At 71.8% G+C, this 229417-nt stretch carries 207 protein-coding genes, 6 tRNA genes, 1 other RNA gene and 7 pseudogenes (2 of these 221 only partly in view); 121 read left to right on the top strand and 100 right to left on the bottom strand.

The features are described 5' to 3' along the window. The 3 genes from ABEA87_RS11865 to ABEA87_RS11855 all read right to left on the bottom strand — a co-directional run. A protein-coding gene (locus ABEA87_RS11865) for a glycoside hydrolase family 2 protein (RefSeq protein WP_345628815.1) crosses the window boundary here: on the bottom strand, positions 1-1376 show its 5' portion. Its footprint begins 1069 nt before the window's first position; the window shows 1376 of its 2445 coding nt (coding positions 1-1376); its start codon is at positions 1374-1376; the stop codon falls past the left edge of the window. A 169-nt stretch (positions 1377-1545) separates the two neighbouring features. Next, positions 1546-2865, bottom strand: coding sequence for an NRAMP family divalent metal transporter (locus ABEA87_RS11860; RefSeq protein WP_345628813.1), 1320 nt, complete (start codon positions 2863-2865; stop codon positions 1546-1548). A 160-nt stretch (positions 2866-3025) separates the two neighbouring features. Then, on the bottom strand, positions 3026-5167 hold the full coding sequence (locus ABEA87_RS11855) for an APC family permease (protein WP_345628811.1): 2142 nt from the start codon (positions 5165-5167) through the stop codon (positions 3026-3028). Between the two features lie 272 nt (positions 5168-5439). On the opposite strand from ABEA87_RS11855, the gene ychF reads away from it, so the two are divergent. After that, on the top strand, positions 5440-6525 hold the full coding sequence (gene ychF, locus ABEA87_RS11850; protein WP_345628810.1) for a redox-regulated ATPase YchF: 1086 nt from the start codon (positions 5440-5442) through the stop codon (positions 6523-6525). Positions 6526-6664: 139 nt separating this feature from the next. Here the strand turns inward: ychF and ABEA87_RS11845 are convergent, their stop codons facing one another. Next, positions 6665-7339: a TetR/AcrR family transcriptional regulator gene (locus ABEA87_RS11845; protein WP_345628808.1), complete on the bottom strand. Its 675-nt coding sequence runs from the start codon at positions 7337-7339 to the stop codon at positions 6665-6667. A 99-nt stretch (positions 7340-7438) separates the two neighbouring features. Here ABEA87_RS11845 and ABEA87_RS11840 point away from each other — a divergent pair, with 99 nt between their 5' ends. Beyond that, positions 7439-7699, top strand: coding sequence for a hypothetical protein (locus ABEA87_RS11840; protein WP_345628807.1), 261 nt, complete (start codon positions 7439-7441; stop codon positions 7697-7699). A gap of 112 nt (positions 7700-7811) precedes the next feature. Here ABEA87_RS11840 and ABEA87_RS11835 read toward each other — a convergent pair whose 3' ends face one another. Continuing rightward, the gene (locus ABEA87_RS11835) at positions 7812-8126 is read right to left on the bottom strand and encodes a 4a-hydroxytetrahydrobiopterin dehydratase (protein WP_345628805.1); all 315 of its coding nucleotides are present in this window, start codon (positions 8124-8126) and stop codon (positions 7812-7814) included. A gap of 207 nt (positions 8127-8333) precedes the next feature. On the opposite strand from ABEA87_RS11835, the gene ABEA87_RS11830 reads away from it, so the two are divergent. Together ABEA87_RS11830 and ABEA87_RS11825 are read left to right on the top strand one after the other, a co-directional pair. After that, a complete protein-coding gene (locus tag ABEA87_RS11830) occupies positions 8334-8714 on the top strand; it encodes a (deoxy)nucleoside triphosphate pyrophosphohydrolase (protein ID WP_345628946.1) in 381 nt (126 codons plus the stop codon). Positions 8715-8896: 182 nt separating this feature from the next. Next, entirely contained in the window at positions 8897-9412 is a 516-nt protein-coding gene (locus tag ABEA87_RS11825) for a DUF1990 family protein (RefSeq protein WP_345628804.1), read from the top strand. A 16-nt stretch (positions 9413-9428) separates the two neighbouring features. Here the strand turns inward: ABEA87_RS11825 and ABEA87_RS11820 are convergent. The 7 genes and pseudogenes from ABEA87_RS11820 to ABEA87_RS11790 all read right to left on the bottom strand — a co-directional run. Continuing rightward, positions 9429-10184: pseudogene (locus ABEA87_RS11820) on the bottom strand (succinate dehydrogenase/fumarate reductase iron-sulfur subunit); the annotation flags it as partial. Next, positions 10184-12145: a fumarate reductase/succinate dehydrogenase flavoprotein subunit gene (locus ABEA87_RS11815; protein ID WP_345628802.1), complete on the bottom strand. Its 1962-nt coding sequence runs from the start codon at positions 12143-12145 to the stop codon at positions 10184-10186. The gene ABEA87_RS11815 and the pseudogene ABEA87_RS11820, both read right to left, overlap by 1 nt. Positions 12146-12157: 12 nt before the next feature. Beyond that, complete coding sequence (locus tag ABEA87_RS11810; protein WP_345628801.1) at positions 12158-12970, bottom strand: hypothetical protein; 813 nt, start codon at positions 12968-12970, stop codon at positions 12158-12160. Between the two features lie 365 nt (positions 12971-13335). Next, positions 13336-14745, bottom strand: coding sequence for a TldD/PmbA family protein (locus ABEA87_RS11805; RefSeq protein WP_345628799.1), 1410 nt, complete (start codon positions 14743-14745; stop codon positions 13336-13338). Between the two features lie 32 nt (positions 14746-14777). Beyond that, positions 14778-16214 (bottom strand): TldD/PmbA family protein, encoded by a 1437-nt coding sequence (locus ABEA87_RS11800; protein WP_345628797.1) that lies wholly within the window; start codon positions 16212-16214, stop codon positions 14778-14780. A 111-nt stretch (positions 16215-16325) separates the two neighbouring features. Next, the gene (locus ABEA87_RS11795; RefSeq protein WP_345628795.1) at positions 16326-16622 is read right to left on the bottom strand and encodes a 4a-hydroxytetrahydrobiopterin dehydratase; all 297 of its coding nucleotides are present in this window, start codon (positions 16620-16622) and stop codon (positions 16326-16328) included. An 84-nt stretch (positions 16623-16706) separates the two neighbouring features. Next, positions 16707-18854 carry a S9 family peptidase gene (locus tag ABEA87_RS11790; protein WP_345628794.1) on the bottom strand — a complete coding sequence of 716 codons (2148 nt, stop codon included), beginning with the start codon at positions 18852-18854 and terminating at the stop codon, positions 16707-16709. A gap of 112 nt (positions 18855-18966) precedes the next feature. On the opposite strand from ABEA87_RS11790, the gene mshB reads away from it, so the two are divergent. Continuing rightward, complete coding sequence (mshB, locus tag ABEA87_RS11785) at positions 18967-19830, top strand: N-acetyl-1-D-myo-inositol-2-amino-2-deoxy-alpha-D-glucopyranoside deacetylase (protein WP_345628944.1); 864 nt, start codon at positions 18967-18969, stop codon at positions 19828-19830. 30 nt (positions 19831-19860) lie between these two features. Beyond that, positions 19861-20607 (top strand): ribosomal eL19 family protein, encoded by a 747-nt coding sequence (locus tag ABEA87_RS11780; RefSeq protein ID WP_345628792.1) that lies wholly within the window; start codon positions 19861-19863, stop codon positions 20605-20607. Positions 20608-20708: 101 nt separating this feature from the next. Here the strand turns inward: ABEA87_RS11780 and ABEA87_RS11775 are convergent, their stop codons facing one another. Beyond that, positions 20709-21179, bottom strand: coding sequence for a hypothetical protein (locus tag ABEA87_RS11775; RefSeq protein ID WP_345628791.1), 471 nt, complete (start codon positions 21177-21179; stop codon positions 20709-20711). Positions 21180-21539: 360 nt separating this feature from the next. On the opposite strand from ABEA87_RS11775, the gene ABEA87_RS11770 reads away from it, so the two are divergent. Continuing rightward, positions 21540-22004 (top strand): hypothetical protein, encoded by a 465-nt coding sequence (locus tag ABEA87_RS11770; protein ID WP_345628790.1) that lies wholly within the window; start codon positions 21540-21542, stop codon positions 22002-22004. On the opposite strand, the gene ABEA87_RS11765 is transcribed toward ABEA87_RS11770, so the two are convergent. Beyond that, the gene (locus ABEA87_RS11765; RefSeq protein ID WP_345628789.1) at positions 21994-22959 is read right to left on the bottom strand and encodes a GNAT family N-acetyltransferase; all 966 of its coding nucleotides are present in this window, start codon (positions 22957-22959) and stop codon (positions 21994-21996) included. The genes ABEA87_RS11770 and ABEA87_RS11765 overlap by 11 nt on opposite strands. Before the next feature lie 83 nt (positions 22960-23042). On the opposite strand from ABEA87_RS11765, the gene fdxA reads away from it, so the two are divergent. Both fdxA and dapC read left to right on the top strand, forming a co-directional pair. Further along, the gene (gene fdxA, locus ABEA87_RS11760; RefSeq protein ID WP_239133366.1) at positions 23043-23369 is read left to right on the top strand and encodes a ferredoxin; all 327 of its coding nucleotides are present in this window, start codon (positions 23043-23045) and stop codon (positions 23367-23369) included. Positions 23370-23410: 41 nt separating this feature from the next. After that, positions 23411-24535, top strand: a complete 1125-nt coding sequence (gene dapC, locus ABEA87_RS11755; RefSeq protein ID WP_345628942.1) for a succinyldiaminopimelate transaminase — start codon at positions 23411-23413, stop codon at positions 24533-24535. A gap of 141 nt (positions 24536-24676) precedes the next feature. Here dapC and dapD read toward each other — a convergent pair whose 3' ends face one another. Then, positions 24677-25624, bottom strand: coding sequence for a 2,3,4,5-tetrahydropyridine-2,6-dicarboxylate N-succinyltransferase (dapD, locus tag ABEA87_RS11750; RefSeq protein ID WP_425570853.1), 948 nt, complete (start codon positions 25622-25624; stop codon positions 24677-24679). A gap of 23 nt (positions 25625-25647) precedes the next feature. Between dapD and dapE the strand changes: the two genes are divergently transcribed. Continuing rightward, a complete protein-coding gene (dapE, locus tag ABEA87_RS11745) occupies positions 25648-26727 on the top strand; it encodes a succinyl-diaminopimelate desuccinylase (RefSeq protein WP_345628788.1) in 1080 nt (359 codons plus the stop codon). Positions 26728-26913: 186 nt separating this feature from the next. On the opposite strand, the gene ABEA87_RS11740 is transcribed toward dapE, so the two are convergent. After that, complete coding sequence (locus ABEA87_RS11740) at positions 26914-27066, bottom strand: hypothetical protein (protein ID WP_345628786.1); 153 nt, start codon at positions 27064-27066, stop codon at positions 26914-26916. Between the two features lie 70 nt (positions 27067-27136). On the opposite strand from ABEA87_RS11740, the gene ABEA87_RS11735 reads away from it, so the two are divergent. The 8 genes and pseudogenes from ABEA87_RS11735 (at position 27137) to nudC (ending at position 40022) form a co-directional block, all read left to right on the top strand. Continuing rightward, positions 27137-27958, top strand: coding sequence for an LOG family protein (locus ABEA87_RS11735; protein WP_345628784.1), 822 nt, complete (start codon positions 27137-27139; stop codon positions 27956-27958). An 85-nt stretch (positions 27959-28043) separates the two neighbouring features. Further along, positions 28044-31454 carry an ATP-dependent helicase gene (locus ABEA87_RS11730; RefSeq protein ID WP_345628782.1) on the top strand — a complete coding sequence of 1137 codons (3411 nt, stop codon included), beginning with the start codon at positions 28044-28046 and terminating at the stop codon, positions 31452-31454. Continuing rightward, the gene (locus ABEA87_RS11725; protein WP_345628780.1) at positions 31451-34795 is read left to right on the top strand and encodes an ATP-dependent helicase; all 3345 of its coding nucleotides are present in this window, start codon (positions 31451-31453) and stop codon (positions 34793-34795) included. The genes ABEA87_RS11730 and ABEA87_RS11725 overlap by 4 nt, the downstream gene beginning before the upstream one ends. 65 nt (positions 34796-34860) lie before the next feature. Then, entirely contained in the window at positions 34861-35031 is a 171-nt protein-coding gene (locus ABEA87_RS11720; RefSeq protein ID WP_345628778.1) for a hypothetical protein, read from the top strand. A gap of 20 nt (positions 35032-35051) precedes the next feature. Continuing rightward, positions 35052-35999 (top strand): hypothetical protein, encoded by a 948-nt coding sequence (locus ABEA87_RS11715; protein ID WP_345628776.1) that lies wholly within the window; start codon positions 35052-35054, stop codon positions 35997-35999. Between the two features lie 158 nt (positions 36000-36157). Next, complete coding sequence (locus tag ABEA87_RS11710; protein WP_345628774.1) at positions 36158-37483, top strand: M16 family metallopeptidase; 1326 nt, start codon at positions 36158-36160, stop codon at positions 37481-37483. After that, positions 37480-38787 (top strand): annotated as a pseudogene (locus ABEA87_RS11705) (M16 family metallopeptidase); the annotation flags it as partial. The gene ABEA87_RS11710 and the pseudogene ABEA87_RS11705, both read left to right, overlap by 4 nt. A 359-nt stretch (positions 38788-39146) precedes the next feature. Beyond that, positions 39147-40022, top strand: a complete 876-nt coding sequence (gene nudC / locus ABEA87_RS11700) for an NAD(+) diphosphatase (protein ID WP_345628938.1) — start codon at positions 39147-39149, stop codon at positions 40020-40022. A 67-nt stretch (positions 40023-40089) separates the two neighbouring features. Here the strand turns inward: nudC and ABEA87_RS11695 are convergent, their stop codons facing one another. Together ABEA87_RS11695 and ABEA87_RS11690 are read right to left on the bottom strand one after the other, a co-directional pair. Beyond that, positions 40090-40323 (bottom strand): hypothetical protein, encoded by a 234-nt coding sequence (locus tag ABEA87_RS11695; RefSeq protein ID WP_345628936.1) that lies wholly within the window; start codon positions 40321-40323, stop codon positions 40090-40092. Between the two features lie 213 nt (positions 40324-40536). Then, positions 40537-40776 carry a mycoredoxin gene (locus ABEA87_RS11690; protein WP_345628772.1) on the bottom strand — a complete coding sequence of 80 codons (240 nt, stop codon included), beginning with the start codon at positions 40774-40776 and terminating at the stop codon, positions 40537-40539. Positions 40777-40920: 144 nt separating this feature from the next. Between ABEA87_RS11690 and ABEA87_RS11685 the strand changes: the two genes are divergently transcribed. Together ABEA87_RS11685 and ABEA87_RS11680 are read left to right on the top strand one after the other, a co-directional pair. Beyond that, the gene (locus ABEA87_RS11685) at positions 40921-43011 is read left to right on the top strand and encodes an ATP-dependent DNA helicase UvrD2 (protein WP_345628935.1); all 2091 of its coding nucleotides are present in this window, start codon (positions 40921-40923) and stop codon (positions 43009-43011) included. Between the two features lie 540 nt (positions 43012-43551). Then, the gene (locus ABEA87_RS11680; protein WP_345628770.1) at positions 43552-43896 is read left to right on the top strand and encodes a WhiB family transcriptional regulator; all 345 of its coding nucleotides are present in this window, start codon (positions 43552-43554) and stop codon (positions 43894-43896) included. A 389-nt stretch (positions 43897-44285) separates the two neighbouring features. On the opposite strand, the gene ABEA87_RS11675 is transcribed toward ABEA87_RS11680, so the two are convergent. The 3 genes from ABEA87_RS11675 to ABEA87_RS11665 form a co-directional block, all read right to left on the bottom strand. Beyond that, positions 44286-45632 (bottom strand): ABC1 kinase family protein, encoded by a 1347-nt coding sequence (locus tag ABEA87_RS11675; protein WP_345628769.1) that lies wholly within the window; start codon positions 45630-45632, stop codon positions 44286-44288. Between the two features lie 14 nt (positions 45633-45646). Beyond that, complete coding sequence (locus tag ABEA87_RS11670) at positions 45647-46741, bottom strand: hypothetical protein (RefSeq protein ID WP_345628767.1); 1095 nt, start codon at positions 46739-46741, stop codon at positions 45647-45649. Positions 46742-46969: 228 nt separating this feature from the next. Beyond that, positions 46970-47131, bottom strand: a complete 162-nt coding sequence (locus ABEA87_RS11665; RefSeq protein ID WP_203916429.1) for a DUF5679 domain-containing protein — start codon at positions 47129-47131, stop codon at positions 46970-46972. A 303-nt stretch (positions 47132-47434) separates the two neighbouring features. Here ABEA87_RS11665 and ABEA87_RS11660 point away from each other — a divergent pair, with 303 nt between their 5' ends. Both ABEA87_RS11660 and ABEA87_RS11655 read left to right on the top strand, forming a co-directional pair. Beyond that, positions 47435-47968, top strand: a complete 534-nt coding sequence (locus ABEA87_RS11660) for a M48 metallopeptidase family protein (protein ID WP_345628765.1) — start codon at positions 47435-47437, stop codon at positions 47966-47968. A gap of 3 nt (positions 47969-47971) precedes the next feature. After that, a complete protein-coding gene (locus ABEA87_RS11655; protein ID WP_345628764.1) occupies positions 47972-48577 on the top strand; it encodes a hypothetical protein in 606 nt (201 codons plus the stop codon). A 52-nt stretch (positions 48578-48629) separates the two neighbouring features. Here the strand turns inward: ABEA87_RS11655 and ABEA87_RS11650 are convergent, their stop codons facing one another. Beyond that, on the bottom strand, positions 48630-50051 hold the full coding sequence (locus ABEA87_RS11650) for a zinc-dependent metalloprotease (RefSeq protein ID WP_345628762.1): 1422 nt from the start codon (positions 50049-50051) through the stop codon (positions 48630-48632). Positions 50052-50150: 99 nt separating this feature from the next. Between ABEA87_RS11650 and ABEA87_RS11645 the strand changes: the two genes are divergently transcribed. The 8 genes from ABEA87_RS11645 (at position 50151) to ABEA87_RS11610 (ending at position 58485) form a co-directional block, all read left to right on the top strand. After that, positions 50151-51179 (top strand): YlbL family protein, encoded by a 1029-nt coding sequence (locus ABEA87_RS11645; protein ID WP_345628761.1) that lies wholly within the window; start codon positions 50151-50153, stop codon positions 51177-51179. Positions 51180-51278: 99 nt separating this feature from the next. Beyond that, positions 51279-54236 (top strand): UPF0182 family membrane protein, encoded by a 2958-nt coding sequence (locus ABEA87_RS11640; protein ID WP_345628933.1) that lies wholly within the window; start codon positions 51279-51281, stop codon positions 54234-54236. A gap of 123 nt (positions 54237-54359) precedes the next feature. Next, positions 54360-54436: transfer RNA gene (locus ABEA87_RS11635), tRNA-Met, on the top strand. A 207-nt stretch (positions 54437-54643) separates the two neighbouring features. Next, a tRNA-Met gene (locus ABEA87_RS11630) sits at positions 54644-54717 on the top strand. Positions 54718-56144: 1427 nt separating this feature from the next. Continuing rightward, a complete protein-coding gene (locus tag ABEA87_RS11625; protein ID WP_345628760.1) occupies positions 56145-56795 on the top strand; it encodes a hypothetical protein in 651 nt (216 codons plus the stop codon). A 59-nt stretch (positions 56796-56854) separates the two neighbouring features. Further along, positions 56855-57295, top strand: a complete 441-nt coding sequence (locus tag ABEA87_RS11620) for a polysaccharide biosynthesis C-terminal domain-containing protein (RefSeq protein ID WP_345628758.1) — start codon at positions 56855-56857, stop codon at positions 57293-57295. 211 nt (positions 57296-57506) lie between these two features. Beyond that, complete coding sequence (locus ABEA87_RS11615) at positions 57507-58025, top strand: dTDP-4-dehydrorhamnose 3,5-epimerase family protein (protein ID WP_345628756.1); 519 nt, start codon at positions 57507-57509, stop codon at positions 58023-58025. A gap of 196 nt (positions 58026-58221) precedes the next feature. Continuing rightward, complete coding sequence (locus tag ABEA87_RS11610; protein WP_345628754.1) at positions 58222-58485, top strand: hypothetical protein; 264 nt, start codon at positions 58222-58224, stop codon at positions 58483-58485. 61 nt (positions 58486-58546) lie between these two features. Here ABEA87_RS11610 and ABEA87_RS11605 read toward each other — a convergent pair whose 3' ends face one another. The 4 genes from ABEA87_RS11605 to ABEA87_RS11590 all read right to left on the bottom strand — a co-directional run bounded on the left by ABEA87_RS11605 (position 58547) and on the right by ABEA87_RS11590 (position 62067). Continuing rightward, positions 58547-58702, bottom strand: coding sequence for a hypothetical protein (locus ABEA87_RS11605; protein ID WP_345628753.1), 156 nt, complete (start codon positions 58700-58702; stop codon positions 58547-58549). Positions 58703-58763: 61 nt separating this feature from the next. Beyond that, positions 58764-59672 (bottom strand): carbohydrate ABC transporter permease, encoded by a 909-nt coding sequence (locus tag ABEA87_RS11600; protein WP_345628751.1) that lies wholly within the window; start codon positions 59670-59672, stop codon positions 58764-58766. Position 59673: 1 nt separating this feature from the next. Beyond that, complete coding sequence (locus ABEA87_RS11595) at positions 59674-60699, bottom strand: carbohydrate ABC transporter permease (protein WP_345628749.1); 1026 nt, start codon at positions 60697-60699, stop codon at positions 59674-59676. Between the two features lie 84 nt (positions 60700-60783). After that, positions 60784-62067 carry an ABC transporter substrate-binding protein gene (locus ABEA87_RS11590; protein WP_345628748.1) on the bottom strand — a complete coding sequence of 428 codons (1284 nt, stop codon included), beginning with the start codon at positions 62065-62067 and terminating at the stop codon, positions 60784-60786. A gap of 313 nt (positions 62068-62380) precedes the next feature. Here ABEA87_RS11590 and ABEA87_RS11585 point away from each other — a divergent pair, with 313 nt between their 5' ends. After that, a complete protein-coding gene (locus tag ABEA87_RS11585) occupies positions 62381-63400 on the top strand; it encodes a LacI family DNA-binding transcriptional regulator (RefSeq protein ID WP_345628747.1) in 1020 nt (339 codons plus the stop codon). A 39-nt stretch (positions 63401-63439) separates the two neighbouring features. On the opposite strand, the gene ABEA87_RS11580 is transcribed toward ABEA87_RS11585, so the two are convergent. Further along, entirely contained in the window at positions 63440-64291 is an 852-nt protein-coding gene (locus tag ABEA87_RS11580) for a hypothetical protein (RefSeq protein ID WP_425570851.1), read from the bottom strand. 51 nt (positions 64292-64342) lie between these two features. Beyond that, the gene (gene hisN / locus ABEA87_RS11575) at positions 64343-65143 is read right to left on the bottom strand and encodes a histidinol-phosphatase (protein WP_345628744.1); all 801 of its coding nucleotides are present in this window, start codon (positions 65141-65143) and stop codon (positions 64343-64345) included. Positions 65144-65208: 65 nt separating this feature from the next. Between hisN and ABEA87_RS11570 the strand changes: the two genes are divergently transcribed. Continuing rightward, positions 65209-65772 (top strand): DUF2087 domain-containing protein, encoded by a 564-nt coding sequence (locus ABEA87_RS11570; protein WP_345628742.1) that lies wholly within the window; start codon positions 65209-65211, stop codon positions 65770-65772. 62 nt (positions 65773-65834) lie between these two features. Here the strand turns inward: ABEA87_RS11570 and rsgA are convergent, their stop codons facing one another. Both rsgA and aroA read right to left on the bottom strand, forming a co-directional pair. After that, positions 65835-66962 (bottom strand): ribosome small subunit-dependent GTPase A, encoded by a 1128-nt coding sequence (rsgA, locus tag ABEA87_RS11565; protein WP_345628740.1) that lies wholly within the window; start codon positions 66960-66962, stop codon positions 65835-65837. Next, on the bottom strand, positions 66932-68245 hold the full coding sequence (aroA, locus tag ABEA87_RS11560) for a 3-phosphoshikimate 1-carboxyvinyltransferase (RefSeq protein ID WP_345628738.1): 1314 nt from the start codon (positions 68243-68245) through the stop codon (positions 66932-66934). Before aroA ends, rsgA begins: the two co-directional genes overlap by 31 nt. Positions 68246-68303: 58 nt before the next feature. On the opposite strand from aroA, the gene ABEA87_RS11555 reads away from it, so the two are divergent. The 6 genes and pseudogenes from ABEA87_RS11555 to rsrA all read left to right on the top strand — a co-directional run bounded on the left by ABEA87_RS11555 (position 68304) and on the right by rsrA (position 71788). Then, positions 68304-69077: an SOS response-associated peptidase gene (locus tag ABEA87_RS11555; protein ID WP_345628736.1), complete on the top strand. Its 774-nt coding sequence runs from the start codon at positions 68304-68306 to the stop codon at positions 69075-69077. Between the two features lie 157 nt (positions 69078-69234). Continuing rightward, positions 69235-69547, top strand: a pseudogene (locus tag ABEA87_RS11550) (WhiB family transcriptional regulator); the annotation flags it as partial. A gap of 5 nt (positions 69548-69552) precedes the next feature. Continuing rightward, positions 69553-69840, top strand: coding sequence for a hypothetical protein (locus ABEA87_RS11545; protein WP_345628949.1), 288 nt, complete (start codon positions 69553-69555; stop codon positions 69838-69840). Positions 69841-69844: 4 nt separating this feature from the next. Beyond that, a complete protein-coding gene (locus tag ABEA87_RS11540; RefSeq protein WP_345628734.1) occupies positions 69845-70498 on the top strand; it encodes an alpha/beta hydrolase family protein in 654 nt (217 codons plus the stop codon). A gap of 229 nt (positions 70499-70727) precedes the next feature. After that, positions 70728-71516, top strand: a complete 789-nt coding sequence (locus ABEA87_RS11535) for a sigma-70 family RNA polymerase sigma factor (RefSeq protein WP_345628732.1) — start codon at positions 70728-70730, stop codon at positions 71514-71516. A gap of 2 nt (positions 71517-71518) precedes the next feature. After that, on the top strand, positions 71519-71788 hold the full coding sequence (gene rsrA, locus ABEA87_RS11530) for a mycothiol system anti-sigma-R factor (RefSeq protein WP_345628730.1): 270 nt from the start codon (positions 71519-71521) through the stop codon (positions 71786-71788). A 225-nt stretch (positions 71789-72013) separates the two neighbouring features. On the opposite strand, the gene ABEA87_RS42590 is transcribed toward rsrA, so the two are convergent. Further along, entirely contained in the window at positions 72014-72088 is a 75-nt protein-coding gene (locus ABEA87_RS42590; protein ID WP_373319467.1) for a 50S ribosomal protein bL37, read from the bottom strand. Positions 72089-72315: 227 nt separating this feature from the next. Here ABEA87_RS42590 and ABEA87_RS11525 point away from each other — a divergent pair, with 227 nt between their 5' ends. Both ABEA87_RS11525 and ABEA87_RS11520 read left to right on the top strand, forming a co-directional pair. Continuing rightward, positions 72316-72531 (top strand): biotin/lipoyl-binding carrier protein, encoded by a 216-nt coding sequence (locus ABEA87_RS11525; RefSeq protein WP_345628728.1) that lies wholly within the window; start codon positions 72316-72318, stop codon positions 72529-72531. Then, the gene (locus ABEA87_RS11520; RefSeq protein WP_345628726.1) at positions 72528-73088 is read left to right on the top strand and encodes a GNAT family N-acetyltransferase; all 561 of its coding nucleotides are present in this window, start codon (positions 72528-72530) and stop codon (positions 73086-73088) included. Before ABEA87_RS11525 ends, ABEA87_RS11520 begins: the two co-directional genes overlap by 4 nt. Here ABEA87_RS11520 and ABEA87_RS11515 read toward each other — a convergent pair. Next, positions 73085-73630, bottom strand: coding sequence for a TetR/AcrR family transcriptional regulator (locus tag ABEA87_RS11515; RefSeq protein ID WP_345628724.1), 546 nt, complete (start codon positions 73628-73630; stop codon positions 73085-73087). The genes ABEA87_RS11520 and ABEA87_RS11515 overlap by 4 nt on opposite strands. Before the next feature lie 177 nt (positions 73631-73807). Here ABEA87_RS11515 and ABEA87_RS11510 point away from each other — a divergent pair, with 177 nt between their 5' ends. Then, positions 73808-75385, top strand: a complete 1578-nt coding sequence (locus tag ABEA87_RS11510; RefSeq protein WP_345628931.1) for an MDR family MFS transporter — start codon at positions 73808-73810, stop codon at positions 75383-75385. Between the two features lie 207 nt (positions 75386-75592). Next, positions 75593-76627, top strand: coding sequence for an SIS domain-containing protein (locus tag ABEA87_RS11505; RefSeq protein WP_345628929.1), 1035 nt, complete (start codon positions 75593-75595; stop codon positions 76625-76627). A 75-nt stretch (positions 76628-76702) separates the two neighbouring features. Here the strand turns inward: ABEA87_RS11505 and ABEA87_RS11500 are convergent, their stop codons facing one another. Then, on the bottom strand, positions 76703-77146 hold the full coding sequence (locus ABEA87_RS11500) for a hypothetical protein (protein ID WP_345628722.1): 444 nt from the start codon (positions 77144-77146) through the stop codon (positions 76703-76705). A 53-nt stretch (positions 77147-77199) separates the two neighbouring features. Here ABEA87_RS11500 and ABEA87_RS11495 point away from each other — a divergent pair, with 53 nt between their 5' ends. Continuing rightward, positions 77200-78684: a histidine kinase N-terminal domain-containing protein gene (locus ABEA87_RS11495; protein ID WP_345628721.1), complete on the top strand. Its 1485-nt coding sequence runs from the start codon at positions 77200-77202 to the stop codon at positions 78682-78684. On the opposite strand, the gene ABEA87_RS11490 is transcribed toward ABEA87_RS11495, so the two are convergent. Beyond that, positions 78681-80333, bottom strand: coding sequence for a glycosyltransferase family 39 protein (locus ABEA87_RS11490; RefSeq protein WP_345628719.1), 1653 nt, complete (start codon positions 80331-80333; stop codon positions 78681-78683). The genes ABEA87_RS11495 and ABEA87_RS11490 overlap by 4 nt on opposite strands. Positions 80334-80731: 398 nt before the next feature. On the opposite strand from ABEA87_RS11490, the gene ABEA87_RS11485 reads away from it, so the two are divergent. The 3 genes from ABEA87_RS11485 to ABEA87_RS11470 all read left to right on the top strand — a co-directional run bounded on the left by ABEA87_RS11485 (position 80732) and on the right by ABEA87_RS11470 (position 84419). After that, positions 80732-82441 carry a nitrite/sulfite reductase gene (locus tag ABEA87_RS11485; protein WP_345628717.1) on the top strand — a complete coding sequence of 570 codons (1710 nt, stop codon included), beginning with the start codon at positions 80732-80734 and terminating at the stop codon, positions 82439-82441. A gap of 252 nt (positions 82442-82693) precedes the next feature. Continuing rightward, a complete protein-coding gene (locus ABEA87_RS11475) occupies positions 82694-83404 on the top strand; it encodes a phosphoadenylyl-sulfate reductase (RefSeq protein ID WP_345628714.1) in 711 nt (236 codons plus the stop codon). Positions 83405-83426: 22 nt separating this feature from the next. Continuing rightward, positions 83427-84419 (top strand): sirohydrochlorin chelatase, encoded by a 993-nt coding sequence (locus ABEA87_RS11470; protein ID WP_345628712.1) that lies wholly within the window; start codon positions 83427-83429, stop codon positions 84417-84419. 162 nt (positions 84420-84581) lie between these two features. Here the strand turns inward: ABEA87_RS11470 and ABEA87_RS11465 are convergent, their stop codons facing one another. Both ABEA87_RS11465 and ABEA87_RS11460 read right to left on the bottom strand, forming a co-directional pair. Next, on the bottom strand, positions 84582-84833 hold the full coding sequence (locus tag ABEA87_RS11465) for a WhiB family transcriptional regulator (RefSeq protein ID WP_203916460.1): 252 nt from the start codon (positions 84831-84833) through the stop codon (positions 84582-84584). A gap of 369 nt (positions 84834-85202) precedes the next feature. After that, positions 85203-86156: a diacylglycerol/lipid kinase family protein gene (locus ABEA87_RS11460; protein WP_345628708.1), complete on the bottom strand. Its 954-nt coding sequence runs from the start codon at positions 86154-86156 to the stop codon at positions 85203-85205. 36 nt (positions 86157-86192) lie between these two features. On the opposite strand from ABEA87_RS11460, the gene ABEA87_RS11455 reads away from it, so the two are divergent. Together ABEA87_RS11455 and ABEA87_RS11450 are read left to right on the top strand one after the other, a co-directional pair. Beyond that, complete coding sequence (locus ABEA87_RS11455) at positions 86193-86585, top strand: hypothetical protein (protein ID WP_345628706.1); 393 nt, start codon at positions 86193-86195, stop codon at positions 86583-86585. 23 nt (positions 86586-86608) lie between these two features. After that, the gene (locus ABEA87_RS11450) at positions 86609-87415 is read left to right on the top strand and encodes a FadR/GntR family transcriptional regulator (RefSeq protein ID WP_345628704.1); all 807 of its coding nucleotides are present in this window, start codon (positions 86609-86611) and stop codon (positions 87413-87415) included. A gap of 117 nt (positions 87416-87532) precedes the next feature. Here ABEA87_RS11450 and ABEA87_RS11445 read toward each other — a convergent pair whose 3' ends face one another. From ABEA87_RS11445 to sodN, 3 genes are read right to left on the bottom strand one after another with little or no spacing between them, the layout of a single operon-like run. Then, positions 87533-87949: an ATP-binding protein gene (locus tag ABEA87_RS11445; RefSeq protein ID WP_345628702.1), complete on the bottom strand. Its 417-nt coding sequence runs from the start codon at positions 87947-87949 to the stop codon at positions 87533-87535. 21 nt (positions 87950-87970) lie between these two features. Then, on the bottom strand, positions 87971-88456 hold the full coding sequence (locus ABEA87_RS11440; RefSeq protein ID WP_425570850.1) for a GNAT family N-acetyltransferase: 486 nt from the start codon (positions 88454-88456) through the stop codon (positions 87971-87973). Between the two features lie 53 nt (positions 88457-88509). Next, positions 88510-88917, bottom strand: coding sequence for a superoxide dismutase, Ni (gene sodN, locus ABEA87_RS11435; RefSeq protein WP_345628698.1), 408 nt, complete (start codon positions 88915-88917; stop codon positions 88510-88512). Between the two features lie 73 nt (positions 88918-88990). Between sodN and ABEA87_RS11430 the strand changes: the two genes are divergently transcribed. From ABEA87_RS11430 to ABEA87_RS11420, 3 genes are all read left to right on the top strand, one after another. Beyond that, positions 88991-89293 (top strand): S24/S26 family peptidase, encoded by a 303-nt coding sequence (locus ABEA87_RS11430; RefSeq protein ID WP_345628697.1) that lies wholly within the window; start codon positions 88991-88993, stop codon positions 89291-89293. 169 nt (positions 89294-89462) lie between these two features. Next, entirely contained in the window at positions 89463-90626 is a 1164-nt protein-coding gene (locus tag ABEA87_RS11425; RefSeq protein ID WP_345628695.1) for an NAD(P)-dependent malic enzyme, read from the top strand. A gap of 86 nt (positions 90627-90712) precedes the next feature. Continuing rightward, positions 90713-91675, top strand: a complete 963-nt coding sequence (locus tag ABEA87_RS11420) for a zinc-binding dehydrogenase (protein WP_345628693.1) — start codon at positions 90713-90715, stop codon at positions 91673-91675. 16 nt (positions 91676-91691) lie between these two features. Here ABEA87_RS11420 and ABEA87_RS11415 read toward each other — a convergent pair whose 3' ends face one another. Continuing rightward, positions 91692-94154, bottom strand: coding sequence for a helicase-associated domain-containing protein (locus ABEA87_RS11415; RefSeq protein WP_345628691.1), 2463 nt, complete (start codon positions 94152-94154; stop codon positions 91692-91694). A gap of 59 nt (positions 94155-94213) precedes the next feature. On the opposite strand from ABEA87_RS11415, the gene ABEA87_RS11410 reads away from it, so the two are divergent. Next, positions 94214-94999, top strand: a complete 786-nt coding sequence (locus tag ABEA87_RS11410) for a tryptophan 2,3-dioxygenase family protein (protein ID WP_345628689.1) — start codon at positions 94214-94216, stop codon at positions 94997-94999. 5 nt (positions 95000-95004) lie between these two features. Here ABEA87_RS11410 and ABEA87_RS11405 read toward each other — a convergent pair whose 3' ends face one another. Together ABEA87_RS11405 and ABEA87_RS11400 are read right to left on the bottom strand one after the other, a co-directional pair. Then, the gene (locus ABEA87_RS11405; RefSeq protein WP_345628687.1) at positions 95005-96042 is read right to left on the bottom strand and encodes an N-acetylglucosamine kinase; all 1038 of its coding nucleotides are present in this window, start codon (positions 96040-96042) and stop codon (positions 95005-95007) included. Beyond that, complete coding sequence (locus ABEA87_RS11400) at positions 96039-97292, bottom strand: 6-phospho-beta-glucosidase (protein ID WP_345628685.1); 1254 nt, start codon at positions 97290-97292, stop codon at positions 96039-96041. Before ABEA87_RS11400 ends, ABEA87_RS11405 begins: the two co-directional genes overlap by 4 nt. Positions 97293-97681: 389 nt before the next feature. Here ABEA87_RS11400 and ABEA87_RS11395 point away from each other — a divergent pair, with 389 nt between their 5' ends. The 3 genes from ABEA87_RS11395 to ABEA87_RS11385 all read left to right on the top strand — a co-directional run bounded on the left by ABEA87_RS11395 (position 97682) and on the right by ABEA87_RS11385 (position 100007). Further along, positions 97682-98197 carry a PadR family transcriptional regulator gene (locus tag ABEA87_RS11395; protein WP_345628683.1) on the top strand — a complete coding sequence of 172 codons (516 nt, stop codon included), beginning with the start codon at positions 97682-97684 and terminating at the stop codon, positions 98195-98197. Positions 98198-98434: 237 nt separating this feature from the next. Next, complete coding sequence (prfB, locus tag ABEA87_RS11390; protein ID WP_345628681.1) at positions 98435-99550, top strand: peptide chain release factor 2; 1116 nt, start codon at positions 98435-98437, stop codon at positions 99548-99550. A 1-nt stretch (position 99551) separates the two neighbouring features. Further along, positions 99552-100007: an RrF2 family transcriptional regulator gene (locus ABEA87_RS11385; RefSeq protein WP_345628679.1), complete on the top strand. Its 456-nt coding sequence runs from the start codon at positions 99552-99554 to the stop codon at positions 100005-100007. 56 nt (positions 100008-100063) lie between these two features. On the opposite strand, the gene ABEA87_RS11380 is transcribed toward ABEA87_RS11385, so the two are convergent. Further along, positions 100064-100567, bottom strand: a complete 504-nt coding sequence (locus ABEA87_RS11380; protein WP_345628677.1) for an NADPH-dependent FMN reductase — start codon at positions 100565-100567, stop codon at positions 100064-100066. Positions 100568-101137: 570 nt separating this feature from the next. Between ABEA87_RS11380 and ftsE the strand changes: the two genes are divergently transcribed. Together ftsE and ftsX are read left to right on the top strand one after the other, a co-directional pair. Next, positions 101138-101818 (top strand): cell division ATP-binding protein FtsE, encoded by a 681-nt coding sequence (gene ftsE, locus ABEA87_RS11375; protein ID WP_345628675.1) that lies wholly within the window; start codon positions 101138-101140, stop codon positions 101816-101818. 21 nt (positions 101819-101839) lie between these two features. After that, the gene (ftsX, locus tag ABEA87_RS11370; RefSeq protein WP_345628673.1) at positions 101840-102718 is read left to right on the top strand and encodes a permease-like cell division protein FtsX; all 879 of its coding nucleotides are present in this window, start codon (positions 101840-101842) and stop codon (positions 102716-102718) included. A 286-nt stretch (positions 102719-103004) separates the two neighbouring features. Here ftsX and ABEA87_RS11365 read toward each other — a convergent pair whose 3' ends face one another. Then, complete coding sequence (locus ABEA87_RS11365; protein WP_345628672.1) at positions 103005-104018, bottom strand: hypothetical protein; 1014 nt, start codon at positions 104016-104018, stop codon at positions 103005-103007. 296 nt (positions 104019-104314) lie between these two features. On the opposite strand from ABEA87_RS11365, the gene smpB reads away from it, so the two are divergent. From smpB to ssrA, 3 genes are all read left to right on the top strand, one after another. Next, entirely contained in the window at positions 104315-104791 is a 477-nt protein-coding gene (gene smpB, locus ABEA87_RS11360; RefSeq protein WP_345628670.1) for an SsrA-binding protein SmpB, read from the top strand. 50 nt (positions 104792-104841) lie between these two features. Then, the gene (locus ABEA87_RS11355) at positions 104842-105702 is read left to right on the top strand and encodes a cellulose binding domain-containing protein (protein WP_345628668.1); all 861 of its coding nucleotides are present in this window, start codon (positions 104842-104844) and stop codon (positions 105700-105702) included. Positions 105703-105829: 127 nt separating this feature from the next. After that, positions 105830-106207: a transfer-messenger RNA gene (gene ssrA, locus ABEA87_RS11350) on the top strand. 102 nt (positions 106208-106309) lie between these two features. Here ssrA and ABEA87_RS11345 read toward each other — a convergent pair. Continuing rightward, complete coding sequence (locus ABEA87_RS11345) at positions 106310-107218, bottom strand: serine/threonine-protein kinase (protein ID WP_345628666.1); 909 nt, start codon at positions 107216-107218, stop codon at positions 106310-106312. A gap of 37 nt (positions 107219-107255) precedes the next feature. On the opposite strand from ABEA87_RS11345, the gene ABEA87_RS11340 reads away from it, so the two are divergent. The 4 genes from ABEA87_RS11340 to ABEA87_RS11325 all read left to right on the top strand — a co-directional run bounded on the left by ABEA87_RS11340 (position 107256) and on the right by ABEA87_RS11325 (position 110981). Then, positions 107256-108596 carry a serine/threonine-protein kinase gene (locus ABEA87_RS11340; RefSeq protein ID WP_345628664.1) on the top strand — a complete coding sequence of 447 codons (1341 nt, stop codon included), beginning with the start codon at positions 107256-107258 and terminating at the stop codon, positions 108594-108596. 140 nt (positions 108597-108736) lie between these two features. After that, positions 108737-109186 carry a hypothetical protein gene (locus ABEA87_RS11335; RefSeq protein WP_345628662.1) on the top strand — a complete coding sequence of 150 codons (450 nt, stop codon included), beginning with the start codon at positions 108737-108739 and terminating at the stop codon, positions 109184-109186. Between the two features lie 56 nt (positions 109187-109242). Then, positions 109243-109941 (top strand): response regulator transcription factor, encoded by a 699-nt coding sequence (locus tag ABEA87_RS11330; RefSeq protein ID WP_345628660.1) that lies wholly within the window; start codon positions 109243-109245, stop codon positions 109939-109941. Continuing rightward, positions 109941-110981, top strand: coding sequence for a sensor histidine kinase (locus tag ABEA87_RS11325; protein ID WP_345628658.1), 1041 nt, complete (start codon positions 109941-109943; stop codon positions 110979-110981). The genes ABEA87_RS11330 and ABEA87_RS11325 overlap by 1 nt, the downstream gene beginning before the upstream one ends. Before the next feature lie 4 nt (positions 110982-110985). Here the strand turns inward: ABEA87_RS11325 and ABEA87_RS11320 are convergent, their stop codons facing one another. Next, positions 110986-111756: an S-methyl-5'-thioadenosine phosphorylase gene (locus ABEA87_RS11320; RefSeq protein WP_345628656.1), complete on the bottom strand. Its 771-nt coding sequence runs from the start codon at positions 111754-111756 to the stop codon at positions 110986-110988. Positions 111757-111965: 209 nt separating this feature from the next. Here ABEA87_RS11320 and ABEA87_RS11315 point away from each other — a divergent pair, with 209 nt between their 5' ends. Together ABEA87_RS11315 and ABEA87_RS11310 are read left to right on the top strand one after the other, a co-directional pair. After that, positions 111966-112553: a YqgE/AlgH family protein gene (locus ABEA87_RS11315; RefSeq protein ID WP_425570836.1), complete on the top strand. Its 588-nt coding sequence runs from the start codon at positions 111966-111968 to the stop codon at positions 112551-112553. A gap of 73 nt (positions 112554-112626) precedes the next feature. Continuing rightward, positions 112627-112699 (top strand) — tRNA-Ala (locus ABEA87_RS11310). A 301-nt stretch (positions 112700-113000) separates the two neighbouring features. Here ABEA87_RS11310 and ABEA87_RS11305 read toward each other — a convergent pair. Then, positions 113001-113369, bottom strand: coding sequence for a hypothetical protein (locus ABEA87_RS11305; RefSeq protein ID WP_345628652.1), 369 nt, complete (start codon positions 113367-113369; stop codon positions 113001-113003). A 467-nt stretch (positions 113370-113836) separates the two neighbouring features. Here ABEA87_RS11305 and ABEA87_RS11300 point away from each other — a divergent pair, with 467 nt between their 5' ends. Further along, entirely contained in the window at positions 113837-114574 is a 738-nt protein-coding gene (locus ABEA87_RS11300) for a class I SAM-dependent DNA methyltransferase (protein ID WP_345628650.1), read from the top strand. Positions 114575-114640: 66 nt separating this feature from the next. Here the strand turns inward: ABEA87_RS11300 and ABEA87_RS11295 are convergent, their stop codons facing one another. The 3 genes from ABEA87_RS11295 to ABEA87_RS11285 form a co-directional block, all read right to left on the bottom strand. Then, positions 114641-115174 carry a hypothetical protein gene (locus tag ABEA87_RS11295; RefSeq protein ID WP_345628648.1) on the bottom strand — a complete coding sequence of 178 codons (534 nt, stop codon included), beginning with the start codon at positions 115172-115174 and terminating at the stop codon, positions 114641-114643. Between the two features lie 528 nt (positions 115175-115702). Continuing rightward, positions 115703-120022 carry a type VII secretion protein EccCb gene (gene eccCb / locus ABEA87_RS11290; RefSeq protein ID WP_345628646.1) on the bottom strand — a complete coding sequence of 1440 codons (4320 nt, stop codon included), beginning with the start codon at positions 120020-120022 and terminating at the stop codon, positions 115703-115705. 5 nt (positions 120023-120027) lie between these two features. Beyond that, on the bottom strand, positions 120028-120402 hold the full coding sequence (locus ABEA87_RS11285) for an effector-associated constant component EACC1 (protein ID WP_345628645.1): 375 nt from the start codon (positions 120400-120402) through the stop codon (positions 120028-120030). Between the two features lie 382 nt (positions 120403-120784). On the opposite strand from ABEA87_RS11285, the gene ABEA87_RS11280 reads away from it, so the two are divergent. From ABEA87_RS11280 to ABEA87_RS11245, 8 genes are all read left to right on the top strand, one after another. Next, positions 120785-121489, top strand: coding sequence for an acetate uptake transporter family protein (locus tag ABEA87_RS11280; protein ID WP_345628643.1), 705 nt, complete (start codon positions 120785-120787; stop codon positions 121487-121489). Positions 121490-121640: 151 nt separating this feature from the next. Further along, on the top strand, positions 121641-122585 hold the full coding sequence (locus tag ABEA87_RS11275) for an SDR family NAD(P)-dependent oxidoreductase (protein ID WP_345628641.1): 945 nt from the start codon (positions 121641-121643) through the stop codon (positions 122583-122585). A gap of 19 nt (positions 122586-122604) precedes the next feature. Further along, a complete protein-coding gene (locus ABEA87_RS11270) occupies positions 122605-123444 on the top strand; it encodes an oxidoreductase (protein ID WP_345628639.1) in 840 nt (279 codons plus the stop codon). An 81-nt stretch (positions 123445-123525) separates the two neighbouring features. Beyond that, the gene (locus tag ABEA87_RS11265; protein ID WP_345628637.1) at positions 123526-124167 is read left to right on the top strand and encodes a PadR family transcriptional regulator; all 642 of its coding nucleotides are present in this window, start codon (positions 123526-123528) and stop codon (positions 124165-124167) included. Further along, positions 124164-124886, top strand: a complete 723-nt coding sequence (locus tag ABEA87_RS11260) for an ABC transporter ATP-binding protein (protein ID WP_345628635.1) — start codon at positions 124164-124166, stop codon at positions 124884-124886. Before ABEA87_RS11265 ends, ABEA87_RS11260 begins: the two co-directional genes overlap by 4 nt. A 20-nt stretch (positions 124887-124906) precedes the next feature. Beyond that, positions 124907-127663 (top strand): FtsX-like permease family protein, encoded by a 2757-nt coding sequence (locus ABEA87_RS11255; protein WP_345628927.1) that lies wholly within the window; start codon positions 124907-124909, stop codon positions 127661-127663. Between the two features lie 101 nt (positions 127664-127764). After that, complete coding sequence (locus ABEA87_RS11250) at positions 127765-128238, top strand: nitroreductase/quinone reductase family protein (RefSeq protein WP_345628633.1); 474 nt, start codon at positions 127765-127767, stop codon at positions 128236-128238. Between the two features lie 206 nt (positions 128239-128444). After that, positions 128445-128954: a mycothiol transferase gene (locus ABEA87_RS11245; RefSeq protein ID WP_345628631.1), complete on the top strand. Its 510-nt coding sequence runs from the start codon at positions 128445-128447 to the stop codon at positions 128952-128954. A gap of 40 nt (positions 128955-128994) precedes the next feature. On the opposite strand, the gene ABEA87_RS11240 is transcribed toward ABEA87_RS11245, so the two are convergent. The 3 genes from ABEA87_RS11240 to ABEA87_RS11230 form a co-directional block, all read right to left on the bottom strand. Further along, positions 128995-129465 carry a hypothetical protein gene (locus ABEA87_RS11240; RefSeq protein WP_345628629.1) on the bottom strand — a complete coding sequence of 157 codons (471 nt, stop codon included), beginning with the start codon at positions 129463-129465 and terminating at the stop codon, positions 128995-128997. Positions 129466-129501: 36 nt separating this feature from the next. Further along, the gene (locus tag ABEA87_RS11235) at positions 129502-130110 is read right to left on the bottom strand and encodes a TetR/AcrR family transcriptional regulator (protein ID WP_345628627.1); all 609 of its coding nucleotides are present in this window, start codon (positions 130108-130110) and stop codon (positions 129502-129504) included. 87 nt (positions 130111-130197) lie between these two features. Continuing rightward, positions 130198-130842, bottom strand: coding sequence for a LysE family translocator (locus ABEA87_RS11230; RefSeq protein WP_345628625.1), 645 nt, complete (start codon positions 130840-130842; stop codon positions 130198-130200). 130 nt (positions 130843-130972) lie between these two features. Here ABEA87_RS11230 and ABEA87_RS11225 point away from each other — a divergent pair, with 130 nt between their 5' ends. The 3 genes from ABEA87_RS11225 (at position 130973) to ABEA87_RS11215 (ending at position 134185) form a co-directional block, all read left to right on the top strand. Then, positions 130973-132187 carry an MFS transporter gene (locus ABEA87_RS11225; RefSeq protein ID WP_345628623.1) on the top strand — a complete coding sequence of 405 codons (1215 nt, stop codon included), beginning with the start codon at positions 130973-130975 and terminating at the stop codon, positions 132185-132187. A 121-nt stretch (positions 132188-132308) separates the two neighbouring features. Beyond that, complete coding sequence (locus tag ABEA87_RS11220; RefSeq protein ID WP_345628621.1) at positions 132309-133550, top strand: sensor histidine kinase; 1242 nt, start codon at positions 132309-132311, stop codon at positions 133548-133550. Further along, entirely contained in the window at positions 133541-134185 is a 645-nt protein-coding gene (locus ABEA87_RS11215) for a response regulator transcription factor (protein WP_345628620.1), read from the top strand. The genes ABEA87_RS11220 and ABEA87_RS11215 overlap by 10 nt, the downstream gene beginning before the upstream one ends. A 90-nt stretch (positions 134186-134275) precedes the next feature. On the opposite strand, the gene ABEA87_RS11210 is transcribed toward ABEA87_RS11215, so the two are convergent. Continuing rightward, positions 134276-134434 carry a hypothetical protein gene (locus ABEA87_RS11210; RefSeq protein WP_345628618.1) on the bottom strand — a complete coding sequence of 53 codons (159 nt, stop codon included), beginning with the start codon at positions 134432-134434 and terminating at the stop codon, positions 134276-134278. A 17-nt stretch (positions 134435-134451) separates the two neighbouring features. On the opposite strand from ABEA87_RS11210, the gene ABEA87_RS11205 reads away from it, so the two are divergent. The 4 genes from ABEA87_RS11205 to ABEA87_RS11190 all read left to right on the top strand — a co-directional run bounded on the left by ABEA87_RS11205 (position 134452) and on the right by ABEA87_RS11190 (position 139772). Then, the gene (locus ABEA87_RS11205; protein WP_345628617.1) at positions 134452-135120 is read left to right on the top strand and encodes a hypothetical protein; all 669 of its coding nucleotides are present in this window, start codon (positions 134452-134454) and stop codon (positions 135118-135120) included. Between the two features lie 4 nt (positions 135121-135124). Next, positions 135125-136138, top strand: coding sequence for an LLM class flavin-dependent oxidoreductase (locus ABEA87_RS11200; protein ID WP_345628615.1), 1014 nt, complete (start codon positions 135125-135127; stop codon positions 136136-136138). 147 nt (positions 136139-136285) lie between these two features. Then, positions 136286-139120 carry an FtsK/SpoIIIE domain-containing protein gene (locus ABEA87_RS11195; protein WP_345628614.1) on the top strand — a complete coding sequence of 945 codons (2835 nt, stop codon included), beginning with the start codon at positions 136286-136288 and terminating at the stop codon, positions 139118-139120. 4 nt (positions 139121-139124) lie between these two features. Beyond that, positions 139125-139772 carry a hypothetical protein gene (locus ABEA87_RS11190; RefSeq protein ID WP_345628612.1) on the top strand — a complete coding sequence of 216 codons (648 nt, stop codon included), beginning with the start codon at positions 139125-139127 and terminating at the stop codon, positions 139770-139772. Between the two features lie 17 nt (positions 139773-139789). Here the strand turns inward: ABEA87_RS11190 and ABEA87_RS11185 are convergent, their stop codons facing one another. After that, the gene (locus ABEA87_RS11185) at positions 139790-140158 is read right to left on the bottom strand and encodes a nuclear transport factor 2 family protein (RefSeq protein WP_345628610.1); all 369 of its coding nucleotides are present in this window, start codon (positions 140156-140158) and stop codon (positions 139790-139792) included. 215 nt (positions 140159-140373) lie between these two features. On the opposite strand from ABEA87_RS11185, the gene ABEA87_RS11180 reads away from it, so the two are divergent. Next, positions 140374-141384 carry an LCP family protein gene (locus ABEA87_RS11180; protein WP_345628609.1) on the top strand — a complete coding sequence of 337 codons (1011 nt, stop codon included), beginning with the start codon at positions 140374-140376 and terminating at the stop codon, positions 141382-141384. Positions 141385-141481: 97 nt separating this feature from the next. Here ABEA87_RS11180 and ABEA87_RS11175 read toward each other — a convergent pair whose 3' ends face one another. Beyond that, positions 141482-141943 (bottom strand): SRPBCC family protein, encoded by a 462-nt coding sequence (locus ABEA87_RS11175; RefSeq protein ID WP_345628608.1) that lies wholly within the window; start codon positions 141941-141943, stop codon positions 141482-141484. A 93-nt stretch (positions 141944-142036) separates the two neighbouring features. Between ABEA87_RS11175 and ABEA87_RS11170 the strand changes: the two genes are divergently transcribed. Together ABEA87_RS11170 and ABEA87_RS11165 are read left to right on the top strand one after the other, a co-directional pair. Beyond that, positions 142037-142261, top strand: coding sequence for a hypothetical protein (locus ABEA87_RS11170; RefSeq protein ID WP_345628606.1), 225 nt, complete (start codon positions 142037-142039; stop codon positions 142259-142261). A 5-nt stretch (positions 142262-142266) separates the two neighbouring features. Then, complete coding sequence (locus tag ABEA87_RS11165; RefSeq protein ID WP_345628604.1) at positions 142267-142968, top strand: glycosyltransferase family 2 protein; 702 nt, start codon at positions 142267-142269, stop codon at positions 142966-142968. Between the two features lies 1 nt (position 142969). Here the strand turns inward: ABEA87_RS11165 and ABEA87_RS11160 are convergent, their stop codons facing one another. The 3 genes from ABEA87_RS11160 to ctaD (ABEA87_RS11150) are packed head-to-tail and all read right to left on the bottom strand — an operon-like array spanning position 142970 to position 147491. Beyond that, on the bottom strand, positions 142970-144394 hold the full coding sequence (locus ABEA87_RS11160; RefSeq protein WP_345628602.1) for an aldehyde dehydrogenase family protein: 1425 nt from the start codon (positions 144392-144394) through the stop codon (positions 142970-142972). 48 nt (positions 144395-144442) lie between these two features. Further along, positions 144443-145768 carry a hypothetical protein gene (locus ABEA87_RS11155; protein ID WP_345628600.1) on the bottom strand — a complete coding sequence of 442 codons (1326 nt, stop codon included), beginning with the start codon at positions 145766-145768 and terminating at the stop codon, positions 144443-144445. A 7-nt stretch (positions 145769-145775) separates the two neighbouring features. Next, the gene (ctaD, locus tag ABEA87_RS11150) at positions 145776-147491 is read right to left on the bottom strand and encodes an aa3-type cytochrome oxidase subunit I (RefSeq protein ID WP_345628925.1); all 1716 of its coding nucleotides are present in this window, start codon (positions 147489-147491) and stop codon (positions 145776-145778) included. Between the two features lie 311 nt (positions 147492-147802). Between ctaD (ABEA87_RS11150) and rfaE2 the strand changes: the two genes are divergently transcribed. Further along, the gene (gene rfaE2, locus ABEA87_RS11145) at positions 147803-149422 is read left to right on the top strand and encodes a D-glycero-beta-D-manno-heptose 1-phosphate adenylyltransferase (RefSeq protein WP_345628598.1); all 1620 of its coding nucleotides are present in this window, start codon (positions 147803-147805) and stop codon (positions 149420-149422) included. After that, the gene (locus tag ABEA87_RS11140; protein ID WP_345628596.1) at positions 149419-150507 is read left to right on the top strand and encodes a glycosyltransferase family 9 protein; all 1089 of its coding nucleotides are present in this window, start codon (positions 149419-149421) and stop codon (positions 150505-150507) included. Before rfaE2 ends, ABEA87_RS11140 begins: the two co-directional genes overlap by 4 nt. An 8-nt stretch (positions 150508-150515) precedes the next feature. Here ABEA87_RS11140 and ABEA87_RS11135 read toward each other — a convergent pair whose 3' ends face one another. Further along, positions 150516-151385, bottom strand: coding sequence for a glycosyltransferase family 2 protein (locus ABEA87_RS11135; protein ID WP_345628594.1), 870 nt, complete (start codon positions 151383-151385; stop codon positions 150516-150518). A 70-nt stretch (positions 151386-151455) separates the two neighbouring features. Here ABEA87_RS11135 and ABEA87_RS11130 point away from each other — a divergent pair, with 70 nt between their 5' ends. Then, the gene (locus ABEA87_RS11130) at positions 151456-151848 is read left to right on the top strand and encodes a DUF2267 domain-containing protein (protein ID WP_345628592.1); all 393 of its coding nucleotides are present in this window, start codon (positions 151456-151458) and stop codon (positions 151846-151848) included. A 92-nt stretch (positions 151849-151940) separates the two neighbouring features. Here the strand turns inward: ABEA87_RS11130 and ABEA87_RS11125 are convergent, their stop codons facing one another. Then, positions 151941-152135: a DUF2795 domain-containing protein gene (locus tag ABEA87_RS11125; protein WP_345628591.1), complete on the bottom strand. Its 195-nt coding sequence runs from the start codon at positions 152133-152135 to the stop codon at positions 151941-151943. 139 nt (positions 152136-152274) lie between these two features. On the opposite strand from ABEA87_RS11125, the gene ABEA87_RS11120 reads away from it, so the two are divergent. Then, positions 152275-153687, top strand: a complete 1413-nt coding sequence (locus ABEA87_RS11120) for an NADP-dependent succinic semialdehyde dehydrogenase (protein WP_345628589.1) — start codon at positions 152275-152277, stop codon at positions 153685-153687. Positions 153688-153769: 82 nt separating this feature from the next. Here ABEA87_RS11120 and ABEA87_RS11115 read toward each other — a convergent pair whose 3' ends face one another. The 4 genes and pseudogenes from ABEA87_RS11115 to ABEA87_RS11100 all read right to left on the bottom strand — a co-directional run bounded on the left by ABEA87_RS11115 (position 153770) and on the right by ABEA87_RS11100 (position 156345). After that, on the bottom strand, positions 153770-154891 hold the full coding sequence (locus ABEA87_RS11115; protein ID WP_345628587.1) for a baeRF2 domain-containing protein: 1122 nt from the start codon (positions 154889-154891) through the stop codon (positions 153770-153772). Next, on the bottom strand, positions 154888-155502 hold the full coding sequence (locus ABEA87_RS42585; RefSeq protein WP_425570849.1) for a DUF6158 family protein: 615 nt from the start codon (positions 155500-155502) through the stop codon (positions 154888-154890). Before ABEA87_RS42585 ends, ABEA87_RS11115 begins: the two co-directional genes overlap by 4 nt. A gap of 39 nt (positions 155503-155541) precedes the next feature. After that, positions 155542-155712 (bottom strand): annotated as a pseudogene (locus ABEA87_RS11105) (DUF2795 domain-containing protein); the annotation flags it as partial. A gap of 21 nt (positions 155713-155733) precedes the next feature. Next, on the bottom strand, positions 155734-156345 hold the full coding sequence (locus tag ABEA87_RS11100; protein ID WP_345628585.1) for a hemerythrin domain-containing protein: 612 nt from the start codon (positions 156343-156345) through the stop codon (positions 155734-155736). 81 nt (positions 156346-156426) lie between these two features. Here ABEA87_RS11100 and ABEA87_RS11095 point away from each other — a divergent pair, with 81 nt between their 5' ends. Both ABEA87_RS11095 and ABEA87_RS11090 read left to right on the top strand, forming a co-directional pair. Further along, entirely contained in the window at positions 156427-156657 is a 231-nt protein-coding gene (locus ABEA87_RS11095) for a hypothetical protein (protein ID WP_345628583.1), read from the top strand. 417 nt (positions 156658-157074) lie between these two features. Beyond that, positions 157075-157494 (top strand): DUF2795 domain-containing protein, encoded by a 420-nt coding sequence (locus ABEA87_RS11090; RefSeq protein ID WP_345628581.1) that lies wholly within the window; start codon positions 157075-157077, stop codon positions 157492-157494. Positions 157495-157599: 105 nt separating this feature from the next. On the opposite strand, the gene ABEA87_RS11085 is transcribed toward ABEA87_RS11090, so the two are convergent. Next, positions 157600-158127: a DUF1360 domain-containing protein gene (locus ABEA87_RS11085; RefSeq protein WP_345628579.1), complete on the bottom strand. Its 528-nt coding sequence runs from the start codon at positions 158125-158127 to the stop codon at positions 157600-157602. Between the two features lie 76 nt (positions 158128-158203). On the opposite strand from ABEA87_RS11085, the gene ABEA87_RS11080 reads away from it, so the two are divergent. The 3 genes from ABEA87_RS11080 to ABEA87_RS11070 all read left to right on the top strand — a co-directional run bounded on the left by ABEA87_RS11080 (position 158204) and on the right by ABEA87_RS11070 (position 161652). Further along, the gene (locus tag ABEA87_RS11080; protein ID WP_345628577.1) at positions 158204-159196 is read left to right on the top strand and encodes a radical SAM protein; all 993 of its coding nucleotides are present in this window, start codon (positions 158204-158206) and stop codon (positions 159194-159196) included. 286 nt (positions 159197-159482) lie between these two features. Beyond that, positions 159483-160565, top strand: a complete 1083-nt coding sequence (locus ABEA87_RS11075; protein WP_345628575.1) for an ATP-binding protein — start codon at positions 159483-159485, stop codon at positions 160563-160565. A 262-nt stretch (positions 160566-160827) separates the two neighbouring features. After that, a complete protein-coding gene (locus tag ABEA87_RS11070; RefSeq protein WP_345628573.1) occupies positions 160828-161652 on the top strand; it encodes a SigB/SigF/SigG family RNA polymerase sigma factor in 825 nt (274 codons plus the stop codon). On the opposite strand, the gene ABEA87_RS11065 is transcribed toward ABEA87_RS11070, so the two are convergent. The 14 genes and pseudogenes from ABEA87_RS11065 to ABEA87_RS11000 form a co-directional block, all read right to left on the bottom strand. Next, positions 161600-162544, bottom strand: coding sequence for a glycosyltransferase family 9 protein (locus tag ABEA87_RS11065; RefSeq protein ID WP_345628571.1), 945 nt, complete (start codon positions 162542-162544; stop codon positions 161600-161602). The two genes, ABEA87_RS11070 and ABEA87_RS11065, sit on opposite strands and share 53 nt — an antisense overlap. Before the next feature lie 7 nt (positions 162545-162551). Beyond that, the gene (locus ABEA87_RS11060) at positions 162552-163265 is read right to left on the bottom strand and encodes an SDR family oxidoreductase (protein WP_345628569.1); all 714 of its coding nucleotides are present in this window, start codon (positions 163263-163265) and stop codon (positions 162552-162554) included. Then, on the bottom strand, positions 163262-165013 hold the full coding sequence (locus ABEA87_RS11055) for a PfkB family carbohydrate kinase (RefSeq protein ID WP_345628567.1): 1752 nt from the start codon (positions 165011-165013) through the stop codon (positions 163262-163264). Before ABEA87_RS11055 ends, ABEA87_RS11060 begins: the two co-directional genes overlap by 4 nt. A 49-nt stretch (positions 165014-165062) precedes the next feature. Then, positions 165063-165629: pseudogene (locus ABEA87_RS11050) on the bottom strand (D-sedoheptulose-7-phosphate isomerase); the annotation flags it as partial. Continuing rightward, positions 165626-166843: a glycosyltransferase gene (locus ABEA87_RS11045; RefSeq protein WP_345628565.1), complete on the bottom strand. Its 1218-nt coding sequence runs from the start codon at positions 166841-166843 to the stop codon at positions 165626-165628. The gene ABEA87_RS11045 and the pseudogene ABEA87_RS11050, both read right to left, overlap by 4 nt. Further along, positions 166828-167796 (bottom strand): glycosyltransferase, encoded by a 969-nt coding sequence (locus ABEA87_RS11040; RefSeq protein WP_345628563.1) that lies wholly within the window; start codon positions 167794-167796, stop codon positions 166828-166830. The genes ABEA87_RS11045 and ABEA87_RS11040 overlap by 16 nt, the downstream gene beginning before the upstream one ends. Next, positions 167793-169478, bottom strand: a complete 1686-nt coding sequence (locus ABEA87_RS11035; protein WP_345628561.1) for an HAD-IIIA family hydrolase — start codon at positions 169476-169478, stop codon at positions 167793-167795. Before ABEA87_RS11035 ends, ABEA87_RS11040 begins: the two co-directional genes overlap by 4 nt. Then, positions 169417-170832 carry a glycosyltransferase family 2 protein gene (locus ABEA87_RS11030; RefSeq protein WP_345628559.1) on the bottom strand — a complete coding sequence of 472 codons (1416 nt, stop codon included), beginning with the start codon at positions 170830-170832 and terminating at the stop codon, positions 169417-169419. The genes ABEA87_RS11035 and ABEA87_RS11030 overlap by 62 nt, the downstream gene beginning before the upstream one ends. After that, positions 170829-172490, bottom strand: coding sequence for a carbamoyltransferase family protein (locus ABEA87_RS11025; RefSeq protein WP_345628557.1), 1662 nt, complete (start codon positions 172488-172490; stop codon positions 170829-170831). The genes ABEA87_RS11030 and ABEA87_RS11025 overlap by 4 nt, the downstream gene beginning before the upstream one ends. Before the next feature lie 116 nt (positions 172491-172606). Next, positions 172607-173572, bottom strand: a complete 966-nt coding sequence (locus tag ABEA87_RS11020) for an AAA family ATPase (RefSeq protein ID WP_345628924.1) — start codon at positions 173570-173572, stop codon at positions 172607-172609. 180 nt (positions 173573-173752) lie between these two features. Continuing rightward, positions 173753-174346: a mycothiol-dependent nitroreductase Rv2466c family protein gene (locus tag ABEA87_RS11015; protein ID WP_345628556.1), complete on the bottom strand. Its 594-nt coding sequence runs from the start codon at positions 174344-174346 to the stop codon at positions 173753-173755. Positions 174347-174454: 108 nt separating this feature from the next. After that, entirely contained in the window at positions 174455-175765 is a 1311-nt protein-coding gene (locus ABEA87_RS11010) for a glycosyltransferase family 4 protein (protein WP_345628554.1), read from the bottom strand. A 181-nt stretch (positions 175766-175946) separates the two neighbouring features. Continuing rightward, on the bottom strand, positions 175947-177869 hold the full coding sequence (locus tag ABEA87_RS11005; RefSeq protein ID WP_345628552.1) for an amylo-alpha-1,6-glucosidase: 1923 nt from the start codon (positions 177867-177869) through the stop codon (positions 175947-175949). A gap of 87 nt (positions 177870-177956) precedes the next feature. Beyond that, entirely contained in the window at positions 177957-179210 is a 1254-nt protein-coding gene (locus tag ABEA87_RS11000; protein WP_345628550.1) for an NHL repeat-containing protein, read from the bottom strand. 784 nt (positions 179211-179994) lie between these two features. Here ABEA87_RS11000 and ABEA87_RS10995 point away from each other — a divergent pair. Further along, the gene (locus ABEA87_RS10995) at positions 179995-182619 is read left to right on the top strand and encodes an MGH1-like glycoside hydrolase domain-containing protein (RefSeq protein WP_345628548.1); all 2625 of its coding nucleotides are present in this window, start codon (positions 179995-179997) and stop codon (positions 182617-182619) included. 218 nt (positions 182620-182837) lie between these two features. Next, a complete protein-coding gene (locus tag ABEA87_RS10990) occupies positions 182838-183242 on the top strand; it encodes a hypothetical protein (RefSeq protein ID WP_345628547.1) in 405 nt (134 codons plus the stop codon). On the opposite strand, the gene ABEA87_RS10985 is transcribed toward ABEA87_RS10990, so the two are convergent. The 3 genes from ABEA87_RS10985 to ABEA87_RS10975 are packed head-to-tail and all read right to left on the bottom strand — an operon-like array spanning position 183208 to position 187471. Next, positions 183208-184014 (bottom strand): ABC transporter ATP-binding protein, encoded by an 807-nt coding sequence (locus ABEA87_RS10985; RefSeq protein ID WP_345628545.1) that lies wholly within the window; start codon positions 184012-184014, stop codon positions 183208-183210. The genes ABEA87_RS10990 and ABEA87_RS10985 overlap by 35 nt on opposite strands. Positions 184015-184038: 24 nt before the next feature. Next, positions 184039-184695 (bottom strand): ABC transporter ATP-binding protein, encoded by a 657-nt coding sequence (locus ABEA87_RS10980; RefSeq protein ID WP_345628543.1) that lies wholly within the window; start codon positions 184693-184695, stop codon positions 184039-184041. Between the two features lie 37 nt (positions 184696-184732). After that, positions 184733-187471 carry an FtsX-like permease family protein gene (locus tag ABEA87_RS10975; RefSeq protein ID WP_345628541.1) on the bottom strand — a complete coding sequence of 913 codons (2739 nt, stop codon included), beginning with the start codon at positions 187469-187471 and terminating at the stop codon, positions 184733-184735. A gap of 270 nt (positions 187472-187741) precedes the next feature. On the opposite strand from ABEA87_RS10975, the gene ctaD (ABEA87_RS10970) reads away from it, so the two are divergent. Beyond that, a complete protein-coding gene (ctaD, locus tag ABEA87_RS10970) occupies positions 187742-189523 on the top strand; it encodes an aa3-type cytochrome oxidase subunit I (protein WP_345628539.1) in 1782 nt (593 codons plus the stop codon). A 167-nt stretch (positions 189524-189690) separates the two neighbouring features. On the opposite strand, the gene ABEA87_RS10965 is transcribed toward ctaD (ABEA87_RS10970), so the two are convergent. Together ABEA87_RS10965 and ABEA87_RS10960 are read right to left on the bottom strand one after the other, a co-directional pair. Next, a complete protein-coding gene (locus tag ABEA87_RS10965) occupies positions 189691-190347 on the bottom strand; it encodes an isochorismatase family protein (protein WP_345628537.1) in 657 nt (218 codons plus the stop codon). 115 nt (positions 190348-190462) lie between these two features. Beyond that, a complete protein-coding gene (locus ABEA87_RS10960) occupies positions 190463-191743 on the bottom strand; it encodes a nicotinate phosphoribosyltransferase (RefSeq protein WP_345628535.1) in 1281 nt (426 codons plus the stop codon). A gap of 61 nt (positions 191744-191804) precedes the next feature. Here ABEA87_RS10960 and clpS point away from each other — a divergent pair, with 61 nt between their 5' ends. The 5 genes from clpS (at position 191805) to ABEA87_RS10935 (ending at position 194951) form a co-directional block, all read left to right on the top strand. Further along, complete coding sequence (clpS, locus tag ABEA87_RS10955) at positions 191805-192095, top strand: ATP-dependent Clp protease adapter ClpS (protein ID WP_345628533.1); 291 nt, start codon at positions 191805-191807, stop codon at positions 192093-192095. 100 nt (positions 192096-192195) lie between these two features. Next, positions 192196-192699: a DUF2017 domain-containing protein gene (locus tag ABEA87_RS10950; RefSeq protein ID WP_345628922.1), complete on the top strand. Its 504-nt coding sequence runs from the start codon at positions 192196-192198 to the stop codon at positions 192697-192699. A gap of 75 nt (positions 192700-192774) precedes the next feature. Further along, positions 192775-193266: a M67 family metallopeptidase gene (locus tag ABEA87_RS10945; protein ID WP_345628531.1), complete on the top strand. Its 492-nt coding sequence runs from the start codon at positions 192775-192777 to the stop codon at positions 193264-193266. 64 nt (positions 193267-193330) lie between these two features. Next, positions 193331-193615 (top strand): MoaD/ThiS family protein, encoded by a 285-nt coding sequence (locus ABEA87_RS10940; RefSeq protein WP_345628529.1) that lies wholly within the window; start codon positions 193331-193333, stop codon positions 193613-193615. 370 nt (positions 193616-193985) lie between these two features. Continuing rightward, positions 193986-194951 (top strand): PLP-dependent cysteine synthase family protein, encoded by a 966-nt coding sequence (locus ABEA87_RS10935; protein WP_345628527.1) that lies wholly within the window; start codon positions 193986-193988, stop codon positions 194949-194951. A 250-nt stretch (positions 194952-195201) separates the two neighbouring features. Here ABEA87_RS10935 and ABEA87_RS10930 read toward each other — a convergent pair whose 3' ends face one another. Continuing rightward, positions 195202-196170 carry a hypothetical protein gene (locus tag ABEA87_RS10930; RefSeq protein WP_345628525.1) on the bottom strand — a complete coding sequence of 323 codons (969 nt, stop codon included), beginning with the start codon at positions 196168-196170 and terminating at the stop codon, positions 195202-195204. A gap of 220 nt (positions 196171-196390) precedes the next feature. Between ABEA87_RS10930 and murI the strand changes: the two genes are divergently transcribed. The 8 genes from murI (at position 196391) to ABEA87_RS10890 (ending at position 203304) form a co-directional block, all read left to right on the top strand. After that, on the top strand, positions 196391-197194 hold the full coding sequence (murI, locus tag ABEA87_RS10925; protein WP_345628523.1) for a glutamate racemase: 804 nt from the start codon (positions 196391-196393) through the stop codon (positions 197192-197194). A gap of 139 nt (positions 197195-197333) precedes the next feature. Continuing rightward, positions 197334-198083 carry an MBL fold metallo-hydrolase gene (locus tag ABEA87_RS10920; protein ID WP_345628521.1) on the top strand — a complete coding sequence of 250 codons (750 nt, stop codon included), beginning with the start codon at positions 197334-197336 and terminating at the stop codon, positions 198081-198083. Between the two features lie 67 nt (positions 198084-198150). Beyond that, positions 198151-199296: a glycosyltransferase family 4 protein gene (locus ABEA87_RS10915; RefSeq protein ID WP_345628519.1), complete on the top strand. Its 1146-nt coding sequence runs from the start codon at positions 198151-198153 to the stop codon at positions 199294-199296. A gap of 35 nt (positions 199297-199331) precedes the next feature. Next, positions 199332-200624, top strand: a complete 1293-nt coding sequence (locus ABEA87_RS10910; RefSeq protein WP_345628517.1) for a glycosyltransferase — start codon at positions 199332-199334, stop codon at positions 200622-200624. Continuing rightward, entirely contained in the window at positions 200621-201490 is an 870-nt protein-coding gene (locus ABEA87_RS10905; RefSeq protein ID WP_345628515.1) for an SGNH/GDSL hydrolase family protein, read from the top strand. Before ABEA87_RS10910 ends, ABEA87_RS10905 begins: the two co-directional genes overlap by 4 nt. Continuing rightward, on the top strand, positions 201445-202173 hold the full coding sequence (rph, locus tag ABEA87_RS10900) for a ribonuclease PH (RefSeq protein ID WP_345628513.1): 729 nt from the start codon (positions 201445-201447) through the stop codon (positions 202171-202173). The genes ABEA87_RS10905 and rph overlap by 46 nt, the downstream gene beginning before the upstream one ends. Further along, positions 202170-202778: an RdgB/HAM1 family non-canonical purine NTP pyrophosphatase gene (rdgB, locus tag ABEA87_RS10895; RefSeq protein WP_345628511.1), complete on the top strand. Its 609-nt coding sequence runs from the start codon at positions 202170-202172 to the stop codon at positions 202776-202778. The genes rph and rdgB overlap by 4 nt, the downstream gene beginning before the upstream one ends. A 58-nt stretch (positions 202779-202836) precedes the next feature. Further along, a complete protein-coding gene (locus ABEA87_RS10890) occupies positions 202837-203304 on the top strand; it encodes an SAM-dependent methyltransferase (RefSeq protein ID WP_345628510.1) in 468 nt (155 codons plus the stop codon). Between the two features lie 62 nt (positions 203305-203366). Here the strand turns inward: ABEA87_RS10890 and hutH are convergent, their stop codons facing one another. From hutH to ABEA87_RS10855, 7 genes and pseudogenes are all read right to left on the bottom strand, one after another. Next, positions 203367-204911: a histidine ammonia-lyase gene (gene hutH, locus ABEA87_RS10885; protein ID WP_345628508.1), complete on the bottom strand. Its 1545-nt coding sequence runs from the start codon at positions 204909-204911 to the stop codon at positions 203367-203369. Then, entirely contained in the window at positions 204908-206101 is a 1194-nt protein-coding gene (gene hutI / locus ABEA87_RS10880; RefSeq protein WP_345628506.1) for an imidazolonepropionase, read from the bottom strand. Before hutI ends, hutH begins: the two co-directional genes overlap by 4 nt. Next, complete coding sequence (locus tag ABEA87_RS10875) at positions 206098-207471, bottom strand: formimidoylglutamate deiminase (protein ID WP_345628504.1); 1374 nt, start codon at positions 207469-207471, stop codon at positions 206098-206100. The genes hutI and ABEA87_RS10875 overlap by 4 nt, the downstream gene beginning before the upstream one ends. Further along, positions 207468-208652, bottom strand: a complete 1185-nt coding sequence (locus ABEA87_RS10870; protein WP_345628920.1) for an allantoate amidohydrolase — start codon at positions 208650-208652, stop codon at positions 207468-207470. The genes ABEA87_RS10875 and ABEA87_RS10870 overlap by 4 nt, the downstream gene beginning before the upstream one ends. 11 nt (positions 208653-208663) lie before the next feature. After that, positions 208664-210313 carry a urocanate hydratase gene (hutU, locus tag ABEA87_RS10865; protein WP_345628502.1) on the bottom strand — a complete coding sequence of 550 codons (1650 nt, stop codon included), beginning with the start codon at positions 210311-210313 and terminating at the stop codon, positions 208664-208666. 43 nt (positions 210314-210356) lie between these two features. After that, positions 210357-210968 (bottom strand): annotated as a pseudogene (locus ABEA87_RS10860) (MurR/RpiR family transcriptional regulator); the annotation flags it as partial. A 369-nt stretch (positions 210969-211337) separates the two neighbouring features. Further along, a pseudogene (locus tag ABEA87_RS10855) lies at positions 211338-211514 on the bottom strand (MurR/RpiR family transcriptional regulator); the annotation flags it as partial. 91 nt (positions 211515-211605) lie between these two features. Between ABEA87_RS10855 and ABEA87_RS10850 the strand changes: the two are divergent. Together ABEA87_RS10850 and ABEA87_RS10845 are read left to right on the top strand one after the other, a co-directional pair. Then, positions 211606-212415: an MOSC domain-containing protein gene (locus ABEA87_RS10850; protein ID WP_345628500.1), complete on the top strand. Its 810-nt coding sequence runs from the start codon at positions 211606-211608 to the stop codon at positions 212413-212415. A gap of 60 nt (positions 212416-212475) precedes the next feature. Beyond that, entirely contained in the window at positions 212476-212973 is a 498-nt protein-coding gene (locus ABEA87_RS10845) for an RICIN domain-containing protein (RefSeq protein WP_345628498.1), read from the top strand. 85 nt (positions 212974-213058) lie between these two features. On the opposite strand, the gene ABEA87_RS10840 is transcribed toward ABEA87_RS10845, so the two are convergent. The 3 genes from ABEA87_RS10840 to ABEA87_RS10830 form a co-directional block, all read right to left on the bottom strand. Beyond that, positions 213059-213131: transfer RNA gene (locus tag ABEA87_RS10840), tRNA-Leu, on the bottom strand. A 258-nt stretch (positions 213132-213389) separates the two neighbouring features. Then, positions 213390-213866: a thioredoxin-dependent thiol peroxidase gene (gene bcp, locus ABEA87_RS10835; RefSeq protein WP_345628496.1), complete on the bottom strand. Its 477-nt coding sequence runs from the start codon at positions 213864-213866 to the stop codon at positions 213390-213392. Positions 213867-213917: 51 nt separating this feature from the next. Further along, positions 213918-214664: a DsbA family protein gene (locus ABEA87_RS10830; protein WP_345628494.1), complete on the bottom strand. Its 747-nt coding sequence runs from the start codon at positions 214662-214664 to the stop codon at positions 213918-213920. Between the two features lie 359 nt (positions 214665-215023). Here ABEA87_RS10830 and ABEA87_RS10825 point away from each other — a divergent pair, with 359 nt between their 5' ends. Next, positions 215024-216685 (top strand): copper resistance CopC/CopD family protein, encoded by a 1662-nt coding sequence (locus tag ABEA87_RS10825; RefSeq protein WP_425570848.1) that lies wholly within the window; start codon positions 215024-215026, stop codon positions 216683-216685. A 30-nt stretch (positions 216686-216715) separates the two neighbouring features. Here ABEA87_RS10825 and ABEA87_RS10820 read toward each other — a convergent pair whose 3' ends face one another. After that, positions 216716-217975, bottom strand: coding sequence for a glycosyltransferase 87 family protein (locus tag ABEA87_RS10820; protein WP_345628490.1), 1260 nt, complete (start codon positions 217973-217975; stop codon positions 216716-216718). A 91-nt stretch (positions 217976-218066) separates the two neighbouring features. On the opposite strand from ABEA87_RS10820, the gene orn reads away from it, so the two are divergent. Then, a complete protein-coding gene (gene orn / locus ABEA87_RS10815) occupies positions 218067-218678 on the top strand; it encodes an oligoribonuclease (protein WP_345628488.1) in 612 nt (203 codons plus the stop codon). Between the two features lie 135 nt (positions 218679-218813). Continuing rightward, positions 218814-218889, top strand: a tRNA-His gene (locus ABEA87_RS10810). A gap of 182 nt (positions 218890-219071) precedes the next feature. Here the strand turns inward: ABEA87_RS10810 and ABEA87_RS10805 are convergent. Both ABEA87_RS10805 and ABEA87_RS10800 read right to left on the bottom strand, forming a co-directional pair. Further along, complete coding sequence (locus ABEA87_RS10805; protein WP_345628486.1) at positions 219072-220496, bottom strand: L,D-transpeptidase; 1425 nt, start codon at positions 220494-220496, stop codon at positions 219072-219074. 181 nt (positions 220497-220677) lie between these two features. Next, positions 220678-221919: a L,D-transpeptidase gene (locus ABEA87_RS10800; protein WP_345628484.1), complete on the bottom strand. Its 1242-nt coding sequence runs from the start codon at positions 221917-221919 to the stop codon at positions 220678-220680. A 152-nt stretch (positions 221920-222071) separates the two neighbouring features. On the opposite strand from ABEA87_RS10800, the gene ABEA87_RS10795 reads away from it, so the two are divergent. The 3 genes from ABEA87_RS10795 to ABEA87_RS10785 all read left to right on the top strand — a co-directional run bounded on the left by ABEA87_RS10795 (position 222072) and on the right by ABEA87_RS10785 (position 223198). After that, positions 222072-222144, top strand: a tRNA-Lys gene (locus ABEA87_RS10795). Positions 222145-222654: 510 nt separating this feature from the next. Then, on the top strand, positions 222655-222870 hold the full coding sequence (locus tag ABEA87_RS10790) for a hypervirulence associated TUDOR domain-containing protein (RefSeq protein WP_345628482.1): 216 nt from the start codon (positions 222655-222657) through the stop codon (positions 222868-222870). Continuing rightward, entirely contained in the window at positions 222860-223198 is a 339-nt protein-coding gene (locus ABEA87_RS10785) for a DUF3140 domain-containing protein (protein WP_345628480.1), read from the top strand. The genes ABEA87_RS10790 and ABEA87_RS10785 overlap by 11 nt, the downstream gene beginning before the upstream one ends. Before the next feature lie 91 nt (positions 223199-223289). On the opposite strand, the gene ABEA87_RS10780 is transcribed toward ABEA87_RS10785, so the two are convergent. After that, positions 223290-223772, bottom strand: a complete 483-nt coding sequence (locus ABEA87_RS10780) for a hypothetical protein (RefSeq protein WP_425570834.1) — start codon at positions 223770-223772, stop codon at positions 223290-223292. Positions 223773-223870: 98 nt separating this feature from the next. Here ABEA87_RS10780 and ABEA87_RS10775 point away from each other — a divergent pair, with 98 nt between their 5' ends. The 3 genes from ABEA87_RS10775 to ABEA87_RS10765 all read left to right on the top strand — a co-directional run. Then, positions 223871-225640, top strand: coding sequence for a thiamine pyrophosphate-dependent enzyme (locus tag ABEA87_RS10775; protein WP_345628478.1), 1770 nt, complete (start codon positions 223871-223873; stop codon positions 225638-225640). Positions 225641-225756: 116 nt separating this feature from the next. After that, positions 225757-228909: an FAD-binding and (Fe-S)-binding domain-containing protein gene (locus ABEA87_RS10770; protein WP_345628476.1), complete on the top strand. Its 3153-nt coding sequence runs from the start codon at positions 225757-225759 to the stop codon at positions 228907-228909. Next, a protein-coding gene (locus tag ABEA87_RS10765; protein ID WP_345628474.1) for an enolase C-terminal domain-like protein crosses the window boundary here: on the top strand, positions 228909-229417 show its 5' end (the start). It continues 607 nt past the right edge of the window; only the first 509 of its 1116 coding nucleotides appear in the window; it begins with the start codon at positions 228909-228911; its stop codon lies off the right edge, out of view. The genes ABEA87_RS10770 and ABEA87_RS10765 overlap by 1 nt, the downstream gene beginning before the upstream one ends.

The following is a 229417-nucleotide window of genomic DNA, read 5'->3' as shown; positions in this document are numbered from 1 at the left end:
CCGACCAGCTCCGGCAGTACCTCGAAGTAGAAGCCCGCACCCCACGAGAGGTCGCCGAGCGCCTCCTTCCAGTCCCAGTCCTCGTGCCCCCAGATGTTCTCGTTGTTGCCCGTCCACGACACCAGGCTGGGGTGGTGGGCCAGCCGCACGATCTGCTGTGCCGCCTCCTCCGCCACCTCGGAGGCGAACGGCTCCTCCTCGGGGTACGCGGCGCACGCGAAGGGGAAGTCCTGGCCCACCATGAGGCCCAGCTCGTCGGCGACGTCGTAGAAGTCGTCCGACTCGTAGATGCCGCCGCCCCACACCCGGACGTAGTTCACGTTCGCGTCGAGGGCCTGGCGAAGCCGCCGCTCGTAACGCCCCCGATCCACCCTGGTGATCAGGGCGTCGTCGGGGATCCAGTTGACCCCGCGGGCGAAGACCGGCACGTCGTTGACCACGATGGTGTACGCCGAGCCGTGGGCGTCCGGCCCGGTGTCCAGTCGCACCGAACGGAACCCGATCCGGCGCTCCCAGGAGTCCAGGCGTTCACCGTCCATCGTGGACAGTGTCAGCTCGACGTCGTACCGGTCCGGCGCGCCGAGCCCCTGCGGCCACCACAGGCGGACGTCCGGCACCACGAGTTCCACCTCGGCGTCCCGCTGCCCGGCCGCCACCACGGTCTGCGCGTCGACGCGGGCGCCGTGGCCGGACACGCGGGCGGTCAGCCGCACCGGCTCGGCGTCGCGGCGCTCCAGCCGCGTGTGCAGCCGCACCCGGCCCCGACCGTCCTCGACGGTGACCAGCGGCCGCACCTCGTCCAACCGGGCGCCGTCCCACGCCTGCAGGCCGATCGGCCGCCAGATTCCGGCGGTCACCAGGGTCAGCCCCCAGTCCCAGCCGAAGTTGCTGGCCATCTTGCGGATGAAGTTGAACGGCTCCGGGTACGCGTTGGGCCGGTCGCCGAGCCGGTCGCGCTCGCGCTCGGCGTACCGGTACGCCGAGTCGAAGCGCACCTCTAGCGTGTTGGCGCCGGGGCGCAGCGCGTCGCCGACCGGGAACCGGTAGTGCCGGTGCATGTTGGCGGTCTCCCCGAGCACCCGGCCGTTGAGGGTGATGGTGGCGACCGTGTCCAGGCCGGCGCAGACCAGGTCGACCTGCCCGTCGGCGGTGCCGGCCCAGTCGAATGTCGTCTGGTAGCGCCAGTCGGTGCGCCCGATCCAGGCCACCGCCTGCTCGTTGTCGTCGAGGAACGGATCGGGGATCAGGCCGGCGTCCATCAGGTCGGTGTGCACGCAGCCGGGGACCGTCGCGGGCACCGGCGACGCCGCGCCGATCGGCGTGGACTCGGCCGCGGTCAGGGTCCAGCCATCGTGCAGCGGGTGGTAAGAGCTCATGCGAAGTCTCCTGCGTTCCTCGCGCGTCGCGGTACCGTCCGGCCGGGTGGCGGCGCGCCACGCCATGGCGGGAGACCAGGACTGAACCGGATAAGTAGGCTCACGCTATGGTGGCCCTCCGCGCGGTGTCAACACCGTTGGGCGAGGGCCGCCGGCGCCCCGGGGAGGGTCAGTCGATCAGTTTGGCCTGCTGGGCGAGGAAGGCCACCGCCAGCGCGGCGACCAGCACGGCCACCGCCCATCCGGCGCCCAGCAGCCAGCGGGCGGTGCGCACCCCGCCCAGCAGCGACGCGTCGCCGGCCACCATTACCAGCAGGACCAGGCCCACCGGTGTGGCGACCCCGGCCACGAGGCTCGCGGTGAACAGCAGTTCGATCGGGTTGATCCCGGCCAGCCCGAGCCCGACCCCGGCGGCCATCACCCCGCCCAGCACCGCGTAGAAGCTCGAGGCCCGGCCCGGTTTGCTGGACAGTCCCCGAGGCCACTCGAAGACGGCGGCTACGGCGTACGCCGCGCTGGCGGTGATGACCGGCACCGCGATCACCGCGGAGGCGAGCAGGCCGATGCCGAACAGCGCGCTGGCGAACTCGCCGGCGACCGGGCGCAGCGCCGCCGCCGCGGTCTCGGCCGACGTCACGTGCTCGTGGCCGACGCCCAGCGTCGCTCCGCTGGCCACCAGGATGAACCAGAACACCGCGACGGCCAGGACGGTTCCGGAGACCGCGTCGACCTGGCGCATCCGCAGCCACGGCCGGGCGGCCGGCTGCTCCACCTGCTGAAGGGTCTGCCACAGATAGGTGTACGCGGTGACCGTGGTGCCCAGGATGGCCAGGGCGCCGGCCACGTAGTGCGGGCCCGACCGCAGGTGCGGCACCAGGGTGCCCCGGCCCACCGCGCCCCAGTGCGGGTGGGCCAGCAACGCCGCCACGCCGTAGGCGAGCAGGCACAGCAGGACGTACTTGAGCACCCGCTGGATCTCGTCGTACCCGTTGATGAACATCAGCGCGAGCAGCACGGCGGCCAGCGGTGCGACGAACCAGCGCCAGCCGGCGCCGGTGAGCAGTCCGAGCGCGGCGGCGCCGCCCTCCAGATCCGCTGCCACGGTCACCACGTCCACCGAGAGAATGGAGACCAGCAGCAGCAGCGTGGGCCAGCGGCCGTACCGGTCGGTCACCACCTGCTGCAGGTCGCGCCGGGCCAGGAAGCCGACCCGGGTGGCCAGCGTCTGCACCACCGCCAGCACCGGAAAGGTCAGCAGGGTCAGCCAGGCCAGGCCGTACGTGGTGGTGGCGCCGACCACCACGAGCGTGGCCACGGTCGTCGGATCGGTGGCCGCGGCCCCGGAGACCAGGCCGGGCCCGATCAACTTGAACATGGCGCGCCGGCTCGGCCGCCCGTCGTGCTCCACGATCTCGGCCGAGCCGCTGTACCCTGCCCGGCCGCGGTCGCGCTCGCCCTCCGTTGGCGGGTTCCCGTCCGGAACCGACACGCGGTACCCCCTACGTCGGCGCTTTCCCGCTGTTACCGCGATTCCGGCCGGCAAAACCGGATATCCCGCGCGTCACGCACCGATTCGGACCGGGGGCGTCCGGCGCGATTCCGGGTGGAGGGCCCCGAGGGCGGCTCGGTTCCGGAGGGTCGGGCCCGGCTCAGGGCACGTGCAGGGGCACGCTGGTGATCACGACGCCGGGCAGGCCGCGCAGGGCCCGGCGCAGCCGCGCCGGCATGTGACCGTGCAGCGGCCGGACCCACCAGCGCGATATCGCGAGTTCGGGAAGCACCACGGTGAGCGTGATGTCCGGCCTCAGCAGGTGGAGCGCCTCCAGATAGCTGGCCAGGCTCGCCACCACCGCCCGGGACGGCGAAACGATGATCTCCAGTCGTACGTGGTCGCCCCACGAACTCCACTGGCGGCGGAACCGTTCGTCCTCCTCGTCGTCCGGGCTGATGTGCACGGCGAACAGCGGTTGTCCCAGCGAGGCGGCGTACGCCAGGGCACACAGTGAGGACAGGTCGAGCCGGGCGACCGGCACCACGGTGAGGTGGCGTATCTCCTGCGGCCGGTCGGTGCTGCCCCACGCCGCGCGTGGCGTGGTGGCCGCCCAAACGGCGTCGTAGTGGCGTCGGATGCCCAGCGCGATCAGGACCACCAGCAACACCCCGGCCACCACCACCCAGGCGCCCGCGGTGAACTTGCCGACGGCGGCGGTGACCAGCACGATGGCCGACAGCACGGCGCCGGCCGCGTTGATCACCAGGCTCCTGCGCCAGTGCGGCCCGCGCACCCGCGACCAGTGCCGCACCATGCCGGTCTGGGACAGCGTGAAGGCGAGGAAGACGCCGACCGCGTAGAGCGGGATGAGCGCGCGGGTGCGGCCGTGGAAGACGATGAACAGGAGGGCCGCGCCCACCGACAGGGTGAGGATGCCGTTGCTGAACACCAGCCGGTCGCCCAGCCGCAGGAACGACCGCGGCGCGTACCGGTCGTGAGCCATGAAGAACAGCAGCCGGGGAAAGTCCTGGAACGCCGTGTTCGCGGCCAGCAGCAGGATCAGCGCGGTGGAGGCCTGCAGGTAGTCGTACAGCGGCCCGACCGGGAAGGTCTTCCGGCCGAGTTCGGACAGCACGGTCTGGTTCGGCCTCGGCGCGACGCCCTGCAGGTACATCAGCATGACCAGGCCGGTGAACATCACCACCAGCAGCGAGACCATCCAGGTCAGCGTGGTGCGGGCGTTGCGCCACTCCGGCGGCCTGAACACCGGTACGGCGTCGGACACCGCTTCGACGCCGGTCATTGAGGAGGCACCGGAGGCGAAGGCGCGCAGCACCAGCATGACGCCCACCGCCTGGGTGGCGGCCGCGTTCGGCGGTGGTAAGGGTGCGAAGCCCCGCCGGGCCGCCTGCACCGCGCCGAAGCCGAGCAGCAGCAGGATGCCGAAGATGAAGGCGTACGTCGGCGCGGCGAACAGCCTCCCCGCGGCCCGGACCCCGCGCAGGTTGCCGGCCAGCAGCACCGCGATCACCGCTATGCCCATCGGGATCGCGACCGGGGCGAGCCAGGGCAGCGCCGAGGTGATGGCGTTCACGCCGGCCGCGACCGACACCGCGACGGTCAGGATGTAGTCCATCATCAGCCCGGCCGCCGCGGCCAGCCCGAACCGGTCGCCGAGGTTCTCGCTGGCCACGAGGTACGAGCCGGCGCTGCGTGGGTACGCGCGAATGGTCTGCCGGTACGACACTCCGACGGTGATCATCAGGACTACCAGTACCCCGGCGATCGGCAGGGACAGGCGCAGCGCGCCGCTGCCGGCGAGCACCAGGACGCTGAGCATGGTCTCGGGTCCGTACGCCACCGAGGAGAGCAGGTCGGAGGAGAGCACCGGCAGCCCAACCAGCTTGCGCATCCGCTCCCGCACCACGGCGGAACCGCGCAGCCGCGGACCGAGCAGCACCCGCCGGATCCGCGACTGGGCACGCAGGCGACCCGGTGCGGGCAGCTGCTCCCCGGTGGCCACCAGCTCCTCCGGCGCCTGCGAACGGAACATGCCGATCGGCGCGAGCCGGCTGAACCGGCCCAGCTGCGGGGCGGGGCGCTGGCGACCCAGCCCCGGATCGAGCGGTAGCCCGTCGCTGCGCGGTACCCGTCGATGCGCCCGCGCCCACTGCCGGCCGACCTCGCCCAGCACCTCCAGTTCGTGCTCGGTCAGCTGGGGAAGCTCGGCGGACGGCTTGAACGTGACGGCGGTGTACTCGGGCGGCTCCTTCCCATCCGGGGCCTCCCGTTCGCGCATCTGTACCGTCCCTCCGGCTCGGCGTAGCGGCACGGTAGGCGGTACCCGAGGATCGTGGCGTCGAACGGGACGCCGCAGAGACTTTCGGACCCGCCCGGACCGGGGCCAGCCCACGGCGGGCCGACCGCGACTCCGGCCGATCGCGGCCCTGGCGACTGCGGCCCCGGCCTATCGTGGCTCCCGTCCATCGCGGCCATCGCGCGCCCGATCCCCGGTGCGCGGGGCGACCGCCGTTTCACCGGTCCCGGATTTCCTGCGTAGGATCGCGGGTTGTGAGCATTTCGCTAGGCATCGTCGGCCTGCCCAACGTCGGCAAGAGCACCCTGTTCAACGCGCTGACCAAAAACGACGTGCTGGCCGCGAACTACCCGTTCGCCACGATCGAGCCCAATGTGGGCGTTGTCGGGCTGCCCGACAGCCGGCTGGACGCGCTCGCCGAGATGTTCGACTCCGTCAAGATCGTTCCGGCGCCGGTCAGCTTCGTGGACATCGCCGGCCTGGTGCGGGGCGCGTCCAAGGGGCAGGGACGTGGCAACGCCTTCCTCGCCAACATTCGCGAGGCGACCGCGATCTGCCAGGTGGTGCGGGCCTTCTCCGACCCCAACGTGGTGCACGTCGACGGCAAGATCTCGCCGTCCAGTGACATCGAGACGATCAACACGGAGCTGATCCTCGCCGACCTGCAGACCATCGAGCGCGCGTTGCCCCGGCTGGAGAAGGAGGCCAAGGTCCGCAAGGACCGGGCGCCCATCGTCGCCGCCGCGTCGGCCGCCGCCGAACTGCTCAACGAGGGCACCACGCTGTCGGCGGGTGCCGCCAAAGCGGGCATCGACACCGAAGCGCTGCGCGAGCTCCACCTGTTGACCGGCAAGCCGTTCCTGTACGTCTTCAACGTGGACGAGGCCGAGCTGGGCAACGAAGACTTCCTGGCCGAGCTGCGCGCACTGGTCGCGCCGGCGGAGGCGGTCTTCATGGACGCGAAGATCGAGTCCGAGCTGATCGAGCTGCCGGAGGACGAGGCGCGCGAGCTGCTCGCGTCGATCGGTCAGCCCGAGCCCGGACTGGACCAGCTGATCCGGGTCGGCTTCCGCACGCTGGGGCTGCAGACCTACCTGACGGCCGGCCCGAAGGAGGCCCGGGCCTGGACGATCCCGGTGGGCGCGACCGCGCCGGAGGCGGCCGGCGTCATCCACTCGGACTTCCAGCGCGGCTTCATCAAGGCGGAAATCGTCTCGTACGACGACCTGATGGCGGCCGGCTCGATGACGGCGGCCAAGGCGGCCGGCAAGGTCCGCATGGAGGGCAAGGACTACATCATGCAGGACGGCGACGTCGTCGAGTTCCGGTTCAACGTCTGAGCGCAGCCGGAGCCGGGTTTTGGCGGAGGCGAGCACAGACTCTCTGTTCAACGTCTGAGCGCAGCCGGAGCCGAGTTTTGGCGGAGGCGAGCACAGACTGTCCGCTGACCCGTCTGAGCGCAACCGGAGCCGGGCCGGGCTAGGCGGCGAGCCGTCGCTCCAGGCCGTCGAGGAGAGCCTGGAGGCCGAACTCGAAGGCATTGTCGGGGGCGGCGGCGTAGTCGGCCGCCGCCGACGTCTCCAGCCGCGTGCTCAGGCGGGGAAAGCGCGCGGCGATTTCCCGGGCCCTGGTCATGGCGTCCTGAAGCTGTTCTTCGCCGGTGGCGTCGTTCCGGGCGAGTTTCCGGGTGAGTGATGCCGTCGCGGCGGCGCCGGCCGCGTTGCCGAGAACGTAGGTGAACACGGCGGAGGCGGCCTGGTCGGCCTGGGCACCGGTGAAGCCGGCGGTTTCGTAGACGGCGAGGCTGTGGTCGTCGTGGCGGGCCTTGCCCTCGCCGTAGAGGACGTGTGCCGCGAATGCCTGGACCAGCCACGGGTGTCGGGTGAGCATCTCGTACAGGTCGATGGCCATGGCGGTGGCCGCCGTGCGCCAGTCGACCGAGCCCAGGTCGGGCAGCTTGAGTTCGCCCCACACCTGGTCGGTCGCGAGCAGGACGAGATTGTCCTTGTTCTTGACGTGCCAATACATGGCCGTGGCCGCGGAGTCGAGCCGTCTGCCCAGCGCGCGCATGTTCAGGCCCTCGAGACCCTCGGCGTCCAGAAGCTCGATGGCGGTGCGGATGAGCTGGTCTCGGGTGAGGACATCGCGCGGCATGGCGTCACTGTACGCAGGGTCTTGCACAGCGTTCAAGTTCTCGGCTACGGTTCACGTCGCCAGCCAGTTGAGCTAAGCGCAATTCCAGGGAGAGTTCCCATGGCCACCCTGGTCGCCGGAATTCAACTGCTCGTCGCCGCCGCCTTCGCGAGCATCCCGGGGTCCGCCATCACTTCGGCTCCGCCGCGATCGCCGCCGTCGAGGGCCGAACTGCGCCGCCAGGACGTGCGCCCCGAGGTATTGGCGGAGAACAGGATCCGGTTCGACGCCAGCGGCCACGAGACCGCGGACCCGGGCGACCGTCGCCGCGGTGATGACCGCCATCGCGCCTCGCCGGCGCCGGCCTGGCCCAGGCTCTGAGAACGCACCATCGAGCCTGCGGCGGCGAGCCGGCGGGCGCATTGCACGGGTCCCTCGGGGCGAAGCTGTCGTCGCGAAGGAGCCGTGGGTGTTCGTGAGGGGTGGGTCGCGATCAGCCGCACGAGGTGGTGACGCTGCGGTACGCGTCCTCTATGCGCGCGGCCAGCGTCACCTCACCGGCGGTGAGGGCCCCGCCGTCCTCGGGGGACACCATGATCTGCGTGTACCCGTCGAGCCGCCGCACCGTCGGCCGCATCTGCAACGCGTCGGCGACCACCTTGATCCTCTCGGTCAGGGCCGCGTGCTGCGCGTCATCGATGCGCAGAGTACGTTTGATGTCCCGCCCCTCCAGTGACCAGCCGGCCAGCAGGGTCAGCGCGTCGTGCAGATAGTCATGTCCGCTCGTTGACCTACGCCGCGCACGCATGGCTGGCCTCCCAGGCGTCGTTGCCGGCCCGTAGCCATTTCGTGGCCGTACCGTTGTTGTTGATGTTCCTAGTGTTCCTGGGGTGGCACGCTGTGTCCACGCTCACAATTCAGTCGTCTGGTGAGCTTCGGTACACCGCAGGACACCCAATCCTTGTTTTGTCTGGCAGGCTGATGCCTCGTGCAGACCGAACGGCCCATGTCGCGGATCATTGTCGGTGCCGCCATCATCGAGGCGGGCCGGGTGCTCGCGTGTGCCCGTGCCGCGCCGCCGGAGGTCGCCGGGCGCTGGGAGTTTCCGGGCGGCAAGGTCGAAGAGGGCGAGACCGAGCCGGAGGCTCTGATTCGCGAATGCGAGGAGGAGCTCGGGGTCAAGGTGGAGGTCGGCGACCGGGTCGGCGGTGACGTCCCGCTGGGGCACGCCGGCGCGGTGCTCAGGGTCTACAAGTCCCGGCTGCTGGCCGACCAGACTCCCCAGTGCCTGGAGCACTCCGAGCTGCGCTGGCTGGGCCGTGACGAGCTGTTCGACGTCGACTGGCTGCCGGCCGACGCGCCGATCGCCGCCGCGCTGCGCCCGCTGCTCGACTGAGCCCGCCGCTCGACTGAGCCCGCCACCGCCGTGCTGTCGTCCGGTGGTGCCGTCACATCGGCGTGCCGTCGCGCTGCTGTCCGGTTGTCGGCGCGGGCGACACGCCGGACACGCCCAACACGCCCAGTGGCAATGTCCATGATCGTCCAAAGAATGTCGACGGGGTGCGCGACTATCGGAGAGTGGAGCTGACTTACTCCGAGGTTGGGGCGACCTTCGACGGTGCGTTCCCGAACGGCTACCGGCACGTCCGCGGCCGCGCCCGCCTCGGCCGGGGCGAACGGGTCTACGCCGGCGCCGTGCACGCGTTGGGCTCGTTCGACATGCAGCGGCGCGCCGGGCTACGGGTGCGCGCGAGCGTCGGGATGGCGGCCGAGGGGGTCGAGGTCGCCTTCGGCTTCGGCGCCGGGCCGCTGCGCCTGTGGGCGCCGGTACGGGTGGTCTGGCTCGTCAACGAGCCGCTGCGCTACGGCTACGGGTACGGCACGCTGCCCGGCCACCCGGAGACGGGGGAGGAGGGCTTCCTGGTGTCGCTGGCGCCGGACGAAACGGTGTGGTTCGAGGTGCGGGCGTTCAGCCGGCCGGATCGCTGGTTCGTCCGGGCGGCCGGGCCGCTGGGCGCGCTCGTCCAGGATCGCGCCAACGACAAGTACCGCTCGGCGATCCACCGGCTGGCGAACGCCCGCACCGCTGCCTGAGGCGCTACTACGCCTCGATCTGGTCCCGCCGGAAAATCTTGCGGCCGAGCCAGACCAGCGGGTCGTACCGGTTGTCGACCGCGCGCTCCTTCATCGGGATGATCGCGTTGTCGGTGATCTTGATGTGCTCCGGGCAGACCTCGGTGCAGCACTTGGTGATGTTGCAGTACCCGATGCCCTGCTCGGCGACCGCGAAGTCCTTGCGGTCGTGCTTCGCGTCCAGCGGGTGCATGTCCAGCTCCGCCGCTCGGATGAAGAACCGCGGTCCGGAGAACGCGTGCTTGTTCTCCTCGTGGTCGCGCACCACGTGGCAGGTGTTCTGGCACAGGAAGCACTCGATGCACTTGCGGAATTCCTGCGAGCGCTCGACGTCGACCTGCTGCATCCGGTAGTCGCCGGGCTCGACGCCGGCCGGCGGCGCGAACGCCGGCATCTCGCGCGCCTTCTGGTAGTTGAAGGACACGTCGGTGACCAGGTCGCGGATGACCGGGAAGGTACGCAGCGGGGTGACCGTGATCGTCTCGGTGTCCTCGAAGGTGGACATCCGGGTCATGCAGCCCAGCCGCGGCTTGCCGTTGATCTCCATCGAACAGGAGCCGCACTTGCCGGCCTTGCAGTTCCAGCGCACCGCGAGGTCGGGTGCCTGGGTGGCCTGGAGGCGATGGATGATGTCGAGGACTACCTCACCCTCGTTCACCTCGACCTGGAAGTCCTCCAGCGTGCCGCCGGTGTCGTCCCCGCGCCAGACCCGGAAATGCCTGTTCGCGCCCATCACACACCATCCTTCGCCGGGCCGGCCGCCGAAACCTGCGTCTCCGTGTAGCCCGCCAGCTCTTCATCGGTCATGTACTTCTTGAGCTCGGACAGCTCGAACAGGCCGAGCAGTTCCGAGCGCATGGTCGGGACCGGCTGGTGCAGCAGCGACACCTCACCCGACGGGCTCAGCGAGCAGACCAGGTTGACCTGGCGCCACTTCGGGCTCATCTCGGGGAAGTCCTCGCGGGTGTGACCGCCGCGCGACTCCTCGCGCTCCAGGGCCGCCTTGGCGGTGCACTCCGAGACCACCAGCATGTTGCGCAGGTCCAGGGCCAGGTGCCAGCCCGGGTTGAACTTGCGCCCGCCGTTGGCGCTCACCTTGGCCACCCGGCCGCGCAGGTCGGCCAGCTGCTTGAGGGAGTCCTCCAGCTCGGCCTTGCGCCGGATGATGCCCACCAGGTCCTGCATGACCTGCTGGAGGTCGTGCCACACGGTGTACGGGTTCTCACCGTCGGTGCGCTCCAGCGGGGCCAGTGCCGTGTCCCGCGCGACCTCCACGTCGGTCTCGGACACCTTCGGCCGGCTCGCGCCGAGGCTGTCCACATAGGACGCCGCGTGCTCGCCCGCCCGCTTGCCGAACACCAGCAGGTCGGACAGCGAGTTGCCGCCGAGCCGGTTGGAGCCGTGCATGCCGCCGGACACCTCACCGGCCGCGAACAGGCCCTGCACGGTGCCCGCGGCGGCGCCCGAGTCCGGGTCGACCTCCACGCCGCCCATCACGTAGTGGCAGGTGGGCCCGATCTCCATCGGCTGCTTGGTGATATCGACGTCCGCCAGCTCCTTGAACTGGTGGTGCATCGACGGCAGCCGCTTGAGGATGAACTCGGGCGAGCGCCGGGAGGCGATGTCCAGGTAGATGCCTCCGCTCGGGGTACCGCGCCCAGCCTTGATCTCGGAGTTGATGGCCCGGGCGACCTCGTCGCGGGGCAGCAGCTCCGGCGGCCGGCGGTTGTTGTCCGGGTCGGTGTACCAGCGGTCAGCCTCCTCCTCGGTCTCCGCGTACTGCTTGCGGAACACGTCCGGCACGTAGTCGAACATGAACCGCTTGCCCTCGGAGTTCTTGAGGATGCCGCCGTCGCCGCGGACCGACTCGGTGACCAGGATGCCCTTGACCGAGGGCGGCCAGACCATGCCGGTCGGGTGGAACTGAAGGAACTCCATGTTGATGAGCGTGGCGCCGGCGCGCAGCGCGAGCGCGTGGCCGTCGCCGGTGTACTCCCAGGAGTTCGAGGTCACCTTGTAGGACTTGCCGACGCCGCCGGTGGCCAGCACGATCGCGGGCGCCTGGAACAGCACCAAGCCGCCGTCCTCGCGCCGGTACCCGAAGGCCCCGGCCACCCGGTCGCCGTCCAGCAGCAGCTCGACGATGGTGGTCTCGGCGAAGACCCGGATGCCGCTCTCGAAGTCACCGGTGGCGGCGAAGTCCTCCTGCTGCAGCGACACGATCTTCTGCTGCAGGGTGCGGATCAGCTCCAGGCCGGTGCGGTCGCCGACGTGGGCCAACCGGGGGTACTCGTGGCCGCCGAAGTTGCGCTGCGAGATCTTGCCGTCCTTGGTCCGGTCGAACAGCGCGCCGTAGGTCTCCAGCTCCCAGATCCGGTCGGGCGCCTCGTGCGCGTGCAACTCGGCCATCCGGAAGTTGTTGAGGAACTTGCCGCCGCGCATGGTGTCCCGGAAGTGCACCATCCAGTTGTCGTTCGAGTTGACGTTGCCCATGGCCGCGGCGGCGCCGCCCTCGGCCATGACCGTGTGCGCCTTACCGAACAGCGACTTGGAGATGATCGCCGTCTTCTTGCCGGCGAGCCGGGCCTCGACGGCCGCGCGCAGCCCGGCGCCGCCGGCACCGATGACCACGACGTCGTACTGGTGGCGCTCGATATCGGCGGAGTTCGGGTTCGCCGTGTTTGGTTCAGTCATCGTTGTCTCACCTCAGCCGATGAACCGCAGGTCCGGGAACCAGCCGGCCGACACGGCCATCACGTAGAAGTCGGTCACCGCGAGGGTGCCCAGGGTGATCCAGGCCAGCAGCATGTGCTTCGAGTTCAGCTTCGACACGAAGATCCAGAAGCGGTACCGGAGGGGGTGCTTCGAGAAGTGCTTGAGCCGGCCGCCGGTGATGTGCCGGCAGGAGTGGCAGGACAGCGTGTACGCCCACAGCATCACAACGTTGCCCAGCAGGATCAGGTTGCCCAGGCCGAAGCCGATGTGCTCGGTGCCGGAGAAGGCCCGGATGGCGTCCCAGGTGTTGATGATCGAGATGATCACCGCGGCGTAGAAGAAGTAGCGGTGAGCGTTTTGAATGATCAGCGGGAACCGGGTCTCGCCGGAGTAGGTCTTGTGGCCGTCCGGCACCGCGCAGGCCGGCGGCGAGGCCCAGAAGGCGCGATAGTAGGCCCGGCGGTAGTAGTAGCAGGTGAGCCGGAACAGCAGCAGGAACGGAAGAGTGAGGGCGGCGAACGGGATCAACGCGTTGGCCGGCAGGAATCGCCCGAACTCCGCGGCCTGAGTGGAGCAGCCGTTGGATATACAGGGCGAGTAGAAGGGCGTCAGGTAGTGGTACCCGGGCCCCTCGAGGAAGTACCACTTCTGCATGAAGACCCGCACCGTGGCATAGGCTAACCAGGCGACCAGGCCGAGGACCGTCAGCAGTGGCGCCAGCCACCATCGGTCCGTGCGCAACGTCTTCGCCGCGATTGCGGCGCGTGGCCGGCCTACCACCGGCCTCGTTGCCGTCGTCGTCATCGTGTGTTCGCTCCCTGACGGGCTACTTGTAGAACGGGTCGGACAGACCGGACTGTGCGGTGCAAACGTTACGCCGGGGTATGCCGAGCCCACGCGCAAGGGAGTCTGGCGCGTGACCGTACTTTACGGAAGCTAAAACCTCACATCCGTTCGATGGTGTGCATTACCTCACTGCAGGCTGTAGGGCGCCCGGGAGGCACCGGGGAGGCGAATCGGCCGGATGAATAGCCACCGCAAAACGGCAGATACGGCTACAATTCCGGCATCTCACACACAGGGCTGGGTCGTCCATCGGGTGCCCGATCGGGTCCCGGTATGACCAGGATCACCCCTCGGTTCCTCGGCCTGGAGACGCTCGGGGCGCCTCACCCCGAGGCGCCTCCGGTGAAGTTCCACGATGCGAGGCGCAGGGCGGGTGCCACGAATGAGGAATCCTCGTAGGTGGCCGGCAGGGGCACCGCGTGGGTGCCGATGCCGAGCACCGCGCCCGGCTCCAGGGCCCTCGGGTAGGACTGCGTGAAGCGCAGATTGCGCACGGGCCGGACGATCCGCCCGTCCTCGATCAGCCAGACGCCGTTGCGGGTCAACCCGGTCATCACCAGGGTCCGCGGGTCCAGCACCCGGGTGTACCAGTGGTCCGTCACCAGTACGCCCCGGCCCACCCCGGCGACCATCGCGGCCACGCTGGAGTCGGCAGCCGGACCGTCCACCTCGGACGGCGGGGCGTCCACTCCGGAGGGTCCGGCCGGATCCGACGGCAACAGCCGCAGGTTGGCCGGTACCGGGCCGGATCCCTCGCCCGGCGAGGCGTGCCCGGTCGAGGACGTGCCGGCCTGCGCCGCGGTGCGCCGGTCGTGCGCCACCGCCGCCGTCACGCCGGCGCTGACCATCTCGATGCGGCGCTTGGGCGTGCCCTCGACGTCGAACGGGATGCCGATCGCGCCGGGGGAGACCGGGTCGTCGACCAGCGTCACCGACGGGTCCAGTTGCGCCTCGCCGATCGCCGCGAACGACCGTCGATCGCCGACCGCCTTGCCGTTGAACCCGTGTACCGCCAGGCACCGCAGCACGTCATGCACCGCGGTGGGTTCCAGCACCACCTCGTACCGGCCCGGCGGCAGTTCCACCGGGTCCGCCCCGGCTCGCGCCTTGGCGGCGGCCCGGGCGCCGAGCAGCCCACCGTCCAGATCGGACAGCTGGCCGGCGGCCCGGCGCGCGACCCCGTCCGAGGTGGGGGTGCGCGCTATCCCGTCCAGCGACGCGTCCGTGCCGGCACCCTCAATCAGCTGACCGGCGGAGTTGGCGAACGTCACGGTGGTGTGCCTGGTGCGGCAGTTTCCGGCGGTGACCAGCCCACCGGCGGCGGCCACGAACGCGCGCACCAGGGCCGCGCGGTCGTCCGGCGTCGCCGCCACGATCGCCTCGTCAACGGTGCCGGCGGTGACCGGCCCCGCCTGCGGAGCGAGGCCGGGCCAGCTCCGGTCCGGCGGGCACAGCCGGGCCGCGGCCACCGTGCGGTCCACGAGCCCGCGCAGCGAGGCGGGATCGGTCAGGGTGGTCGAGCCGGCCGCCGTACGCCCGTCCACGTGTAGCCGCAGTCGCACCCGGGTGGTGGTATCCGCGACGTTCTGGTGGATGTACGAGTTGGCGAACCGGGTCAGGGCCAGGGCCTGCCACTGCACGGTCACCTCGGCCTGTGCCGTGCCACCGGTGGCCACCCGGACCAGCTCGAGCACCTGCTGTGCCAGATCGACTCGCAGCAGTTCGGTGCTCATGCGCCCGCCTCGCTTCGCTCGCTGACGGTCGCTCATGCGCGGACTCCCACCCGGACGTCGGTGAACCGGGCCGGGGCGGCCGGATGGCCGGTGTGGCCGATCTGCCCGGGCTGGCCCTTCCCGCAGTTCGGGGTGCCCCACGGCACGATCTCGGAGGAGAGCATGTCCATCGACCGCCAGAACAGCGGCCCGATGCCGGTGTAGGTCGGGTTGCGCAGCATCCGGCCGAGCTTGCCGCCCTTCACCTCCCACCCGATCTCGCAGCCGAACTGGAAGTTGAGCCGCTTGTCATCGATCGACCAGGACCGGTTGTTGTCCATGTAGACGCCGTCGTCGGTGGACGCGATGATTTCCTCCAGCGTGTGCGGCCCGGGCTCGAGCCCGACGTTGGTCATCCGTACCATCGGCAGCCGCGCCCAGCCGTCCGACCGCACGCTGCCGGCGTAGTCCAGTCCCGCGGTGGCGGCGCTGTCCCGCCCGGCGAGCACGCCCACCCACTGTCCATTCTGGACCGCGTACCGGGCCGCGGCCGGGCTGCCCTCGTCGTCGTACCCGAACGAGCCGAGACCGCCGGGCACGCTCGGGTCGATCACGATGTTCATCAGTTCGGAGCCGTAGCGCAGCCGGCCCAGCTGGGCCAGGTCCAGCCAGGAGGTGCCGGCGTACGCCGCCTCCCAGCCCAGGATCCGGTCCAGCTCGATGGCGTGGCCGACCGATTCGTGGATCTGCAACGCCATCTGCTCGCTGCCCAGGATCAGGGTGGTGTTGCCGGGCGGACACAGCGGTGCGGACAGCAGCTCGCGGGCCTCGTGCGCGATCCGGGCGGCGTGCGCGCCCAGGTCGAGCTCGTCGACCAGCTCCCAGCCCCGGGTGCCGTACTGACCGCGGTACGACGGGTAGGAGCGGCGCTGGGTCTCGCCGTCACCGACCACGGTGGCCGAGATGCCGCCGCCACACTCCCGGAGGTGCTGGTCGATCCGGTGCCCCTCGGACGAGACGAACCACTTGTGGGTGTCCCAGATCTGGTAGAGGCCCTCGGCGACGTCCGCGCCCTCGCCGTGCGCCTCACCGGTCGCGCTGACCAGCAGGTCGCCCTTGTCCGACAGGGCCACCGACAGCGGATCAACCAGACACTCGCTGCTCCACGAGGCGGACTCGACCGGCACCGGCACCAGATCGGCGGCCGGGCCGGCCACGGTCGCCGACGCGGCGGCGATGGCGGTGGCCCGCCGGCCCGCGGCGCGGGCGGCGGCGTCACCCAGGTCGGGTACCGCGAAGAAGCCCCAGCCGGAGCCGACCAGGGCGCGTACCCCGATGCCCGCGCTCTCGTCCTGATCGAGTCCCTCGATCTCGCCGTTGCGGGCCGACATCGACTCGTACCGGCGGTGCATCACCCGCGCGTCGGCGTACCGGGCCCCGGCGTCGAGCGCGGCCTGCACCGCCGCGGTGGCGGCGTCGAAGTGCGTCATGATCACCACCCTACCCCGCCGCGGCGGTGCCCTCCGGGCGACGGCCGGCCGCCCATGGGGCGTTGACCAGGGGTTATCGCGCCGAACGCCGGCGCATCTGGCGGTTGGCGGCTACCGGGTGGCCAGGTCGGCCAGCTCGTTGATGCGGGCGGCCAGCGCCAGGTCGTGCTCGGTCACCCCACCCTCGGAGTGGGTGGACAGCCGGAACGTGACGTCGGTCCAGCGGATGTCGATATCCGGGTGGTGGTTCATCGTCTCGGCCGCGTCGGCCACCGCGGTCACCAACGAGATCCCGGCCGGGAAGCTGGCGGCGGTGATCGTGCGGCTGATCCCGTCCGTGCCGCCGGACCAGCCCGGCAGGTCGGCGAGCGCGGTGGAAAGCTGCTCGGCAGACAGTACGGTTGCCATCCGCTCACGGTACCGGCTCATCGCGCGTCCCGCCCGGCGAGCGGCGCATCCGGCCGTGCTGTCCACAGTGGACCAGCGGCGCGGCTACCCCCCGAGGGCGCCGCGCAGGAACTCGAGTTCGAGCCTCAGTAGCCGCTCGGCCAGGCCACCGGCCGCCATGTGGGTCGCCCCGGTCAGCGGGATCATCGAGTGCGGCCGGCCCGAGGCCAGCAGCGCGGCGGACAGCCGCAGGGTGTGCGCCGCCACCACGTTGTCGTCGACCAGCCCGTGGATGAGCAGCATCGGCCGGGCGTCCAGCGGCCCGACCGGCGCCTCGGCGGCCGCCTCGATCAGCGAGTGGTGGGCGTAGACATCCGAGCCGTCGCTGGGCAGCCCCAGGTACCGCTCGGTGTACGCGGTGTCGTAGAGCTGCCAGTCGGTGACCGGCGCGCCCACCACGGCGGCGTGATACACGTCCGGGCGGCGCAGCACGGCCAGCGCGGACAGGTAACCGCCGAACGACCAGCCCTTGATGCCGACCCGGGACAGGTCCAGGTCCGGGTGCTTGTCGGCCAGCGCGCGCAGCGCGTCCACCTGGTCGCCGAGCACCACGTCGGCCATCCGACGGTGGATCACCTTCTCGAAGCTGGGCGCCACCCCCGGCGTGCCCCGGTTGTCGGCGACCACCACGACGAAACCCGCGTCCGCCCACCACTGCCGCTCCAGCCAGCGCGACCGGACGGAGAGCACCTCCTGATGCCCGGGGCCCCCGTAGATGTCCACCAGTACCGGCAGCCGGCGCCCGGCCACGTGGTTGCGCGGGTACAGCACGCCGGTGGGCAGCCGGCGGTCGGTGACCCGTTCGAGCACCGGGCGCGGCGCGTACGGCGGGGTGGCGGCCAGGTTGGTCAGCTCGCCGATCTTCTCGTCGTCCCGGTACACGGTCCACTGCGCCCCGGAGTGGTCCAGCCCCAGCGCGCCGACCACCAGCGTCTGCCCGCCGCCGAACCCGGTGAACCAGCCGGAGCCGGTGCCGATCCGGTGCGCGTCCACGATCGGCGCGCCGGCGTGCGCGGTGACCCGGTACAGGTACTGCTCGCTGGGCTCGCCCTCGCTGGCCTCGACCAGCAGCTCGCCGCTGTGCTGGGTGTCCGGCGCGCCGATCCGGCCGCAGACCCGGCGCACGTACAGGTTGGGCGGGGTCAGCAGGGTGCCGTCGGCGAACAGGCAACGAGCGTCGTACCCGTCGTGGGCCAGCTCGCCGCCGATCAGCACCCGGCCGTCGGACAGGTATGCCGGGGTGCCCGGGATCGGCTCGACCCAGCGGGGATCCGCCAGCTCGGCGTGCACCTGGGTCTCGCCGGTGCGGGGGTCGACGGCCAGCACCAGCCCGTGCTGCTGCAGCCGGCGCAGGACCGTGATCAACGGCCCGCCCACCTCGCTCCAGGACACCGAGACCAGGTACGGGTAGATCTCCCGGTCCCAGTGCACGTCGACCCAGCCGCCGTCCAGGTCCAGCAGGTGCAGGGTCACCTCGGCGTTGGCCGACCCGGCGTACGGGTAGTTGACCACGTTCGGGGCGGCGGCCGGGTCGGCTGGATCGTGCAGGGTCCAGCGCGGCACCCGGCTCTCGTCGACCCGGGCGGCGAGCAGCGACTGACCGTCCGGAGCCCACCAGTAGCCGCGGTAGCGGCCGAACTCCTCCGCCGCGATGAACTCGGCGAGGCCCCAGCCGATCCCGTCCTCGCCGGCGATCAGGGCGTCGGCCGGCTCACCGTCGCCGGCCAGCCCGCCCGAGGCGACCCGGAGCGCGCCCGAGGTGACGTATGCGATCTTGGAGCCGCCCGGGTCCGGGCGCGGGTCGATCACCGGGCCGGCGGTGGGTATCTCGGCCACGGTGCCGGACACCAGGTCGGCCCGGAACAGCCGGCCACTCAGGGCAAACGCGGCGATCCGGGCATCCGGGTCGATGGCGTACGACCCGATGCCGCCCGCCGACAGTCGAAGCCGTTCGCGTAGCGCCCGCTCCTCGGGCGGCAGGTCGGCGCTCCGCCCGGACAGCAGGTCGGCCGGCTCGGCGATCAGGCGCTCCCGGCCGGAGTCGACCTCGAAGGTGTACAGCCGGTCGACCGGGTCCTCGGGGCCGGACGATCGCAGGAAGACCACACGGCTGCCGTCCGCGGCCACGCTGACCGCGCGCGGCGCGCCGTACGAGAAACGCCGGGTACGGGCCGCCAGTTCCGGGTACTCCATCCGACCATGATGGCCTCCCGACGGCCCCGGTGAGGGGCCATACGGTGAGCCGCCCGCGTACAGTGTCCGGGTGACCGTCAGCGAGACCGCCCCTACCGCAGCAAAGCGGATCATGCTCGTGCACGCGCACCCGGACGACGAGTCGACGGGTACCGGCGCGACCATGGCCCGCTACGTCGACGAGGGCGCACACGTCACCTTGATCACCTGCACTCTCGGTGAGGAGGGTGAGATCCACGTACCGGCCCTCGCGCAGCTGGAAGCGGCACAGGCCGACCAGCTCGGCGGGTACCGGGTCGCCGAGTTGGAGAGGGCCTGCGTCGCGCTGGGCGTCACCGATCACCGGTTCCTCGGCGGGGCCGGCCGGTACCGCGACTCCGGCATGATGGGCCTGCCCACCAACCAGCACCCCCGCGCCTTCTGGCAGGCCGACCTGGAGGTCGCCGCCGGGCTGCTGCTGGAGGTGATCCGGGAGGTCCGGCCGCAGGTCCTGGTGACCTACGACGAGAACGGGTTCTACGGGCACCCGGACCACATCCAGGCGCACCGGGTGGCCATGCGCGCGGCCGAGCTGGCCGACGCGGAGGGGATCGGGCCACAGAAGATCTACTGGACGGCCGTGCCGCGCAGCGTGCTGGAGGCCGGGTTCAAGTCGTTCGCGAACTCCTCGGACAACCCGTTCGAGGGAATCGAGCGGCCTGAGGATCTTCCGTTCGGCTCGCCCGACGACGAGATCGCCGCCCGGATCGACGGGCACCCGCTGGCCGCGCGGAAGGTGGCCGCGCTCCAGGCGCACGCCACGCAGATCCCCAAGACCTCGTGGCTGTTCACCGTCGCGAGCAACTTCGGCAGCGATTTCATGGGGGTCGAGCACTTCCGGCTCGCCAAGGGCGAGAAGGGTCCGACCGGCGCGCCGAACGGCTGGGAGGACGACCTGTTCGCGGGCATCGACCTGCCGGCCGTCCTCACGTCGTGACCGCCGTCAGTTGAGAACCACGGGCTCGTCGTGAACCTGTTCCTGAAGATCGCCGGGGTGGTCGCCGGCCTGATCGGCGGCTTCCTCACCGGCCTGTGGGAGGTCTTCCTCAGCCCGCTGTACGTCGGCGCCGTGCCGCTGCCGTTGTCGCCGGTGCTGGCGATCGTGACGAGCGGCGCGTTGATCTGGTTCACCAGGCGGGTGACCGGAAGCGCGGGGCTGGCGCTGCTGCCCGGGGTGGTCTGGTTCGCCACGATGCTGGTCGCGGCCACCGAGACCCGCGAGGGTGACGTGCTGATGCCGGGCAATGACTACATCGGCCTGGCGGCGATCCTGGTGGGCGCGGCGGTCTGGGCGATCATGGCGTACCGGATGTTTCTGAACCGGCCGTCGACCGCCGGTGGCCGGGCGGGAACGGGCGGCGCCACCCGGCCGAACTTCCCCGTGCGGGAGCCCGCGAAGGTCGGCCCGGGCAGGCGCCCTGCGAGCGCACCCGCGAAGGCCTCACCAGCTCCTGGCAAGAAGCCATCCGCATCCGCGAAGACCCCATCGGTCCCCGCGAAGACTCCACCGGCCCCCGCGAAGGCGTCATCCGCACCCACGCGGGGCGCGAACGACCCCGCGAGCGCGTCGACCGATCCCGCCCCGGGCGAGCCGACGGCGGGACCGGGCGGAGCATCGGGCGCGGCGCCTGCCGGGCAACCGGCCGGACCCCGGGCGAAGCCCAAGCGCCCGTCCGGCTCGTCCAAGTCGCCCAGGCCGGGCGGCCGGCGCTAATTCGGCCCCCGGCCCGCCTGGCCCACGACTCACCGGCGCGGTTCGCCTGGCCTGCGGTTCGCCTGGCCTGCGGTTCGCCTGGCGCGGCTGGCCGGCGCGGCTCAGACGGCGTCGCGCAGGTCACCCTCGTCGTCGGCGACCGGGCCGCCCAGCTCGCCGGTGCCGTAGCGGTCCAGCACCTGCCTGACGCGCCGTCCCCAACGCTCGTGCGCCGCCTGCCGGCTGATCCCGGCCGCCTGGGCGATCAGTTCCCAGGTCACGCCCCACCGGCGCAGGCCGACCAGGGTACCGATCGGGTCGAGGCCGACCCCGAGGTCGATGCGCAGCTGCACGAGCTGGCTCGCCAGCTCCCGCCGGGCCGACGACCGGTCCGCGTCGCCGCGCGGCGCCGGTGGCGCCGACCCGGACCCGTCGGACGTGGACTCGTCCGGCCGGTCGGGGGCGTGGGGATCGATCGGTCCACCCATCAGCAGGTCGGACTGGCGGCTGGCCTCGTTCACGGCGATGGCGTTCACCGTGGCCACGGCCTCGGACACGTCCACGGTCAGTGCGGCGCTCAGATACTCGTCCACGGCTGTCAAGGTAACCCTGACAAGCCCCGCGCGACAGCGAATTACCCGGCGGGGCCAGGACCCCGATCGGTAGGGTGTGCGGTCGGATCGGGCCCGCCGGGAACCCGTCCCGAGCGGTATTTGGCATGATCATCGCTATTTGCCGGGCCGACTAATAGCGAGCTTCGAGGTTGACGCGCTATACCTCTTGCATTCCCGGCCTTTGTCGGAATCGGCCTCCCGGGTCCAGCGCCCGGATCGATCCGTGCCCGGACGACCCGGACAGCCCCCGGCGGTCCGAGGCGGACAATCCAGGGGCGCAAGACGCGGAGGCGGAGGAGCCCCAGGTGCGGGTGCACCCCGGAGTGAGGAGGACGCGAGATGAGGGACCGATGGCTGCCGATCGCACTGGTGGCGGGCGTGAACTTCGCAGCCAACCTGATCGCGCGGTTCATTGTGTGGCTCAGCGCGTCGAATAGCGACACGGGGCAGATCACCATCGGTCTGGTCGTCTTCGGCGTCGTGGGCGTGGTGATGATCTGGGCGGGGGTGCGCTGGGGACGCCGGTACCCGATGGCCCGGGTCGCGCCGGACCTCGCCGTGATCATCCTGGCCAGCTGCCTGTTCTCGGTGGTGCTCGGCCCGCTGGCCGGCGGGGCGCTGCCGTTCCAGGAGGGCGTCGGGCTGTTCTTCGGCGAGATCTGGCGGTACGTGCTCTACGCCGCCGCCGGTGCCGTCCTCGGGCTGCTGGTGCTGACCATGCTCGGCAAGGACTACCGGTCACAGGCGCTCAAGCGGTACGCGGAGCTGAAGCAGGCCAAGCCGCGCCGGGTGGTCAGGCGCTGACCCGGTCCGGCGCGTCGAGCCGGCGCGTCACGTAGCTGTGATGCGTGGTGAACCCGAGCCGGGCATAGAGCGCCAGGGCGGCCTCGTTGTGGCCCTCCACTTGGAGCAGGGCGTCGTGCGCACCGGTTGTGGCGGCCCAGCCGGCCAGCGCCCGGGTGACCAGGCCGGCCAGCCCGCGCCGGCGGGCCGGCTCGGCGACCTCGACCAGGCCCAGGTGCAGGAAACCGGAGACCACCGTGCCTCGCGCGCTGGCGACCAGCCGGCCGCCGTCGTACACGGCCGCGAAGCGCACCAACTCCGGCCCGGTGAGCAGCCGGTACGCCTCCGGCGGGAGTGCGCCCTTGCGGGCCGAGACGACGGCGAGCCAATCCGCCGCCGGCAGGGGGTCGAGGCGCACCTCCGGATCGCCGTGCCCGGAGCCGCCCGGCTCCGGCGCGACGAGATCGGCCAGCCGGACGGTCTGCAGCAGGGTGGCGGGCGATCGGGTCCACCCGCGCTCGTCCAGGGCGATGTCGACCGCCCGCGCCAGGGGTAGCGGCACGTTGATCTGAGCCGGCAGCCCGCGGGCGGCGTACCAGGCGCGTACCGCCTCGATCGCGTCCGGCAGGTCCAGGCCGGGGTCGCCGATGGGCAGCGCGGAGTTTCCCCGACCGGTCCAGCCGCCGGCCGCCCGCAGTTGCCAGTCGCCCAGCCGGTCGGTGTCCGGTGCCGGCCAGGCCAGGCTGGCGACCCGTTCCAGGGCGGCGGTGCCGTACCTGCGGTGCGGTATCCGCTTTCCCGCGCTCACCCGGTCGCCCGGTATCCGGAGGGGCCCGTCGGCGGTGGCCACGGTGAGCCCGTCGTCATCGAATTCCAGGAGCTCACCCAGCGCGTCGGAGTACACCGGACGATCACCGCGTACGCCGACGATCCGCCTGACTACCACCCTGTGTCCCACATCTTCCGGCCCCAGCACAATCGCCCTCCTCAGGGACGAGATACTAGGCTCTAACCGCCGCGGAGGATCGCGGTGAAGTGCTGGTGCGGAGAGGATTACCCGTGACCTACATCATCGCCGAGCCGTGCGTTGATCTGCTGGACAAGGCCTGCATCGAAGAGTGCCCGGTCGATTGCATCTACGAGGGTAACCGGATGCTCTACATTCACCCCGACGAGTGTGTCGACTGCGGGGCGTGTGAGCCGGTCTGCCCGGTCGAGGCGATCTTCTATGAGGACGACGTCCCGGCTCAGTGGAAGGACTACGTCGGCGCCAACTACGAGTTCTTCGAGGACCTCGGCTCGCCCGGCGGTGCCTCGAAGGTCGGCAAGGTGGCCAAGGACGCGGCGTTCGTGGCGGCCCAGCCGCCGCGGGAGGCCGAGCACTGAACCGGCACGATGACCAGGACCCGGCCACGGTATCGGGTCCGCTGGATTCTGCGCGCACGGCGGGCCCGGTCACCCCGGTCCCGCCAGCGCTCCGGCTCTCCGCCGGGCTCCCCGACTTCCCGTGGGACCAGCTGGAGCCGGCCAAGGCCCGTGCCGCCGCCCATCCGGACGGCCTGGTGGACCTGTCCGTCGGTACCCCGGTCGACCCGGTACCGGACGCGGTCCGCGACGCGCTTGCCGGCGCGTCGAACTCCCCGGGGTACCCGCTGACCATGGGTACGCCCGAACTGCGTGCCGCGATCACGGCCTGGGTGCTGAGGGCCTGCGGTGCGGCTCCCGGTTTCGGCGTGCTGCCCACGATCGGCTCCAAGGAGCTCGTCGCCTGGCTGCCCACGCTGCTGGGCATCGGGCCCGGGGACACCGTGGCGATCCCGAGCGTCTGCTACCCGACCTACGAGGTCGGTGCCCGGCTGGCCGGCGCCGAGGTGGTCCGCGCCGATTCGCTGACCGCGATCGGACCGGCGCCGGTGAAGTTGATCTGGATCAACTCGCCGTCCAACCCGACCGGTCGCGTGCTGCCCAAGGAGCACCTGCGCAAGGTGGTCGACTGGGCGCGGGAGCGCGGGGCGGTCGTCGCCAGCGACGAGTGCTATCTGCCGCTGGGTTGGGAGGCGGAGCCGACCTCGGTGTTGTCGGTGGCCGACTCGTACGACGGGGTGCTGGCGGTGCACTCGCTGTCCAAGCGCTCGAACCTGGCCGGGTACCGGGCCGGCTTCATCGCCGGCGATCCGGAGCTGGTCACCGAGGTGCTCGCGGTACGCAAACACGCCGGCATGATCGTTCCGTACCCGGTACAGGCGGCGATGATCGCGGCCCTGGACGACGAGACTCACGTGGACCAGCAGCGGGAGCGGTACCGCGCGCGGCGCGGCGTGCTGCGTGCGGCGCTGGAGAAGTCCGGCTTCACCGTGGAGTACTCGGAGGCCGGCCTCTACCTGTGGTCGACCCGGGGCGAGGACTGCTGGGCCACGGTCGACTGGTTGGCGCAGCGGGGGATCCTCGTGGCGCCCGGCACGTTCTACGGCCCGGCCGGGCAGCGGCACGTGCGGATCGCGCTGACCGCCACCGACGAGCGGATCGACGCGGCGGTCTCCCGGCTGGACTAGTCCGGCCAGGGCCGCCATTCCGAGCGGGAGGCCGGCACCCCCGCAGCGGACGGGCCGGCACGTCTCAGCGAAAAGGCCGGCACGCGACCCCGAGGGGTGGGTGCCGGCCTTTGACGTATGCGACGTGGCGCCGTAGCCGGATCAGTCGTTGGCGTGCAGCGCCGCGTTGAGCGAGACCGAGGTGCCGGTGCGCGGCTTGGCCTCCAGCGCGCCGCTGACCGAGTTGCGCCAGAACAGCAGCCCGTCCACCCCGGACAGCGCCGATGCCTTCACCGTCTCGCCGGACGGCAGGGCGATCTTCGAGCCCGCCGTGATGTAGCAGCCCGCCTCGACCACGCAGTCGTCGCCCAGCGAGATGCCGATGCCGGCGTTCGCGCCGATCAGGCACCGCTCGCCGACCCGGATGACCTCCTTGCCGCCGCCGGAGAGGGTACCCATGATCGACGATCCGCCACCCACGTCGGAGCCGTCGCCCACCACCACACCGGCGGAGATCCGGCCCTCGACCATCGAGGCGCCCAGCGTGCCGGCGTTGTAGTTGACGAAGCCCTCCTGCATGACCGTGGTGCCGCTGGCCAGGTGCGCGCCCAGCCGGACCCGGTCGGCGTCGGCGACCCGGACCCCGGACGGGACCACGTAGTCGGTCATCCGGGGGAACTTGTCTACCCCGTACACCGCGAGCGTGCCCCGGCCGGCGCGGACCGCCAGGCGCAGGTCGTCGACGCGGTCGGGCGGGCACGGGCCGGCCGAGGTCCAGGCGACGTTGGGGAGCTTTCCGAAGATGCCCTCCAGATTGGCCTGATGCGGCCGGATCAGGCGGTGCGAGAGCAGATGCAGGCGCAGGTACACGTCGGCCGCGTCGACGGGCGGTTCGGACAGATCGGAGATCACGGTGCGGACCGTCACGGTCCGCAGCCCGATCGGCGACGGCGCTCCGGTCAGGGACGGGTCGAACCCGGGGTCGTCGGCGGGCGGCTCACCGAGCCCGAGCCGGCCGGCCGGGTACCAGACGTCCAGCGGCTTGCCGTCCGCGGCCACGGTGGACAGGCCGACGCCCCATGCCGGGGAGGTGATGAATTCCTGCACAATCGAACACTACTAAGGTCGAGCGGGTGAGCGCAGCGCACCCTGCCGGGTTCGAGCCCGGCGTCCTGACCGATCCGGTCGCCCTGACCCGGGCACTGGTCGACATCGAGTCCGTGTCCGGCAACGAGGCTGAAATCACCGACGCGGTCGAGGCCGCGCTGCGCGGGGCCGGGCACCTGAGCGTCCGGCGCGCCGGCAACACCCTGCTGGCCCGTACCGGCCTGGGGCGCGAGCGGCGTGTCGTGCTGGCCGGGCACCTGGACACCGTGCCGGTGGCGGACAACCTGCCGTCCACTGTGGACGGCGACCTCATGTACGGCTGCGGTACCTCCGATATGAAGTCGGGCTCCGCCATCGCCCTCTGGCTGGCCCTCACCAAGCCCGCGCCGCGCTACGACGTGAGCTACTTCTTCTACGACTGCGAGGAGATCGATGCCTCCCGCAACGGGCTGCGCCGGATCGCGCAGGACCATCCCGAGTGGCTGGCCGCCGACTTCGCGATCCTCCTCGAACCCACCTACGGGCTGGTCGAGGCCGGTTGCCAGGGGACGATGCGGGTGATCGTGGCCACCACGGGCCGGCGGGCGCACGCCGCCCGCTCGTGGCTCGGCGAGAACGCCATCCACGCGGCCGGCGAGGCGTTGCGGCGGCTCGCCGACTACCAGGCGCGTCGGGTCACCATCGATGGCTGCGAGTACCGCGAGGGGCTCAACGCGGTCCGGATCAGCGGCGGCGTGGCCGGGAACGTCATCCCGGACGCGTGCGAGATCGAGGTGAACTTCCGGTTCGCGCCGGACCGCTCGCTCGCTCAGGCCGAGGAGCACCTCCGGGAGGTGTTCGACGGGTTCGCCCTGACGGTGGTCGACTCCGCCCCCGGCGCGCTGCCCGGCCTGGACGCGCCGCCGGCGCGCGAATTCCTGGCGGCGGTGGGCCAGCCGCCGGCCGCGAAGCTGGGCTGGACCGACGTGGCGCGCTTCGCTGGGCTGGGCATCCCGGCGCTGAACTACGGGCCCGGCGATCCCAACGTCGCGCACGCCCGCGACGAGCGGGTGGAGCTTCAGAAGATCCGTGACGGTGCGCGCACGCTGGCCGACTGGCTGGGGTGAGCCGCGCCGGCCGCGGTGGGGCCGACTGTGGTGAGGGTCACGTCCGTGGCAGGCGTGCCCGAGCCGAAGGTCGTGGCGGGACCGCGGTGATGGCGTGGCCAAGCGGTTCCGCCGCGGTGATGGCGCGGCCAAGCGGTTCCGCCGCGGTCGTGGCGTGTCCGGGCCGGATCGCCGTGTCACCGGCGGTCACGCGGCGTTCACCGAACCAGGCTCATCGGGCACCCGGCGATCGACGTCCGCCGCCTCGTCGCCCGCAGAACTGGTGCGCCGCTGCGCCAACAGTTCGCGGATGCGTCGCCGCATCTGGCGCTGCTCGCGCCGGTAGTCGCCGCGTGTCATCCAACACCCCCGTGATTCCCACACCTTATGACGCCAGCGACCTGCCCACAGGTTGGCTACGGTGTGAGCCATGCACAATTCGAACGGATCCGGCCAGCCCAACGAGCGACGCGAAGGCTCGGTAACCCTGCGACACAAGGCAGTTCGCCAGACGACCGCCGATCAGCGGCTGCTCGACTCGCGGCTGCGCGCGGACTGGCAGACCAAGGACGCGTGGCGGGCCCTGCGGATCCTCTCGGAATTCGTCGACGGCTTCGACACGCTGGCCGATCTGCCCCGCGCCGTCAGCGTGTTCGGCTCGGCGCGCAGCAAGCCGGACAGCCCGGAGTGTGTGATGGCCGAGCAGTTGGGTGGTGCGCTCGCCCGGGCCGGATACGCGGTGATCACCGGTGGCGGGCCGGGCGTCATGGGGGCGGCCAACCGGGGCGCGAGCGAGGCGGGCGGCCTGTCCGTCGGGCTCGGCATCGAGCTGCCCTTCGAGCAGGGCCTCAACGAGTGGATCGACATCGGCATCGACTTCCGCTATTTCTTCGCCCGCAAGACGATGTTCGTCAAGTACGCGCAGGCATTCGCGGTGCTGCCCGGCGGGTTCGGCACGATGGACGAGCTGTTCGAGGCGCTCACCCTCGTGCAGACCCGCAAGGTGACCCGGTTTCCGGTGGTGCTGATGGGCACCGACTACTGGCGGGGGCTGCTCGACTGGATGAGTAAGGCGATGGCCGCCGGCGGGAAGATCAGCCCGCTGGACCTGGACCTGATCCGCCTCACCGACGATGTGGATGAGGCGGTGCGGTACATCGTCGAGGCGGACGCCGCGATAGTGGCCGAACAGGAGGCCGCGGAGCGGGCCGCCGCCGCGCGACTGGCCAGCGAGGACGCCACGGGGGACTGACGGGCGGGCGGCGCGCGGGTTGGCTACGCCACGCCGCGGACACGCCGTGTGGGCCGATGTCGTCCCTGCGTGTTCTCATGGTCGCGTGAGTTACCGGCTGCTGCGTCCGGCGCGCCCGCGTCGCGACGAGGTCGCCCTCGATGAGCGGCAGAGCCGGGTGGCCGGGCACCGGGCCGGCGCGCTGCTGGTGATCGGGGGGCCGGGCACCGGAAAGACCACGACGCTCGTCGAGGCGGTGGCCGCGCGGGTGGCCGAGGGCGTGGTACCGGACCGCATCCTCGCGCTGACCTTCGGGCGGCGCTCGGCGGGCCGGCTGCGCGAACGGATCGAGGCACGGATCGGCGAGGTCGGGCGGGCCACCGCCGAGCCGCTGGTGCGCACCTTCCACGGGTACGCGTTCGGGCTGCTCCGCGCGGCCGCCGCGGAGCGCGGCGAGCCGTCGCCGCGGTTGCTCACCGGCCCCGAACAGGATCTGATCATCCGCGAGCTGCTGGCCGGGGGCACCGCGGGCTGGCCGGCCGAGCTGCGCCCGGCGCTGCGCACCCGGGCCTTCGCCGGGCAGCTGCGCGACCTGCTGCTGCGGGCCGCCGAGCGGGGCGTCGGGCCGGCCGAGCTGTCCGGGCTGGGTGAGGCGCAGCGCCGGCCGGACTGGGTCGCGGCGGCCGCGTTCATGCGGGAGTACGAGCAGGTCCTGGCGCTGCGCGATGCCACCGGCCGGGCCGGCGTGGGGTACGACAACGCGGAGCTGGTGCGGGCGGCCGCCGCCCTGCTCGAGGACGACCCCGAGTTGCTGGCTGCCGAGCGCCGCCGGCTGTCCTTCGTGTACGTCGACGAGCTGGCCGACACCGACCCGGCCCAGCTGGACCTGCTGGCGCTGGTCGCCGGCGACGGCGCGCATCTGGTGGCCTTCGCCGACCCGGACTCCTCGACCTTCGCCTTCCGTGGCGCGGATCCCGGAGGCATCCGCGAGTTTCCGGGCCGGTTCGGCGCGGCGGCCCTGACGCTGACCCGGTCGTACCGGTCGGCGCCGCAGTTGCTGCCGGTGACCGCGCGGATCGCGGCCCGGCTGCGCGGCCCGGCCCGGCACCGGGCGCTGACGCCCGCCGAGCCCACCCCGGGCGATCCGGCGGGCGGTTTCACGACCGGCTCACCGGGCGAGGGCTCACCGGGCGAGGTCCGGGCCGGCGAGGGCTTGCCGGGCGAGGTCCGGGCCGGGGCGGAGGTGCACACCTTCCGGTCGGCGACCAGCGAGGCGGCCTACGTGGCGCACCGGCTGCGCGAGGCGCACCTGCTCGACGGGGTGCCGTGGGATCGGATGGCGGTGGTGGTCCGGTCCACCACCCTCGTGCTGGCCACCCTCCAGCGCGCCCTGCAGCAGGCCGGCGTGCCGCTGGCCACGCACGCCGAGGACCTGCCGCTGCGGTTCCAGCCGGCGGTGGCGCCGCTGCTGCTGGCGCTGCGCTGCGCGGTGGAGCCGGACCGGCTCGACGAGGAGACGGCCGTCGTGCTGCTGCACTCGGCGCTGGGCGGGGCCGACCCGCTCGCCGAGCGCCGGCTGCGGCAGGGGCTACGGGCGCTGGCCATGGCGGCCGGCGATCCGCGCCCCTCCGGGATCCTGCTCGTGGAGGCGCTGCGCGACCCGGCCGAGCTGGCCGCCGTCGAGCGGCGGTGGGCGGCCCCGGCCCGCGCGGTGGCCCGGCTGCTGGCGGCCGTACGGGAGACCGCAGCCCGACCCGCGTCGACCGCCGAGGACGTGCTCTGGGCCCTGTGGCGCAGCAGCGGACTGGCCGATCGCTGGGCGACGGCCAGCGCCCGGGGCGGTCCCCGGGGCGCCGCGGCCGACCGGGATCTCGACGCGGTCATGGTGCTGTTCGACGCCGTGGCAAGGTTCGTCGACCGGCTGCCCGGCGCGCGGGTCGAGGTCTTCCTCGATCACGTACTCGGCCAGGAGCTGCCCGCCGACACCATCGCCCGGATGGCCGATCGGGGCGCCGCGGTGCGGGTGCTGACCGCGCACGCTGCCAAGGGGCTGGAGTGGGACGTGGTCATCGTGCCGGGCGTCCAGGAGGGCATCTGGCCGGACCTGAGGCTGCGCGGCAGCGTGCTGGGCTCGGAGCAGCTGGTCGACGTGCTGGCTGGTCGGGAGCTGACCGCGGTGGGCCGCTCCGCCGCCCTGCTGGACGAGGAGCGCCGGCTGTTCTACGTGGCGATCACCCGGGCCCGGCGGCGCCTGATCGTCAGCGCGGTGGCCTCCGGGGACGGCGAGGAGCAGCCGTCCCGGTTCCTGACCGAGCTGAACCGGGGCGGAGGCCCGGGACCGGCGCGGCGGGGCGATTCCGGGGCGGTCCCACCCGATCCCAGCCCCGACGGCGGGCCGGATACCGGTAGTCGTCCCGGGCCGAGTACCGGCGGTGGCTCCGGGCCGGACTCCGCGGGTGCCGGCGGGTCGGGGGCGGGGCCCGGCGGCGGCGCGTTCGCGTCGGATCCGGAGTTCGACGATTCCGCCGACGTGCCCACCGCCACCCGGCTGCCCCGGGCGCTGACCCTCCCGGCGCTCGTCGCCGAGCTGCGTACCGCGCTGATCGACCCGGCTACCCCACCCGCCCGCCGGGCCGCCGCCGCCTCCGCGCTGGCCCGGCTGGCCGATGCCGGGATCCGTGGCGCCGACCCCGCCGACTGGTGGGGGCTGCCGCCGCTGTCGGACGAGCGCCCGGTGTCCGGGCCGGACGAGGCGGTCACCGTCACGCCCTCGACCGTGGAGAGCGTGCAGCGGTGCAGCCTGCGCTGGCTTCTGGAGCGCCACGGCGGGGCCAGCCGGCCGAGCCCCGAACAGGGGGTGGGCAACCTCGTGCACGCCGCGGCGATGCTCGCCACCGACGCCCGGGTCGACCGGAACACGCTGATCGAATACGTCGCCGGCCGGTTTGACGAGATTGAACTGTCCGCGCGCTGGTTGGCCGGGCGGGAGCGGGACCGGGCCGAGCACATGATCGACAAGCTGGTCGGCTGGCTCGCCGCCAACCCGCGCCGGCTGATCGCGATCGAGCGGGACTTCCTGGTCCAGCTCGACGACGTGGTGAGGATCAAGGGGCGGGTCGACCGGCTGGAGGTCGACGACCAGGGGCGGCTGGTGGTGATCGACCTCAAGACCGGCAAGAGCACCTCGGTCACCGAGGCGGACCTACCGACCCAGCCGCAGCTCGGCGCGTACCAGGCCGCGGTCGAGCTGGGCGCCTTCCCCGACGTCGGCGACGAGCCGGGCGGCGCGTCGCTGGTGCAGCTCGGCAGCCACGCCGCGGCCAAGGAGCAGGAGCAGCCGCCACTGGCCGAGTCGGCGGATCCGGCCTGGGCCACCACGATGGTGCGGCGGACCGCGGCCACCATGGCGGCGGCCACCTTCCAGGCGGTGGTCAACTCGAAATGCCGGGCGTGTCCGGTCCGCACATCGTGTCCGGTCTCCGGCAAAGGTCGGCAGGTCACCGGGGACGAGCCGTGAGGCCCGGGGACCGGCCGGCCGCGTCCGCCGGGCCGCGGTACACGCCGGCCGAGCTGTCCCGGCTGCTCGGCCTGCGCCACCCGCCCACCCCCGAGCAGGTAGCGATCATCTCGGCGCCGCTCACCCCGCTGCTCGTGGTGGCCGGGGCCGGCTCGGGCAAGACCGAGACCATGGCCGCCCGGGTGGTGTGGCTGGTCGCCAACGGGTACGTGCGGCCGGAGCAGATCCTCGGCCTCACCTTCACCCGCAAGGCGGCCGGTGAGCTGGCCCACCGGGTACGAGCCCGGCTCTCCCAACTGGTCCGGAGGCTGGGCCGGGACGACCTGATCGCGGGGGAGCCGGCGATCGCCACGTACCACTCGTACGCGGCCCGGATAGTCACCGAGCACGGCCTGCGGGCCGGGTTCGAACCCACCAACCGGCTGCTCACCGAGGCCAGCTGCTGGCAGCTCGCCGACGCGGTGGTGCGCGGGTACGACGGCGACATGTCCGAGGTGGCCTCGGCTCCGAGCACGGTGACCGACGCCGTACTGCACCTCGCCGGTGATCTCGCCGAGCACCTGGTCGACCCCGACCAGCTGGCCGGCTGGACCGGGCGGTTCCACGCCGAGGTGACGGCCGCGCGTGGGCGGGTCTACCGGGACGTCAACGAGGCGCTCAAGCGCCAGCGCGCCCGGCTGCAGCTGTTGCCGCTGGTCCGGGCGTACACCGAACGCAAGCGAACCCTGGAGGCGATGGACTTCGGCGACCAGCTGGCCCGGGCCGCCCGGGTCGCCCGCGACCACCCCGAGGTCGGCGCGATCGAGCGCGACCGGTACCGGGTGGTTTTGCTCGACGAGTACCAGGACACCAGCCACGCCCAGGTGGTGCTGCTGCGCGCGCTGTACGGCGGCGGCCACCCGGTCACCGCCGTCGGCGATCCGTGCCAGTCCATCTACGGCTGGCGCGGCGCCAGCGCCGGCACGCTGGACCGGTTCCGGGACGAGTTCCAGCACGTCAGCGGCGAGCCGGCGGCCCGCCTGCAGCTGTCCACGAGCTGGCGCAACCGGCCGGAGATCCTGCGGGTGGCCAACACCCTGTCCGAACCGCTGCGGGCCTTCGGCCATCAGGTGGCCCGGCTGTCCGCCGCCCCCTCGGTGGCCGGCGGCGCCGACCTGGCGACGGTGCGCTGCGCCCTGCTGCCCACCTTCGCCGACGAGGCGGAGTGGATCGCCGACCGGATCGTCGCCGCCTGGCGCTACGCCGCCGATTCGACCGCCGAGCCCGGCGAGATCCCGGTCGAGCTGCGGCCGACCACGGCGGTGCTGATCCGGGTGCGGGCACAGATCCCGGCGATCGAGGCGGCCCTGCGCTCCCGCGGTCTCCCGGTCGACGTGGTGGGGCTGGGCGGCCTACTCGACACGCCCGAGGTCCGCGACGTGGTGAGCACCCTGCGGGTGCTGGCCGACCCGGCCGAGGGGGCCGCCCTGCTCCGGCTGCTGACCGGGCCGCGCTGGCGGATCGGCGCCCGGGACCTGGTGGCCCTGTACGGCCGGGCTCGGGCCATCGCGGTCGACGCGCTCCACGGACCGGGCCGGGCGGGCGGCGATGACCGGGAGGCCGGGGCGCTGGTTCCCGACCGGCTCGACGAGGCGACCCTGGCCGAGGCGCTGGACGAGCCGGGCGAGGCGTCCCGGTACTCGGCGGAGGGCCACCGCCGGTTCGCCGCGCTGGGCGCCGAGCTGCGGGCGCTGCGCCGCCGGCTGGACCAGCCGCTGCCGGATCTGATCGCCGACATCGAGCGGACCATCGGGCTGGACGTCGAGGTGGCGACCCGGCCGGGCGACGCCGGCCTGGCCCGCGCGCATCTGGACGCGTTCGGCGAGGTGGCGGCGCGGTTCGCCAGCGAGGCCGACGCCGCGACGCTGACCGGGTTCCTGGCCTACCTGGAGGCGGCCGAGTCCGAGGAGCGCGGGCTGCCCTCGGGCGAGGTGGAGGTGGTCGAGGGCGCGGTGCAGATCCTCACCGGCCACGCGGCCAAGGGCCTGGAGTGGGACGTGGTGGCGGTCGCCGGGCTGTCCGCCGGGATCTTCCCCGGCGGGGTCAAGTCGAGCGACCACTACCTGGGTGGGCTCGGCGTGTTGCCGTTTCCGCTGCGCGGTGACCGCGACGGTCTGCCCCGGCTGGGGCTCTCCGGGGTGACGGACCAGAAGGCGATGGCCGGCGCGCTGGCCGAGTTCGGCACCGACTGGCGGGCGCACGACGAGCGGGAGGAGCGGCGGCTGGCCTACGTCGGGGTCACCCGGCCCCGGCGGCTGCTGCTGTGCTCCGGGTACTGGTGGGGCGAGGGTACGAAGCGGCCGCGGGGGCCGTCGCCGTTCCTGGACGAGATCCGCGGCGCGTGTCTGGACGGCGCCGGGATCGTCGATGAGTGGACGCCCCCGCCGGAGCCCGACGAGTCCAATCCGACCGCGGTGGAGGCGGTGGCCGCCAGCTGGCCGGCCGACCCGCTCGGCGCGCGCCGACCGGTACTGGAGCGGGCCGCCGACCTGGTGCGGGCGGCCCAGTCGGCCCTGGCGTCCCAGCCGACCCCGGCGGCGTCGGGCGGTCCGGAGGCACTGGCCGATCCGTCGGCGGTCGCGGCGGGCGGCGGCGGGGCCGGGGAGCCGGACTGGGCCCACGAGGTGGAGCTGCTGCTTGCCGAGCGCGCCCGGCTGACGCCCGACCCGAACGCGCCGGTCGATGTCGCCCTGTCCGGCCACCTCTCGGTATCGCAGCTGGTCGCGCTGCGTAGGGATCCGGAGGCCCTGGCCCGAACGCTTCGCCGGCCGCTGCCCGCCCGCCCGGACCCGTACGCGCGCCGGGGCACCGCGTTCCACGCCTGGATGGAGCAGCGGTTCGGCGCCGATCAGCTGCTCGATCTCGACGAGCTGCCCGGGGCCGGCGATGAGGACGCGGCACCGGACGAGGTCATGATCGATCTCCGCAAGCGGTTCGAGGAGAGCGAGTGGGCCGACCGCGAGCCGGTACGCGTCGAGGTCCCGTTCTCGATCACCGTGGCCGGGATCGTGATCCGTGGCCGGATGGACGCCGTCTTCGCCGACGGCGACGGCCGCTACGACGTCGTGGACTGGAAGACCGGACGCCGCCCGGCTCCCGGCCGGGAAGCGGAGGCGGCGGCCGTGCAGCTGGCCGCGTACCGGATCGCCTGGGCCGAGTTGGCGGGGGTACCGGTGCACCGGGTCCGGGCCGCCTTCCACTACGTGGCCGATGGGGTCACTGTCCGTCCGGCCGATCTTCTCGACCTGGAAGGACTAAAGGCGCTGCTCATCGCGCTACCGGCCGGAGCGCCGCAGACGTGATCCCGACAGCAGTCTGTTACTGCGCGTCGGCCATCAACGATCCTGTCCGCGGGGGAAGGAGCGCGGTGGGTCGTGGCATTGGATTTCGTGAGCTGCTGATGGTGGCGGTGCTGGCGACGGCCGGCCTTCTGCTCGCCGCGGTCGCCGTGCTGTCGCCCTGGTACGCGGCGCCGCCGTCGACTCGTACCCCTATCGTGACGGTGATTCACCCGGGTGGTGTCGCAGACCGCCGGTGAGTGGGGGACACTGGCGAGAGATGTCCGATCAGCAGTCACCCTGGGCCAAGCCGGAGTCGGAAGATTCGTCCTCGCCGGTCACCGTGGTGTACCCACCGTCGCCGCCCGCGGCCACTCGCCTCGACGCGAGGCCCGGCCGGACCGAGTGGTCGCGTTCCGGCACGATCACCCAGCTCAACGCCGCGCCGCCGGCCGAGCCCGATGTGATCCAGTTCGGCAAGCCCAAGCTGGATCCCGCGGCGCGCCAGCGCCGCACCCTGCTCTGGTTCGGCGGCTCCGCCGGGTTGATCGTGGTGCTCGGTGCGGTGATCCTGCTGGTCCTCTCCATGAGCGGCAGCAGTCCGCTGCAGCGCGCCGCCGGGCCGTCGAATGTCCTGCCGCCGCTGGCCAAGGCCTGCCCGCCGCCGTCGGCCGACCCGCAGAACCTGCCGTCGCCACCCCCGCCGCCGCCCGGCCCGCGCACCGTCGACACCCAGTCCGGTATCTCGTACGCGGCGCAGGGCGCCCCGTGGCAGCCCTGGAACCAGGTGTGGACCGCCGGTGACCTGCACGTCAAGTACGGCGTCGGCCAGCACTTCGTCACCGAGACCTACCCGGGCGGCGACTACCACGCGTCGATCCTGTCGGGCAACGTGCCGGCCGCCGAGAACGACGCCCTCACGCTGGACCTGAAGTGCACCGGCCACCAGGTGCTGGCCGACGTCCGGGCCTCCTACTACCCCCAGCCGACGACCATGGACACCATGCGGGACGAGGTGACCAACCTGGGCGGCAGGCCGGCCTGGGTCAGCGAGTTCCGGCTGCACTTCCACAGCGACGGGCTCAAGGCCTCCAGCGAACTGGTCGGCCTGGCGTTGATCGACGTCGGCCGGCCGAACGCGGCGGTGCTCTACGTCTCGATCCCGAACACGGTCAGCCAGTTCGACCCGGTCGTCAATCAGGTCCTGGAGTCGGTCCGGCCCACCTGACGGCGGCGTGGCGACCCGCACGACCCCGGCCGGTGGGGGGCCACGGGCGACCTGGGCCCGGCCGGTGGGCGGGCCCCGGCCGACTCGGGAGCGCGCCGGCGAAGCCGGAGGAGGTCCGCCAGTCCACGGCATGGCCGAAACGAGTTAAGGTCGCAGTCGTGTCTTCTCGTAGCGCCGCAGTCGACATTCCTGCCACCAACTACCCGATCGAGCGGTTCACCCTGCCCAATGGGCTGAGGGTGGTGCTGGCGCCCGACCGTTCCGCACCCGTGATCGGAGTGGCCGTGGTGTACGACGTCGGCATCCGTTCCGAACCGGAGGGGCGCACCGGCTTCGCCCACCTCTTCGAGCACCTGATGTTCCAGGGCTCGAAGAATCTGGAGAAGCTCGCCCATTTCAGGTACGTCCAGGGCGCCGGCGGCACCTTCAACGGCTCCACCCACCTGGATTACACCGACTACTTCGAGACCCTGCCGTCCAACGCCCTGGAGCGCACGCTGTTCCTGGAGGCGGACCGGATGCGTGGGCCGCGGTTGACCGAGGAGAACCTGCGCAACCAGGTGGACGTGGTCAAGGAGGAGATCCGGGTCAACGTGCTCAACCGACCGTACGGCGGCTTCCCCTGGCTGAAGCTGCCGCCGGTCATGTTCGACACGTTCCCCAACGCCCACGACGGGTACGGCTCCTTCGTCGATCTTGAGTCGGCCACGGTGGCCGACGCGCAGAGCTTCTTCGAGCGCTTCTACGCCGCCGGCAACGCGGTGCTCGCGGTCAGCGGGGACATCGACGTCGCCCAGGCGACCCGGCTGGTCGAGGCGCAGTTCGGCGACGTGCCGGCCGGCCCGGCCCCGAAGCGGCCCGACTTCCAGGAACCCGACCTCACGGCTGAGCGCCGCTCCGCGTACGTGGACCGGCTGGCCCCGCTGCCGGCGGTGGCCAGTGCCTGGCGGGTACCCAACCCGATCGACGACTTCACCGCATACCTGCCGTACGTCGTGCTGGCCGAGGTGCTCACCGACGGGGACGCGTCCCGGCTGGTGCAGCGGCTGGTCATGCGCGACCGGGCGGCCACCAGCATCGGCGGGTACCTCGGCTTCATGGGCGAGCCGTTCGAGACCCGCGACCCGACCGCACTGCTGCTGCAGGCCCACCTGCCCCCGAGCGGCGATGTGGACAAGGTGCTGCGCACGATCGACGAGGAGACCGATCGCATCGCCACCGACGGGCTGACCACCGGCGAGTTGGAGCGCACGGTGGCGCGGATGGGCACCCACCTGCTCCGCGACACCGACGCGGTGCTCGGCCGGGCGCTGCGGATGGCCGTGCTGGAGCAGCAGCGCTCCGATCCTGGCCTGATAAATGAGCTACCCCGGCTGCTCAGCCAGGTCACCGAGGAGCAGATCGTCGCCGCCGCGGCGCAGCTGCGGCCCCAGCGCCGGGCCACCGTCGAGGTTCAGGTCGGCAACTCCGGAGGTACCAAGTGACCCGCCCAGTTCCGCCGCTGGAGCCGACCCGCGAGCTGCACGTGCCGCAGACCGCCGAGCGCCGGCTGCCCAACGGGCTGACCGTGCTGGCCATCCAGCGGTCCTCGGTGCCCCTGGTCGAGGTGCGGCTGCGCGTCCCGTTCGCGCAGACCGAGCTGGCCCCGTCGGCACTGTTGACGCAGACCATGTTCTCCGGCACCGCCGACATGTCCACCGTGGACATCGCGGCCGAGCTGCAGACCGTCGGTGGCGCGCTCGGCTCCGGCGCCGACCCCGACCGGCTGCTCGTCTCCGGCAACTCCCTGGCCGCCGGGCTGCCCCGGCTGCTGGAGATCATGGCCGACGTGCTCGAGCGGGCCGCGTACCCGGCGGACGAGGTGGCCACCGAGCGGGACCGGTTGGTCGACCGGATCCAGGTGGCCCAGAGCCAGCCCGCGCACCTGGCCCGGGTGGCCCTGCTGAAGCGGGTGTACGGCAACCACCCGTACGCGGTGCAGACCCCGGAGGCCGCGGACGTCAAGGAGGTCGCGCCGGAGCTGCTGCGCGCCCTGCACGGCGAGCGCGTCCATCCCAACGGCGGCATCCTGGTGCTGGTCGGTGACGTGCCGCCGGAGCGGATGCTGGACGAGGCGGAGCGCAAGCTGTCCGGGTGGGGAGGCGACGGTCGACTCATCGAGCTGCCGCCGGTCCCGGCGCTGGAGCCCGGGCCGCTGACCCTGGTCGACCGGCCCGGTTCGGTGCAGTCGTCGCTGCGCATCGCGCTGCCCGGGGTACCCCGGACCCATCCCGATCACGCCGCGCTGCAGCTGGCTAACCTCATCTTCGGCGGATACTTCTCGTCCCGCTGGGTCGAGAACATCCGCGAGGACAAGGGGTACACCTACGGACCGCACTCGGTGGTGGAGCACTCCATCGCCGGCACCATGCTGACCGTCTCGGCCGAGGTCGCCACCGAGGTCACCGGGCCGGCCCTGCTGGAGACGTGGTACGAGTTGGGCCGGCTGGCCAGCCTGCCGCCCAAGGAGGAGGAGCTGGAGCAGGCCCGGCAGTACGCCCTGGGCACCCTCCAGCTCGGCATGTCCACCCAGTCCGGACTGGCCGGCCTGGCCAGCACGTACGCGGGCTACGGCCTGCGCCTGGACTACCTCGCGGAGCACGCCGCCCGGCTCGCGGCGGCCACCCTTGACGACGTGGCGGCCGCGGCGACCAAGTACCTGGCGCCGACGCGCGGCGTGACGGTGGTGCTGGGCGACGCCGATCGGGTGGAGGGTCCGCTCGGCGCGCTGAGCGCGGTGCACCGTGAGGGTGTGCGGCAGGCCACCGGGCTCACGGAGGTCGCGGAGCAGGAGACCACGGGCGGCGCGGGTCCGGCGAGCGGCGCGGCCGCGGCCGGGAGTGCGGGAGCGTGACCGAAGCGCCCGGCAATCATCGCGTGGCCGAACCGGACCGGAACGGGCGTCCGCGGGAGGGATCTACCCCGGAGGCGCCCACGAACGGGTCGGCCCCGAACGGGTCGGCCCCGAACGGTTCCGCCCCGGTCGCTGGTGCCCCGGTCGCTGGTGCCTCGGCCGGTCCGGTGTCGCCCACCGCGCCCTCGGCGCGCGACGGCGCGGCACCGGCCGGGCCGTCGGCGCGCCCCGGCCGGGAGCCGGGCGTCCCGCCGCTGTCCCGCACGGGCCTGCAGCGGGTGGCGCACCGGCGCGCGGACGAGATCTGGCTGGCCGATGCGTGGTTCCGGGCGAAGGTACTGATCGTCGACGGCGTCAACGCGCTCTACCGCGACGGGCACCTGATGTTCGTGGACGCCGCCGGCGCGCCCGAGGGCGACCGGATGTTCCTGGGCGAGGACGAGGCCGGTACGCCCTACTTCGCCGTGCTCGCCCCGCTGCCGGAGGTGGACGGCGCCCGGCGGGCCACCGCTCGCGAGATCGGGCACGAGCTGGACGACCTCGAGGGCGGCCTGCTGCTCGCCGCCGTGGCGCTGTCCAACTGGCACGCGCGGCACCGGTTCTCGCCCCGGGACGGGCAGCCGACCACCCCGGTCGACGCGGGCTGGGCCAGGCGGGGTCCGGCCGGCGACACCCACTGGCCCCGTACCGACCCGGCGGTCATCATGCTGGTGCACGACGGGACACCGGGGGAGCAGGGCCGCTGCCTGCTCGGGCACAACGCGGCGTGGACCAACCCGGGGTGGGTGCGGCGCTTCTCGTGCCTGGCCGGGTTCGTGGAGGCCGGCGAGTCGGCCGAGGCGGCGGTGGTCCGGGAGGTCGGCGAGGAGGTCGGGGTACGGGTCAACCGGCTGCGGTACATGGGCAGCCAGGCCTGGCCGTACCCGGGCTCGCTGATGCTCGGCTTCACCGCCCAGGCGGACCCGGAGCAGCCGGTACAGGTGGACGAGGCCGAGATCGCGTCGGCCCGGTGGTTCACCCGCGCGGAGGTGCGCGGGGTACTCAGCGGCGAGCGCGACGACTTCGGCCTGCCGATGGCCTCGTCGATCGCGCACTTCCTGCTCACTGAGTGGCTCGCCGGCCGCTCGTAGGGCCGCACCAACCGGTTTGGCCCGCCCCTCCCCGAAGCGGGGAGCGGTTCAGAGGCCGAGCTTCGGTTCAGAGGCCGAGCTTGATGACCTTGACCCGCTGGCGGCCGTTGCGCACCGAGCCGCTGGTCGACAGCGCCCTGGCCAGGTGCAACGCCGCGTCGCGGTTGTCCGCCGTCATGGTCTGCCGCCGGGTCTCCGGCGTGGTGTTCTCGTCGCGCAGGCGGGTTCCGCAGGCGTAGGCCTCGGACACCTCGTTGGGCTGGCTGGGACGGATGTCGGTCCGGACGATCAGATAGCGCATGTGCAACTCCGGGAGAGCGGCGTTTTGCAACTCGCAGATGCCACTTGTCATGTTCATACGCAACTCCCCTCCGTGCAACCCTTCACGGCGAAATCCTTCGCGGGGTGGCACGCGCGGTATACACGGGTACCGGGCCGGAGGCGTGCTCCTGCCCGGTACCGGGGTGGTGCGATCTTGAAGCCGCCGAGGCGTCGAACCCCGAGCGGCCGGCCGTCAGACCTGAGCGGCCAGCTTCTCCTTGACCTGCACGATCGTGGGGTTGGTCAGCGCCGTTCCGTCCTCGAACCGCAGCGTCGGCACCGTCTGGTTGCCGCCGTTGACGGTCATCACGAAGTCCGCCGCGGCGGTGTCCTGCTCGATGTCGACGACCGAATACTCGATACCCTCGCGGTCCATCTGCGTCTTGAGCCGACGGCAGTACCCGCACCACGTGGTCGAATACATGGTCAACACGGCGGTCCTCCTCATAGTTGGCCTAGGCAAGCACTAGAACGTCCGACCGGGCTGACATGATGCCTTGCTGTGGCGGGGAACTCAATTGAGGGGGTAGGCGCGGGGCCGGCGCCCAGGTCCGCGCCCGACAAGCCCGCCCAGCGAGTGCTGGCCGGTCTCGACGACGAACAGCGCTCGGCGGTCACCGCCCCGGCGGGTCCGGTGTGCATTCTGGCCGGCGCCGGCACCGGGAAGACCCGGGCCATCACCCACCGCATCGCCCACCGCGCGCTGTCCGGTCAGATCGCGGCCAGGCACGTACTCGCGGTCACCTTCACCGCTCGGGCCGCCGCCGAGATGCGCGCCCGGCTGGTGACGCTGGGGGTCGACGGGGTACAGGCGCGCACCTTCCACGCCGCCGCCCTGCGGCAGGTGCGCTACTTCGCCCCGCGCCTGCTGCGCGGGCGGGCCATGCCGGAGCTGGTGGACAGCAAGGCACGGCTGGTCACGCTCGCCGCCGCCCGCGGTGGCCTGAGGGCCGACCGGACCGTCGCCCGCGACCTCGCCGGCGAGATCGAGTGGGCGAAGTCGTCGCTGGTCGAGCCCGGCGAATACGAGATAGCCGCCGCCAAGAGCGCCCGGGACACCCCGTTCGAGGCGGCCAAGGTCGCGCAGGTCTACGCGGCCTATGAGGAGATCAAGCGCGGCAACGGCGTGATCGACTTCGAGGACCTGCTGCGCGCCGCGGTATGGGCGGTGGAGGAGCACCCGGACGTCGCGGATCAGGTGCACTCGCAATACCGGCACTTCGTCGTCGACGAGTACCAGGACGTGAACCCGCTGCAGCAGCGGCTGCTGGAGGCGTGGCTGGGCGGCCGGAGCGACCTGACCGTGGTCGGCGACGCCAGCCAGACCATCTACTCGTTCACCGGGGCGTCTTCGACCCACCTGATCGACTTCCCGCGGCGGCACCGCGATGCCACCGTGATCCGGCTGGTCCGGGACTACCGGTCGACTCCCCAGGTCGTGGGCTTCGCCAACGCGATCATCCGGCAGGCGCGCGGGGCCGAGGCACGGCTGCGCCTGGAGCTGGTCGGGCAGCGACCGCCCGGCCCCGAGCCGGACATCAACGTGCTGCCCGACGAGCCGGCCGAGGCGGCGGCGGTCGCGAAGCGGTGCGCCGCGCTGATCGGCGACGGCACCCCGCCTCGCGAGATCGCCGTGCTGTTCCGGACCAATGCCCAGTCCGAGGCGTACGAGGGCGCGCTGGCCGAGGCCGGCGTTCCCTACGTGGTACAGGGTGCCGAGCGGTTCTTCGAGCGGCCCGAGGTGCGCCAGGCGATGGTGGCGCTGCGGGCGGCGGTACGCAGCACGCCGCCGGAGACCGAGCTGCCCGACGCCGTGACCATGGCATTGGAGGCCGTGGGTTGGCGGCCCAACGAGCCGCCGCCGGGCGGTGCCGTCCGGGAACGCTGGGAGGCGCTGTCCGCGCTGGCCGGCCTCGCCGACGAGATCGGCGGCACCCTGGAGGAGTTCTGCGGGGAGCTGGCCCGCCGGGCCGCGGTGCAGCACGCGCCGACGGTGGAGGGCGTCACGCTCGCCTCGCTGCACTCCGCGAAGGGGCTGGAGTGGGACGCCGTGTTCCTGGTCGGATTGGCCGAGGGGACGCTGCCGACCATGTACGCGAAGACGCCCGAGGCGCTGGAGGAGGAGCGGCGGCTGCTGTATGTCGGGATCACCCGTGCCCGCCAGTGGCTGTGGCTGTCCTACGCCAGCGCCAGGTCACCCGGCGGCCGGCAACGGCGGCCCAGCCGGTTCCTGCCGGCGGCGCAGCGCGTCGAGGAGGTCGGCCGGCGCGCCGGTCCGGTCAACCCGGCCGCGCGGCGGCGGGCGGTCAACCTGTCCTGCCGGGTCTGCGGCACCGCGCTGCTGTCCGGACCCGAGCGCAAGCTGGGCCGCTGCGCTAGCTGCCCGTCCGACATCGACGAGGAACTGTTCGACCGGCTACGCGAGTGGCGCGTGCGGGTGGCGATGGACCAGCGGGTGCCGCCGTACGTCGTCTTCACCGACGCCACGCTGACCGCGCTGGCCGAGCGCAAGCCGATCCGGACCGAACAGCTGGTCGACATCGCCGGGATCGGCCCGCGCAAGATCGGTCTGTACGGCGAGGCCGTGCTCGCCCTGGTCAACGGCGCGGCCGTGGACGATCTCGTGATGCCAGAAGCCGACGAAAAAAATCCGGCATCGGGTCCGTAAAATCGTTTGCCTCGCTCGCGGGCGTGGGAATAGCCTGCAAGCACACCACACGAGCGGCAGCTCTCCGGCTGCCCTTGGAATGTCGGATCGAGCGAACAGCAGGAGGTGGGCACCGTGAACACAATCGATCACCGTTATGAGCGACCGGCGGTGTCAATCACCGTGTGCGCTCCGGCCCACGAATGGTTCGTGGGCCGCCTGGATGTTCCGGGTGCCGTGGTCGATCGGCCAAGCCTGGCGAAACTCCAGGATCAGCTGTCCCAGCAGAAGTCCGTCCAGCAAGCGGGGGTCCGTTCCCAGGCGCAGGGAAGCTATGCCCTGCCCACCAACGGCTCCTCCACGGCCAAGCCCACCGGAATGGCGAAGTCGCCGGCAACCGTCGGCGCCGGAGCCAGCGGTGTTCCACCTCGAGGGAGACCGGTCTAACAGACCGAACCGGCTCACCTCGAGGCCGCGGAACCCGCACACCGGGATCCGCGGCCTCAGTTATTTCCAGCCTACGAAGTGCGGGAACGAGACAGAAAGAGAGGTGACCGGGAGATGAGTCTGGCGTTGGAATCGCTCGACACGATCGATGTCGAGGTAGGTGTGGATCTGCCCTGCCGCCGGTTTGACCCCGACCTTTGGTTCTCCGACGCCCCGGCCGAGCTCGAACTGGCGAAGTCGCTGTGCGGCGACTGCCCGGTCCGGGTGGAGTGCTTGGCCGGCGCGGTGGACCGGGCCGAGCCCTGGGGCGTCTGGGGCGGGGAGATCTTCGAGCGTGGTGCCGCCATCCCGCGGAAGCGGCCGCGGGGTCGTCCGCGCAAGGAGGACGTGGCCAGGGACGAGGCCCTTCGGGCCGAGGTGGCGTCCCGCGTCGCGGCCAAGATCCGGGTGGCGGCCTGACATGAGCGGCAACCGCAGATCTCAGATCCACACGAACGCCAGCCGCCGGCAGCGCGCCGCGCAGCCGACCCGGCCAACTGTTGTGAAGACCGGTACGAACCGACCGAGGAGCACCGACAAGATGATCGCGACCCTACAACTCATGCATGAAGCACTGAGCCGCGCGCGAATGCGCCGGCCTCAGGACCACACGTCTGAGGCTTACCGCTCCGCCCGCCGAATCGCGCTGAACGCCCACAACGAGCAGACCAGGCTCATGGGAATCCAGCGCTGACGAGGTCTCGGAATTCATGCACACCAGCGAGCGCCCGTCCCCTCCCCGGGGCGGGCGCTCGCACCACCTCCAGTGAGGACACGCCCTCGATGGAGCGAGGCGATCCGGCCGGCGGTCAGGCGGCGGGTGCCTCGATCGCGTCCGGCCCGGCGAAGCCGGGCAGCCAGCGCTCCACCACGGCCCGGTAGGGCGCGGTCGCCTCGAGTTGGCACAGCACGCCGATCGAGCCCAGGGTGACCCGGTGGATCAGCAGGTACGACGGGGGAAGGTTGAGGTTCTTGCCGAGCTGGTACGCCGAACCCCGCGGGTTGCCCACCCGGGTCGCCTCGCCGCGCAGCCATGCCCTGGTGAAGTGGAACTCGGGTACCGCGATGGGCTCCAGGATGGGCCGCAGGTATCCCAGGATCGCGGACGCGTCCACCTCGACGTCGGGCTTGACGAACCCCTCCTCGCGCAGGCCCCGCAGCACCGCGTCGGCGTCGCCGTCCAGGGCCATCCGGGTCAGCCGGCCGATCGGCTCCGGGTGCCCGCCGGGCATCCGGGCCACCGCCCCGAAGTCGATCACACCGAGCCGGCCGTCCGGCAGGATCCTGAAGTTGCCCGGGTGCGGGTCGGCATGCAGCAGCCCGGCCCGGGTCGGCGCGGAGAAGTGCAGCACGGACAGCAGCAGGCCGGCGTGGTCGCGTTCCTCCTTGGTGCCCTCGGAGATCACCTTCGCCAGCGGCCTGCCCTCGATCCACTCCGTGACCAGGACGCGTGGTGACGAGGCGACCACCTTGGGTACGTAGATCTGGTCGTCGCCCTGGTACGCGTCGGCGAACGCGCGCTGCGAGGACGCCTCCAGTTCGTAGTCCAGCTCCTCGGTGATCCGGGCGCGCAGCTCGGCCAGCAGCGGCTTGATGTCCAGCCCCGGCTGGATCACCCGGAACAGCCCGGCCATCCGGGACAGCTGGGTCAGGTCGGCGAGCAGGGCCTCGCCTGCGCCCGGGTACTGCACCTTGACCGCGACCGGGATCCCGCCGCGCCCCTTCTTCCAGATCCCCCGGTGGACCTGGCCGATGCTGGCCGCGGCCGCCGGCGAGTCGTCGAACTCACGGAACTTGGCCCGCCAGTCCGGGCCGAGCTGCTGCTCCAGGACCCGGTGCACGCTCGACGCCGGAAGCGGAGGGGCCGCCTCCTGGAGCTTGGTCAGCGCCTGCCGGTACGGGCCGGCCAGTTCCTCGGGCAGCGCCGCCTCGAAGATCGACAGGGCCTGGCCGAACTTCATCGCCCCGCCCTTGAGCTGCCCTAACACGCTGAACAGGTGCTCCGCGGTGCGCTGCTGGACCTCGGCGGACACCACGTCGGAGGCCATTCCGGTGACCCGCTTGCCGAGGCCGAGGGCGGCTCGACCGGCGAAGCCCAGCGGCAGCGACGCGAGCTTGGCGGTACGGGTCACGGCCCGTCGAGGGATGTCGGTCACCAGATCATTGTCTCTCATGCCGGCCGAAACCGGCGGGGACGCGGATTCGCCGACCGGACCCGCTCCGAGCCAGGCTGAGCGGCCCGGGCGCAGCCACACCTCGGATGTGCCGGCCAGGTCCGGCGCCGCTCCCGGCCCGGGCCGGCGATCTCGATCGTGACGCCGATCGTTTGTGGGACGCCACCGTCCAGAAACGTCAAAACCTCGTCGGCGGCGTAGCCCACCGCGACCAGGACGGTGGTCACCGCGCACGGCTGCAGGATCTCGCCGCCGGTGGACAGCTGCGCGGCCAACGCCGGCCAGACGGGATCCCGGTCGCGCCGGTGCAGGTCCACACAGTTGAGGCAGGGGCTGCCGGCGGGCGGGACCAGCGGCCCCACGACCGCGAGGCCGTCGCGCAGGTCCAGGGCGAGGTGGGGGATCCGGCGGCGGGCGTACGCGAGGGCGGTCAGCTCGGCCGGCCGGTGCGTCCCGGCGTGTACCGCGAAGGTGACGGCGTCGTCACGCAGCGGCCGGAGGTCGGTGGCCGGCGCTATCCGGGCCACGGCCTCCCCGGCGGCGGTGGAGCGCCAGCGGCCGGTGTCGGTCGGTAGGATCCCGCCCACCCCGGCGTCGGTCACGTCGACCCGCCCGGACAGCGCCGGGTCCACGTGCCCGACCCCGGCCGCCGCCAGCGCCGCCGCGATCGGCGCGGCGAGCCTGCCATGACCGCTGATCCGCACCCGGGCGCCGGCCCGGCGGCGCACCGCCTCGGCCGGGGTGCCGGCCGCCGAGCCGGCCATGGCCAGCGCGGCGACCTCGGTCACCAGCCGGCGGCGTACCGGCTCGATCAGGTTGTCGGGGAGCAGGGTGCGCGCCCCGACGACGAGCCCGGCCCTGGTCAGCGCCGCCAGGAACGCCTCGGCGGCCTCGGTGGGGACGCCGAACCCGGCGGCCTCACGGACGATCTGCGTGTCGCCGCGGCTGCCGTCGATCAGGTCGAGGACCCGGGCGGTGGCCGGGTCGACGAAGTCGAACACCACCGCGCGCCGAGGGTCGGTGCCGAGCTGCAGACTGTGCTGGCCGCGCCACAGACGGCGCAGGCCGGGAAGCAGTATGGGTCGGTCCATGGCCGGCACGATGTCACCATCAGCGATGGTGACGCTTCGCGTTGTCCACAGCGAAATGGGGCATCGACCGCGTCATCCACAGCGACACGCCGAGTTATCCACAGGATTCCGGGGCGGTTGTCGCCAGCTCGACATCACGCAATGTGTCGGGCACGCGACTCGTTCAACGACTCGGCGGTGGGCCGGATACGGCGCGGCGGATGGACCGCGCCGCACCCGGCACCGGGCTCAGGCCTTGCCGAGGATGCGGTTGACCGTCGTGCCGCAGACCGGACAGGGGCCCTTGGCCATTCGCATACCGGTCTTAGAGATCTCTACGTTGCCCTGAAAATCGCGCTTCTCCTTGCATTTCACGCAGTAACCGTTGTATTTCTCGGCCGTCTCGGCCACGGTGCCCTCCTCTGCTCTCTTTCCATTCCCCGTATGGGTACCCACGCGGGAACGGAAGTCGACTTCGTGAGTCTGCCCCCGGCAGGGCCTGGACCACGGGCGTTCCGCCAGGACACGCCAGGCTTTTCGCACTAATGGCGTGTTGCTGGCAAGCGACCGAAGGAATTTTTCGGGCGATCAGCAATAACTTGGACCTTATCGGCGGCGGTCATCAAGTTGAGGCTTGCCTAGGGTAGGCGTCCGCCCGTTAGCGTGCCCACGTGACCCGATACCCGTCGGCCCGTTGGTTGATCTAGGCCAGTCATGGCCAGCACCCGGAAGCCCGTCGTTGAGGTGCGACGCAGTGAGCGCCGCCGCCGCACGGTGTCCGCATACCGGGACGGCGAGCGGGTGGTCGTGCTCATCCCGGATCAATTCTCCCGGGCCGAGGAGCGCGAGTGGGTCGACCGGATGCTGGAGCGCCTGGCCGCGCGTGATCAGCGCGGCCGGCGCAGCGATACCGAACTCGCCGCCCGGGCCGCCCGCCTGGCCCACCGGTACCTGGCCGGCTACCCCGCCGCCGCCCGGCCGGCCAGCGTGCGCTGGGTGAGCAACCAGAACGGTCGCTGGGGGTCGTGCACCCCGGCCGACCGGTCGATCCGGATCTCGGACCGGATCATCGACATGCCCGACTGGGTGATCGACTACGTGCTCCTGCACGAACTGGCCCACCTCGTCGTACCCAGCCACAGCACGGCCTTCTGGGCCCTGGTGGCCCGCTATCCGAAGGCGGAGCGGGCGCGGGGATACCTGGAGGGGGTCTGTGCGGCCTCCGGAGAGCCCATCCACGAGGATTGACCGGTGACCGACCAGCCACCCCGCCGCACCGTCGTCGTGCCGCTGTCCCCGCCCTCCTGGACGCCGCCGGGGGTGGACGCCGCCGGTTGGCGGCACGCCCTCGCCGAGGACGTGGTGGACCTGCTGGCCACCCTCGCCGAGGTGGAGCCCGCGGTCGCCGTCCTGCCCGGGGACCGCGAACTGGCCGCGGCCGTGGTCTGGCCCACCATGCCGGTGTACGAGGTGCCGGAGCTCACCGCCAACGCGATCTTCGCGGCCGCCGGGGCAGACGGGTACGACCAGGCGGCCATCGTCGCGCCGGACGCCCCCGACCTGCCCGCCATGCTGATCGGAAAGCTGCTCCGGCCGCTGTCCAGCCGGCCGCTGGCGGTGGCGCCCGGTGCCACCGGGGGGCTGCTGGGGCTGGCCGCCCGGCTGCCGGTACCGGGCTGGCTGCCGGACATCGACCTGACCGCCGACGCCGAGTCGGTACGGGCCGCGGCACCGCACCCCGGCGAGGTGTCGATCGTGCCCGGCTGGCACCGGCTCAGCGGCCCGGACGGGCTGTCCAGGCTGGACCCGGCGCTGGAGGGCTGGGAGGCCACCAGGGCCCTGCTCAGCCCCGCCTAGCGGGCTCCGCCCGGTCCGCCGGTACTTCCCCGGGGATGCCGGGGCCCGGGGTTCAGGAACGAGGCTGGGACCCGCCGGCCGGCCCGCCCTCACCGGGCTCGTCGCCGGGGCCGGACTCGCCGTCCGCCTCGGGCTTTCCACCCGGCTCGGTCGCGCCCGGCTCGGCCGGTCCGCCGGTCTCCAGCGAGCCGAAGTCGAACTCGTCTATGTCCAGGGTGCCCAGATCAAGCTGGGAGCGGGCGAAGCCCTCCGGGTCGGCGAAGTCTTCCTCGCTGGGGAGCAGGTCGGGGTGGCCCCACAGGGCGTCCCGGCCGCCGATGCCGCGGTGCTCGGTCAGCGCCGACCACAGCGCGGCGGCCTCGCGCAGCCGGCGGGGCCGCAGCTCCAGCCCGACCAGCGCGGCGAAGGTCTGCTCGGCCGGCCCGCCCGCAGCGCGCCGCCGTCGGAACGCCTCGGCCAGCCGGATCACGTCCGGGAGCCGGTCACCGGCGGCGCTGTCCACCACGTGGCAGACCCAGCCCTCGACGAGCGCCAGGGCGGTCTCCAGGCGGGCCAGCGCGGCCTTCTGCTGCGGGGTGTCGTCCGGCGTGAAGATGCCCTCCACCGACAGCTCCTGCATGGACTCCGGGTTGCCCGGGTCCAGCCGGCCCATCGCCTCCTCGATCGCGTCGCGGTTGACCCGGATGCCGGCCGCGTAGGTCTCGACGGCAGTGAACACGTGGCCGCGCAGCCACGGAACGTGACCGAACAGTCGCTGGTGGGCGGCCTCGCGCAGGGCCACGTACAGCCGGACCTCGTCCGCGTCCAGCTCCAGCCCCTCGCCGTACGCGCTGATGTTCGCCGGCATCAGCGCGGCCGTGCCCACCGGGCCCAGCGGCAGCCCGATGTCACCGGCGGAGAGCACCTCGGCGGCCAGCGAGCCGAGCGCCTGGCCCAGTTGGCCACCGAACAGGGCGCCACCGAGCGTGGCGACCATGGACTGCATGGGGCCGAGTTGGCCGCGCATCTCCTCCGGCACCAGATCGCCCATGGCGCCGACCATCCGACCGGCGACCGGGTCGCACAGCTTGCGCCACACCGGCAGGGTGCGTGTGATCCACTCGCCCCGGCTCCACGCCTGGACGTTCTGGATCCCCGAGGGCAGCGCGGACGCCGGCTCCAGCCAGAGGTCCGCCAGCCGCAGCGCGTCGGTGACCGCCTGGTATTCCGCCTCGGTGACCCGCGGGTCGCCGGGCGGGGGCTCGGTCGGCTCCGCCTCGACGGCCGGCGCGAAGCCCAGACCGCCGGTTGCCAGGCCGCCGCCGGTCAGGGTCGCCTGCGCCACCTGACGGGCCAGGTCCCAGTTGACCGGACCGCCGCCCGAGCTGGAGAACAGCTGCTGCAACTGTCCGAGGAACTGCTGCATCTGGGCCGGGTCGTTGGGGTCCGGCGCGGCACCGCCGGGTAGTCCGAAGCCGAAGGGCGAGTCAGGCACGGTTCAACCGTACGCGTACGAGGCGATAGAATCCCGTGCCGGGCGTTCGCCCACGGGGGAAGTCGGGGATCGTCGGCCGGAGACAGTAGGCTTCGGCGCATGAGACGACGTGGCGCCACCCTACTCGTGGGCGTGGTCGTGCTTGTTGCCCTGGTGTTGGGGTCCTTTGTCGGGATCAAAGTGCCCTACGTCGAAGAGGGGCCCGGGCCGACCTGGAATACCCTGGGCAGCTCCAGCGGCAAGCAGTTGATCTCGATCTCCGGCGGCACCACGTCGAACTCCGCCGGCCAGCTGCGCATGGTCACCGTCGGCGTCGAGGATCAGATCACCCTCTGGCAGGCCATCCGGGGCTGGCTCGACCCGTCCGACGCGGTGGTGCCGCGCGAGGTGGTCTACCCGCCAGACCAGACGCAGCAGCAGACCGACCAGCAGAACCAGCAGGAGTTCGCGGAGTCGCAGAGCTCCGCGGAGACCGCGGCGCTGCGCAAGCTCGGCTTCCCCGTCAAGGTCACCGTCGGCTCCGTCGTCGCGGGCGCGCCGGCCGAGGGCCACCTGCGGGCCGGCGATGTGATCAATTCGGTGAACGGCCAGCAGGTCACCTCGGTGGAGAAGCTGACCTCCTTGATCAAGGCCAGGCCCGCGGGCACGGCGCTGGTCATCGGGTACAGCCGCAACGGCGTGCCGGCCAGCACGACGATCACCTCGAGCAAGGGCTCCGACGGTTCACCCCAGGTCGGGGTTCAGGTCGACCAGAAGCAGCCCAGCCCGTACTCGATCAAGTTCACCCTCGACGACGTGGGTGGGCCGAGCGCCGGGCTCATGTTCTCGCTCGGCATCGTCGACAAGCTCACCCCCACCGACCTGACCGGCGGGATGACCATCGCCGGCACCGGCACCATCGACGACGACGGCAACGTCGGCCCGATCGGCGGCATCGCACAGAAGATGCGCGGGGCCAAGCGCGACGGCGCCACCGTCTTCCTGTCGCCGGCCGACAACTGCGCCGAAGCGGTGGCCAACGCGGTGCCCGGCCTGGAGTTGGTCAAGGTCTCGACGCTCAACGATGCCCTCACGGCCCTGCAGAAGCTGCGCGACCACCAGACGCCCACCCTCTGCGCCGGGAGCTGATCCGCCCGGCCGCGGTCGTCGTCGCTGGTCGCGGCGCGAACCCCGATCCGGGGGCGACCCGCGGGATAAAGAATCACCTCGTACCCTGGTGCCGTGGTGATGCGAACCCCCCTGCCCCGGATGAGTCGCCGCGGCCGGATGACATTGATCGTTTTGGCCTGCGTAGTGGTGCTGTTCATCCTGCTGGGCTGGGTGGTCGACGCGTGGACGGACTACCTGTGGTTCTCTGAGGTCAAGTACACCCAGGTGTTTACCACCGTGCTGCAGACCCGGCTCGGGCTGTTCGCGATCTTCGGCTTCGGCATGGCGTTGATCGTCTGGTTCAACCTCTGGCTGGCGTTCCGGCTGCGGCCGATGCTGCGGATGCACTCCTCCGAGCAGCAGTCCCTCGAGCGGTACCGCGGGATGATCTCGCCCCGCTTCGGCCTGTGGTCCGGCCTGCTCTCGGCGATCGTCGGGCTGTTCGGGGGCCTGTCCGCGCAGGGCCGGTGGCAGCAGTGGCTGCTGTTCTCCAACGGCCAGTCGTTCGGCGTCAAGGATCCACAGTTCGGCGTCGACCTGGGTTTCTACGTCTTCGCGTACCCGTTCTGGCGGTACCTGCTCGGGGTCGGCTTCACCCTGGTCGTGCTGTGCGTGCTCGGCGCGCTGGCCATGCACTACCTGTTCGGCGGGGTGCGCCTGCAGGGCGCCGGCGAGCGGATGACCGTCGCCGCCCGTGCCCACCTGACCGCCCTGGTCGCCTTCTTCGTGCTGCTCAAGGCCGCGGCCTACTTCCTTGACCAGCGCGGCCTGCTGCTCGCTCACAACGACGCGACGAACCTCTTCGGGGCCGGGTACACGGACATCAACGCGCTCCTGCCCGCGAAGGAGATCCTGGCCTGGATCTCCGTGGTGGTCGCGATCGCCATCCTGGTCTTCTCCAACGCCTTCATCCGCAACCTGGTCTGGCCGGGCATCGCCATCGGCCTGCTCGCGCTGTCGGCCATCGCGGTCGGCGGTATCTACCCGGCCGCGGTGCAGACCTTCACCGTGAAGCCGAACATCCGCGACAAGGAAGCGACGTACATCGAACGCAGCATCGACGCCACCCGCGACGCGTTCGGCCTCAACAACATTCAGACCATCCAGTACCCGTCGACCGCCAACGTGCCGCCCGAGTCGCTGATGTCGGACACCGACACGGTGGCCAACATCCGGCTGCTCGACCCGTCGATCGTGTCCAACACGTACACCCAGCTGCAGCAGGTGCGCGGGTTCTACGACTTCACCCAGAAGCTGGACATCGACCGGTACACCACCGACGGCAACACCCAGGACTACGTGGTCGGGGTCCGGGAGATGGACTACAACAACCTGACCCCGCAGCAGAGTAACTGGCAGAACCAGCACACCGTCTTCACCCACGGGTACGGTTTCGTGGCCGCCCCGGCCAATCAGATCGTGTGCAACGGCCAGCCCGAGTTCGCGTCCGGCTTCCTCGACAACGAGGCGGCGCAGACCAACTGCCAGTCCGACACCGACCAGATCCCGGTCGCCCAACCGCGGATCTACTACGGCGAGAACATGAACCCTTATGCGATCGTCGGTAAGGCTTCGAACGGCCAGGACGCCGAGTACGACCGGCCCAGTGGCTCCAACGACCAGTACGTGACCTACGACGGCAGTGGTGGCGTGTCGGTCGGCTCATACCTGCGGCGGATGCTGTACGCGTACAAGTACAAGGAAACCAACTTCCTCATCTCGAGCGTCTTCAACAAGAACTCGAAAATCCTTTACGTACGCGACCCGCGACAGCGAGTGCAGAAGGTAGCCCCGTTCCTCACCCTCGACGGCGACCCGTACCCGGCGGTGGTGAACGGGCACATCGTGTGGATCCTCGACGGCTACACGACCGCGTCGACCTACCCGTACTCGCAGGAGGTCGACCTGCAGTCGGCCACCAGCGACACGCAGACCGGCGAGGGCACCGCGCAGCAGGCCCAGACGGACATCAACTACCTGCGCAACTCGGTGAAGGCCACGGTCGACGCGTACACCGGGAAGGTCACCCTCTACGCGTTCGGCCAGTCCGACCCGGTCCTCAACGCCTGGAACAAGGCCTTCGGTGGCAACCTCATCAAGCCGAGTTCGGCGATCCCGCCGGAGCTGGCGCAGCACTTCCGGTACCCGGAGGACCAGTTCAAGGTGCAGCGCGAGCTGCTGACCCGGTTCCACGTCTCGGATCCCAGCCAGTTCTACTCCGGCCAGGACTTCTGGCAGGTGCCGCAGGACCCGGCTCCCGGTACGACGGCCAACCAGGCGCCCTACTATCTGCTGGCCAAGTTCCCGGGGCAGAACCAGACCACGTTCCAGCTGACGTCCGCGATGACGCCGCGCGGCCGGCAGAACCTGGCGGCGCTGGTCACCGGCTCGTACGTGAACGGCCAACCGAAGCTGGAAATTCTTCAGCTTCCGCCGGACACCCAGGTCTCCGGGCCGGGGCAGGCCGATCAGAAGATGACGAACGACAACTCCGTGCGGCCACAGATCAGCCTGCTACAAAACAGCGCCACGGTCATCTACGGCAATCTGCTGTCACTGCCAGTGGGCAGCGGGATGCTCTACGTGGAACCGTTGTACGTGCAGAGCAAGGCGGAGAACGCCTATCCACAGCTGAAATATGTGCTGGTGAACTTCGGCCAGTACGTTGGCTTCGCGGACAGCCTGCAGGGCGCGCTGACCCAACTGCTCAACTCGGCCAAGTCCGCGGGGGCCAACCCGCCGGCCGGTCCACCACCGAGCGCGAGCCAGCCGCCACCGACGTCTCAGCCGAATCCCGAGGTGGATCAGGCGACGCAGCGCATCGACAAGGCGATCGCAGACCTGAAGGCGGCTCAGCAGTCCGGCAACTTCACGGACTACGGCCAGGCGCTGCAGGAGCTGAACGACGCGATCACGGCGTACCAGCAGGCTCGCGACTCGGCCAACGTCGCGCCGTCGCCGTCGCCGTCGGTCAAACCGTCGACACGGTCCAGCACGTCGCCCTCGCCGAAACCGTCGGTGGCACCGTCCGGATGATCTTGGGTGCCCGGGTTTCCGGGCCGGAACGTTGAGATTCCGGCCCGGAAAACCGCTGGTGGCGCACTGGTGCGTAACCGTTTTGCTAATGCCGATCCGGGTACTGTAGGGTTATGTCAGCGACGCGGGGTGGAGCAGCTCGGTAGCTCGCTGGGCTCATAACCCAGAGGTCACAGGTTCAAATCCTGTCCCCGCTACCACAGGAAACGGCCCGCCGGACAATATCCGGCGGGCCGTTCTTTTGCTCCAGGTAACCCGATCTGTAACCAGGAGCCGGCTACGGCCGGTCGGCTCGTGGAGTCGGCTGCCCATTGCAGCGCAACGTCAGGTTTCATGTGCGGCCGCGGCGTGCCGGCGGGGCGCGCCGTCGGGATGCGGATCCGGGTACTGTAGGGTTATGTCAGCGACGCGGGGTGGAGCAGCTCGGTAGCTCGCTGGGCTCATAACCCAGAGGTCATAGGTTCAAATCCTGTCCCCGCTACGACGAAGGAAAGGCCCGCCGAGGATTATCTCCGGCGGGCCTTTTCTTATGGGCGGTGTAGCTCTCATACGCCGTGTAGCCACATCTGTAGCCACGCCGGGGACACGGCGTGAAGCGGGGAGCCCACGCGTTCCGGTGGGCTTCCGTAGCAAGCCCCATCTTGATCCGATCCCTGGATGGACGTTGCGGCTTCGATGGTGCGGCGACCAGGCGCCGCGATCCGGGCCGCGGCCGGCTGCCGGGCCAGATCGGGGCGGTCGGCCCGCGCCTCATGCGCCACAGTGACTGGCGCATTGAACGGGCCGGACCGGGCGGACGGGCTTGCCGCCGCCGGACTATCGCCGGCAAGTGCTGGTCGCGGATTGGCTCAGCGTCACCTGTTCCTTGGCGCTGGATCGACTCCTGCGTCGGCCGCGCTGTGGACATCAGCCCGGGCCTCCGGCATCTTCGTCGCGGCGAGGCTGGCCCCCGCCGCCGAATCATTGAAGGATCCGGCGCGCGCCGCCCGTAGGCAACCCGTAGTCGGACCACAGCGCCGTCCGCCAGAATCGTCCGGCGTTGACGTAGCGCGACAGCGCGGTTGTCCCGCTGAACAAAACGATGGAGGATCGGATGAAACACTTGAGAGCCCTGGCCTTTGTCCTGCCCGCTGTGTTTGCTCTCACGATGTCCGCGACGCCCACGAAGGCGAGTGCCGACACAGAGTGTTACGTTCACACTGCTGGCCCGAATTCCAACTACATTCTTAATTGCACCTATGAATTCGGTCTAGGCGTCATGCATCTGAAAGACAACGCCTACACGCACGGGACGTATGATGCCGCTCTTCCCGGGGAGGGTGCGGCGACTGACACTTACTTCGGTTGGCAGAACGCGGCAGGCTGGTACAACGGGCCGGGTTACTGCACGAGCCAGGCGCGCTCGGACGACGGTGGACGCACCTGGAGGTGGCAGGAACCCGACCTCGGACCCGGACAACACTTTATTGGCGGCGCAACCGATTACCAGGTTTTCTCGTACAAGTGTTAGCGCGGGATAATCGCCCGAAGGGCCTCCGGCATCGCGACCGAGCCCACTGACGGCCGACCGAAGTCGCGAGGCAACACCAAGAGTGGTGGTGGGCTCGCGGCCCGCTGACCGCCGTCACGCCAACGTCAACGGGTCACTGGTCGACCAACCCGCCAGCGCCTCCCGCTCCTGTCCCTGGCTTGCTCGTGTCCCCGGATCGTCGACCTCGACGGATCGCGAGATCGTCGACGGCCCGACACCGGCGGGCTCGGAAACCCCTCGGACGCAGCCCTGCAAGCCTCGCCGCGACTCGACGAGAGAGATACCTCGTCGCCGAGCGGCCGTCGGGTCTCTTGCTCTCCCGGGAGGCGAGTCACCCAGGCCGAATCGCGAGCGAGTCACGCGGAATACTGTCCCCGATGGACGATCAGGTGCGGGAGGCACTGCGGCGGGTCGGCGTCGCGTTCGCAGGGTACCCACGCCGTGCCGTCCTCGACGGATGCCCGCACTGCCGGGGCCAAGTATCCGTGGCCGACCATGACCTGTTCAGTCTCGCCCTGTCGCTCGGTGGCACCGTCGGTACCGACGCCGATCTCAAGAGCCTCCTGCCGTTGCTGTTGGAGCGCCTGGTGACCGGCGACGAACTGGACGCGGACACCGTGCTGGGCAAGCTCACTCTGGCCGGTGGATGGCAGACCTGGCCGGCGGGAGAGCGCGACGCGCTGCGGGGATACCTCGACACGGTGTGGCGTTCGATCCTGTCCCGGTACCCGGCACGGTGCGGCGGGCTGCGAGACGCGTCCAGCTTTCTCATCGCGGCCCGGCCACTGCACGAGGGGGTCGGGCGGTACCTGCGGATCTGGGATGCGACACCCGGCGCGGCGCCGGACCGGCACCTGGCCGACCTGGTGATCGACTGGGTCGGCGGATCGGGCATCCCGGATGACGCGGTCGCCTGGGCGCGCCGGCCGGCGGTCCGGGATCGGCTGTACGCCGCCGTGGTCAGGGATCTGGATGCCCCGTGGTCGGGGCGGCTCGCGCAGGCGTACGACTTCCTCGCCGCGCTCTAGCGCCGTTCCACTGTCGCCGCCGGCATCAGAGGTGCGCCTTCGTCGTTACGCTGACCCCCATGGCGTTGTCGAAGGTCTCCGTGCGTCGCCTGCCCGACGTAGCTCCGCCCATACCCGAGGGCGGGGGCCGCATGACTTCGGATGCCGGCGAACTCGCTCAGATCGCGAATGGTGAGCCGTTCCGGTTTCTCGCGTATCTCCAATTCAAACCGGATAAGGGCGCCCCGCGCGGGAATCATTTTCACCGGGTGAAGAACGAAACCCTGTACGTTATCGGTGGCCGGTTGCGGGCGAGATTTCGGGATATCGACACCGGAGAGTCGATGGACCTGCTTCTGGAGCCTGGCGACCTCGTGACGGTGGCGCCCCGATGTGCCCACGCCTACCTGCCGCTCGAGTATTCACAGGCCGTTGAGCTGTCGCCGAGCGTGTACGACCCGACGGACACCCTGCGCTTCGATCTCGGCATTACGACGCCCGGTCGCGACGAGGTCCGGTAGACTACGCAGGTTTTGCGGCCGCAGCAGGCCGGCGAGGAAGCCGAGGCTCCTTCGCCGCAGCCCGGACGTGAAGACCCAGCGACCAGAACCTCACGAACAACCAAACGGCGGCACCGTTCGCGGTGACCTGGCAACCCGCGAGCGAGAAGACCCCACCCCTTCGCGGTAACGTACGTAAGCTTCCCCAGCGCCGACGCAGCAAGGAGAAATGGTGAAGTCCGGCGACGTGACAGTCGAATGGCTCAAGAACATTGAGTTCCAGCGCAATCCGATCGGTAAGGCCACCATTGAGGGAGTGGTGCACCGCAAGCTCAATCCGATCGTCGACGGGCGCGGCGAGGTGACGGAGCTGTGGAGCGAGCCGTGGGAGGGTTTCGGCCCTCCGGTGCACATCTACCAGAGCGGGACCGACTACGGCGTGGTCAAGTGCTGGCACCTGCACGAGATCCACACCGACCAGTTCGCCATCAGTCGCGGCAAGGTACAGGTGACCCTCGTGGACATCCGCGAGGAGTCGTCGACGTTCGGTCACGTCAACGTCTTCTTCCTCGGCTCGCTCAACCCGGGCCTGGTCCGGATCCCGCCGGGCCTGCTGCACGGCTGGAAGGCCCTGTCCAGCCCCGAGACGCTGGTGCTCAACTTCCAGTCCCACGTGTACGACCCGTCGGACGAGTACAAGTTCCAGTGGAACTGCGTGCTCGAAGACGTCTGGGAGCCCAAGAACGGCTGAGCCACTCATGCGCGTCCACAACGGCCGCCTAGCCCCATCTGCGGGACAGGCGGCCGTTTCGTGTGCTCGGCGACGGCGCGACCGCGCTGGTCGGGATAACGCCGGTGCGGAAAACTTCGGTTAGTGTGCAGGTGACTACCGAACGGTAGGGCTGTGCGCCGACCGGGGGCCGGCCCTGGGAGGAGGCGCATCCGTCATGGCCACCATCGAGGAAGTCAAATCTGAGCTCATGCAGGCGGCCGGCAGCGGCGGCCAGGCGATCACGCAGGCCCGTGCCGCGTCCGAGAGCATGGACCGGATGATCGCGCAGCTGCAGGTCGTCGCCCACGGTACGAACCATCCCAAGGTCGCCGAGGCGGTGGCCCGCGCCCAACAGTGCCAGCAGCAGTTGGCGCAGGCGGTGATCCTGGCGCAGGCGGCGACACAGGCGGCCCACGACTACGTGGCCGTGCTCGGCTGACGTGCGGTCGCGCGGCATGACCATCGATTCCGGGTCGCGGTCGACGGCCCGGAATCCTCCGTCAGTTTTTGCGGCGCACGTACACGACGGCGGCCAGCGCTACCACGAAACCGGCCAGGACCAGTGCGGGGCGCAGCGCCGGCTGGCCCCGCAGCTCGGCCACCACGGTGATGATGAAAGCGACCACCGCGAAGAAGCCGAGGATCCCGATGACCATCTCGAGCCGCTGAGCGCGGGCCCTGGGGTGCAACGTGCTCTCCCTTCCGCCAGCGGCGGCGTCAGCCCTTCACGCCACCGGCGGTCAGGCCGGCGACGATGCGCCGTTGCAGCAGCAGCACCATGGCGACCAACGGTACAGTCACGATCGTTCCGGCGGCCATGACCGCCGTGTACGGCTCCTGGTGCGGCTGGCTGCCGGTGAACTGTGCGATGGCGACCGTGACCGGCTGGGTCTTGTCGCTGGACAGCTCGCTGGCGAGCAGGAATTCGTTCCAGGACGAGATGAAGGCCAGAATCGCGGTGGTGAACAGGCCCGGTGCGGCCAGCGGCAGGATCACCTTCCGGAACGCCTGCCCCGGCGTGCATCCGTCCACCACCGCCGCCTCTTCGAGCTCCCAGGGCATTTCGGCGAAGAAGGCAGTCAGGGTGTAGACGGTCAACGGCAGGGCGAAGGAGATGTCCGGGATGATCAGCGCCTGGTAGCCGCCGATCCAGTGAATGCTGGTGAACAGCTGGAACAGCGGGGTCAGCAGGGCGACGCCGGGGAACATCGACGCGCCCAGTACCACTCCCAGCACCAGGTACTTGCCGCGGAAGTCCAGCCGCGCGATCGCGTACGCGGCGAAGCAACCGACCGCCACGGCCAGAATGGTGGTGCTCACGCCGATGATGGCGCTGTTGACGAGCGCCCGGCCGAAGTGGTTGCCGAGGCTGGTCGAGAACGCCGTCCGGAAGTTGTCCAGGGTCACGTGGGTGGGCCAGGGCGTCGTGTCGAAGGTGTAGCCGACCTGGCGGAAGGCGGTGACCACCATCCAGTAGAACGGCGCCAGGCAGAAAATGACGATGACGGCGATGCCGATGTAGCTGCGCACCGACCCGAACGTGAAGCGGCGGCGCCGGCGGATGGCGGGGCGCTCGGCCGCGGAGGCGACGCCTCCGCGGCCACCGACCGCGGTTGTCGAGGCCATCTCAGATCGTTCCCTTCTGCTGCCGCTGCTGCGTCTGCACCACGTGGGCGCCGAGGAACCTCACGAAGATGAAGGCGACCAGGAAGATGAGCAGGAACGTCAGGGTGGACAGCGCGGCCGCGCTGTTGAAGCCGCCACGGATCTGCTCCACCACGAGGATCGACAGCGTGGTGGTGGCGTGCCCGGTCCCGCCGCCACCGCCGGTGAGGATCGCCGGCAGGTCGTAGATGCGCAGCGCGTCGAGGACGCGGAAGAGGATCGCGACCATGAGCGCCGGCCGCACCAGCGGCAGGGTCACCTGGGTGAAGCGTTGCCAGGCGTTGGCGCCGTCCACCACGGCGGCCTCGTAGGTGTCGGCGGGAATCACCTGGAGGCCGGCCAGGATCAGCAGCGCAATGAACGGCGTGGTCTTCCAGACGTCCGCGATGATGATGGCGAACCTGGACGCCCACTGATCGCCGGTCCACAGGATGTGGGTGTGCAGCACGCGGTTGGCGATGCCGTCGTAGGCGAAGATGAAATACCAGAGCTTGGCGGTGATGGCGGTCGGGATCGCCCACGGCACCAGCACACTGGCGCGCAGCAGGCCGCGACCGCGGAACGCCCGGTTCATCACCAGCGCCATCCACATGCCGAGGATCACCTCGATGACGACGGTGGTGGCGGTGAAGAAGAACGTGGTGCCCACGGAGTCCCAGAACTCGGCGCCCAGGGTTCCCGGCGGGCAGGAAACGGTGCCACAGCGCTGGAGGATCCAGTGCGTGTAGTTGGAGAAACCGGCGTTGCCGCCGCTGACGAACATCCCGGTGGCCTTGTCCAGCCCGGGGTCCTTCTGAAACGACATGACGATGGCCTTGACCACCGGGTACCCGATGACGACGGCCAGCAGAACGATGGTCGGTGTGATCAGATAGAGACCGAGCTTGCCCTCACCCTTGCGCAGCGAGGAGCCCCGGTTTCGTGGTGGCGGCGCGGCTTTGTCCTGCTCCGCCTTGTCGTCTGCGCTGACGCCAGAAGTGACGGACATGATCCCTCCCTCTACGGGCACGACGCCGGTCGTGGGGAAATGCGGGCGGGGCCGGACCGAATCGGTCCGGCCCCGCGGCGGCCGTCAGGAACCGGCAGCCGTGATCGCTGCTTGCATGTCTTTCAGCGCTTGGTCCACGGTCTTGTCGCCCTTGATCGCCGCGTACGCGTTCTCCTCGATGGCCTGGGTGACGGCCGGGTAGAACGGCGTGACCGGGCGCGGGACGGCGTTGAGAATGGACGTCTTCAACGTCGGCAGGTACGGCAGCTTCTGGATGAGCGTCGGGTCGTCGTAGAGCGACGCGATGACCGGCGCCAGGGAGGCCTTGGTCGCGAAGGTGTTCTGCGTGTCCTCGCTCTCCAGGAACTTCACGAAGTCCAGCGCGGTGGCCTTGTGTGCCGAGTACTTGCTGATGGCCGCGTTGTGACCGCCCAGGCTGGAGGCGCCCGGAGTGGTGGCGGTCAGGCCGGGGAGCGGGGCGATGGCCATGCTGGTCTTGACCTTCGAGCTGGCGTCCGTGGTCGCCAGGCTGTACACGTACGGCCAGTTGCGCATGAACAGCAGTTGGCCGGCCTCGAACGCCTGGCGGCCCTGCTCCTCCTGGTACGTGATGGCCTGCTGCGGGATGTCGCCGTTCTTGTACGCGTCGACCAGCATGGTCAGGCCTTTGGCGGCGGCCGGAGTGTCGACGTCCGGCGTGCGTCCGTCGGACTTCACGATCTCACCGCCGGCCGTGTTGATCGCCTCGGCCGTGTTCACCGTGAGGCCCTCGTACTTCGCGTACTGGCCGGCGTAGCAGCCCATGTTGTGCGACTTGGCGATCGAGCAGTCCTGCAGCATCTCGTCCCAGGTCTTTGGCGGGTTGGGGACGAGGTCCTTGCGGTAGTAGAGCAATCCGCCGTCGGAGGACTGCGGGGCGGCGTACAGGACGCCGTTGTAGGTGCCGGTCTTGACCGTGGCCGGCAGCAGCTTCGAGGTGTCGAGAGCGAAGTCTCCGGTCAGCGGCTGCAGCCAGCCCTTCGCGGCGAACTCGGCGGTCCACACCACGTCGACGTCGACCACGTCGTAGTGCGGATCCTTGGCCTGGAAGTGCTGTACCAGATCGTCGTGCTGCTGGTCGGCCTGGTCGGACTGCTCCTTGAAGGTGACCTGCTCCTTCGGGTGGCTCGCGTTCCACTGCGCGATCAGTGGCCGGATGACGTTGTTGTTGTCCTTGCCCTGCACGTATGTGATCGGGCCGCGGGACGTCGTGTTCTGGCTGGCGCTGTCGTCGCCACCGCCGCCCGAGCACCCAGCCATGGCGATGAGCAGAACACCGGCGCCCAGGGATGCCATGGCGACGGAGAAGCCTCGGATTCTTCTGATCACTGTTACTCCTTCACGTGTTATACCGCTCGATGGAGCGGACGCATGGGGAGGCAGGGGTGGCCGCACCGTGCCGGGTACGCCGGACTGGTAACACTTCCGCTGGTGCTGATGGTCTATCGATTAACGTCTACCGGCATCTTTTGTGGGGATCGTCAGTGCTGAATCGGATTAGCTGAGACTCCACCCGGTGGTCGGACATGTCAAGGCTGTTACGGACTCGTGACCTTGGCCTAAACTTGAGGTGGTTTGCTCGCTCATCCTGCCGCCGTGGGGCCGTCTGTGCTGAGACTTATTCAACGACGGAGGGACCGGCATGCCTACCCCTAGGGTCACGCTTCTCGATGTCGCCCGCCGAGCCGGGGTGTCCAGGACAACGGCGTCCTTCGTCATGGCCGGACGCACGGACATGCGCATCTCGGCCGAGGCCGAGCATCGGGTGCTGCACGCGGCGCGTGAACTCAACTACCGGCCGAACCTGATGGCCCGCAGCCTACGCACCAAACTGACCCGCACGATCGGCCTGGTCTCCGACACCATCGCCACCGAGGCCTTCGCCGGCGAGCTGATCCGCGGCAGCCTGTCCACCGCCCTCGCCCACCAGCATCTGCTGTTCATCGGCGAGACCGGGGGAGACGACACGGTGGAGATGCAGCTCGTCCAGGACATGCTCGACCGTGGGGTTGACGGGTTCATCTTCGCGAGCATGTGCACCCGGCCGGCGCGGCCCCCGGCGAGCCTGCGCGGGCACCGGCTGGTGTTGCTCAACTGCCTGGCCGACGACCACCGGATCCCCGCCGTGCTGCCCGACGAGCGGGACGCCGGGCGGATCGCCGCCAGGACTCTGCTGGAGGCCGGGCACCGCGACGGGATAGTCATGGTCGGCGAGACGCCCGCGGAGGTGTACGCGGCCCGGGAGCGGCGTGCCGGCGTGGAGGAGGTTTTCGCCGCGGAGGGCGTGACGTTGAGCGGCACGGTCGAGTGCCCGTGGTGGCCGGAGCCTGCCTATCAGGCGGTGTACGACTTCTTCGCGTCCGGCAAGCGCGTTACGGCGCTGATCTGCCTCAACGACCGGGTGGCCTTCGGCGCCTACCAGGCAGCCGACCGGGCCGGACTGGCCGTGCCGGACGACGTTTCGGTGGTGTCGTTCGACGGCTCGCATCTGGCCTCGTGGCTGCGCCCCCAGCTCACCAGCGTGGCGATCCCGCATTTCGAGCTGGGCCGCCTGGCCGTCGAGCTGCTGCTCGCCGAGGCGGCAGCGCACGAGGTGCATCGGGTAGCGATGCCGCTGCACGGGCGGGCGTCGGTGGGCGTACCGCGGCCCCGGCCGGCGTAGCGGGGCCGGCTGCGCCCAGGAGCGGCGTGGCGGAGCGGCTCAGCGGCTGGTCGCCAGCCGCTCCGGTACCGCGCGGCTGGGTGGCGCCGCGCGGTGGTGCTGCGGCGTCGCGTACCGGGTCATCCCGAGCACCGCCGCCAGCGTGGCCAGGAAGCCGAGCGCGGCCAGCCACTGCCGGCCCGGCCAGATCTGGTCGCCGAGCAGGAACAGCCCGATGAGCGCGGCCGGCACCGCGGCCGCGGCGTCCATGGCGGCCACCGCCGCGGTCGTCGAGCCGCGCTGCATGGCGAGGCCGAGCAGCAGCTGGCCGACCAGCGAGTGGGCGATCAGCAGGTACAGCAGCGGGGCGGCCAGGAACCGGTCCCAGCTGTGCACCGACGCCAGGGGCCGGGACGCCACCGCGGCGGCACCGAAGCAGAGCCCGGCAAGGGAGCCCAGGGCGACCGAGCCCGGCGCGCCGTGCAGCCGCACCGCGAAGAAGCCCAGCACCGCGATGACGGCCAGGACGACCGCGAGCCCGGCCTCGGTGGCCGAGCCGACCGGACGCGAGGGTGCGGGCCGGGCGGCGATGACGAGCCCGGCGATGCCGAAGCACAGCAGCGCGAGCAGGGCCAGCTCGGCGGGCGGCAGCCGCCATTTGAGCAGCAGCACGCCGAACACCGCCGTCACGCCGAGCCCGGCGGCCACGGACGCCTGCACCAGGAACAGGGGGAGGTCGCGACGGGCCAGGAAGGCCAGCACGAAGCCGAGCATCTGGAAGCCCACACCGACCAGGTACGTGCGCTGCTCACACAGCCGCAGCAGCAGGCTCGGGTGGAAATTCTTCTCTTGTCGGGTGCGCGAGACGGCTACCGATTGGAGAAGGTTCGCCGTCCCGTACGCCACGATCATGGCCGTGAGGTACAGCCAACCTGAGGACCCCATTGAGGCGAGAATAGTGGCTCAGCGCTCTGGCGCAAGTCGTTCGAGGATGTCGGCGTGGAGTCGACCGTTGGTCGCCACTGCGCTGCCGCCGAGCGGACCCGGCTCACCTGTCACGTCGGTGAACGTGCCGCCGGCCTCCGTCACGATAGGCACCAGAGCGGCTACATCCCACAGTGAAAGCTCGGGTTCGACCATCACGTCCACGGCGCCCTCGGCCACCAACATATATCCGTAAAAGTCGCCGTACGCGCGACTCCTCCAGGTACGACGCATGATGTCCAGCATGCCGGGCAGTCGCCCCGTCTCCTCCCAGCCGGGCAGAGACGAGTAGCAGAACGACGCGTCGGACAACTGGTGCACCGCCGAGACCCGGATCGGAGTCGCCGCGGCCTGGTGCCGCCCGGCGTACGCGCCGTGCCCGCGTGCGGCCCACCAGCGCCGGCCGAGCGCCGGGGCGGACACCAACCCGACCACCGCCTGATCGGCCTCCATGAGGGAAATCAGGGTGGCCCAGACGGGTACTCCCCGGATGAAGTTCTTCGTGCCGTCGATCGGATCGATGACCCACTGCCGGGTGCCCGGGCCGGCCGGGGCCTGGCTGGCGCCGAACTCCTCACCGAGTACCGCGTCCCGCGGTCGGGCCCGGGCCAGGGTGGCGCGCAGCGCCTTCTCCACGGCGGTGTCCGCGTCGGAGACCGGGGTCAGGTCCGGCTTGCTGTCGACGTGCAGATCGAGCGCGCGGAACCGCGCCATCGAGATCGCGTCCGCGGTATCCGCGAGGAGGTGTGCGAGGGACAAATCATCCGCATAACCGGCCACACCCGGAACCTAGCGGATGCGATATTCGGCGGCGAGCAGGGGAGCGGCGAGTTACCGTCGCGGCCGTGCAAACGATTAACGTCATGGCCGTGCGACTGGACGCGCTGTGTGGACTCCTGGCCGAAGAAGAACGGCTGCGCAGCTACGCCGCCGTGGTGCTGGGCGCGGGTACTCCCGGGGAGGTGGCCCAGGCGACCGGTCTGGGCGGCCGGGACGTGATGCGCGCGCTGCGCCGGCTGGAGGAGGGCGGGCTGCTGTCGACCGTGGACGGTCGGTACGTCGCGAGGGCCGCCACGTTCAAGGATGCGATCCGTGAGCACGCGCCCGCACCGCTCCCGGACGTGCCGCTCGATCCCGACCAGGAGCGGGACGCGGTGCTGCGGTCGTTCGTGCGCGAGGGCCGGCTGGTGCGAATGCCGGCGGCTCGGGGCAAGCGGCGCGTCGTGCTGGAGTACATCGCCGGCGAGTTCGACCCCGGGGTGCGGTACCCGGAGCCGGCGGTCAACGCGATGCTGCGGGTCTGGCACGACGACTACGCGGCGCTGCGCAGGTACCTGGTGGATGAGGACCTGCTGTCCCGCCAGGACGGCGTCTACTGGCGCAGCGGCGGCTACGTCAACGTCGAGTAGGGCGTCGAGTAGGGCGTCGGTCGAGTGAACGCGCTACGGTCCACAGTGGACCTGAGTCGGACTCACTGTGAATCGTCGCCGGGGTCCGGCGCGCCCTCCCGGGAGGCGAGCAGCCGCCGGTAGGACGCCAGCCGGCGCGAGTCGGCGCCGCCGGCCGCCACCAACGCGTCCAGGCCGCAGGTCCCCGCCGTGCCGGTGTGGTCACAGCCCGGCGGGCAGTTGACCGAGGCCTGTACGAGGTCGGGGAAGCCGTGCAGCAGGCTCTCCGCGGAAACGTGAGCCAGCCCGAACGAGCGGATGCCCGGGGTGTCGATGATCCAGCCGTCGACGTCAATCTCCCGTTCGGTGCCGTCGTCGGTTTCGCCACCATCGATTGCGCCACCGTCGGTCCCGCCGTGGCCGGGCCGGGGCGGCAGGGGCAGCGCCACCGCGCTGGTGGAGGTGTGCCGCCCCTTGCCGATCGCGCTGACCAGGCCGACCCGCCGGTCGGCGTCCGGTACCAGCCGGTTGACCAGAGTGGACTTGCCGACGCCGGAGTGCCCGACCAGCACCGAGATGCGCCCCGCCAGCCGATCGCGCAGCGGGCCGAGGTCGCCGTCCGGCCGGCACAGCACGTACGGCAGGTCCAACTCCGCGTAGTAGTCCAGGACCTCCTGAGGGCCGGCCAGATCCGACTTGGTGAGGCAGAGCAGCGGATCGATCTCGGCGTCGTACGCGGCGACCAGGCACCGGTCGATGAACCCGGTACGCGGCGGCGGGTCGGCCAGCGCGCTCACAATGACCAGCTGGTCGGCGTTGGCCACCACCACGCGTTCGACCCGGCCCTCTGGCGTGGTCTCGTCGTCGTCGGCGGTGCGCCGCAGCACCGAAACGCGCTCCTCGATGCGCACGATCCGGGCCAGCGAGCCGGGCGCGCCGGAGATGTCGCCGACCAGGGCCACCCGGTCGCCGACCACCACTCCGCGCCGGCCCAGTTCCCGGGCGCGCATGGCGGTGACCGGGGCGCCGGCCACCTCGACCGTGTACCGGCCCCGGTCCACCGCGATGACGAAGCCCCGGTCGGCACCCTCGTGGCGCGGCCGGATCCGGGTACGGGGACGCGACGAACGGCCCGGGCGGATCCGTACGTCGTCCTCGTCGTACTCGCGGCGCTTGGTGGTCAGTGGGTGCCCTCCACGATCGAGGCCCACAGCTCCGGGAACTCCGGCATCGTCTTCGACGTGCAGGCGATGTCGGACAGCCGCACGCCCGGTACGGCGAGTCCGACCACCGCGGCGGCGTGTGCCATGCGGTGGTCCTCGTAGGTCGCGAAATCTCCGCCGTGCAGGGTCGCCGGCCGCAGTTCCAGTCCGTCGTCCAGCTCGGTGACGTCGGCGCCGAGCCCGGTCAGCTCCCGGGCCAGCGCGGCGATCCGGTCGGTCTCGTGGCCGCGGATGTGCCCCACGCCGGTCAGCCGGGACGGGGAGTCGGCCAGCGCGGCGAGCGCCACGATGGCCGGGGTCAGCTCGCCGACCTCGGACAGGTCGGCGTCCAGCCCGTGTACCGCCCCGGTGCCGGTGACCACCAGCCCGTCGTCGGTCAGCGCGCACTCGCCGCCCATCGCGGTCAGCAGTTCCCGCAGCCGGTCGCCGGGCTGGGTGGTGGTGCGCGGCCAGCCCGGTACGGTCACCTGCCCGCCGGTCACCAGGGCGGCGGCCAGGAACGGGGCGGCGCCGGACAGGTCCGGCTCGATGTCCCAGTCCCGCCCGGACAGGCCGCCCGGCTCGACCGTCCACACGTCGCGCGTGGAGTCGTCCACGGTCGCGCCGGCCTCGCGCAGCATCTGCGCCGTCATCCGCAGGTGCGGGGCGGACGGCACCGGCGGCCCGACGTGGCGCACCACGATGCCCTTGTCGAAGGCCGGGGCGGCCAGCAGCAGGCCGGAGACCAGCTGGCTGGAGGCCGAGGCGTCGATGGTCACGTCGCCGCCGGTCACCCCGCCGGCGCCGTGCACGGTCAGCGGCAGGCCGCCGGTGTCCGCCGAGTCGATCCGGACCCCTATCGAGCGCAGCGCGTCAACCAGCGGGCCGAGCGGGCGCTGCCGGGCATGGGGGTCACCGTCGAAGGTGATCGGCCCGTCGGCGAGGCCGGCGACCGGCGGCACGAACCGCATCACGGTGCCGGACAGGCCGACATCGACGTGAGCGGGCCCGGCCAGCCGGCCCGGCCGGACCGTCCATCGCTCGTCCTGGCCGCTATCCACCTCGGCGCCCATGGCGCGCAGCCCGGCGGCCATCAGCTCGGTGTCGCGGGCGCGCAGCGGGTACCGGAGGGTGGACGGGCCGGCCGCGATGGCGGACAGCACGAGGGCCCGTGCGGTAATCGACTTGGATCCGGGCAGGCGCACCCGGGCGCGCACCGGCGTCGCCGCGGTGGGCGCGGTCCACGGGCGCGGGCCGGAACGGGTGGTGGGTGTCGCAGAGTCTTGGGCCACGGGTACAGTCTGCCGTCCCGCGGTTCCGGACGTGGAACGGGCCGATAGGTTTGTTGCCATGTGCGGCCGGTACGCGACCACCCGCAACGCGACGGACCTCGCCGCGATCTTCGATGCGGCCGACGAAACCGACGAGGCGCTGGCGGCCGACTACAACGTGGCGCCGACCGATCCGGTACCGATCGTGCGGTCCGAGCCCGAACGTCGGCTCAGTGTCGCTCGGTGGGGCCTCGTGCCCTCCTGGGCGGATGGTCCGGCCGCCGGCGGCCGCCGCCAGCCGTTGCGCATCAACGCCCGGGCCGAGACGGTGGCCACCAACGGCGCCTTCGCGCGGGCCTTCCGCCGGCACCGCTGCCTGGTTCCGGCCGACGGCTGGTACGAGTGGCGCCGTACCGAGGACGGGCGGGGCAAGCAGGCGTACTTCATGACCCCGCGCGACGGGGGCGTGCTGGCCTTCGCGGGTCTCTGCGCGACCTCGTCGGCCGGGCGGCTCACCTGTGCCGTGGTGACCACGGCCGCGGTCGGCGACCTGGCGCTGGTGCATGACCGGATGCCGCTGCTGTTGCCGCCCGACCGGTGGGGGCAGTGGCTGTCCGCGCCCGTCGCGTCGGGCCGCGGTGACGACACTGCGCGACCGGACGAACACTCGGCGATGGAACCGGAGTCGCTTCTCGCGGTACCGCCCGCCGCGTTCCTGGACGCACTGGAGATCCGTCCGGTGGGGCCGGCGGTGGGTGACGTACGCAATGACGGGCCGGATCTCATCGACCGGGTGGTTGTGACGCCGCTGCGCGTTTTCGACGTTGAGCCGACAGATCTCACGCTCTTTTGAGCGGTTCCGGCGCAATTGAGCGGCCTATTTTTCCACAGCCTCCGTTTGGCCACTTGTCCCGTGCCCCGATAGTGCGGTAGAACACAGCGCCGGCAGCGGCGAATGCGAATCCATGCTCGCCGCTGAACAAGTCCGGACCCACGGGGGAGGTGGGTAGATGACTCGGGCGAGAATGCCACGCCCGCACGAGGTTGCCGCCGCACGGAGAGACCCGAGACTGCTTCGGGCCTTCAACGAGCGGCGACACGATGATGCCTGGCGTACCAGGGGTGTCTGTCAGAGTGTCGATCCCGAGACGTTTTTCCCGGCTCCCAGCGAGCCGGCCGACGCGGCGATCGCCCTCTGTCGTACCTGTGACGTTCAGGGAGCCTGCCTGGCCTGGGCCTTGGAGGTTGGAGACTGCCACGGCGTGTGGGGCGCCACCACACCGCGTGAGCGGCGCGCGATGCTGGTCGCGTGGCGGACGGAGTCACGGGTGGAGGAGCCGGTCGCGGCCGGCCTCGGCGGAGTGGCCGTCTCGGGCGCCCCGGCCGGGAGTCCGTCCGGAGGGGGTTCCGCTGCCGGCGGCTCCGGCGCCGGAGCTTCCGGGGTGGGCGGCCAGGCGCAGCGTGCCCCGAGCCGCTCCGAGGCGAGCGCGGGCCAGGCGCTGCTCGACCGGGTGCTCGAACTGGTGCCGGGGCACCGCACCCGGCTTCCGCTGATCGGCGAGCGGCGCGTTGAGCGTTGCGCCAACGGGGATCTGGTGCGGCGGGTGGCATCCTGATGCGGTGATCAGCGTTCCTACCCCGCACGGCGAGGCACGGGTTGTTCTGGACGTTCCGGACCGGCCGGCCAGCCTGCTCGTCCTCGGGCACGGCGCGGGTGGGGACGTGGACGCACCGGACCTGGTGGCGGTTCGTGACGCGTGTCTCAGCGCGTCCGTCGCGGTGGCCCGGGTGCTTCAGCCCTACCGGGTCGCCGGACGTCGTGCGCCGGCCCCGGCGCGGCAACTCGACGCCGCGTGGACGGCGGTGGTGGAGACGCTGCGCTCGACCGTGCCCTCGGCCGGTACCTCGCGCCGCGGCGCCGGCCGCTCCGGCGGCACCCGGCGCCGCGGCGACCTGCCGTTGATCGTTGGCGGCCGGTCCAGTGGCGCGCGCGTGGCCTGCCGCACCGCCGCGGCCACCGGTGCGGCCGGGATCGTCGCGCTCGCGTTTCCGCTGCACCCGCCCGGCAGGCCCGAGCGTTCCCGGGCGGAGGAGCTGGACACCGGGCTGCCGACCGTGGTGGTCAACGGCGACCGGGATCCGTTCGGGGTACCGGAGGCCGGCCCGCTCGTCGAGGTCTGCCTGCGCCCCGGCGAGCGTCATGATCTGCGCCGGGATCCGGCCGCCGTGGCCGACTGCGTGGTGCGCTGGCTGGTCCGTCACGGCTGGGCATGACCGTCGTTGGGTCTGTCGAACCCGGATACCTATGGGCTCACCGCAAGGCCGTGAACCTCAGCGGTTCACAATTCTCCCAGGCCCTTCCCGGTCCCGACCCAGCACGGGGCCGGGGAGGTCGGAGCCGGCGTGGTGACCGATGCCCGACCGGATGCCGGAATGCGGGACGGGTACGCCGCGTTATTTCCCCCGGAGACGTGTGGCATCGGCACGTCCGGGAAGGGGAACCGTGAGCACGAACAGCAGCCTGGAAGAGGTGGACCAGGCCAGGCTCGTACGGCGGCTGCTGTACGCGCCCGAGTGGCCCGCCGATGCCGACCAGAGCACCGGCCCTGGCTTCCTGGCCACCGCGCTCGGCGTATCCTCGGCGGGACGGGCAAGGGGGTCGGAGCGGTTGGCACAGGCTGAACGGACGGACGAGCGGCGGGTTCGGTTCGAGCGTGACGCCCTGCCCTTCGTCGACCAGCTCTACGCGGCCGCGTTGCGGATGACCCGTAACCCGGCCGATGCCGAGGATCTGGTGCAGGAGACCTTCCTGAAGGCTTATGCCGCCTTCCACCAGTTTGAGGAAGGCACGAACCTCAAGGCGTGGCTGTACCGCATTCTCACGAACACCTACATCAACTCGTACCGGAAGCGCCAGCGCCAGCCGCAGCAGGCGCCCACCGAGGAGATCACCGACTGGCAGCTCGCGTCGGCGGAGTCGCACACCTCGTCGGGGCTGCGCTCGGCCGAGACCGAGGCGCTCGACCGGCTGCCCGACTCGGACGTCAAGGACGCGCTGCAGTCGCTGCCTGAGGACTTCCGGCTCGCGGTCTACCTCGCCGACGTCGAGGGCTTTTCGTACAAGGAAATCGCGGACATCATGAATACCCCGATCGGTACGGTGATGTCGCGCCTGCACCGCGGGCGGCGCAATCTCCGCCGGTTGCTCGAGGGGTACGCGTCCGAGCGGGGCTTCGCTCGTGGCGGCACCTCGGAGGTGCCCGAGGAAGCGCCGGTCGGGCGGGAGGTGTAACCGTGAGCTGTGGCAAACCGCACGAGACCGACTGCCGCGAAGTCCTCGCGGAGGTCTACCTGTATCTGGACCTTGAGTGCGACGATTCGCGCCGTAGCGTGATCACAACGCACCTCGACGAGTGCTCGCCCTGCCTACGGGAGTACGGCATCGAGCAGGAGGTCAAGGCCCTGGTCGCGCGCTGCTGCGGCGGGGAGACCGCGCCGTCGTCCCTCCGGGAGAGGCTGCGCGCGAAGCTCTCCGAGATCGTCGTCCTCGAGCACGAGGCGTGATTCCTCGGTCCTGAGCACGAGGCGTCATTCGTCCTCGATCACCGATCGTGAGGTATGGCCCGAGCCGGCCCCGGGATCCCGGGGCCGCGCTTCCGGGGCCGGACGGTCGACACGGGCGAACCATCGGCGGGTCGATCCGGCCGCCGGACTGGCGGCCCGGACGGAACCGCGCGGACGGCGTCGACCTCGGGCGGAGGCCGCCCGGGCCGAGCACGCCGCGACCGGTCAGGAGTTGGGGCGCTTGCCGTGGTTGGCGGCGCTCTTCCTGCGGGCCTTCTTCTTGCGGGACTTCTTGGCCATGATGACCTCCTGGCAATAAGCGCTGAACGATCCCGTGAATGGTAGAAGGTCGGTCCAGGGTGCCGGGCGCCGAGGGCGGCACTGACCTCGGCGCGCCTGGGTTGTGGCCGCGATCGTCACCGGATCGTGGTTGGATACGACTCGACCCTCGGGGCGGGAAACCGGACGCCACGCGGGGAGGCCGGGGTTCACAATCGGCGGAGACGACGGTGCGAGAGGGGCGGGCGATGGCTGAGGAGATCCGTGCCGAGATGGTGGCCAACGTCTGGAAGGTGGTCGCCTCGGCCGGGGACGAGGTGACCGAGGGCGACACGCTGGTCATCCTCGAGTCCATGAAGATGGAGATCCCGGTGATTTCGGAGTCCGACGGCACCGTCCAGCAGATCGCCGTGAACGAGGGCGACGTGGTCCAGGAGGGCGACCTGATCGCCGTCGTCGCGTGAGCGAGAGTCAGCTGGGCAAGCGCGACACGGTGCGGCGGAGCGAGGCGGGCGCGAGTGTCGTCGTCCGGGTCGCCAGGCCCGAGGAGTACCCGCAGATCGCCGAGCTGTCCGTCGAGGCGTACCGGGATTCCGGGCAGTTCTCGGAGCATTACGCGCCATTTCTGGCGGATGTCCGGGGCCGGGCGGAGCACGGCACCGTGCTGACCGCGGTCGACGAGCACACCGGTGCGGTGCTGGGTTCGACGACCTTCGTGCTGCCCGGCACCCCGCTGGCGGAGGTGTCCGCCGAGGGCGAGGCGGAGTTCCGCACCCTGGCCGTCGCGCCCGAGGCTCAGGGGCGCGGTGCGGGCGAGGCACTGGTCCGGGCCTGCCTGGAGCGGGCCGCCGGCCTGGGCTGCCGTGCGGTGGTCATCTGCACCCGGGACATCGCCATCCCGGCCCAGCGGCTCTACCAGCGGCTGGGCTTTCGTCGTACGCCGGAGCGGGACTGGGCGCCGGTTCCCGGCATCACGCTGCTGGCGCTGCGCCGGGAGTTGCCGGTCGACGCCAGGCTCTAGGCCTGGCCCGTGCCCGCCGGGGCCGGCGCGGCCGTCTCGATCAGCTCCAGGGCGACCTGCAGCGAGGCGTCCTTGCGCTGCCCGTCGGTGATCGCCGGATCCTGCAGCACGAACCAGGTCGCGTGCAGCGTGAGCAGCGCCATCGACGCCTTCAGCCGCATCACCACCGATTCGTCCGGCGCGGTGAGAAGGTCGATCACGCGGAAGGTGCAGTCGCGCATCTGCGCGCTCTTCGGGTGGTCGCGCAGCGCCGTCTGGTTGCGCTCGAAGAACCGGATGAGCTCATGGTGCCGGCCCTGTTGCAGCTCTTCGGCGTAGCGCTCGAGGAACTCCCGCCGCAGCCTCGGCCCCGGCGGCTGCGCGCCGGCCCACTCGATCATCGCTTCGAGCGCCGCGATGCGGTCCTGCACCAAGCTGCCGACAATGTCTTCCTTGGTCTTGAAGTGGTAGTAAAGTGCGGCCTTGGTCACACCTAGCCGTTCCGCTATCTCTCTCAGTGAGGTGGCCTCATAGCCCTGCTCGGTGAACAGCTCGAGGGCCACCTGCTGGATGCGGGCCCGGGTGTCCGAGTGGTCTCTCATACTTCCTCACTGAATTTCGGCTTTCCGCAAACTTACTTGACGGCCGGCTAGTACGTAGCCTACCGTACGACACGATAGAAGTACTAACCGGCCGTCAAGTAAGCAGGCCACGATCTCGGGGGGAGCGTACCCGTGGCAATGACAACGGAAGCCGCACCTGTGCGTCGGCGTGAGGTAATGGTGGTGTTGCCCGGCCTCCTGCTGGCAATGCTGCTCGCGATGCTTGACAACATGATCGTCAGCACGGCCATGCCGCGTATCGTCGGCGAGCTGCACGGGCTGACCCACCTCTCCTGGGTGGTCACCGCCTACGTGCTCGGCACCACGGTCTCCACCCCGCTCTGGGGCAAGATCGGTGACCTGTACGGCCGCAAGAACATCTTCATGGTCTCGATCGTGATCTTCCTGGTCGGCTCGGCGCTGTCCGGGATGTCGCACACCATGAACGAGCTGATCGCCTTCCGCGCGCTGCAGGGCCTGGGCGCCGGCGGCCTGATGGTCGGCGTGATGGCGATCATCGGCGACCTGGTCCCACCCCGGGAGCGGGGCCGGTACCAGGGCTTCATGGCGGCCGTCATGGCGGTCGCGATGGTCGCCGGGCCGCTGGCCGGCGGCTTCATCACCGACAACCTGAGCTGGCGCTGGGCCTTCTACGTCAACCTGCCCCTCGGCGCGATAGCGCTGATCCTGCTGGCCACCCGCCTGCGACTGCCCAAGTACCGGACCGAGCACAAGATCGACTGGACCGGCGCGGTACTGCTGGCCATCGGCATCACCGCGCTGGTGCTGATCACCACCTGGGGCGGCAACCAGTACGCGTGGGGCTCCTGGCAGGTGCTCAGCCTGGTGGTGGTGGGTGTCGTCATGCTCGTCGCGTTCGCACTGGTCGAGCGGCGCGCGGCGGAGCCGATCCTGTCCCTGCACCTGTTCGGCAACCGCAACTTCACGCTGAGCGCGTTGATCGGTTTCCTGCTCGGCTTCACGATGTTCGGCTCGATCAACTTCCTGCCGCTGTTCCAGCAGACCGTCCAGGGCGCCTCGGCGACCAACTCCGGCCTGCTGCTGCTGCCGATGATGGCCGGCCTGCTGGTCACCTCGCTGGTCGCCGGTCAGGCGATCACCCGCACCGGCCGGTACCGGCTGTACCCGCTGCTCGGCGGCGTGCTCGTGGTGGCCGGCATGGTGCTGCTGGCCCAGCTCGACGTCAACTCCAGCAAGACCGACAGCTCGCTGTACATGCTGGTGCTGGGCGCGGGCATGGGTTTCCTGATGCAGACCACGATGTTGATCTCGCAGAACAGCGTGGCGCAGAAGGATCTCGGCGTGGCCAGCAGCGCGGCCACCTTCTTCCGGTCGATCGGCGGCTCGTTCGGGGTGTCGCTGTTCGGCGCGGTCTTCAACCAGTCCCTGAAGAGCGACATCACCTCGCGGCTGGGCGCCTCGGCGGCGGGCAAGCTGACCTCGGGCGGCGGCGTCACCGGCCTGACCAAGTCGACCCTGGACAAGATGCCGACCAGCACGGTCCAGGCCCTGCTGCACGGGATCGCGACGGCGACCTCCAGCGTGTTCTTCTGGGCGGTCTTCATCTCGATCCTGGTGCCGATCGCGGCGGTGTTCATCAAGCACGTGCCGCTGCGCTCGGCCAACGCCCCGACGCAGGACGCGCCGGCCGGCGCGGGCGACGCGGACAGCACGCTGGTCGGCGCGATGGAGTAGGAACGCGGCCGAGCCGGTTCGACCCGATCGCCGCCCGGGACCGTGACACGGTCCCGGGCGGCGATCATTCTTACCGATCGTTGTGCACATCACTGCTCGTACCGCTGCGAATCGGCGAGCCATTGTGCAAGACTGCGCACACAATGCGCGGATAATGAGCACGGCGTGATCGAAGGAGGACCGGCGATGACCGAGCGTGGCGTGGGCATGGCGGCGGACATCGCCGAGCAACCAGAGGTGTTCTCGCGGCTGTTGAGCGGCGCGCACGCCGATTCCATCGCGCGGGTGGCGGCCGTCATCGCGGCGCACCGGCCGCGGCACATCGTGTTCACCGCGCGGGGTACCTCCGACCACGCGGCGCTCTACGGCGCCTACCTGGCGGAGATTCGGCTGGGCATCTCGACGGGCCTGGCCAGCCCGTCCACCATCACCGTGTTCGGCGCGCGGCCCGACCTGCGCGACGCCCTGGTGATCGGGGTCAGCCAGAGTGGCGGCTCGGCTGACCTCGTCGAGGTGGTCCGGGTGGCCCGCGAGTCCGGCGCGCTGACGCTCGCCGTGACGAACAACCCGAAATCCCCGCTCGCCGAGGCCAGCGAGCTGCGCCTCGACGTGGCCGCCGGGCACGAGCGGGCGGTCGCGGCGACCAAGACCTACACGGCCGAACTGCTCGCGCTGCTGATGTTGATCGAGGGGATACGGGCCGGGGACGGCGTGCTCCCGGCCGACGAGCGGCGGGAGCTGGACCGGCTGCCCGGCCTGGCCTCGGCCGTGCTGGAGGACCAGACGGCGTGGCAGCTGGCGGCGCGGTACCGGTTCGCGGGGCGGGTGGTGACCACCGGGCGGGGGTACGCGTACCCGACGGCCCGGGAGACGGCGCTCAAGCTCATGGAGACGTCGTACCTGCCGGCGCTGGCGTTCTCCGGCGCGGACCTGCTGCACGGCCCGCTCGCGATGGCCGACCCGGACGTGCCGGTGCTCGCCGTGGTGGGCAACGGGCCGGGTGGGGCCGCCATGCGCGAGGTGCTGGCCCGGCTGGGGGAGCGGCGGGCGGACGTGGTGGCGGTCGGCCCCTCGGACGCACCGGGGTCGGCGCTGCGGATCCCGACTCCGGCGGTGGACGAGCGGTACGCGCCGCTGCTGGACATCCTGCCGCTGCAGCGGCTGGCCCTGGCCCTGGCGCTGGCCCGGGGCGAGGACCCGGACGCTCCCCGCGGCCTCAAGAAGGTCACCGTCACCCGCTGAGCCGGCCGGCACAGGCGCCCACCAGCCGGCCCGGGCCGTTCCACGCCCCGGCCGGCGGGCGCCGCTCGGGCGTTCCTACGAGTCGAACGAGATGACCGCGGTCTGGCTCTCGCGCAGCGACTCGGCGGGGAAGGTCTGCGTCGGGCGGCCGGCCACCGTGAGGCCGTAGCTGGCCACCCCGCCGGGTACCTGCGGGATCTCGAACGGGAAGTCACAGGTGTTACCGGACGTGCTGGCCCCGATCAGGCCGTCGCCGAGGTAGCCCACCGCGATCTCGTGGCCCTGCGGGTCGGTCACCTTCACCTGGGTGTTGGGGGCCACGCCGGGCAGGGAGGAGTCGCACGCGGCGCCGGACTTGCCGGAGTCCCCGGCCGGTACCGGCACGGAGACGTGGCCGCGCAGAACGAAGCCGTTCGGCTTCTGGTCGCTGACGTTGTGTGCCCCGACGAACCCGCAGCCGGCCAGGGCAGCGGTCGACATGGCCAGCGTGGCAAGGGACGAAGCGGTGCGTCGTAACACGTCAGCGACGCTACCCCCTCACGCTGGCCGGGAACGCATGGCACCCTTGTCCCGTGTCCACGCTGCGTGATCTGGTCGAGGAGCACACCTCGCTCGAGCCGGCCGATATCGAGCACCTGCACCGGCTTGCCGGCGACTGGCAGTTGGTCTCCGATCTGTCCTTCGCCGATCTGCTGCTCTGGGTGCCGATCGGGGACCGCGAGCCGACCGAGTACCTGTGCGTGGCTCAGGTGCGCCCGACCACCGCGCCGACGGCGTACCAGGATGATCAGGTGGGCCGGGTGGCCGGCGGGCCGGAGGTGGCCCACCTCACCGTCGCCCGTACCCAGGGCCGGATCTGGCGCGAGGGCGACCCCGTCTGGTACGGCGACACCCCGGCCCGGTACGAAGCCATCCCGATCCGCCGTCGTGGCCACAGCCGGGTGATCGCGGTGGTCGGACGGGACACCAACCTGTCCACCGCCCGCAGCCCCAGCCAGCTGGAGCTCAACTACCTGACCACGGCCGACGACCTGGCCCAGATGATGACCGACGGCACCTTCGCGCCGAAGCGGCACCCGGGCGAGGTGACCAGCGCTCCCCGGGTCGGCGACGGGCTGATCCGGCTCGACGGCGCCGGCAAGGTCAGCTACGCCAGCCCCAACGCCCAGTCCGCGTACCGGCGCCTGGGGCTGCCCGCCCACCTGGTCGGCGAGGACCTGGCCGCGTTGACCGCCCGGCTGACCGACGACCCGATGGAGGGCACCGACGCCGGCGAGCGGATATTGGCCGCGCTGCGCGGCGAGGCCCCGGCCCGCAAGGAGATCGACGCCCGGGGCGCCTCGATGCTGATCCGGGCGCTGCCGCTGATGCCGGCCGGGGTGCCGATCGGCGCGCTGGTGCTGGTGCGGGACATCACCGAGGTGCGCCTGCGGGACCGGGCGCTGATCACCAAGGACGCCACCATCCGGGAGATCCACCACCGGGTGAAGAACAACCTGCAGACCGTCGCCGCGCTGCTGCGGCTGCAGGCGCGCCGGGCACCGGCCGCGCGGGCGGCGCTCGAGGAGTCGGTACGGCGGGTGGCCTCGATCGCGCTGGTACACGAGACGCTGTCCATGTCCAGCGACGAGGTGGTGGAGTTCGACGGGATCGTGGACCGGGTGGCGTTCGCCGCCGCCGAGGTGGCCGCGCCCGACTCCAAGGTGCGTATCGGCCGGGAGGGCACCTTCGGGGTACTGCCCGCCGAGGTCGCCACGCCGCTCGTGATGGTCCTCAACGAGCTGTTGATCAACGCGGTGGAGCACGGGTTCGCGCCGGGCGACGGCGGCTCGGTCACCGTGACCGCGCACCGGTTCCGCAAGCAGCTGCACGTGACGGTCGTCGACAGCGGGGTCGGGCTGCCGCCCGACTTCCGGCTGGACGGCGGGGAGCGGCTCGGCCTCCAGATCGTGCGCACCCTGGTCACCGGCGAGCTGCGCGGCAGCATCGAGCTGCGGGGCCGGTCCGGCGGCGGTACCGAGGCGATGCTGGTGGTACCCCTGACCAAGCGGAGCTAGCGCCTCGTCAGCAGCCCGACGGTCAGCCCCTCCAGCAGCCAGACCCGGGTCACCGAGTAGTGCGCGCGCAGCAGGTCCTCTTTGGGCTGCCCGAGGTCGCGCAGGGGGTCGGGCTGGCTCTGGTAGCGCAGCACCCAGATCCGGCCCGGGTTCGCCGCCGCCAGGCAGCCGGCCAGGTCCGGGCACTCGGTGGCGGTCAGCCGCCCGTCGACGCGCTGCGGGGCTACCTCGAACACGTCGCGCGGCCGGCGGTCGGCCGGGACGTAGCGGGCCACGATGTCCCGGGCCTCCCACGGCACCACCGGTTCGCGCAGCGCGTACGCGATCGCGTCGCCGGGCCGGTCCCCGGCGGCGATGATCGCGGCGGCCCCGCGCGTGTCGTGGTTGTGCCCGGCCGGGCCCCTGATCGCGGCCTGGGCCGTCGCCCCGAACAGCGCGACGACGATCAGGGCGGCGACGGCCCAGCGCCGGCCGATTCCGGCCAGGAAGATCGCGGCGAGCAGCACGAGGGCCGGCATGGTGTAGAGCAGGTACCGGGGCCAGAACGCGGGCGTGAACTCGCCGGCCAGGTACAGCACCACGACCGGGGCGACCGCCCAGCCGGCCAGCAGGAGCGCCGGGCGGGTACCGGCCCGATCGTCCCGGCCCGACCCGTCCCGGCCCGATCTGTCCCGGCCAGATCCGAGCCGACTCAGCCCCAGCCGGCACAGCCCGAGCAGGGCCAGCACCACCACCGCGGCGCCCACCCCGGCGTCGCCGAGGATCACGGCCGGCTCGCCGGCCAGGGTGCGCCAGCTGGACGGGGCGATCCAGGAGATCTGCGCCCGCTGCCGGTGCCCGAGCCGGGCCAGCGGCGCCAGCACCAGCACGGCCAGGCCGGCCGCCACCAGCCAGCGCCACGCCGCCGCGCGAGCCGCTGTCGGGACAGCGCGGCCCGCTGTCTCGCCAGCGCCGGCGGGCCGGGCCGGGTCGGGGCCGGGCGCCCCCGCCTCGCCCGGCTGAGCGCCGCCGGGCGTCCCCGACGCAACCCCCGACGCCGGCTCCGGTCGCCGACCGGGCGCCCAGGCCGCGAGCACCGCCACCGCGTGCCCTACCAGCAGCAGCAGGCCGGCCAGGTGGGCCGCGCCGAGCCCCGCCACGGCCACCCCGTACCCGGCCGCCCGTCCGGCGGTCGGGCGCTCCAGCAGCCGGACCAGCACCCAGGTGGCGAGCACCGCGAGCAGGATGGTGAACGCGTACGACCGGGCCTCCTGCGCGTACCGGGACGTCGCCGGTACCACCGCGAACACCAGCCCGGCGAGCAGGCCGGGCCACCGGCCCCCGCCGAGCCGGGCGCCCAGCACCGCCACCAGTGCCGCGGCGGCCGCCATCGCCAGCACGGAGGGCAGTCGCAGGGCCACGGTCGAGGTGCCGAACAGCGTGGTCCACGCCTTCTCCACCGTGTAGTACGGCCCGAGCACGGCGTCCACGTCGTGCAGCAGCCGGAACAGCCGGCCCCAGCTCAGCCGCACCGCGCCCCAGGTCGCCAGCTCGTCGGCCCACAGCGCCGGCCGGCCCAGCCGGGCCAGCCCGAGCCCGAGCGTGACCAGCGCGGGCCACAGCCAGAACGCCCGTACCGCGAACCGCGCGCCGGCCCGGAGCACGCCCATACCGCTACGATATGGTGCAAATGGCCACGGACGATCGAGTTCCGGGGAGCGCGGATCCGGGTGCGCGGCGGCATTCCCGGCAGAGCGCCCGTTCCCATCACCCGGGAGTGAACAGCGACACCCTGTTGGTAACGACCCTGGTATGGGAACCTGGTAAGCATGTGGAAGACCATGAATGATGGCGCGCACCGCGCCCGCGTGGTCTTGCTGACCGCTCGTCGACACGTGGACTACGGCCGCGTGCGCAGCGCCATGTGTCGTCCGGCCCACTGACGCAGCCCGCTTGATCAGGCAGGGCCGCGCGTACCGCCGGACTCCTGACACCGTTGTCACCGTCCTGGCAGCCGCCAGGCGGCCCGTGCGGGTACGCGCGCTCCCCGTGAAACAGGAGACGCGAGATGACGGTCAATTCCCGCTCGGCCGCCCCGGCACGCGGTAACGCCGCCGGAGCAACGCCCCGCCGTGCCCGTGGTGAGGGACAGTGGGCGCTGGGCCACCGTGAGCCACTCAACGCCAACGAGCGCTCCAAGAAGGACGACAACCCGCTGAACGTCCGGGCGCGCATCGAGAACATCTACGCCCACCGCGGCTTCGCCAGTATCGACCCGGCCGACCTGCGCGGCCGGTTCCGCTGGTACGGGCTCTACACCCAGCGCCGCCCCGGCATCGACGGCGGCCGGACCGCCGTGCTGGAGCCGGAGGAGCTGGACGACGAGTACTTCATGCTGCGGGTACGCATCGACGGCGGGCAGCTGGACCTGGCTCAGCTGCGTGCCGTGGCACACGTGTCGCAGGCGTACTCCCGGGACACCGCGGACGTGACCGACCGGCAGAACGTCCAGATGCACTGGATCGAGATCGAGAACGTGCCGGCGATCTGGCGCGAGCTGGAGGCGGTGGGCCTGTCCACCACCGAGGCCTGTGGCGATTCGCCCCGGGTGATCCTGGGCAGCCCGCTGGCGGGCGTCGCCGCCGAGGAGGTGCTCGACGCCACCCCGGTCATCGACGAGATCAACAAGCGGTACATCGGGGACCCGTCGCTGTCCAACCTGCCCCGCAAGTTCAAGTCGTCGATCGGCTGGCTGCCCGACCTGCCGTACGAGTCCAACGACATCTCGTACGTCGGCGTGGTGCACCCCGAGCACGGGCCGGGCTTCGACCTCTGGGTCGGCGGCGGCCTCTCCACCAACCCGATGCTGGCCAAGCGGCTGGGCGTGTGGGTGCCGCTGGAGGAGGCCGCCGAGGTCTGGCTCGGCGTGATCAGCATCTTCCGGGACTACGGGTACCGGCGGCTGCGCTCCCGCGCCCGGCTGAAGTTCCTCATGGCGGACTGGGGCCCCGAGCGCTTCCGGGAGGTGCTGGAGACCGAGTACCTGCACCGGAAGCTGATCGACGGCCCGGCCCCGGAACTGCCCAAGCGCCCCCACGACCACATCGGCGCGCACAAGCAGAAGGACGGCCTGTACTACGTCGGCGTGGCCCCGATCGCCGGCCGGGTCAGCGGTACGACGCTGGCCAGCCTGGCGGACATCGCCGAGGCGCACGGCAGCGGCCGGGTGCGCACCACCCCGTACCAGAAGCTGATTGTGCTGGACGTGCCCGAGGACCGGGTGGAGAGCCTCATCGAGGCGCTGCGCGGAATCGGACTGGAGGCCCGCCCGTCGTCCTGGCGGCGCTCGACCATGGCCTGCACCGGCATCGAGTTCTGCAAGCTGGCCATCGTCGAGACGAAGGCCAAGGCGGCCCAGCTGGTCGAGGAGCTGGAGAAGCGGCTCGCCGACATCGATGTGGACATCTCCGTCAACATCAACGGTTGCCCCAACGCCTGTGCCCGCACCCAGGTCGGCGACATCGGGCTCAAGGGCCAGCTGGTGCCGGGCCCGAACGGTGAGATGGTCGAGGGCTTCCAGGTGCACCTGGGCGGCGGCCTGGCCCTGGCGGAGGGCCAGGAGGCCGGCTTCGGGCGCAAGCTGCGTGGTCTGAAGACCACCTCCGAGGACCTCGTGGACTACGTGGAGCGGCTCGGTCGCCGGTACGCCGGCGCCCGGCAGGAGGGCGAGAGCTTCTCACAGTGGGTCGCCCGGGCCGAGGAGGCGGAGCTCAGGTGAGCGAGCGTCAGCGAGCGAAGTGGGGTTGCGGCGCGGTCGTGCCGCCTCGCTCCGACGAGCGGAGCGAGGCGGAGCGATGAGCGAGAGGGTGTCGCCTCAGCACTGCCCGTACTGCGCCGAAGAAAATCTCCGTCCGCACGGGGAAGCGCACGGGACCTGGGAATGCCGGTCCTGCACCCGGGTATTCACCCTCAAGTTCGTCGGCCTGTTGGCCCCGACCTCGCGGTCGGAATCCGGATCGGTGGTAGAGCGATGAGCACGGCAACTCGGTACACGACCAGCGAACTGCGGGAGATCGCGACCCGGGCCGGAGTAGAGCTGGCCCAGGCGCCGGCCCACGAGATCGTCGAGTGGGCGCTCGGGCAGTTCGGTGAGCGGTTCTGCGTGACCAGCTCGTTCGCCGACGCGGTCCTGGTGCACGTGGTGTCCCAGGTGGCCCCCGGAATCGACGTGGTCTTCCTGGACACCGGCCTGCACTTCGAAGAGACGCTGCGGGTGCGCGACACCGTGCGGTCCACCATTCCGGTGAACATCAAGTCGATCAGGCCCCAGCTCACCGTCGGCCAGCAGGACGCCGAGTTCGGCCCCCGGCTGTTCTCCCGGGAGCCCGACGAGTGCTGCGCGCTGCGCAAGGTCGAGCCGCTGGAGCGGGCGCTGGAGCCGTACGACGCCTGGGCCGCGGGGCTGCGCCGGGACGAGGGGCCGAGCCGGGCCAACACGCCGGTGGTGGGCTTCGAAGCCGGCCGGGGCAAGGTCAAGGTCGCGCCGCTGGCGTACTGGACCGAGGCGGAAGTCCAGGCCTACATCGCCAAGTACAACGTGCCGGTGAACGAGCTGATCGGCAAGGGGTACGCCTCGGTCGGGTGCTGGCCGTGCACGCGGCGTACGGCGCCCGGGGAGGACGCGCGCGCCGGGCGCTGGCCGATGTTCGACAAGACCGAGTGCGGCATCCACGCGGGATGAGCGAGCGCGGCGAGGCGACCTGATGAGTGACGAGGGCACTCGGCTGGTCCTGGTGGCTCACGGCAGCCGGGACGCCCGGGCGGCGCGATCGACCCGCGGGCTGGCCCGCGCGGTGGCGCGCCGCCTGGCCGGCGATGGCACGTCCGGCGATGGCTCGTCCGTCGAGGGCTCCGTGCCGACCTCGGCCGCCACCGTCGCGGGTCCGGGTCCGGCGATGCCGGGCGCGGGCCTGGCGTTGCCGGTGAGCCCGATTCCGGGCGGCCTGGCGCCCGCCCAGGGGCGGCGCCGCCTGCCTCGTCCCCGGCGACCGGCCCGGCCCGGCACCCTGGCGGCCGGGACCCTGGCGGCCGGCTCCCCGGTGAGTGCCGCGTTCCTGGACTTCTCCGCCCCGCGTTTGCCGGACGTGCTGTCCGCCGCGGCGGCTCGCGGCGAGACGACCGCGATCGTGGTGCCGCTGCTGTTGACCGCCGCTTACCACGGCCGGGTGGACGTGCCCGCGGACATCGAGCGGGCCGTCGCCGCCGGCGCGCGCATCGACGTCGGGCTGGGCACCGTACTAGGCCCGGTCGACGGCGCCGTTCTCGACCGCCGGGCCCTCGACCTGATGACCGCGGCCCTCATCCGCCGGCTGGACCAGACCGGCGCGCTGGCCGGCTCTGACGGGATCCTGCTGGCCGGCGCCGGCAGCCGGGAGGACGGCGCGCTGCGGACCGTGGATCTCGTGGCGGACGCCCTCGGAACCGCCCTGGGACGCCCGTGCCGGGCCGGATACGCCTCGGGCAGTGGTCCGGATACGGCGGCGGCGTTCGCGGCGCTGCGGGCCGATGGCGCCCGCCGGATCGCGGTCGCCAGCTACTTCCTCGCACCCGGGCTGCTGCACGACCGGATCGTGGAGCGGGCCCGGGACGCTGGCGCGGTGGGCATCGCCGGACCGCTCGGCGCAGCGCCGGAGATCGCGCGGCTCGTCCTGCTGCGCGCCGGCGCCGCCCGGGTGCTGGATCCGGTCGCCGCATAGCGATGCGGCTCCCCGCCCATCAATATCAATCAGATCGACGGTTGATATTGGCGGCTCGTATTGACCGAGGCACAAACAGTGACACCCCGGAGTGAGTTATCACCCGGGGTGCCTGTAGGGTCCTGCGTTGTGAGGCGGTCGGTTCGGACGGTGAAGTGGACGCTACAGCGAGGCGCGTACGCGCATTCCGCCGCGGCGCTTGACAGCGCGTCGTTCCTCTTCACTCATTCCGCCCCAGACGCCAGCGTCCTGTCCGGAATCGAGAGCCCACTGAAGGCAGTCGTCGATCACCGAACAGCGCCGGCAGACCGCCTTGGCCTGCTCAACTTGCAGCACGGCCGGGCCGGACGTCCCGATCGGGAAGAACAGCTCCGGGTCTTCGTCGCGGCAGGCAGCACGGTGGCGCCAGTCCATGGCGGCAACACTCCTTGAATCGGTAGCAGTGATTGCGCTTTATTCCTCTATGCGTCGCGCGGTGCTTCTTACCTAACGAGTAGTCAGGTAACTAGCAGCGCGTGAGCAGGCAACGTGGCCGTAACTCGTTCGCTTGTGAATACTTTCACGAACTACTGCGATGTCAAGAGGGATTCTCGGAAAAACTCCAGGCGGGTGAGGGACCTCACGTCCGTTTTGTACTGGTTCCCGAGTAACCCATACTCCGGCTTGCGACAGTTCGTAATCAATGTAGTACAGTACGTTCCTAGCTGCCGGCATTTCCCGGCAGGTGTTTCGCGTCCTGGACTGTTCCCAGTGTCCAGACTTTGAAACTGCTCCTAGCGTTCGTCACCAGATTACGCGAAGAGCCGCCGGTACGGCGACAAAGCGCACTTTGTCCGTTTCGCCCAGATACTCGCCGTCCAGCTGCAGCGCCCGGGGGGTGTCGCCCCGCAGCGTGAACTCGGGCGAATCGTGCAGCCGGAGCACCGACTTGCCGTGCGGCCCCCGTGGTCCACCGGAGCGCGTGCGGCGCACCCCGTCGGGCAGCAGCAACTGGGTCAGGGTACGCGCGAAGCCGGGGGTGTGCAGCGCACGGACCCCGAGCATGTCGAGGCCGAGATCGAAGGACGCGTCGGGACAGGCGTCGACCGGCCGGTTGCCCAGGTACGTCCACGGCGTGGTGTTCTGCACGATGGCCGTGTCCAGATCGGTGTCGGCGATCTCGCCGGGGCGCTCAAGCGTGATCTTCGGTCGGTTCCGCCCGCCGGAGAGCAGATACTGGGTGGCCAGGGCCCGCACGTACAGCGTCGGGGTGGAGGTGGTGCCCCGCCGGCGGGCCTGCTCGACCTTGCGGATCACCTCCGCGTCCAGCCCGTAACCGGCGCAGAACGTGAAGTACCGATCGTCGGCCCGGCCCAGCCCGATCGTGCGGGACCGATGCTCGCGCAGGGCCTCCAGCAGCACGCCGGTCGCCTCGACCCAGTCGTTGGGGAGGCCGAGGGCTCGGGCGAAGACGTTGGTCGAGCCGCCGGGCACCACGGCCAGGGCGGGCACCCTCGGGCCGGGGCCGTCGGACAGCAGCCCGTTGACGATCTCGTTGACGGTGCCGTCGCCGCCCAGCGCGACCACCACGTCCATGCCGTCCTTGGCCGCCTGCCGGGACAGCCCGGCGGCGTGGCCCCGCCGCTGCGTGTAGGCCACCTCGAGATTGACCACGCTCCGCAGCGCCTGGACCAGTACGTCGCGGACCCGTCCGCTCGTCGTGGTGGCCCGGTGGTTGACCACCAGAAGCGCCCGCATGGCAGGGACTGTACCGGCACGGCCTAACCTGGGCTGGTGGTGAGTGAGCCGAAGATCAGTGATCGGGCCAGCCTGCGCTGGGCGATCTTGCTGCTGCTCGTCGAGGCGGCCGGCGTCGTGGTGGCGTCCGGCCTGCTCGCGTATTACGCCACCACCCAGCCCACGGTGGGGGTCAGCAGCACGATCATCTCGGTGGCGTTCCCGTTCGCCCTGGCCGTCGTGCTGGCGCTGCTCGCGTGGCAACTGCGGCGGCGGCAAGCCTGGGCGCGCGGCCCCTCGATCGTGCTGGAACTGCTGATGGTGCCCATCGGGTACTACATGGTCGCCGGCGGGGCGACCTGGATCGGGGTACCGGTGATGATCCTCGGTCTGTTGGGGGCCGGGCTGCTGCTGGCCCCGTCGTCGCGGGAAGCGCTCGGCATTCACTGAGCGGTACCGTAGGCTAGCCATCCGTGAGCGAGCGTCGGCGAGCTAACCAGATGGCGCAGCAAGCGCGGGTCCCCGCGTATCAACTCCTGGCCGATGACCTGCGGTCCCAGATCACCTCGGGTCGGCTGCGGCCGGGTGATCGGCTGCCCACCGAGCCGGAGCTGTGCGCCCGCGCCGGGGTCAGCCGCAGCACCGTGCGGGAGGCCCTTCGACTGCTGTCCAGCCAGCGCCTGATCGTCACTACCCGGGGCGTGACCGGCGGCAGCTTCGTCGCCGAGCCCAACGCGTCGGAGCTCGCCGAGTCGTTGTCGGCCGGGGTGCGGCTGCTCCTGGCGACGGCGGCGGCCGGCATGAGCGACCTCATGGAGGTGCGCGAAATGCTCGAGGTGCCCGCCGCCGGGCTCGCGGCGCGACGGCGCACCGAGGCGGACCTGGAGCGGCTGCGCTCGACCATGTTCGATCCGGTACACGACGAGCTGCCGGTGCGGCTGGCCGCGCACCGGGAATTCCACGTCGCGCTGGCCGCGGCGGCGGGCAACCCCCTGTTCGAGCTGGTCACCGGCCCGCTGTACGCGATCACCAACGAGGTTCAGCTGTCCGACCTGGCGCCGCAGGGCACCTGGCTGGGCATCGACGCGGAGCACCGGGAGATCCTGCGCTGCGTGGCGGCCGGCGACGGGCCGGCGGCCGAGCGCGCGGTGACCTGGCACCTGGCGCGACTGCACGCGGCACGGCCCGGCTCACCGCGTCGCACAGTTGTTCCGGAGCAGCTACGGGCGGGCCGGCGGAGTCCGGCGGCCACCCCGGCTCCGGCGGCCCGGCCGGCCTGACGCCGGCTCGCGACCGGATCGGCGCCCCGGCCATCCGGGGCCCGGGCATCGAGGAAGGGCAGGGGCAGGGCCGAGGAAGGGCAGGGCCGAGGCCGGCAGGGTCGGCCGCCGGGCGGGTCAGCCGCGGCTGGAACGGTGCTTGGTGAGCCGGATCGTCGCCCGCTCGTCGGTCGTGTCGGCGCTCACCTTCCCGGCCAGCGCGGTGAGCACCTGCCAGGCGAAGGACTGCCCGCCCGGCAGGGCCGCGCTGCCCTTCACCGGCGCCGTGACATTGATCGCCAGGGCCTCGGCCGTGACCTCGAACTCGCAGGTCAACTCCGCGCCGGTGGGCGCGACCGCCAGCAGCATGGCGCACGCCTCGTCGACCGCGATGCGGAGGTCTTCGATCTCGTCGAGGGTGAACTGGAGCCGGGCGGCCAGTCCCGCCGTGGCGGTGCGCAGCACCGCCAGGTAGCTGCCGTCGGCGGGTACGACAAGCACGACGACGTCATCCTTGCTCGTCGCCGCCGGGTCGCGAGGTGCCAGCTGAGTCAAAGGGTCCCCCCGAGGATGACTCTAGGGGGTCGCTGCCAGGTCGTGTGGTCCGCCCTGCTCGACAGCGTCGATACCGGGGCCGACGGCCTCGGCGAGGCGGGCCAGCGGGGCGCCGGTCAACCGGTACGGCAGCCACTCGTCCATCGCCGCCGCCCCGATCGCGTGGTAGAACTCCCGGGCCGGATTCCAGTGCAGCACCCACCACTCCAGCCTGGAGTAGCCCCGCTCGACGCAGATCCGCGCCAGGGTGGCCAGCAGTGCCTTGCCGGCGCCGCTACCTCGGAAGTCCGGCCGCACGTAGAGGTCCTCCAGATAGATGCCGTGCACACCGTTCCAGGTGGAGAAGTTCAGGAACCACAGCATCATGCCGATCGGCTCGCCGGTGTCGCCGATGGCGACGTGCCCGTAGAGCGCCGGACGGTCGGTGAACAGGGCCTCGTGCAGCTGTTCGACGGTGAGGTGGCAGTCCTGCGGTGCCCGCTCGTACTCGGCGAGTTCGTGGACCATTGCCACAATGGCCGGCACGTCCTCGGGACGTGCCGGCCGGATGGACGTGACACTCACGCCTGCTTGGTCTCCCAGAAGATCTTCGAGATCTCCTCGATCTTGCCGAGCAGCTTCTCCGCGACGGCCGGGTCGGTCGAGGCCTTGGCTCCGCCGCCACCGCCGGCCAGCTTGGTGGCCTCGTTGAACAGGCCGTGCAGCTGCGGGTACTTCTCGAAGTGGTTCGGCTTGAAGTAGTCCGTCCACAGCACCCAGAGGTGGTGCTTGACCAGCTCGGAGCGCTGCTCCTTGATGATCAGCGCCCGGGTCCGGAACTCCGGGTCGTTGTTGGCCTGGTACTTCTCACAGATCGCCTTGATCGACTCGGCCTCGATCCGGGCCTGCGCCGGGTCGTAGACGCCACACGGAAGGTCGCAGTGGGCCCGGACCACGGTGGTAGGAGTAAGGAAACGTGGCAGTCGCATCAGGATCCTCCTGGCTATTTTGCGATGATCGCCCTCACGGGGAACCCTACTCCTGGGAGGAGGTACGGGCAGCGTGGACGGGTGGTTCACCGCACTGGTCCGGGGCCCCTCGATGGCACCGACACTGCGGGACGGCGATGCCCTGCTGGTACGGCGTACCAGCCGGGTTCGCGCGGGAGATGTGGTGATCGTTGAGTTCCCTGGACAGGACGGTCTCATGGTCAAGCGAGCGATCCGGCCCGCTGGCGACGGTTGGTGGGTGCAGGGCGACAACGCGTTCGTACAGGACGACTCCCGCCGCTACGGACCGTCCACGGTGGTGGGCAGGGTGTGGCTGCGTTGGTGGCCCCGGTTGTCCCTGATGCGACGACGGTGACCCTGGCCACGGATTTCGCCCCCGTCGCCCACTATGCTCGGGCCAGTAACCGGGCGACCCCCGCGAACTGCGCCGACGCTGGCCGACCGTGCTAGCGCGGCGGCCGGAGGCCAAACCGTAAGCGCCCTCGGCAAACCAGAGGTAATGAGGCCTTGAGGGGTTTACAGGGATGTTCCAGGAACCGGTTTTCGAACTGCACCGTGGCGGCAAGATGGCGGTGGCCGCGACCGTACCGGTGACGACGCGGGAGGATCTCTCGCTGGCGTACACGCCCGGCGTGGCACAGGTGTGCCAGGCGATCGCGGCGGACGAGTCGCTCGTCAACACGTTCACGTGGGTGGCGAACACGGTCGCGGTGGTGACCGACGGCAGCGCCGTGCTGGGCCTGGGGAACATCGGGCCGCGGGGTGCCATGCCGGTCATGGAGGGCAAGTCGGTCCTGTTCAAGCAGTTCGGCGGCGTGGACGCGGTGCCGATCTGCCTCGACACCCAGGACGTCGACGAGATCGTCTCGGTGGTGACCGCGCTGGCACCGTCGTTCGGCGGGATCAATCTGGAGGACATCTCCGCGCCCCGCTGCTTCGAGATCGAACGCCGGCTGGACGAGGCGCTGCCCATCCCGGTCTTCCACGACGACCAGCACGGCACCGCGATAGTGGTCCTCGCCGCGCTGCGCAACGCGGCCGAACTGCTCGATCGCAAGCTCGGTGACCTCCGGGTGGTGATCAGCGGCGCCGGCGCGGCCGGGGTAGCGGTGACCAAGATGTTGATCGCCGGCGGCGTGCAGAGCGAGAACGTGGTGATCTGCGACTCACAGGGCATCATCCACAGTGGACGCGACGGACTGTCCGGCGCGAAGCTCGATCTCGCGCACACCACCAACGGCGCCGGCCGCACGGGCGGCATCGGCGAGGCGCTGCGCGGCGCGGACGTGCTGATCGGCCTGTCCGGCGGCACGATCGCCGAGGAGGCGCTGGCCGGCATGGCGCCCGGGGCGATCATCTTCGCCCTGGCCAACCCGACGCCGGAGGTCGATCCGGCGATCGCCGCGCGGTACGCGTCGGTGGTGGCGACCGGCCGCAGCGACTACCCCAACCAGATCAACAACGTGCTGGCCTTCCCGGGCGTGTTCCGCGGTGCCCTGGACGCCCGCGCCACCCGGATCACGGAGAACATGAAGCTGGCCGCCGCCGAGGCGATTGCCGCCGTGGTCGCCGGGGACCTGCGCCCGGACGCGATCGTGCCGGCCGCGCTGGACCCGCGGGTGGGCACTGCCGTCGCCGCCGCGGTCGCGCAGGCCGCGGTGAAGGACGGCGTGGTCCGGAAGGCCTGACCGCAACCGTGGTGCGGGCGGGCGCCGGCGCGTTGCCCGCCCCCGCCACGGCTGCGTTTTCTGGGAAGGGCTGCTAGCGTCCGATCATGCTCGCCGCCTACGCGTCCGCCATCGATCCGGACAACCCGCTCGCCGGGCTCACCGTCGGGGAACTCGACCCGGTCACGCCGGACGACTGGGTCAGCGTCGAGGTCCGGGCCAGCTCGCTGAACCACCACGACCTCTGGTCGCTGCGCGGGGTGGGGTTGCCCGCGGACCGGCTGCCGATGGTGCTGGGCTGCGACGCGGCCGGCGTCGACGAGGACGGCAACGAGGTAGTGGTGCACGCCGTCATCGCCTCGCCGGAGTACCCCGACGAGACCATGGACCCGGGCCGCACGCTGCTGTCGGAGAAGTACCCGGGGACGCTGGCGCAGCGGGTCCGGGTGCCCAGGCGCAACCTGGTGCCCAAGCCGCCCGAGCTGTCCTTCGCCGAGGCCGCCTGCCTGCCGACCGCGTGGCTGACCGCGTACCGGATGCTGCGGGTACGCGGGCGGCTGCCCGAGGGCGGCTCGGTGCTGGTCCAGGGTGGCGGCGGGGGCGTGGCCACGGCCGCGACGGTGCTCGGGGCCGCGTTGGGTGCCCGGGTGTACGCGACCAGCCGCGACCCGGGCAAGCGGGAGCGCATCGCGGCGCTGGGCGCCACCCCGGTCGAGCCGGGCGGCCGGCTGCCGGAGCGGGTCGACGTGGTCATCGAGACGGTCGGCGCGCCTACCATCGAACACTCGCTCAAGTGCGCGTCGCCGGGCGGCCGGATAGTGGTCTCCGGCGCCACCGCCGGGCATCTGGCCAGCGTCGACCTGCGCCGGGTGTTCTTCCTTCAGCTGGAGATCCTGGGCTCCACCATGGGCACCCGGGACGAGCTGGGCGCGCTGCTGTCGCTGTGCGCCGGCCGCGGAATCCGGCCGATCATCGACTCGGAGTACCCCTTCTCGGACGTGCGCCGGGCGTTCGAGCGGCTGGAGACCGGAGAGGTGTTCGGCAAGCTGGTGCTCGACCACACGCGCTGACCCGGGCGCGCCCGGGTCAGACGGGCGCGACCGCCTCGACGCGCGCGAGCATGAACATCCGTTCGTCCTCGCGCAGCCGGCACCAGGCCTCCATCACGGCACCGGACAGCTCGATCTCCTCGATGACGCGGACCGTTGACCGGCCGTCCGCGTCCCGGTAGGCGATGCGCACCGCCCCGCCGGAGTCGATGGCGTGTGCCAGTAGCCGGAGTTCGTCCTCGTCCAGCCCGGGGGCGTGCGCCCCGATCGTCTCGAGAGTGTCCGGCCGCTCCTCGCGTCCGCCGGCCCGGTGCCGCCGCGCCGCCGGCCCGGCCTCCAACGGCCCCGCGAACCCGGCGGGCCCCGTAAGTCTCGGGGGCCCCGTAAGTGTCGGAGGCTCCGCAAGTGTCGGGGGCTCCGTAAGCGTCGCGGGCTCCGCGTCCTGGGCGGAGAGCAGCGACTTGGCCAGGACGGCCGGGTCGGCCAGCTCGCCCGCCTGCGGGCGCCGGACGGTACGGTGCCGGGCCGGCGCCGCCGCCCGGCGGCGGTCCACCCGTTCCACGAGCGGTTCACCCGAGGCGTCCTCGCGTACCGGCGCGTACCCGGCGGAACGCAGCGCGGCCAGCGTGTCCGCCGGCGAGGCGGCGCTGGCCAGCACGGTGGGCGCTAGCTCGCGCAGGTGCAGGGCGGCCAGCGCCCGGCTGGCCAGCAGCTCGGCCAGCATCGCCGGGTCGCCGGCGTGCAGCACGCAGCCGACCGCGCGTACCCGCAGCGCCCCGTGCCGGCGCGCCACGTCGCCGAGCAGGTACTCCAGCGGCTGCGGCAGGGTGCCGCCGGTCGCCACCGCGCGCAGCCGGGCCAGCAGCTCCGGTGCCGTAGCCCCGGTGTCCAGCGCCCGGCGCACCGAGGCGGCCGTGAAGCGCCAGGTCGACGCGGTGCCCCGGGACTCCCGGTCGGCGGACCCGTCCAGCAGCGAGGCCAGCGCGGCGCTGGGCGCGCCGGGTACCACCGCGGTGAGGTCGGCCTGGAAGATGGCGGTACCGGTGGCCGTGTCGAGCAGGTCGCTGGCCGCCCGCCCGAGCCGCTCCGCGTCCAGCGCGATCAATGCCCGGCCGAGGGGCGAGAGCGTGCCGTGCGCGACCAGGCCGAGCCGGGCCGCCTCCGCCCACAGCGGACCGATGAACTCGGCCGGATCCTCGAACGCCCCGGCCAGTACGGGCGCGTGCCAGCGCACCGCGGCGGACAGGTACCCCTCTTCCGCCAGCCCGCGCCCCTCAGGCAGCGCGGCGGCCACGGCCAGCAACTCCATCCGCAGATCCGGCATGAGCCGGCCGACCGGGTCCCGGATCAGCGCCGCGCCGTCCCGCCAGCCCACCACGGGCAGCCGGAGCCAGGCGACCAGCAGCGGCGGCAGGCGCTCCGGCGGCTCGGCGGCGGCCCACTGGTCGTACGCCTCGGTCGGCAGCACCGCCTCCGGGGTGGCGGCCAGCAGCCCGGCGCCGTGGGCCAGCTCGACGGCCAGCCGTACCCCCGGCTCGTCGGCGCCGATCAGCTTGGCCAGCCGGCGCTGCTCGCGGGCGCCCACTCCGCCGGACTTCAGCCGGGCTATCGGTCCGGCGGCGAGCAACGCGTTGACCTGGTCGACCAGCGTGCCGGCCGCCGCGGTGGCCTCCCGGGCGACCGCCGATTCGTCGACCTCGGCCGGTGCCGGGCTCGGCGGCCGGGGGTCGAACGGCGGCCGCCAGCCCGGCCCGCGCAGGGCCAGCGCCACCTCGCGCGGCATGGCCAGCTGCTGCCAGCCGTCCGGCAGCAGCAGCCCGCGCCGGACGGCCCAGTCCTCCGGGCCCAGGTAGCGCGGCCCGGCCGGGCCGCCGAACCCGGTCGTCGGGCTGGTGGCGAGGGGGCCGTGCCAGGTCAGCCCGTCGAGGACCGCCCGGGTCTCGGCGGGTGCCGAGGCGGCCAGCCCGCGGATCCGCTCCGGGTTGCCGTAGAACCCGGCCAGCTCGCGCAGCAGGTTCCTCTTCACCGGCCCGGCGGCGGCGAGGCCCAGCTCGCCGGCGATGCCGCGCAGCTCGGTCACCGGGCGCACGGCCAACAGGTCGGCGGCGTTCGGCCCGAGGCGCAGCGGGTACCCGAGCACGCTGATCGCCTCGCCGGCCACGCCGAGCCGGCCCTCGTACTCCCACAGCAGCGCCCGGTCGGCCAGCGCCGTCAGGGCCTCGTCCAGCCCGTCGCCGTCCAGCCCGTCGCCGTCCAGCAGGTCGGCGAGGTCGGCCCTGGTCTGGCAGTCGTACGCGTACACCGTCTCCAGCACCTGCACGGCCGGCAGCGGCACCGACTGGACCGCCCCGGCCACCCCGAACCGGCCCTGCAGCCGCCCGGCCAGCTCGCCGAGGGTGCGCGGGACCGGTTCGGTCAGCGCCTCGGGCCGGCGGGTCAGCAGCGCGGACAGTCGATCCGGCTCCAGGGCGCCGAGCCACCGGGACAGTGAGGATGCCACGGATAGCCAGGCTAGCCCGCCGCGCCTGGCCCGGGCCCGAGGCCGACTAGCGTGGCGGGGTGACTGACCCACGCTTCGGTGAGCAGGGTGGCCTGCTCACCTACGGTGCGTATCTGCACCTGAACGACCTGCTCGATCAGCAGGTCGCCGAGTCGGTGCCGCCGGCCCACGACGAACTGTTGTTCATCACCATCCACCAGGTGTACGAGCTGTGGTTCAAGCTGCTGCTGTCGGAGCTGACCGATGCCCGCGACCGGATGCTGGCCGGCGAGGCGTACCTGCCCCGGGTACGGCTGGCCCGGGCCCGCTCGGTCGAGGACGTCCTCATCAAGCAGGTGGACGTGATCGACACCATGACGCCTCAGGACTTCCTGGCGTTCCGCAACAAGCTCGCTCCGGCGTCCGGCTTCCAGTCCGCCCAGTTCCGAGAGGTCGAGTTCCTGTCCGGGCTGCGCGACCCCGGGTATCTGACCCGGTTCCGGGGGCTGACCGAGGGCGAGCGCGAGCGGCTGGAGCGGCGGCTGGCGGAGCCGTCGCTGTGGGACGGGTACCTGGCGGTGCTGCGGCACGCGGGCTTCGCCATGGACAGCGAGGAGGAGCGGTTCGCGGCGTACGTCGAGGTCGCCCGGGACCGGACCAGGTTCGGGCCGCTGTGGGACCTGGCCGAGGCGCTGGTCGACCACGACCAGGCGTGGTCGCTGTGGCGCGCCCGGCACGTGCTGATGGCGGAGCGGCAGATCGGGACCAAGGCGGGTACCGGCGGCTCGGCCGGCGGCGCCTACCTGCGTTCCCGGGTCGAGCTGCGCTTCTACCCGGAGCTGTGGGAACTGCGCAGCCGCCTGTAGGGCGCTTACCCGGACGCGGCCGCGGTGCGCACCGCCTCGCGCAGCGCGGCCTCGCCCCCGGGGTCGAGCGGGGCGAGCGCGTCCATGGCGAGCAGGGCGGCGCCGGTCACCGGCGGGTCGCCCGGGACGACGAACCGTGCCAGCGGTGCGAGCGCGGCGATGCCCTCGATGACCGCGTCGTGCAGCAGCGAGTGCCGGGCGGCAAGCACCCCACCGCCGAGTACCACCGTGTGCGGCCGGTCGAGCAGGTCCAGCCGGCGGGCGGCGACGGTGGCCAGCGCCACCACCTCCTCGGCCTGCCGGGCGACCACCTCGCGGGCCACCGGGTCGCCGGCGTCCGCGACGGAGAACAGTACGGGCGACAGCTCGTTGATCCGGGCGCGGTCCAGCTCGCCGAGGTGGATGGCGGCGCCCACGTCCTCGACGCTGGCCCGTTCGAAGTGGGCGGCCACGGCCGGGCTCAGCGCGGTGCGCGGGCCGCGGCCGTCCTCGCCCCGGGCTGCGTGCCAGAGGGCGAGCGCGGCCAGGTGGTGTCCGCCGCCCCAGTCGCCGGTGATCTCGCCGAGCGCGGGGAACCGGGCCACCCGACCGTCGGCGCGGCGGCCGAGGCAGTTGATCCCGGCGCCGCAGGTGACGACCACCGCGTCCGCGTCGACGGTACCGGAGCGCAGCAGCGCGAACAGGTCGTTGTCCACCCGGTACTCCCGGGCCCAGCCGGTCTCGCCGATCGCCTTCAGCAGCGTGTCGACCTCGACCGGCAGGTCCGCCCCGGCCAGGTACGCGTCGACGCGGGCCAGCACGGTGCCGGGCGGCAGGCCGGCCTCCTCGAGCGCCCGGCGCACCAGCGAGTCGAGCCGCGCGATGGCGGCCGGTACCCCGAACTCCTGCGGCTGCGAGCTCGGGCCGTGTACGAGACCGAGCAGCTCGCCGCGGGCGGACCCGACCAGCACGTCGGTCTTCGAGTTGCCGCCGTCGATCGCGATGTACAGCGGCCCGAGCGGCGGGTCGCCGTTCGCCGGTGCCGTGCCGTGCGGTTCGCTCATCGGGCCCACGCCAGGTGCGCCGCGTTCGCGGCCAGCAGCTTGTCGGTCAGGGCGTCGGCCAGTTCGTGCTGGCCGATCAGCGGGTGCGCCAGCATCGCCTGGTACACCCGTGACCGTCCACCGTGGATGGCCGCCGCCACGGCCAACTCCTCGTACCCACTGACGTGCGCGATGAGTCCGGACAGCGCGGGGCCCAGCGGGCCGGTCGGAACCGGTACCGCGCCGTCGTCGCCCACCCGGCAGCTGACCTCGATGACCGCGTCGTCCGATAGGAACGGCAGGTGGCCACGGTTGCGTACGTTCGCCGAGTGCACCGCGCCGTCGTTCGAGCGCAGTGAGGCGATGAGACCGACTGCCGCCTCGGAGTAGAACGCGCCGCCGCGCTGGCCGAGCAGTTCGGGCTTGGTATCCAGCGTCGGATCGGCGTACATGCGCAGCAGTTGGGCCTCGATGTCGGCCACCTTCTGCCCCCGGGTGGGCACCCCGCGCTCCTCGCGGACCACCTCGTCGTGGCAGTAGAAGTAGCGCAGATAGTAGGAGGGCACGCTGCCGAGCGTGCTGAGCAACTCGACCGGCAGGGCGACCTCGCCGGCCAGTTTCTCCAGCTGGCCGGCCATCAGCTCCGGCAGTCTGTCCACATCGGACACATAGGCGGCCCGCTCCCAGGTGAGATGGTTGAGCCCGACGTGGTCGAGGATCACCTCCGCCGGATCGACGCCCAGCATGGCGGCGAAGCGCCGCTGAAAGCCGATAGCCACGTTGCACAGGCCGACCGCGCGGTGCCCGGCGTCGAGCAGCGCGCGGGTCACGATGCCCACCGGGTTGGTGAAGTCGATGATCCAGGCGCCGGGGGCCGCCAGGCGCCGGGCCCGCTCGGCCACGTCGAGGACCACGGGCACGGTGCGCAGAGCCTTGGCCAGGCCGCCGGCCCCGGTGGTCTCCTGGCCGACGCAGCCGCACTCGGGTGGAAAGGTCTCGTCGGAAATGCGGGCCTGCTGGCCGCCGATGCGGAGCTGGATGATGACGATTTCGGCGTCGGCCAGGCCGGCGTCCAGATCGTCGGTGTAAGTGATCTGACCTGGGTGTCCGTAGCGGCGGAAGATGCGCTGGGAAAATGGTCCGACCACGGCCAGCCGGTCGTGCGCGGGATCTACCAGCGCCAATTCAGTAACGTCGGGAAACAGTCGCGCGAAGCCGTCGACTAGCTCGGGGGTATAGGTCGACCCGCCACCGACAACAGTGATCTTCATGCTCGGGCTCCAGTCGGGGGCGGCGCCGGTTCGCCGGGCACGCGCGCCCATCTGGGGGTCGCCGCGATCCGCCGGGACCGGTGCTGGCGTGCGATGCGGGGGCTGTCGGTCGGGCTGACGTTTGGTTAACTGTTAGACAGGGTTCCTAACGATTGACCCAACTGTAAAAGCCCTCCGGATGCCCGTCAAGCCTCAACGCTCGGTAATTGTATGATCACTTCTTTCCCGCCGGAGCCTCCGGATTTGGCGCTCCGTGCCTGGCCAGGGCCACTTTTTGACTGGTGACCGTCTCAGTGTCCACAGCGGACTGTCCAGCGGGGACAGTGCACAATGGAGCAATTGTGGGGAAATCCTGGACTACAAGGTGATGGAGTGGCAGCGTAGAGGGCATGGCGGAAACTGGAGTGAACGCAACCGCGGCGGCCCTACTAGGCCTGCTGCACGATGGCCCGATGACCGGTGGTCAGCTGATGACCGCCGCGCAGAAGCGACTGGGCGCGTATTGGTCGATGACCCGGAGTCAGGTCTACCGCGAACTGCCCGCCCTGGCGGAGGCCGGCTACGTGAAGCTCGGCAAGCCGGGTGCCCGGTCCAGCCAACCGTACTCGATCACTCCAGCCGGCAAGCGGGCGTTCGGGAAGTGGCTGGCCGAGGAGCCGGCCCGGGAGGCGGTGCGCAGCCCGGTCGCGCTGCGGGCGGCTTTCGGCAAGTACCAGACGGCGACCCAGCTGAAGACGGCGTACGCGCAGGCCACGGCGTACCACACGGCCGCGCTGAACGAGGCCCGGGAGGCGGTCAAGGAGCTGCGGCGCGACGGCGACGATCACGGAGCGGCGGCCCTGGAGTTCGCGGTCGGGTACCACCGGGCGGCGCTGGCCTGGCTCAAGAACGCCCCGGCCAAGTAGCCCGGCGGCGGATCGCGCGGCCCGGCACCGCGCGGCCCCGGGCGGCCCCGGGCGGCCCCGGCACCGGGCGGCCCCGTCCGGAGGGCGGGCCGACTCGCGACCGACTCGGCCAGGACCGGCGGCAGGGGTCCGGACCGGTGGGCGGAATCGCCCGAACCGGGGGCAAAGGAACTCCCTCGACCGTCCCGGGCGGCCACATGAGCAGATCAGGCGGCGGTGACAGTACCCTTAACAGCCGTGACCGCTGCCGATTTCGCTGACCAGCTCAAAAGCCTCGATAACACCATGCGCAACATCGAAGCCGTGCTCGACCTCGACCGGATGCGCAAGGACAAGGCCGAGTTGGAGGCCGTCGCCGCCACCCCGGATCTGTGGGATGACCAGGCCCGGGCGCAGCAGATCACGTCCAAGCTGTCCTACGTCCAGGGCGAGCTGAACCGGGTGGAGCGGCTGCGCGGCCGGCTGGACGACGCCGGGGTGCTGCTCGAACTGGCCCAGTCCGAGAACGACCCGGGCAGCCTGGCCGAGGTCGGCAGCGAGGTTACCGCGCTGACCAAGTCCGTCGACGAACTGGAGATTCGTACCCTGCTGTCCGGGGAGTACGACTCGCGCGAGGCGCTGATCAGCATCCGTTCCGGTGCCGGCGGCGTGGACGCGGCGGACTTCGCCGAGATGCTCCTGCGGATGTACCTGCGCTGGGCCGAGCGGCACGGGTACTCGGCCGATGTGTACGACACCAGCTACGCCGAGGAGGCCGGCATCAAGTCGGCCACGTTCGCGGTGAAGCACCCGTACGCGTACGGCACCCTGTCGGTTGAGGGCGGTACCCACCGGCTTGTCCGGATCAGCCCGTTCGACAACCAGGGCCGCCGGCAGACCAGCTTCGCGGCCGTCGAGGTGGTGCCGGTGGTCGAGCAGACCGACGACATCGACATCCCCGAGGACGACCTGCGCATCGACGTGTACCGGTCGTCCGGGCCGGGTGGCCAGGGCGTCAACACGACCGACTCCGCGGTCCGGATCACCCACCTGCCCACCGGGCTGGTGGTCTCCTGCCAGAACGAGCGCTCCCAGCTGCAGAACAAGGCGACCGCCATGGGCGTGCTGAAGGCCAAGCTGCTGGCCCTGAAGCGGGCCGAGGAGCAGGCCAAGATGGACGCGATCAAGGGCGACGTGGCCGGCTCGTGGGGCGATCAGATGCGCTCATACGTGCTGCACCCGTACCAGATGGTCAAGGATCTTCGGACCGAGTACGAGACCGGGAACCCGACGTCGGTGTTCGACGGTGAGATCGACGCCTTCATCGAGGCGGGCATCCGCTGGCGCAAGCAGCGTGAGCTGGAGGCGCGCTGACGTGCAGATCTCGGCGCGCGGCGACTACGCCGTCCGGGCGGCGGTCGAGCTGGCGGCGGCCCACCCGAGGACGATTTCGGCTCAGGCACTGGCGGCGAAGCAGGAGATGCCCCGTAAGTTCCTGGAGACCATCCTGGCGGACCTGCGCCGGGCCGGCCTGGTCCAGAGCACCCGGGGCGTGGACGGCGGGTACACGCTGTCCCGGCCCCCGGCCGACATCGCGGTCGGAGACGTCCTCCGGGCGGTCGACGGCCCGCTGGCCGGGGTGCGCGGGCTGCGCCCGGAGGAGACCCAGTACGGCGGCACGGCGGTGCACCTGCAGGAACTGTGGGTGGCGGTACGGGCGGCGGTCCGCCGGGTCCTCGACGAGGTCAGCCTCGCCGAGGTGGCGAAGGGCAGGCTGCCGGCACACGTCCGCCGGCTGATCGCCGATCACTCCGCCTGGCAACCCCGCTGACCCCGGCTCGGCCCGCTGGTCCTGACTGACGCTGGTCGTGCGGCTGCCTGCCCGGATCAGTGGCTCGGCACGCCCAGGGCGCTGCGGACCCGGTCCAGGTACCCGCTGATCAGCACGTCCGGCCGGGTCAGCTGGTCCTCGGCCACCGCGAGCCCCGGCCCCGGCGTGGTGGCGCCCAGGTCCGCCAGCAGCGCGTGCAGGTGGCTCTCGGCCACCTCGGCCCGTCCCGGCGTCGACGACGTGACCACGCTCAACGTGGGGCGTCCGGCGAGCCCGCCGGACGGGAAGCGGTCGAGGAAGACCTTCAACACGCCGGTGAACGTGCCGTTGTACTCGGGCGTGGCGATCACCAGGAGATCCGCGTCGCGTACGGCGGCGACGGCCCTGATCACGTCGGTGTCGTCGGGTACCAGCAGCCGGTGGCCGTAGTCGGCGAGGTCGAAGACCTCCGGTGGTCGCGCCCCGATCAGCTGCGCCGCGCCGGACCCGATGCCGTTCGCGAGCCGCGCGGTATGGGAGTCGGGGCGTGGATCTCCCGACAGGACCACGATTCCACTCATGCCGATACCAGTTTCTGGGTGGGTGCCGCCTCTGGTGGGGCGGGCTGTCGTGTCGCGGGGTCCCCGGCGGGATGGCCCCCGCCGGATCAGTATCCCGGGGCCACCACGGGCCTCCGGCCGGAACGACGGGGGACAACCCGGGAGGGTGGTCCGGCCGGGATCGGACTGGCCGTGCGGTCCGGCAGTGTCAGATAGCTGTCTGTAGTCATGTCGGAACGGGCTGGCACGGTCGTGGTCGGCTCCGGCGGGCGCGGGCGGCCGGCTCGGGGTTGGTCGGGTGGCCGCCCGGCGGCGGTGGGCCCCGGCCGGCCGATACGCATCGATGGCCCCGAGCGTGCTGCGGGTAACCGGGGATCTTCCACATTTCGGGATAGGGACGGCGCGCCAATTATTAACCGCGCGTGAACAGTTCTCGCGATTACGTAATCCCTATCTGGAAGGTGCGGAATTTGATCGAGTGGATCTCGTGCCAGGCGAGCACTGGAATCTTCCGCGCGATTCATAGTAAAAGGCACGTACCACTACCTGTCGCACTTGGCGTTTTAGTTACACCGCGTAGACTGCTGACCCGTGATTCGGCTCGAGCATGTGACCAAGACGTACCCGAAAGCCTCGCGGCCGTCGCTCGACGACGTGTCGGTCTCGATCGAGAAGGGTGACTTCGTCTTCTTCATCGGACCATCCGGCTCCGGCAAGTCCACCATCATCAAGCTGCTGCTGCACGAGATCCAGCCCAACAAGGGGCGGGTCGTCGTCGCGGACAAGGACGTCACGGCTCTGCGCTCTTGGAAGATCTCGGCGTTCCGCCGCCAGATCGGCTGCGTCTTCCAGGATTTCCGGCTGCTGCCGAACCGGACCGCCTACGAGAACGTCGCCTTCGCGCTCGAAGTGATCGGCAAGTCGCAGGGGGTGGCGCGACGGGTGGTGCCCGAGGTTCTCGAACTCGTCGGCCTCGGCGGCAAGGAGCACCGCTACCCGCACGAACTGTCCGGTGGTGAGCAACAGCGCGTGGCGGTGGCCCGGGCGTTCGTGAACCGCCCACTGATTCTGCTCGCCGATGAGCCCACCGGTAACCTCGACCCGGACACGTCCATCGAAATCATGCGGCTGCTCGACCGGATTAACCGCACCGGTACCACGGTCGTCATGGTCACGCACGACTCCAACATCGTGAACCAGATGCGTCGCCGCGTCGTGGAAATTGAGAGCGGCAAGATCGTGCGAGACCAGCCGCGCGGTGTCTACGGCTGACCCGAAGGGATAAGAACTCCGATGCGCGCGAAGTACATCTTGTCGGAGGTCATGGTCGGCCTGTGGCGCAACGTCACGATGACCGTAGCCATGATCATCACTATGGCAGTGTCGCTCACCATGCTCGGCGCCAGTCTGATTCTGTACCAACAGATCGACAGCATGAAGACCTACTACTTTGACAAGGTCCAGGTGTCGATCTTCCTTCGGGACGACATCTCGCAGCAGCAGCGCAACGACCTGCAGTCCGCGCTCGCCGCCGACCCGCTCATCAAGCAGCCGGTCATTCACGAGACGAAGGCGCAGGCCTGGACCAAGTTCAAGCAGCAGTTCAAGGACGCGCCCGACCTGATCAGCGCTACCAAGCAGGACGCGCTGCCCGAGTCATACCGCATCCAGCTGAAGAACCCGAACCAGTACGCCGAGGTGGCGTCCGAGTACACCGGCAAGGCCGGGATCGACGAGATAGTCGACCAGAAGACATTGCTATCCAAGGTCTTCGGGGTGCTCGGCGCGGCACAGAACCTGGCGTTGGTCGTCGCCTTGGTTCAGGGACTCGCCGCCCTCCTGCTGGTCGGCAATACGATCCAGGTCGCCGCCTACAGCCGCAGACGAGAAGTCGCGGTGATGAAGCTGGTGGGTGCGTCCAACTGGTTCATACAATCGCCGTTCGTCCTGGAAGCGATGTTCGCTGGCATCATCGGCGCGATCATCGCCTCCGGCGCGATGGTGGCGGGCAAGGTGTTCCTCATCGACGGGTCGCTCAAATCGCTGGCGTCCCTGTTGACTCCGGCGCCCTGGTCGCGGATCTACCTGATGATTCCGGTCCTGCTCGTGATCGGTGCGATCATCAGCGGCGTGACAGGCTGGGTCACCCTGCGGTTCTACATCAAGAAGTAACTCCGAACCGCCCGGAAAGCACGGGAAGGGCCCCGGACCGTGATGGTCCGGGGCCCTTCCGCATGTGCCGGTGCACCGGTTCCTGCGGGGCACCAGCTCCGAGTCACCGGCTGCGGCCGGCCTGGTGGGGCCGCGTGCGTGATGTTCTTCCGCGGCCTGGGCCGCACACACTGGCCGCCGCCGGCGGTAGGCCGAGTCCTGCTGGATCACCCCGGGAGGGGCGGCCTGGTAGCTCCCCGCAACGGTCTCCCGCGGCGGCCTACCGCAACGGCTCAGCCACGGCGAGTTACTGGGGCGGCGCGGAGTAAGGCGGCTGCGGCGGAGCCTGTGGCGGGTACGCGGGCTGCGAGGGGTACGGAGGGTACGCGGGCTGCGCGGGCGACACCGGCGGGGCGCTCACCGACGGCGGCGCGCTGATGGATTGTGTCGCGCCCGGCTGCGGCGCCGCGGTCGGCGGCTGCGGAAAGGCCGACGGTTGAGAAAGGGACGGCGGCGCGGGATATGACGGCGGTGCGGGGTAGGTGGGCGGTGCGGGGTAAGTGGGCGGGGCGGGGTAGCTGGGCGGTGCGGCATGGCCGGGTGCCGGTGGGTAGGCCGGCGGCTGCGGGTAGGCCGGCGGCTGCGGGAATCCCGGCGGCTGGGCGAACACCGGTGGCGCGGCGGACGCCGGCGGCTGGGTGAACGTCGGGGGCTGGGTGAACGTCGGGGGCTGCGGGGCGGCCGGCGGCTGGTCGCTCGGCGACCCCGGGAAGCTTGGCGACTGCGCGAAGTTGGGCTGCGAGAAGACGGGCGCGTTCGCCGGGGTGGGCTGCTGCGGGAACACCGGAGGCGGGGGCACCGGCTGCTGCGCGGCCGCCGTCGGGACGCCGGGCTGAGCCCATCCCGCCTGCGAGTAGGGCGACTGCGCCTGGTTCGGCGACTGGTACGCCGGGTTGGGGTACCCGCCGTAGCCGGCCTGTGCGGTCGCTGAATTCCCACCGCGGGCGGCGGAGAACGCGGCGATGAGCGCCAGCAGGCCAGCGATCACGAACACGATGTCCAGCAAGGAGAAGATGCTGCTGACAGTGATGTAGACCGCCAGACCCAGGTGTGACGCCGACGCCGCCCAGACGATGTTGAGGATCTGGTCCAGCGCGAACAGCGCCATGCCGACCGCGGCCAGCATCGCGGCCTTACCGCTGTGCTGGCGCATGAATTTCAGGGCGAGAACGATCCCCGCTATTCCCACCAGAGCGACCGGTACCCGCAGGCCGATCTGTACGCCATTGGATATCTGGAACGCCGCCTCATACGTCGTCATCTGGCCTCCCTCGCCCTTACCGCGCGCTAGCACCGCCCGGCGCGGCGTACGTTACCGTTCCCCGGCCGAGCCGGGTAGGTGACGGGCACCGAGGCACGTACCAGGCCGCGAGCGGCCATTCCGCGACCGATCGGGGCCAGACGGGCATACGCTGCCCCGATAACTTGTTGGACGGCTAGACGATCAGATCCGGTAGCATTGCCGGTCGCGCCGATATGTGCGGTCGCACCGGTATGTGAGGTCGCGACCCGACTGGGAGGTCGCGCCAGGCTGACGGAACAAGGGAGGTGAGTCGCGTGCCGAGAGAGAAGGGCCGCAAGGTGGTGGCTTCCAACCGGAGGGCTCGCCACGACTACGCCATCCTTGACACCTACGAGGCGGGTCTGTCCCTGACCGGCACCGAGGTCAAGTCGCTGCGTGCCGGGCGGGCCTCTTTGGTGGACGCGTTCGCCCAGGAGAAGGACGGCGAGATATTCCTTTACGGGATGCACATCCCGGAGTACACGCAGGGTTCCTGGACCAACCACGAGCCGCGACGCACCCGCAAGCTGCTGCTCAAGCGGCTCGAGATTGTCCGGCTGATGGGCAAGCTCCAGGAGAGCGGGTTGACCCTGGTGCCGTTGTCCCTCTACTTTTCTGACGGCTGGGCCAAAGTCGAGTTGGGCCTGGCCCGCGGTAAGAAGTCTTACGACAAGCGGCAGGACCTGGCCAAGCGGGACGCCGACCGGGAGATCAGCCGGGCAATGGGACGGCGCAGCAAGGGTATGCAGTAGATCGGATACCCTTCCCGCTGGCGAATTGGCGCCAGGGAGGGAACCGACCCGTGGGTAAGCACAACGCGCCGAATATGGGTGTGCCGCACATGGGCTGGCCTGCCGAGCCGGAGGCGGACCAGACGCAACTCCTGACGCCGGTACCCGCGTACATCGTCGAGTCGCCGGCACGGGAGCCAGGACAGACCGTCGTGCTGGCGGCGGTGCCGGAGCAGCGGCGCCAGCGCTCCAACGCGCCCGTCCGGATCGCGGTGATGGCCGCGATCGTCGCGACCATCGTGCTCAGCGGGCTGGTCTGGGCCGTGAATCGGGGCACCGACCCGCAGATCACGACCCTGCAGGTCAGTCCGCCCAGCCTGTCCGCGCCCACCGACGGCATGCTCAATGACGCTGTCGTGCCCGAGGGCTCGTCGCCGACGGCGAGCCCGGTGGTCTCGGCGTCGGCGACCGGCTCGCCCCGTACCGGCGCGAGCCCCACGCCGATCCGGAAGCCGAGCCCGACGCGCACGCCGACCACCGTCAACGCGCCGGCCCCACCGCCCCTCCACACGCCGCAGCGCCCGGCCACGACCTCGCCGCCGCCTCCATCGCCTCCGGCCCCGACCGCACACCTGACCGCCCAGTTCCGCAGGACCGGCGGCGGCTGGCAGACCTACTCGGGCAAGTACACGATCACGAACCAGGGCACGGCCGCGGTCAAGGGATGGAGTCTGGTCGTCGTGTTCGCGGGGCGCGGCCAGATCACGTCCCAGGACACCGATGTGCACGCGACCGGCACGAGCAACCGGGTGACGTTCACCAACACCTCCTCCAACGCGACGCTGGCGGCGGGTGGCTCGGTGAGCTTCCAGTTCCGGGTGATCGGCTCGCTCACGCCGTCGAGCTGCACGATCAACGGTGCGGCGTGCTGATGCCCTGTTTGTAGCCGGTTATCCGGTTTCAGGTTGGCCCGGCGCGGCGGGGGTGAATCCGGAATGAATCTTCGGGCCGCAGGCGTTAGGCTTAGGTGTTCGCACCGAAGGGCGCGGACTCAGACCAGGGGGTGACAGGTTTCGACTGCGTTTGTAGAGGCAGGGGAAGCGAGCCGAGGAAGCCGACGTCGTCTCGAAAATCGTCGTCGGAAACCAATAAGCGCCAAGACTAACAGTCGCGCTGCGTACGCCCTCGCCGCCTGAGGCGAGTGACGTCGCTGTCGGTCTAGGAGGGCCTTCGGCCTAGTTCACCGGCATCAGTTAGAAGGCTGGCCAATCAGACCCGGTCGCGGGGTCTGTGCGGTGAGATTAATCAGCGACTGGGCCCGTCACACCGACTCGCTCGCGTGATCGGAGGGGCCGAGTAGAGGCACAGCGAGCTGCGCTCGGAGAAGCCCTGGCGACGCAACGGAGGACCCGGGTTCGATTCCCGGCACCTCCACCTGGAGAGCCAGACAGCGGCGGCGCCACCCGGAAGGGTGGCGCCGCCGCTTGCTAACTAGCGAGGTCCGCGCTAACTAGCGAGTTCCGCCAGCCGTTGGCCCGGCTACCAGGTACCCGAGGACATCGGGGGGACCAGGGTGGCCATCGGGGCCGGCATCGAGGCCGTCCAGCCGTCGGCCAACTCCTTTGCCGTCGGGCGCAGCTCCGGCTTCTTCGCCAGGCAGCGTTCGCACAGGTCAACGGCGGCCTCCGGCAGCCCGTCGATCGGGGGCAGCGGCGCCGGCTCCGCCATCAGGTGGGCGCGCAGGACCGCGGTGCGGGAGTCCACGTTCCAGGGCAGCCAGCCGGTCAGCGCCCGGTACAACAGCAGGCCCAGCGAGTACACGTCCGCCGCCGGGTGAGCCGGCAGCCCGGACAGCCGCTCCGGTGCCACGTAGGCGGGAGTACCCACGACACATCCGTCCGGGGCCTCGTCCGCCGTCTCGCCGATCTCCTCCGAGATGCCGAAGTCGACCAGCTTCGCGCCGGTCGGCGCCAGCATCACGTTGCCCGGTTTGACGTCGCGGTGCACCAGGCCGGAGGCGTGTACCGCGGCCAGCCCGTCGGCCACCTGGGCGCACACCTCGACCGCCGCCCGCCAGGGCAGTACGCCCAGCTTGAGCCGCTGTGACAGGGCCGGACCGTCGATGAGTTCCATGACCAGAAACGCCGTACCGGTGGCAGTCTGGCCGACGTCGTACACCGTGCTCACGTGTGGGTTGCACAGCCTGGCGGCGGCCCGGGCCTCCCGGTACACCTCGGATCCCTGCCGGTTGGGGCCGAGCAGCTTGACCGCGACCGGACGGTCGAGAAGCTCGTCGGTGGCCCGCCACACCGCGGACGCGCCTCCCGTGCCGATCTGTTCGATCAGCCGGTACCGTCCCCCCACCAGGGTCATCATCTGGTCGAATTGCCCGCCAAGTTCGCGATTACACGTGGCGATGAGTGCGTGGTTGGCGCGGGCGTTGCACACTGGCGTCATTGTGGACACGCTCGCTGGAAGGTACCGGTTGCTTGAGCCGCTCGGCTCGGGCGGCATGTCGGTTGTCTGGCGCGGGCACGACAACGTGCTCGGGCGGCAGGTGGCGGTGAAGGTGTTGGCGGCCGAGTTCGCCACCGACGCGGAGTTCCGGTCCCGGATCCGCCGCGAGGCGCAGGCCGCGGCGCGGCTCTCCGACCCGCACATCACCAATGTGTACGACTACGGTGAGGCGGAGGACGGCACACCGTTTGTTGTCATGGAGCTGGTCAACGGGCCATCCCTGGCCGATCGGCTCGCCGACGGCCCGCTGCCCTGGGAGACGGTCGTGACGATCGGGGCGGAGGTCGCCGGCGCACTGGCCACCGCGCACGCCCGCGGACTGGTGCACCAGGACGTCAAGCCGGCAAACGTGATGCTCAGCCCGTCCGGGGTCAAGGTGGTCGACTTCGGGATCTCGGCGGTGGTGGGGGAGCGCGGGGGACCGACGGTACTGGGTACGCCCGGCTATCTCGCGCCCGAGCAGCGCGCCGGTGCGCCCGCGGCGCCGGCCAGCGACGTGTACGCGCTGGGTCAGCTGCTGTACCGGGCACTGGATCCGGCCGCCACGGTGCCGGCGCAACTGCGCACGCTGATCGACGAGTGCTCGGAGCGGGATCCCCGGCGCCGGCCGACCAGCTCCTCGGTGGCCGACCGGCTCGCCGCGATCCCGCTGGAGGCCCGCTCGACGACCGGGCGGGCGCCGGCACCGCCGCACGCGCTGCGGGCCGTGCCGCGATACGGGGCGGCGCCGCCTACTCGGGTCGCCCACGGCACCCGGATCATGCCGCCGCCCCCTCCGGAGCCGCTGCGGCGGGGCCGCCCCCGGCGCTGGCCGGTGGTGGCCTCCGCGCTGGTGCTGGTCGTGCTGGCCTGCCTGGCCGGCGCCTCGCTGGTCAACCGGCGGGACCACGGCACCCAGGCGGCGGCGTCGACCCCGGTCCGGTCGGCCCCGGCCGCGCCGGCGACCACGCGGGCGAAGCCCAGCCCGTCGTCCGCGGCGCAGACGCTCGGGTGCCGGATCGACTATCAGGTCAAGGACTACGGCATCGGATTCCAGGCCCGGCTGACCCTGACCAATAGCGGTACCGCCGACATTTCCAGCTGGACTCTCGCCTTCGATTTCCCCGGCGATCAGAAGCTCGGTGTCGGATGGGGCGGGGTGTGGAAGCAGAACGGCAGCCGGGTGACTGTGCGCGACATATTAATCAACGGCTCGGTGCACCCGGGTAAATCGGTCGGTATCGGCTTCGTCGGCACGTACAAGGGAAAGAACGAGCAGCCCCGGCAATTCTCGCTCAATGACATCCCCTGCGACGAGGGTGACGCCTGAGGCCGATGGGGCCGGTGACGTGCCGACCTGGTGCCTAATCTCCCCGCAGCTCTGGACAGCGGCGCGCACCGCTCGCACCATTCTGGTCAAGGGTGGGGGCCCGAGAATCCATCGCAGCTAGGACCGGCGGGAGGCGCGCCGTGGGTTCGTCATACTCCGCAGCCACGACCAGTCCGTTCGACCTCGCGGATCAGCAACGTGTCCGGCTGCTGGCCGGCATCGAGCGCCTCGAACACGCGTTGTCCAGGCCCGTCGCCGAGCGGGACTGGCGGCACCTGGTGGCCGACGGCCTGACCGAGCTGGGTTCGGCGTTCGCCGACCACGTGTCGACCACCGAGGGCACCGACGGCCTGTACGCGCAGCTGCTCGATCCGGCGCCGCGGCTGGCCCGCGGGGTGTACGTGCTGACCCGCGAGCACGCGCCGCTGACGCGGGCGATCGACGCCGTACGGCAGCGGGTGCCGGGGACCGATCCGGACGATCTGCGCATCCGGGCGGGGGATGTCCTGCGGGAGCTGTCCCGGCACCGCCAGCGCGGCGCCGACCTGGTCTACGAGGCGTACCAGACGGACATTGGCGGCGAGACCTGATTACGGACCGCTGACGGCTCGTCGATTTCCCGGCTCGCGTGCCTACAGTTGCCGACATGGGTCAGGCCATTCTCGTCGTCGATGACGACCCCACGGTCAGCGATGTCGTGCGCCGCTACCTGGAACGGGCCGGGTATGACGTGACGCTGGCCGGGGACGGGCCGGCCGCGCTGACCGAGTTCGGTCGCCGGCAGCCGGACCTGGTGGTGCTGGACCTGATGCTGCCCGGCATCGACGGGCTGGAGGTGTGCCGGCGGCTGCGCAGTCGGGCCGACGAGGTGCCGATTGTGATGCTCACCGCTCTCGGCGAGGAGTCGGATCGGGTACTGGGGCTGCAACTGGGCGCGGACGACTACGTCACCAAGCCGTTCTCTCCGCGCGAACTGGTGCTGCGCGTGCAGTCGGTGCTGCGCCGCTCGCTGGCCCGACCGGTACCGGACCAGGAGACGTTGGTCGACGGCGGCCTGCGGGTGGACGCGGACCGCCGGGTGGCCACCCTGGCCGGCGCGGAGCTGGCGCTGACGGTGCGCGAGTTCGATCTGCTGGTGTTCCTGATGCGGCACCCGGGCCGGGCGTTCAAGCGCAGCGAGCTGCTCGACGCGGTGTGGGGGTGGACGTTCGGCGACCAGTCGACGGTCACCGTTCACGTGCGACGCCTGCGGGAGAAGATCGAGCGCGACCCGGCCGAGCCGGAGCGGATCCTCACGGTGTGGGGCGTCGGGTACCGCTATGAGCGCATCGGCGGACGGGCCTGATGCACGTCCGCGAAATGCTGGTGATGTTGGCGGCGGCGCTGGTCGGCGCGCTGGTGGTCGCGCTGCCCGGCGCATTGGTGCTGCGGCTGCTGCGGCGCCGGTCGATAGTGGTGCACATCTGCGTGCTGCTGGCCGTCGCGGTGCTGGCGGTGCTGGCCGGCGTCATCGGCGTGGCCCAGGCGATGTTCATCTCGCACCACGACCTGCGGGTGCTGATGATCGTCATTTCCCTGGCCGGCGCGGTCAGCCTGATCACGGGCTGGTGGCTCGGCCGGCGGCTGGCCGCCGACGCGATGTGGGCGGACGAGGCGCGGGCGAGGGAACGGCAGGCCGAGGCGAACCGCCGCGACCTGATCGCGTGGGTGTCGCACGATCTGCGTACTCCGCTGGCCGGGATGCGGGCGATGGCCGAGGCGCTGGAGGACGGGGTGGTGATCGACCCGGAGACGGTACGCGAATACCACCGCCGCATCCGGGTGGAGACCGATCAGATGGCCCGGCTCGTGGACGACCTGTTCGAACTGTCCCGCATCAACGCCGGGGTACTGCGGCTGTCGCTGGCGATGGTGTCGCTGGGCGACGTGGTCTCCGACGCGGTGGCCTCCGCCGTCCCGCTGGCGGCGGCGCGGGGGATCCGGCTGGTAGCGCCGGGCGACGGCTGGCCGGTGGTGCGGGCCAGCGAGCCGGAGCTATCCCGGATAGTGGCCAACCTGCTGCGCAATGCCATCCGGTACACACCGGCCGACGGCACCGTCACGGTCACCGGGGGGCAGGACGGCGACGGCGGCTGGTTCGCGGTCACCGACGCCTGTGGCGGCATCCCCGACGGGGACCTGCCGCGCGTGTTCGACGTCGCGTTCCGCGGCGAGGCCGCCCGTACCCCGAGGTCCAACGCCACTCGGGACGTCGCCCACGACGGTGCCGGTGGCGGACTCGGCCTGGCCATCGTGCGCGGTCTGGTCGAGGCGCACCGCGGTGCGGTGGCGGTCAGCAATGTGGCCGGCGGCTGCCGGTTCCTGGTCCGGCTGCCCGGCGCCTGACGGCTCAGCCGGCGCTGGCGCGGCAGCCGCAGTTTCGCTCCCGCGGTAGGGCGGCGAGGGCGCGCACCAGCAGGGCGCGCATCCGCCCGATGTTCTCGGTGAACACGGCGAGCACCTCCTCCTGCGTGACCCCGCGCTCGCCCTCGACGCCCGCGTCGAGGTCGGTCACCAGCGCGATCGCGGTGTAGCACAGGCCCAACTCCCGGGCGAGGATCGCCTCGGGCTGCCCGGTCATGTTGATGACCGTGCCGCCGATCGACCGCAACCACCGGGATTCGGCGCGCGTGGAGAAGCGCGGGCCCTCGATGACGACCATCGTGCCGTTGTCGAGGATGTCCAGGTCTCCCGCGCTGTCGATCACCGTCCGCCGGCCGTCCGGGCAGTACGGGTCGGCGAAGTTGGTGTGTACCGCCCGGTCGTCGAAGAAGGTCTGCGCCCGGCCGCTCGTGCGGTCGATCAGCTGATCGGGCACGACGAAGGTGCCCGGCCCGAGTTCGGGGCGCAGGCCGCCGACGGCGCACGGGGCGAGAATCTGCGTGACGCCCAACTCGCGCAGCGCCCACACGTTGGCGCGGTATGGAATTCGGTGCGGCGGGAACCGATGGTCCTTGCCGTGCCTGGGCAGGAAGGCGACCCGGCGCCCGGCCACGCGGGCGAGCGCTACGGCATCGGAGGGCGAGCCGTACGGCGTGTCGACCTCGTGCTCCTCGGCGTCGTCGAGCAACGCGTACAGGCCTGAGCCGCCGATGACGGCGAGGTCGGCGCGTTCGGTCACGACCCAGACACTAACTGGCCCGCGATTGGCACGCTATGGTGCGGTGATGGCGTTGTGCACGGGGAGGTCCCCCGGCTCTTCCGAGCCGGCGCGCGGCGGGTCGATCCCACGATCGTCGTGCTGGCCGTCGGCCCTTGGCGTCGCGGTGGTGCTGATCGACCCCCGGCGTGAGAAGTCTGGCATGGGCGCGGACGGGTAGGCGGCGGAGAATGCAACCTGAACCGACGATCGGGGGACGCGAAATGGAGTCGCTGACCGGGCGACTGCTCGTGGCGACTCCGCCGCTGAAGGACCCGAACTTCGAACGCACAGTGGTGCTCCTGGTGGCGCATGAGGAGGGTGGCGCGCTTGGCGTGGTGCTCAACCGGGCCACCGAGGTGCCGGTGTCGGAGGTGCTGGAGGGCTGGGGCCGACTCGCGGGCGAGCCGGCGGTGGTCTTCGAGGGCGGGCCGCTGCAGCCCGAGGCGGCGATCTGCCTGGCACGCACCCGGATGGGCGTCCGGCGGGTACCGGGGTTCAACCAGGTGTCGGGTGCGGTGGGCACGGTCGACCTGTCGGGTGATCCGGACAAGCTTCAGGAAAGCGTCCTCACGGTGCGGGTCTTCGCCGGGTACGCGGGCTGGGCGTCGGGCCAGCTCGAGAGCGAGATCGAATCGGGCTCCTGGCTGGTGTTCGACGCGCTGCCCGGGGACGCGTTCGTCAGCCGCCCCGACGACCTGTGGCCGATGGTCCTGCGCCGGCAGGGCGGGCTGACCGCGGCGGTGGCGATCTTCCCGCCGGATCCCGCGATGAACTGAGGGGGGCGCCCGCGTGACCGGGTGCCGAGCCCTGTGTACTATTGCGCGAGTGCCCGGCGCGTTAGGGCACAAAGGGGCCGTGGCGCAGCTGGTAGCGCACCACACTGGCAGTGTGGGGGTCAGGGGTTCGAATCCCCTCGGCTCCACCCTTCGCAAGGCAAGCGCTCCGGTCGCGACGACCGGGGCGTTTTTGCTGTACCGGGTCTTCGCCGGATCGGGCGCCGATCTTGCTTCGGGTCCGTTGATCAGGGCGCACCGAGCGGGAGGCGATGGCCCGGTCCTCGTCGCCGACGGCGGCTGCCGGTGCGCCGTAGATCATCTTCACGGGTCGCCGCGTCCGTCGCGCGGCGGGCGGCTGCGCGGATGTGGCGAGGAGCACAAGCGGCCGTCAATCGGGGGGACGACGGTCGACTGTTGAGCGTCGCCGCGCCCGACGCTGACCCGGTGCTACTCGGGCATGGAGATGACGATGACGCCGTAGTCGGTCAAGGAGTCGGAGCCCTTATACCAGTCGAGGGACAGGCCGTAGCCCCCCACGGAGTGGCCAACCTGGTCCTTGTAGTACGCGTCAAAGGGCGTCGGCTTGCTGGCGAGTTCGGTGTCCAACCAGGACATCGCGGCGAATCGATCCGGTCCAGGAATCGCCTCCGAGACGCAACTAGACATGAACTGCTTGCCCAGAGGGGTCTGCGTCGCGGTGCAGTTCAGGACAAGAAGTTGCTGGTTGAGGTCGGACAGCAGGAAGACGCTGAGGATGGTTCCGCTGGACGTGTCGCGCCTGGTGTCCGGCCGTTTCTCTGGGGGTGGAGATCCCACCGGGTCGAGAGCCAGTCGAGGACTTCATCGTCCAGCACCCCCGGTAGCGGCCGGAGATCTGTGTTGGTCGGCTCGGGGCTGGGTGACGGTGGTGAACTCGAATTCGCCAGGCCCGATGGCAGGGAGGCGACCGCGGGTCTGCCCGCAGCCGGGGGCGAATCAATGGCGCAGCCGGAGAGCGCCCCGACGAATAGTGCCGTTGTCGCCAGGGCGAGGCCGGCTGCCCGCAGTCGCGTCACGGTCCGCTCCAACCCGGTGGATCCGTTCGGTGGATTCCCGATGCCTGGTGCCGCTGTCGGGGTGAGCGTATGGATTAGTAACACTTCTCGACTTGCGCAACAAGCCCGGCGTAGATCCCGGTCGGCTCGCGTGGTGCCGCGATGCGTCGGCGATCGGTTCGTCGGATGGGGGAGGAACCAGGGGAAACCGGCGAGCACCGGGGCGATCGGGTGCGGTACGTTGCCGCTGTGGATCAAGACGGGTACTTCGGGAAGTCGGTTGCGGCGACCTATGACGAGTCGTCCGCGGAAATGTTCGAGCCGGATGTCGTGAACGAGGTGGTCGATGTCCTGGCGGAGCTTGCCGGTCACGGCCGGGCCCTGGAACTGGGCATCGGGACGGGGCGCATAGCGCTGCCGCTGTCGCGGCGTGGAATCCCGGTCCACGGAATCGACATGTCCCGGGCGATGGTGGCGAGGCTGGGCGCTAAGCCCGGCGGCGACGCCATCGGGGTGACCATCGGCGATTTCGCGACGGCGACGGTGGATGGCCAGTTCTCGCTCGCGTACCTGGTCTTCAACACCATCATGAACCTGACCAGCCAGCAGGCTCAGGTCGACTGCTTTCGCAACGTGGCGGCGCACCTTGAGCCCGGGGGTCGATTTCTCATCGAGGTGATGGTGCCGGAGTTGCGGCTCCTCCCGCCCGGACAGGACGTCGTGCCGTTCCACACCAGCGCGACGCGGTGGGGATTCGACACCTACGACGTGGCCACGCAGTCGATGAGCTCGAACTACGTCGAGGTGTCGGGCGGGCGCGGCAGCTACCGCTCCATTCCGTTCCGGTATGTGTGGCCGGCCGAGCTGGACCTGATGGCGCAGCTCGCCGGGCTGCGGCTGCACGAGCGCTGGGACGGGTGGAACCGTCGGCCGTTCACGAGCGAGAGCCGGCAGCACGTCTCGGTCTGGGAGAAGCCGATCGGCTGAGCGCGCCGAGGCCGGCGGCCCGCGCTCCGGGCGCGGACCGCCGGCCGGAGCCGGCGCGAGCCGGGATCAGGACAGCGCGGCCAGGTGGAAGCCCAGGTTGGCCAGCGCGCCGGCCGAGTTGTAGGTCTGGACGAACACCGCGTTGGCCACACCCACGCGACCGACCACGGTGATGAAGCCGGGTGCCGAGGAGCCCGAGGTGCCGGCGAGGCCGATGGTCCCGATGAGCGCGGAGTGGGTGACGTCGTGTGAGAAGTTCACCTGGTAGGTGCCGGTGGCCAGGATGACCGCCGAGGAGGCGCCGAATCCACGGGCCAGCGTGCCGTTGGAGTTGACCACGGCGTAGAGGGTCTGTGCCGTCGGCGGCATGCCGGTGGTGGTCTGTGGCACCAGGGCGGCGTGCGCCTGGTCGGCCTCAGCCTTGCTGACCGAGGGCTGCGCCGCCGACCCGGTCTGCGCGCCAGCGACCACTGTGGACGATGCCGCCCGCGGCGCCGCGCCCGCGGTGGCCGGGCTCAGCAGGGCGACCGACAGCGCCGCGCCGGCCAGCAGCGCCAGCGGCACCAGGATGGCCTTGCTGCTACGAATGTTGATCCTCATGGACCTGCTCCTTACGTGACTACGTGACTACGTGACTTTGTGAGTGGCTACGTGACCACGGTGGATTTGGCGCGCTGGGACTGTGCGCGTGAACTTTTTTTACGTGCTCAGTCCAATGTGGAGCGCGTGTGAGTGTCGCGCCGGCCGTTGCTATCGGTAGGGCGCTTCACTATTGACAGGTATTTGGGCGACAGCCGAATGCCGGGACGTGAAAAGCGATTATTCGTTCCGGTCGTGGGTCGGCATCGTGCCCCTCGTGCGCCGGAGTTGTCGGCTACTGCCTCGCTGGTGGTGGGCAGTGGCCAACTGCGAGTGAAGCTAACAGCGCAGCTCTCGGCGGGTCAATACAACCGGGTCGCGTTGTCCCACCCGGCCGTGGTGCCGGCGCTCGGGTGAGCGTCAACTGACACATTCTTTACTGGCGCACCGCATTAATCGGGCCCACCCGCGAAAGGTGAAGGTTTATCGGGGCGTTCCTTGCGGTGGCGCATTTGGCCGTCCACATGAGACAGAAGCGGGACAGTGTGGTCAGTCCGGCGGTACCCACGCGGTCTGCACCAGACGATGGCCCCAGCGGCGATGCACCAGCACTCCCCGGCCGGGCGGCTGAGGGCCGGGCTTTACGCCGCCGACCAGCGCACCCTCCTCGGCCATGCCGTCCAGCAGCAGCACCGGCGTCGCCAGCTCCCGTAGCCGGGTAAGCACCGGTTCGAACATCGTCCGGCCGGCGCCGCCCGTGCGGCGCGCCAGGATGACGTGGAGGCCGATGTCCCTGGCCTGCGGCAGCAGGTCGGTCAGCGCGGCCATCGGGTTGCCGCTGCCGAGTGCCACCAGGTCGTAGTCGTCGATCAGCAGGTACAGGTCCGGGCCCTGCCACCAGGAGCGCTCGCGCAGCTGCGCCGGGGTCACGTCACCGCCGGGCAGCCGATTGCTCATCGCCCCGGATAAATCGCTGATCACCCCGGTGAGGTTGGCGCTGGTCGCGGCGTATCCGATCAGATGCTCGCCCTCGATCGCGCCCAGCAGGGTGCGCCGGTAGTCGGCGATGACGATTCGCGCCTCCCCCAGCGTGTACCGATCGACGATGCCCCTGGCGATCAGGCGCAGCAGGTTGGTTTTGCCGGACTCGTCGTCGCCGTAGACCACGAAGTGCGGCTCCGCCGCGAAGTTCAGGTACACCGGGGCGAGATTGTCCTCGTCGATGCCGATGGCCAGACCGGCCCCGGGATCGACCAGCGGGGCCAGCTCGGCCATCGGGAGCATCATCGGTAGCGGGCGCACCTTCGGAGCCGGGGGGTGCGGCCAGGTCGAGGCGATCTCGGCCACCAGCCCGGCCGTGGCGTCGGCGAGGTCTGTGCCGGCGCCGGGCCGCATCCCCGGCCTCGCGGCCAGGAAGTGCAGCTTGCCGGGGGCCAGGCCGCGCCCGGGCGAGTTCTCCGGCACGTCGACGGCGAGGCGACGGTCGATCTCCGACTCACCGGGGTCGCCCAACCGCAGCTCGAGCCGCGTGCCGAAGTGATCGTGAAGGGCCGGCCGGATGTCCGCCCACCGGTTGGCGGCGACGATCACGTGAACACCGAAGCCGATCCCCCGGGCAACGAGGTCGTTCAACACCGGTTCCAGCTCTTCGTAATCCTGACGGATGATCGACCACCCGTCGACGATCAGGAACACGTCGCCGAACGGGTCGTCGGTGATCTCGCCGCCGCGGCGCCGGTGGCGGTACTCCGCCATCGAGCTCACGCCCAGCCGGGTGAAGCGCGCCTCCCGGTCGTTGACCATCGCGCGGACCTCCGAGACCGCGCGCCGGAGCATCTCCCGGTCCCGCCGGCCGGCGGTCAGGACCGACAGGTGCGGCAGCCCCGCCAGGCTACGCAGGCTCGCGCTGAAGTCGAGGCAGAAGAACTGCGCCTCCTCCGGCGTGTGGGTGAGGGCCAGCGCCAGGATGAGCGTGCGGAGCAGGACGCTCTTGCCGGACCTGGGGCCGCCGACGATCGCGACGTTGCCGGCCCCGCCGGACAGGTCGAGGACGAGCGGATCCTGCCGTTGGAAGCGCGGCTGGTCCACGACGCCGACCGGCACATTCAGCGGCCTGTGCACCGGCCAGTCGGGCGCCACGAGACCGCGCTGTGCGTCGACCACGAGCCGCCCCAGGACCGCGCCGAGCGTGGGTGACTCGGCCAGCGGTCGCAGCCAGAGCGGGCGGGCCGGCTCACCCCGGTCGTCCAGCTGCGCGAGCACCAGTTCCCCCACGCTGGTGTCCGGCTCCGGCCGGCCGGCCTCGGGCACGGACTCCCACACGGCACGATCGGCGGGCCCGGAGACGTACGCGGCCTGGAACCGGGTCAGCTCGTCGACGCCGGCCCTGAGGTAACCGTGGCCGGGGGCGCGGGGCAGCTCGGACGCGTCGGGTACGCCGAGCACCGCCCGGCTCTCCGCCGCCGAGAAGGTGCGCAGACCTATCCGGTACGACAGGTGAGTTTCCAGCCCGCGCAGCCGCCCCTCGTCCAGGCGCTGGCTGGCCAGCAGCAGATGGACGCCGAGCGAGCGGCCGACCCGGGCGATCTGCACGAGCACCTCGACGAAATCCGGCCGGGCCGCCAGCAGCTCGCTGAACTCGTCGACGACCACCAGCAGGTTCGGCATCGGCTCCAGCGGCTCACCGGCCGCCCGGGCCACCTCGTACTCGGACTGGGACGGGTGGCCACCCCGGTCGCGCAGGACCTCCTGGCGGCGCGTCAGCTCGCCGGTCAGCGCCGCGGCCAGGCGCTCGATCAGCGGCCGTTCGTCGAGGAGGTTGGTCACCAGGGCGCTGGTGTGCGGCAGGCCACTGAACGGGGCGAACGTGGCGGTGCCCTTGTAATCGATCAGGAAGAAGTTCAGCTCGTCGGGCAGGTGAGTCGCCGCGAGCGCGACGAGGATGGTGCGCAGCAACTCCGTCTTTCCGGAGCTCACCGCGCCGATGATCAGGCCGTGCGGGCCCATGCCCCGCTCCGCCTGCTCCTTGAGGTCCAGCTCGACGATGTCGCCGCCCGGCGCGGTGCCCAGCGGGACGCGCAGCCGGGCCTGCCGGGAGCGCGGGCGGTGTGCGAGGGCCGGGATGTCCGCCATCCGCTCGACGTCGAGCAGCCGCAGCAGGTCGGGGCTGCCGGCCAGGTCGCTGACCATGGTGGACGGCTGGCGCTGGTCGGGCCGCTCCGCGTCCCACCGCCACGCCACCACCAGACGCTCCAGCAGGGCGCGACCGCCGTCGTCGTGGCCCGACCCGTCGGCCGGGTCGCCGGGCGACGGTTCGACGCTGATGTCGGGCAGCGCTACGCGGAAGACGCGGTTGTTCACCAGCGCCCAGCCCGGGCGGTCGCGTGGCAGCTGTATCCGCCGGTCGGGCTCTGCCGAGCGCTGGCCGCCAGCGCCGGCGCGCAGTTCGATCTGGCAGTGCGCGAGCTCCACGACGTCCTCGGGCAGGTCGGCCCACCGCCGCGCCGAGATCACCACGTGCAGGGCGTAGTCGAACCCGCTGTTGGCGATCTCCTGGACCTGCGCCGAGAAGTCGGGGAACTTCTCGCTGAACTCGCGCCACCTGTCGATGACCAGGAAGATGTCGGGGTGCGGGCCGTCCGGCAGCTCGTTGCGCAGCTGCCGCAGCCGGCCGGCCGACTCGATGTCGTGAACCCGGAACATCCGTTTGCGCTGGGCGAGGCACTCGCGCAGCTCGGCGAGTATCTGCCCGACCTCGTCCGGCTGGTCGTCGCCGGCGACCTTGGAAATGTGCCCCAGTGAACGCAGCGACCCGAGCCGGTTGCCGCCGGACTCCAGGCAGTAGAAGGCCGCCTCGTGTGGCGCGTGGGTCAGCGCGGTGGCGGCGATGAGCGTACGCAGCAGAGTGCTCTTGCCACTGCCCGAGCCGCCCACCACCATGACGTTTCCGGCCGGGCCGGTCAGGTCGAGCGTCATCACCTCGCCGGGCGGCATGCCGGGGCGGAAGGCTCGACCTATCGGTACGAGCAGCGGGCCGCGGGCGCGCCACTCGACGGCGCACAGCGACACATCCCCGGTCTCGGTGAGCTCGCCGAGCAGCTCGCCGAGGCGGATGGTGCTGTTGTCGGCGTCGGCGTGGTACCGGGTGCCCGGAACCCTGGCCAGGAACACGTCGTCCTGGACGCTGCCATTCATGGTGGGCGTCTGCCAGGCGGTGTACTTGGGTAGCTCGTTGCGCACGTACCGGCCGAGATCCTCGGGGGTGATGACGCCGAGTCCGCTGAGGTCGGCGGCGCCGGTGCTCAACCCCTTGACCACTACCTCGGTGAACGCGGACCGCTCCCGGGTGGCGCCGGCGTCCTCGGCCTGCTCGACGGCGGTCGTCGCGGTCAGCACGTACCGCCCGCTGCCCGCCTTGAGCTCCTGGTCCAGGTTGACCTCGGGCGAGGACTTGCTGGCGAACACGTACGCCCCGCTGTAGCAGCAGTCGAGCAGGATGACGGTGCTCGCGGCCACGCACTCCTCCAGCAGCTCGCGCAGCCAGGACGCGGAGATCGCGGTGGCCGGCAACTGGCTCGGCTCCGAGTTGTGTACCGCGAGGTACAGGCGCCCCCGGCTGGACAACTGGCCGTGTCCGGAGAAGTAGATGAGGACGAGGTCGTCCGGCTCGGCCGAGCCCAGCGTGTCGGCCAGCGCCCGCTCGACGGTGGTCTTCGACTCGTCCCGCAACAGCTCCACCCGGTCGAACCCGCCGACCTCGGGATGGGTGAGCACCGCCTGGAGGTCCTGGGCCTCGTCGACCGGGGCGACGAGATCGGGCAGGTGCCGGTAGCTGTTGTTGGCGACCAGCACGGCCGTGCGCCGGGACATCCGCGTCAGTCCCTCTGCTCCCAGAATCCGGTGAGCTGGCTCAGCGCCTCGCCGAGCTCCTTCGGAGTGCCACCGGCGATCTCGATCTTCCGGTCCCCGTCCCGGATGGTGATGGTGCCCGCGCGCCGGTGTGCGATCCACGTCTTGAGCACGGACGACAGCGCCTTGACGGTGCTCGCGGAGAAGACGCCGGTCAGCAGCAGGCTTCCGATGTCGACGGCGGAGCCGGACTTGCTGCCCGGTGCCGGGGTCGACTGGACGGGCCGGGCGGCCAGCCGCGCGTATCGCTGGATGTCCGTGGCGAGTTCACGGGTCATCAGGTCGAGCTGCGCCGGCTGGATGCCGGGGTATCCCGAGACGATGAGCGCGACGTCGGCCATCGGCGACCTCCAGGAGCGCGGGGGAGCGGCGGGTTCGACAGTAGTCAGTCGACCGTGCGGGCGACAGCCCCGCGACCCGGTGGCACCGCCGCGCTGCCGCAGCGCCGCCGCCGCGTCGCCGCCCGCCCGGTGCGATTCGGGCGCGGGGGACGGCCGGCCCCTTCGGGGACGCGCACCGGACAACGGGGACGGGACCGGCCGCGGGTTTCTCTCGCGACGACGAGCGGTTATCGGGTTTCTGGAGGGGTACGGCGGTGGATGCCGGGCCTGTCCGGTCAGACGGGTAACGCGGGAGCGCTCGTGGTCGCCGTCGCACCGGATCTCATCCTGCACCCACGGGGGAACGATGTCGCACAACGCTCAATCGTCGGGACGGCCGTCCATGGACGGCGGGGAGTTCTCGTTCTGGCGGGATCACACCACCATTTCGCTCTCGCCGGTCGCCGCACCCTCGGTGCTGGGCCTGTTCGGCTTCGCGGGGGCCACGTTCATCGTCGCGGCGAACCTCGCCGGCTGGTACGGGTCCACGACGACCACCCCGACCTTCCTGTTCCCGTTCGCCGCGATGTTCGGCGGGTTGGCGCAGTTCCTCGCGGGGATGTGGGCCTACCGTGCCCGGGACACCCTCGCCACGGCGATGCACGGCACCTGGGGCTCATTTTGGCTCGGGTACGGCATCCTCTACCTCCTCGTCGCGGTGCACGTGCTGGTCCCGCCGACCCCCTTCAGGGCGCTGGGCTTCTGGTTCATCGCACTCGCCGCGATCACCTGGTCGGGTACCGTCGCCGCGCTCGCCGTGAATCTGAGCCTGGCGTCGGTGCTGGCCACGCTGGCCGCCGGTGCCACCTGTGAGGCGGTGGGGATGATCAGCGGCTCCTCGGCGTGGCGCACCACCGGCGCGTACATCTTCATCGCGTCCGCCGTGCTGGGCTGGTACACGGCCACGGCGATCATGTTCGAGTCCACCTTCAAGCGGGTGGTGCTCCCGGTCGGCCGGGTGGGTGGCAGCACCAACCGTCCGGGTGGCCTGCCCGGCGAGCCCATCCAGTACCGGGCCGGCGAGCCGGGCGTCAAGATCGGGCAGTGATCCACCGGCCGGTGACGCGCGCGACTGTCGTGGCTCGCGCCCGTGGGTTGTCGACCGGAGGAGACTCCGCTTAGTCTGGAGGTATAGCGGAGGGTCCTCCGGTTACTTCCCGGGGTGGATCCTCGATTCGCGTCGATCAGGACGGATGATCATGATTAGCAGTACCCGCATCACCACGCCGTTCGGTGCCGAGTCCACCGCCGCGGAGGTGGCGGCCGGCATCGATCTCGTCGGCCGCCGCGCGATCGTGACCGGCGGCGCCTCCGGCATCGGCATCGAGACCGCCCGCGCGCTGGCCGGGGCGGGCGCACGGGTCACCCTCGCGGTCCGCGACCTTGAGGCCGGGCGGCGCACCGCCGAGGACATCGGCCTGACCACCGGTAATCAGGAGATCGAGGTCGCCCGGCTGGATCTCGTCGACCAGTCCTCGGTCACGTCGTTCGTCGCCGACTGGGACGGGCCGCTACACATCCTGGTCGACAACGCCGGTGTCATGGCCTCGCCGCTGATGCGCACCGCGCGGGGCTGGGAGATGCAGTTCGCCACCAACCACCTGGGCCACTTCGCGCTGGCCACCGGGCTGCATCGCGCGCTCGCGGCGGCCGGCGGCGCCCGCGTGGTCTCGGTCAGCTCCAGCGCGCACCTGCGCTCGCCGGTCGTCTTCGACGACATCCATTTCGAGGGGCGCGAGTACGAGCCGTGGTCGGCGTACGGCCAGTCGAAGACCGCCAACGTGCTGTTCGCCGTCGAGGGGACGAAGCGCTGGGCGGACGACGGCATCACGATCAACGCCCTGCACCCGGGCGGCATCCGGACCAACCTGCAGCGCTACGTCAGCGACGAGGAACTCGAGCGGATGCGCGCGGCCAGCGGTCCCGCCTTGCCGACCTGGAAGACGCCGGAGCAGGGTGCGGCCACCTCGGTCCTGCTCGCCACCTCGCCGCTGCTGGACGGCGTCGGCGGCCGGTACTTCGAGGACTGCAACGAGGCCGGCCCCAACCAGCCCGGCACCCGGAACGGGGTCGCGGCGTACGCGCTGGATCCGGACGCGGCGGCCCAGCTCTGGAAGGTATCCGTCGAGACGCTCACCGCGTAGCCCTGGATTGGATTGACTCATGGCCAAGACCTGGCTCATCACCGGCAGCTCACGTGGCCTCGGTTGGGAGCTCACGAAGGCGGTGCTGGAGGCCGGCGACCGGGTGGTCGCCACCGCCCGGCAGCCGGAGCGGCTCGACGAACTGGTGCGCGGGTACGGCCACCGGATCCGTGCCGCGGCGCTGGACGTCACCGATCCGGCGGCTGCCCGGTCGGCCGTGCGGCTGGCGCTGGACGAGTTCGGCGGGCTGAACGTGGTGGCCAACAACGCCGGGTACGCGAACTCCGCGCCCATCGAGGAGGTCTCGGACGAGGACTTCCGCGGACAGGTCGAGACCAACCTGTTCGGCGTCGTGAACGTCACGAAGGCCGCCCTGCCGGTGCTGCGCGCCCAGCGCGGCGGCCACTTCCTGCAGTTCTCGTCGATCGGCGGGCGGGTTGGCGGTACCCCGGGGATGGGCGCCTACCAGGCCGCGAAGTTCGCCGTCGAGGGCTTCTCCGAGGTGCTCAGCAACGAGGTGAAACCGTTCGGCATCAAGGTGACCATCATCGAGCCGGGCGCGTTCCGCACCGATTGGGGCGGCTCGTCCATGGGCATCGCACCGGTGGGCGAGGACTACGAGGAGACGGTGGGCACGGTCAACCGGTACCGGCACGACGTCGACGGGAAACAGTCGGGGGATCCGACCCGGGCGGCGAAGGCCATTGTGGACATTGTCGGCGCGGACGACCCGCCGCTGCGCCTGCTGCTGGGGCCGGACGCCCTGCGGCTGGCGCGGGAGTCGTCGCGGATCCGGGCCGCCGAGGCCGAGCGGTGGGCCGAGGTGAGCGAGTCCACGGACTTCGTGGCCGGCGAATAGACAACAACGGCGGCGACCGACCGGCGTGTCGGTCGCCGCCGTTGTTGCTCGATGCATACCGAGTATGCATACTAGGTAGCCATGTCCATCAAACACGGCCTGCTGGCTCTGCTCGAGCGCGGCCCGATGCATGGGTACCAGCTCAGATCCGCCTTCGAGGAGTCCACCGGCGGCACCTGGCCGCTGAACATCGGCCAGGTCTACACCACGCTCGGCCGGCTCGAGCGCGACGAGTTGGTGCGATCCCTGCCGGAGCACGACGGCCAGCGGGAGTACGAGATCACCGACGAGGGACGCACGGAGCTGACGCTGTGGTTCGCCACGCCGGTCAGCCGCGCCGACCGCCCGCGCGACGAGCTCGCCATCAAGCTCGCGCTGGCGCTCACCACGCCGGGGGTCGACGTGCGCGCGGTCGTCCAGGGCCAGCGCACCGCGACGGTGCGGGCGATGCAGGAATACACCCGGCTCAAGGCGAGCCCGGCCAAGCTGGCCGACCTGTCCTGGCGGTTGGTCATCGACGCCATGCTGTTCCAGGCCGAGGCCGAGGTCCGCTGGCTGGACCACTGCGAGGCCGAGCTGGTCCGGCAGGCGCCCGCGGCATCCGCGAGCGCGGCGGCATCCGCGAGCGCGGGATCCGCGGGTGCGCCGGCGCCCGGGTCACCGACGGAACCGGGACAGCCGGCGGCGCCGGGCGCCCGCGCGGGCAAGGGAGGTCGTCGGTGAGCATCCTCGAACTGCGCGGCGTGCACCGCACGCACGGCACCGGCGAACTCGCCGTGCACGCGCTGGCCGGCGTCGACCTGACGGTCGAGGCCGGCGAGCTGGTCGCGGTCATGGGCCCGTCCGGCTCCGGCAAGTCCACCCTGCTGAACCTGGCCGGCGGCCTGGACCGCCCGACCCGGGGTGAGGTTTTCGTGGCGGGTCAGCGGCTCGCGGACCTGCCCGTCCGCCGGCTCGCCGCGCTGCGCCGGCGAATGGTCGGTTACGTCTTCCAGGACCTGAACCTGCTGCCCAGCCTGACCGCCGCCGAGAACGTGGCGATGCCCCTGGAGCTCGACGGGGTATCGCCGCGCAGGGCGCAGCGGACCGCTCGCGCGACGCTCGACGCGGTCGGGCTCACCGAACTGGCCGACCGGTACCCGGACGACCTGTCCGGCGGCCAGCAGCAACGCGTCGCCATCGCCCGCGCCCTCGTCGGGGACCGGCGGCTGGTGCTGGCCGACGAGCCGACCGGAGCGCTCGACTCGGTGACCGGTGAGGCGGTGCTGCAGCTGCTGCGCGGCAGGGTCGACCAGGGAGCGGCCGGACTGCTCGTGACGCACGAGGCGCGGCACGCCGGCTGGGCGGACCGGGTGGTGTTCCTGCGCGACGGCGTCATCGTCGACACCGCCGGGCCGCTGCCGCGGCCGGAGGATCTGCTCACCGCCGGGGGCGCCGAGTGAGGGGCACGTGGCTCGTGGCGATGCGTATCGCCCGGCGGGAGGCGCTGCGGGCCAAGGGCCGCACCGCGTTGATCGTCGCCATGATCGGGCTTCCGGTGCTGGCGCTGGCGTTCGTCGCCACCGTCTACGACATGCAACGGCTCACCCCGCAGGACCGGGTGACGCGACTGATGGGCTCGGCCGACGGGATCGTGTACCGCGCCCAGCGGCAGAGCGGGCCGGACGGCAAGCCCCTGCCGGTCGTGGAGTTCGAGATCGAGGCGGCCGACCCGGTCATGGGAGGGTATGCGGACGACACCCCGCACGAGGCCGCCACGATCCTGCCGTACCTGCCGGCCGGGTCCAGCGCCACCGGCGTCTGGCAGACCACCGTGAAGATGCGTACGGCGCACGGCTTCGGCAAGCTGCCGGCGTACGGCATCGACGCCGGCAACCCGATCACCAGGGGCCTCACCCGGTTGGTCAGCGGACGCATGCCCCGCACCGCCGGCGAGGTGGCGGTGTCGCCGAGCGCGTTGACCAGGCTCGGCACCCGGGTGGGCGGAACCGTGGCGACCGCGACTGGCACCCGGTTCACGGTCGTGGGGCTGGTCGAGGTGTCCGGCCAGCTCAGCGAGACGCTGGTCTTCCACCCCTCCGCGCCGATCGGCGACGCCGACGGGTACTGGCTGGTCAAGCAGCCGGGCCCGATGACCTGGCCGCAGATCCAGGGACTGAACCGCGGCGGCTTCGTCGCGCAGTCGCGGGCGATGATGCTGCACCCGCCGAAGGGCCTGCCGGGCGACTCCGCTCCAGGCGCGGTCGGCGGCCTGTCGGAGTTCAGTCTCGGCGTCGTCGTCGCGGGGCTCGGCCTGCTGGAGGTCGTGCTGCTGGCCGGGCCGGCATTCGCGGTCGGGGCGCGCCGCCGGCAGCGTCAACTCGCGCTGCTCGGGGCGAACGGGGGTACCCCGGCCGCGATGCGCCGCGTCGTGCTCGCCGACGGCGTGGTGTCCGGCGTCGTCGCCGGAGTGGTCGGCACCGGGCTGGGCCTGGCGCTCGCGTACGGGCTGCGCGGCCAGCTGGAGACGCGCGTCTTCGACCAGCGCTTCCCGGGGTACCGGGTGGACGCTTGGTGGCTGGTCGGGATCGCCGCCATCGCGGTGGTCACCGGCCTGCTGGGCGCGCTGGTGCCGGCGTTCACGGCCGGGCGGCAGGACATCGTGCTGACCCTTGCCGGCCGGCGGGGCACGCACCGGTCCCGGCCGCGCTGGGTACTGTTCGGGGTGGCGCTGGTGGTCCTCGGCGGGTTGGCGGCCATCGCCGGCGCGTACCGGCAACACCCGAGCGTCGCCGTCGGCGGATTGTGCGTCGCCGAACTCGGCATCGTGCTGTGCACCCCGGCGATCGTCGGGCAGGTGGCCCGGCTCGGCCGGTTCCTGCCGCTCTCGCCGCGCATCGCGCTGCGCGACATCTCCCGCCGCCGCACCGCCGCCTCGCCCGCCATCTCGGCGGTCATGGCGGCCGTCGCGGGCAGCGTCGTGCTGACCGTCTACCTGGCCGGGGACAACCATGACCCGGCGCGGTTCGTGCTCTCCGCGCCGGCGGGGACCGTGGTGGTTCCCACCTCCGGCACGGACAACCACGGCAACCGGGAGGCGCCGGCCGGCGGTGCGGCGACGAAGATCGATGAGTCCCTGCGCGACGTGTTCCCCGGGGTCACCCCGGTGGCGGTAACGACGATCTCCTGTGTCGGCGTGCAGTCGCTGTGCTCCGTCTACGCCGAGTTGCCGCTCGACCGGCGTTGCCCGTACATCCCGGGGCCGGAGCTGAGCGCCGATCAAATCCGCCGGGCGCGGGCCGATCCGCGGTGCTCCAACGACGGGGCTGGGACCGGCTACTTCAGCGATGGCGGCGAGGTGGTGACCGAGGATCCCACCGTCGTGGCCGCGCTGACCGGGCTGCGCGGCGCGGCACTGGACAAGGCGGTCTCCACCCTGCGCGGCGGCGGCGTGCTCGTCTCGGACCCGTCCTACGTCGAGCACGGACGGGCGCTGCTGTCGCTGGGCGATCTGACGGCGACCGACGACGGCCAGACTCCGTCGCTACCCGGCCAGGTGCCGGGCCTGCCGCCCGGCGACGTGGCCATCAGCGTGCCGGCCTATGTCGTGTCGAGCGGCGCGGCCCAGCCGATCCTGTCGCCGGCGGTCCTGTCCGCCTCCACGCTGGGGCCGTCGTTCGCCCGGACCATCGAGGCGAGCACGCGGGTGCGGGTGGGTGAGGTGATCGCTCGGCCGACGACGGCGCCCACGGCGGCGCGGATGGACGTGCTCGAGGCGCGGCTGGGCTCGATCACGGACGGCGCCATCGTCGAGCACATCCCGGTCGAGCGGCAGTCACCGGTGCCGCTGATCCTGGCGATCTCGGCCGGCCTCGTGGCGCTCGGCGCCGCGGCCATCGCGACCGGCCTGGCGGCCTCGGAATCGCGCGCCGAGCTGATGACGATGGCCGCGGTCGGTGCCGCGCCGCGGGTGCGGCGCCTCCTGTCGCTGGCTCAGGCGGGCACGATCGCGGGGCTGGGTGCGCTGCTCGGCGTGGTGGCCGGGTTCGGCGCGGCGGCCGCGGTGCTGACCGGCCTCAACCAGCAGTACCTCCGGCAATGGCCGGGGCCCGACCTCGTGCCGATCCACGTGCCGTGGACGAACTTCCTCGTCTCGCTCGTGGTGGTGCCGGTCGTGGCGATGCTCGGCGCGGGACTGCTCACCCGGTCCCGCCTGCCCAGCGAGCGGCGCGCGACCTGACGGGGGCGGTGCGGTTCGATGGGACGGCGGCGGCCGGTGGCGGAATGCCACCGGCCGCAACCGGATCGGTGCTGTCCGGATCCGTGCGGCACACTGTGGGGATGTCACGCCTTGCCGGCCGGGTTCGGCTCCTGGGGCACCGGCGCTGGTTCGCCCGGCTCGGGCGCGCCCTGGCCCCGGTCGACCGCGCGCTGGGCCGGCTCACCCGGGGGCGCGTCGTGGCGCTCGGGATGCGTGAGCTGCCCTCGATGCTGCTGACCACCACCGGCCGCCGCACCGGCCGGCCGCGCACCCAGCCGCTGCTGTTCGCGCCCGACGGCGACGGGTACGCGGTGGTCGGCTCGAACTGGGGCCAGCCGCACCAGCCGGCGTGGGCGCTCAACCTGGTCGCCGACCCGCTGGCCGTCGTCACGGTCGGGGGCCGGCGGGTCCCGGTGCGCGCCACGCTGGCCGCCGGCGCGGAGCGCGAGCGCCTGCTCGGGCTGCTGCTGGCGGTCTGGCCGGCGTACGAGACGTACCGGCTGCGGGCCGGCGACCGCACCCTCATGGTGTTCCGGCTGGCTCCGTCCCGGTAACCGCGATGGCCTCGTGGACGGGGCCACCCGCCGCCCCGTCGGGTACTCGGACTGGCGGCGATCGGACCATGGGGTCCCGGCCCGCCCCGGCTCGGCGCCGTGGCGGCCCGGCTCGGCGGGACGGTGCGGTGGGGGAGCGTCGCGGCGCCGTGGCGGCCGTCGCGTTGCGCGGCGGCCCGGCCGGTCCGGGTATAGGGTCGGGTCTCGTGGACGTGAGCGAACTGCTGGTCGAGACGTATGACCGCCTGCCGGATCTGGTTCGGGGGGCGGTGGAGGGCCTTACCCCGCAACAGCTGTCGTGGGCGCCCGCCGTCGGCGCCAACTCGATCGGTTGGCTGGTCTGGCATCTGACCCGGATCCAGGACGACCACATCGCCGACATCCTCGGCCAGGACCAGATCTGGGTGTCCGGGGACTGGGCCCGCCGGTTCGCGCTGGACCCCGACCCCGCCAACACCGGCTTCGGCCACTCGGCCGAGGACATCGCCACCGTCCAGCCGGAGAGCGACGCGGCGCTGATCGACTACTACGAGGCGGTCCACGCGCGCACGCGCGACCTGCTGCGCGGCCTGACGGCCAACGAGCTCGACCGGATCGTCGACGAGTCGTGGCAGCCCCCGGTCACTCTGGGCGTCCGGCTGGTCAGCATCGTGAACGACGACGCACAGCACGTGGGGCAGGCGGCGTACCTGCGCGGGCTCCAGTCGGCCGGCTGAGCGCGGCTGGGCCACGGCACCCGTGGCCCCCGGGCGCGCCTCACAGCGAGGGCGCCGCGACCAGCGTGAAGACGGCGCCGAGCAGGATCAGGGTGTGCAGGATCATGTGCTCGAGGTTGGGCCGGGGCCGGTCGCCGACGCGGGGCAGCACGATGACGGTGTGCGCGTACGTGCGTGAGTGCAGCTCCGCCCAGGACGCACCGGTCCCCGCGGTCGCCCACGGCACGGTCCTGCCGACCAGGTACGGCAGCCACCACAGGCTGAGCCCGCCGGCGACGACGAGTGCCTCGATGGCGCCGCCGACGTAGGCGAGCACGGGCAGCGAGAACGCGGACGCGAGGATCAGCAGGATCGCCGGCAGCGCCATCACCGGTCCGTTGATGGTGGCCTCGCTGAGCCGTTCGGACCGCTTGGAGCCGCGCACGTTGTTGAACGGGTGAAGGTCGACGAATGTGGTGACGAGGAAGTAGAGCAGCGCGGCGAGAAGCAGCACGAGTGCCGGGGTGAACATCGGTGATTCCTCCGGGGGTGGGTCGAGCGGTGGACGTCAGCGGGAGTAGCGGGCCGCGATCCCGTCGAGGAATGTGGACACGGCAATGTCGAACCAGGCGTTGTAGTACTCGGCCGGCGCGGCGGGCGGCTGCGGCGCGTCCCCGAACTCCGCCAGCGCATGGCCGGTGACCAGGACGTAGAGGGACTGGAGCAGGTACAGCGCCTCGTCGTCGGTGAGGTTGAGCGACTCGTGGACGGTGGACAGGACGGCCGGAACCACGGGCTCGAGGACGTGCGGGGAGACGTTCTGGGTGGCGACGATCAGGGCGGCGCCGGGGTGCGCGCTGAGGGCGCGGCGCAGGTCGGTCGCCAGCCGGGTCAGCAGGCCGCGCCAGTCGAGGGACTCCCGGATCGCCCCGATCGCCTCCATGGCGATGCTGTCGGCGATGAGGCGTAGCAGCGCGGCCCGGTTGGGCACGTGGTAGTAGAGCGAGGCGGCCTTGACGCCGAGGCGCGCGCCGAGCGTGCGCATGGACAGTGCCGCGAAACCCTGCTCGTCGACCAGTTCGAGCGCGGCGGCGCGGATGGCCTCCTGGCTGAGCTGTTCGTTACGGGGCTGTTCGTTGCCGGGCTGTTCGGACTTACGTTGCGGTCGGGGTGCCATGGCCACCTGCCTTCTAACGGTGTTAGAAACAATCTAACGGTGTTAGAAAGCGTGGTCAAGCCTGCTCCGGTGGGAGGACGGGACGGGTCAGGCGGGCGACGGGCGCGCGTGATCCGTGGCGAGCCGGAGCGCGAGCGCGCCGAGCACGGTGCCCATGACGTAACGCTGCGCCCGCAGCCAGAGCGGCCGCTTCGCCAGGAACAGCGCGATGGCGCCGGCGGCCAGCACGATGCCCAGATTCACCGTGAGGCTCACCACGATCTGGACGCCGCCCAGCACGAAGCCCTGCAGGACGAGATGCCCCTGCGCGGGGCGCTCGAACTGGGGAATGAGCGACAGGTACATCACGGCCATCTTGGGATTCAACAGGTTGGTCATCAGCCCCATGGCGAACAGCCGCCGCGGTGAGTCCGGGGTGAGCCGCGTCGGCTCGAACACCGAGACGCCGCCCGGGCGCAGCGCCTTGAAGGCAAGCCAACCGAGGTAGGCGGCACCGGCGAGCTTGACCGCGAGATACAACTCGGGCACGGCGACGAACAGCACCGAGAGGCCGAGATTGGTGGCGGTGAGATAGGCCAGGAAGCCGATCGCCACTCCGCCCAGGGAGATGACGCCGGCCCGGCGCCCCTGGGTGATGCTGCGCGAGACCAAATACATCATGTTCGGCCCGGGGGTCAGGACCATGCCCAGCGCGACCGCGCCGACACCGAGAATCGAGGAGAGTGCCACCACGCTGGAAGCCTTTCATTCGCCGCGATGCCACCCAAGAGCCAATCCGGGCAGTCTGGTTCGGCGGAATTTCGGGGTGGGGTGACGGCGTGGCGGCGTGACACGATGGGCGGCACGAGCAGGGGAGGGCAGCGTGCTGACGCCACACGCCGCGGTGCTACGTCGCGCCCGGGTCGCCGCCTCGCTGCTGTTCCTGCTCTACGGCACGATTCTCGGCACCTGGACCGCGCGGATCCCCGCCGTCAAGCATCGCCTCGCGCTGACCGACGGGCAGCTCAGCCTCGCACTGCTGGCGTTCGCCGCCGGTGCCATCATCGGCATGCAGGCGTCCGGCCGGCTGGTCGACCGGTACGGCAGCGGTGCGGTGATGGTTCCGGCCGTGCTGATCGACGGGGTGGCGCTGGTCGGGCCGGCCCTGGCGCCCAACCTGCCGGGCCTGGCCGGCTGCCTGCTCGGGTTCGGCGCGGTGCACGGCATCCTCAACGTCGCGATGAACGTCAACGCGGTCGAGGTGCAGCGCGCCCGGGAGCGGCCGATGATCTCCTCGTGCCACGCGGTGTACAGCATCGGTGGGTTCGCCGGCGCTGGCATCGGCGGCCTGTTCGCGCGCGCCGCGCTGGGGCCGACCGCCACGTTCCTCACGGTGACCGGCCTGGCCGTGGTGGCCTCGATCTGGGTGGCGCGCTGGGCGCTGCCGGCCGGCTGGGCCCGGCCGGAGGGGCCGGACGCGGGCGTGCCGGAGCCGGAGGACCGCACCCCCGGCGCCATGCGCGGCATGCTGTTCATGGGCCTGCTGGTGTTCTGCTGCCTGGTCGGGGAGGGCGCCGCCGCGGACTGGGGCAGCGTGTACCTGCGGGACAGCCTCGGCACCGGCGCGGGCTTGGCCGCCTCGGCGTACGCGGCGTTCTCCATCGCCATGATGGCCGGCCGGCTGGTCGGCGACCGGCTCGCCGCGGCCGTCGGCCCGGTGTCGCTGGTCCGGGTGTGCGGCGTGCTGGCCTCGCTCGGGCTCGCGGCCGGGCTGCTCGTCGGGCGCCCGATCGCGGGCGTGGCGGGGTTCGGCCTGCTCGGCGCCGGGTTGTCGTGCATAGCGCCGCAGGTCTTCTCCGCCGCCGGCAGCCGCAATCCAACCCGGGCCGGGCAGGCCATCGCCCGGGTCGCCGGCCTGGGGTTCCTCGGTTTCGTGGTGGGCCCGGTCGTCATCGGGGGCACGGCCCAACTGGTCGGGCTGCCCCGCGCGCTGGGCATCCCCGCCGTGCTCGCGCTGGCGGTGGCCGCCTCGGCCCCGGCGCTGCGGCCCCGCCCCGCCCTGCCCGTGCGTGGTGGGGCTGCCACTACCACCGGGTAGTGCTGGCCCTCCGCCCGGCGAGGCGGGCCCGCCCGATCGTGACACGCGTCCGTGCCTGCGTAGCGTTTGCCCTGCACCTGGTGATTCCGCCAGGGCCGGGCGAGGGTGGGGGAGGTCATCGATGCGTCGACCGTGGGCGGGGAGGATACGGCCCTGGTCCTCCCTGGGATATCTGCTCGTGGGCGGGCTGACCGGGCTGGGCGCCTGGGTCGCGCTGCTGGTCTACCTGTTCTGCCTGGCCAGCTTCCCGTTCCTGGTGGGCGTGCCGCTGGTGCTGTTCGTCGCGATACCGATGGTGCGCGCGCTGGCCAACGTCGAACGCTCCCGGGCCGGGCGCCTGCTGGGTACCCCGGTCGAGCGCCCGTACCGGCCGGCCCGGCGCGGAATGCTGGCCCGCTACGGCGGCATCCTCGCCGACCCGCCCAGTTGGCGGGACCTGGCCTGGCTCTGGGTGCACACCGTGTACGGACCGGCCGTGGGGCTGCTGGTGGGCGGCCTGTGGGCCGTTTCTCTGATCGGCATCACCATGCCGGCCTGGTACGCGGTGGTCCCCGACCACCTCGGCATCGACTACGACGGACTGCGGGTGCACAACCTGTCCGGCGCGCTGCTGGTCGTCCCGCTCGGCGTGCTGAACGCGATCGTGGCCGCCCTGGTCGCACGGCCGCTCGCGCTCGGCGAGGCGTACCTGGCGCGCTGGCTGCTGCGGCCGACCGCCGGGTCCCGGCTGGCGCAACGGGTCGAGGACCTGTCGGTGAGCCGGGCGCAGACCGTGGACGCACGCGCCGCCGAGCTGCGCCGCATCGAGCGCGACCTGCACGACGGCGCCCAGGCCCGGCTGGTCTCCCTCACGATGAGTCTCGGACTGGCCGAGGAGGTGCTGCAGACCGATCCACAGGCCGCCGCGCGGCTGCTGGCCGAGGCGCGGGGGTCGGCCGGCAGCGCGCTGACCGAGCTGCGCGATCTGGTCCGCGGGATCCACCCGCCGGTGCTCGCCGACCGGGGGCTGCCCGGTGCCCTGGAGGCGCTGGCCCTGCGCAGCGCGGTACCCGTCGAGTCACACCTCGGCCCGGTCGGGAGGCTGCCCGCCCCGGTGGAGTCGGCGCTCTACTTCACGGCCGCCGAGGCGCTGACCAACATCGCGAAGCACAGCGCCGCCACGCGGGCCGGGCTGGGCCTGGAACGGGTCGGCGACGTGCTGCACCTGGAGATCAGCGACGACGGGAAGGGCGGGGCCGATCCCGGCCGGGGCGGCGGTCTGGCCGGCATCGCCGGCCGGCTCGACGCGTTCGACGGCCGGATGACCATCACGAGCCCACCCGGCGGGCCTACCGTACTGCACGTGGAGTTGCCATGCGGGTAGTGATCGCGGAGGATCTCGCGCTGCTGCGGGACGGCCTGACCAGGCTGCTGAGCGCGCACGACTTCGAGGTCGTCGCCGCGGTGGAGAGCGGTGAGGAACTGGTCGGGGCGCTGCTGACCCACCGGCCCGACGTCGCCGTGGTCGATGTGCGGCTGCCGCCGACGTTCACGAACGAGGGGCTGTGGGCCGCCCTGGAGGTGCGCCGCCAGGTGCCGGGGCTGCCGGTGCTCATCCTCAGCCAGTACGTCGAGGCGCTGTACGCCCGCGAGCTGCTCGCCGACGCCGCCGGCGGGGTCGGCTACCTGCTCAAGGACCGGGTCGGCGACATCGCCCAGTTCGTCGACGCGGTGCGTCGGGTGGCCGCCGGCGGCACCGCGATGGATCCCGAGGTCATCGCCGCCCTGCTGGCCCGCCCGCAGCGGGCCGAGCCGCTGGCCGGCCTCACGCCCCGCGAGCGGGAGGTGCTGGGGCTGATGGCGGAGGGGCGGTCGAACGCCGCGATCGCGCAGCGCCTGTTCGTCACGGAGAAGGCCGTGGACAAGCACATCGGCCACATCCTCGACAAGCTCGGCCTCGCACCGTCCACCAGCGACCACCGACGGGTGCTGGCCGTGCTCGCCTACCTGAACGCGTGATCGCACCTAGCGAACGCCTGAGCGCACCCCGCGACGCCTGAGCGGCCCCAGACGTCGAAGCGCCGGCCGGCCGGGTGAGCCGGCGGTCGTTCAGCGGGCCGAGACGGCCTCGGAGTGGCGCTCGCGTAGCCGGGTCCTGACCTGGTCAGGGCTGTACGCGCGGCGGCGTCGCTCGGCTCGCACGATCACCACTCCGGTCGCGGCCACCCCGACGAAGCCGGCCAGACCGACTACCTTCCACCAACGCATGTGCATAGGCTACTGCGGTGTCCATCGACCTTGACGAGGCGGTCGAGCTCACCCGGACCGGCGACGTCTGGCTGTTCCGGGGTCATTCGGTGCCCGACCGGGCCATCCAGATCACCACGAACAGCCCGATCAACCACGTCGGCATGGCAGTGGTGATCGAGGACATGCCACCGCTGATGTGGCACGCCGAGCTGGGCAAATCCCTGCCGGACCTGTGGTCGGGCGGCCATCAGCGCGGGGTGCAGCTGCACGACCTGCGCGACGCGGTGATCGTCTGGGCCAACCGGTACGGGCAGCGGGCCTGGCTGCGCCAGCTCGACCGGCCGGCGACCCGGGAGATGGAGGACGCCGTGCTGCGTACCATCGCCCGGCTGGACGGCGTGCCGTTCCCGTCCACGGCGCGGCTGGCCGGCCGGTGGGTGCGCGGCCGGCTGCCCCGGTTCTCCCGGCGGGAGGCCGGTCTGGAGACGGCGTACTGCGCCGAGGTGATGGCGGTGACGTACGAGGCCATGGGGCTGCTGCCGACCGGGCGGCGGGCCAGCTGGTACGACCCGGGGCGGTTCTGGAGCGGCGATGATCTGGCGCTGACCGCCGGCTGGGAGCTGGGCGGCGAGATCCAGGTGGATATTCCGCCGGACGCGATCGTCTCCCGGAGGAAGAAAACCGGGCCCGGACGGGTTGAATGATCTTGTGATCGACGTACCTCTCTCCGTTCTTGACCTTGCGCCGGTAGCCGCCAATGGAAATGCCGGTGAGGCGCTGCGGCACACCACCGCGCTCGCCGTGCGCACCGAGGATCTTGGCTACCGCCGGTTTTGGGTGGCCGAACACCACAACATGCCGGCAATCGCCAGTTCGTCCCCGGCCGTCCTGCTCGCCCACCTGGCCGCGGCGACCTCGACCATCCGGGTCGGTTCGGGCGGGGTGATGCTGCCCAACCACGCCCCGCTGGTGGTGGCCGAGCAGTTCGGCACGCTGGAGGCGCTGCACCCGGGCCGCGTCGATCTCGGTATCGGGCGGGCGCCCGGCACCGACCAGGTCACCGCGCTGGCCCTGCGCCGGACGATGGAGGGACTGTCCGCCGAGGCGTTCCCGCAGGAGCTGGCCGACCTCATGAGCTACTTCACCGGGGATGAGCCGCGGCTGCGGATCACCGCGACCCCCGGCCTGGGCGACATGCCGGCGATCTGGCTGCTCGGGTCGAGCGGGTTCTCCGCGCAGCTGGCCGGCATCCTGGGGTTGCCGTTCAGCTTCGCCCACCACTTCAGCTCGGCCAACACGCTGCCGGCGCTGGCCCTGTACCGGCAGAATTTCCGGCCCTCGCAGTGGCTGGACAAGCCGTACGCGATGATCGCGGTCAACGCGGTGTGCGCGGAGACCGACGAGCGCGCCGAGTACCTGGCCGGCCCGGCCATGCTCTCGTTCCTGCGGATGCGCACCGGCCGGCCGCAGCCGCTGGCCACCCCCGAGGAGGCGGCCCGGTACCCGTACACCGAGCTGGAGCGCGAGGTGTCGGCGCAGCGGTTCGAGGGGCAGGCCATGGGCTCCCCGGAGACGGTGGCGCGCCAGCTCAGCGAGTTGCGCGAGCGCACCGGCGCCGACGAGCTGATGCTCACCACGATGGTGTACGACGTCGAGGACCGGATCCGCTCGTTCGAGCTGATCGCGAAGCAGGTGGGCCTGGCCCCGAAGCCGGCAGCCTGACCCCGCGCCGGGGCGGCCCGGCACCGGCAGGCCCGGCACCGGGCGGTCGATCACCAGGGCGGGGCGTCGCTCACCAGGGCGGCGCGGGTCGGGCTGGGTGAGCGCCGGAGATTCCGTTACTGTGCGCGTAACGGCCCGATTGTGCGCATGCCTCTGGGGGTTGCCGTGGGGAGGTTGGCGTCCGCGTTCCAGCGCGCTTTGGCGTCGCATCAGAACGCGCTGGCCCACCTGGAGTTGGCCCGGACCGCCGTCTCCAGGTCCATCGCGACCGCTGGCGGTGCCGGCCTCGCCAACCCCGCCGGCGGTGCCGGCCTCGCCAACCCCGCCGGCGGTGCCGGCCTCGCCAACCCAGCCGCCCCCGGCGGCGGGCTGCGGCCGGGGGTCATCCCTGCGCAGGCCGGGCCCGCGGATCAGCTCGATGGGCGGCCCGGTGTCCAGGCGCCCGTGCCCATGATGCTGCGGGAACTGGTCGAGCAGCTCGACGGCGTGGGCCGCAAGCTGGTGCCCGGCTGGCTCGGCGAGGAGCTGAGCGCCCTCCTCGACGAGCCGCTCGCCGGTCTATCCACTGTGGACGATCCGGTGATCGTCAGGATCGGCGAGGCCCGGGTGCCCGGTGCCGGCGCGTTCCCGGCCGTGGTGCCGATCCTGGGCGGTAACCATCTCGTGCTCGACACCGACGCCCGCGACCCGTGGGTGGCGGGGATGCTGCGCAGCCTGGTACTCCGGCTGGTGGCCGCGGCCCCGGCCGGCTCCCTGCGGGTACTGGTGATCGATCAGGCGGCGCTGGGCGGGACGTTCCTGCCGCTGCGCGGGCTCGTCGAGGCCGGCGTGATGGCACCGCCCGCGGCCTCCGAGGAGCAGGCGCGACAGGCACTCGACGAGGCCGGGACGCACGCGCAGCGTTCGCTGGCCGGTGCCGCGGCGGGCGGCGGGCCCTGGCTGCTGGTCGTCGCCTGCTCGGCGGGCGAGTCCCGGGCCGACCTGACCCGGTTGGCCACGCTCACGCACGCCGGTGCGGCGGCCCGGGTCTGCGTGGTCGCGGCGGGCTGGCCCGAGGTGCTTCCCGGTGGGGAGTCGCCCGCGCTCGGCGCCGTGACCAGGGTCCAGATCGAGGGGGGCCGCGCCTGGGTGGGCGACCCGCCCCGCTGGCGGCTGGGCGCCGACGGGCGAGGTTTGGCCGCGCCGGTGGCGCTGGACACGAGGCTGCCCGCACCGGTGGTGGCCAGGGTCGTCGCCGAGATCAGTGAGCGGGTGCGTCGCGAGTCGACGCTGAGCTTCACCGACCTGATCCCGCCCCGGCTGTGGGAGGAGTCCTCGGTCGAGGGGCTGCGTACCGCGATCGGGCGGGCCGGTCCGGCGCCGGTGGAGCTGGCCTTCGACGACGCGACCCCGCACTGGCTGATCGGCGGGCGCACCGGCGCCGGCAAGACGGTGTTCCTGCTGGACGTGCTGTACGGGTTGGCCACCCGCTACTCGCCCGACGAGCTCGCGCTGTATCTGCTGGACTTCAAGGAGGGCATCAGCTTCACCGAGTTCACCCCGACCGTGCGCGACCCCTCGTTCATCCCGCACGCACGTGCCGTCGGCATCGAGTCCGACCGGGAGTACGGCGTGGCCGTGCTGCGCGAGCTGCGCCGGGAGATCAACAGGCGGGCGGCGGTCCTCAAGCGCAACGCCGCGACCAACCTGGCCGAGCTGCGCCGCGCGACACCGGACGACGAGACGATGGGGATGGGCGGCCCGGGACCGTCAAGCGGCTCGGGGCCGGAGGATATCGCGATGCCCCGGATCGTCGCGGTGATCGACGAGTTCCAGGTGCTGTTCGAGCGCTCCGACCGGCTGGCGGGGGAGGCCACCGCCCTGCTGGAGGAGTTGGCGCGCAAGGGCCGCTCGTACGGCATCCACCTGGTGCTCGCCTCGCAGACCGTCTCCGGCGTCGAGGCGCTGTACGGCAAGAACGATTCCATCTTCGGCCAGTTCCCGCTGCGGATCGCCCTGCCCGGCGGCTCCGGGGTGCTGGACACGCTCAACAACGCGGCCGACGGGCTGCGGCTGGGCAGCGCGATCGTCAACTCCAGCGGCGGGGTGGCCGGCGCCGACACCGTGGTGCGGTTCCCGGACGCGCACGCCGACCGGGGCGCCGTCGCCGAGGTGCGCCACCGCATCTTCGAGCTGCGTACCCCGGGCGCGCCCGAGCCGGCGGTCTTCGCCGGGTACGCGACCAGGCAGGTCGAGGACGATCCGACCTTCCGGGGCCTGACGCCCGGGCGGCGCCGGCCGGTGGCCCTGGTGGGCCGAGTGCTGGACGTGGCGCAGAGCACCGGGTATTTCGCGCTGGACGCGACTCCGGGGCGACACGTGGGCGTGGTGGGCACCTCCGTACTGGGCGCGGACGTGCTGCACGCCGCGGCCGTGAGCGTCGCCCGCCAGCACGCGCCCGGTACCGCCCGGTTCCTGGTGGCGCCGCTGGTCGCGGGGGCGGACGAGGTGGCCGACGAGACTGTGGCGGCGCTGCGGGCGGCGGGGCATCCGGTCACCGTGCTGGACGCCCCCCGGCTGCGTGAGGAACTCCGCGTGCTCGCCGAGCCGGCCGGCGGGTACGACCGCACGTACCTGGTGGTGTTCGGGGTGGACGCGGCCAGCGGGGTGCTGTCCGTGCGCGATCCGGAGCTGTTCCGCAGTGGGCTGGACGACCTGCGGGCGGTGCTGCGCGGCGGCCCCGCCGCGGGGGTGCACCTGCTCGGCTGGTGGCGGGGGCTGCGCCGGCTGAGCGACGACATCGGCGGCACCAGCAACCGGGAGGACGTCTCCTGCCTGGTCGTGCTCAATGTGCCCGGCCAGGAGCTCGGCCTGTACCTCGGCGAGATCGACCTGGCCTACCAGCCGCGGTCGAACCGGGCCCTGCTGGTCGACCGCGATGAGCAGCGCACCGTCCTGCTGGTGCCGTTCGTGCGGCCCGGCCGGGTGGTGGAGGAGGCCTGAGGCGATGTCCTGGAACCAGTACACCCGGCTGGCCCGGCAGCTCGACGAGCTGTACCGCGACGACGAGCGGCAGGCGGCCGACCAGGCCGCCGCGCGGCAGGCCGTCGCCGAGGCCGTCGGCGCGCTGAACGAGCGGCTCGGCGCCCAGCGCCGGCGCCTGGAGGAGCTGGGCGGGGTGCTCGGCGAGCCGCTGTACGCGCCGGAGCCGGCCGAGCTGGTCGGCCCGGCCGGCGGGATGGACCCGGTGCAGGCGTTGCAGCTCGCCCGGCAGCACGCCGACCTGGCGGACGCCCAGACGGCCGAGGTCGAGCGGATGGCCGCCCAGCCGTCGCTGCTGCCCGGCTCGTCGGCCCCGACCCGCAACCTGCTGGTGTACGGCGCCTGTGCGGCGGTGGCGATGGTGGCCCAGCTCGTGCTGCTCATCGGGTCCAACGTCGGGCACCTGAGCACCTGGGTGCTGCTCGGTTGGCTCTGCGCCGGATTTCCGATACTGGCCTGGATCGCGGGTTACTTCATCATTGGCCGGGTCGGCCGGGCGGTGGCCGGGGACGGTGAACCGTCGCCCCGCAACCCCCGCCTCGGCCTGGCCATCTGCTTCCTGGGCATGCCCGTGGCGCTGTGCCTGTACGGACTGGTTAGGTCCGTGCTCTAGGGCCGGCCCGAGGCTCCTCAGGCCGCCGGCACCTTGTCCAGGAAGCCGTACACGCTCTGGATGCGCCCGTCCTCGGCGAGTACCGCGACGTCGAAGCCCTCCACCAGCGACTCGCCGCCGGCCGCCGGCACCAGCCGCCAGCCGAACCGGGCGAGGTCGTGGTGCGCGTCCACGTCACCGAGCGGCTCGAAGACCAGCCCGGGGAACTGCGCCTGGGCGGCGCCGACCACGGCGTCGAGGTTCTCGTGCCCGCGGACCGAGGCCAGCGGGTCGGTGTAGCTGCCGGTTTCGGTCCACACGCCGGCGATCGCCGCGCGCCGGGCGGTCGCGTCCCGTTCATTCCAGATGGCTAGATAGCGGCCGACAAGTTCGTTGCTGTCACTCACGTCAGGTCTCTTTCCGTAGCGGTGTCTGTCGGTCGTCCCGGCCGGAACACGACCAATGCTGCACCGACCGGATCGAGGAGTCGATGACGTCACGGGTAATGCCGGGCGCGCGGATTCGCTTGCGAGACAAAGGTTCGGTGAACCTGGCAAAACCCGATTAAGCGCTACCGTCCTGTCTAACCTCGGTGGGGGGAGCGCAACGGGGGTGGCGGGCGATGAGACGCCGAGGGCGACGGGTACTGCTCGGGGTGATGGCCGGGCTGCTCGTGGTGGCCGGTGGCGGGGCCGCCGGGGTGTGGGCGTACGGGCGCTCGCTCAACTCCGACCTCAAGCGCACGGACGCGTTCAACGGACTGTCGCTCGACGGCAGGCCGCCGGTGAAGGTCGCGGGCGCGATGAACGTGTTGCTGCTGGGCAGCGACTCCCGCGACCCGGACAACACCATCGACTCGCGCAGCGACACGATGATGGTGATGCATGTGGACGCGGACCACCAGCACGCGTACGTCATCTCCATTCCCCGGGACAGTTGGGTGAATGTGCCCGAGTCGCCGGACGGGGAGCATGGCGGCGGAATGGCGAAAATCAACTCGGCGTACGCGTGGGGTGGGGTACCGCTCGCGGTCCAGACCGTCGAGCAGTTCACCGACGTGCGGATGGATCACGTGGTGCTCATCGACTTCGCCGGCTTCCAGCAGATCGTCGACGCCGTGGGCGGGGTGGACATGCCCATCGACCAGACGATCACGTCGATCTTCCCGCCGTACCGGGTGTTCAAGCAGGGCCGGGAGCATCTCAACGGCGCGCAGGCGCTGGACTACGTGCGTCAGCGCTACCAGTTCGACGACGGCGACTTCGCCCGGGAAAGGCACCAGCAGCAACTGATCCAGGCGGTAATGGACAAGGCGGCCAGCGCCGGCATGCTGTCGGATCCGAGCAAACTCAACGCGTTCCTGCGCTCGACTACTCACTCGATGACGGTCGACCGCAACTTCGACCTGCTCTCCGTCGCGGTCGCGCTGCGCAACCTGCGCAGTACCGACCTGACGTTCCTGACCAGCCCCACGGCGGGCGGCGGAACGGAGGACGAGGAGGAGGTGGTGTACCCCGATGACGCCAAGGCCGCGGAGCTGTACCAGGCGGTGCAGAACGACCGGGTCGGGCGCTGGTTGAGCGACCAGGACGGGACGACGACCCCGGATCCCTCACCCACCCCGAACAACTAGGGCGGGCCGGCACCGTTTCCGGCCCGGCCCGCCCGTGCTTCGTCTCGCGCGGCGCGTGCGCCTCGAGACGCTGCGCCCTTACCGCTGGGAGCGGCCCCTACGGCTGGGGGCGGCGGATCTCACCGCGCCACGAGCCGGTCGCGTCGTTGCGGCCCTCGATGAACTGGCGGAACCGGTCGAGGTCGCCCTTGACCCGGTGGGTGACCACGCCGGCCTTGTCGCCGACGTTCTCCGTCATGCCCTGCGGGTCGAAGTCCATCTGCGCGGTCACCCGCGTGTGGTCGGCGTCGAGCCGGTGGAACGTCACCACGCCCGCCTGCCGGGGGCCGCCCGTCGAGGACCACGCGACCCGCTCGTCCGGCAACTGCTCGGTGATCCGGGCGTCGAACTCGCGGGTCACTCCGGCCATCCTGACCCGCCAGTGGGTCAGCTGGTCGTCGACCTGGCGGACCTCCTCGACGCCCTCCATGAAGCTGGGGAACTCCTCGAACTGGGTCCATTGGTCGTAGGCGGTGCGTACCGGCACTGCCACGTCGACCGATTCGGTCACCGTACTCATGACTGCTCCTTTCGGTCTGCGTCAATATGCCTACCCGACCCCCCGGCCACGAAACCCGGGTGTGACCGGTGCCGCGCTGGGTAGACGGGCGGCATGGACGAGATGGAGGCCCTCGACGGGGCCAGGCGCGCGGCGCGGGCCGGCGAGATGGCCGCCGCCCAACTGGTCGAGTTCGCGGAGCGGATGTCGGTGGTGGCGGAACCGGCCGAACTAGCCGAATACGACATGCTGGTCGCACGCGAGGAGTCAGTACGCGCGGCGCGCAGCGACGCCTTCGCCGAACTGGGCTTCTCGGTGCCGTCCGTCGAGGGCGGTTGAGCCCGATGCCGGACATCACCGTCGTGGTCACCGCGCGGGACCGGTGCGAATGGCTGCGCCGCTGCCTGAGCGCGCTGGCCGAGCTGAGCGCCAAGCCGGCGGTGGTGGTCGTGGACCACAGCGCGCACGACGCAACCGCACGGATGGTGTCGCGCGACTTCCCGCAGGTGCGGTTGCTGCGCCGGCAGCCCACCAACGTGGCCGAGGCACGCAACGCCGGGGTGGCCGCGTCGGCCACCCCGTTCGTCGCGCTCGCCGAGGTGGACTCGGGCTGGGCGCCGGGCTCGCTGGAGAAGGGCGTGGAACTCATGGGCAAGTACGACCGGCTGGCCGTGGTCGCCGCCCGTACTCTGTCCGGCAAGGAGCGCAAGCCCGACCCGATCACGAAGTCCATGGCCAGCGCCAGCGAGGGCAAGGAGACCGACCTGCCGGGCCCGTCCATCCAGCTCTTCCGGGCCTCCTCCGCGATCCTGCGCCGGGAGGCGTTTCTCGAGGTCGGCGGCTTCGATCCGGCCGCGTCACCGACCGGGCCGACCCGCCGCCTGGTGATGGACCTGGAGCGGGCCGGGTGGGGTCTGGCCTACTGCCCCGAGGTGGTGGCGTTCGCCGAGCGGCCGCAGCACCCGGCGCACAAGCCCCAGCAGGTGGTGGTGCGCCGCAAGTACGAGGTCAAGCGGGGCGCGGTCGAGAAGCCGCGCAGCCTCTGATTCAGGCCGGCGCCGGGGCCAGGTGTACCACCTTGACGGTGGTGAACTCGTCGAGCAGCTCCGGCCCGTACCCGAAGCCGGAGCCGCTGGCCCGCCGCGGATGGGCCGCGCCACCGGGCGCGCCGCCAAACACATCGTTGACCTTGACGGTACCCACGTCCAGCTCCCGCCAGGCCTGCTGCGCGTGCGCCACCGACCCGGTCAGCACGCTGGCCGCCAGGCCGTAGTCCCCGCCGTCGGCCAGCCGCAGCGCCTCCTCGAAGGAACCGACCGTCACGACCGGCGCCACCGGCCCGAACGTCTCCTCGCGCAGTACCGCCATCGCCTCGGCGCAGTTGGCCAGCACGGTGGGCGGGTAGAACGCGCCCGGCCCGCCCGGCAGCTCGCCGCCGCAGCGCAGCTCGGCGCCGGCCGCGACCGCCTCGCGTACCTGGTCGTGTACCAGTTCCCGCAGCGCCAGGTCGACCAGCGGCCCCAGTGTGGTCTCCGGGTCCCAGCCCGGCCCCATCCGGAACTGCTCGGCCCGCTTGGTCAGCTCGTCGAGGAAGTCCCCGGCGATCCGCTCGTGTACGTAGATCCGCTCGACCGCGACGCACAGCTGCCCGGCGTTGGCGAACGCACCGGTGGCGGCCTGCTCCGCCGCCCAGGCGGGGTCGACGTCCGCGTCCACGATCAGCGGGTCCTTGCCGCCGTTCTCGCGCAGCAGGGCCGCACCGGTGACGGCGGCGGCCTGGGCGATGCGGCGGCCGGTAGCGCTGGACCCGACGTGTGCGATCACGTCGACCGGCTGCTCGGTCAGCAGCGCGCCCACGGTGGGGCCGCCGGACAGCGTGGTGAGCACCCCGGGCGGCAGCACGCCGTCGAGGATGCGGCCGAGCAGCCAGCCGGTGGCGGGGGTCCGCTCGCTGGGCTTGTAGACGACCGAATTGCCGGTGACCAGCGCGGCGCCGATCAGGCCGCAGGAGACCGCCACCGGGTCGTTCCACGGGGTGATCACGGCCGCCACGCCGCGCGGCTGGTAGGTCATCAGGTCGGTGGCGCCCCACTCGCCGGCCAGCGACCGCCCGCGGTGCAGCGGCCCCAGCTCGGCGTACTGGCGCAGGGTGCCGATGCCGGCCGCGACCGACTCCGCGGCCTGCCCCACCGGCCGCCCCATCTCCCGGGTGGTCAGCCAGGCCAGGTCGTCGGCGCACTCCTCGATGGCGCGGGCCGCCTCGTGCACCATCGCGGCCCGCTGGGCGGGCGACGTGCGGGCCCAGCCCGGCGCGGCGGCGCGGGCGGCCTGGACCGCCTCGACGACCCGGCGCGGCGGCACGACCGGGATCTGGCCGACCGGCGAGCCGTCGGCGGGGTCGAGCTTGGTGATCCATTCGTCGGCCGGGGTGGCCGCCCACTCCTCGGTCAGGACGCGTTCGATATCGCGCATGTCCGGTTCCCTACCTGCACGTGGTGGCCTTTAAACGTCTTTGCATGGTCAACAGATCATCAGATCGTCGGTCTCCGCGCTGTCGGCGAGCCAGCGCACCGCCGTGCCGGTGGGCAGCTCCGGCGGCACCGGCAGGTCGTACGGGTGCGCCTTGAGCACCCGGCTGGCGTGCCGGGCGGAGATCGTGCCGTACGGGTACGCCCGGGCCGTCGCCGTGTCCACCCTGCCCTGCCGGGTGGCGAACCGGGCCACCGCCTCGAACTGGGCCAGGCTGGCCAGGGTCGGCGCGCTGGTGCCGGGCGGCTCGATGAGCACCTCGATCTGGGTGAACGGCTCGCTGCCGGCCAGCCACCAGGCCGTCTCGGCGACCGTGTGGCGCCTCGGCGCGGGCAGCCAGAACGGCACCAGCCCGGCCCGGACGACCTGGGCCGGGTCGATCAACCGGCCGCACTCGATCACCAGCCGGTTGCCGGTCTTGCCGGCCGAGCGCAGCCAGCGCCGGTACACGTCGGCCACGGCGGCGGACAGCGCCTCCGGCCGACCGAACATGATCCGTCGCAGCGGGTGGCCGTGGCCGGTGGCGAAGACCCGCAGCGCCTCGGCGAACGCGCCGTTGACCCCGTACGCGGTCTCCCCGTGCACCCAGGTGCCGGGCAGGCTGGGCAGGTCGTCGTCCGGGCCGCCGTACTGAAACCCGAAGCGCCCCGGCCCGACCAGTGCGGGCGCGGTGCTGGTGTCGCGAACCAGCAGGATCGAGGCGCCGGAGGCGAGCTGTTCGGTCAGGAACTCCTCATACGCGGCGGGCAGCGCCCGCCACCGCAGGAACAGCGTGATGGTGCCCGGCGTCGCGGTGGCCGGGTCGTGCACCTGCCGCACGGACAGCTCCGGGTTGCTGGACAGCACCGCCTCGGCCACCAGCGAGCCGCCGGACAGCAGGGCCGGTACGCCGCCCTCGGCCGGCTCCGCCGCCTGCACCGTCACGTCGAACGCCGCCGGGAGCCAGGGCACCCGCAGCGCCACGGCGAGGTGTGCCGCCGCGCCGTGCGGTGAGCCGATCACCACGGCCGGGAACTGCTGGCGCGGGTACTGGCCGGTGGCGAACTCGGCGATCGCGTCGGCGTCGATCAGGCCGGTCTCGGTCGGGTGCAGCGCGGCCCGCTCCGCGACCGGCGCGGCCAGGCCGGCGGCGATGCGGCGCAGCACCGAGCCGCCCGGTGGCTGGCCGCGGTCCTCGGCGCCGAGCCCCCGCGCGGTCGCCAGGACCAGCGAGCCCACCTGGCCGTACGGGCCGAGTGCCTGCTCGGCCGGCAGCGGGCGGGTGCGGGCGGCCCGGGCCCCGGCGGGTACCGGCTCGTCGCCGGAGAACGTCACCATCAGGCACCTACTGCTCTTCCAGGTCCTGGGCCGCGCGTACCTCGCGCTGCTTGGCGTCGCGGGCGAGATCGGCGAGGTGCTTGCCGTACTTGACCTCGAAGGCCGGTCGTTCGCTGCGGATGCGGGGCAGCCGTTCGAAGTTGCGCAGCGGCGGCGGGCAGGAGGTGGCCCACTCCAGGGAGTTGCCGAACCCCCAGGGGTCGTCCACGGTCACCAGCCGGCCGAACTTGTAGGACTTGTAGGCGTTCCAGAAGAAGATCAGGGTCGAGGCGCCGAGGATGAACGCGCTGATGCTGGAGATCATGTTGAGCGTGGTGAACCCGTCGCTGGGCAGGTAGTCGCCGTACCGGCGGGGCATGCCCTCGTCGCCCAGCCAGTGCTGCACCAGGAAGGTGCCGTGGAAGCCGATGAAGGTGAGCCAGAAGTGCAGCTTGCCCAGCCGGTCGTCGAGCATCCGGCCGGTCATTTTGGGGAACCAGAAGTACACGCCGGCGAAGACCGCGAACACGATGGTGCCGAACAGCACGTAGTGGAAGTGCGCCACCACGAAGTACGTGTCGGAGACGTGCCAGTCCACCGGGGGCGAGGCCAGCAGCACCCCGGACAGGCCGCCGAGCAGGAAGGTGACCAGGAAGCCGATGGCGAACATCATCGGCGTCTCGAAGGTCACCTGGCCCTTCCACATCGTGCCTATCCAGTTGAAGAACTTGATGCCGGTGGGGATCGCGATCAGGTACGACAGGAACGAGAAGAACGGCAGCAGTACCTGTCCGGTGGCGAACATGTGGTGCGCCCACACGGTCATCGACAGCCCGGCGATCGCGATGATGGCGATCACCATGCCCTTGTAGCCGAACAGCGCCTTGCGGCAGAAGACCGGGATGACCTCCGAGATGATGCCGAAGAACGGCAGCGCCACGATGTAGACCTCGGGATGGCCGAAGAACCAGAACAGGTGTTGCCACAGCAACGGCCCGCCGGTGGCCGAGTCGAAGACGTGGGCGCCGAGTATTCGGTCGGCGAACGCGGCGAGCAGCGTGGCGGCCAGGAGCGGGAAGACCAGGATGACCAGGATCGCGGTGATGAAGATGCACCAGGTGAACAGCGGCATCCGGAAGAAGGTCATGCCGGGGGCGCGCAGCGTCAGGACGGTGGTGATCATGTTGACCGCGCCCAGGATGGTGCCCAGACCGGAGATCACCAGGCCGATGAACCACATGTTCCCGCCCGCGCCCGGGGTGTTCTGGGCGTTGGCCAGCGGCTCGTAGGCGAACCAGCCGAAGTCGGCGGCGCCGTTGGGGGTCAGGAAACCGGCGATGACCAGGCTGCCGCCGAACAGGTACAGCCAGTAGGCGAACGCGTTGAGCCGGGGGAAGGACACGTCCGGGGCGCCGACCTGCAGCGGCACGATGTAGTTGCCGAACGCGAAGACCATGGGCGTGGCGAACAGCAGCAGCATGACCGTGCCGTGCTCGGTGAACAGCTGGTTGTACTGCTCCAGCGACAGGAACTGCATCCCGGGCCGGGCCAGCTCGGCGCGCATGAGCATGGCCATCAGGCCGCCGATGCTGTAGAAGCCGAACGCGGTGGTCAGGTACAGCAGGCCGATCTGCTTGGCGTCGGTGGTGCGCAGCAGCCGGCCGATGGCCGAGCCCTTGACCTGCCGGTGCACCGGGCCGGGGTACGGCAGGATGGGCGTGGGCCGCAGCACGGACGGCTGCATCTCGGTCTGGATCGTGCGGGCGCCGCCGCCGATGGCGGTCTTCCACCGTTCCGGCTCGTCGCCGGCGAGCTCGGAGGCTGCCTCGGGTACCGGATATTGGTCACGGCGGTACTCGCCGGGGTCCGGGACCCGGACTGGACGGACGCCCGGCTCCTCGGGTGGAGGGTTCTCCAGAGGTTCATTTTCGGGCGGTTGGTCCTGGTCTGTCATGACTTCACCCGCTACCCGGCCCGGTCGCCGGTAAACGGTGCGGGGCCGGGTTTCTCCCGTGCGCTCGGCATGTCTCGCCGGAGGCGGGGTAAGGCGTGGGCGTGGAGCGAGAAACCATTGCGGAGTTGGCCGCCCGCTGGTCGGGCCGGAGGGTACTGGTCCTGGGCGACGCGCTGCTCGACGGCTGGCTGACCGGCACGCCGGACCGGCTGTGCCGGGAGGCGCCGGTGGGCGTCGTGGAGCTGTCCGACAGCCGGTACACGGCCGGTGGCGCGGCGAACACCGCCACCAACCTGGCCGCGCTGGGCGCCCGGGTGGAACTGGTCGCCGCGACCGGCGGGGACGAGACGGCCCAGCTGCTGTCCGACCGGCTGTCCGACGCCGGGGTGAGCAGCCGGCTGGTGCCGGTGGACGGCCGCCGTACCGTGACCAAGCGCCGCCTGTTGGCCGGGGAGCAGATCGTGGCCCGGTTCGACGAGGGCGACGTCGGCCCGCTGCCCCCGGAGCACGCCGCCGTGCTGCTGGGCGAGGTGCGCTCCGTGCTGGAGGACGGGCCGGCCTGCGTGGTGGTGTGCGACTACGCCGCGGGTACCCTGCCCGACGAGCTGATCGACCTGCTCTGCCAGTACCGGGGCGAGGTGGGCCTGCTCGCCGTCGACGCGCACGACCTACGGCGGTGGCGCCGTACCGAGCCCGATCTCGTAACGCCCAACCTCGACGAGGCGGCCCGGCTGCTGGGCGGGCCGGCGCCGGTCCGGGGCCGGGTGGACTGGGCCACCGAGCGGCTGCCGGCAGTCCGCGAGGCGGCCGGGGCCCGATCGGTCGCGCTGACCCTGGACGTGGACGGTTCCCTGGTGCTCGACGAGGCCGGGGGGCTGTACCGTACCGTCGCCAACCCCGGCCCGGCCGCGCACAGCGCCGGCGCGGGCGACAGCTACCTGGCCGGGTTCGTGCTCGCCCTGGTCGCCGGCGCGGGGCCGGCGGCGGCCTCGCAGGTCGCGCAGGGCGCCGCCGGCCTGGCGCTGACCGAGCCCGGCACCTCCGTGTGCGGGGTGGACGTGCTGCTGGACTGGATGGCCCCGCAGCCGCCCCGGGCGCTGGACATCAACGACCTCACCCGCATGGTCGACGAGGCCAGGGCGGTGGGCGCCCGGATCGTGTTCACCAACGGCTGCTTCGACGTGCTGCACCGCGGCCACATCGGTTACCTGGTGCAGGCGCGGCAGCTGGGCGAGGTGCTGATCGTGGCGGTCAACTCGGACGAGTCGGTGCGGCGGCTCAAGGGACCGGGCCGGCCGGTGAACGCGCAAGAGGACCGGGCGGGGGTGCTCGCCGCCCTCGGCTGCGTGGACCACGTGATCATCTTCGACGACGACAGCCCGACCGACCTGCTGGAGGCGATCCGGCCGGACGTGTACGTCAAGGGTGGCGACTACACGCCCGAGCTGATCCCGGAGGCGGAGCTGGTGTACGCCCTCGGCGGCGAGGTGCAGACCCTCGGGTACCTGCCGGACCGGTCGACCTCGGCGATCATCGAGCGGATCCGCCGCCGGGAGCCGGCGTCCCCGGGGGCCGCGGCGTCGGCTTCCAGCGAACCGCCGGAGGCGGGCCTCGAGCTGGTGACCGAGGCGGCCACCCAGCCGGAAGCCGGGCAGGCTCCGCCACCCGGCACCGGAACCACCTCCGCGCAGCCCGCCAGCTCGGGCGGCGGCCGGTCGTGACGGAGCCCGACGTGGCGCGCATAGCGGTGCTGCGCGCCAACGCGGTCGGCGACTTCATCTTCACCCTGCCCGCGCTGGACGCGCTGCGCGCCGCGTACCCGGACGCCGAGATCACCCTGCTCGGCGCGCCCTGGCACGCCAGGTTCCTCACCGGCCGGCCCGGACCCGTGGACGACGTCGTGGTGGTGCCTCCCCTGCCCGGCATCCGTACCGCCGACGCGGGAGAGCAGGCACCCTCGCTGCCCGAGTTTCAGGAGGCCGTTCGGGCCCGGCGTTACGACGTGGCCGTGCAGCTGCACGGGGGTGGGCGCAACTCCAACCCGTTCGTGCTCGGCCTGGGCGCCCGGCTGGCGATCGGGCTGCGCGCACCGGACGCGCCCGCGCTTGACCGGTGGGTGCGCTACGACTACTACCAACCCGAGGTGTTCCGGTACCTGGAGGTCGTCGGGCTGATCGGCGCGTCGCCGGTCGGCTGGCGGCCCCGGCTGGAGCTGACCGAGCAGGACCTGATGGAGTCCAAGGCCGTGGCGGGGGTGCCGGCCGGCCCGCGCGTGGCGCTGCACCCGGGTGCCAGCGACACCCGGCGGCGCTGGCCGGCGCGGAGGTTCAGCGAGGTCGGAGACGCCCTGGCCGAGGCCGGAGCCGAGGTGATCGTCACCGGTACCCCGCCCGAGCGCGAGGTGGTCGAGGAGGTGGTCGGCCAGATGCGCCGCCCGGCCCGGGCGCTGGTCGGCGGGCTGTCCCTGGGCGGGCTGGCCGCGCTCTACGCCGGCTGCGCGGCGGTGGTCTCCAACGACACCGGTCCGCTGCACCTCGCCGAGGCGGTGGACACGCCCACGGTGGGCATCTACTGGATCGGCAACCTGATCAACTGCGCGCCCCCGGAGCGCACCCGGCACCTGCCGATGATCTCGTGGACCATCCACTGCCCGGAGTGCGGCCTGGACTGCACCCGGGACCTGTACCCGGCCCGGGATGGCGCCACGCCGTGCGAGCACCGGGTGTCGTTCGTGGCGGACGTACCGTCGGTGGAGGTTCGCGACGCCGCCCTGGAACTCCTTGGCCGCGCGGCGGTTCAGTCGTAGGGCTCGGTTCAGTCGTAGGGCGGGACGGCGTCGAAGCACTCGGTCTCCCGGGCATCCACGGTCGTCGGCGTCTCCAGGTGGAACGCGCCGCTGGGCACGATCCCCGCGCCGCCATAGCGCTCCATCACGCGCAGCTGCACCAGCACGTCCTCGCCGCTGTGCTCGACCGGTACCCGGGGCCAGAAGTCGTACCCGCCGACGTCCACCAGCTTGGCCCGGTCGTACAGCACGCAGGCGCCCACCCAGGCGATCCGGTACGCCCGCCACTGCCCGGCGCGCAGCGCCAACCGCTGCTCGACGTGCAGCAGGTTCGCCGCCGCGTGCACGCTCGCCCGGCTCCACTCCGGGCCGCGGGGCTCGATCCGCTCTGGCGTGGGCGGCCCGGCCCACTCCCGGTAGGTCTTCTCCTGATCCGGTCGGTGATCGTCGGCGTAGGAGAGCCCGTGCGGCGCGTTGCCGACCAGTCCGCAGCGCAGGCTTCGGATCGAGTCCAGCAGCCGGCCCACCGCGGCCGGCTCCAGCCACACGTCGTCGTCGAGGAACAGCACGTACCGTGCCGCAGACGAGGCCAGCAAGTGCCCCCGGTTCTCCGCCACGCCCCGGCGCGGCAGGTGGGCGTGCAGCAGCACGGGGTGCCCCCGGTGGCGCAGCACCCGGACCATGCCGGCCACCGCCGCGTGCCGCCAGGTGGGCTCGCCGTCCGACTGGTCGCTGACCACCACCCCGAAGTCCGGCTCCACCCCGGTCAGGTCCTGCCCGGCCAGCCCGGCCAGGGTGGCGGCCAGTTCGGTCGCCCGGTTCCGGCTGGGGATCAGCACGTCCAGCTCGCGCGGCGCGCGGAAGGCCAGCGGGTCGCCCGGATCGAGGTGGCGGAACATCTGGTCGGATTACCCGCACCGGGGGCGCCCAACCGGCATGAATCATGGCCGGACGGGTAACCAGGGGCGCATGAGCGCGAGCCGGGATACCCGTAGCCAGGACATCATCGACCGGGTCGAGGCGGCCGGCCTCCGGATACCCGCGTGGCAGGCGGTGTGCTCGGTGCTGGAGACGCTGGGCGAGGTGCTGCCGTACGGCACCGCCGCGTACCTGGCGTCCAGCCTGCCGGACTCGATGGGCGCGGAGGTGGGTCGGCACTTCCCGGCCGACTCCTCGGCCAGCCAGGTCGACCGCGGCGACTTCGTGGCGGCGGTGGCCCGCCGGTGCGGCTGCGGTGTGGAGGAGGCGGAGCGCGCCGTCCACGCGGTGACCGACGCGATCGCGGCGACCGTGCCGTTCGGCGTCATGGTCAACGTTGAACACGTCACGCCCGAGCCGCTACTCGACCTCATCACCCGATAACCGGGGGAAGTGTTCGGGGAGAGATTCGAACCCCGGCAGCGATTACGGCCCGTCAGGCGCGGACCGTAACCGTGGCCGGGGGTCTGACCGGTTCAGGCCCGCATGTCGCCGATCGCCTCGCTGACGTCGTTGGGCGAGTTGAAATCGTCCCGGGGCAGTGCCCGGATCGTGTCCATCACCTTTTTGTCCGCACCGTGCTTCTCGGCGCTCTTCATCAGTTGCTGCTTGCTGGTCGGGTAGTCGATACCGCCCAGGAACTTCTGCAGCTGGATCGGGTTCACTGTCATGCCTATGGGCTACCCGCCAGGCCTCCGGTTACACCCGAACGGGTGGCTCGTCCGGGCGGGCCCGGGGCCGGGCACTCCTCGCCACCGGAGGGCAACCTCGATAACGTTTGGGTGAGCCCTAGGAAAAGGACGGTGCGGCATGGCTATCGCAACCATCAATCCCGCGAACGGCGAGGTCGTCAAGGCCTTCGATGCCATGTCACCGGAGCAGATCGATCGGTCGCTCGCCCGCGCGGTCGACGGCTTCGCCGCGCTGCGCGCCACCTCGTTCGCCCAGCGCGGCGAGTGGATGGTCGCGGCGGCGTCGATCCTCGACGAACAGCGCGACGATCTGGCCGCCATGATGACCACCGAGATGGGCAAGACGCTGGCCGCGGCCAGGGCGGAGGTGGCCAAGTGCGCCGCCGCCTGCCGGTTCTACGCCGAGCACGCGGAGGCGTTCCTCGCCGCCGAGCCGGCCGACGCGGCCGCGGTCAAGGCCCGGCGGGCGTACACGATCTACCAGCCGCTGGGCCCGGTGCTCGCGGTGATGCCGTGGAACTTCCCGCTCTGGCAGGCCATGCGGTTCGCCGCGCCGGCCCTGATGGCGGGCAACGTCGGGCTGCTCAAGCACGCCTCCAACGTGCCGCAGACGGCGCTGTTCATGGCCGACCTGTTCGCCCGCGCGGGCTTCCCGGACGGCGCGTTCCAGACCCTGCTGATCGGCTCGGACCTGGTGGAGCGGGTGCTGAGCGACCGCCGGGTCAGGGCCGCCACGCTGACCGGGAGCGAGGCCGCCGGCCGGGCGGTCGCCTCGGTGGCCGGGCGGGAACTCAAGAAGACGGTGCTGGAGCTGGGCGGCAGCGACCCGTTCGTGGTCATGCCGTCGGCCGACATCGCCCGGGCGGCCGAGGTCGCCACCACGGCCCGCTGCCAGAACAACGGCCAGTCCTGCATCGCCGCGAAGCGGTTCATCGTGCACGCCGACGTGTACGACGAGTTCACCGAGGCGTTCACCGAGCGGATGGCCGCGCTGCGGGTCGGTGACCCGATGGAGTCCACCACCGACATCGGGCCGCTCGCGCTGGAGCAGGGTCGCGCCGACGTCGAGGAGCAGGTGGGCGACGCCGCCAGCCGGGGCGCCCGGGTGCTGTGCGGCGGCACGCGGCTCGACCGGCCCGGCTGGTGGTACCCGCCGACGGTGGTGGCCGACCTCACCCCGGACATGAGGATGTGGTCCGAGGAGGTGTTCGGGCCGGCCGCCGGCCTGTTCAAGGTCGGCTCCTACGAGGAGGCGGTGGCGCTGGCCAACGACAGCGACTTCGGCCTGGGCTCGAACGCGTGGACCACCGACCCGGCGGAGCAGGACCGGTTCGTCACCGACCTTGACGCCGGGATGGTCTTCGTGAACGGCATGACCACCTCGTACCCGGAGCTGCCGTTCGGCGGCGTGAAGAACTCCGGATACGGGCGGGAGCTGTCCGGGCACGGCATCCGGGAGTTCTGCAACGCCAAGACGGTCTGGGTCGGCGAGGGCGCCTCGACCGCCGGGGCCGGCGCGCACAGCGAGTAGCCCGGGCCGGGGCCACGCAGGGTCTGCTCCGCGTGGCCGGCGGTCCCGCGCTGCTCGCGGGTCGAGCTACTTCCGGCCCTCGCTACTCACGGGCCGACCGGTCCTGGTACCGCAGGATCGCACCGACCCCGTCGAGCAGCCGCTCCTCGGCCAGGTCGATGGCGAAGGCGTCGGCGTCGGTGGCCGCGGCGGCCCCGATCAACGCCGCGTCCGCGGTCTCCTGCTCGGGCCGCTGGACGCCCGCGTCACGCAGCACCTGCGGGTCGGTCGCCACCGCCCGGAAATCGTCCGGGTCCACCCAGAGCATGGGCAGCTCCGCACCCGCCGACAGCAGCAGGAAGGCCGGTGCGCCGTGCCAGGCCGCCTCGGTCACCGCCGGCATGCCCTGCGCCGCGAAGCCCTTGGCCAGATCCATCCGGTACCGGTCGAGCACCTCGCAGCGGCGGTGCCCGGACACCCGGGCCACCTCCTGCGCGGTCACGTCGTCCAGATGCTGCTGTTCGGCGCCGAGCGCCCGGCTGCCCGTGTCGGACTCGACGACCCGTTCGGACAGCCGTGCCGGCAGCCGGTCGATCAGGAACTGCCGGGCGCGCACGTCGCCGGCCACGATGATGATGTCCGCGCCCAGCGCGTCCACGATCGCGGTCAGCCTCGGCACCACGTCCTTCGCGTTGCGGTCCCAGGAGACGTTGGCGCTGCGCTCGTACCGGGCCTGCGCCCAGCCGCCCTGCTCGCTGACGTGGATCGGGTACTCCTGGGAGCCGGAGACCGCCTTGTTGATCCGTAGCCGGCCGGAGTCCACGGCGGTCAGCTGCGCACCCGTGCGGTCGACCACCGCCCGTACCCACTGGACCTGTTCGTGGCCCGTGGACAGCAGCATGCCGGTCTGCGGCCGGGGCGACCAGGTCGCCACCTGTACCGGCGGCGGCTGCGGCAGCGGCTCGGCCAGCGCTACCCTGCCCCCCGACGCGAACACCGCGAGGCCCACCCGGCCGGGCGCCACGCCCTGGTCGGGGTTGACGGCGATGTCCATCGCCACCAGCGTCTCCTCGTCGGCGCCCTGGTCGGCCAGCTCTTCGCGCAGTGCGCGCCAGCGCAGCAGGATCGCCTGATCGCTGTCGGTGCGGTTGTGGGTGGCGTCCAGGTAGACCGATGCCCACGGGCCGGGGCTCTGGTACAGGGGACGCAGAAAGGAGAGGTTCACGGCACCGTACGTTCGATCGCGGAGCGCCCCTCGCGGGCCAGCTCCTGGCGGGCATTCTCTCGATTTCGCCGGTTCGGGTCGTGACCCTGGGCGACGGTCAGGTCCTCCGGGTCCCACGGCTGCTCGGCGCCGGTCCGGGCGGCCCCGGTGTCGGGGCTGGCACCCGCCGCCCGGGCGGCCGCGGGTCCGCGAGGAAGGCTCTGGCGTTGCTCGGCCGAGGTTTCCCGGGCAAGACCGCCGCGCGGTCCCACCCCGCTGGCCGGTCCCGCCGCGCTGACCGGTGCGGGTTCACGGAACGGTGGGGGTGCCCCACCCTGTTCGGCGAGCGACCGCACCGGCCCCTCGTCGCCCACCGCGAGTTCGACCTCCTGGGTCTCCTCGATCGGCCGGATCGTCTCGGCCCGGCGCTGCCGGGCGCCCGAGCGCACGCGTTCCGGGTCGACCTCCCGCTCCGGGAACCGCCGCAGGTACTCCGCTTCCAGCTCGGTGGTGCGTTCGTCGTGCCGGTCCAGCGCCTGATCGGAGGCGTGCCGCAGGGTCTGGTGCCGGGTGCGGTGCAGCTCGGCCAGCTCGCGCAGCAGGTCGTCGTCGGTCAGGTCGGTGCCGGACACACCCTCGGCCTGCTCGGCGTTGACGTCACCGATCTGGGCCAGCGAGTCGCTGACCTCGTCCTGCGCGTACTCGCCCTCCGGTAGCGCGGTCAACGCCACGATCACCTCCGCCGGCAGGCCCGCCGCCACGGCCCGGCGGTAGATGTCGTCGCGCGTCATCCGCTCCTGGCCGGAGTACACCTCTTCGAGCAGGTCATCCACGTCACGCATGTTCGCTCCCCAGTGTCGTTCTTATCGGCGTCCCGGTCCGGGCAACGTGCCCCGGCTCGACGCCGCGTCCCGGACCCGGTCCACCAGGGCCGCGGCCGGATCGACCAGCGTGTTGCCGGGCGGGCGGTCCGGTGTGGCCGGGTGCGGGCGGGTGGGTGCCGTGCGCTGCGCGCGCTCGACCCGGCCGCCGAGTTCGACGAGCAACTCCTTGGGTACCGCGTCGCGCAGCCCCGGAAACACCTCGGCCTCCTCGACCCGGATGTGTGCCCGCACGAGATCGATGAGCACCTCGGCCCGGATCCAGAACTCCTCGTCGTCGGTGTCGAGGCGGTCCAGCGCCTTCAGGCTCCGCTCGGCCTTGCCGTGTTCGGTCAGCTCGTGCTCGGCCAGCGGTCGCAGGGCGGGCGCGTGTTTGCTGATCGCCGGGTAGAGGTGCCGCTCCTCGGCGGCCCAGTGCCGGGCCAGCTCGGTGCTGAGCTGGTCGGCGACGATCCGCGCCTCGGCCCGATCACCAGCCGAGTCGGGCGCGTCCCGGGTGCCCGCGAGCTCCTCCAACCGGACGAAGAGTTCCTCGATCTCGTGGTGGTCCTGGTTGAGCACGTTGATGACGTCGCGCTGGACCGTCTGGGTCATCGGGTACCTCCTCCTGCGCCCGGGGCGTGTTACCCGGTCCACGCCGGGGTAACCGGAGCTGATCGCAGCGAAGGAGGCGGCATGGAGTCGTGGCGGGACGAGAAGAAGTTGCCGGTATCAGAGCTGGAACAGGCCATGGCCACGTACTCGGCCGACGGCCAGGTGGACGACGCGAGCGGGGGCAACGTCGGCGCCGACGAGACGATGCGCGAGGCCGACCAGGAGATCCCGACCGATCGTGATCCGGATCCGAACAGCGAGGCGGGTCGACGCGTGCGGCCCACTCCGGACGGCCGCGCCGGCCCGGTCTGATCGCCGGCCCGGCCCGGTGGTCGCGCGCCGGCTCGACGGCCGCGGGCCGACGGCCGCGGGCCGACGGCGGCGGGCACAAACGACGGCGGCGGAACAACGACAAGAACGGCACAACGGGGCCGGCAGGATCACTGCCGGCCCCGTCGACCCCCGCGGCGCGTATGACGCATCCCCCCGAATGCCCCCCACCGTCTGCCGCGGGCCGCAGCGGATCGGAGCGTTGGCCCTCGCAAGCCGCTCCGTGCCCACACCCTCCGTCGTGGGCACCGCCGTCGGTGCGCTGGGCGCCGCTTACCCAATTCCGGCCGCGCTAACCGCTACGGGGCGACAATTTTTGGCCGTACCGGCGTGTTCCGATGCGCGGGTGCCGGGCACGTGGGACGGTTTGCCGCTTCCGGCCCGGGGGTAGCCGACGGCATGGACCGAGGAAACAGCAAACACGGGCCGCGCGTCGACGATCAGATGGCGAGCGAGACCCGCGGGATGGTTCAGGGCAGCCCGGCCAACGGACGTGGCGAGGAGTGGCACGAGCCCGAACCGTCCGCCGAGGATCAGCCCAACGACTCGCTGATACCGGAGCTGACCGCCGGCCATAGGGGCGGTGCGCCGGCCGGCATGACGCCGAACGAACGGGAGGCGCGCTCCCGACTCGGCCGGTACCTCACCAGATCGGCGTTTCCGGCCGACCGGACCACGCTGACCGCCGCGGCCCGGGCCGCGCAGGCACCCGACGACGTGGTCGCCGCGCTGACCCGACTGCAACCGAACCACCTGTACGGCACGGTTTCGGAGGTGTGGGCCGCGCTGGGCGGGGGGCCGGAACGGCAGCGATTCTGACCCGTACCCCCGACTCATACCGCCGGGCCGCGCCGTGAGCGCGGCCCGGCGGCCGTCTGTCGACCTGGTTGTGGGCGCGGGTGACCCGTCCCCGCCTCCGCGCTGTCAGCCCCCGTGCCGGCCGGCGTTTCCGGTGGCGGCCTTGGCCGCGTCGTAGGCCAGCTGCAGGAAGTCGGAGCCGGCCACCGCCGTCAGGCCGGTGGCCACCAGCCGGGTCAGCCGGGGCAGGAACACCAGGCCCGCGCAGAATCCGGTGGAGACCCACACCCCGAGGCAGAACGGGCAGCTGATCAGCTCCGCCGCCGCGTGGCCGGAGCCGGTGGCGCGGGGCACCTCGTTGACCTCGCTGCTGCCCGCGGCGCCCTCGAACCGGGTGACCGCGGCGCGCAGCGGGCTGGTCACCGCCTCCTTGGCCAGCAGCCGGCTGAGCTTGTGGGTGGCCACCGCGATGAGTATCACGTCGCCGGCCGCCGGCCGGCTGGGACCGCGCCGCCCGGTCGCCGCGGCCACCGCGGTCAGCCCGGACACGACGCTCGCGTACACCGTCAGGGTGGTCAGGTAGCCGCGCAGCGGCTGGCTGCCGCCGTACCCCTCGCCGATCCCTTCCAGCCGCTGTCGCAGGGAACGAAACATGTCCGCTAGCTACCCTCGCCGGACGACTGCTACACGCGTCGGGTTTCGGCCGGATCGACCCGGGTACGCCGCCGCCATGCCGGCAAGCCTCACCCCGCCGCTGCCGATGGCGCTTCAGGTCGAAGTCACCTCCGCCTGCAACCTGCGCTGCGCCATGTGCCTGGTCCGGTACCGGCCCCCGGTCAACAAGCTGGCCGGTGCCATGCCGCTGGCGACGCTGCGCCGGCTGATCGACGACGTACCGGGGCTGCGCCGGCTGACCCTGCAGGGGCTGGGCGAGCCGCTGCTCGCGCCGGACCTGCTGGAGATGATCCGGTACGCGAGGTCGCGGGGCATCCGGGTCGGTTTCAACTCCAACGCCACCCTGCTGACCCGGGACCGGGCCGAGGAACTGGTCGAGGCGGGTCTGGACTGGCTGCACGTGTCGCTGGACGGCGCCGACGCGCCGACCTTCGAGGGCATCCGGGAGGGTGCGCGGTTCGACCGGGTACTGGCCAACCTGCGCGGTCTGGTCGAGGCGAAGCGGGCGGCCGGCAGCGACACCCCGTGGCTGCGGGTGGTGTTTGTCGCGATGCGCCGCAACGTGGCCCAACTGCCCGACCTGGTCGCGTTGCTGGCCGGGGTGGGAGTGGCCGAACTGCGGGTGCAGAACCTGTCGCACAGCTTCGCCGACACCGACCCGGCCGGCGCCTACCGGCAGATCCGCGAGTACGCCGCCGAACAGGCGCTGTGGACCGGCGCGGACCGTGCCGTGGCCGAGACGGCGTACGCGGCCGCCGGGCGGGTCGCCCGCGAGCACGGGATCGAGTTGCGCCTGCCGAAGGCCGTCGAGTCCACCCGGCCGGGCTGCGGCTGGCCCTGGGACGAGGCGTACGTGACCAGCCGGGGAGTGGTGCAGCCGTGCTGCATGGTGATGGGCGACGACCGGGTGTCGATGGGGCGGCTGGGAGAGAGTGGCTTCGGCGAGATCTGGATGGGGCCGGCGTACCGGGAGTTCCGCCGCCGGCTGCGTGACGGCGACCCGCCCGAGGTGTGCCGGGGCTGCGCGCTCTACCGTGGGGTCTTCTGACCCACCGACCGTGGCCCGTGCGGACCAACGGGCCCCGGCCGAAGGGGTCCGGCCTGCGGAAAACCGGGGGATCCGGCGCGCGGAACTCCGTGCCCGGATGCACACTCCAGTACGCTCGTGTCTGGAACTGCGACCTGTCGTGGCCGATGCTAGCCGATAAGTCAGACCGACACCGACGAATGACTTGGATAGCGGTGGGTACCAAGTTCCCGTGGCTCCAGTCACCAGCGGAAGGGTTGAGGTACACCATGGGTGCTGCCACAGCGCACGGCGGATGTGGCTCGGCATGCTGACTCCAGTGTCGACGCTGCTGTGTCGCGTCAAGCGGAGGTTGCCGGTCGCCGTCGTCGACCTGTACGGCACCTTCGACGACTCGTCGGCCGTCAGCGGCGTCATCTCGCTGCGCGAGCGCCTGGCCGACCAGCCGATGGCTCTGGTCCTGGACGTGACCCACCTGTCGATGGCCGGCGACTCGGCCCCGTTGGCGCTGCTGAAGCTGGCCGACGACGCGGCGGCGTGGCCGGGCGCGCGGCTCGCCCTTTGCGGCGCCGGGCCCGGGATGCGCGCGTTGCTGGAGGACGCCCGCACGCGCAGGCAGCGGTACGGCGCCACGCGTGCGTCCGGAGACCAGCGCCCATTGGGAGAGCCGCGCCCATTGGGAGAGCAACGATCGGTAGGTGAGCAGCGACCGATCGGGGAGCAGAGGTCGGCCGCGGAGGGGACCGCCGGCGAGCGGGCCGTGGGTGAGCGGGCCGTGGGTGAGCAGCGGATGCCCGTGGATCGCACGACGCCGGTGGACCGAGGCGGCCTCCCCAACCGTGGCGCGATCGGCGAGCAGCGCCCGATGGGGGAGCAGCGCCCGATCGGGGAGCAGCGCACGGCCGCGGACCGCGACGGCGAGCGCCTGGTGGTCGGCGGCGGCGCGGGCATCGACCTGTTCGACCGGGTCGAGGACGCGGTCCGGGTGGCACTGCGCGCACCGGTGCCGCCCCGGCACTCGGTGCGCCTGCCTCCCGACCGGCACGCCCCCGAGCAGGCCCGGCTCACGGTTGACCGGTCGTGCGCGGAGTGGGGGGTTTCCCGGCTCAGTCAGCTCGCCCAGGTCATCGTGTCCGAACTCGTCACCAACGCGGTGGTGCACGCGCGCACCCCGATGGAGCTCACCGTACGGCTGGTCGGAAAGGTGTTGCACCTCGCGGTACGGGACGGAGATCCCCGTTCGCTGGTGGATCCGGGTGGCGGGGTGGACGCCGACGGCCACGGGTACGGGCGCGGTCTGCTCATCGTCGACTCGATGTCGGACGGGTGGGGCTGCGCACCCACCGGCGAGGGCAAGGTGGTGTGGGCGCGACTCGCCGTACCGGCCTGACCCAGGTTTCTCCAAGCAGCTTGCGGGGCCATGGTCGGCGAGTAACGTACGGAAGTGGCACACCCTTCAGGCAGGTGTGACCGCGACCGATGAAGAGTCGTGTCCCGCGTTCCCCGGGACGATGGTCGCTTACGGCGCTCGTCAGGGCGCCGCCACCATTTGACCGACCGTCCCGTGCCCAAGCGCGGGCTAGTTCGCTCGGCCGTACCCGGTCTGGCTCCGTGCCGCTGCCGGGTGGACAGTCGTAGCACAGAGGCAGGCCATGTCTACTATCGCCATCGAGCAACCAGTTCAAACCCGTCCGGTCATCCAGGCGGCCGGTGGCTCACCGGTTGACGAGTTCGCGGCCGAAGCATTCGCGCGGATGGCTCCGCTGGATGTTGACGACCCGCGCCGGCTGGCCCTGCGTGACGAGCTGATCTGCGCGTACCTGCCGTTCGCCCGCCGGCTGGCCCGGCGCTTCTCCGGGCGCGGCGAATCGCTGGACGATCTGACCCAGGTCGCGACGGTGGGCCTCATCAAATCGGTGGACAGGTTTGATATCACCCGGGGCATCCCGTTCGCGAACTTCGCCGGCCCGACCGTAGTCGGCGAACTCAAGCGTCACTTCCGTGACAAGGGATGGAGCGTCCGGGTGAGCCGCCGGATGCAGGAACTACACCTCGAGATCAGCCGGGCGTTCACCGACCTGGCCCAGGAGTTGGGCCGGTCGGTACTGGTCAGCGACGTGGCCACCCGGCTGCGCATTGACGAGGAAGAGGTGCTCGCCGGTCTGGAGTGTGGCAGCGCGTACGCCACCCGGTCGTTGAACAGCGCCGTGGGTACCGACGACGGGGGCATCGAGTTGGGCGAGCTTATCGGTGAGCCGGACGATCAGATCGAGTCGCTTGCCGACCGGCAGGCGTTGCATCAGCTGATCAAGGAGCTTCCCCAGCGGGAACAGCGGATCCTGTCGCTGCGCTTCTTCGGCAACCTCACCCAGTCGGAGATCGCCGATCAGGTCGGCATCTCGCAGATGCACGTATCCCGTCTACTCAGCCAGACCTTGGCGACACTGCGCGAACGGCTGCTGACCGATCCGGCCTGACCGACAGCACCTCGGAGGCCGCCGCCAGTACCTCGGGCACGTTGATCTCCAACAGCGCGGGCCCGTGCGCGGCGGGGCGCCACAGGGCGCGGTGCTGCGGGCGGTTCGCCGGTGGACCCCACCGGCTGGGCGGTACCGGGCCGAACAGCACGACCGACGGCACGCCGTACCCGGTGGCCAGGTGGGCCATGCCGGTGTCGCCACAGACCACCAGTCGAGCGGCCGACACCAGGGCCGCCATCCCGCCGACGTCGGTCTGTCCGGCCAGCGCCCGGTCCTCGGGCAGCCCCGCGCCCCGGCATACGGACAGGGCCAGGTCCCGTTCCTCGGCCGAGCCCGTGATCACCACGTGCTGGCCCTCCGCCGCTAGGCGCCGGGCAACCTCGGCGAACCGGTGCGCCGGCCAGCGCCGCTGCGGTGACTTGGAGCCGGGATGCACCACCGCCACGTCGTGCATCGGTGCCCGGGCCGCCGGCGGGCGCAGCGCCAGATCGCCCGGCTGCGCCTCGATCCCGTACCACGCCAGCAGCCGGCACCAGCGCAGCACCTCGTGCTCCTGCTCATTCCACTGTGGACCGTCCGGATACTCCTCGGTGCGGTAGGCCAGCATCCGCTGCGGCTTGAGCGAGGCCAGCAGCCGGTGCGACTGCGGTCCGCTGCCGTGCAGGTTCACCGCGATGGCCGGCGGGGCCACCCCACGTGGCAGGGCGGCCAGCCCGGACAGCGGGATCAGTCGATCCACCGCTCCGGTCAGTTCGGCCATCGGCGCCAGCCAGGCCGGCGCGGCCAGGGCCAGCGGGGCGGTCGGAAACGCGGCACGCAGCCCGCGTAGCGCCGGTACCGCGGTGGCCAGGTCGCCGATCCCCAGCGCGCGCAGTACGACGATACTCACGACGATCTCACGGGTACGAGGGTTCGACGTCTGGCGTGATCACCAGCTCCCGTACCGCACAGCCGGCCGGTTGGGACAGCGCGAACAGCGCCGCCCGGGCCACGTTGGCGGGATCGTTGAGCACCGCGTCCGGCCCCGGCTTGTACTGCTCGGTGCGCCCGTCGAAGAACCCGGTGCGCATCCCGCCCGGTACCAGCAGGGTGACGCCAACCCGGCCGGCCAGCTCGACGGCCAGCGACCGGGTGAAGCCGACCATGCCGAACTTTGCCGCGCAGTAGGCGGTGGCGTCGGACAGCGCGCGCAACCCGAGCGTGGAGGCCACGGTCACCACGTGCCCGTGGGTGGCCAGCAGGTAGGGCAGGCAGGCCCGGATGACCGCGGCCGGGGCCAGCAGATCCACCTGGACGACCCGCTCCCAGTCCGGTCCCGGCACGTCGGCCAGCCGCCCGGGCAGGTCGATGCCGGCCGCGGTGACCACCGCGTCCAGGCCGCCGGCGTGCTCGGCCAGTTCGACGGCGGCCCGCTCGGCGGCCCTGGTGTCGGACAGGTCGACGGCCACCGCCGGTACGCCGTCGGCCGGCTCGCGGACGTCGAGCACGTACGGCTTGCCGCCCGCGTCGCGTACCGCGTCGACCAGCGCGGCACCCAGCCCGCTGGCACCGCCGGTCACCAGTACCCGCTGGCCGGCCAGTGCCTGACCGGCGTTGGTAGGACTGTTCATCGCTCTTCTCCTTCCCTGCGCGGCTCGGCCGGCGGGGGCGTCAGCCGATCCCGAGCGCTGCGGATCAGTCCGCTGGTGGAGTGGTTCGCCAGGTACGGCACGACCACGCTCTGCCCGCCCCAGCTGCGGATCAGCTCCGCCTCGGGCAGCACCGGCCGGTCGTCCGGGTCGTCGAGGAAGTAGTCGCCGCCCTTGACCCACACATCTGGGCGCAGCCGGGCCAGCAGCGGCTCCGGGGTCAGCTCGTCGAAGATGGCCACCACGTCGACGCAGCCGAGCGCGGCGACCAGCCGGGCCCGGTCATGCTGTGCCACCAGCGGCCGGTCCGGCCCCTTGAGCCCGCGCACGCTGCGGTCGGAGTTGAGGCACACGATCAGGCAGTCGCCCAGCGCGCGGGCCGCCTCAAGGGTCGCCACGTGGCCGGCGTGCAGCAGGTCGAAGCAGCCTCCGGTGGCCACCACCGTGCCGCCCGCGCCCCGGGTCGCGGCCGCCATGGCGAGCGCGGCGTCCACGTTCACCTCGGTGGGCGCCGGAGCGGCCCCGCTGCTGCGGCGGGCGTACCCGCGGGCGGCCCCGGCCGCCACGAACGTCGCCGCATCGGCGACCGCGCTCTGTACCGCCTCGGACAGCAGGGCACCGTCGGCCAGCGCCGCGGCGGCCGCACCGGCGAACCGGTCGCCGGCCCCGCACGAGTCGCAGTCGGCGCGTACCGGCGCCGGTACCACCATCGGCGTGGCCCCGCCGTGCGCCAGCAGCGCCCCGTCCGCGCCGAGGGTGACGGTGACCGCCCGGACCCGCCAGCGTTCCCGGGCCCGGTTCGCGGCCTGCGCCAGCGCCGTGAAGCGGTGGCCGGACTGTCCACCCGACGGCCCGTCGGACACCGACCCGTCCCACGCCCCGCCATCCCACGTCGCGCCGTCCCGCGCCGTGCCGTCCCAGACGGTGCCGGGCGATGAGGTGGCCGACCCGTCGTCGGCCCGGTGCCGCCCGCCGCCGCCCGAACCGTTGACCGTCGGGCTCTTGATGGTCAGACCATTTCCGGTGGCACCATTACCAGCCGAGCCGGCCGCGGCCTCGGGGCCGGCCATGGCGCCCTCCACGGCGACGGCCGCCGGGCCGCCCTCCACGGCGACGTGCGCGGGGGCGGGCTGTGCCACGGGTGCGGAGTTGCCCACCGTGGCCAGCACCTCGGACTCGTTGGGTGTGACCAGCCGTACCCCGGGCACCGGCGCGGGGCCGCGCGGATGCGGGTCCCAGACGACCGGGCACCTGCCCACGATCGCGGCCACCGCCGCGCGCACCGAGGCGAGCCGGCTGACCCCACGCCCGTAGTCGCTGACCAGTACCGCGCCGGCGTCGGCCAGCGCGGACTCCAGCCCGCCGTCCGGGTCGAACGGCTCGCCGGGCGAGCCCCGGTCCATCCGCATCAGCACCTGGCGCCCGGCACACAGCCTGATCTTCTCCGGCGTGTCCCCCCGGTACGGCAGGGCGACGACCTCGACCCCGGCGTTGGCCAGCAGTTCCCGCAGGCGCGCGCCGGCCGGGTCGTCACCGATGGCGGTGATCAGCCTGACCGGCCGGCCGTACTCGGCGATCAGCGCGGCGGCGAGCGCGGCGCCGCCGGGCCGGTCGAACGCGTGCGACTCCTCGAAGACCGGCGCCGGGGCGTCCGGGCAGATCCGCTCCACGTGGCCCATCACGTCGCGGTCGAGCAGCGCGTCGCCGACCACGACGATGGGCCTGGTCACGGCGTCGCTCCGGCGGGCCGGAGGCGTCCGGGCCTCACGATGCCACCTCGGCGACCAGCGGCGCCTCCAGCAGCGCGTCCAGGTACCCGCACAGCAGGTGTACCGCCACCAGATGCAACTCCTGCACCACCTGGGTGTCCGTGCTGGGCACCGCGAGCACCTCCGTGCAGCGCGCGGCCAGCGGGTTGGGCAGGGCGCCGGTCAGCCCCCAGACCGCCAGCCCCAGTTCCCGGGCCTCGTCCGCGGCGGCCAGCACGTTGCGGCTGCGCCCGCTCGTGGACAGCAGCACCACCACGTCCCCATTTCGTGCGTGTGCACGCACCTGCCTGGCGAAGACCTGTTCGTACCCGTAGTCGTTGGCGATCGCGGTCAGTCCGTTGGTCTCGGCGCACAGCGCGATGCCGGACATCGGTGCCCGGTCCGCGTCCAGCTTGCCGACCAGCTCGCAGACCAGGTGCTGCGCCTGTGCCGCGCTGCCACCGTTGCCGGCGGCCAGCAGCCGGCCACCGCGCGGCAGGGTCCAGGCCAGCTGCGCGGCCCAGTCCGCCAGCCGGGGCGCCTCGCCACGGAACTCGTCCAGCGCGTCGCGCAGCGCGTCGACGTGTTCGAGGTTCATCTGGCCACCGCCTCGACCGGCTCCTCGACCCGGGCGAGCTGCTGATACACGGCGACGAGCTGCTCCGCCGTGCGCGACCAGGAGTAGCACTCCGCCGCCCGGTCGACCGCCGCCGCCCCGAACTCCAGCCGCCGCACCGGATCGGCCAGCAGTTCGCGCAGGGTCTTGGCCAGGGCGCGATGGTCGCGTGGCGGCACCAGGTACCCGGTGACCGAGTCGACCACCGTGTCCACGAGCCCGCCGACCGCGTACGCGACGACCGGTACCCCGCAGGCCATCGCCTCCAGGGGGGTGAGCCCGAACGGTTCGTACCAGGCCGGGCAGGCCACCAGGTCGGCGCTGCGGTACCACTCCGGCATCTCCTCGCGGGCCACCGCGCCGGTGAGCCGGACCCGGTCGGCCACCCCGTTGTCGGCCGCGAGCTGGCGCAGGTGCGTGGCCACCGGGTCGTCGTCCAGCTGGCTGGCCGGCGGGCCGCCGACGATCACCGCCTCGGCGTCGGGCAGCAGTCGCATGGCCTCGATCAGGTCGGCGTACCCCTTGCGCTCCACCAGCCGCCCCACGGACAGGATGCGTCCGGCGCGGCGCGGCAGCGCGGAGGGGCCGTTCGGGGTGAACCGGGTGGCGTCCACGCCGGAGGGGATCAGCCGGATCGAGCGCCGGGGTACCCCCAGGGCCACCAGTTCGGCCAGCTCGTCCGAGCACTGCGCGATGACCTGGTCCACCTGCTTGCCGAGGATCCGTTCGTAGCTGATCCGCTGCGCCGGGCTGGTGTCCAGGGCGCCCTGGTACCGGCGCTTGACCACGCCCAGCGCGTGGTAGGTCTGCACCACCGGCACCGAGAACCTGGCCCGCGCGGTCAGCGCGGCCAGTCCGCTCATCCAGAAGTGCGCGTGCACCAGGTCCGGCGCCCACGGCCCGGTCGCCCACTGGTGCGCCAGCCACTGCCCGAACTCACCCATGTACGGCAGCAGCTCGTCCTTTGACAGCCGCCGGGCCGGACCGGCCGGCACGTGTACGACGGTGAACCCGGCGCCCGCGCGCACCGCCTCGGACTGGTCGACGCCGTCCCGGCGGGTGTAGACCCGCACGTCGTGCCCTGCCGCGGCCAGCGCGGCGGACAGCTCGGCCACGTGCAGGTTCTGCCCGCCGGCGTCGACTCCGCCGATCGCCGCGAGCGGGCTGGCATGCTCGGAGATCATTGCGATGCGCAAGGACTCACCTCCATCAGCAGTCGGTCCCAGTCGGACAGGAACCGGTCCAGGCCGTACCTGGCCTGTGCCACCGTCCGGGCACGATCGCCCAGGCGTCTGGCGTCCGCTGGCTCTTCCAGCAGCCAGCGTGCGGCGTCGACCAGCACGTCGATGTTGGTGGACAGCACGCCGGCATCCGGTGGCACCGCCTCGACCGCCTCCGTGGTGGCCAGGACCACCACCGGCATGCCCAGGCTCATCGCCTCCAGCAGGGACAGGCCCAGCGAGGTCCACCGCATCGGGTGCAGGTAGACCCGGCGCTGGGCCAGCTGAGTGTGCATCCACGCCTGCGGTGGGTCGTCGTACGCGGTGACCGTCTCGGGTGCCTGCTCGGCGAGCGACGCGGTACCGATGCCGTACACGTCCAGCGGGGCCACCGCCGCGAACCGGGGCAGCAGGTCGGTGCCGGTGACCCGCCAGCGGCGTACCGGCTCGTTGATGGCCACACCGAAGCGCTCCAGCTCGCCGGTGTACTGGTGGCCGGGGTCCGGGATACCGTGCTCGATCACGGTCTGTCGGGTGCCGCCGCCATCCCACATCAGCGCGTTGAAGTGGGTGACGTGCGCGAGGGTCAGCCCATCCCGGTCGGCCATCGGATGCCGGGTGTTGGGCACGTCCCCGCGCGGCGTGTTGTGTTCGACGAACACGGCCGGCACGTCGCGGCACAGCCGGCGGTTCAGCCACCGCTGCGCCAGATCCCACTCCTCCGGTCGCTGCAGTACCACCACATCGACGTCCAATGTGGACATCTGCTCCGGGCTCACCTCGACGACCGTGTCCGGCCAGGGGTACGTGTCGGCCCGGCCGCGTCCCCACGGCCCCCGATCCGGCGTGGTCGGTACGAAGTAGGTGTGCTTGCCCTGCACGAATGCGGTGGTCCACGATCCGTGGACGTGCCAGAGCAGTACCCTCACCGGGTACCTCCGACCAGCGCGTCGACCGCTGCCACCACGTCGGCCGGATCGATCCGGCTCAGGCATGGGTGCCCGGCCACCGGGCACTGCACCGCGCGGCTGTCGCGGCACGCCGCCAACTGCTCGCCGAGCCGTACCGTGGGCACCTGGTACGGCCCCCACTGTCCAAACGGGACGGTCGGGGCGAACAGGCTCACCACCGGGGTGCCGACGGCGGCGGCCAGGTGCGCCGGGCCGGTGTTGCCGGACACCAGCGCGTCGGCGCCGGCGATGAGCCGGGCCAGCCCGGCCAGATCCGTGTCCCCGCCCTGGTTGTGCGCGACATCGCCGGCCACGAACTCGGTCAGTTCCCGCTCGTCGGGCCCGCCGGTGACCACCACGTCCCGCCCCGCCGCGGTCAGCGCGGCGACGATCGCGGCGCAGCGCTCGGGCGGGCAGGCCCGGGCCGGGACGCTGGCGCCCGGATGCACCAGCACGTAACCGGACTTGGGCCGGGCCGTGCCGTCCCCGCTGCCGCCGCCACCGCTGCCGCTGCCGGAGTTGTCGATGTCGTCGCCCGGATCCTCGTCGCGGTCCGGGTCCGGGTGGGTGCGCCCGCGGGCGTCCACGTTGACGCGCAGGCCGCTGTCCGCGCCGTCCGGCAGCGGGTACCCGGCCGCCGCGGCGAGCGAGAGCGCGCGCTCCGGCTCCGGTACGCCCGGCGGCACCCGGTGCCGCACGTCCAGCAGGCCGCCGGCGTAGTCGTCGCTGATCGCCGAGATCCGTGCCACCCCGGCCATCCGCAGTAGCAGCGCCAGCGGGAGGGCCGACTGGTGGTACGACGTGAAGATGACCGCCTCGTCGATGCCGCCCGCGTTCACCTCGGCGAGCAGCGCGGCGACCGACTCCGGATCGACCGGCCCGGCGCCGGAGTCGATCCACGGCATGGGCCATTCGATGATCTCGTCAACGCCGGGCAGCAGCTGAGCGGCGGCCCGCCCGCGCGGCCCGCACAGCAAGGTGACCCGGGTCGCCCGGGCGGCCAGCGCCCGGATCGCCGGGCCGCAGATCAATACGTCCCCGGCCGAGTCCGCGCGCACCGCCAGCACGTTGCCGCCGGCCGGCGCGGCCGGTACCGGCGGGTGCAGCAGAGACTCCCGGGCCAGGATCCAGTCCACCGCGTCGCCCAGGCTGCCCACCACCGCCGGAGCCTGCGCCACCTCGGCCGCCCGGGTCGCCTCGGTCGGCACCAGCAGCCCGGTCGCGCCGGCCGCGGTCGCCGCGTCCACGTCCGCGCCGATGTCGCCGATCATCACGCAGCGCTGCGGGGTGGTGCCCAGCGCCCGCGCCGCCCGCTCGATCAGGCCGGGCGCCGGCTTGCGGCAGCGGCACCGGTCGCGCTGGGTGTGCGGGCAGACCTGCCAGGTGTCGAACGGCCCGAGCAGTTCGTCGATGCGCGCGTTGACCCGCGCCACGGCGGCCTCGTCGATGTGCCCCCGGCCGATGCCGGACTGGTTGCTGACCACCCCGAGGCGCAGCCCGCGGGCGCGCAGCCGGGCCAACGCCTCGGCGGCACCCGGCATCGGCTCCACTCGATCGGGGTCACCGTTGTAGGGGACGTCACGCACCAGCGTCCCGTCCCTATCCAACAGCGCCGCGTCGAACCGACCTCCATGCCGGCCTAGCTGCACTGATACGGACATGAGAGGCCGATTCCCGAGGTGTTCCTCGATAAACGCTTCTCGAAGGAGAAGAAGCAGGAGAAGCGATGGAGGTACCCTCCGGCCCTTCCGCCGGGGTATCACCGCAGGTCAGAGGCGGTGTTTCCGGTGCCGGCCGGGTGCCGCCGCGGCCCCGGTCCGCGCCGCGGTGGTCCGCGCCGCCGTGGTCCCCGGCGGGGCGGCGTCCGTCTCCGACCGGCCGCCCCGGGGAAGAGGTGGCGTCGCGGGTCCTCGGCGGGACGGGCCCCGGGCGCTTCGGCGGGTCGGCGGCGTCCGGCCACGGCCGGGCGCCCCGGTGGCGCACCCACCCGACCAGCCAGTGGCCGACCGCGAGGGGCGGGATCAGGACGCTGGTGAGCAGCAACGCCGCGGGGTCGGAACCGGGCGCCTGCCGGGCCCGGGCCGCGGCGAACTCCGCGGTGCCGCCCAGCCACGCCGCGCCGGCCAGCGCGGCGCCCCTCAGGGCCTGGCTCGTCAGCGCCGCGCTCGTCAGGGCCCGGCTCGTCAGGGCCCGGCTCGTCGGGGCGGGGCTTGTTGGGGCAGGGCTGATCGGGGCCGGGCCGGATCGTCGAACGCGGGCCAGCGCGGTGGACGCCAGGGCGGTGGACGCCAGCGCGGTGGACGCCAGGGCCGCGCAGGTCAGGCCGGCGGCGACCACCGCCGCGTGCCGGTGCCGGCGTCCGGCCGGGGCGTCCAGCCGCTCGTGCCAATCCGGCCCGTACAGCCGGCGCAGCAGCGCGTCGTCCGCGTTGCCGCGCTGCGCGCCGAGGCTGACCCAGCGGCCGGCCGGCCGGACCGGATGCACCGTCCGCCGCTCGCCGACCACCAGCCGCCATCCCCGCCGGCGCACCCGGTGCGCCAGGTCGGCGTCCTCCCGGTACGCCCGGGGGAACCGCTCGTCGAACCCGCCGACCGAGGCGAGGGCGGCCCGCCGGTACGCCATGTCGGCCGTGGCCCACGCGGCCCGGGCCAGCCCGGCGGTGTTGCGCTCCCAGTCGTCCGGGCGCCCCGAGCGCGGCACGCTCAGCACGCCCTGCACGCCACCGACCTCCGGCGGCTGATCCAGGTCGCGGACCAGCGCCGCCAGCCAGTCGGGCGCGGGCAGCACGTCGTCGTCGAGGAACGCCACCCAGTCGTGCCGGGCCGCCGCCCATCCCCGGTTGCGGGCCCGCGCCGGGCCGGCCCGGTCGGAGTCGGGTACGACCAGCAGTTCGACCGGAACCCCGGCGGTGTCCACCTGCCGTTCCAGCCGCCGTACCAGCGGGTCGAGGCTGCCGCGCCCGAGGGTGGGGATGACGATGCTCAGCCCGCCGTCGTTCCCGCGGTCGCGGCTCACTGCGACGCCGGGTCGAGCGGGTCGCGGGCCACCGTGAACGGCCCGATCGCCAGCAGGTCGACGGGCGCCGCGCCGAACAGTTCCAGCGCCTCGGCGGGGGTGTCCACCATCGGGCGGCCGGCGGTGTTCAGCGAGGTGTTCACCACCACCGGCAGGCCGGTGGCCGCCTCGAAACGGGTCAGCAGCTCGGCGACCAGCGGCTCGGCGGCCGGATCGACGGTCTGGATCCGGGCCGTGCCGTCCACGTGCACCACCGCCGGTATCCGGTCCCGCCAGCCGTCCCGTACCCGGTGGGTGAACAGCATGTACGGGCTGGGCAGCACGCCGTCGAACAGCTCCCCGGCCCGGCCGGCCAGCACCATCGGGGCCACCGGCCGGAACTGTTCGCGCCCCTTGACCTCGTTGAGCCGCTCGGTGTTTCCGGCGTGGCCCGGGTGGGCCAGCAGCGACCGGTGGCCCAGCGCCCGGGGCCCGTACTCGGCCCGGCCCTGGAACCAGGCGACCACTCCGTTGGCGGCCAGCACCCGGGCCGCCTCGGCGGCCACCGACGCGGGGCGCTGGTAGCGGACCCGGGCCCGGCGCAGCTCCGCCTCGATCTGCTCGTCGGAGTACCCGCGTCCCAGATCGGCGCCCGGCATCGGCGCGATCGGCTTGCCGTCCAGGCTCGACAGGTGCAGCGCGGCGCCCAGCGCGGTACCGGCGTCGCCCGCCGCCGGCTGCACCCAGACCGCGCGGAACGGCCCGGTACCGGCGAGCCGCGCGTTGGCGACGCAGTTGAGCGCCACCCCGCCGGCCAGCACCAGGGCGGCCGGGCCGCCGGCCGCGTCGTGCAGCCACCGGGCCAGGTCGATGACCACCTCTTCCAGCCGGGCCTGCACGCTCGCCGCCAGGTCCGCGTGCTCCGCGCGGATCGGCCCGTCCGGCCGCCGAGTCCCGGCCAGCGCCGCGAGGTCGACCCGCGCGGCGGTGAAGCCGCCGGTACCGGTGACCGTCACCGCCTCGCGCAGGGCACCGAGGAACCGGGGCGTGCCGTACGAGGCCAGCGCCATCACCTTGTACTCGTCGCTGGACCGCAGGAAGCCCAGGTGCTCGGTCAGCTGCTCGTAGAGCAGGCCGAGCGAGTGCGGCAGGGATTGGCTGAAAAGCGGGGTGAGCTGGCCCTTCTCGTACCGGCCGGCGAGGTGGCTGGCCCGTTCGCCCCGCCCGTCCAGCACCAGTACCGCGCAGTCGCCCTGCCCGTACTCGGCCGGGGCGGCCAGGGCGGCCGAGGCCGCGTGGGCGGCGTGGTGCGGTACGAACCTGACCAGCGCCGGGTCCAGCCCGGGTAGCGCGGTGGCCAGGAACTGGGGCGCTCGGGCGGCGTACTCCTGGCGCAGCCAGTCCCAGGGGTCGGACAGGCCGAGCCGGTCGGCCGGCAGGCACAGGCTGGGATCGAAGGAGTACCCGACCGCGTCCAGCTCGTCCGGGCGCAGGCCGGCCGCGTCCAGGCACCAGCGGGCGGCCCGCTCGGGCAGCTCCCAGGCGGAGAACGGAACCGGCCGCTTGCCGTGCTTACGCCGGCTGAACCGCTCCTCCTCGGCCGCCGCCACGACCTGCCCGTCCACGACCAGCGCGGCGGCGGGATCGTGGAAGACGGCATTGATCCCCAGAACCCGCATGCCGGCGCGAATACCCCGGACCGGGCCGGCAAACCCGATCGGCGGGCAGACCGCCCGCCCGGCCCAGCTAGCTCGTACCGCCCGATCTGCTCGGGATGAACCTCGGGAGACGAGCGTCAGGGCTGGGAGGTGTTCTCCGCGGACCGCCTGGTGTGGCGGGGGAGCGGCAGCTCGACCTTGTGGGCCTCTTCCCAGTTGTAGATCTTGTTGGCGTCCACCGAGGACTCGAAGTACTCCCGCGCCGTCTGGCCACCGCCGACCAGCTCGTTCTCCTCCGCCAGCAGCCGGGCCTGGATCAGGGGGAGACCGCCTCGGATGGCCGCGCTGAGCCTGCGATGCCCATCGATGACGTAGAACACCGAATCCGCGTATCCGATCGTGATTGGTTCGAGCGATTGCGGGCCCAGTTCCCGGATGCTCTCCACCAGTTCGGATTCGTTTTCAACGCGCAGGCTGCCGCAGTCGTCGGTCGGATAGATGCGCGACGGATCGAGCAGGAGGAGCGGGGGGAAATTCGACAGAATCTCGTTGCCGATAGATCCCTCAAATGCGGCGACAATTAATTCCACGAGTTCGTTCGGATTCGCCCGGGTGGTGTCGCAGACCAGGTCGTAGTTGCGCAGCCGGCTCTTGTCGACGCCGTAGCGCGCGATGAAGCGGTCGCGCTCGCTCTCGCTGCGGTCGCGCAGCTTCTCCTTGGCCTCGTCGAGCGACGAGTACGCCTCGACCTCGCTGGAGGGTCTGGACAGCACCCGGCGCGCGGCGGTCGTGGGCTCCGTGATGAGGTGCACCTTGAAGGCGTCGGCAAAGAAGAACCAGGCCAGCCGGCTGTCCACGACGAGTTGCTCGCCCGAGGCCGCGATCTCCCGCTGGAGCTGGTCGACGAATCCGTCCACCGTGTCGTCCAGTTCGGCGTGCAGATTCAGCTGCAACGCCGTCATCCCTCGGCCCTGGGCCATTTCCCGGTACAGGTCGCCGACGCTGACTCTGCGCAGATCCAGACGCCTGGCAACCTCCACGGAAATCGTGGTCTTTCCGCTACCTAGATCGCCGTTGACAACTATTGAGCGAGGATTGACCATTCCTGAAGCCCTCTGCGGTAGCGATTTCATTTGACTTGGCCGGCTAGTTAATCTCGTCAGTATAGCAAGGTCGGCTCCGTTTGAAGCCGCTTAGTCAATACTGGTAGTGGTCGCCGGATCACTGAACGTGAAAGCCGGCGCGGGCAAATTGAATATCCGCAGTCGTTCGTGGCCGGGCGGTCAGAACGGGTTGCGGGAGCGCTTGAGTTCGCTGAACTCCGGTACCGCCGCGAGCAGGCGCACCGCGTCGAACAGCTTCTCCGCCGCCTCGCCCTCGGGCACCGGGGAGACCACCGGCCCGAAGAAGCCCGGGCCCTCGCCGATGGCGATGATCGGGCTGCCCGACTCGGTACCGACCCGGGTCTGGCCCTCCGCGTGGCTGTCCCGGATCGCCTGGTCCAGCGACGGGTCGTCGACCACCTCGAGCAGTTCGGCCGGCAGCCCGGCCGCCTCCAGCGACTCCTGGAGCAGCTCGGTGGACAACTCCCGCCCGTCCCAGTGAACCCGGGTGCCGATCTCGGTGTAGAGCCGCTCCACCGCCGGCTCGCCGGAACGCTGCCCGGCAGCGACGATCAGGCGGGACGCCCGAGCGCCGCGGGCCATCGGTTCGCGGTACTCCTCGGGCACGTCCTTGCCGGCGTTCAGCGTGGCCAGGCTCATCAGGCGCCAGCTCACCACCAGGTTGCGCTTCTGGGTGACCTCCTTGACCCAGCGCGAGGTCCGCCAGGTGAACGGGCAGATCGGATCGAACCAGAAGGTGACGTCGGCGGTCATCCGCGCGCCTCGCTCAGCTTCGTCATGGCCCACATACAACCAGACGCGCCGGCCACACCCGCCAACCGGCCGCCGAAGAACGGACGCGGTGTGCGGCCGATGGTGCGGCTAATGGTCCACGGCGAGCAGATTGCCCTCCGGTACCACTATTCGCGGCCGGCCGGCCGCCAGCTTGGCCCGCGCCTGGTTCTCCGGGGTGTTCGCCACCACATCCGCGTACGCCGCGGCCGTGCGCTGCGCGATGGCCGTCCAGCCGTACCGCGCCAACACCATCGCCCGCGCCTGGTCGGCCATCCGCCGTGCGGCCGGCGCATCGGCCAGCAACGCGGCCACCGCGGCGGCCAACGCGCCCGGGTCCTTCGCCGGGAACGTCACCCCGGTCACGCCCGACTGCACGATCTCGGCCAGGCCGCCGGTGCTCGACACCGCCAACGGCGCACCGGCCGCCGCCGCCTCCAACGCCACCATGCCGAACGGCTCATAAATGCTGGGCACCACGACCGCGTCGCTGGCCGCGAACGTGGCCGGCAGATCCTGCCCGACGAAGCCCGCGAAATTGACCCGCTCATCCAACCGCAGCCGGTGAATCTCGGACTGCAACTCACCCTTGTGCGGACCATCCCCAGCGATCACGACCCGCAACCCCGGGTGCCGATAGGTCAACTCGGGCAGCGCGTGCACCAGGTGCTGCACACCCTTTTCATAGACCAACCGCCCGGCGAAACCGATCAGCGGCCCGTCCGCGGCGAACCGGGCCCGCGCGGCCGCCACCGCGTGCGGCTCGGCCGACCAGATCGGCGCGTCGACCCCGTTGGGAATGACCTCGATCCGATCGGCCGGCAACTCCAGCAACCGGCCGATCTCCCACCGCATGTACTGCGAGCAGGCGATCACCCGGCTCGCCTCGTGACCGAGCCACCACTCCACCGTGTGGATGGTCTTGTTCATCTCCTCCGGCAGCCAGCCCTGATGCCGGCCCGCCTCGGTGGCGTGGATCGTCGCGACCAGCGGGACACCGAGGTGGTCGCGCATGGTGACCGCGGTGTGCGTGACCAACCAGTCGTGGGCATGCACCACGTCATAGGCCTCAGTGGCCACCGCGTGCAACGCCGCCCGGGTCAGCGAGTGGTTGAACGCCATCGTCCAGGCCAGCAGGGTCTCGGTGGACAGCGGGAAGGCCGGTGGATCCTCCGGTGCCCGTACCACCCGGACCCCCTCGCGGATCTCCTCCAACGGCGCCTCGGGCGAATGCCGGGTGACCACCGTCACCTGATGCCCCGCCTCGACCAGCGAGGTGGCCAGCGCGTGCACGTGCCGACCCAGACCACCGACCATGACCGGCGGGTACTCCCAGGACAGCATGAGGATCCGGGACCGTTTGGCCAGAGTCTCGCTCCGCATACCACCCGGTTGTGTCATGGCCCCTCCTCGCGCGCCGTGTCCCACCCCACCCTCGGCATGCGCGACCAGCGCCCAAATGGGCGCGGGGACGCGGTCGAGGGGACAACACTCATACTCACCACTGTCGGTGTACCGGTGAAGACGGCGGCATTTCGCCTGCGTTAAGACCCCCCGTGAACCGGTGGTCAATGGTTGGAGTTCAGCCCATCCCGGCGCGCAGCCGCAGCAATTCCGCGACCGACCAGGCCTGGAACGGGCAGCCCGTCGCGCCGTGCGGCGCGTCACCGTCGGCGGTCTCGCTGACCGAACCGAGGCCGTAATCGCCCAGATGCGCGATCAGCCCGTCGAGCAGCCCGTCGACCGGCAGCCCGGCCGCCCGGCGGGCGTCGGCGTACGGGCCCAGCAACCACGGCCACACCGTGCCCTGGTGGTACGCGCGATCCCGCTCGGCCGGGCCGCCCCGGTGCGCTCCCCGGTAATCGCCGGCCCGGGGTGCGAGGCTGCGCAGGCCCAGCGGCGTGAGCAGATCCGAGTCCACGGCGGCGGGCGGTCGCCGGCCCCGCAGCGGGGCGTGCCGCAGCGCGTACGCGATCAGCTGGTTCGGCCGCAGCGAGGGGTCGTCGCCCGCCGGTCCGTCCACCACGTCGTAGAGCCAGCCGGCCGGGGCGGGAAACCGGGCCAGGAACGACGACTCGGCCTCGTCCGCCTGCGCGCGGATCCTCCCGGTCACGGACTGGTCCGCGCCCACCCGATCCCGCAGCGCGGCCATCGCGCGCAGCGCGTTGATCCACAGCGCGTTGACCTCCACCGGCTTGCCGATCCGCGGAGTCACCCCCAGGCCGTCCACCCGGGCATCCATCCAGGTCAGTGCGTACCCCGACCGGCCCTGGCCGAGCAGTCCGTCGCCGGGGTCCACCCGGATGCCCAGCCCCGTGCCGGCCAGGTGCGCCTCCCGGATCTGCTCCAGGGCCGGGATCAGCTCCGCCGCCAGGTCGGTGTCGCCGACGCGCCGGACGTGTTCGTCCAGGGCGTGTACGAACCAGAGCGTGCCGTCCACGGTGTTGTACTCGGGCCGCCCGGTGTCGGCGGTGTTGGCCAGCAGCCCGTCGCGCAGCGTGCCGGCGTACCGGCGCAGCAGCGCCCGGCCCTCCTCGAACCGGCCGGTGGCCAGGAACAGCCCCCGGTACGAGATCATGGTGTCCCGGGACCAGGCGCCGAACCACGGGTAGCCGGCGACGACATCGGGCCCGGCGATGATGAACGCGTCGGCCGCCAGCCGGAGCCGGGCGTCCACCGCGTCGGCGGCGCCCGAGACCAGCCGGGCGGCCCGCTCCCGCGCACCGGCCACGATGGCCGTGGCCCGGCGCGGTGCCGCGTCGGAGCCTTCGGCGGCGGGTCCCGTGGTGACCTCGGCGGTCAGCTCCGCGGCCTGGCCGACCGTCAGCGGCGCCACGAACTGGCCGGCGTACCACAGGTCCTCCTGCGCCGGCAGCCCGCGCGCCGCCTCTTCGCGCAGGTACGCGCCGCGGTACCACTCGCCGCCGGGCTGCCAGTCCGGGCCGCGCAGCCGGTACGCCCCGGCGATCTCGACGCCGTCCGCGAAGTGCCGGGCGGGCAGCGGCCCGCCGTCCGCCTCCCGGCTCCCGTGCGCGTCACGCCAGGTGCACAGGGCCTCCAGGTGCAGCCGGATCGGGCCACCGGCCAGCAGCCGGTGCACCACGCCCAGCCGGCCGAGGCCGTGCGCCATGGCCAGCTCGCGCTCGATCACCACCTGGCCCACCCGCCAGCGCCAGCGCGGCAGGCCATGGTCGAGGTCGAACCGTTCCAGGTGGATGTGGCCGGCCGGGGAGACCGCGCCGTCGCTCCATTCGTGGGTGCCGAGCCGCACCCGCGCCCCGGAGGGCAGCTCGACGACCGGGTCCAGGGCGGCCAGCCCGACGTGTCGGCTGCCGGGGGTGTCCCCGGCGACCACGAGCAGCCCGTGGTACCGCCGCGTGCGCAGGCCGGCCACGGTGCCCATGGCGTACCCGCCGAGCCCGTCGGCGAGCAGCCATTCCCGGCCGGCGCCCTCGTCCAGCCGGCCGCAGACCTGGGTACCCAGGACGATGCCCGTGGACGTCATCCGTTCGGTACGGCCATGGCCGCCTCCCCTCCCGCCTCAACCTAATGGATGGCGCGCGAGGGGGCGTCGGCCGGCCGTCCCGGCGGGCTACGGCTGGCCGGCCTGGCTCGGCTCGCTCGACGGCTGGCTGATCCTGCCCGGCTTGCCGGACGGCTGGCCGAGGTACCGGGCGACGGCGAGGCTTGCGGTCGCGGCGCTGCCGGTACCGCCAACGGCGATGATCTTTCCGCTCGGCTGGAGCACGGCGCCGAAGGCGCCCGAGTTGGTGCCGAACGCCGTCGTGGTGCGCCCGCCGTCGCCGAAGGACGGGTCGAGGTCGCCGTTGGGCAGGTAGCCGGCCAGCGCGAACTTGGACGTGGTCTGGCCGTCCACGCCGACGGCCACGATCGTGCCGTCCTTGCGCACCAGCACCCGCTCGGCGATCGACTCGGCGTCGAAGTCGGTGAGCACCTTGCCGGTACCCCCGCCGAACGTCGGGTCCAGCTGTCCGTCGCTCAGCAACCGCATGAGCCCGAACGAGCCCGGCCCGTTGTCGGGGTCCGCCTGGCCGAGCCCACCGGCGACGATGCGCCCGCCGGGGCCGATGGCCACGCTGCCCACGCCGCCCTTGGTCTGGCCGGGGACGTTCTGTTCGAGCACGACGCCGCCGGTGCCGAAGCCGGGGTCGGGCGCGCCGCCGGCGGTCAGCCGTACCACGCAGAGGTTCTGGCCGTTCTCGTTCACGGCGGTACCGCCGATGACGATCTTCCCGTCCGGCTGGATGGCGACCGCGGCGGCCAGCGCGTCCCCGCCGGGGATCACCACGAGCGCCGTGCCAGCGGTGCCGAAGGCCGGGTCGAGCCGACCGTCCGACAGGTACCGGACCGCGGCGAAGTCCGCGTTGCCCGCCGCGTCCTGGGCGCCACCGACCACCACGATCTTCCCGTCCGGCTGGAACAGCACGCCGGTGGCCGAGGCGTCGCCCGCCGGGCCGACCTGGGTGACGAGCCGGCCGCCGGAACCGAAACTCGCATCCAGTGAGCCGTCCGACCGGTACCGGGCGATGGCGAACCCGATGTCGTCGGTGTGGCCGAGGCCGGCCGTGCCGACCGCCACTATCCGGTTCTTGGCGCCGACCGCGACGCCCGCGGCGCCTCCGCCGCCGCTCGGGGCGGCCCAGGGCGTCACGACGAGGCCGTGGTCGCCGAAGTCGCCGTCCAATTCGCCGTCGCGGGTGTAGCGGGCGAGCAGGAAGTCGGCGGAGTCAAACGATGGCGGCCCGCCGGCCGCGATGATCGAACCGTCCGTCAGCAGGGCCACGTCGCCGGCCGCGGCGGACCGTCCGGGCAGCGGGGTGACCACGACGCCCTGCTGGGCGAAGGCGCGGTCGAGGGTGCCCTGGCGGCCCGTTCGGTCGGGTGCGCCGGCGAGGCCGCCGGGCCGCCCGGCCGCGGGCAGGGCGCCGAGCCGTCCGGCCGCGCGGGGATCCAGCGAGCGGGCCGTCGTGCGGGGGCGACCGGCGGGGCCCGCTGGCGCGGCCGGCCCTGCCTGACCGGGCTGTTCGGCCTGACGGCCCTGACCGGGCTGTTCTGCCTGACGGGCCTGACCGGGCCGATGGGCCGGGCCGGCGGGGCCGACCGGGGCGGGGGCGACGGGCCATATCGCGGGCCGAGCGGACGCGGGAGCGGCGGCGGTCAGCGCCCCGGCAAGAACCGCACCGACCAGGGCAATCGACCCCAAGGCCCGCCGGACCCGCGGTCGAGGCAAGGAAACTGGCATCACGGGTGTCCCATCGCAGTTGGGGCCTTGCCGTAAGGATAGGACTTATGCCGCAAAACATCAGACAAACCGAGCCGGCCCGGGGCGGCCTCCGGCCTGCGGGCCTGGGAGGGCGTGCCCCGACCACGCATGGCATGATCTCCGCCCGGTGGGGGCGGCTGCGGTCGGTGATTGGTTGGCTACACCATTCCCGACATAACCTGAAGCGCCGTAAATGGGAGCGCCGCGGGCCGATGGCGTTACGGCGTCGATGACGTCACTGCGTCACATGACGTAGTGGCGTCGGTGAGGTCACGACTCGGTGTGGTGAGGTCGCGGCGAGGCTCCGGATTACCGGGTTGTAACACCGATCAAGGAGTATTCAGACATGAGCGGGGCGGGTGCCGAGCGCGACAGGCTGGCCGAGGCCGACGCGGGCGAGCAGCCGTGGCGGGAGTGGGGACCCTACGTCGCCGAGCGGGCCTGGGGGACCGTGCGCGAGGACTACAGCGAGTGGGGTACCGCCTGGGACTACTTCCCGCACGACGACGCCCGGTCCCGGGTCTACCGGTGGAACGAGGACGGACTCGCCGGCATCTGTGACGATCAGCAGCGGTTCGTGTTCGCGCTGTCGTTCTGGAACGGTCGGGACCCGATCCTCAAGGAGCGCATCTTCGGCCTCGCCGGGCCCGAGGGCAATCACGGCGAGGATTCCAAGGAGTACTGGTGGTATGTGGACTCCACGCCCACCCACTCCTGGATGAGCTGGCGCTACCACTACCCGCAGGCCGAGTTCCCGTACGGCAAGCTGGCCGAGGTCAACCGGGAACGGGGCCGGGACCAGCCCGAGTACGAGCTGATCGACACCGGCGTCTTCGACGAGAACCGGTACTGGGCCATCACCGCGGACTACGCCAAGGCGGGCCCGACCGACCTGTGCGTGCGGATCAGGGTGGCCAACCGGGGCCCGGACGAGGAGACCCTGCACGTGCTGCCTACGCTCTGGTTCCGCAACACCTGGCGGTGGGGGCTGCCCGGCCGGGACGAGCGGCCCATCATCAAGACCGACGGGTCCCGGCTGGTCGCCGACCACCAGCGGCTCGGGCGGCTGGTGCTCGACGGTGCCGGCGAGCCGACGGCGCTGGCGTGTGACAACGAGAGCAACGCCGAGCGGCTGTGGCACCTGCCCAACCTCAGCCCGTACCCGAAGGACGGCATCAACGACCACGTCGTGCACGGCGCGGACACGGTCAATCCGGAAGGCACCGGCACCAAGGCGGCGCTGCACTACACGGTCACGGTTCCGGCCGGCGAGTCGGTGGAACTCCGGCTGCGGCTGACCCTGTACGGCCCGGTCGAGGAGGGGGCGGCGACCGATCTGGCCGACGGGTACGACGAGGTGATGGCCACCCGGCGGGCGGAGGCGGACGACTTCTTCGGCGCGTTGACGCCGGACGGTGCGGCCAAGGACGAGGCGTTGGTGCTGCGCCAGGCCGTCGCCGGTCTGATGTGGAACAAGCAGTTCTACCACTACGACGTGGCGCGCTGGCTGCGCGGCGACCCGTACGCCGAGCCGCCGGCGCAGTCCCACCAGCACGGGCGCAACGAGCGCTGGTGGCACATGACCAACTGCGAGGTCATTTCCATGCCGGACACCTGGGAGTACCCCTGGTACGCGGCCTGGGATCTGGCCTTCCACTGCGTGGCCATCGCGCACGTCGACCCCGGGTACGCCAAGCAGCAGCTGCTACTGCTCCTGCAGGAGTGGTACATGCATCCGAACGGCCAACTTCCCGCGTACGAGTGGGCATTCGACGACGTGAACCCGCCGGTGCACGCGTGGGCGGCGCTGAAGGTGTTCGAGATCGACGGCTCCGGGGACTTCGACTTCCTCAAGCGGGTCCTGCACAAGTTGCTGATGAACTTCACCTGGTGGGTGAATCGCAAGGACAGCACCGGTAACAATGTGTTCGAGGGCGGCTTCCTGGGGCTGGACAACATCGGCCCGTTCGACCGGTCGAGCCACCTGCCCGTGGACGGCACGCTGGAGCAGAGCGACGGTACGGCGTGGATGGCCTCGTACGCGCTGAACCTGCTGGAGATCTCGCTGGTGCTCGCGCACAAGGACGAGGCGTACGCCGACCTGGCGCCCAAGTTCTTCGAGCACTTCGCGTACATCGCGGCGGCGTCCCGGCAGGCCGGACTCTGGGACGAGGAGGACTCGTTCTACTACGACGTGCTGCGCGAGACCGGCGGGGCGACCGTGCCGCTGCGGGTGCGCTCGGTCGTCGGACTGCTGCCGCTGGCCGCCACCGCGACGATCAGCACCATCGCGCTGTCCCGGCTGCCGGAGCTGACCACCCGGCTGCGCTGGTTCCTGGCGAACCGGCCGGAGTACAGCGACGTGGTCGGCGGGCGGCGCATCAACCACGGGCAGCAGCACCGCCTGCTGTCCATGGTCGGGCAGGACCGCCTGCTGCGCATCCTGTCCCGGATGCTCGACGAGGGGGAGTTCCTGTCGGAGTATGGGCTGCGGGCGCTGTCCAAGGCGCACGAGAACGCGCCGTACACGGTGAGCCTCGGCGGCACCGAGTTCAGCGTCGGGTACGAGCCGGGTGAGTCCACGACCGGGGTGTTCGGCGGCAACTCCAACTGGCGGGGGCCTATCTGGTTCCCGGTCAATTTTCTGCTCATCGAGGCGCTGCGCCGGTACTACCGGTTCTACGGCGACGACCTGATGGTGGAGTACCCGACGGGCTCCGGTCAGAAGCAGACCCTCGGCGCCATCGCGGACGACCTGTCGCACCGGCTGGTCAGGCTGTTCCTGAACGACGCGGACGGCCGGCGGCCGGTGTTCGGGCAGGTCGCGAAGTTCCAGGAGGATCCGGACTGGCACGACCTGATCCCGTTCCACGAGTACTTCCACGGCGACACCGGCGCGGGGCTGGGCGCCTCGCACCAGACCGGTTGGACCGCCCTGGTGGCCAACCTGATCCTGCGCAACCGCCGCTAGTGGCTCTGCCGGCGCGTCGTCGTGGGGGATGGCGACCGCCGGTTCGTGGCCGTCTAGTCGGCCGCCTGCGCTCGCCATCGCTGACCTGGCCGGCATCGCGAGAACGACCTCGGGGCGTAGGCCATCCTCGTGCGAGGTCGCAGCGGTGCGCACGGCGGTGTGCCGGTCGAGCGGTTAGCCTGTAGCGCGTCCTTTGCTGTCACTGGGGGGAGACGAGCATGCGGAACTGGATCGCCGGCGCGATGACGATACTCGGCAGTCTGCTGGTAATCGGCGGTGCCGTCACCGTCATCCTCAGAGCTTGGTGGAAGCCCGCCACCGAGGCCGCGGAGGCACCCGTGACGGCGGCCGAGCCCGCCCCGGTCTCCGCCGCGTCGACGGTCGGCACCGATCTGTTCGGTACGACGACGCTGCCCTCCCCGTACGCCGTGTCGGCACCGCCCGCCGAGCCGCACCCCGTGTCGGCGCCACCCTCCACTGCGGAGCCGACCCGCGGTCCGCGCCCGTTCGGCCGCTTCGATGCCCCGGAGCGGCTCATCGCGTGGGGCATCGTGCTGCTGGTCCTGGCCGCGGTCGCGGCCGGCGCGATCAGCTTCGATCTGGCGAGCGCGCCGGTCCGGTAGCGAGGTCCGATCGGGCCCGACCGGTCGCGCCGGCGGGGGAGGCGTCGGGGGCGTTCGCCTGGGCCACGGTCCGGCTCGGTCGCGGTCGCCCGTGGGTCCGTTCGTCCGCGACGACCCGGCCGTCGGCCAGGGTGATCACCCGGTCGGCGGCTGAGATCACCGCGTCGTCGTGGCTGGAGATGAGCACCACGTGCCCGGCGTACGCGTGCTGGCGCAGCAGGCTCAGGACCAGGTCGACCCGCCGGCGGTCCTGGTGCCCGGTGGGTTCGTCGCCGATCAGGATGGCTGGCACCAGCCGCAGCGCGCGGCCGATGGCGGCCCGCTGCTGCTCGCCGCCGGAGATCTGACTCGGCAGCCGGTCGGCCAGGTGGCCGATCTCCAGTCCTTCCAGCAGCGCGTCGACGGGGGTACCGGCGGCGCCGGGGTTGAGGCGGGCGGGCAGCTCGACGTTCTCGGCGACGGTCAGCTCGTCGATCAGGGCGAGTGACTGGGGTACGAAGCCCAGCTCGCCCCAGCCCATCCGCCCGGTCGGTAGCCCCTCGAACGGCGGCGCCCCGTCCACGGCTGGCACACCGTTGTCGGCCAGCGTCGACCCGGCGTCGGCCCGCTCGTACCCGCCGATGACCGACAGCAGCGTGGTCTTGCCGGAGCCGGAGGGCCCGGCGGCCACGGTCAGCTCGCCGGGGTGGATGTCCAGGCTGACGCGGTCGAGCGCGGTGACCGTCTCGGAGCCGCGCCGGAACCGCCGGGTGAGGTCGCGCGCCTTGATCATTTTTGCTCCGCTCCCATGCCCAGCTCAGCCCCTCCCGTACTCCTCGACGACCCCGTCGCGCATCCGCACCGTCTGATGGGCGCGACGGGCGACCGCGGGATCGTGGGTCGCGGCCACCACCGCCACGCCGGCCTCCGCCATGGCCAGGAACGCGTCCAGCACGGCATCGACCGACCCGTGGTCGAGCTGGCCGGTCGGCTCGTCGGCCATCAGCAGCGCGGGCGAGCCGAACGAGGCGAACGCGATGCCTACCCGCTGCTGTTCGCCCCCGGACAGCTGGCGCGGCAGGCGGTCGGCCCGGTCGGCCAGTCCCAGCAGCTCCAACAGCTCGTCCTCGCGGTCCCGCCCGTCGGGTACCCCGCGCAGCTGCGCGGCCAGGTGAAGGTGCTGCCGTACGGTCAGGTAGTCGAGCAGGTTGTCGGCGGGCGCCTGGAACATGAAGCCCAGCGTCCGGCGGCGCAGCCGCAGCCGGCCGCGCCGGGACAGGGTGGCCGCCTCCGTCCCGTCGATCATGATCGACCCGCTGTCCGGGCGGTCCACGCACGCCAGCAGGCGCAGCAGGGTCGACTTGCCGGAGCCGGACGGGCCGACCAGCGCGGTGAAGGTGCCGGGCGCGAGGTCGAGGTCGACCCCGCGCAGCGCGTTCACCTCGGAGCCGGCCAGCTGGTACGTGCGCCGCACCTCGCGGCACCGGACCGCAGGTCGGTCGTGCGGTCGGTCAGATCGTGTCACGGAGGACCTCCGAGGGGTTGGCCCGGCCGATCCGGCGCTGGGCGTACTCGGCGGCGCCAACGGTGATCACCGCCACCGCGGCGGCGATCAGACCGATCGGCAGGTACGGCATCGTGACCACGGCGTTGGGCAGCACGTCGGGGTCCACGTCGAAGCCCCCGCCCAGCACCTCGCTCAGCGCCGTGGACACGGCCACTCCGCCGATCAGCCCGGCCACCAGCGGCAGGGCCAGCTCGCCGAACATCGCGCGGCGGTGGCTGCGGGCGCGCAGCCCCATCCTGCGCAGCAGCACGTAGGCCCGCCGGTGCGACGGGGCCTGGGACTCCAGGTACAGCAGCAGGCCGACCAGGGTCACCAGGCCGGTCAGCAGGGACAGGGCGGTCAGGTAGTCGAAGGTGTAGGTGAGCGGCTCCCACTGCGAGTTGGCGTAGCGGTCGGCGGCCACCGCGACCTGCGTGATGGGCAGGTTCGCGGCCCGTGCCGCCCGCTGGATCTCCACGGGGTCGCCGCGCACCCAGAGCTGCGCGACCGCGTACTGTGCGTCGTCGCCCAGCGCTGCCTTGGGCACCAGCGCGGTCGGGTAGCCCGCCTGCTGGGCGGGCAGCACACTGGTCGGCACGACGTCGACCGTGCCGCCGAGTACGGCGTCGCCGCGCCAGGCGGCCTCCCGCACCCCGGCCGGGGTGAGTGCCGAGGCCACCACCTTCTGAGGCCCACCGGTCCGGGGCGCCCGGATCGGCGGCATCAGCTCGTCGAGGGACTTGCCGTCGATGCGGCTGTCCAGGTAGGCGGCCCTCGCGAAGGTGCCCGGATCGACCCCCAACAGGTCGGTCTGGGTCCCGCCGATGATCGCGCCGTCCAGGCGCAGCACCTCGGTCGCCCGGTCGGCCAGTGAATCCGGGATGGGCACCTGGCGGCCGAGGGTGAACACCACATCGCTGCCGAGGTGCAGCCGTGCCTCGTCGGCGATGGTGGCGTGCACCGACCCGGTGACGGTGGCGCCGTACGTGGCCAGCGCGATCGGTACCGAGGTGGCCCCGGCGAGCACCGCCACCATGACCGCCTGCCGGCCTACGCGCCGCCAGCCCAGGAACGCCGCCGGGGTGCGCGGGCTGCGCAGCCTGCCGCGCCGGCGCAAGTACCAGACGGCCAGCCGGGCGGCCAGGGTGGTGAGGCCGGCGACCACCATGATCGGTACCACCAGTAGCCGCCCCGGCACGTGCACCGCGGTACCCAGTCCGTTGGACGGGTCGCCGGTCACCCGCTGGTCGCCCAGCACCCGCCACACCGGCACGGTGGCGGCCAGCAGCACCAGCTCGTACGGCAGCGCCCGGAGCACCCGGTGGTGGCGGGAGCGCACCTGGTCGGTCAGCGACCGGCAGGCCACCCCGGCCACCACGGCGACCGTGAGCAGCGCGGCAAGCAACGTACCGGCGGCGCCCAGCGCGGCCCAGGGCGCGGCCTCGCCGGACAGCACCGGGTCCGGCCCGGCCCACCGCACCAGCGCCCACGCCCCCGACCAGCCGGCGACGGCACCCACGACCAGCGCCGGCAGCGACTCCACCACCGCCTTGAGGGCGAGCGCCCTCGCGCCGACCCCATGCGCCGACAGCAGGGTCAGCTCGCGCCGGCGTCGCTGCACCCAGAACGCCGCCGCGGCGCCGACGATCAGCAAGCCGACCAGCACGCCGGCGACGGCCACCGGGACCACCGCCGGCGCCATGGACCGGCGTACCAGCTCGGCGCGCGCGGTGAACTGGGGCAGGAGCGATCCGACCACGCTGTGGTTCGGCGGATCTGGGCTGAACCCGGAGTCGGGCGGCCCGAACAGCGCCGTCCTGAGCCGGGCGATCCCGACCACCGCGTCCCCGGCCTGGTCGTCGTCCAGGTCGGGGTTGGCCAGCGGGAACGAGATGGTGTGCGTCGCGTTCGTGAACAGGTTGGGCAGGGCGTCGAGGAAGCTCGGCTGGTCCGTGAAGATCACGACTGGGGTCGGCCGGTTGCCCTGCGGGCCGCGGTAGATCGGCAGCAGGTCGCACCACCACGGCTGATCGGGCTCTTGGCGCAGGTCACGGTAGATGGCCGCGACGGGCATGGTGACGGAGCTGACGGCGCCGCCGGGCGTGACGCCGCCGTACAGGTGCAGCTGGTCACCGACCTTGAGGTGGAGGGTGCCGGCGTACGCGTCGGAGACCCAGGCGCCGGTGCCCCGGGGCCCGTGGAGTACCTGGATGTGATCTTGAAAGCCGTCGCGGGACACGAGTTGGACCGGGTAGTTGTCGGCGTCGGGGAACGGGTGCGGGCCGGCGGCCGGTTGAGTCGGGCCGGCGATGGTCGCGACCAGGGTGGTCTCGGCGCCGCCGAGCTGGGGAACCGTCCGCGCCGTGGCGGTCGCGAGGCCGGTACGCCGGGCGACCAGCGCCGTGACGCCCTGCGGGCCGGGGCCGGCCGAGGGGGAGCCGTTCGAGTCGCCGGGGCTGACCAGGTAGCTGGTCACCGTGACGCCGCTCGACCACTGGCAGGCCGCCGAGATCTGATGATGCAGGGTGGCGCTGCGGGACGAGGACAGGAACGGCACGGCGGCAGCCGCCGGGAGCGTCGCCACCAACGCGGCCGCTACCAGCGCGATTACCACACCGCCGCGGCGCAGTAGCAGGGCCGGCCCCCGCCACCAGGGAGCCATTCGCAGCGGGCCCAGGCCCCGCGACGCTCCGAAATTCCGCATTCGTCCCCCGTCGCTGTGCGGCCGGAACCACCGGTGTGCGATCAAGCCACCTTAGGGCCGGGAACGGGTTGCGCCGAGCCCGGAACGCGGTGATACCAGCCGGCCCCGACCCGGGCGGCGAGGGCGCGCTGGTGGCGGGGGTAAGCGCCGGAGACGGCGGGTTGGACACCCCTTGGCCCGAGCGTTCTGGTCAGGGGACTATTCTGCGTCCGAGGTACGGCCGCGGATCATCTCGCGGCCGCGCGGTGACCAGCCTGCAGGAGGCCCCACGTGACCACCGTCGCACCGAAGCCGATCGTGACGCGGCCCTGGCCCGTCCGCCAACCCGCCAGGGGTTCGGCGATCGCGCGACTGCTGCGTACGACAGACGCGAAGCAGATCGGCCTGATGTATCTGGTCACGTCGTTCGGGTTCTTCCTCATCGGTGGTCTACTCGCGTTGCTGATGCGCGCCGAGCTGGCCCGGCCGGGGCTGCAGTTCCTCTCGCCCGAGCAGTACAACCAGCTGTTCACCATGCACGGCACGATCATGCTGCTGCTGTTCGCGACGCCAGTGTTGTTCGCGTTCGCCAACTACGTCGTGCCGCTGCAGATCGGCGCCCCGGACGTGTCGTTCCCGAGGCTCAACGCGTTCGCCTACTGGCTGTACCTGTTCGGCGGGCTCATGGTGATCGGCGGGTTCCTGACGCCGGGCGGTGCCGCCGACTTCGGTTGGTTCGCCTACCAACCGCTGGCCAACGGGCAGAACTCGCCGGGGGCGGGCGCCTCGCTGTGGTTCGTCGGCCTGGTGATCTCCGGTCTGGGTACCATCCTCGGCGCGGTCAACATGATCACCACCATCCTGACCCTGCGCGCGCCCGGCATGACCATGTTCCGGATGCCGATCTTCACCTGGAACATCATGGTCACCTCGCTGCTGGTGCTCATGGTCTTCCCGATCCTGGCGGCCGCGTTCCTGGCAGCCATGGCCGACCGGATGCTCGGCGCGCACATCTATGACTCACAAACAGGTGGTGCGCTGCTCTGGCAACACCTGTTCTGGTTCTTCGGGCACCCCGAGGTCTACATCGTCGCGCTGCCGTTCTTCGGGATCATTTCCGAGATCATCCCGGTGTTCAGCCGCAAGCCGATCTTCGGGTACAAGGGCCTGGTTGGCGCGACCATCGGTATCGCCGCGCTGTCCATGAGCGTGTGGGCGCACCACATGTTCGCCACCGGCCAGGTGCTGCTGCCGTTCTTCTCGTTCCTGTCGTTCCTGATCGCGGTGCCGACCGGTATGAAGTTCTTCAACTGGATCGGCACGATGTGGCGAGGGCAGCTCAGCTTCGAGACTCCGATGCTGTTCGCCATCGGCTTCCTGGTCACCTTCCTGTTCGGTGGCCTGTCCGGGGTACTGCTGGCCAGCCCGCCGATCGACTTCCACGTCTCGGACACCTATTTCGTGGTGGCGCACTTCCACTACGTGCTGTTCGGCACGATCGTGTACGCGGTGTACGGCGGCATCTACTTCTGGTTCCCGAAGATGACCGGCCGGATGCTCGACGAGCGGCTGGGCAAGGTGCACTTCTGGCTGACCACCATCGGCTTCCACACCACGTTCCTGGTGCAGCACTGGCTGGGCGCCGAGGGCATGCCCCGCCGGTACGCGGACTACCTGCCCAGCGACGGGTTCACCACCCTGAACACCGTCTCCTCGATTGGTGCCTTCATCCTCGGTGCCTCGACGCTGCCCTTCCTCTACAACGTGTGGAAGTCGTACAAGTCGGGGCGCGTGGTCGAGGTGGACGACCCGTGGGGGTACGGCATGTCGCTGGAGTGGGCCACCTCGTGCCCGCCGCCGCTGCGCAACTTCGACCGCATGCCCCGGATCCGCTCCGAGCGTCCGGCGTTCGACCTCAAGTTCCCGCACCTGGCTCCGGGCGGCGGCGGTGTGATCGCGTCGCCGGTCACGGTCGGGGTCGGCGCCGGGACGACGGTGCCCGCGCAGTCCGGTCCCGCCGACTCGGGCGTCGCCGACGCGGGGGCTTCCCAGTCGAGCGCGAGCGACAACTAGCGGTAGACGCGAACTCGGCCCCGGCGGTGAATGCCCGCCGGGGCCGAGTCATATGCATTTCGGGCGCCCGCCGGGCTCAGGGCTTCGGCCGCCGGCCGGCGGGCTCCAGAGCCGGCGGGCTCCAGAGCCGGCGGGCTTCCAGGACAGTTTGTAGAAGACTCGGCCGGTCAGACCTGCCGTACGGTGCCGGACAGGCCGACGCCCGCGGCGCGGAGTTCGATGAGGGCCGAGTCCACGGTGGACGGCGCTACGCCCGCGGTCAGGTCGAGCAGCACCGTGGTGTCGAAGCCGGCCCCGGCGGCGTCCAGGGCCGTGGCGCGCACGCAGTGGTCCGTCGCGATGCCCACCACGTCCACCGAGGACACGTTGCGGGCGCGCAGCCAGTCGGCGAGCCCCACGCCGTCCGCGCGGCCCTCGAAGCCGGAGTAGGCGGCCGCGTGCTCGCCCTTGGTGAACACCGCCTCGATCCGGCCGGTGTCGAGGTTGGGATGCAGGTCGGTGCCGGCCGTCCCGACGACGCAGTGCACCGGCCAGCTCAGCACGTAGTCCGGCGGGTTCCCGAAGTGGGCGCCGGGGTCGACGTGGAAGTCCTTGGTGGCCACGACGTGGTCCCAGCGCCGCCCGCCGGCCTCGCCCGCACTGGCCTCGCCCGCACCGCCTCCGTTCGGCGCGTCGGCGCCGTTGCACGCGTCACCTGAAGCGGTGGCGGTCGGATCGGCGAGCGCCGCGGTGATGGCGGCGGCGACGGCGGACCCGCCGGCGACCGCCAGCGAACCGCCCTCGCAGAAATCGTTCTGAACGTCGACGATGATCAGTGCTCGCATGGTCGCTCCGGGTCGAGGCTCGGGAACGGGAACGCCGCGGGGATCGGCACCCTGGTGGCGACCGGTGCCGTCGCGGCGGCATTGGCCTGGTGCGAATCCGTCCGGTGGAAGGGCGTCACGCGGCGGGAACGATGGTGACCGGGATGGCGGGATCGCCGGCCGACAGCTTCAATCCCTCCCAGGGTATGGAGATCAGGGCGTCGTGCAACCTCTCCCGGCTCTGGGTGAGGGTGGGTATGTCGTCCACCGGTTCGCCACCGGTGACGAATTCGCGCTGGAGCAGCCGGTCCCCGGTCTGGGCCTCGGGCAGCCCCCGCGAGACCACTATCTCCTCGGTGGCCGTGCCGGTCGGCTTGTGCCGCCGTACCGCCGTCTTCCGTCCGCCCACGGTGGCCTTGTGCTCCGAGCGCTTGACCACCGGCCGACCGTCCACCTCGACGAGCTTGTACACGAGGCCGGCGGTGGGTGCCCCGGAGCCGACCACGACCGCGGTGCCCGCGCCGTAGATGTCCACCGGCTCGGCCGCGAGCGACGCGATCGCGTACTCGTCCAGGTCGCCGGAGACTATGATTTTTGTCTCGGTCGCCCCGAGCGAATCGAGCAGTTGGCGGGAGTGCGCGGCGAGCACCGACAGGTCGCCGGAGTCGATGCGCACCGCCCGCAGCTCCGGCCCGGCCACCGCGATCGCCGTGCGGATGCCCTCCGCGATGTCGTACGTGTCGACCAGCAGCGTGGTCTCCTTGCCCAACTGCGCCACCTGCGAGGCGAAGGCCGTCCGCTCGTCGTCGTGCAGCAGCGTGAACGCGTGCGCCGCGGTGCCGGTGGTCGGGATGCCGTAGCGCCGGCCGGCCTCAAGGTTCGACGTCGAGGCGAAGCCGGCCAGGTACGCCGACCGGGCCGCGGCCACCGCCGCCGACTCGTGGGTGCGCCGGGAGCCCATCTCGATGAGCGGCCGGCCCCGTGCCGCGGTCACCATCCGGGCCGCCGAGGCGGCCACCGCGCAGTCGTGATTGAACACCGACAAGATCAACGTCTCGAGCACCACGCACTCCGCGAAGGTGCCGCTCACCGTGAGGATCGGGGAACCCGGAAAGAACAGCTCACCCTCGGCGTAGCCGGTGATATCGCCACGGAACCGGTACCGGGACAGCCAGTTGACCAGGTTCTCGTCCGCGACGCCCTCCTCGCGCAGGTGGTCCAGGTCGGCGCGGTCGAAGCGGAACTCCCGGAGCAGTTCGATCAGCCGGCCGGTGCCCGCGACCACGCCGTAGCGTCGGCCGGTGGGCAGCCGCCGGGCGAACACCTCGAACACGCATTGCCGGTCCGCGGTGCCGTCCCGGAGAGCGGCGCCGACCATGGTCAGTTCGTACTGGTCGGTGAGAAGGGCAGCGGTCACATTGACTAGCGTACGGTCGCATGCCGGGATTGCGGACAGAGGGCGTGGCACGATGGTGGGTATGACCGCGCCGCAGGTCGCGCCCATGGAGACGCCGGACATCGAAGAGGTACCCGCGGAGGACCGGCCGTGGGTCACCATCGTGTGGAACGATCCGGTCAACCTGATGTCGTATGTGACCTGGGTTTTCCAGAAACTCTTCGGGTACAGCAAGGACCGCGCCGAGGCGCTGATGCTGGACGTGCACCACAAGGGCCGGGCGATCGTGTCCTCGGGCGCGCGGGAGCGCATGGAGCACGACGCGTCGCGCCTGCACGCGTACGGTCTGTGGGCCACGGTCGACAAGCAGTGAGGCTCGGCAGGGTGTTGGTAACCGACGGGGTGACGATGAACGCGACGGCGGTGGCCGCGTTGGTGTGCCGGCATGATGAGAGCGAGGTGCGCGCGTGAGCATGTTTCGTCGCCACGCCGACACCTGCGTGGCCCGTTTCGCGGCCGACGAGGTGTCCGTGCTGCGTCAGGTGGCCACCGAGGTCATCGGTCTGCTCACCGACGGGTTCGACCGTGGCGATCCCGTGGTCGAGCGGCTGTTCCCGGACGTGTACGGCGACGACCCCGCGCAGGCCGCGGACTTCCGCCGGTACACCGAGGGCGACCTGAAGACCGCGAAGATCGACCAGGCCGGGGCCATCCTGGCCGCCCTGCCGTCCACCGGCGGTGCGGTCGTGCGGCTGGATCCGGAGGCGGCCGAGGCGTGGCTGCGGGCGCTCAACGACGTGCGGCTGGCCCTCGGCATCCGGCTGGATGTGAAGGACGACACGGATCTGCTCGAGGAACTCGACGACGCGGTCATGCGGGACCCGACGTCGGCACGGGTGCGCCAGTTGACCATGTACCAGTACCTGGGCGTTCTCCAGGAATCGCTGCTCGACGCGATCATCGCCCGAGGCGGGTGAGGGCGGAGGTTCCCTCCGGTCCTCGACAGCCCTCCTGCGGCCCGATCGCCGGTTCGCGAGGTAGGCTCTGTAACCGTGCTGACCATCGGGCGCGACATCATCGACGCGATAGTGGCGCACGCCCGCCGGGATCACCCCGATGAGGCGTGCGGTGTTGTCGCGGGTCCGATCGGATCGGACACCCCGGCCAGGCATGTGCCCATGGACAACGCCGAGCGCTCCAGCACCTTCTACCGCTTCGACTCGATGGAGCAGCTGAGGGTGTGGCGGGAGATGGACGACCGGGACGAAGAGCCAGTGGTGATCTACCACTCGCATACCGCGACCGAGGCCTACCCGTCGCGTACCGATTCCTCCCTGGCCGGCGAGCCGAAGGCGCACTACCTGCTGGTCTCAACCCGGGATCCGTCGACCGAGGAGATCCGATCGTTCCGGATCGTGGACGGGACGGTCACCGAGGAGCCGGTGCAGATCGTGGACGCCAGTGTGGACCCGACCGCCGTCACGACGTACATGTTCGGGCAGAGCCCGGCGACGGTCGACTACGAGTGTTCCGCCGGCCACTGAGCCGCGCCGCGAATACCACGTCCGTCGTCCCGCTTCCTGTCTGATTCGAGGAGTACCGCACATCATGGCCATCGAGGTTCGTATCCCCACCATCCTGCGCCAGTACACCGGCGGCGCGAAGATCGTCGAGGGTGCCGGCGACAGCATCGCCGACCTGCTCACCAACCTGGACGCCAGCTACGCGGGCCTGCGCGCCCGCCTGGTGACCGAGGACGGCGGCCTGCACCGGTTCGTCAACGTGTACGTCAACGACGAGGACGTCCGGTTCCTGGGCGCGCTGGACGCCAAGGTCAAGGACGGCGACACCGTGACCATCCTGCCGGCCGTGGCGGGCGGCTCGGGGCGCTGAGCGGCTCGGAGCGCTGAGCGGCGTCGAGCACTGAGCGGATCCGCGTGGTGAGCGGGGCCGGCCGCTGAGCCGGGGTCGCGCCGCCGGGCCTGGGCCCACCCGCTGAGACCTAGATCACCCACCGAGACCTGACCACTGCCGAAGCCTGGCCACTGCGCGGCGACGGCCACCGCTGAGCGACATCCGGCGGTGCGCCGTCCCCGGCGCCGCGTCATCCGGCGCCGGCGCCGGTCACCACCGGCCGGGGCCGACTCCTGGAGTCGCGCCCGGCGTCCGATCGACGCCGGGGCCCGGTCAACATCGGGGTCGACCGCCTCCTCACCCGGCCGGATCGAGCCTCACCTGCCCGGAACGAGAAGGGGGTGCCGGGATGGCACGGTTTGAGAGTCTGTTGGACACCTGCGGCAATACCCCGCTGGTCGGCCTGCCGAGGCTGTCGCCGCCCGCCGCGCCCGGCGAGCCCGAGGTGCGGCTGTGGGCCAAGCTGGAGGACCGCAACCCGACCGGTTCGGTCAAGGATCGGGCGGCGCTGTGGATGGTGCGCGCCGCCGAGGCCGCTGGCACCCTGCGGCCGGGCGACACCATCCTGGAGCCGACCAGCGGTAACACCGGCATCGCGCTGGCAATGGTGACCAAGCTGCGCGGGTACCGGCTGGTCTGCGTGATGCCGGAGAACGTCTCCACCGAACGGGTGCAGCTCCTCCGGATGTACGGCGCCGAGATCATCTTCTCGCCGGCGGCCGGTGGCTCCAACATGGCCGTGGCGCAGGCGAAGCAGATCGCGGCCGAGCACCCCGACTGGGTGATGCTCTACCAGTACGGCAACGAGGCCAACGCCCGCGCCCACTACGAGACCACCGGCCCCGAGCTGCTGCGCGACCTGCCGACCATCACGCACTTCGTGGCGGGACTCGGCACCACCGGCACGCTCATGGGCACCGGCCGGTACCTGCGCGAGAAGAACCCGGACATCGAGGTCATCGCCGCCGAGCCCCGGTACGGGGAGCTGGTGTACGGGCTGCGCAACATCGACGAGGGGTACGTGCCGGAGCTGTACGACGCCGGCGTGCTGACCCGCCGGTTCTCGGTCGGTACCCGGGACGCCGTGCTGCGTACCCGCCAGCTGGTCGAGACCGAGGGGCTGTTCGTCGGCTTCTCCACCGGAGCGGTGGCACACGCGGCGCTGGCCGTGGCGCACGAGGCACGCAAGGCGGGCCGAAGCGCCGATGTGGCCTTCCTGGTCGCCGACGCGGGATGGAAGTACCTCTCGACCGGCGCGTACGGCGGCACGCTCGGCGACGCCGAGGAGGCCCTGGAGGGGCAGCTCTGGGCCTGACCCGGCCCCCATAGCGGCGACGGCCGCGACCTGCCCAGAAGCCGGAGCATGCCCAGAAGCCGGAGCATGCCCAGAAACCGCGACCTGCCCGGAAAGTGAAGCATGCCTGGAAACCGTGGCATGCCCGGAAACTGAAGCATGTTTCGGAAGGCGGCCTTGTCCTGTCCGGGTTCGGCTGGGACGGCCCGAACGCGACCTCGCCGCCCGGGCGGCTCGCGCGGAGTGGGACGGTCCGCGCGAGCCAGGCCGCTCAGGCGGAGGTCGACACCACTATCGAGGCGATCAGGACCGCGGTCGCCGCGCCGAGGCACGTCCAGGGCAGGAATCCCCGCCGGGCCGTCACGAACCCGGCGGCGGTCAACAGGATGCCGACCAGGCCGCACAGGATCAGGCTGGGCTTGAACCAGGACGGCGGGTGGTTGGCGAGGATCACGACGAGCCCCCGGATGCCGATCCCGAGGCCGATCAGGCCGAGGAGGGCGGCCCACACGCACAGCACGATGAGCGGGCGCCCGGACGGCGGCCGGCTGGGCTTCCCGGCGACCTGCACGATCGGCCGGGCCGCGGTCATCGAGCGCAGCGCGGCGGCCAGGGCGGTGATCCCGCCCCGGTCGGCGGCGGGAACGGATTGCTCGTCGGCGCCCGGAACGCCGGTCGTCGTGTCGGCGGCGGGAACGCCGGTCATCGAGCCGCCGGCCGTGGGGTTGGCGGTCGTCGCGTTACCGGTGGTCGCGCCGCCGGTCATGGGGCTGCCGGCCATCGGGGCGCTGCCGGCCATCGGGGCGCTGCCGGCCATCGGGGCGCTGCCGGTCATCGGGGCGCCGCCGGTCATCGGGCCGCGCGACACCGGGCTGCCGGTCGTCGGGCCGCCGGCCACCGGGCCGGGAAACGCCGGGCTGCCGGCCGCCTGCCCACGGGGCGCGGGGATCGTCGGGCGGTAGGACGCCGGCCCGGCCGGCACCGGCCCGGCCGACGGGGTGCGGGAGGTCGAGCCGCCCGGCGTCGCGAACGCCGCCCCGCCGGACGTTGAGGCCGGCGACGTTGAGGCGGCAGACCCGGTGGCGGCCGGCGTTGTGGTGGCTGGCTTCGCGGGCGGGTGCGTCGACGTTGGCTTGGCGGAGGCCGCCGCCGATCCTCCGGAAGCCGCTGCGGGGGACGCCTGGGTGCGGGCCTCGGGCGCGCCGTCCGCCTCGGCCGACCGCGCCCGTGGCACGGTCACGGCCCGAGCAGGGGATGGTTCGGTTGCGTCAGATGGCACAGCTCCACCGCTTCCTCGATCGTCCGGAACACTTCGTGCGACGGAACGATTTACCCTCCGTGACGGAGCGCGCTCGAAGCGTGCCCCCGTTCGACGGGCCGTCCGCCTGCCTGTCACGTTAGCGACATCTTTCCCGTCGGGCCTCCGGGAGGGGGCATCGCACAGCGTAGGCTTGCCCTCCGTGACGGACGCGCCGATCGGCATCTTCGACTCCGGGGTCGGCGGTCTGACGGTGGCCAGGGCGATCCTCGACCAGTTGCCGCACGAACAGGTGCGCTATGTGGGGGACACGGCTCATCTGCCGTACGGGCCGAAACCGATCGCCGACGTGCGCCGGTACGCGCTGGAATGCCTCGATCAACTGGTCGATCAGGGCGTCAAGATGCTGGTGATCGCGTGCAACAGCGCATCTGCGGCGTGCCTGCACGACGCCCGGGAGCGCTATTCCGTGCCGGTGATCGAGGTGATCCGGCCGGCGGTGCGCCGAGCCGTGGCGGCCACCCGCAACGGCAGGATCGGCGTGATCGGCACGACGGCGACGATCACCAGCGGGGCCTATGTGGACGCCTTCGCGGCGGCGCCCGACGCCACGGTGACCGGAGCGGCCTGCCCGCAGTTCGTCGACTTCGTCGAGCGGGGAATCACCTCGGGTCGGGCGCTTCTCGGGCTGGCCAGCGGATACCTGGAGCCGTTGCAGCGGGCCGACGTGGACACGCTGGTGCTTGGCTGCACCCACTATCCGCTGCTGGCCGGCGTGATCGGGTTGGTCATGGGCGACGCCGTGACGCTGGTATCGAGTGCCGACGAGACGGCGAAGGACGTGTACCGGGTGCTCAACGAGCGCGGGATGTTCCGGCCCGACGACGCGCCGCCACCCGCACATCGCTTCCTCGCCACTGGCGACCCAACGGTGTTCGCCAAGCTGGCGTACAGATTCTTGGGGCCGGAGGCGACCGCCACGGCGCTGCCCCAGGCGGCAGCGTGAGCCGGTCAAGTGCCGGAGGTATCAGGTTCATCGCTGCCCGAGGTGGGCACGGCAGCGTGAGCCAGTCATGCGCCGGAGGCGTCGGGTTCATCGCTTGCTGGAGCGTCGCTGGCCAAAGGGCCGGGAAGGACTGGCGGTTGTGAGGCTCACCGTGCTCGGCTGTGCCGGCAGTTTTCCCGGCCCGGACTCGGCGTGCTCCGCCTACCTCGTGGAGGCGGACGGGTTCGCGCTGATGATGGACTTCGGCCCCGGCTCGATGTCGGCGCTGCAGCGTTACGGCAACATGCGCACGGTGGACGCGATCATCTTGTCGCACCTGCACTGCGACCACATGCTGGACGCCTGCTCGTACGTGGTGGTTCGGCGGTACTCGCCGGACGGGCCGTACCCTCAGCTGCCCCTCTACGCGCCGGCCGGCGCGGCGGAGCGGATGACGGCGGCCTACTGGAGCCCGGAAGAGGGCCCGCTGGACGATGTGTACGACTTCCGGACGCTGTCCGGCGGCACCTTCGAGATCGGGCCGTTCTCGGTCACTGTGGAGCGGGTCAACCATCCCGTGGAGACGTACGGCATCCGGCTTGAGCACGCCGGCCGGGTACTGGCCTATTCGGCGGATACCGGGATGTGTGACGCACTGGGCCGGCTGGCCGCCGGTGCGGACGTTTTCCTGTGCGAGGCCAGCTACCTCGATGGCGCGGTCAACCCGCCTGACCTGCACCTGACCGCTCGGGAGGCGGGCGAGGCGGCGACCAAGGCCGGCGTGGGTCGGCTGTTGCTGACTCATTTGATCAGTGCCTGGGGCAATGGGGACGAGACCTATCACGCCGCCGCGGAGGCATTCACCGGGCCCGTTGAGTTGGTCCGGCCCGGCGCGCGGTACGAGATATAAGGAACTCTTTCCCCGCTGGTCAGATCGATGTGACCCGCTGCACCGGCTGTACCCGCACCTTGAGCGCATGCGTGTCGCGATCATCACGGAGTCATTCCCGCCCGACGTCAATGGAGTCGCGCACTCAGTGGTGCGCGTCGCGGAGCACCTGGTGGCCCGGGGACACCGGCCACTCGTCATCGCGCCGGAGCCGGCCTCCGGCATGCCCCGGGTAACCGGGCCGTTGGGGTACCCGGTGGTCAGGGTTCCATCGTTGCCGATGCCCGGGTACCCGACCTTCCGGCTGGGCCTGCCGAGCCGCCGGCTCTCGGAGGCGCTGGTCGCCCACGGTACCGACGTGGTGCACCTGGCCGGCCCCTTCTTCCTCGGCGCCCGGGGCAGCACGGTGGCCCAGCATCTCGGGCTGCCGACCGTGGCGGTCTATCAGACCGATGTTCCCTCGTACGCCACCGCGTACCGGATGCGTGAGCTCGGCGGGGCGGCGGCCTGGCGCTGGCTGCGCCGGATCCACAACGCCGCGGACCGTACGCTGGCGCCGTCGACCGCGTCGGCCACCGCCCTGCTGGCGCACGGTGTCGAGCGGGTCTGGCTGTGGCGGCGGGGCGTGGACACCGACCGCTTCGACCCGAAGCACCGCAGCGCGGCGCTGCGCCGCGCGCTGGTGCCGGGCGGCGAGGTGCTGGTCGGGTACGTGGGGCGGCTGGCGGTGGAGAAGCGGGTCGAACTGCTCGCCGGGGTGTCGAAGCTGCCCGGCGTGCGCCTGGTGATCATCGGCGGTGGCCCGGTCGAGGCGTCGCTGCGCCAGGCGCTGCCCGACGCGGTGTTCCTCGGCGTCCGGCAGGGCGCGCAACTCGCCCGGCTGTACGCGAGCCTGGACATCTTCGTCCACAGTGGACCATTTGAGACCTTCGGGCAGACCCTGCAGGAGGCGGCGTCGAGCGGGTTGCCGGTGGTGGCCCCGGCCGCGGGCGGACCGGTGGATCTGGTGAACCACGGCCAGACCGGGCTGCTGGTGCCGCCCAACTCCGATCAGGCACTGGCGGACGCGGTGGCTCGGCTGGCCGCCTCGCCGCGGCTGCGCCAGTCGATGGGCGTCGCCGGCCGCAGGCTGGTGGAGGGGCGCAGCTGGACCGCCATCGGCGACGAGCTGATCGAGCACTATTCGGCGGTACTGGGCACGGCGCAACCAGCCGCGACCCCGGCCGCGGCGTGACCCGGCCGCACACCGGTACCGGGACACCCGACGCCATGAGAATCGTGCGGCTGGCCAACTTCGTCGCCCCGCGCTCCGGCGGCCTGCGCACGGCGATGCGTGCGCTCGGCTCCGGCTACCTCGCGGCCGGGCACGAGCCCGTGCTCGTGATACCGGGGGAGCGGGCGGCGGATGAGATGACCGATCAGGGTCGGCTCATCACGCTGCCGGGTCCGGTGGTGCCGCTCTCCGGCGGGTACCGGGTGCTGCTCAACCGGCGCCGGCTGACCTCCCTGCTGGCCGAGCTGCGCCCGGACCGGCTGGAGGTGTCCGACCGCACCACGCTGCGCTGGACCGGGGCGTGGGCCAGGCGCAACGGGGTGCCGTCGGTGATGGTGTCGCACGAGAGCGTGGCCGGCCTGCTCGGGCTCGCCGGCCGGGTGCTGTCCGGGCCGGCGGCGCTGCTGGCCGACGCGCTGAATTCCCGCACCGCCATGCACTACACCTCCGTGGTCTGCACCACGGACTGGGCCGCGGCCGAGTTCGCCCGGCTCGGGGTCGCCAATCTGCGCCGGGTGCCGCTCGGGGTGGACCTGAACAACTTCTCGCCGGCCGCCGCGTCCCTCGGGGTACGGCGCCGGTACGCGCGTGACGACGAGGTACTCATCGTCCACTGTGGACGTCTGTCGCCGGAGAAGCGGCCGGAGCGCTCGGTCATCGCGGTACAGGAACTGCGGGAGGCCGGGGTGCCCGCCGTGCTCGTGGTGGCCGGGGACGGGCCACTTCGACCCCGCTTGGTCCGCCGCGCGGCGGGGTTGCCGGTGCGCTTCGCCGGTTTTGTACCCGACCGAGCCGCGCTGGCCGCGCTGCTCGCCTCGGCCGACGTGGTGCTGGCGCCGGGGCCGGTGGAGACCTTCGGGCTGGCGGCGCTGGAGGCGTTGGCCTGCGGCACGCCGGTGGTGGTCAGCGACCAGAGCGCGCTGCCCGAGGTGATCGGCGCGGCCGGGGTGGCGGTACGCGGGGAGGCGTTCGCGGACGGCGTGCGGGACGTGCTCAACCGCCCGTCGGCGCAGCGCCGCGCGGCGGCCCGGCACCGTGCGCAGGAGTTCGGCTGGCCGAACGCGGTGGCCGGTTTCCTCGGCGTGCACGGCGTGTCCGGCGGCCTCGACCTCTCGGCCGGCCGCGATGATAGCGAGCTGGCCGCCGGCCCGGATGGTCTCGAACTGGCCGCCGGTCAGGATGGTCGCGACCTTTCCGGTGTGGCCGACGGGCCGTCGGCGCCCGCCGTCGCCGGTGCCTGGGACGACGGCGACGAGCTGGACGGCGAGCTGGCGGGGATCGCGTCGTGACCACGTTCGTCGCCCTGGGCGACTCGATCACCGTGGGCGTGGGCGATCCCCAGCCGGACGGCGCCTGGCGCGGCTGGGCGGCACTGCTGGCGGCGTCCCTGCCCGCGCCCCGACTGCACAACCTGGCCGTCAATGGCGCGTTGACCAGGGACGTCGAGCGCGACCAACTGCCCCGGGCGCTGGAACTGCGTCCCGACATCGCGTCGGTGATCATGGGCGTCAACGACACCCTGCGCCGCACCTTCGACGTGTGCCGCGTGGCCGGGACGATCGAGCGCACCCTCGCCGCGCTGCGCACCGAGGGTGCGATCGTGCTCACCATGCGCCTGCCCGACCCGGGGCGGATGTTCCGCCTGCCCGGGGGCCTGGCCCGCCCGCTGGCCCGCCGGATCCGGGCGGTCAACGCGGTCACCGACGCGGCGGCCGAGCGGTTCGGGACGGTACACGTCGATATCGCCGGGCACCCGGCCACCTATGAGCGTCGCATGTGGAGCGTCGACCGGTTGCACCCCAGCGAGCGCGGGCACCGGCTGCTGGCCCGCTCGTTCGCCGGCCGGCTGGGCCTTTCGCCGGCCCGCTGGCCGGATGAGGAGCCGGCCAACCCGCCACCCACGCTCTCCTCCGAGCTGCGCTGGATGGCGACGAAGGGGGTGCGCTGGATGGTCGACCGCTCGACGGATCTGGTGCCGTACCTGGCCGGGATGATGATCGCGGAGTGGTGGTACGGGCTGCGTGGGCTCGCGCACCGGCTCGACGACTCGATGGCCCGTGAGGTCACCGCCGCGCTGTGCGCCCCGTTGGTGCGGACTAGGCTGGCGGCATGGCCCGACCCGATGGACGTACCCCTGACCAACTGCGACAGGTAACGCTGACCCGGAATTGGAGCATGCATCCGGAAGGCTCCGTGCTCGTGGAGTTCGGCGCGACCCGAGTGCTGTGCACCGCGAGCGTCACCGAGGGCGTGCCCCGGTGGCGTAAGGGGTCGGGGCTCGGCTGGGTGACGGCGGAGTACGCGATGCTGCCCCGGGCGACCACCACCCGCTCCGACCGGGAGAGCGTGAAGGGGCGCATCGGCGGGCGTACGCACGAAATCTCCCGCCTGATCGGCCGCAGCCTGCGGGCCTGCCTGGACCTCGCGGCGCTCGGCGAGAACTCCATCATGGTGGACTGCGACGTGCTGCAGGCCGACGGCGGCACCCGGACCGCGGCCATCACCGGCGGCTACGTCGCGGTGGCCGACGCCGTGGCGTGGCTCGGCCGCAAGCGCGCGCTGTCCGGCAAGCCCGAGGCCGCGCTGCACCGGTCGGTGGCCGCGGTGAGTGTGGGCATCATCGGCGGCGAGCCCCGGCTGGACCTGTGCTACGAAGAGGACGTCATCGCCGACGTGGACATGAACATCGTGTGCACGGGCACCGGCGACTTCGTCGAGGTGCAGGGCACCGGCGAGCAGTCGGTGTTCAAGCGTGCCGAGCTGGACGCGCTGGTGGATCTGGGCGCGGCCGGTTGCGCGGCGCTGACCGAGCTGCAGCGCAAGGCCCTGGCCTCATGAAGATCCTGCTGGCCACCCGGAACAAGAAGAAGCTGGTCGAGCTCCAGCGCATCCTGATCGATGTCGCGCTGGTCGGGCTGGCCGACGTGCCGGCCTACGAAGAGGTGCCGGAGAGCGGGCTGACATTCGAGGAGAACGCGCTCATCAAGGCGCGCGAGGGCGTGGCACGCACCGGGCTGCCCACGGTCGCGGACGACTCCGGACTGGCGGTCGACGTGCTGAACGGGATGCCGGGCGTCTTCTCCGCGCGCTGGTCCGGCGTCCACGGCGACGACGCGGGGAATCTCGCGCTGGTACTGGCGCAGATCGGCGACGTGCCGGACTCGGCCCGGGGTGCCGCCTTCGTGTGCTCGGCCGCCCTGGCGCTGCCCGACGGGCGGGAGTGGACGGTCACCCGGGGGATGCCGGGCCGGCTCATCCGCGCGTCGCGCGGTGAGAATGGGTTCGGGTACGACCCCATCTTCGTGGCGGAGGGCCAGACGCGCACCAACGCCGAGCTGACGCCCGATGAGAAGGACGCGATCAGCCACCGGGGCAAGGCCTTCCGCGCGCTCGCCGAGATCATCACTGCGGAACTCACCGATCCGTCCGCAGCGGACACCTGAGCGGGTCCGGTCCGGCCGCCGGGAGCCCTTCGCGCCTCGAGAAAGCAGGTCGCTGCCGATGGCAGACGAGTTCGCCATGCGTCCGATCGGCCGGGTCGAGTCGTCGAGGGCCGAACCCATCGATGACGACTGGGGTGCGATCTCCGGCACGATCGTGCTCGACCCGGCCGTGGTCGGCGTGGACGCGGTCGACGGGCTGTCCGAGTTCTCCCACCTTGAGGTTGTCTTCGTGTTCGACCGGGTCGCCGAGGCCGGGGTCGAGACCGGGGCCCGGCACCCCCGCGGCAACCAGGCGTGGCCGCGGGTCGGCATCCTCGCGCAGCGGGCCAAGAACCGGCCCAACCGGGTCGGCGTGTCCCGCTGCGAGCTGACCGGCGTCGAGGGACTGCGGCTGCTGGTGCGCGGGCTGGACGCGATCGACGGCACGCCGGTGCTGGACGTGAAGCCCTACCTGGAGGAGTTCGGCCCGCGCGGCCGGGTGCGGCAGCCGGCCTGGTCGCGCGAGCTGATGCGCGGGTACTGGTAGGCCCCGGGCACGACCAGTCTGGCTCGGCGCGTCTGGCGCCGCGCGACGACCCAGACCAGTCGCTAGAGCAGCGGGCCGACGGCCTTCTCGACGGCGGCCCTCAGGTCGGCCCCGCGTACCGATTCGCGGGCGGACTCCAGCACGGGAGCGAGGAAGACGTCCGGCCCCGGCTCGCCGGCGAACCGGGCCACCGCCTCGATCGCGACCCGGCCCGCGGGCGACGCGGTCAGCGGTGCGCGCAGTTGGAGCCCGCGCACCCCGGCCAGCAACTCGACCGCCAGCAGGCTGGTGAGGTTGTCCAGCACGGTGCGCAGCTTGCGGGTGGCCGCCCACCCCATGCTCACGTGGTCCTCCTGCATGCCGCTGGTGGGCAGCGAGTCCACGCTGGCCGGGTTGGCCAGCCGCCGGTTCTCGGCGACGATGCCGGCCGCGGTGTACTGGGCGATCATCAGCCCGGAGTTGACCCCGGCGTCCGGGCTGAGGAACGGCGGCAGGTCCCGGGACCGGCACACGTCCAGCAGCCGGTCCACCCGGCGCTCGGCGATCGCGCCGACCTCCGCCGCGGCGATGGCCAGGAAGTCCGCCGCGAAGCCCAGCGGCGCCCCGTGGAAGTTGCCGGTCGACTCCACCCGGCCGTCCGGCAGCACCACCGGATTGTCCACAATGGACACCAACTCGCGGGCGGCCACCTCGTTCACGTGGCCCAGGGTGTCCCGGGCCGCCCCGGCGACCTGCGGGGCGCACCGCATCGAGTACGCGTCCTGCACCGCGTGCGCCATGTCGTTGCGGTGGCTGTCCATGATGGACGAATTCTGCAGCAGCCGGTGGATGTTGGCGGCCGAGACGGACTGGCCCGGATGCGGCCGGATGGCGTGCAGCTCGGGCTGGAACGGCCGGTCGCTGCCGAGCATCGCCTCGATGGACAGCGCGGCGGTCAGGTCCGCCATGGTGAACAGGTGCGCGGCGTCGTCGGCGGCCAGCAGCAGCATGCCGAGCATGCCGTCGGTGCCGTTGATGAGCGCCAGCCCCTCCTTGGCTGCCAACCGGATCGGGCGCAACCCGGCCCGGCTCAGCGCCTCGCCGCCGGCCACCCGGGAGCCGTCGTCGCCGAGCACCCAGCCCTCGCCGAGCAGGACGAGCGCGCAGTGCGCCAGCGGCGCCAGGTCGCCGGAGGCGCCCAGCGAGCCGTGCTCCGGCACCCACGGGGTGATGTCGTGGTTGAGCAGGTCCACCAGCGCCTGGGCGACCAGTGGCCGGACCCCGGACCGGCCCATGGCCAGCGACCGCACGCGCAGCAGCATCATCGCGCGAACCACCTCGCGCGGCATGGGTGCGCCGATGCCGGCGGAGTGGGAGCGGATCAGCGCGTGCTGGAGTTCGGAGCGGCGCTCGGGCGAGATCGGGGTGTCGGCCAGTGCCCCGAAACCGGTGGAGACACCGTAGACCGGGCGGCCGTCCCGCTCGATGGCCTCCACGAGGTGCCGGCTGGCGGTCATCGCGTCGAGCGCGGCCGGGGACAGCTCCAGCCGGGCCCCCCGGCGGGCGGTGGCGACGACGTCGTCCGGGGAGACTCCGGTCGGCGAGATGGCGATGGTGGTGCTGGTCATGTCGGCTCTCCGCGCTGAATTACTCGGTGGATCAGTGGTACTCCCGGCCGGTAGGCCAGGTGCAGATGGCTGGGTGCGTCCAGGATGGACAGATCGGCACGGGCACCGACGTCCAGGTGCCCGATGTCGTCGCGGCGCAGGGCTCGCGCGCTCCCGGTGGTGGCGGCCCAGAGCGCCTCGGCCGGGGTCATCCGCATCTCCCGTACCGCGAGCGCCAGGCAGAACGGCATCGACGAGGTGTACGACGAGCCCGGGTTGCAGTCGGTGGCCAGGGCGACGGTGGCGCCGGCGTCGAGCAGCGCGCGGGCGTCCGGGTACGGCGACCGGGTGGAGAACTCGGCGCCGGGCAGCAGGGTCGCGACGGTGTCCGAGCCGGCCAGCGCGTCAACATCCGATGTGGACAGATGGGTGCAGTGGTCGGCGCTGGCGGCGCCCAGCTCGACGGCTATCCGCACCCCCTCACCGGCGGTGAGCTGGTTGGCGTGGATGCGGGCACCGAGCCCGGCCGCGATGCCGGCGCGCAGGACCTCCCGGGCCTGGTCGGGGTCGAACGCGCCGCGCTCGCAGAACACGTCGATCCACCGCGCGTACGGTCGGACCGCCTCCAGCATCGGGCCGCCGACCAGCCGCACGTAGTCGGCGGGGTCGTGGCCCTCGGGCACTACATGGGCGCCGAGGTAGGTGGTCTCGGCGGTGAACTCGGCGGCCAGCCGCACGGACCGGGCCTCGTCCTCGACGGTCAGCCCGTATCCGCTCTTGATCTCGATGGTGGTGGTGCCCTGCCGGCGTGCCTCGGCCACCAGCCGGGCGAGGTTGGCCCGCAGCAACTCGTCGTCCGCGGCCCGGGTGGCGGCCACGGTGGTGCGGATCCCACCGCCGGTGTACGGCTGTCCGGCCATCCGGGCGGCGAACTCGGCGGCCCGGTCGCCGGCGAACACGAGGTGCGCGTGGCTGTCCACGAAGCCGGGGATGACGGCCCGGCCGGCCGCGTCGATGCGCCGGTCCGCCGCCGGAACCCGGGAGGACGGGCCGATCCAGGCCACCCGCCCGCCCGAGACGACCAGGGCCGCGTCCGACAGGGTCCCCTGTGGACCGTGCGTGGTCAGCTCGCCGATGTTGTCCACCACGAGACTCGGGCCGCCGCCGAGGTTCGCAGCGCCGCCGCTCGGGCCGCCGCCGGTGACGCTCATCCGGTCACCGCCCCGATCGACTCGCGCAGCTCGCGCGCCACGTCGAGGGTCACGTGCCGCCCCTCCCGCACCACCACCCGGCCATCCACCACCACGTGAGTAACGTCCGCCGCCGTGGCCGCCAGTACCGCCCCGGCCAGCGGCTCGGTGCCCGCGGTACGGACCGAGTCCAGGGCGACGCTGACCAGATCGGCCCGGTGGCCCGGGGCCAGCGCGCCAGCGTCCGGCCAGCCGATCGAACGGTGACCCGCGGACGTGGCCGCGGCCAGCAGTTCGCCCGGGGAGAAGTGCCCGCGCCGCTCGGTGCGCAGGCGCTCGTCCAGCTCCACCGCCCGGGCCTCCTCGAACAGGTCGACGACGGCGTGCGAGTCGCTGCCCAGACACAGTGGGCTGCCGGCGTCGGCCAGCGCCCGGGCCGGGCCGATGCCGTCGGCGAGATCCCGCTCGGTAGTCGGGCAGAGGCAGGCGCCGGTGCCGGTGTCGCCGAGCAGCGCCAGATCCACCTCGGACAGGTGGGTGGCGTGCACCGCCGTCGTACCGGGACCCAGGGCGTCGTGCGCGTGCAGCACGGCGGCGGGGGAGCGGCCGTACCGGGCCCGGCAGTCCTCGTTCTCGGCCCGCTGTTCGGACAGGTGCAGGTGCAGCGGCAGCCCCTCCGCCGCCGCCACGAGAACACCGATCTGCTCGGCAGGCACCGCTCGCACCGAATGCAGTGCCGCCCCCCGGCGGGCGTGCGGCGCGCGGCGCAGCCCGGACGCCCTCGCGGCCCAGCCGTCCGCGTCGCCATCGCCGAAGCGCAGCTGCGCGCCGCGCAGCGGCTGACCGTCCACGGTGGAGGTCAGGTACAGGGTGTCCAACAGCGTGATCCGGATACCCGCCTCGGCCGCGGCGGCGATCAGGGCGTGGCCCATCGCGTTCGGGTCGGCGTACCGGGCGCCGCCCGGCGCGTGGTGCAGGTAGTGGAACTCGCCCACCGCGGTGATGCCGGCCAGCACCATCTCGCCGTACACGGCCCGGGCCAGGCGGAAGTAGGAGTCCGGATCCAGCCGATCGGCGAGCGCGTACATGCCCTCCCGCCAGGTCCAGAACGTGCCAACTCCGGCGGGGTCCGCTTTGTGGCGCAGCCGAGCACCCACAACGTCTCCCTGCACCCGGCCGCGCAGGGCGCGGTGGAACGCGTGGGAGTGCGCGTTGGCCAGGCCCGGGATGGTCAGTCCGGGCAGCCGGGTGGCGTTCCCGGCCGGCGCGCCCGGTCGCACCTCGACGATCACGCCGCCGGCGACCTCGATGAGCACGTCGCGTACCGGCGTCTCGCCGCCCAGCCAGGCGTGCTCGGCGTGGTACCGGGCGGGAGCCGAGGGCGCGTTCACCGGCAGGCCAGCTCGGCGAGGACGTCGGCCAGCGCGGTGACTCCGGCCGCGCAGTCGTCGTCGGTGGCGTACTCGCCGGGCGCGTGCGAGACCCCGGTCGGGTTGCGGACGAACAGCATCGCCGTGGGCACCCGGGCGGCCAGCACCCCGGCGTCGTGCCCGGCCCCCGTCGGCAGGACGGGCGCGCCCAGCAGGGTCGCGAGCCGGTCGCGCAGGCCGGCGTCGAAGCCGGTCGCGGGCGAGACCGACTCCGGGGTCACCGTGACCGTGGTGCCGTCCCGGCCGGCCCGCTCCGCCGCCCGTACCGAGACCGCCTCGACCAGACCGTCCAATGTGGACTGATCGGCGGCCCGGGCGTCGAGCCACCCGGTCACCCGCTCGGCGATCGCGTTGGTGGCGTTGGGCGCGGCCGAGATCCGGCCGATCGTGGCGTGCGCACCACGCAGCCGGGCCTCCTTGTTGGCGGCCAGCACGGTGTAGGCGAAGGTGAGCATCGGGTCGCGACGGTCGGCCATCCGGGTCGTACCGGCGTGGTTGCCCTGGCCGGTGAACTCCAGCCGCCACCGCCCGTGCGGCCAGATCGCGCTGGCCACGCCGACCGGGCGGTCCAGCGCCCGGCCCTGCTCCACGTGCAGCTCCACGAACGCGCCGATGCCGGCCAGCCGGTCCGGATCCGGACCGAGCCCGGCCGGGTCCAGGCCGCTCGCCTCGGCCAGCCAGACGCCGTCCGGGTCACGCAGCGCCGCCGCCCGGTCCGGGGCCAGCGTGCCGCACATCAGCCGGGAGCCCAGGCAGGCGATGCCGAACCGGGACCCCTCCTCCTCGGCGAACGCGGCGACGCCGACCGGCCGGGCCGGTGCCAGGCCACGCTCAGCGAGCAGGTCCAGGGCGAGGAAGGCAGAGACGACCCCCAGCGGGCCGTCGTACCCGCCCCCGCCCGGTACCGAGTCGAAGTGCGACCCGGTCACCACCGCGTCGCCGGCGGCCGGATCGCCCAGCCAGGCCCACAGGTTGCCGTTGCGGTCGGTCTCGACCGGCATCCCGCGCGCGCCGGCCTGCTCGGCGAACCAGTCCCGGCAGGCCAGCTCCGGCGGCGACCAGGCGTACCGGTGGTACCCGGACTCGCCGTGCCCGATCGGTGCGAGGGTGCGCCACAGGTCGGCGAACCGTTGGGGCGTCATGGCGCCAGCGCTCACGCCGACTCCCGCATCGGGATGCGCACCCCGTGCTCCTCGGCGACCTGCGCCGCCAGCTCGTAGCCGGCGTCCACGTGCCGCATCACGCCGGTGCCCGGGTCGTTGGTCAGCACCCGTTCGATCTTCTGCGCGGCCAGTTCGGTGCCGTCGGCCACGGTGACCTGACCGGCGTGGATGGAGCGGCCGATGCCGACCCCGCCGCCGTGGTGGATGGACACCCACGAGGCGCCGGACGCCGTGTTCAGCAACGCGTTGAGCAGCGGCCAGTCGGCGATTGCGTCGGAGCCGTCGGCCATCGACTCGGTCTCCCGGTACGGCGAGGCGACCGAGCCGGTGTCCAGGTGGTCGCGGCCGATGACGATCGGCGCCTTGAGGGTTCCGTCGGCGACCAGTTCGTTGAAGCGCAGCCCGGCGCGGTCCCGCTCGCCGTACCCGAGCCAGCAGATCCGGGCCGGCAGGCCCTGGAAGGCGACCCGCTCGCCGGCCAGCCGGATCCATCGGGCCAGCGATTCGTTCTCCGGGAACAGCTCCAGGATCGCCCGGTCGGTAGCCGCGATGTCGGCCGGGTCGCCGGACAGCGCGGCCCACCGGAACGGCCCCTTGCCCTGACAGAACAGCGGCCGGATGTAGGCCGGCACGAAGCCCGGGAACGCGAACGCGTCCGCGAAACCGCCGGCCAGCGCCTCGCCCCTGATGGAGTTGCCGTAGTCGAAGACCTCGGCCCCGGCGTTCTGGAAGCCGACCATCGCCGCCACGTGCCGGGCCATCGAGGCGCGGGCCCGGTCGGTGAACTCCTCGGGCTTCTTGGCGGCGTAGTCCGGCGCGTCGTCCGGCTCGATGCCCTCCGGCACGTACGACAGCGGGTCGTGCGCCGAGGTCTGGTCGGTCACGATGTCCACCGGTACGCCGCGGGCCAGCAGCTCCGGCACGACGACGGCCGCGTTGCCCACCACACCGACCGACAGCGCCCTGCGTTCCCGCTTCGCCGCGAGCGCGAGCGCCACCGCCTCGTCCAGTGTGGACGCGACCGTGTCCAGGTACCGGGTGGCCACCCGGCGCGCCAGCCGGGTCGGGTCGACGTCGATGATCAGGCAGGCGCCGCCGTTCATGGTGACCGCCAGCGGCTGAGCGCCGCCCATCCCGCCGCAGCCGGCGGTGAGCGTGAGGGTGCCGGCCAGGGTTCCGTTGAACCGCTTCTCCGCGACGGCCGCGAACGTCTCGTAGGTGCCCTGCAGGATCCCCTGCGTACCGATGTAGATCCACGACCCGGCGGTCATCTGGCCGTACATGGTCAGGCCCAGCCGTTCCAGCCGCCGGAACTCCGGCCAGGTGGCCCAGTCGCCGACCAGGTTCGAATTCGCGATCAGCACCCGGGGGGCCCACTCGTGCGTGCGGAACACGCCGACCGGCCGGCCGGACTGCACCAGCATGGTCTCGTCATTTTCCAGGGTGGACAGTGTGCGGATCAGCGCGTGGTAGGACGGCCAGTCCCGGGCGGCCCGGCCGGTGCCGCCGTAGACCACGAGGTCCTGCGGCCGTTCCGCGACGTCGGGATCCAGGTTGTTCTGCAGCATCCGCAGCGCCGCCTCCTGCGGCCACGCACGGGCGGTCAGCGCGGTACCCCTCGGGGCCCGAATCGTGTCCACATCGAACTCCTGTCTCACGAAACCCTGTCCACCGGCGGACTTCCTAACGGACGAAGACGTTGCGCCGGGCGGCGGACGATTCAAACTGCTCCAACCGCGCCTGGGTGTCCGCCGGCGCGGCGTCGCACATCGCCTGCAGCAGCACCATGGCCAGCGCCATCGGGGCGACGTGCAGGTCGAAGACCAGCCGGGCGCCGACCGCCGCGCTCAGCGTGACATCCGCCAGCGCGGCGGCGGGGCTGATCGGGGAATCGGTCAGCACCACCAGCGACAGCCCCGCCGCCCGGGCGGCGTCCAGCGCGCCGAGCGCCTCGCGCGGGTACCGGGGCAGGACGATGGCGAGCATGGCCGTCGCCCCGGCCGCGACGGCCTGGTCGATCCGGTCGTGCAGCAGGCTGCCGCCCTGATCGAAGGTCCGCACGTCCGGGTGGATCTTGGCGGCGAAGTACCCGAAGTAGTTGGCCATCGGCGCGGCGGCGCGCAGCCCGAGCACGGGCAGCGCCGGGCTGCGGATCAGTGCCGCGCTCGCCGCCGCGATCGCCGCCCGGTCGGTCGTGCCCTCGGCCAGGCGCTCGGCGAGCCGGCCGAGGTTGTCCAGCTCGCCGTCGATGGCGTGCTGCAGCTCGTTGCGGGGCGGCCAGCCCCGCCCGGCCGGATCGGCCACGGCCGCCTGGCCCGCGCCGAGGATCGTGCCGGCCGCGCCGGTCCCAACGAGCACGCCGGCCTTGTCCGCGTCACCGGCGTCGCGGGCCTCGTCCGCGCTCCCGGCCCCGCGCACGCTCCCGGCCCCCCGCACGTTGTCCGCGTCACCGGTCCCGCCGGTCGTACCGGCGCCGCCGGTCCCGAGGGCTGTGCCGGTCGGGTTGGCCGTGCCGGTCGGGTTGGCCGCACCGGGCCGGGGGGTGTCGCCGGCCCGGTGCGTGCCGCCGACCTCGTGCGCGCCGCCGGGCCCGGGGGCGGTACCGGGCCAGTGCGCGCCACCGGTCGGATAGGCGTGGCCGTTCGGGACGGGGTCGCGCAGCGACCGGCGCAGGGCCGGATACCCGTCGAACCCGAGGGCCATCGCGAACCGGGTGACCGACGGCTGGCTGACCCGGGCCAGCTCCGCGACCTCGCTGCTGGACAGGAAGGCGGCATCCGGCCGCTCCAGCAGGCACTGCGCGATGCGCCGCTGGGTAGGGGTCAGCCGTACCCCGTCCACCAGCCGCAGCAAGCCGTCATTCACCGGGGGAATGTATGCAGACTTTCATTCAGCAGTCAACCGGTACCCTCCCGGCCGGTACCCTCTGTGCATGAGGCTCGGAGCGATCGCCACCTATCCCGTCAAGAGCTGTCGGCGGCTGGAGCACGGGCGGGCCACCGTGCACCGGTGGGGGCTGGACGGCGACCGCCGCTGGATGGTCACCGACGGTACGGGGCGCATGCTGACCCAGCGTGAAGAGCCGCGGATGACCCAGATCCGGCCCGAGATCGTGGGCGGGGCGCTGGTGCTGCGCGCCGAGGGCGCCGGTGAGCTGCGGGTACCGGCGCAGCCCGCCGATTTGGAGCCGATCACGATCTGGCGTACCACGGTGCCGCTCAGCCGGGTGGGCGAGGAGGCGGACGTCTGGCTGTCCGCGGTGCTGGAGCGCAAGGTGCGCCTCTACTACCTCGACGACCCCACCCGGCGGCCGATCAACCCGGACTACTCCACCCCGGACGACCGGGTCAGCCTGGCCGACGGGTACCCGCTGCTGCTGGCGAACTCGGCGTCGCTGGCGGCGCTCAACGACTGGCTGGCGGAGGAGAGCCCGAACGAGGGTCCGCTGCCGATGACCCGGTTCCGGCCCAACGCGGTGGTGGACGGCGCGGCACCGTGGGCGGAGGACGAGTGGCTCGGCCGCCGGGTGCGGATCGGCGCGGTCACCTTCCGGGTACCGAAGCCGTGCGACCGGTGCGTCATCACGACCACGGATCAGGAGACCGGAGCCCGGGGCCGGGAGCCGCTGCGGACGCTGGCCCGGCACCGCAACGTCAACCAGGGCCTGCTGTTCGGCGTGAACCTGATCCCGGACGGCCGCGGGGAGATTGCCGTCGGCGACGAGGTCGCGGTCCTGGACTAATTCGCCCCGCGTTTCATCTTCGCTCCGGTCGGGTTTGATCTTGCCGCTTAAGATCCCCTTATGAGACTTCGCACCCTTCTGCGCAACCGGCTCAGCATGACCGCGGCCCTCGCCGTCGTGGCCATGGGAGCACTGTCCCTGCCCGCGGCCCCCGCGAGCGCGGCGCCCATCTATTGGTCGTTCCGGAACACCTTCACCGGCAAGTGCCTGACGGCGGGCGTCAGCAACGGCAGGACCGGAAAGGCCTACGTCGCCACCTGCACCTACGGGGCCAGCCAGGAATGGGACTGGGTCAACGGCGTGAAGGGCGATGAGGAGCTGAGGAGCAAGGCGACCGGCCTCTGCCTGGACACCGACAACAAGTCCGCCACCAACACCGTCTGGACCTCCTCGTGTGGCCTGTTCTCCGACGGCGAGTACTACTCCTACTCCCACGATCTCCGTTCGGACCTCGGAACCCATCTGAGGACCGACCCACACGATGCCAGCGCCGTCTACGCCACGAGGAGCAAGGCGACCGACGGGGCCTACTTCGCCTGGACCGGGAGCACGAACTGATCCACGGGCCGGTTAGGGATGCCGGCCGGCGTCCCCGACCGGGCCGGCGAGCCCGACCGAGCCGGCGAGCGCCGGGGCTGGGCGGTGGGGCCGGTGAGAGTCGAACTCACACTGGCGCGGACCTAAACCGCGTGCCTCTGCCATTGGGCTACGGCCCCGAGTCTCCGGATAGTACCTGCTAACCGAGCCTCGTGACCTCTACGGTTACCTCGGAAACACGGCCCGGCGGGGCGTGATCGCCATCTTCCGGGGTGCTTTGCCCGAATAATCCCGGCCACCCGCCGCCACCTGCGACGGGCCGGCCGGCGTGTCGCCACGCGGCGCCCGGGCGGCGCATCCCGATCGGCGGCGGGATCGGGTCATGCGAGGTGGACTGTCCGAGTCGGACAGCCGGGGCCGGGGCCGGGGCCGAGCCGTCAGTCCAGTCCCAGCTCGCGGCGCAGCTTGGCGACGTGCCCGGTGGCCTTCACGTTGTACATGGCCCGCTCGATCCGGCCCTGCTCATCGATCACGAAGGTGGACCGGATCACGCCGGTGACCGTCTTGCCGTAGAGCTGCTTCTCGCCGTAGGCGCCGTACGAGGTGAGTACGCCGCGGTCCTCGTCCGACACCAGGGGGAAGGTCAGCTGGTCGCGCTCCCGGAACTTGGCGAGCCTGGTCGGCGAGTCCGGGGAGATGCCGATGACCTCGTAGCCGGCCGACCGCAGGGAGGCGATGTTGTCCCGGAAGTCGCACGCCTGCTTGGTGCAGCCCGGGGTCATCGCGGCCGGGTACGCGTACAGCACCACCTTGCGGCCACGCAGCGAGGAGAGCGTGAGCTTCTCTCCGGAATCGGTCAGCAGGCTGAATTCCGGGGCGGCGTCGCCGGGCTGGAGTCGTACGGGCTCGGTCATGAGGCCCAGACTAGCCCGTGCGGCGGTCGGCGACCCCTCGCCGCGTACCGCCTATCTCTTCGCCGCGTCCACGGCCTCCAGCAGCGTGTCCGCCCCCGCGTTGGGCACGGTCCGGCCGGCCACCAGCAGGGTCGGCGTGCCGCTCACGCCCTTGTCCGTTGCCACATCCGTGCTGTGTCCGACCCATCGCCGGTAATCGCCGTGCCGGACGCAGTGGGCGAACTCCGGATCGATCAGCCCGACCCAGGCGCCGATCTGGACCAACTGGTCGTCCGTCAGGCCCGGGGCGTTCTCCGCCGGCTGGAGCGCGAACAGCGCCTTGACGAAGTCGAGGAACTTGCCGCCGTCCGCCGCGCAGGCGGAGGCGGCCGCGGCCTGGGTCGAGTACCCGGGCGGGTTCGAGGACTGGTCCAGGATGGCGATCGGGTGGTACGTCAGGGCGATGGTCCTGGACGCGAGCAGCTGGTCGATCGCGCCGCTGGTCGAGGACTCGAAGTCCTTGCAGTGCCGGCAGTTGAAGTCGACGTACACGTCGACCTTGATCTTCCCGGAGGAGATCACGATGCCGTTGCCGTCCCCGGTCGCGCGCACCGGTACCGGAAACGGCTGGGACTTGTTGTGCTCGTACGCTCGCCAACCGGCCACCCCGGCGAGCACCAGGGCGACCGCCGCGAGGATGGCCACGGCCCGCCGGGCGCGACGGCGCTCGCGTTCGCGCTGCCCCGGCAGCTCCTCCTCGCTGACCAGGTCGGCTGGCGAGGTGTTCAACTCGGAATTGTCGTTGGTCCGTGAACTCAACTCTGGTTCCTCCACTGCACGGGAAGGCGTCGGTGCGGGGGTGGAGGAGTCGGTCGCGTGCTCACACCGAGTGGCGATGGCGCTAACTCAGCGTACTGGCAAATGGGCGGGAACTTTCCGATCGCCCCAAACGACTACCCAGGAGTGAGCTGTTCGACGGGCGGCGCCCTCGCGTGGCGTGCCGGCATGCCAGGGGCGGGCCCTACCGGTCGCGTCAACCAACCGGCACCATATCCGGCATGACCCCCCGCCGATTCCGTAGCCGACCGCGCCGCCGACCCGGCCAGTCGACCCACCGAGTCTCCGACCGCATCCAGGGCCGGGTGGACCGCCGGATCTCCCGCCGGATCTCTCGCCGAATGCTGGTCGCGCTCGCCGGCGCGCTGCTCGGGGTGGCCGGGTTCTTCGCGCTGCCGGCCGGCCCGGCCAGCGCGCACGCCGCGCTGGTCCGCACCTCGCCGACGCAGGGCTCGGTGGTCCAGCAGCCGCCCAGGGAGATCGTGATCACGTTCTCCGAGGCGGTGACCCCGGTCCGGGAAAAGATCAAGGTGATCGGGCCGGACGGCAAGCGGGTCGACCGGGGCAACCCGACGATCAGCGGGGACGACATGCACGTCCCGCTGCGCGGTGACACCCAGCGGGGCACGTACGTGGTGGGGTACCGGGTGATCTCCGCCGACGGGCACCCCGTCGGCGCCGCGTTCACCTACTCGCTGGGCGCCCCGTCGAAGAACACCGCCACCGCCGACGTGAGCAGCGGCGGCCAGACCAACGCCGTGGTGACCGCTGGCGTGTCGGTCGCGGACTTCCTCGGGTACGCCGGCCTCATCCTGGCCATCGGGCCGGCGGTCATGCTGATGATGCTGTGGCCGCGCCGGCTCGAGCGGCGCCGGACCACCCGGCTCGCGTACGCCGGCCTCGGCGTCCTGGCCCTGGGCACCCTCCTGGAGCTGTACCTGGAGGTGCCGTACTCGGTCGGCTCCGGCATCTTCGGCATCTCGGGTAGCGACCTGGGCACCGAGCTGGTCGACCGGTACGGGGTGGCTCACCTGGTCCGGCTCGCCGTCATCGCGGTCGCCGCCGTGCTGCTGCGGCCGGTGCTGGCCGGCGGCGGAGCCACGTGGCAGCGCTGGAGCCTGGCCGTACTCGGCGCCGCCGGGGTGACCACGTTCGGGGTGTCCGGCCACCCGGGCACCTCCGTCGCCCCCGCGCTGACGGTGATCGCCGACGCCGTGCACCTGGGCGGCGTGTCCATCTGGATCGGTGGACTGGTCGTGCTGACCGCGTTCGTGCTGCGCCAGGCCGACACCGACGAGCTGAGCGTGGTGCTGCCGGTGTGGTCGGACTGGGCGGCGGCCTCGGTGGCCGCGCTGGTGCTCGCCGGTACCGCCCAGGCGCTGGTGCAGATCGGCTCGCTCGACGCGCTGCTGCACACCACGTACGGCAAGTTGGTCCTGGTCAAGGCCGGGCTGCTGGTGGCGGTGCTGGTGGTCGCCGTGTTCTCCAGGCAGCTGGTGCGCCGCGGACCGCGGGATGCCGACGGGGCACCGGACCCGACCGTGGGCCGGCGGCTGCGCCGTACGGTGCTGACCGAGGTGGTCGGCGCCGTCGTGATCATCGGCGTCGCCTCGGTACTGGTCCAGACGACGCCCGCCCGCACCCAGCTGGCGGTGTCGGGCTCCACCGGCCAGAACGGCGTCTACTCCACCACCCTGACCTCGTCCCTCTACCAGCTGCAGCTCGACGTCGAGCCCGCGCAGACCGGCCCGAACGAGCTGCACCTGTACGCGTACACCCCGCAGGGCGCCCCGCTGAAGGTGGTCGAGTGGAAGGTGAGCGCGGGGCTGCCGGCGCAGGGCATCGAGCCGATCGCGGCCGTGCTCACCCCGGTCACCGACTCGCACGAGATCGGCCAGGTCACGCTGCCCGTGGCGGGCGACTGGACCTTCAGCTTCACCCTGCGCACCACCGACATCGACGAGGCCACGGTCACCACCACCGTCAAGGTGGCCGGCACGTAGGCCCGCCCAGACGGGCCAGACGGTTGGGCTCTAGAGGTTGGTCCGGAAGGTGGTGGCCAGGCGGGTCGCCGAGGGCTCGCCCGGTCGCAGCAGTCGGATCGGTAGGGCCACGAGCAGCCCCACCATCAGCAGCACGTACCAGTTGCTGAGCACGAAGCCCTCCGGGGTATCCAGGAAGCGCATCGGGATCACGTGCCAGTCGAACAGCTCGATGACGCTGAACGTCACCGTGAACCAGATCACCCCGCCGGCCCAGGCGTACCAGCGCCGCCGGGCCACGCCCGGGGTGGCCGCGACGTCCAGCAGGACGATCAAGGCGGGCACGAACCAGTAGAGGTGGTGCTGCCAGGAGACCGGGCTGACCAGCGAGCCGGCCAGGCCGGTCAGGGTCAGGGCGGTCAGCTGGTCACCGGCCGAGGCGGCCCGACCCGCGCGCCACAGCCCGTACCCGCCGATGACCAGCACCACCAACAGCCAGAGCAGCGAGCCGGGCTGGTCCGGCCGGGCGATGCGGGAGATCATCCCCATGATCGATTGATTCTGGTTCAGGTACAGGTGCCCGATCCGCTGGGTCTTCCACAGGGTCTGCTCCCAGTACTGCCAGGAGTCGCGGGGCGCGAGGATCGCGGCGAGGAGCGTGGTGCCCAGAGCCGTGCCCGTGGCCACGCCGGCCGCCCTGAACCTCCGGGTCACCAGCAGGTACAGGATGAAGATGCCGGGGGTGAGCTTGATCGCGGTGGCCAGCCCGACCCCGACCCCGGAGAAGGGCGCGCCGCGCGGCAGCGCGAACAGCAGGTCCCACAGGATCAGGATGGCCAGGAACATGTTGATCTGGCCGAACGCGGTGTTCTCCCGGATCGGCTCCAGAGTTGTGATCAACGGCACCACGATGAAGAACAGGTACCAGCCCGGCCAGCCGTGCCGGGCCGCGATCGGCCCGAGCAGCCAGGCACTGGTCACCACCACGCACACGCCCGACCCGAGCCAGACCAGCACGATCACCAGCTTGAGCGGCAGCCAGATCATCGGGTACATCAGCACGGCCGCGAAGGGCGGGTAGGTGAAGCCGAGCGAGGCCTGCACCCGATCCGGCTGGGTGTACGTGTAGAGCCGATGTCCGTGCGCCCACCAGTGGATGGCGCTGTAATAGATCTTCAAGTCGAAGAAGTCGTGGCGGTTGCCGTACAGGTACTGGGCGGCGGTGACGGCCAGTACCACCGAGATAGCGACCAGTATCCGTTTGCGCGTCAGCGACGACCCTGACCGGAGGGTTCCGGTCGGGTTGCTCATGCTGGTTCTCCCCAGGTTGTGGCGCGACTTTCGAGCAGCCAGCCTATCGGCGGCGACAGGTCGTCCCTGGGAGGGTCTTAAGCTGTGGCTCGTGGGCGATCTCCTTGTTTGGATCGATTGTGAAATGACCGGGCTCGACCTCGGGCGTGATGCGCTGATCGAGGTGGCCGCGCTGGTCACTGATCCCGAACTCAACGTACTAGGCGATGGCGTCGATGTCGTGATACACGCGGAAGACGCCTTGTTGTCCTCGATGGTCGAAGTCGTCCGGGAGATGCATGATCGTTCCGGACTGACCGAACAGGTGCGGGCCTCGACCGTGACCATGGAGGAGGCCGAGGACCAGATCCTGTCGTACATCGCCGAGTACGTGCCGGACCCGAAGTCCGCCCCGCTGTGCGGGAACTCGATCGCGACGGACCGGGGCTTCCTCGCCCGCGACATGCCGCGCCTCGACGCTCACCTGCACTACCGGATGATCGACGTGTCGTCGATCAAGGAGCTGTGCCGGCGCTGGTTTCCGCGCAGCTACTACGGACAGCCGCCGAAGGGGCTGGCGCACCGGGCGCTGGCGGACATCCAGGAGAGCATCCGGGAGTTGGAGTACTACCGGCGGACGATCTTCGTACCGGGCCCGGGTCTGGACGTGGACACGGCCAAGGCGGTGGCCGCCCAGGTCACGGCGGACCGCCCGATCCTCTGACCCTGCCGGCTGAGCTGGGCCTCAAGCCGACCCGGAGCCCGCCCCCGGGTCGGGGGGAACCCGGTCGACGTGACCCCCCCGATTGTGGCTATCATTGCCTGGTTGTTCGTCGCGCTCAGGCGCGATCGGCACGTGGTGGCTGTAGCTCAGCTGGTAGAGCACCGGGTTGTGGTCCCGGGTGTCGTGGGTTCAAGTCCCATCAGTCACCCCACCTCTCGTTCCGACGAGACACAGGTCAGGCCCGGTCCTCGGACCGGGCCTGACTCGTGAAGGGCGCGCTTTTCCCGCGACTGCCCGCCCGTCCGAAACCGCCACGACCTCCCAAGACGATCTGCCGGATCGAAGATCAGCGCCAAGGGAAACCCGCTCATTGATCACGACCCGATGCGCGCCCTAACCCTGGACGCCCGCCGAATCGTCACCGGTGGCGGCCGAGCCGTCACCGCTGGCGCCGTCCCCACCGGCGCCGTCATCGCTCGGGTTGCCGGCGCTCGCGGCGTCGCCGTCCGCGTCGTCACCGCTCGCGTCGTCGGACTGGTCGCCCTTGTCAGCCTGGTCGGCATTGTCGGACTGGTCGCCGCTGGTGGCCTGGTCGTCGGGGGTGGTCGGGAAGGCGCCGACCAGTCCGTTGACGCCCGAGCCCGATGACTGCGGGATCGCGCTGTCCTTGACGTACTCGCTCCACGGACGGTTCCAGTCAGTCCAGCCGTCCCCCCAGTTCAGGGGCGCCCCGGTGTTCTGAACGGTCACCGGGTCGCCGACGTGCACCCGGTCGAACAGCCACTGTGCGTCCTCCGGGTTCAGGTTCGTGCAGCCGTGCGAGATGTCGTCGACCCCCTGCTGCGAGACCGACCAGGGCGCGGAGTGGATGTACTGGCCGCCCCAGGTGAGCCGGAGCGCGTCGTCGATGACCTCCCGGTAGTAGCCCGGCTGACCCGGTCCGATCCCGTCGTTGGTCGAGTCGAAGAGTTCCTTGGCGTTCCTGGTCATGACCACCATCTGGCCGCTGGACGACGGCGTCTCCGTCTTGCCCATGCTGACCGGCATCGTCTTGACGACCTGCCCGTCTTGGGTGACCGTCAGCCGCTTGGTCTTGTCGTCGATGGAGATGCGCAGGTCATGGGGAACGATGGACGCGTCGACGGTGATGTCCTCGTCGCCGTACAGCCCGTTGCCGAGCGGAAGGCCGCCGAACAGGGCACGGAGCGAGATCTTGGTACCAGGCTGCCAGTAATCCTTGGGCCGGTAGTGCACCTCGGTACTGGAGAACCAGTTCCAGCTTCCCTGCTGGGCCGGGGTGGTCTGCACGAACAGTCGCCGCTGCACGGCCGCGCGCTGCTTGGCGGGTATCGGCTTGGAGAAGTTGAGCACGATCGGGGCGCCCACGCCGTACTGCTGACCGTCGCCCATCTGGCTCTCCAGGTGGACGGTGTCGTCGGGCGGGGACATGGTGGTGAACGTCGAGCTGTGCGTGTGCGACGTCCCGTCCGCCTCGGTCGAGGTCAGTGCCACGGTGAACTTGGTGTCGTACCTGAGCGCCTGCTCCGGTACCCAGGACGACCCGCCCGCCCGCATCACGCCGTCCACGGTCTGGCCGTCCTCCGCGTCGGTGAGCACCACCTTCGTCAGCGTCGCGCCGTGGGCGGCGAAGCTGATCTCGGTCGAGGCGGGGACGTTCGTCGCCTTGTCGGCCGGAGCGGTGATGGTCGACCCGGTGCCGGCGCTCGGATCGTTGGCGCCGGGTTTGCCGTTGGCGAACCAGGAGGTGGTGCGTGGCGCACCGCAGGAGGTCAGCGCCAGGGCGCAGAGTGCGGCCAACGCTAAACGGAGCCAATTAGACCGGTTCATGCCGTGATGCGGTTGCATGTTCCTCATCGTGCATCAGCCGGGGGAGGCGAGGCGCGAGATCGACACCAGGGCAGCCGTCCGGGCGAAAAACCACGCGCCGGGGTGCCTCGGTGGGCACCCCGGCGCGCCGGGTTCTTAACGGATTACCGGGTCAGTTGACGTGCGGCGCGGTCTTGCCGCCGTGATCCGGCGCGGCCTCCGCCTTGGCCTGGTTCAGCAGGTCCTGCTGCGGTAGCGCGCTGCCCTTGATGTAGTCCGGCCAGCTCATGTCCCACACGGTCCAGCCGTCGCCCGGCGTCACGTGTACCTCGGTGCCGCTGACCGACACCGGGTCGCCGATGTGGCTGTTGTTGTAGACCCACTCCGCATTGTTGTCGGAGAGGTTGACGCAGCCGTGGCTGACGTTGTCGACGCCCTGGTTGCCCACCGACCACGGAGCGGCGTGCAGGTACTGGCCGTCCCAGGTGAACCGTTCGGCGTACATGACGTCCACCGTGTACTCGCCCGGCACGCTGAACAGGGACGTGTACTCGTGACTCATCAGCACCATGTTGCCGGAGGACGTGGGCGTGTTGGGCTCGCCCAGACTCACCGGGAAGGTCTTGACCAGCTTGTCGCCCTGGAAGACTTCCATCTGCTTCTTGGCGTTGTCGACCTGGAACACGGTCTTGCTGCCAATGGTGCTGACGCCGGTGCGGTCGGTGTCCAGGTACTTGCCGCCGCTGATCGGCAGCCCGCCCAGCGCGGCCCGTACCGTCACCTTGGTGCCGGTCTGCCAGTACTTCTCCGGTCGGTACATCACCTGGTCGTCGCCGAACCAGTGCCACACCCCGACCTGGGGCGGGTCCGACTGCACGAACAACCGCTTCTCCACCGCCGCCTTGGAACTGTCCGGGATCGGCTGGTCGAACTGGAGGGCGACGGGCATGCCGACGCCGTAGGTCTGACCGTCCTGGAAGTACAGCGTGCTGGTGATGGCGTCACCGGGGTCCGCCATCGTGGTGAAGCTCGTCGTGCTGGTCTGCTTCTTGCCGTCCGGCGCGGTCGCGGTCACCGTGGCGTGATAGGCGGCGCCGTAGGTGAGTTGGATGCCCGGCACCCAGGAGCTACCGTCCGGCCGCTCGCTGCCCGGTACGGTTTTTCCGGACGGGTCGGTCATCGACACGTTGGTGATTTTGCCCCCGTTTGTCGAGGTGCCGATCTCGGTGGTGACCGGCTGGTTCACCGCTCCGGACGCCGGGGAGACCTTGACCGTGAACGGCTTGCCGTCCGATCCCTTCCCGTTGTGCCAGACGGCCGCTACCGATGGCCCGTGCGTGCATGCGGACAATGCCAAGGGTGCGGTGAACATCGCCGCTACAGCGGCGGCCCAGCCGACTTTCGTCAGACGCATGATGAGACCTCGCTTGCTAATCGGTAATTTCAGCATGCCCCATTTGTGGCTTTCGCGTGTTGGGTTTTTGCGGAACCGAGGCAAGTCGGGGCGGGGGGCGGCTGATTGGGGAGCGTGGCCGGGCGCATGCTATGGTTCTGTCCGTTGCGAACGCGCCGCTAGCTCAACTGGCAGAGCAGCGGACTCTTAATCCGCGGGTTCGGGGTTCGAGTCCCTGGCGGCGCACTCGTGATCAAGGCCCTGACCTGGGTTTTCCCGGGTTGGGGCCTCATCCTTTTGTGGGTCAGCGGTTGGCCCCGGCGGCAATTGCGGCTTAGGCGGCATTAGAGATAATTTTTCCGTCTTGTCCGAAACATTCCGCCCGGAAATGGTGCCTCCGCTGCGATGGGTAAAAGCTCCCGGCCACGATGCCGGTAAGGCCGGCGGAGGGTAATTCGGCTGACTCGCGAACGGTCGGGCCTCCCGCCCCGACTGGCCGGTGTCGTGCCCGCTCGCCGGCAACGCGAAATGTTGCCTCCGCCGCCCGGGATAGGGCGCCTCCGCCCGGGTCGCGCGCCCGTGCCCGAGATGGCCTCTGCCGCGGTCATCAGGGCGGATTGGTGCTCCGAGTGCGCCGGTGTCACAGGGGTTTCCTGGCCTCCGCAGACCTCCGCGGGTCCCCGCCCGCTGGAGCCGGGCGCCGCGGGCCGGGGCGCGGCTCGTTTCCGGAGGCGGCCGACGGGTAGCCACCAGGGTATGGGAGTCGACAAGTTGCGACCCGGCGACCGGGTCAGCTGGCGCAGCCACGGCGAAACCGTGCACGGCCAGGTCGAGGCGGAGATCACCAGCCGCACCAGGGCCGGTGGCCGGGTCGTTGTCGCGTCCAAGCAGGCGCCCCAGTACCAGGTGCGTAGCGACAAGAGCGGCGGGGTCGCCGTACACAAGCCGGAGGCGTTGCGCCGTGAACGCTGATGAGCGGGAGACCGCGTACCGCCGGTTCCGCGACGCGGTCAACATGAACGTCAGGCAGCTTGAGCGCTGGCTGGGCAGCGACGAGTCGAAGTCCGTCGGGCAGAAGAAGTCGACGCGGGCCGAGTCGACCGGCCATCAGTCCGGGCGGCGCATCGTCGCGCTGCTGCGCAAGCGCAAGGCGGAACTGACCGACGCCGACCTGTCGCACATGCGCAAGGTGGTCGGTTACGTGGCACGGCACATGGCCCAGCGCCCGTCCGGCGACGTGCGGGAGACCCGGTGGCGGTACTCCCTGATGAACTGGGGCCACGACCCGCTGACCCGGTGACCGGCCGACCCGTTGAGCCGTGTCGGGCCGGCCGCGATCCGGGACCGCGGCGGGCCGGCCGCGGCCCGGTGAGCCGCGTCCGGCCGCGCGGTCAGCGGTGGTCGGTGGCCGTGTAGGTGGCGGCCGTGACCGCGCCGTACGCGAGGTGCGGTATCGCGTCGCTGAGCCAGTCGGTCCGGCTCCAGGTGCGCGGGTTACTCACGCCCAGCGCCGTGATCGAGCCATCCGCCGTGAGCATCGCGGCACCCCCGGCGATGAGGGCGCCGGCCCACAGCGGCGGCTGGAACCCAAGGGCGCGGGCCAGCCCGTACCCCGCGCCCACCGCCATCCCCGTGACGATGCCGTTGAGCGCGCCCAGCGCGCTGCGCCGGTTCCCGCGCTGCTCGTCGTCGCCCGGGATGTGCGTGCCGACCCGGCTCGCGAGCTGGTCGATCGTGCGTTCGGGGGTGCTGCTGGCCGGCCTGGCCCGCCAGACCATGTCCAGGTATGTCACGGCGTTCAGCGCGGTGGTGCCGGCGGCGCCGGCCACGGCACCGAGCAGCATCTGGCGCAGCACCGTCCCGGCACTATTCATGATCGCTTCGGTACCCCGGACGGCGGGGTTGAAACCGACTCTCTGCCCTCATGGGCCTCAGGGCGCATAGATACCCGACGTCCGGGTACCGAACCGACATGGCGGAGATTGTTTCTGAAGTGCTGATCAGGGCTCTTGAGCGCTGGGGTGTGGACACCATCTTCGGGCTGCCCGGGGATGGCATAAATGGGATCATGGAGGGGCTGCGACGGCGCCGGGACACGATGCGCTTCGTCCTGGTGCACCACGAAGAGGCGGCCGCGTTCATGGCCACCGCGTACGCGAAGGCGACGGGGCGGCTCGGCGTGTGCCTGGCCACCTCCGGGCCGGGCGGGATCCATCTGCTCAACGGGCTCTACGACGCCAAGCTCGATCACGCGCCCGTGCTGGCGATCACCGGTATGCAGGAGACCTCGGTGCTGGGCACCGCGTACCAGCAGGAGGTCCACCTCGAGCGGCTGTTCGAGGACGTCGCCGAGTACAACCAGATGATCACGAACCCGGCGCAGGTGCCCGGCCTGGTCGACATCGCGGTGCGCGCCGCGTACGGGCGGCGGGGCGTGGCACACCTGACCTTTCCGAATGACATTCAGATCGCCGACGCGGGGGAGAACCCGTTCGAGATCGTGGCCCCGGCGAACCCGCCGAAGACCGCGCCGGTGTACCTCAGCCCGCCGGTACGCCCGTCCGACAACGACCTGAACAAGGCGGCGGACGTGCTCAACAACGGTGGCCGGGTGGCCATCCTCGCCGGCATCGGCGCGCGGGGCGCGGGGCGGCTGGTCGAGCGCGCCGCCGAGGCGCTGGCCGCACCGATCATCAAGACGCTGCCCGGGAAGATGGTGGTGGCGGACGACTCGCCCTACACCACTGGCGGGATCGGGCTGCTCGGCACCGCGCCCAGCGCCGACCTTGTCGATGACATCGACACCCTGCTCATGCTGGGCACCAACTTCCCGTACACCAAGTTCCTGCCGAGCCCGGGCAAGGTCAGGGTGGTACAGGTCGAGATCGATCCGACCCGGGTCGGCAACCGGCTACCCACCGAGGTGCCGCTCATCGGCGACGTCGGCGCCACGCTGGAGGCGCTGCTGCCGCTGCTGCACCGCAGGAAGGACCGCGGGCACCTGGAGAAGTACCAGAGCCAGATGTCGGACTGGCGGTCGAAGATGTCCGCGCTGGAGAAGCCCGACCGCAACCCGATCGCGCCGCAGTACGTCGCCCACATGATCAACGAGCTGGCCGCCGATGACGCGGTACTGACCTGCGACTCGGGCACGGTCGCAACCTGGGCCGCCCGGCACTGGCAGATCCACGGCGGGCGGGAGTTCTACCTGTCCGGCAACCTGGCCACCATGGCGCCGGGCCTGCCGTACGCGATCGCCATCCAGCACGCCTTCCCGAGCCGCCAGGTCATCGCGTACGTCGGCGACGGCGCCTTCGCCATGCTGATGGCCGAGTTCAGCACCGCGGTCTGGCACGGCCTGCCGATCAAGGTGATCGTGAACAACAACAACTCGCTCGGCCAGATCCTCTGGGAACAGATGGTGCTGGGCTATCCGGAGCACGGGGTGCGTTTCGGCCAGCCGGTGCCGGACTACGCGGCCTGGGCCCGGGCCGCCGGCGGCCACGGCATCCAGGTGGACAAGGCGGAGGACCTGCCCGACGCGCTGCGCAGCGCGCTGTCGGTGGACGGCCCGGCGCTGCTGGACGTGATGGTGGATCCGAACGAGCCGCCCATGCCCGGGAAGGTCAGCTATGACCAGGCGAAGAAGTTCGCCTCCGCGTTCCTGCGCGGCCAGCCGCACAAGGCGGCCATCGCGACCACCCTGTTCAAGGACCGCATCCAGCAGTTGAGGACCCACTGATGCCGCCGGCGGCCGCCGAACCGCCGCCCCGCGGCGGCCGGCCGTCCGGGGCCGCCAGGTCGGGGCAGGTGCGGTCCGGCGCGGGGCAGGCGGGGACGGAGCCGTCCGGAGGCGGATTGCCGGGAGCCGTGCCGGCCGGGGTGTCGCCGCTGGAGCCGCCGCGGTTCGAACCGTCGCCGTCCGGGGCGTCGTCGGACGCCGGTGAGCCGCCGGCCGGGACGCCGTTCTCCGGGGCGTCGCCGTCGGGGGCGTCGCCGTCCGGCCCGGCGACGGCCGTGGCGAGGTCCGCCGTGGCGCCGGCCGTGATCGCGGTGCGGCCGTGGCTGACGCAGGGGCTGGACATCGAGGGGCTCTCCGCCGCGCTGCGCGAGACGGTGCGGGGTGAGGTGCGGTTCGACAAGGGCAGCCGGGGAGCGTACGACACCGACGCGTCCAACTACCGGCAGATCCCGATCGGGGTGGTCATCCCGAAGAGCACGGATGACGTGGTGGCGGCCGTGGAGGCCTGCCACCGCTTCGGCGCGCCGGTGTTCTCCCGGGGCGGCGGCACCAGCCTCGGCGGCCAGTGCACGAACACCGCGGTCCTGCTGGACATGGCCAAGTACTACAACAAGGTCGAATCCATCGACGGCGAGACGCGCGTCTCCGTGGTGCAGCCCGGGATGGTGCTGGACGAACTGAACCGGGCGTCCCGGGGGCAGGCCGGCATCATGTTCGGCCCGCGGCCGGCCACCCACACCCACTGCACCATCGGAGGCATGCTCGGCAACAACTCGTGCGGCTCGACCGCGCAGTGGAGCGGCACCACGGCCGAGAACGTGCGCCGGCTGGAGGTGCTGACCTACGACGGGCTCCGGATGTGGGTCGGCCCGACGGACGACGAAGAATACGAGGCGATCCAGCGGGCCGGCGGCCGGCGGGCGGAGATCTACCGTTCACTGCGTGAACTGGTCGACCGGTACGGCGACGAGATCCGCTCCCGGTTTCCGAACATCCCGCGCCGCATCTCCGGCTACAACCTGCCGGACCTGTTGCCGGAGAACGGCTTCAACGTCGCCCGGGCGCTGGTCGGCTCCGAGTCGACCTGCGTGACGATCCTGCGGGCCGAGTTGGACATGCTGCCCGAGCCGCCGCACCTGTGCCTGCTGCTGGCGGGATACCAGGACGTCGCCGCCGTGGGCGACCGGGTCACGCTGGCCGGCGACTTCAACCCGTACATGGTGGAGGGCCTCGACCACCGGCTCCTGGAGTACGAGCGGGGGCGGCGGCTGAACATGCGCGCGCTGCACAAGCTGCCGGAGGTGGGCGCGTGGATGATGGTGAAGACCATCGGGGACACCCCGGAGCAGGCCCACGAACGGGCCGAGGGGCTGCTGCGCAAGCTCCAGGAGGCCGGCGGCCTGATCACCTGGCGGATCTACCAGGACCCGGAGGACCAGGAGGAGATAGACAAGGTTCGGGACGTGGCGTTGGGGGCCACGTCGCGGGTACCGGGTCGGCTGGACACCTGGCCCGGCTGGGAGGACTCCGCCGTACCGCCGGAGCGGCTCGGCGACTACCTGCGCGACCTGCGCAACCTGCTGGACGACTACGGGTACGACGAGGCGCCCCTCTACGGGCACTTCGGCCAGGGCTGCGTGCACACCAGCATCCCCTTCGACCTGGTCACCGCCAACGGCATCGGGAAGTTCCGCACGTTCCTCACCAAGTCGGCGCACCTGGTCGCCGACTACGGGGGCTCGCTGTCCGGCGAGCACGGCGACGGACAGGCACGCGGTGAGCTGCTTCCCGTCATGTTCGGCGAGCGGTTGGTGCGCGCGTTCGAGAGGTTCAAGGCCATCTTCGACCCGGACGGCAAGATGAACCCGGGCAAGGTTGTCCACGCCAACCCGTTGGACGCGCAGCTGCGCCTCGGCGTCGATTGGCGGCCACCGACCCCGCAGACCCACTTCGACTTCCCGGACGACGGTGGGTTCGTCGGGGTGCCGACGCGCTGCTTCGGGGTGGGCGAGTGCCGGCGGCACGACAGCGGCACGGAGGTGATGTGCCCCAGCTACGTGGTGACGAAGGAGGAGGAGCACTCGACCCGGGGCCGGATGCGGCTGCTGTACGAGATGATGCGCGGCGACTTCATCACCGATGGCTGGCGCAGCACCGAGGTGCGCGACTCGCTGGACCTGTGCCTGGCGTGCAAGGGCTGCAAGCGGGACTGCCCGATCGGTGTGGACGTGGCCACCTACAAGTCGGAGTTCCTCTCGCATCACTACGCGGGGCGGATCCGGCCGTTGTACCACTACTCGCTGGGCTGGCTGCCGCTGTGGGCGCGGCTGGCCGCCCCCGTACCGTTCCTGGCCAACACGGTGACCCGGACGCCCGGGCTCCGGTACGTGGCCAAGGCGGTGGCCGGCATCGACCAGCGGCGGGCGGTGCCGAAGTTCGCGTCGCGCCGGTTCGTCGACTCGTTCCACCGCCGGGGCAATCGGGGCTCGGGGGAGCGCGGCCGGGTGGTGCTGTGGCCGGACACCTTCACCAACTCGATGCAGCCGCACATCGCCGCGAGCGCGACCGTCGTGCTCGAGGCGGCCGGGTTCGAGGTGATCGTCCCGCGTTCGACGGTCTGCTGTGGACTGACCTGGATCTCCACGGGACAGCTGAGCGTCGCGGAAAAGGTGGCGCGCCACAGCCTCGACGTGCTGATCCCGTACCTGCGCGAGGGTTTGCAGGTGGTGGGTCTGGAGCCGAGCTGCACCTCGGTGATGCGCTCGGACATGGTCGACCTGCTCGACGGCGACGTCGACGCGGTGCGCTTGCGGGCGCAGACGGTGACCCTCGCCGAACTGCTCAACGAGCGGGCGGGAGACTTCACCCCCCGACTGTCCACACAGGACGGACGCCGGCCGGTGGGCGTCGTGCAGAAGCACTGCCACCAGCACGCGGTCCTGGGCTTCGAGCAGGACAAGGATCTGATGGAGCGGATCGGCCTGGAGCCGCAGATCCTCAAGTCGGGCTGCTGCGGCCTGGCCGGTGACTTCGGGATGACCGCGGCGCACCGGGAGGTCTCGATGGCATGCGCCGAACGGGTTCTGCTGCCCGCGGTGCGCGACGCCGATCCGGACGCGGTGATCCTGGCCGACGGCTTCTCCTGCCGTACCCAGATCGACGGCGCCGGTACCGGGCGGGCCGGGGTACACCTGGCCGAACTCGTCGCGGCGGCGGTGCGCGGGCAGCGGTTGGGACAGTATCCGGAACGGACGATCGGAGGGCGCTGATGGCGCCGAGCGAACCGGTGAAGCACGAGCCGATCAGCTCCGTGCACGCGTCGGCCTACACGGTGCCGACCGAGGCGCCGGAGGCGGACGGCACGCTGTGCTGGCAGGAGACGACGGCGATAGTCGTCAGCGTCACCGCCGGCGACTGCACCGGACTGGGCTGGAGCTACGGCCTCGCGGCCTCCAGCGAGGTGGTCAACGGGCTGCTCGCCAGCGCCGTCGTCGGCACCGATCCGGTCGACATCCCCGGCTGCCACGCGGCGATGGCGATGGCCGCGCGCAACGCGCTGCTGCCGGGGCTCGTCGGCATCGCCGTCTCGGCAGTGGACATCGCGCTGTGGGATCTGAAGGCCCAACTGCTCGGGGTGCCGCTCGTCGAGCTGTTCGGGCGCTGCCGGCAGGAGGTCCCGCTCTACGGCAGCGGCGGCTTCACGACCCTGACCGACGCGCAGCTGCGCAGGCAGCTGTCGGGCTGGGTGTCGGACGACGGGATGACCGCCGTGAAGAT

It is taken from the genome of Rugosimonospora acidiphila, assembly GCF_039543385.1.
Lineage (GTDB): Bacteria > Actinomycetota > Actinomycetes > Mycobacteriales > Micromonosporaceae > Rugosimonospora > Rugosimonospora acidiphila.
This window is presented reverse-complemented; position numbering and strand designations above follow the sequence as displayed.

Bases quoted from the DNA above. Each gene is read 5' to 3' on its own strand.
- ABEA87_RS11855 (WP_345628811.1), bottom strand. From the start codon at position 5,167: ATGCGCGAACGGGAGGCCCCGGATGGGAAGGAGCCGCCCGAGTACACC.
- ABEA87_RS11845 (WP_345628808.1), bottom strand. From the start codon at position 7,339: ATGCCGCGCGATGTCCTCACCCGAGACCAGCTCATCCGCACCGCCATC.
- ABEA87_RS11840 (WP_345628807.1), top strand. From the start codon at position 7,439: ATGGCCACCCTGGTCGCCGGAATTCAACTGCTCGTCGCCGCCGCCTTC.
- ABEA87_RS11835 (WP_345628805.1), bottom strand. From the start codon at position 8,126: ATGCGTGCGCGGCGTAGGTCAACGAGCGGACATGACTATCTGCACGAC.
- ABEA87_RS11815 (WP_345628802.1), bottom strand. From the start codon at position 12,145: ATGACTGAACCAAACACGGCGAACCCGAACTCCGCCGATATCGAGCGC.
- ABEA87_RS11810 (WP_345628801.1), bottom strand. From the start codon at position 12,970: ATGACGACGACGGCAACGAGGCCGGTGGTAGGCCGGCCACGCGCCGCA.
- ABEA87_RS11805 (WP_345628799.1), bottom strand. From the start codon at position 14,745: ATGAGCACCGAACTGCTGCGAGTCGATCTGGCACAGCAGGTGCTCGAG.
- ABEA87_RS11800 (WP_345628797.1), bottom strand. From the start codon at position 16,214: ATGACGCACTTCGACGCCGCCACCGCGGCGGTGCAGGCCGCGCTCGAC.
- ABEA87_RS11795 (WP_345628795.1), bottom strand. From the start codon at position 16,622: ATGGCAACCGTACTGTCTGCCGAGCAGCTTTCCACCGCGCTCGCCGAC.
- ABEA87_RS11790 (WP_345628794.1), bottom strand. From the start codon at position 18,854: ATGGAGTACCCGGAACTGGCGGCCCGTACCCGGCGTTTCTCGTACGGC.
- mshB (WP_345628944.1), top strand. From the start codon at position 18,967: ATGCTCGTGCACGCGCACCCGGACGACGAGTCGACGGGTACCGGCGCG.
- ABEA87_RS11770 (WP_345628790.1), top strand. From the start codon at position 21,540: ATGAGGGACCGATGGCTGCCGATCGCACTGGTGGCGGGCGTGAACTTC.
- ABEA87_RS11740 (WP_345628786.1), bottom strand. From the start codon at position 27,066: ATGACACGCGGCGACTACCGGCGCGAGCAGCGCCAGATGCGGCGACGC.
- ABEA87_RS11735 (WP_345628784.1), top strand. From the start codon at position 27,137: ATGCACAATTCGAACGGATCCGGCCAGCCCAACGAGCGACGCGAAGGC.
- ABEA87_RS11715 (WP_345628776.1), top strand. From the start codon at position 35,052: ATGTCCGATCAGCAGTCACCCTGGGCCAAGCCGGAGTCGGAAGATTCG.
- ABEA87_RS11695 (WP_345628936.1), bottom strand. From the start codon at position 40,323: ATGCGCTATCTGATCGTCCGGACCGACATCCGTCCCAGCCAGCCCAAC.
- ABEA87_RS11680 (WP_345628770.1), top strand. From the start codon at position 43,552: ATGAGTCTGGCGTTGGAATCGCTCGACACGATCGATGTCGAGGTAGGT.
- ABEA87_RS11670 (WP_345628767.1), bottom strand. From the start codon at position 46,741: ATGGACCGACCCATACTGCTTCCCGGCCTGCGCCGTCTGTGGCGCGGC.
- ABEA87_RS11660 (WP_345628765.1), top strand. From the start codon at position 47,435: ATGGCCAGCACCCGGAAGCCCGTCGTTGAGGTGCGACGCAGTGAGCGC.
- ABEA87_RS11645 (WP_345628761.1), top strand. From the start codon at position 50,151: ATGAGACGACGTGGCGCCACCCTACTCGTGGGCGTGGTCGTGCTTGTT.
- ABEA87_RS11640 (WP_345628933.1), top strand. From the start codon at position 51,279: ATGCGAACCCCCCTGCCCCGGATGAGTCGCCGCGGCCGGATGACATTG.
- ABEA87_RS11625 (WP_345628760.1), top strand. From the start codon at position 56,145: ATGGACGATCAGGTGCGGGAGGCACTGCGGCGGGTCGGCGTCGCGTTC.
- ABEA87_RS11620 (WP_345628758.1), top strand. From the start codon at position 56,855: ATGGCGTTGTCGAAGGTCTCCGTGCGTCGCCTGCCCGACGTAGCTCCG.
- ABEA87_RS11610 (WP_345628754.1), top strand. From the start codon at position 58,222: ATGGCCACCATCGAGGAAGTCAAATCTGAGCTCATGCAGGCGGCCGGC.
- ABEA87_RS11605 (WP_345628753.1), bottom strand. From the start codon at position 58,702: ATGGTCATCGGGATCCTCGGCTTCTTCGCGGTGGTCGCTTTCATCATC.
- ABEA87_RS11600 (WP_345628751.1), bottom strand. From the start codon at position 59,672: ATGGCCTCGACAACCGCGGTCGGTGGCCGCGGAGGCGTCGCCTCCGCG.
- ABEA87_RS11595 (WP_345628749.1), bottom strand. From the start codon at position 60,699: ATGTCCGTCACTTCTGGCGTCAGCGCAGACGACAAGGCGGAGCAGGAC.
- ABEA87_RS11585 (WP_345628747.1), top strand. From the start codon at position 62,381: ATGCCTACCCCTAGGGTCACGCTTCTCGATGTCGCCCGCCGAGCCGGG.
- ABEA87_RS11580 (WP_425570851.1), bottom strand. From the start codon at position 64,291: ATGATCGTGGCGTACGGGACGGCGAACCTTCTCCAATCGGTAGCCGTC.
- ABEA87_RS11555 (WP_345628736.1), top strand. From the start codon at position 68,304: ATGTGCGGCCGGTACGCGACCACCCGCAACGCGACGGACCTCGCCGCG.
- ABEA87_RS11525 (WP_345628728.1), top strand. From the start codon at position 72,316: ATGGCTGAGGAGATCCGTGCCGAGATGGTGGCCAACGTCTGGAAGGTG.
- ABEA87_RS11510 (WP_345628931.1), top strand. From the start codon at position 73,808: ATGACAACGGAAGCCGCACCTGTGCGTCGGCGTGAGGTAATGGTGGTG.
- ABEA87_RS11505 (WP_345628929.1), top strand. From the start codon at position 75,593: ATGGCGGCGGACATCGCCGAGCAACCAGAGGTGTTCTCGCGGCTGTTG.
- ABEA87_RS11490 (WP_345628719.1), bottom strand. From the start codon at position 80,333: ATGGGCGTGCTCCGGGCCGGCGCGCGGTTCGCGGTACGGGCGTTCTGG.
- ABEA87_RS11485 (WP_345628717.1), top strand. From the start codon at position 80,732: ATGACGGTCAATTCCCGCTCGGCCGCCCCGGCACGCGGTAACGCCGCC.
- ABEA87_RS11475 (WP_345628714.1), top strand. From the start codon at position 82,694: ATGAGCACGGCAACTCGGTACACGACCAGCGAACTGCGGGAGATCGCG.
- ABEA87_RS11470 (WP_345628712.1), top strand. From the start codon at position 83,427: ATGAGTGACGAGGGCACTCGGCTGGTCCTGGTGGCTCACGGCAGCCGG.
- ABEA87_RS11465 (WP_203916460.1), bottom strand. From the start codon at position 84,833: ATGGACTGGCGCCACCGTGCTGCCTGCCGCGACGAAGACCCGGAGCTG.
- ABEA87_RS11460 (WP_345628708.1), bottom strand. From the start codon at position 86,156: ATGCGGGCGCTTCTGGTGGTCAACCACCGGGCCACCACGACGAGCGGA.
- ABEA87_RS11440 (WP_425570850.1), bottom strand. From the start codon at position 88,456: ATGGTCCACGAACTCGCCGAGTACGAGCGGGCACCGCAGGACTGCCAC.
- sodN (WP_345628698.1), bottom strand. From the start codon at position 88,917: ATGCGACTGCCACGTTTCCTTACTCCTACCACCGTGGTCCGGGCCCAC.
- ABEA87_RS11425 (WP_345628695.1), top strand. From the start codon at position 89,463: ATGTTCCAGGAACCGGTTTTCGAACTGCACCGTGGCGGCAAGATGGCG.
- ABEA87_RS11420 (WP_345628693.1), top strand. From the start codon at position 90,713: ATGCTCGCCGCCTACGCGTCCGCCATCGATCCGGACAACCCGCTCGCC.
- ABEA87_RS11405 (WP_345628687.1), bottom strand. From the start codon at position 96,042: ATGAGCGAACCGCACGGCACGGCACCGGCGAACGGCGACCCGCCGCTC.
- ABEA87_RS11400 (WP_345628685.1), bottom strand. From the start codon at position 97,292: ATGAAGATCACTGTTGTCGGTGGCGGGTCGACCTATACCCCCGAGCTA.
- ABEA87_RS11395 (WP_345628683.1), top strand. From the start codon at position 97,682: ATGGCGGAAACTGGAGTGAACGCAACCGCGGCGGCCCTACTAGGCCTG.
- ABEA87_RS11380 (WP_345628677.1), bottom strand. From the start codon at position 100,567: ATGAGTGGAATCGTGGTCCTGTCGGGAGATCCACGCCCCGACTCCCAT.
- ftsX (WP_345628673.1), top strand. From the start codon at position 101,840: ATGCGCGCGAAGTACATCTTGTCGGAGGTCATGGTCGGCCTGTGGCGC.
- ABEA87_RS11365 (WP_345628672.1), bottom strand. From the start codon at position 104,018: ATGACGACGTATGAGGCGGCGTTCCAGATATCCAATGGCGTACAGATC.
- ABEA87_RS11330 (WP_345628660.1), top strand. From the start codon at position 109,243: ATGGGTCAGGCCATTCTCGTCGTCGATGACGACCCCACGGTCAGCGAT.
- ABEA87_RS11325 (WP_345628658.1), top strand. From the start codon at position 109,941: ATGCACGTCCGCGAAATGCTGGTGATGTTGGCGGCGGCGCTGGTCGGC.
- ABEA87_RS11315 (WP_425570836.1), top strand. From the start codon at position 111,966: ATGCAACCTGAACCGACGATCGGGGGACGCGAAATGGAGTCGCTGACC.
- ABEA87_RS11295 (WP_345628648.1), bottom strand. From the start codon at position 115,174: ATGAGGATCAACATTCGTAGCAGCAAGGCCATCCTGGTGCCGCTGGCG.
- eccCb (WP_345628646.1), bottom strand. From the start codon at position 120,022: ATGTCCCGGCGCACGGCCGTGCTGGTCGCCAACAACAGCTACCGGCAC.
- ABEA87_RS11285 (WP_345628645.1), bottom strand. From the start codon at position 120,402: ATGGCCGACGTCGCGCTCATCGTCTCGGGATACCCCGGCATCCAGCCG.
- ABEA87_RS11280 (WP_345628643.1), top strand. From the start codon at position 120,785: ATGGACGGCGGGGAGTTCTCGTTCTGGCGGGATCACACCACCATTTCG.
- ABEA87_RS11275 (WP_345628641.1), top strand. From the start codon at position 121,641: ATGATTAGCAGTACCCGCATCACCACGCCGTTCGGTGCCGAGTCCACC.
- ABEA87_RS11270 (WP_345628639.1), top strand. From the start codon at position 122,605: ATGGCCAAGACCTGGCTCATCACCGGCAGCTCACGTGGCCTCGGTTGG.
- ABEA87_RS11265 (WP_345628637.1), top strand. From the start codon at position 123,526: ATGTCCATCAAACACGGCCTGCTGGCTCTGCTCGAGCGCGGCCCGATG.
- ABEA87_RS11255 (WP_345628927.1), top strand. From the start codon at position 124,907: ATGCGTATCGCCCGGCGGGAGGCGCTGCGGGCCAAGGGCCGCACCGCG.
- ABEA87_RS11250 (WP_345628633.1), top strand. From the start codon at position 127,765: ATGTCACGCCTTGCCGGCCGGGTTCGGCTCCTGGGGCACCGGCGCTGG.
- ABEA87_RS11240 (WP_345628629.1), bottom strand. From the start codon at position 129,465: ATGTTCACCCCGGCACTCGTGCTGCTTCTCGCCGCGCTGCTCTACTTC.
- ABEA87_RS11235 (WP_345628627.1), bottom strand. From the start codon at position 130,110: ATGGCACCCCGACCGCAACGTAAGTCCGAACAGCCCGGCAACGAACAG.
- ABEA87_RS11220 (WP_345628621.1), top strand. From the start codon at position 132,309: ATGCGTCGACCGTGGGCGGGGAGGATACGGCCCTGGTCCTCCCTGGGA.
- ABEA87_RS11215 (WP_345628620.1), top strand. From the start codon at position 133,541: ATGCGGGTAGTGATCGCGGAGGATCTCGCGCTGCTGCGGGACGGCCTG.
- ABEA87_RS11210 (WP_345628618.1), bottom strand. From the start codon at position 134,434: ATGCGTTGGTGGAAGGTAGTCGGTCTGGCCGGCTTCGTCGGGGTGGCC.
- ABEA87_RS11195 (WP_345628614.1), top strand. From the start codon at position 136,286: ATGCCTCTGGGGGTTGCCGTGGGGAGGTTGGCGTCCGCGTTCCAGCGC.
- ABEA87_RS11190 (WP_345628612.1), top strand. From the start codon at position 139,125: ATGTCCTGGAACCAGTACACCCGGCTGGCCCGGCAGCTCGACGAGCTG.
- ABEA87_RS11180 (WP_345628609.1), top strand. From the start codon at position 140,374: ATGAGACGCCGAGGGCGACGGGTACTGCTCGGGGTGATGGCCGGGCTG.
- ABEA87_RS11175 (WP_345628608.1), bottom strand. From the start codon at position 141,943: ATGAGTACGGTGACCGAATCGGTCGACGTGGCAGTGCCGGTACGCACC.
- ABEA87_RS11170 (WP_345628606.1), top strand. From the start codon at position 142,037: ATGGACGAGATGGAGGCCCTCGACGGGGCCAGGCGCGCGGCGCGGGCC.
- ABEA87_RS11165 (WP_345628604.1), top strand. From the start codon at position 142,267: ATGCCGGACATCACCGTCGTGGTCACCGCGCGGGACCGGTGCGAATGG.
- ABEA87_RS11160 (WP_345628602.1), bottom strand. From the start codon at position 144,394: ATGCGCGATATCGAACGCGTCCTGACCGAGGAGTGGGCGGCCACCCCG.
- ABEA87_RS11155 (WP_345628600.1), bottom strand. From the start codon at position 145,768: ATGGTGACGTTCTCCGGCGACGAGCCGGTACCCGCCGGGGCCCGGGCC.
- ctaD (WP_345628925.1), bottom strand. From the start codon at position 147,491: ATGCAGCCGTCCGTGCTGCGGCCCACGCCCATCCTGCCGTACCCCGGC.
- ABEA87_RS11135 (WP_345628594.1), bottom strand. From the start codon at position 151,385: ATGTTCCGCCACCTCGATCCGGGCGACCCGCTGGCCTTCCGCGCGCCG.
- ABEA87_RS11130 (WP_345628592.1), top strand. From the start codon at position 151,456: ATGAGCGCGAGCCGGGATACCCGTAGCCAGGACATCATCGACCGGGTC.
- ABEA87_RS11125 (WP_345628591.1), bottom strand. From the start codon at position 152,135: ATGACAGTGAACCCGATCCAGCTGCAGAAGTTCCTGGGCGGTATCGAC.
- ABEA87_RS11120 (WP_345628589.1), top strand. From the start codon at position 152,275: ATGGCTATCGCAACCATCAATCCCGCGAACGGCGAGGTCGTCAAGGCC.
- ABEA87_RS11100 (WP_345628585.1), bottom strand. From the start codon at position 156,345: ATGACCCAGACGGTCCAGCGCGACGTCATCAACGTGCTCAACCAGGAC.
- ABEA87_RS11095 (WP_345628583.1), top strand. From the start codon at position 156,427: ATGGAGTCGTGGCGGGACGAGAAGAAGTTGCCGGTATCAGAGCTGGAA.
- ABEA87_RS11090 (WP_345628581.1), top strand. From the start codon at position 157,075: ATGGACCGAGGAAACAGCAAACACGGGCCGCGCGTCGACGATCAGATG.
- ABEA87_RS11085 (WP_345628579.1), bottom strand. From the start codon at position 158,127: ATGTTTCGTTCCCTGCGACAGCGGCTGGAAGGGATCGGCGAGGGGTAC.
- ABEA87_RS11080 (WP_345628577.1), top strand. From the start codon at position 158,204: ATGCCGGCAAGCCTCACCCCGCCGCTGCCGATGGCGCTTCAGGTCGAA.
- ABEA87_RS11075 (WP_345628575.1), top strand. From the start codon at position 159,483: ATGCTGACTCCAGTGTCGACGCTGCTGTGTCGCGTCAAGCGGAGGTTG.
- ABEA87_RS11070 (WP_345628573.1), top strand. From the start codon at position 160,828: ATGTCTACTATCGCCATCGAGCAACCAGTTCAAACCCGTCCGGTCATC.
- ABEA87_RS11060 (WP_345628569.1), bottom strand. From the start codon at position 163,265: ATGAACAGTCCTACCAACGCCGGTCAGGCACTGGCCGGCCAGCGGGTA.
- ABEA87_RS11035 (WP_345628561.1), bottom strand. From the start codon at position 169,478: ATGTCCGTATCAGTGCAGCTAGGCCGGCATGGAGGTCGGTTCGACGCG.
- ABEA87_RS11025 (WP_345628557.1), bottom strand. From the start codon at position 172,490: ATGCGGGTTCTGGGGATCAATGCCGTCTTCCACGATCCCGCCGCCGCG.
- ABEA87_RS11020 (WP_345628924.1), bottom strand. From the start codon at position 173,572: ATGGTCAATCCTCGCTCAATAGTTGTCAACGGCGATCTAGGTAGCGGA.
- ABEA87_RS11015 (WP_345628556.1), bottom strand. From the start codon at position 174,346: ATGACCGCCGACGTCACCTTCTGGTTCGATCCGATCTGCCCGTTCACC.
- ABEA87_RS11010 (WP_345628554.1), bottom strand. From the start codon at position 175,765: ATGACACAACCGGGTGGTATGCGGAGCGAGACTCTGGCCAAACGGTCC.
- ABEA87_RS11005 (WP_345628552.1), bottom strand. From the start codon at position 177,869: ATGACGTCCACGGGCATCGTCCTGGGTACCCAGGTCTGCGGCCGGCTG.
- ABEA87_RS10995 (WP_345628548.1), top strand. From the start codon at position 179,995: ATGAGCGGGGCGGGTGCCGAGCGCGACAGGCTGGCCGAGGCCGACGCG.
- ABEA87_RS10990 (WP_345628547.1), top strand. From the start codon at position 182,838: ATGCGGAACTGGATCGCCGGCGCGATGACGATACTCGGCAGTCTGCTG.
- ABEA87_RS10985 (WP_345628545.1), bottom strand. From the start codon at position 184,014: ATGATCAAGGCGCGCGACCTCACCCGGCGGTTCCGGCGCGGCTCCGAG.
- ABEA87_RS10975 (WP_345628541.1), bottom strand. From the start codon at position 187,471: ATGCGGAATTTCGGAGCGTCGCGGGGCCTGGGCCCGCTGCGAATGGCT.
- ABEA87_RS10965 (WP_345628537.1), bottom strand. From the start codon at position 190,347: ATGCGAGCACTGATCATCGTCGACGTTCAGAACGATTTCTGCGAGGGC.
- clpS (WP_345628533.1), top strand. From the start codon at position 191,805: ATGACCGCGCCGCAGGTCGCGCCCATGGAGACGCCGGACATCGAAGAG.
- ABEA87_RS10950 (WP_345628922.1), top strand. From the start codon at position 192,196: ATGTTTCGTCGCCACGCCGACACCTGCGTGGCCCGTTTCGCGGCCGAC.
- ABEA87_RS10940 (WP_345628529.1), top strand. From the start codon at position 193,331: ATGGCCATCGAGGTTCGTATCCCCACCATCCTGCGCCAGTACACCGGC.
- ABEA87_RS10935 (WP_345628527.1), top strand. From the start codon at position 193,986: ATGGCACGGTTTGAGAGTCTGTTGGACACCTGCGGCAATACCCCGCTG.
- ABEA87_RS10915 (WP_345628519.1), top strand. From the start codon at position 198,151: ATGCGTGTCGCGATCATCACGGAGTCATTCCCGCCCGACGTCAATGGA.
- ABEA87_RS10910 (WP_345628517.1), top strand. From the start codon at position 199,332: ATGAGAATCGTGCGGCTGGCCAACTTCGTCGCCCCGCGCTCCGGCGGC.
- rph (WP_345628513.1), top strand. From the start codon at position 201,445: ATGGCCCGACCCGATGGACGTACCCCTGACCAACTGCGACAGGTAACG.
- rdgB (WP_345628511.1), top strand. From the start codon at position 202,170: ATGAAGATCCTGCTGGCCACCCGGAACAAGAAGAAGCTGGTCGAGCTC.
- ABEA87_RS10890 (WP_345628510.1), top strand. From the start codon at position 202,837: ATGGCAGACGAGTTCGCCATGCGTCCGATCGGCCGGGTCGAGTCGTCG.
- hutH (WP_345628508.1), bottom strand. From the start codon at position 204,911: ATGACCAGCACCACCATCGCCATCTCGCCGACCGGAGTCTCCCCGGAC.
- hutI (WP_345628506.1), bottom strand. From the start codon at position 206,101: ATGAGCGTCACCGGCGGCGGCCCGAGCGGCGGCGCTGCGAACCTCGGC.
- ABEA87_RS10870 (WP_345628920.1), bottom strand. From the start codon at position 208,652: ATGACGCCCCAACGGTTCGCCGACCTGTGGCGCACCCTCGCACCGATC.
- ABEA87_RS10850 (WP_345628500.1), top strand. From the start codon at position 211,606: ATGAGGCTCGGAGCGATCGCCACCTATCCCGTCAAGAGCTGTCGGCGG.
- ABEA87_RS10845 (WP_345628498.1), top strand. From the start codon at position 212,476: ATGAGACTTCGCACCCTTCTGCGCAACCGGCTCAGCATGACCGCGGCC.
- bcp (WP_345628496.1), bottom strand. From the start codon at position 213,866: ATGACCGAGCCCGTACGACTCCAGCCCGGCGACGCCGCCCCGGAATTC.
- ABEA87_RS10825 (WP_425570848.1), top strand. From the start codon at position 215,024: ATGCTGGTCGCGCTCGCCGGCGCGCTGCTCGGGGTGGCCGGGTTCTTC.
- ABEA87_RS10820 (WP_345628490.1), bottom strand. From the start codon at position 217,975: ATGAGCAACCCGACCGGAACCCTCCGGTCAGGGTCGTCGCTGACGCGC.
- ABEA87_RS10800 (WP_345628484.1), bottom strand. From the start codon at position 221,919: ATGCGTCTGACGAAAGTCGGCTGGGCCGCCGCTGTAGCGGCGATGTTC.
- ABEA87_RS10790 (WP_345628482.1), top strand. From the start codon at position 222,655: ATGGGAGTCGACAAGTTGCGACCCGGCGACCGGGTCAGCTGGCGCAGC.
- ABEA87_RS10780 (WP_425570834.1), bottom strand. From the start codon at position 223,772: ATGAATAGTGCCGGGACGGTGCTGCGCCAGATGCTGCTCGGTGCCGTG.
- ABEA87_RS10775 (WP_345628478.1), top strand. From the start codon at position 223,871: ATGGCGGAGATTGTTTCTGAAGTGCTGATCAGGGCTCTTGAGCGCTGG.